Genomic DNA, 228356 nt, shown 5'->3' with positions numbered 1-228356 from the left:
GGCAGCCGACCGGAGGGGCGCCCGGAGCCTGCGGACTTCCGGCTCGTCGAGCGGGAGTTACCGGCGCCGGACGAGGGCGAGGTGCTCGTCCGCAACAGCTTCCTCTCCGTCGACCCCTACATGCGGGTACTGATGGGGAGCGCACAACCCGGCGTGCCCGTCTACCCGTTGAACCGACCGATGACGGGCGGAGCGGTCGGCATGGTCGTCGCCTCACGGGCGCCCGGGCTGAGCCCCGGCGACCTGGTGCTCAGCGACCTCGGCTGGCGCACCGCCGCGGTCGCCCCGGCCCGACGCTTCACCCGCCTGGAACGCCTGCCCGGCGTGCCCGACTCCGCGTTCCTCGGCGCCTTGGGGATGACCGGGCTCAGCGCCTACGTCGGACTCACCAGGATTGCCCAACTGGAGCCCGGCGACCGGGTGTTCATCTCCGGTGCGGCCGGCGCGGTGGGCAGCCTGGCCGGTCAGATGGCCCGGCTGCTCGGGGCGAAGGAGGTCATCGGCAGCGCCGGATCCGAGGAGAAGGTGGCGTACCTGACCACCGAACTGGGCTTCAGCGTCGCCTTCAACTACAAGGCCGGCGACGTGCGCGCCCAACTCGCACAGGCCGCCCCGGAGGGCATCGAGGTGTACCTCGACAACGTGGGAGGCGACCACCTGGAGGCCGCCATCGACGCCCTCACCTTGGACGGTCGGGCCGCCCTGTGCGGCGCCATCTCCGGATACCACCTCAGCGAGCCACCGCCCGGGCCGCGCAACATGATCGAGCTGGTGAAGAAACGACTCACCCTCCGCGGCTTCGAGGTCGGCGACCACATGGACCTCCACCCGCGCTTCGCCCGGCAGATGGGCTCCTGGCTGGCGGAAGGGCAGATCACCTTCCGCGAGACCGTCGAACACGGCATCACGGGCGCGGTCGACGCCTTCCTCGGCCTGCTGGACGGCCGCAACACCGGAAAGGCCGTGGTACAGCTCTGAGCGCGGGCCGCGCTGCGGCCACGCCGTCACCCAAGAGACGTGGCCGCTGCCGTCGGCGCACCCTCCGCTCAGCGGTTCAGCAGGCGGTCACCGTCACGCGTACCGCAGCACCCGGCGGGGCCGTCGGCAGCAGTAGGCCGGCCCGGCCGGGGCCGCCGGCGCCCACCACCACTGCCGGGCCGCCGCCCGTGACGGACACCCGGGCACCGTGGGGAAAGGCCGTCGCGGGAAGCGACAGCACCGTCCAGGCACGCCGAGTGGCGCGGTCCGCGGTCATGGTGAGCGTGTAGGTCCGAGGGGTGGGGGCGTAGCTCTCGGAGTCCGGGATGCCGGCCACCGCAGGGGCGTACGGGGCGAAAGCCGGCTCCTTGCCGGGGGCGGGGCCGCCGCTGCGGTCGTAGGCGCAGTAGCCGCCGCCGTTGTCGGCGCGACAGTCGTACCACAGGGCCCAGCCCGCGGCGAAGCGGTCCATGGAGGCCACTTGACGCTGCATCAGCTGTGCGTTGCCGGGTGTGGTGGCCTGCGGCGGACCCCATTCGCCGACCAGCACCGGCAGCCGGTTGGTGGTGGGGTAGTCGGCTACGGCGGCTTCGTAGCGCTCGATGAAGCGCGAGGACGGGTCCCAGTCGGCGCCCGATTCGACGGCGGTGTCGTAGTAGTGCGGGGCATAGCCGAGCCGGTCCGCCCCGGGCCGTGGGTCGTCGAAGGCGGGCAGGCTGGTGGGGACGCCCTGGCCGATCAGGACGGTGGGTTCGAGGAAGAGCCAGGCGTCGTGGTCGCTGGAGCGGACGGCGCGGATCAGTCGCCGGTACATGTCCGCCAAGCGGCCTTGCTCCAAGGCGGCGGAGGCGTCGATCTGGTCCTGGGGGTCGGTCGGGTCGCCGGGCACCGGCCCGAACGGTTCGTTGAACAGGTCATAGCCCAGTAGGGAACGGTGCCCGCGCAGCACCTCGGCGACCTTGGCGTAGGCGGCCCCCTGCGCGGCGCGCAGGTCGGCGTCGTCGTACAGGTGGGTGAAGGCGGCCTGAACGGCCGGCTGGAAGTAGTCCGCGAACCAGTCGTCGGGGTTGGGCTCGAAGGGCAGGCCGTCCGTGCGGGTGGCCCAGGCGGGGATGCCGTTGTGGCCGAACGCCGGGCCGTAGACGTCCTGATGCCAGTCGATCAGGACCAGCACCCGGTAGCGGTCGGCCCAGTCCAGGATGTGGTCGAGGTAGCGCAGATAGCCGGTGTCGTAGCGCCCTCGGTGCGGTTCGACCTTCTCCCACTGGATGTTGAGCCGCGCCAGGCCGAAACCGTCGCGTGCCAGATCGGCGATGCGCTCCTCGGTCACCGTGTCGGTCTTGCCGAGGTTGAGCCCGCGCAGTCGCAGGACCCGGCCCTGCCGGTCGGTGAAGAGCGTACGGCCGTCGGGCGCGGTGACGGTGCCGGTGGGCACGGGCCAGGCGGCTGCCGCACCGGGCCGGGAGGCCGGCGGTTGCCCAGCCCGGAGGACGGCAGCCGAACCGTGCCCGGCGGTCGCCCCTGCCGCTGGACCCGCTACCCCCGCCGCTCCCGCCACTTCCCGCCCCACGGCGGGACTGGAAGCAGGGGCGACGCACACCAGGGCCACGCCGAGCACGACGGTCGTGGCGACGCGGCGTAGACGCATGGCGGCCTCCAATGGCTGCGACTGTGCCCTGTGGCTGTGGCTGTGGCTGTGGCTGTGGCCGTGGCTGTGGGCGTGGCCGGGACTGTCTGCGGCTTGGTGATCGGGCGGTCGGTGGCGGTGGGTCGGCAGGTCGCTGGGATTCTGCGCCAGGGAAGGCACAGAAGGAAGACCTACGACGGAGGTGTGCTGCGCGGCCCGGTGGAAGGACGGCGCCCGCCCCGGTACGGCCGGATGCCTGCGCACCCCCGCCGACGCCTGGTGCACCAGCGGGGCGCGTGAGTGTCCGCCGTTCCCGCTGCTCGGGAACGCCGATTCGCCGGCTGCCCGGGTGAAAGAGGGCGTTCACGGCTCGCGGCGGCCACCGCGGGACCGAGCAGTGATCAAGATGGCGACGTGTTCCACGGCCGGCAGCCCTGGGACGAAGAGCGGCCGCAACCGGTCCGAGCACGGCTCCGCCCGCGAGATCGCAACGGAAGGTTCGCCATGAAGATCGCAGTTCTCGGCACCGGCGGCGGTGGCCGCGCGCACGCCGCCAAACTCGCCGAACTCGGCCACGACGTGTTCGTCGGCACCCGCGACCCGGAGGCCACCCTGGCCCGCACCGAGCCGGACATGATGGGCAACCCGCCCTACAAACAGTTCCTCGCCGACCACCCCGGTCTCACCCTGCTGCCCTTCGGCGCGGCCGCGGCCGCCGCCGAACTGGTCATCAACGGCATCGACGGACACAACGCCGTCGCCACGCTCACCGCCAGCGCCGACCAACTGACCCGCAAGACCCTGATCGACTACGCCGTGCCGTTCGTCTACCAGCACCGGAGCGAGCATCCCTGGCCCACCCCATGGGGCGTCATGCCGAAGCTCGACCCGTGCGACACCGACAGCCTCGGCGAGCAGATCCAACGCGCCCTGCCGCAGACCAAGGTCGTCAAGTCCTTCGTCACCCAGGAGCAGTCCACCGTGGTCGACCCGCAGGCGATCGGCGGGGGCGACCACACCATGTTCGTCGCCGGCGAGCACGCCGATGCCAAGCAGCAGACCGTCGACCTGCTGAAGTCCTACGGGTGGAACGACATCCTCGACCTCGGCCCCCTGGTCTGCGCCCGCGGCATGGAGATGTACGCCCACATGCACTCCGCCATCGGTTTCGGCCTCGGCCAGAAGTTCGGCGGCCACTTCGGCATCAAGGTCGTCCGCTGAGGCGGCGCGAACGTTCCCGGGGCTCGGACCGCTCCCGGGCCGGCCGTAGGCGCGGCCGGCGCACGCGGGGGGAGCGGGAGTTCGGGCCAAGGCTGCGCGTGCGGGGGAATTTAACTGATTTCCCGGTCAGCGTACCGGTGTGGGCTGCAGGATGTGGCTGGCGCCGAGGGGCGGCCAGAAAGGTCGAGGATCATGGCGGAACACGACACTGCTCCAGAGGACCATGCCGCCGGCAGTGCGGCGGGGAGTGAAGAGGTGAGCACCACGCCGTTCCACGCGGCTCGGGCCGCTCGACTCACGACCGCGGTGGCGGCCGCTCACCTCGCCCCGCCCGCCAAGCGGTCTCCCAACAGAGCCGCCAGCGCGAACCCTTGGATCCGGTAAGCAGCGTTCCGTCCCTCCCCACGTACGCGCGAGAGCAGGTCGGCACGTCAGCAGGCCGAGCAGCCAAGGGCCTTGAGGGCCCCGGCGTCGGCCGGGGCCCGGCTGACAGGGTCAGCGGCAGAGGCCGGACAACAGGGCATCCAGGGCGAGGTCGAAGCGCGCCTGGTGGTCTGCGGGGGTGCCCAGTCCGGCTTCGACGGCGGCGGCGAGGGTGGGGAAGGCCACGAGATCGAGTACGTCGTCCGTGACCTGCTCGGGGTGCCCCGGAGTGGTGGCGGCCTCGGCGAGGCAGTGGCCGATCACGAAGGTGGCCACGGAGTTGACGATCCTCAGCGCCTGGAGCGGTGCGATTCCGGCGCGTCCGAGTGCGGCGGCGGTGTCCTCGACCGCCTTGAGGGCGGCGGGGGACCGGGCGGGGCGGGTGGCGATCAACACGATCACGCCGGGGTGCCGCAGCAGCTCGTCCCGGAAGGCGACCGCGAAGGCCCGCAGATGCTGCGGCCACTCGCCCGCCGGCCCGTCGAATGACGGTCGAACGGCCGCGACCACTCGCTCCACGAGGCCGTCCAGCAGGGCCGCCTTGTTGGGCAGGTAGTGGTAGAGCGTCATTGCCTCGACGCCGAGTTCGGCCGCAGCTTCGAGAACGAAGCGATCTTCGTCTTCACCGTCGCCGACGGCCGCATCAGCGAGATCCGCGGCGTGTCCGACCGGCTGGGGCTGTTCCTCCAACTCGGTTGGGACTGGCCGACCGTCGACTGAACGCCCGCCAGGGTGGTGCCTGCCTGCGCACGCCGCCTGCCTGCGCACGAGGGGGAGTCGGTTCCTTCCTTTGTTCCTGGTCCGGCACCTCGCCGAGGAAAGTGCTTGCAGGCGCACAGTCACCCGATCTACGGTGTGACGCATGGGTTCCCTGTGATAGTCCCCCCGCCGCCGCGTTGAGCCCGGCTCCGCTGGCGCGCGTTCTCATCCGTGCTTGCGCTTCTCCCGCGATGCCGTTCGTCCGGCGTGCCGCGGGGCGTCCTGGCGTACACGGATGCGTTCCTCACCCGTTGCGTTCGGCTCGGCCGAGAACAGGGGACTTTCCCATGCCCACTGCACAGCTATCCCTTCAGAACATCACCCGTCGCTACGACGACCATGTCGTGCTGGACGAGGTGTCCTTCACCCTCAAGCCCGGCGAACGTGCCGGCATCATCGGCGACAACGGCGCCGGAAAATCCACCCTCCTGCGATTGATGGCACATCAGGATCAGCCTGACAATGGCGAGTTGACGGTGTGCGCGCCCGGCGGGATCGGCTATCTCGCCCAGTCGATCGCGCTGCCCGGCGGGGCGACCGTCCAGGATGCCGTGGACGTGGCACTTACCGATCTGCGCGATCTCGAAGCACGGATGCGCCGAGCCGAGGCCGAGCTCCAGTGCCTGGCCGGAGCCCGGCTGACCGCCGCACTGGACGCCTACGCCCGCCTCGTCGCCCAGTACGAGGCGCGCGCCGGCTACGAGGCGGACGCCCGGGTGGACATTGCCCTGCACGGGCTCGGCCTGCCGGGCCTGGCACGGGACAGGAGGCTGAACACACTGTCGGGCGGTGAGCGATCGCGCCTCGCGCTGGCCGCCACGCTGGCGTCCCGGCCGGAACTCCTGCTGCTGGACGAGCCCACCAACGATCTGGACGACCGAGCAGTCGACTGGCTGGAGACCCACCTGCGGGCACATCGCGGCACCGTGCTCGCGGTCACCCACGACCGGGTGTTCCTGGAACGGGTCACCACCACGATCCTGGAGGTCGCCGAGGGCAAGGTGACGCGCTACGGCGACGGCTACGACGGCTACCTCGCCGCCAAGGTCGCCGAACGACGGCGCAGGCTGCGGGAGTACGAGGACTGGCGCACGGAACTGGCCCGCAACCAGAAGCTGACCGCCACCAACGTGGCGCGACTGGCGGCGATCCCGCGCAAGCTCCCGTTCGCCGTGTTCGGCCACGGCGCCTTCCGCTCCCGTAGCCGTGGCCACGGGGCGATGGTGCGTATCCGGAACGCGAAGGAGCGCGCCGAGCGACTGACGGCCAACCCCGTCGCGCCGCCGCCCGACCCGCTGGTGTTCGCCGCCCGCATGACCACCTCCGACGACCAGCCGTCGCAGGCCGCAGTTGACCGGCCGTCGCGGCCGGCGGCGGAACTCTCCTCCATCCGCGTCGGAGAGCGCCTGTACGTGCCCTCGCTGCGGATCGGTGGCGAGGAGCGACTGCTGGTCACCGGACCCAACGGTGCGGGCAAGACGACACTGATGCGGGTACTGGCGGGTGAGGTGCGGCCCGACGAGGGGACCGTGCGCACACGGGGCAGGATCGGGCACCTCCGGCAGGAGGAAACCCCCTGGCCGCCCGGCCTGACGGTCCCGCAGGCATTCGCCCACGGCCGCGGGGGCGACCTCGACGAGCACACCGCGCAGCTGCTCTCGCTCGGCCTGTTCGGCCCCGCCGACCTGCGCTTGAAAGTGCACGAGTTGTCCTACGGCCAACGACGCCGCATCGAGCTGGCCCGCATGGTCTGCGAACCCGTCGACCTGCTGTTGCTGGACGAGCCCACCAACCATCTCGCCCCGGCCCTGGTCGAGGAACTGGAGGGAGCGCTGGCCGCATACCGAGGCGCGGTGGTCATCGTCACCCACGACCGCCGCCTGCGCACCCGTTTCTCCGGCACCCGTCTGGAACTGGACTCGGGTCGACTCACACAGCATCGGGAGTCCGCAGTGCGCTGAACTCCACAGCCACTTCCTGCGTCCAGTAGGGGGAATGCGCCGTGGAGGAATCCCGAGTGTCGGAATCCGCCGCGACCGGGCCGTCGAGTGCGGCACCGGCCACCGGCCGCGGCACAGTCGAGGCACGGTCACGGCACCAACCACCAACAAGGAGCGATCTTGACTCACCGTACGTCACATCGGCCCGCCGCCCGGCGTCAGGGCGAATACGGCGTGGACGCCCCCTACGTACCGACGCTGTACGGGGCCATGGGTATCGGGCTGTTGGCCTGGGGCGTCGTCACCTTTGCCGTGGACGGTCTGACCCCCGCGCCCTGGGCGCTCTTCGCCGGCTGCGTGACGCTCGTCTGCGCGGGGCTGTACCTGTACACGACCCGCCGCGGCAAGTTCGTGGTCTGGGAGAAGCTCCTCGACCGACTGGCGTTACGCGGGGACGAGCGCGTCCTCGACCTGGGCTGCGGGCGGGGCGCGGTGCTCCTGGCGGCCGCCCGCCGCCTCCCCGACGGCCGCGCGTACGGCGTCGACCTGTGGCGCAGCCAGGACCAGAGTGGCAACGACCCGGCCACCACCGAACGCAACGCGCGGGCCGAAGGCGTGGCCGACCGGATCGAGCTGCACACCGCCGACATGACGCAACTCCCCTTCGAGTCCGATCAGTTCGACGTCGTGGTCAGCAGCCTGGCGCTGCACAACATCTCCGATCCGGCCGGCCGTACCTCGGCAATCGAGGAGGCGGTCCGCGTGCTCCGGCCCGGTGGCCGCCTCGTCGTCGCCGATATCCGCAACACCCGCCAGTACGGCGCTGATCTGCAGCGGCTGGGTATGCGCAGCCTCACCCGTCGTGCTGTGGGAGCCCGGATGTGGTGGAGCGGCCCCTGGATGCCGACGACGGTGGTGTGCGGCACCAAGCCGAGCTGACCGCCTCCGGACGGGGCCGGCGGGGCGTACCTGCCGCCGGCCCCGTCGCGGGTCGTCAGCTCTTGACCGGGTTGATGGACATCAGTCCGCTGAAGTAGGTGACCGGCACGGTGTCGGTCTTGTTGGTGGTGGTCCCTGTGCTGGTGGACGACGTCTCCGACGAGCTGAGCCCGGCGCCGAACGAGATCACCTTGTCGAAGCTGGCGTTGATCTGCCCCGACACCACCTGCTCCAGTCCCTGCTGGCGGATCTGTTGCTCGCTCAGCGTCACCGAGGTGAACTTGACGTCCCGTTGGATCGAGAAGACGTAGCTGCGCTGCCCGGGATCGAGACTGGCGAGGGTCAGCTTGCCGACGAGATGCGTGGTGATCAGGATGCCGGGCGCCGTACCGACGGTGGCAGGGTTGCCCGCCATGGCGGACGAGTAGATCGAGGGGTAGGCCACCCAGTGGGTGGAGGAGCCGTCGACCACGATGTCCAGCGGTTTGTCCAGGGCGACCTTGCCGTTGAGGATGATGCTGGGCGCCGCCGGCACCACATTGTCCTGGCCGAGGACCGGCTTGCCGTCCTGGAAGATCGCGACGGCGAACCTGCCGCGCTCCCAGTCCGCCTCGCTGGGGCCGAAGCTGACCGGGGCGAAGCTGAACACGAACGACCGGTTGTCGGAGCCGATCGGCACGGGTGGCCGTGGCGTGGGGTGCGGCGCGGGAGCGGGCGGCTTCGGAGTGCCGGGGCCGCCGTCGCCGGTGCCGGGTTGCGTACCGGGACCGGGGGTACCCGGGGTGCCGCCCGTGCCGGGGGGCGTTCCGCCGGTGCCCGGGGACGTGGTGCCTCCGGTTCCGGTGCCACCGCCGGGCGTACCGCCGCCCGGGGTGCCCGCGCCGCCGGACGGAGCGCCGGGGCCGGTACCCGTTCCGGTGCCGGGAGTGCCCGTACCCGTCCCGCCGCCGGGCGTCGAGCCGGTGCCGGGTGTGCCGGAAGTACCGGGCGTGCCGGGGTTCTTGCCCGCGAGGCCGGCCGCGTTGCTGGCGAGCGAGGTCAGCAGCGCGGCGATCTCCTTCTGCATCGACTCGTCGCGGAAGATGTCGCCCTTGCCGAGGAGTTGCAGGGCCGCCGCCATCCCCACCGGGTCCGGAGCCTGCGGCGGCTGGACGATGGTCACGGCCGAGGCGGGCAGCCCCGAGGGCGTCGTGGAGACGACCACCTCGCGGCTCGCCGTGGACACCGGGGCGATCTGTGGGGCGCTGTCCGGATCCGGCGACTTCTGCCAGTCCCAGAACCGGGTGTTGTCGATGACCTCCGCGGAGTTGCAGTGGCCGAGCTTGGCCTCGGCGAAGATCCCACGGGTGGGCAGGCTGATCAGTTGCTCACTGCGGGCGGGATCCACCTTCGGAAGGCGTACCCGTCCCTCGCCCGAGCCGTCGAACAGGGCGGGATCGAGCGGGAAGGCCGTGGCGTCCCCGAGCACCTCCACGGCGCGGTTCTCGACGGCCTGGAACAGCGGGCGCGTGGTGCCGCCGACGGTGAGACTGCTGCCCGCCAGCTCCGTCCACCGGGCGTTGGGGTCCTCGCCGAGCCGGATCAGCCGGTAGTAGTGCTCGCGGTTTTGCACCAGGTGCCTGCGCAGCCGGATCCGGAGCAGGTTCTCCTCGTCGCCGAGCCGTTGGAACGGGCTCGGCGCCGGCGCCGGCTCCGGTGCCTGACGGACCGCCAGGGCCCAGGTCGTGGACGGCTTCTGGAACAGTTTGCCGCTGGGCTCGTCCACCAGGAGGTGGGTGTTGCCCGCGGTGTCCACGGCCGTGACGACCAGGTGCTCCACGGCGACGTCGTCGTTGCGGCCCTCGGTGTAGGGCGGCGTGAGGGTCACCGAAAGCGTCCGCAGATCACGCCAGTTGACGCGTTCGTCGGAGCGGGGAACACCGGCCAGATCGACCATGGCGTGGGTGTGCTGGAAGTCTCCGGGGTTCTGCAGGTGGGTCGGATCCGGGTCCCAGTCACTGTGCTGCGGACGCACCAGGTACGTGACCTTCTGACCGCCGTCCGGCGCCCGCTGGGTCAGGGCGACCGTCGTGGGCACCCGGTCCTGGAAATTGGACAGATCACCGATGGTGAAGCGGAACTGGAACAGGATGAACTCGACGCTGCCCGGGTCGGGCGGGACCGGCACCTCGGGCTGCAGTTCCTGCCAGGCGGCGTACTTCTCCACCGCGTCGAATCCGCCGGCCAGCTGCGGGTCGAGCAGCCCGGCCTGGAGGAGACGGCGGTAGCGGACGATGACCAGTTCGTCGTCGAGGTTCGGGGACGCGGCGGGCAGCAGGACGGCCGGCCGCACCGTGCCGCGCTCGACGAGCACCCGGAAGTGCCGCAGCACCTCGTAGTAGAGCAGCGTCATCGCATGCGCGTGGTTGTGGTTGCGCACGGTCCTGGTCTGGGCGGTGGAGTGCTCCGCCTGGCGGGACTGCACCACGACCGTGCTGCGCATGTCGCGCACGGAGGTGGAGTGCTGGCGGATCTGGTCGTGCAGGTTCTGCACGGTGTCCGCCGACACGCTGCGGTCGCCGGTCGTGGTGGCGTAGCCGCCGCCGATCGCGGCGGAGCCGCCGAACATGCCCATCGACGCCGCCCCGGCCGCCCCGGCCATCACCGACCCACCGCGCTGCCACTCGTTGACGGCGCCCTTGACCACCTCGTCGACCGTCCGGTCGCGGGTGAGCGCGTGCTCCAAGTCATCGGTGAGCGCGATGTCCTCCAGCCGACTGTCCGTTGACGTGCGCGACCAGTCCACCACCGCGAGCTGCACCTGCTCGCCCGGCGCCAGCGGAAGGCTGTAGGTCACCTGGCCGAGCCCGTGCCCCACCGGAATCCAGGTGACGTCGTAGCTGATCACCAGGGCGATCGGCACCGGAACACCGGTCGAGTCGGTGCCACCGCCGTCCCCGGCCGCGGAGGCGTACTGTGCGCCGTAGTCCAGGTTGGCCAGGAGATGCGGGACGGTCACGATCTGGTGCACCTGGTACTGCTGGGTGGCCACATTGGAGGGCAGCAGGGTCTCGCAGCCACCCTGCCCGATGAGTTCGGCCGGTACGTAGGCGAAGGAGCCCGGCGAGAGATACCAGTCCAGGAGGGAGGGCGACTGCATGGCGGGGAAGCCGGTGGCGGAGCCGGTGAAGACTCCGCCCCGGTCCACGCCGAGCCGCAGGACCAGTGCCTGCGCCCGTTCGTCGGCCTCGGCCAGGACGTCCACCGCGCTCTGCAGCGGACCGCCCAGGTACAGCCACACATGGGCGAGCCGGACCTCGGCGGTGGAGCCGTCGGGCCGCTCGGCCAGTTGCAGGGCCTGCCGCCACAGTGGCGCCAGGTCCCACGAGAGGTACCCGGCGTGGTCACTGCCGAGCAGCCCCAACGGGATCCGTACCGGATTCCCGGTACCGGCAGCGATTCCCACGTCGCTGCCCGAACCCCCGTCGGTGACGGTCAATTGGGCTTCGAGGAAGGCCAACGCCCCGGAGACGGGGCCGCCGGTCCTGTTGTCGGAGAGAAACACACAGCAGCGCGCAGGGCTGCCGGTGTCGTCGGTCGGAAGTGCGATGTCCATGGTTCCCCCCATCGACGTCGCGCCTGAGCAAGAGGGCCGTAGCGGCGTCGGTCAGGCGACGAGAGGAAGGTAACGCAAAGGGGCTCGATCAACTCTCGAACTTCTTGTGGAGTATTTGGAGAGAGCGTGCAGTCCGTGACCGGGTTGCGTAGAGGCCCGGTCCGGCCCCGCCTGTGGCACGGTGCGCCGTGCGACGCGTTCCTGATGCCGCCCGTGCCACCCGTGCCGCCCATGCTGCCTGTGGCCGCGAACTCGTCACCTGCATCCCGCGATGCCGCCGGGACGGTGCCTGACGCAACAGGCACCGCCGGCCCCGGCCTCGATCAACGAGGCCACTTCTCGGGGGTGCTGCTGGTCGTGACGTCGCAGACGGCGGGCCGGCCGGGGGCGGGGGACTTGCCCTCGGCGACGACGCGGACATCGTCGAGGAGGATCCGGCACGTCGCGACCGTGTGCCCTTCCGGCTCCACCTCCACCCTGGCCACCTCCCCGGTGTTGACCAGCGCGTGCACACTCCACGGGAGGTGCGTGCGGCCGAGCTGCTCGATGCGGTGGGCCGGCTTGAAGCTGTCCGGATTGAACCGGTAGCGGATGGTGAGGGCGCTGCCCTGGCCGCCGACGGCGTCACCCTGGTAGGTAAGGGACCAGGCATTCCCGCCCCGCAGGCGCTTGAACCACGTGGTGTGGTCCTGCGCCCACAGTGCGGCGCCGAACCCAAGGCAGGCGAGGACGAGCCCGCACAGCGCGAGGTAGACGGTGCCACGGGAACGGCGACGAGCCTGCGAGGACATGTACGGCCGGGCCTTCTGTCGTACGGACTACGGACTACGGACTGCGGAGTACGGACTGCGGAGTACGAACTACGGAGTATGGAGTACGGACTGCGGATCACCGCTGCCAGTAAGACGCATCTGGTGGCCGTCAGGTTGAGGCGACACGCCACACGCGCTGCCGGGCCGACCGAAGCCAACACTCTGTCGCGCACCATCGACTCTCCGCGCACGCACCGCAGCCGTCACCGACGCGTCTGCGGGTGCGTGGCCGGCGCCGCCGGCTGCGACCCTCGGCGCCAGCGCCAGCACCGGCACCGGCACCGGCACCGGCACCGGCACCGGCACCGGCACCGGCACCGGTAGGATCGACGCCCTTATGCGGGATGCGATGCGAACATCAGGCCATGGCGGCCAGGGACAGAAGTACGCTTTGAGGGCGGACGAGGTCGACGAGGTCGACGCCGACTTCTGGGGCTTCGCTCACGAGGCCGAGGGGCTCTTCACACCGCTTGAGGAAGAGGGCGCACGTCGGGTGCGCTTCGCGGGGTGCGATCCGCGCGGCGGTCTGTTGAAGAGCCTGGACCACGTCGGCGGCCGTCGCGCCGTAGCCGGGAACGCCTGGCTCGACGTACTCGACACCGACGGTGTCACCATGGGGTCCTACTTCGTCAACGACGTCACCGCCGTTGCCGTGCAGCCCTCCGCCCGGGGAGCCGGCCTCGTCGACCTCACGGTGACGCTGTGGTGTGACCACGCGCTGCCGGGAGCGGAGGGGGTCTGGGACCTGATCCGCACCGGTCGCCTGAATCGCAAGGGAATGTGGCACACGCTCGAACCCGAACACAGGCACGCCTGGCTGTCCGTCGCGTTGTGGTCGTGGGCGTATCAGCGCCGAGGCAAGCCGGACGAGCCCGCCGGCCGGACGTTCACCCTGGACGGCCGCCAGATCGTCGACGAGGACAGCTTCTACTGCGCGCTGGGCGAGGCCGTCAACGGGCCTGGTGGGTACTTCGGTTGGAACCTGTCTGCCCTCGACGACTGCCTCCGGGGCGGCTGGGGCGCCGCACCCCCGTTCACCGTGGACTGGCAGCACGCGGCCGAGGCCAGGGCACGACTGGCGGAGCCCGTCCCCACCGGCGAGGGCGAGACAACAACCCTGTTCGACCTGCTCCTGGAAATCCTCGAAGAGCGCGGAGTCCAAGTCATCCTGCGATGACCTGCGATGGCCTGCGATGACCTGCCACGCCCGCTTGTCGCAATGCGATGGAAACCCCGTGAAACATTTTCCCCTCCCACCGCATCGAAGGAGTGAGGACAGCAGGACACACGCACGTATACCGGGATACCGGGGCAAGGGGAGCAGATGAGGCAGGGCCGCGCGGAGGCGTGCGCGGAGTTCGCGGTGGCGCGGGCCGGACACCTGTACCGGGCCGCATGTCTGCTCACGGCGGGCGACACGCATCTCGCGGAGGACCTGGTGCAGGAGACGCTGGGCCGGGTGTACGTCCACTGGGGGCGGGTCAGTCGGGCCGAGAATCCCGCCGCGTACGCACAGACCGTGCTGACCCGGACGTTTCTCGCCCACCAGCGGCGGCGCAGCAGCACCGAGCGAACCATGGATGTGTTGCCCGACCGGGCCGACGCCGCGGGCGGTGACGCAGTCCTGCGGCTCACGCTGCTGGACGCGCTCGGCCAGTTGCCCGCCAAGGACCGGGCCGTGGTCGTCCTGCGCTACTGGGAGGACCGGTCCATTGCGGAGACCGCCGATGTGCTCAACGCCAGTCAGGCCGCCGTGCGCACGCGGTGCGTACGCGCCCTCGGACGACTTCGGGACCTGCTGGGCGAGGACATCGGGGCGTATGCCCACCCCTGACGGCACCCCTGGCGCCCGTCCCACGCGCGCAGTCACAGTCACCTCCACCTCCACCTCCACAGTCACCTTCACCCTCATTCCCACTCCCACTCCCACTTTCGCTTTCCTTGCCCTTCCCTCTCATCCCTTGCTCTTCAACTCTCTCGACCTCGCGGAAACGGTGGTGCGTCATGCCCGTTGAACAGCACAGCGATCCCTTCGAGGAGCATCCCTTCGAGGAGCGGCTCGCCACCGCCCTGCACCAGGTCGGCGGGACCTTCCACGGCGACCGCGCCGCGCTCAGCGCCGCCGGGGCGGCCCATGGACGGCGACTGCGGATGCGGCGCCGGGCCGCCTTCGTCTCGGGCGCGGCCGGCGTCGCGCTCGCCGGTGTGGGCGGTGTGCTGGTGGTGCCCTGGGACGGTTCGTCGGCCGCGCGGCCCTCGTCCGTGGCCGCCGCTCCGCACGCGGCCACGTCGTCCCCGTCGACCGCCGCGGTCGGCGAGAAGGAGGTGATCCGCACGCTGGAGCAGCTGCTTCCCAAGGGCACGTTCAGCAACGAGGACGGTCGGGGCGCGGGGCAGGACCCGGATGAGCGGCCGTACGCGTCGGTCGTCTACGACGACGGCAAGGGCCCCGCGGCCCTCTCCGTCTCCGTGGACCGGGTCGAACCCGGCGGCCGGCAGGCCCGGGAGCTGACCCAGTGCCCGGACAGGACGTTCGTCCCGTACGACGCCTGCGCCACCGACCGACTGCCCGACGGGTCGGTGTTCATGGTTCTCCAGGGCTACGAGTACCCCGACCGGCGGGTGGACACCAAGCTGTGGACCGCGAACCTGGTCACGCCGGGCGGGCGGAGCGTCTCCGTACGGGAGTGGAACGCCGCCGCCGAGAAGGACGCCCCGGTCAGTCGTGCCGAACCTCCGCTGTCCCCGGCGCAGTTGAAGCACCTGACGACGGCGCAGGAGTGGCGCAGGATCGCCGATGCCATCCCCGACAGCCCCCGGAAGCGCGCGGAGCAGCCGTCCGCTCCCACGGGCGGCACGGCTGCCGACACCCTGTCCGGTCTGCTCCCCAAGGGCGTCGAGGTCGTCGAGAAGAGCGGCGGCGACGACCCCGAATACGCCTATGTCGTCGTCGACGACGGTCGGGGGCGCAGCCTGGTCCAGGTCAACGTCCAGCCGGACATGCGGGACGTCGCCGATGACCTCTTCCACCCCGGGGACGAGACCCTCGCCGACGGCACCCGCATCGCCGTCCAGCAGGGCCCCGATGAGAAGGGCGTCGACGGCGTGGTGATGTGGACCGTGGACGCCATGCGGGCCGACGGCAAGCGCGTGGTCATCAGCGCCTTCAACTCCGCTACCCAGCACAGCGCGGCGACCCGCTCGACGCCCGCTCTGACGATGCAGCAGATGCGGGAGATGGCCCTCAGCCCGAAGTGGTGGCAGGGCGCCTGACGGCCGGCGTCCGGCATGACATGCGGTGGCGCGCGGTGCGGTCCGGCGGTCGAATCCCATATCGTTCCCGGCATCCGCAGGGCATGTGTGTTGGCAGTGGATGGACCAGGCAGGAGAGCTTGAACGGTGTCCCTCTCCCGACGAGCGCGATGGTCATATGCCCGGCGACGCGGATTTCACGGTACGGCACCTCGCGGGGAACTTGGGCCGTCGATCGCCTGCCGCAGACTGCGGGGGTTGAACCGCCCACAGGTCGAAACACACGGGCCCAGGATCTCGGTGAGGAACTTCGCGAAGCAGGCCAGGGGGCGTCTTGAGCCGGAGACGCCCGAGTAGCACCGGCGCTCCGCGGGAGTGAGATGACCGCCATCTGGAGGAGGTTCGGGTGGCGGGGGAAGGGGCGGCGAATGATCCTGCCGAAAAGTCGCCTTGATCAGCGGAGGTCCCTCATGAAGCACCTGACCGTTCTCGCGACAGCAGTAGCGGCCTCAGCTCTGATCATCCTTGGAGCTGGCACCGCCACCGCCGACGACGACTACGAGCGCAATATCGGAGTCGCTCCTCAGGTCGGAACCAACCAGCTCACCGGCGGCCTTGAAAGAGTCGGCTCCTGGCTTCTGGGCGGCCGAGTCCTCCCAGCGACCGGTCGGTGAGTCAGGGCCGGTCGCCTCCAGATCGAAGCCGCCCAGCTGGCCCAGATACCAAGCAGGCATCACATCGTCTCGGGACGCTCCGGCTGATGGCAGGTGCAGGGGGTTCCGGCTCGGGCACAGGAGCGGCGCCGGGTACGAGGCCCGGCCGGAGCGGGTGCCTGTGCGGTCGCGTGCGGGCCTGAAAGATCACCGGCGGAGAAGATCCCTCCCGCCGAGATGGCCCTCGCAGGGGCCCTGACAGGCGACTGCGAGGCGGGATGGCGCGAGAGCGGCGGCTTCCCCTTCACCCGTGCCAATCAGCCGGCGACGGGGCACCGTTCGAGAGGTTCGACCAAAAGGCCGGGATCCCACAACAGGTATCGGGATCCCACAACAGGTGTAGCGTCTCGCGATCCGTTTCCTGCGTCAGTCCGATGGCTTGGGGAATGTCGGCTGTCTCACGGCTTGGCCGAGGTGTTCGAGGTGTTCTGGCTCACCGGCGTGTCATATCCCCGCCCGGGGGCCTTCCCGGCTGCCTACACCTGTCGGGGTGGCTTCTCGGGAACGCCGAGGCTGTGCGCGTGCGGCGCCCTGCTGTCGCTCGCCTGCCGGAGCAGCGCGAGGGCCTCCTCGGATGAGGAGCCGGCGGGGGTTGTGCACACGATGAGCGCCTGCTCCGGTGAACGGGCGATCGACAGTGTCTGCTGTGTCACCGTCACCGTGCCGACGAGGGGATGGTGCAGCTCGTAGGCCGCGGCATCGCACGGCGCCACACGGTGGTCGCCCCACAGCGCGACGAACTGCGGGCTCTTCATCGTCAGTTCGCCGATCAGCTCCGCGAGCAGCGGGTCCTCCGGGTGCCTGCCGACGGCGATGCGCAGGTTGCCCACCACCGCGCGCCTTGCGCTGCCAGTCCGCGTACAGCTCCTGGCAGTGCCGGTCCAGGAACAGCATCCGGCTCATGTTCGGGCGTCGCGCCGGGGCATCCGGGTCCAGGAAGTCCAGGTGCCCGGCCAGCAGGGCATGCCCGAGGGAAATCCAGGCCAGCACGTTCGTACGGCGGCCGAGCACTATCGCCGGGACGCCGTCGACGGCGCGGAGGAGGTCGCGCGTTTCGTCGGCGAGCTTCTCGGGCCGCGGGCGGCGCAGCCGGGGCGCGCGGCGGGCGCCACCGGCGAGTCGGTCGAGGTGCTCGCGCTCGTGGTCGTCGAGCAGGAGAGCGCGGGCGATCGCGTCGAGGACCTCTGCCGAGGCCCCGCGGGACTGGCCCTGTTCCAGCCGTGCGTAGTACGAGACGCTGACGCCCGCCGACTGGGCCAGTTCCTCGCACCGGAGCCCGGCCACCCGCCTGCGGGGTCCGAGGTCGCGCAGGCCGACGTCCTCGGGGCGCAGCCGCGCCCGTCGGGCTTGGAGGAAGGCGCCGAGCAGGCCGGGTCCGTTCATCACCCCAGTATTCGGTGCGGGGCCCGATCCCAGCCACACCCTGTGAGGGGTGGGATAACCCGGGAGTGGTGCGTGCCCGTCCGCATCTCCAGGCTCGGTGTCATTCGGCAACGCACTCCAGACCCGAGGACGGATCACATGGATCAGAGCCCGGAGCGGATCACTCTCGGCGACGTCACCGTCAGCCGTATCAAAGAGTTCTACGGTTCGTCGGAGATGTCTCCGGGCCAGTTCTTCCCCGACGGCCCCCGCGGCTCGTGGGACGAGCACCGTGACTGGCTGGCACCCGACTTCTGGAACCCGCAGACGGACGAGTGCCACACGGCGATCCAGACCTGGCTGTTGCGCAGCGAGGGGCGCACGATCCTCGTGGACACCGGCGTCGGCAACCACAAGGACCGGCCCTACGCGCCGGTGTGGAGCCGCCTGGACACAAACTACCTCGACCACCTGGCCGCCGCCGGGCTGCGTCCCGAGGACGTCGACATCGTGGTCAACACCCACCTGCACATCGATCACGTCGGCTGGAACACCCGCCTCGACGGCCGCTCCTGGGCACACTCCCGGCTCGTCCGTGCTCACCCTTGAATCCGGCGGCGATCGGGCCCTGTTCGTCGGGGACTTGGTGCACACCGCGCTGCAGATCGCAGAGCCGGACACCAATTCCTGTTTCTGCGAGGACCCGGTGGAGTCCCGCGCCACCCGGCACAAGCTGCTCGGCCGCGCTGCCGAGAACAACGCGCTCGTCTTCCCGGCGCACTTCGCCGGCCCAGGCGCCGTGGAGGTCGCCCGCAGCGGCTCGAAGTTCGCGATCAAGGAGTGGGCGGGCTTCTCCCGCATCTCCTGATGTCCCCCTCCGGAAAGGAAGTGTGTCCCGTGCCCCGACAGGCAGATCCGGTCGTCGAAACCCCGGCGGGCACCGTGCGCGGCCTCCGTGACGGATCAGGCGAGCGCTACCGCGCCCTGCCCTACGCTGCGGCCCCGACCGGCGCCGGCCGTTTCGCCCCACCCGCACCGCACCCGGGCTGGCCCGGTGTCCGCGACGGCACGCGGCCCTCGCCCACGGCTCCCCAGCCGACCCGCGACTTCGGCCGACTCGACATGGTCCCCTACTTCGGGCCCGGCTGGGTGCCCGGCAGGGAGTAACTGACCGTCGTCGTCCACACACCTGCCGCCGACGGCGCCAGGCGGCCCGTCATGGTCTTCGTGCACGGCGGCGGATTCGTCACCGGCTCGAACCGCGCCGCGCTCTACGACGGCAGGGCGTTCGCCCGCGACGGCATCGTCCTCGTGACGGTGAACTACCGTCTCGGCATCCCCGGGTTCCTCGACCTGGCGGGTGCTCCGGCCAACCGCGGACTGCTGGACGTGCTCGCCGCGCTCAGATGGGTCCACGACACCGTCGAAGCATTCGGCGGCGACCCCGGCAACGTCACGGTCTTCGGTCAGTCCGCGGGCGCCACGCTCACCGGCGCGCTGCTCGCGACACCGGAGGCAGAGAGGGGCTGTTCCGGCGGATGATCATCCAGAGCGGCAACGGCACCGGCGCGTTCACCCCAGAACAAGCACAACGAGTCACCGCCACGGCGGCCGCCGCACTGGGCGTCGAGCCGACCGCCGAGGCGTTCGCCCCGATCCCGGACGAGCGCTTCTTGACGATCCTGCCCGCACTGGCCGCCCTCGACCTCCGCACCAGCACCGCCACGGACCCGCTGGCCGGGCTCAGCCCGTTCAGCCTGGTCCTGCCGGTCCAGCCCGCCGACGCTCTCGCCGACGGTCCGGCCGGCGACGTCGACCTGCTCATCGGCACCAACACCGAAGAGGGGCGCCTCTACCTCGTACCGCAGGGCCACCTGGAGTCCACCACGGAAGCCGACGTACTCGCCGTCGCCACCCGGGTGCACGCAGACCCGCAGACCGCCCTCGCCGCGCATCGTGCGGCACGGCCGGACGAAACACCGGGCGAGCTGCGCTCCGCGGTGCTGGGGCAGGCCCTGTTCGAGTCCGGTACGAGGCGCCTGGCGCAGGCCCACGCGCGGATCTCGGGCGGCAGCACGCACGTCTACTCCTTCGGGTACCGCTCGACGGCCCTGGACGGGCGCCTCGGCGCCGCCCACACCGTCGAACTGCCCTTCGTGTTCGACATCGCCGACAAACCCTGGCTGCACGGGGACACCGGCCTCCTCGGCCCCGCCCCCCGGCGGCTGCACGAAGACCAGCCCCGCGCGCTGGAGCGCTGGAAGTACGCCCTACCCCCGGCCCCGCTCACCGTGCTCGGCACAGCCGCCGCCGCAGTCCTGCGCGCCCTTCCCTCACCCCATTTACGGAGCCGACACTGATGGAGTCGACATTCATGGAGCCGACGTGCGCGATTTCCTCCGCAACAACCCGGTGATGGTTCGCTCCATCATCGTCGCCGTGCTGTCCCTCCTGGGGACCGCCGTACCCGCCCTGGCCGACATGGCCGTCAACGAAACCGTGATCGGCGCCGGAGTCGCCGTCGCAGCCGTATGGCTCGGCGTTGGCGCTCACCAGCGCGTGACGCCGACACACAAGATCCCCGACCCCGACGACGACACTCAGGTCTGATCGCTTCAGGCCATCGGTGCATGAGCCCTCTACTGGCATCCCGCCGGCAGGGGGCTTACGGCTTCGTCCTGGGACTGCCGTCGGAATGGGTTGCCGCGTGGGAGGATACGGACCGGTCGGCTGTCCTCACCATGATCGGTCGAGGTGACGCATACGACCTGTACGAAGTGGACGGTCTCTAGGGCCCGTCGTCGCGACGACCGTCGAACAGGTCACGCCGTTCACGGACGTACTGTTCGACGGTGCGTGGTGTTCGGCCGGTGATCCGTTCCACGTCGGTGGTGGAGCGGTTGTAGCGGTCCTCCCGGTGCAGCCTGGCCATGGTCGCGATGTGCTGCTGCACGTGCGGGGTCAGCGGGGAGCCGGCCAGTTGGTCGGCCCACTGGTCGTAGGGCAGGCGCTCCGCGGTGATCGGCCGGTCCAGGGCGCGCGCGTACTGGTCGGCGAGTCCGTCGAGGTCCAGGGTCGCGGGGCCGGTCAGTTCGTACACGGAACCGACGTGGTCGTGCGGTGCGAGCAGTACGGCCATGACCACCTCGGCGACATCGCTCGCCGCGATGGGCGAGGTACGGCCCGAACCGAACGGCAGCGCCAGCACCCCGCGGTCGCGGATCGGTCCGGCGGCGAGCAGGGTGAACAGCGGGTTGTCCAGGAACACGGTGGGCCTGATGTGCACGCGCGGCACCGCGGACCAGTCGATGACGTGCTCGGCCAGCCAGTGCAGGCGCTGCTGCCGCGACTCCTCCGTGCTGGTCGCGGTCATCTGCGACACGGTCATCTGCGACATGTTGACCAGCACTTCCAGACCCGGCCGCTCCCGGGCCGCCGCGCACACCACGGCGGTGGCCTCCAGGTAGTCCGGCGAGACGCTCATGCTGAAGAACATGCGGTTGACGCCGTCCAGTGCGGCGCTGACGTGCACGGGGTCGGTGAGGTCGCCGACGAGCACCTCGGCGCCGAGCGCGCGCAACGCCTCGGCGCGCTCGTCGTCACGGTGCACGGTGGCCCGCACGCGCTGTCCGCGTGCCAGCAGCCCCTCGGCGACGAGTCTGCTGACCCCGCCCACCCCGCCGCCGGCCCCGGTGGTCAGAAACATCGGCGTGTCACTCATCGGGCACCTTTCAGTTGTCGTGGTACGTCGCCGCCGAGCAATGCGATCAACTCGGCCACCAGGGAGTCGAGTTCGAGTCCGACGTCGGCGATCTGCGGGTTGTGGTAGCTGGCGAACAGCAGACTGGGCTGGTCGACGGCGAATCTGGTGTCGCCGTCGGGGTCGGTGTAGAGGAGGGTCCTCAGCGGTGCGTGCAACATGACCGCCGGATCGTGGCGGAACATGCGCTCGGCGATGGTGTGATTGCCCATCAGATACTGCGTGGCCTGCCAGAAGGACGGCGATCCGGCCATGACGGCGGTGAGGTCGCTGCGGTAGTAACGCATGAAGCCGTGCGGGGCGTTGATCTCGGCCAGCTCCAGGGTGGCCGTCCAGGACGCCATCTGGTAGAAGCGGGCGAGGTCGACCTCCGGGACGAGGGTTTCGTAGTGCTCGCGGGCCGCCTCGTACGGTGCGGGGAGCGACACGACGAGCCGTCGGGCGGGGTGGTCGAGGGCGCAGCTGGGTGTGGTCATGCCTGGTCCCGTGCAGGTGTCTGGTCGCCGTCGGCGTGGATCAGTGCGACGTCGTGGATGTCGAGGCTGATCGACGGCAGATTGAGGTTGACGGTGTTGTCGGGGTTGCGGCGGAAGACGCGACGGCGCGTGGCCACCAGCAGACCGCCGAAACGTCGATGGCGGCTGGTGTAGTGGCCGACCAGGGTGCTGCCGTTGACCTCGGTGACGTAGTCCATCCGGCGTTGCCTGCCGAGGGCGTCGAAGTAGAAGACCTGGTCGGGACTGTGGGTGGCGATCCCGGGCGGGAACCGCACCTTCAGGCGCCGCCAGGTCTGGCCGGCCTCGTGCCACGGTTCGAGCTCGTGCGCGCGGACACCGGGGTGGGCGAACAGGAACGGGGTGGTGAAGTAGTTCCAGCACGCGTAGCCCAGGAAATAGCCGAGGTGCAGCGCGTCCCAGGGGCTGTTGCGCAGCATGCCCCGGAAGCCGGCGCGTGCGGGGGCGAGGGTTTCCACCGGCTCACCGTCGAGGGTCTCCATGGCGACGCTGTCGGTGGCGGCGTCGAAGACCATTCGCCGGTCGGGACGGGTGAACGGGCTGAACACGATGTGCTCGCGTGCCGTGTCCAGGCTGAGGATCTGGTCGAAAGTCTGCTCCGGCGGCCAGCCCTTCAACGCCCAGATGGGGCCGCCGATGGAGAGGTCCACCTTCAGGCCGCGCAGGGAATTCCACAGCCGGTGGCCGCCGGCCTCGGCGATCGCCAGGTCGAGGAGTCCGTCACCCATGGGCCTGCCCTCCAGCGACGTCGGGACGGATGCGCTGAGCCCCGTGCCAAGTATGGCGCCCGGGCCGGTGGAGGGGGCCCGTGTCCGTTCCCCGTCCACCCTGGCGTGTCGGCCCCCAAGCGGGCGCGGGAGCCCGTCCGCCGGGCGTCACTGGCCGTGCCGGGCGGTTGCCTGGTTCTCGGCGCCGGTGGGCAGGGTGGCGGGCAGTGCGGGGTTGGGGGTGAGGACGCGAGTGAGGACGGCCTCGACCTCGTCCCGGCCGGGGTGCTGGGAGGAGGCCAGGCCGCGCAGGGTCAGGCCGTTCATGGCGGCGGTGGCGGCGCGGGCGGTGGCCGGGTCGACGTAGCGCAGCAGCAGGCCGGTGGTGGTCTCGGTGTACCGGTCGGCGATGGCGCGCAGTGCGGGGCGGCGCACCGCGGCGACGTAGAGCTCCAGCTCCACGACCTCGTAGTCGCGGTTCGGGCCGAAGCAGCCCATGAGGGCGTCGGTCAGGAGTACGGAGAGTTGGTTGGTGGTGAGCGTGGGGCGTTGGGCGGCCCACTCCTCCAAGGCGGCGGCGTAGCGCTCGTGGGCGCGACGCAGGGCGGCCTCGATGAGGTCGTCCTTGGTGGCGAAGTGGTACGTGGTCGCGCCCAGCGGTACGCCGGCCTCTTCGGCGACGGCGCGATGGGTGAGGCCTTCGATGCCGCGGGCGGCGATCACCCGCTCCGTCGCCTCGACGATCTCGGTGATCCGTCGTTGCGGGTCCCGGCGGCGCCGGGCGGGCTGGTTGGCCGCCATGCTGTCTGACTCCCAGGTGTGCCGAGCTGCTGATGTGGTACGGACGTACCGTACCCGGGTGACCTCCCGTCGTCCGAATCGCCCCGCAGCGTCTCTGCAGCGCCTACGTATTCCGTCCGCGTTCCGTCCGCGATCCCTCCGTGTCGCCGACGCTACCCGGCGAGGCGGCGTTCCAGCGGGGTGCGGTAGCACGGCGTGACGCGGGTGGGACCGAGGAACGTGGTCAGGCGGGCGATCTCGGCCTCGACGGCGGCGCGCGCGGTGCGGTCGGGGCGAGCGGCGAGCGGCTCCCAGGTCAGGCGGCCGTCGCGGCGCTGGGCCCACGCGCCGATGATGCGACCGTGCCACCACACCGTGGGGCCGATGTTGCCGTTGCGATCGAAAAGGGCTTCCTTGTGCTCGGGGTCCAGGTACCAGTCGCGGTGGCGCCAGCCCATGGCAGTGGGGTCCAGGCCGGGCAGCAGCGCCGCGGCCGGCTCGACGTCGGCTGCGGGGCCCCGGTCGTCGACGTCCTCGGGCAGGAGGTAGCCGGTCCCCTCGTCGAGGGCGACCTGCTCGGCGCCGGTGGCGGCCAGTGCCCTGCGGGTGTCGGTCAGGTTCCAGCCGGTCCACCACTTGAGGTCCTCGACGGTGACGGGGCCGAAGGCGGCCACGTAGCGGCGGGCCAGCTCGGTCTTGGCGTCCCCGGCGGGCAGGTGCGGCAGCGGGTCGGCCGGGGCCCAGTGGAACTGGGCGGAGGTCCATGAGCCCAGCGGCCGGGCCCGGCGGATCCGCCCCTCGGCGGCGAGTACGCCCAGCACCGGCGCGGAGAGCCGCTGACGGGACTCGTAGGGCTTTCCGGGGAAGGTGACGATCTGCTCGCGCAACTCCGGTACGTCGGCGGCGAGTTCGGCGGCGCCGGCCGCGCCGCGCTGCGCCAGGGCCGCGAGGGTGGCGGCCTCCACGGCGGCGTAGCGGCGCTCGTCCCAGCCGCACGCCGCATGCAGCTGGTGGGCGGTCTGGGTGCGTTGCTTGGCGGCCAGGGCGCGGGCGGTGGCGGCGTACGCGACGGGAGCCAGGTCGTGGGGGAGGACGAAGACCGTGCGGCGCATGCACCGGATCCGAGCCAGGGTCCGCTCCTGGTACAACGCCCGCTCCAGCGCGGCGACTTCGGGCTCGGCGCAGCGGGCGGCGAAGGAGAGGTAGACCGTGGCCGGGTCGGTGGCGTGCAGGGCGACGAGGGCGTCGGCGATCTCCTCGGGCGTCTTGGCGCGGAAGGAGGGGGCGAGCAGATGACGCCGGACCAGTCGGGCGCGGCGCTCGGCGGGGGTGATGCGGCGGCGGGCGGTGCTCAAGCTTGTCCTCCGGGAAGGGGGCGGGGTGGGGACGGGACGGGGACGGGACGGGGACGGGACGGGGACGAGGTGAGGGCGCGGATGCGGGTCAGACCCGTGCGCTGGTCGCGGCGGCGTGCTGGTCGGCGGGCGGCCCTGGTGGACCCCGGCGGCGCGGGGGAGGGGAGGTCTCCCGCGGTCCCGCGGCCGGCACGCCCATCTCCTCGAATCCAGTGATGAACCAGCGGTACGTTTGTACTGTACAGCCCCTGGAGGCGTGGTGGGGTGTGATGGTTGCCGCACGCCAGGTGCCCTATGTCCGCATTGCGCACCTGTGGCGAGTGAGTTACGGTACTGATGTACTACTCGAAAGGTGGAAGGTGCCGTCCGCAGCGACGCGGATCCGGGCGCACTGTCCCGCACCCCGCCTGAGCCGGTGCCCCGTCGTGGGCGGCCCGGCCCCGCCCCCCCCGCGCTTCCCCGAGGAATACCCATGACTGCAGCCACCCCCGCGGCCTCGGTGACGTCGTACGCCTTCTGGGCCCCGGACGGACGAGCCCTCGCCGACTTCTACGCCGCCGCCCTCGGCTGGAAGGTCACCGAGGAGTACCCGGACGAGCACGGAGTGCCCACCGCGTTCCTGGTCACCGACGGCACCACCACCTTCGTCTGCTACACCGCCAAGCGCTTCAAGGCGCCCGAGTGGCCCAGGGACGAGCTGCCCTTCCACCTCGACCTGGCCTTCGACGACGTCGAGACGGCCGAGCGGCGCCTCATCGCCCTGGGCGCCACCAAGCCGGACCACCAGCCCGGCGGCGCGTACTGGACCGTGCTGCTCGACCCCTCCGGCCAGCCGTTCTGCATCAGCGCCCGCAGCTGAACGCCCAACGCCGAACACCCAACGAAGAACACCCGACGCATTCAGCGAACACACCTCAGCGCAACAGGAGTTACCCCATGAAGATCGCAGTCCTCGGCACCGGCGGCGGCGCCCGCTGCCACATCGCCAAGCTCGCCGAACTCGGTCACGACGTCATCGTCGGCACCCGCGACCCCGAGGCCACCCTCGCCCGCACCGGGCCCGACATGATGCAGAACCCGCCCTACGGCCAGTGGCTCGCCGACCACCCGGGCATCCCGTTGGCCACCTTCGGCGACGCCGCGGCCGGGGCCGAGCTGGTGATCAACGGCATCGACGGGCACAACGCCGTCCGGGCCCTGACCGCCATCGCGGGCGACCTGGCGGGCAAGACCCTCATCGACTACGCCGTGCCCTACCTCTACAACCCCGACATCGAGCGGCCCTGGCCCACCCCGTGGGGCGTCAACCCCATCCTCGGCGTGTGCGACAGCGACAGCCTCGGTGAGCAGATCCAGCGGGCCCTGCCCGACACCAAGGTCGTCAAGGCGTTCGTGACCCAGGAGCAGGCCACGGTCGTCGACCCCAGGTCCATCGGCGGCGGCGACCACACCATGTTCGTCGCCGGCCAGGACGCCGACGCCAAGCAGACCGTCACCGACCTGCTGACGTCCTACGGCTGGACGGACATCCTCGACCTGGGCGACATCGTCGCCGCCCGTGGCATGGAGATGTACGCCCACATGCACGGCGCCATCGGCTTCGCGCTGGGCTTCGGCACGCACTTCGGCGTCAAGGTCGTCCGCTGACCGAACCGTCCGGCCCGGCTCGCCGCACGACGGCGGTGCGCCGGGCCCGGCCCGTGCGAGGGCCGCGGGCCGTGGTCATCTCGCCGCGCGGTGGCGGCGGTTGCCCGGAGCGGCCAGTTCGACGAAGGAACGGACCAAGGGGTTGGGGTCGCCGGCGCGCCAGGCGACGATCAGGCGGCTCGGTGGCATGTCTGCCAGCGGGACCACGGTGAGGCCGTCGGGGGACTCCTGGCCGTGCGGCGCCCACACATGGCCGAGCGGCACCAGTCCGATCGATCCGTTCCACTGCACGGCACGGAGGCATTCATGGACGGTACGCACCACAGGACCCTCGCGCAGCGGTGCGCCGGGCTCGGTGCCGTTCCAATAGGCGCGCCAGACGGTGTCGGTGCCGTCCGGAAAGCGGAACCACGTCCGGTCGTCGAGGTCGGCCAGGCGCAGCAACTCGCGCGCGGCGAGCGGATCGTCGGCGCGGAGCACCACCCCGACGGGGTCGGAGCGGATCACCCGGGAGCTGAACCCGGTGTCGTCGAACGGCGCCCGGGTCACGGCGACATCGACCAGGCCGGAGCGCAGTCCCGTGGTCGGATCGGCGAAATCGGCCTCATGGAGACGGACGTTGACGCCGGGATGGCGCTGACGGAAGGCGGCCGCGAGCGGTGTGCCGGCGCCGGCGCGTTCCACGCTGTCGCCGAGGGTGCCGATGGTGAGGCTCACGACGCCGGCCGCGGCGGCGACGCGGGCCCGGGCACGATCGGCCTGTGCCAGCAGGGTGCGGGCTTCGTCGTACAGGGCGTTCCCGGCGGCGGTCAACGTCACGCCGGCGGCCGAGCGGTGCAGCAGGGCGGTACCCAGATCCGCTTCCAACCGCTTGATGGCACGGGTCAGCGGGGGCTGGGTCATGTGCAACCGGGCGGCGGCCCGGCCGAAGTGGCGCTCCTCGGAGACGGCCATGAAGTAGCGCAGGAGGCGAAGGTCCATCACCAGGCACGATACCGGAGCGGTATCGGGTGCGCTCGACAAGTATTGGACGCGGGAGCGGGCCCGGAGGTGCAGTGGGGGGCAAGTGAGAGCAGGCCCGGACCGGTTTGGCATTCCCACCGGTCCGGCAAGGCAAGGAGTGTGCGTCATGACCGACCATCAGCTGCCCGACCCCGTGGTGCGGATCTCCGGTGCGCAGGAGATCGCGCGTGACGTGGTGGTCGTGCCCAACCAGCACGCGGAGCTGGTCCCGAACATCGGCGTGATCGGCGGGAAGCACGCGGTCCTGGTGGTCGACACCGGCCTGGGGCCGGAGAACGCCGAGAGCGTGCTGGCCTTCGCCCGCGACCACGCCAAGGGGCGCAAACTGTACCTGACCACCACTCACTTCCATCCCGAGCACGCCTTCGGTGCGCAGGTCTTCGCAGGGGAGGCGACGTTCCTGGTGAACCAGGCGCAGGCCGAGGACCTGGCAGACAAGGGGGCCGGATACCTCGACATGTTCCGGGGGCTCGGCCCGACCGTCGCCCGGCGCCTGGAAGGTGTACGGGTGCCCACGCCGGACGTCGTCTACGAGGAGTCCCACGACCTCGACCTGGGCGGGCGGGTGGTGCGTCTGCGGGCCGTCGGCCGCGCGCACAGCAGGGGCGACCAGGTGATCACGGTGCCCGACGCCGAGGTGCTGTTCACCGGTGACCTGGTCGAGACCGGCCGGTTCGCGATCTTCCCGTGGTTCCCGCCGCACGACACCGACGTGAGCGGACTGCGCTGGATCGAGGTCCTGGCCCGACTGGTGGCGGCCGCACCACGCATCGTGGTTCCGGGCCACGGCGACGTCGGCGGAACGCAGAGGGTCGAGGCCGTGCTCGACTACCTGCGGGAACTGCGCGACGAGACCTGGCTCCGCCGGGACTCGGCGATGGGCCGGGAGACGATGGTCGAGGAGGTCCGCGCGGTGTTGATCGAGCGGCACCCCGAGTGGACGGGCCAGGAGTGGATCGACGCCGGCGTCGCGTGCCTGTGCGCCGAGCACGGTGGGTGAGGGCGAGCGATGGCAGCGGGAGGATCTGCCGGGCGGATCCTCCCGGAGCGGGTCACCGACGTCGGCGCGGTGGGTCTGACGACCCGCTCAGGCGTCGCCGATCACCACCCGGACGCCGAAGCCGACCAGTTCGGCCAGGGCCGGGTCGTCGTCCAGCACCTGGAGCACCGCGCACAGGCCGGCGGCGCGCAGCTGCTCCAGCGTCGTGGCCAGCTGGTCGGCGCCGTCGGTCGCGGCCAATCGGGGCTGCACCGACGGTACGGCGTCCGGGGTCGTGACCCCGGTGGGGTCCGGGCCGCCGGACTCCCGCCGGTGGCGGGCCAGTTGCCAGGCGAGCAGGGTGTCGAGCAGACCGGCGGACAGCGCGGTCGCGGCGTCGGGATGGACCTGGACGGCGACCGTCGCACCGTCGAGCAGGAACGCGAACGCCGGCAGTGCCACGGCGGGCGAGGCGACCCGGTGGACCGACCAGCGCGCATCGGCGGTGGTCAGCAGCTCCACGCACTGGCGGTCCGCGGCGGTCAGTTCGGCCGGCGGCACGGGGGCTGCGTCCCCGGCGGCCTGCACGGGCACGAGCCGGGCCAGCGCGGCCAACGTGCCGGCCAGCGCCGAACGGTCCAGGTCGGCCTCGGCGGCCGTCCCGTGCGCGTACCGGCCGTTCCCGGGTGCCGGCACCGGGCGCGCCCGCTCGGCGACAAGGTCCCAGCCCGGCTCCGGCGCGGGTCGCGGGGCCGCCTGCCGGGCCAGCTCCAGGGCGGTGGCGGCGGCGCGCCGCAGCGCGTCCGCACGGGCGGCGTGGGCGGTGTGCGCCGCGCCCAGGACGGCCCGCGGCTCGGTGCGCAGGCCCGGGTCGGCGACCTTCGCCTCGGTGACGAACAACGGCGACTGGGGGTGGTCGCGCTCCCGCACGTCCGGGATCGGGCCCACATGGCGGTCGCAGGCCACCGTGAGTCGCTCCAGGAACAGCGGGTCCGGTACGGGATCGGCGGCACGGAGGAGGCGGACCCGGCGGGCGGGATCCCGCTCGGCTCCGGGCTTCTGCGGCCCGGCGCCGGACGAGTCGGGTGCCGGACCGAGGACGGGGTGGTGGTCGACCTCCAACGTCGTGGTGTCCAGCCGGGCCATCGCGGCCAGCTCCGGCGTGGTCACCCCGGTCAGGTGGCAGTACGCCCGGAACGTGAGCTGGATCGCGGCCAACTCCGCCACCGGGCCGTGGTGGAGCCCGTCGGAGCAGGGGCCGGCGCGCAGTGTCCGGCGCTCGGCCTCCGTGCGGGTGGCCAGCAGCCGCCGCCACGGCGCGTCCCCGTCCCCGTCGCCGTCGGGGGTGGCGGGCGTGCGGACCGGCCAGATCCACACCGCGTCCGCCATCGCCAGGCCCTGTACCAGCGGCCTGCCGAGTCGGGCGCAGAGCCGGGCCACGGCCTCACGGCTGGCGGCCCCGGGTCGGTCGGCGAGGTGCAGCACGGCGTCGGCCGTGCGCAGCAGCGTCTCCCAGTCCGTCGCGTCCGCCCCGTCCGTGGTGCTGGGCGCCGGCACGAACGCCAGCTCGGCCGGCACCTCCGGCAGCGTGGCGGCGAACTGATGGACCGTCAGCATGCTGTCGGGGTCGGGGAGGACGAGGGTCAGGCGGGTGGCGCCGCAGTCGGTCAGTGCGCTCAGGAAGCCGCGGGCCGCATCGGGGCCGCAGACGCAGACCAGGCGGGCGGCGCGGAAATCCTGGAAGCGGCGCGCGGCCGAGTCGGTGCAGGAGTCGATGAACTGGACCGGCCCGGCGTACCGTTCCGCCGCGTCGTCATCGAGGGAGTGCGGCAGGTCGGAGCCGGTGTCGCGGACGAATCCGCGCTCCAGCAGCGTGCCGACCAACTTCCGCACCGAGGGGCGCTGGGACGTGGGCACGGCGGCCAGCAGCTCCGTCAGCGTCGCGGCGCCGGTCAGGGCCGGAGCGAGCGCGGTGAGCAGCCGGTGGACCGAGGCGCCCTTGAGGAACACGCTGCCCCGGGTGCTGCGGACGAAGGCGCCGTCGGGCATCGCGGTGAAGTACACGTCGCCGCGCAGCCGCGGGCGCACCGCATCGGTGGTCTGGACAGTCATGGTTCGTCGTGTTTGACGTTTTTCTTCCATGGCCTCGACGTCGTTTCGGGAAAATGGGTCGATTCGTCCGTGCCCGTCGGTGGTGACCGTGGCCCGCCGCTCGGCGCGGGCGCGGGCCGCCACCTCGGTCGCCTGTCACATGCAGCAACCGGGGCATCGGCATCAGCGGTAGTCGCCGGGCCCGTAGTCGTCCCTGCGCACCCGGAGTCGGCCGTCGATGCCGCCGGGCAGTGGTCCGATGGCGGGCATCAAGGCCGAGGAGTACTCGTTGGCCTCGACGACCTCGAAGTCCGCGGCCTCGACCCCTTCGAGATCCAGGCTGAGGACAGCAGTGCGGGACATCGGTCTTCGCCTCCTTGAAAGAGCTTTCTGGTGGGCTCTGACTCCTCCGGTCCGATCACGGACCGGGAGCCTGGGGGATGCGGCACCGTTCAGTCAGTCGGAGACGGCGGCCTGGCGGCGGACCCCGGCGCGCAGGGCCGCCACCTTCTCCCACCGCAGGGGCACCACCGCGTCGCGGAACAGATCGATCGAGCGGCGCGCCTGCGCCAGCGGCATCGCGCCGATGCCGACCTGCCACGGGATCTGGTCCACCCCGCCGAAGTCGCGCACCAGCCGGAGAATGGGCGCGGGGACGGTGGCGGGGGAGCCGACGATCGCCCCTTTGCTGTCCCGGATGTGCTCGGGTCCGATTCCCGCCAGTTTTCGGCCGTTGTCGGGGTGCTCGCCGGACTCGTGCCCCGCGGCGGTCGCGGTGTCGCGGTAGCGGTCCGCCAACGGCCGTATGCCCGCCGCCGGTTCGAGCGAGGGGGTGTCAGCAGCCCGAAGCCGTTGCCGCCCAGCCACGGGAAACCGTCCGGCGTCCGGCCGGCGCCGCCCCACACCGGCGGGTGCGGACGCTGCACGGGGGACGGGCGTCCGGTGGCCTGTCGGTAGGAGAAAAATGGCGTCTTCTCGTCGATCCGCTGCTCGGTCCACAGACACAGCACCGCCCGGATGGTGTCCTGATGGCGCGCGGTGGACTCGTCCAGGGACGATCCGAACGCCTCGAACTCCTGGGGCAGGTAGGCTCGGGCGAAACCCACCTCCAGCCGGCCGCGGCTGATCGCCTCCACCATGGCGGTCTCGGCGGCGAGCTGCACGGGGTGGTGGAAGGCGGACAGGAGAGCGTCGGTGATCAGCCGCATCCGCGTGGTGCGGGCAGCGACCGCGCTGAGGAAGGACAGTGGGCTCGGGCAGTAGCCGCCGTAGTCGGTCAGAGAGCGCTCGGTCGTCTTGACCGAGACGAATCCGGCCGACTCCGCGAGTGTGCAGAGCGCCAACGCGTCGGAGAAGTACTCCGTCGCCGACTTCCCCTCTTCGCGGCAGTCAGGGAGGAAGGACACTCCGAACTGCATGACTGCTCCTCGCTATGGAGGCACTCGGTGACGCCCCCTTCTGATGCGCTGGTTCCATGTCGTCATTCTGTTCGGTTCGTCGTTCCGGCGGCATCTGTCGAACGACCTGCCCGTCGACTGGGCCGCGCCCCACCCCGACCCCGCAAACCTGCCGTGACCAGCGGCTAGTCACCGTCAGGCAGACGCAACCGGCCGCTATACACACCCGTCATACGACGGGGGACCTCAGGGAGAAAGGACACTGTTGGATGCTGGTCGGGAGAGAGCTGGAGCGGGACGAGCTGGGCAGGCTCCTCGACGACGCGCGCAAGGGGAACAGCGGCACGCTGGTGCTGCGCGGACCCGCGGGGATCGGCAAGAGCGCGCTCCTGGCGGACGTGGTGCAACGGGCCGAGCCGGACGTACGGGTGCTCCGCGCGGTGGGTGTGGAAGGTGAGGTGGAGCTGCCGTTCGCCGCGCTGCACCAACTGCTGTTACCCCTGATGTCGTACGTGCCACGGCTGCCCGAGCCCCAGGCCGCCGCGCTGCGCGGCGCGCTCGGCCTGGCCACCGCCTTCGCCGACCCGTTCCTGGTGGCCCTGGCCGTGTTGACCCTGCTCTCCGACGCCTCCGAGGACGTGCCGCTGCTGCTCGTCGTGGACGACGCCCACTGGCTGGACGCGGCGACCGCGGACGCGTTGACCTTCGTCGCCCGGCGGATGGAGCGGGAGAGCGCGGCCCTGGTCTTCGCGGTCCGGGACGGCTCCCGCCCCTTCCCCGCACCCGGCCTCCGCGCCCTGCGGGTGGCACCGCTGACCCAGAGGGAGGCGTCGGACCTGCTGGCCCGGCACCTGCCGCAGGCCGCCCCCACCGTCCGCGAACGGCTGCTGCGCGAGGCCGACGGCAACCCGCTGGCCCTCATGGAACTGCCCACCACGCTGCGCCCCGAGCATGTCGACGGCAGCGCCCCGCTGCCCGAACACCTGCCGCTCAGCGAACGGTTGCACCAGATCTTCCGGCACCGCGCGCTGAGCCTGCCGGCCGACCACCACCGGGTGCTGCTGCTCGCCGCGGCCGAGAGCGCGGGCGACCTCGGCACCGTCCTCGGCGCCGCCGGCGACACCGAGGCGGCCATGGAGGTGCTGAGCGCCGCCGCCTCCCAGGGGCTGGTCCACCTCGACCAGCAGCAGGTGCGGTTCCGGCACCCCCTGGTCCGCTCCGCGCTCTACCAGGGCGCCCCGCTCAACGACCGGCGCGCCGCCCACCTGGCGCTGGCCGACGCCGTCGGGCGCCAGGACGACCGGTACGTCTGGCACGCGGCGGCGGCCGCTGTCGGCACCGACGACACCGTCGCCGAGCTGCTGGCCGCACTCGCCGAACGCACCCGGCGCACCGGCGGGGTGGCCACCGCGACCCAGATGCTGTGCCGCGCCGCCGCGCTGGCCTCCGACCGCCGCCGTCGGGCCCGGTGGTTGGTGGACGCGGCCGAGTGCGCGTGGACGGCGGCCCGGACATCCGAGGCCGAGGCGCTGCTGGACCGCGCCGAGACGCTGACGGACGACCCGGCGCTGCGGGCGCGCGCCGCCCGCATGCGCGGCGCCATCACCCACGCCAGCAGCGATCCGGCCGTGGCCTGCCGGATGTTGTTGGACGGCGCCCGACTGGTGGGGGAGACGGACCCGGAGTTGGCGGGGGAGCTGCTGGTGATGGCGGCCCGCTCGGCCTGGGTGGCGGGCGCCCCGGCGCGGCTGACGGAGATCGGCGACCTGATCGGTCGCCTGCACCCCGCGGCGGCCCACCCCGGTGACGGTGCCACGGCCGGCGACGCGGACGGGCCGGCCCCCGCGAACGACGACCGGGCCGCCACCGCCCACCGGTTCTCCCGCCACTTCCACTACCTGGGCAGCCTCGCCCCCGGCAGCCGCGCAACGGCCCACCCATGTCCCCCGGACGTTCCGGTCGCCCGGATGTCCTGGCTGTCCCCCGCACACCCCAGGCCCTGGATCTGGCCGCCGGTGTTCCTCCCCTACCTGACCGGGACCACCGAGGAGATGCTGCACGCCCACCAGCGCACGGTCGACGAGCTGCGCAAGGTCGGCGCCGTCGGTGCGCTGCCGATGTCGCTCGCCCCGCTGGTGGCGCTGCAACTGGTCACCGGCCAGTGGCCCGCGGCGGTGTCCCACGCCGGCGAGGCGCTCACCCTCGCCGACGACACCGGCCAACTCGGCGCCGCCAGCCACCTGCGGGCGATGCTGGCCTGGGCCGCCGCGGCCCGCGGGGACGGTGACCGCTGCCGCGCCCTGGCCGAGGAGTCCCTGACGTTGTCGGTCCCGCGCCGCATCACCTCCGCCATCGCACTGGCCCGATGGGCGCTGGGACTCCAGGCCCTCGCCGAGGGCCAACCGGACCGGGCCGCCCGGCTGTTGGGCGAGGTGGCCGCCCCGGGCGCACCCGCCGAGCACTTCATGGTGGACTGGCTGGTGCTGCCGGACCTGGTCGAGGCCGCGGTACGGGCCGGGGAGCCGGCGCAGGCCCGGGCGGCGCTGGACCGCTTCGAGGAACGGGCCGCGCCCGCCCACCTCCCGCACCTGCGCGCCATGTGGCTCCGGTGCCGGGCGCTGCTCGCATCGAGCGAGGACGCCGACGACCTGTTCACCGAAGCCCTGGAGGCCCCCCACCCCTCGACCTTCGACACCGGCCGGACGCACCTCCTCTACGGCGAGTGGCTGCGCCGCAACCGCCGCATCAAGTCGGCCCGGGACCACCTGCACCAGGCCGAGACGTATCTGCGCGTGCTCGGCGCCCGTCCCTGGGTGGAGTTGGCCCGTCAGGAACTGCGTGCCGCCGGTGACCGCGCCCCGGACCAGCCGGCCCCAGAGCCGTCCGCCGAAGCCGGTCGGCTCACTTCACGGGAGCTGGAGATTGCCCGGCTGGCCGCCCAGGGCATGAGCAACCGGGACATCGCCGCCCGGCTCTTCCTCAGCCCCCGCACCGTCGGTTACCACCTGTACAAACTCTTCCCCAAGCTCGGCATCACCTCCCGCATCCAGCTCCACGGCAAGAGTTTCGGCTGACGGCGGCACCGGTCCCCGGAACGACGTCCCAGCGGTGCGGAAGGCAGAAGGTGACCACCTGTCAGGCAAACCTGCCAGAATGGGTCACATCTGCGAGGGTGATCGCCGCTTCAGGCTGGCACATGCCGAAGCGGCGCAGTGAACGAGGGTGAGGTGCGTCGTCGTGGGGACCGAACCGCTCCCCCCAGGGCAGCGAAGGGTCAGGGGCTGGCCCGTCTCGCACTACGGTCCGGTCCCCAGGTTTCGTCAGGACACCTGGAGACTCCAGGTCTTCGGGGCCACCGCGAGCGGCACCACATACGCCTGGACGCTGGACGAGATCGCGGCCCTCCCCACGACCACGATCACGACCGATCTGCACTGTGCATCGGGGACCACGAGCGGCGACCACGAGTTCCTCGACGGTACTCCTACCACGAGGACGAGTAGCCCGCGCCGAGGCATGTGCATTTCCCCGTCACGGGAATCCGCGCCGCTTGGCACCTGCCGTGCATATCGAGGATCCGGTCTCGCATCTGCCGCTCGTGAAGGGCTGTCAGGATCCCTTTTGCCATGCACCGAGCGCCGGCCAACATCGGGCCGTCCGACTCCCCGGCATATCGATAAGGCCAGGTCAGAGCCGCTCCCCTCACTCGAAATCGCTTCGTTCGGGGCCGTGCCGAATGAGCCATGAGGTTGCGGGCATTCGGCTGGCACCTGTGACACGATCGCCGCTGGACGGGAATTCCCCTCAGATACCGTCGACCATCTGTCGACCACCTTCCGGTCACACAGGTGCCCGCCGTTTCGATTCCGCTTTTGAGGGGTGCAACCCATGAGCATGTCCATTCGCAACCAGATCCCCGGCACCGTCACCGCCGTCACCACCGGCGAGGCCATGGCGTCGGTGAAGGTGCGCCTGACCGGTGGTCAGGACATCACCGCCGCGATCACGGCCGACGCCGTCAAGGACCTGGGGCTGGCCGAGGGCTCCGCCGTCCGGGCGCTGGTCAAGTCCACCGAGGTCTCCCTCGCGACCGGCCCGGTCGAAGGCATCTCCATCCGCAACCAGATCCCGGGCACCGTCGCCGCCGTGACGACCGGGGGCGCCATGGGCTCGGTCAAGGTCACCGTCCAGGGCGGTGAGTTGACCGCCGCCATCACCAAGGACGCCGTCGAGGCCCTCGGCCTGGCCTCCGGTGTCCCCGTCGTCGCGCTCATCAAGTCGACCGAGGTCTCCCTCGCCGCAGCCTGATTCCCCCCCGCGTCACCCACCAGGGCCACGCGCCTCGACGCGTTCTCGGCGCGTTCTCGGCGGGTTCCGCGCCCTCGATGGTGTGCACGGCGTCGGCGGGGTAGGTCGGGAGGACAACACCTCATACCTGGAGCCGGTGGTGAAGGTCTTCGTCTCGTCCGACATGGAAGGCACCGCGGGGGTCGTGGACTGGTCGCAGTGCCGGCCCGCGGAGCCCGAGTACGCCTACTACCGGGGCCTGCTGCAAGAGGAGGTCAACGCCGCCATCGAGGGGGCGATGGCGGGCGGCGCGACCGAGTTCCTGGTCAACGACTCGCACTCGAAGATGGCGAACCTGCGCCCCGACACCCTTGCGGGCCGGGCGCGTTACCTGTCCGGACGGCACAAGCCCCTGTACATGATGCAGGGCCTGGACGCCTCGTTCGACGGCGTCTTCTTCGTCTCGTACCACGGTTCCATGGCGGGCGCGCCGGCGACCCTCTCGCACACCTACAACCCCCAGGCCATCAGCGAGGTGCTGCTCAATGGCGTCACCGCGGGGGAGAGCGGGATCAATGCGCTGGTGGCGCTGGGGCACGGCGTGCCGGTCGTGTTGATCACCGGGGACGACACGACGGCCGCCGAGATCGAGCCGTTCTGCCCGGGCATCCACAGCGCCGTGGTCAAGTCGTCGGTGAGCCGCTTCGCCGCGGACAGCCTGCACCCCGCCACCGCTCGCGAACTGATCCGCCAGGCCGCGGAAGAAGCGGTGCGTGCCCTGCCGCGGGCCACACCGCCGCGCATCGCCCTGCCGGCCACGCTCACCGTGCGCTTCCGCAACCCCGATCTCGCCGAGATGGCGACGTGGATCAACGGCATCGAACGCGCCGACGCCGTGACCGTCCGGACGACGGACGAGGACCCGATCCGGCTCTACCGCAGGTTCGTCACCGCCGTCCTGCTCACCCGCGGCATCGCGGAGTGACGCCGTGGAGTGACACCGCGGCGAAGCGAACCGGCCAGTCGCTGGCGGGGAATTGCCGTAGTTCCTCCCCGATGTGATCCAGATCATCACCATGTGGCCCGCTATTCGGCGCTGCGTGCCGGTGGCGCATGGCACGATCATGCCGATCGTTACCCATGGGTAATCGTCCGGCCGGAGACGTGCTTCCGCCCTTCGGCCGCCCCCACATCACGCCCCCTGAGGAACCAACTGTGCGTCATCCCTTGAGGTATGCCGTTCTGCCGGCGCTGACCGCCGCATCCCTGCTCGTCGTCACCGGGTGCGCGGCGGGGCCCTCGTCCGGCACCTCCGCCGCCGGGAAGAGCGGCGCTGACGAATCGATGTCCAACGTCAAGGACACGGACGCGGACGCGCCACTCGCCGTCGCCCCGGCGCCCACCGGGGCGGGCACCCCCAGCGCCGTCGCGACGCCGTCAGCGGGCCACCGCCCCGCGGCGAAGTCGGCGCTGCGGATCGTCGAGTTCGACGGGCGCAGCGGCCGGGCCGTCCTCGCCGGGCCGACCGCCGGCACCCCGTCGAAGGACAAGACCGGCAAGGACGACCACGCGCACAAGGAGGGCGGGACCGACAAGGGCGGCCACGGCGACAGCGGCAACAAGGGCGACAAGGGCCGCAGCGGAGGTCAGGGGCACGACGGGGGCAAGGACTCAACGGGCAAGCGCCCGGCCGCCGTTGCCGTCGGGGACGTCTTCGCCAGCGCACCCGCTCCGGGCGCGCCGCACGGCACCTTGGCCAAGGTCACCGAAGTCGTCGGTACGACCCCGCGGGGCACCGAGGTCAAGACCGCGCCGGCCACGCTGGGCGCCCTGCTGGGCGGTTCCACGGCCCAAGGGCGGGTGCCCGTCGACCCCGCCACGGTGAAGGTCGAGCCGCTCGCCCCCAAGGTGGCGGTCTCCTGGGCGAAGACCGGCAGCCTGCACTTCGGGCCCGAGGGGGCGCAACTGCCGCTGGGCAGCCTGCGGGTGGACGTCAACGCCGCGCTGCCCACCCTCAAGACGCGGGCCGGTTCCGTCGACGCCTCCGCCTCGGGCTTCGTCCAGCTCGCGCCCCAGGTCGAGTTCTCCTACGACGGCAAGGGCAACACCACCGGCACACCGGGGACCGCGTCGGTGAGCCTGGCGGGCGACTGGTCCTCGCAGTGGGAGCTCAAGGGCCAGGCGGCGGCGTCCACTTCGGACGGCGCGCCGCTGCGGGTGCCGTTCGCCAAGTTGCACGCCGACCCCGTCATCCAGGTCGGTGTGGTGCCGGTCGTGGTCAACCTCGATCTCACCTGCTACCTCCAGGTCGATGCGGACGGAAAGGTCAGCGTCGACGTCAAGCAGGACGTGAAGGGCGACTTCCGGGTCGGTGGCTCGTACAGCCGGGCCAAGGGCTGGACACCCATAGCCCGCGCCGACCTGAGCGGCACCCCGGTGACCGCCACCGCGACGGCCGCCGGACGCGTGAAGGCCACGCTCGGCGCGGAGGCCAGCGTCGGCCTCTACGGCAGCGTCGGCATCACCGGCACCCTGGCCCCGTACCTGCGCGCCGAGGTCGACGGCACGGCCACCGGCGCCTCGAACGGCACGGGCGCACTCGTCGGCAAGTGGGCCGCATACGGCGGAGTGGACCTGTCCGGCGCGCTCCGGGCGCACCTCGACATCTTCGGCACGCCCGTCTTCGAGCGGAGCATTCCGCTCGGTCCGCTCAACCGCGAGTGGCGGCTCGCCGGCGGCGAGGGCGCGGTGCGCACGCCCGCGAAGCGTCCCTGAGTGACCGCCGTCCCGGGCCTGGACCGACCGCGGGACGGCACGAGAACCACGAAGTTCCTCGCGTCGCGGGACGACTTGTCCAGCAGGGCCGTGCCTGTGCCGCCCTGCTGGACAAGCGCACCGCATCCGGTTCCCGTGCTCCGCGTCAGCCCGTGTGGACCGTCAACGCCGCCCGGACGGCGGACTCCAACGCGCCCTCGATCCAGGCGGGTTTGATGGACGTGTGGTCCCCCGCGAAGTGCAGCGGCCCCTCGGACGTGGGGACGTCGGGGAAGAGCTCGGTGTGCTGGCCGGGCAGGAGCACCGAAGCCTCACCGTAGGCGTAGTGGTCGCGCATCCACGACTGGGTCTTGCACTTGTTGGTGAAGAACACCTCGCACCGGCGGCCGAAGACGGCCTGCACCCCGGCCAGCGCACGCAGATACCGCTCGTCGTCGGCGAAGGAATCCCACTTGAGGGCGTCGTCGGACCAGCTGTAGGAAGCGAGCACGATCCCGCCGTCGCAGCCCTCCATGGGGTGCGCGTGCTCGAAGTACATGAAGCGGTTGGCGTTGTCGCTGACGTTGCCGCCGCCGCGGACATGCGCGGCGTCCGGATCGCCGCCCGCCACGGGCCGGAAGGCGGCGAAGGACTTCTTGAGCTCGTCGGGGAGTGTCACCCCCAGCTTCTGCACGGACTTGTGCGCGCCGAGGTACGCGCCGTCGTCGACCGCGCCCGCCCGGTACTTGTCGTACAGCTTGTCCTCGATGGAGTTCAGTGCCTCCTTCCACTGCGCCTCGGTGAACTCCCACCAGCGCTGGGAGAACTCCAACAGCACCTTGGTCGCGGCGTCGTAGTGCAGTTCCGTGATCGCCCGGCGCTTTCCGTAGGTGAGCGGAGGCTCGAAGGTCACGTGGCGCAGCCCGGAGAACGGGACGGTGATGATCGCCTCGTCGCCCTCGAACACCTCCGTGACGCCGCCCTTGCCGGTCTGGGAGTCCTCGGAAACGGTGTGCACCGCGACCTTGCCGGCGCGGCGTTCGATGCGTACGGCACGCCGGTCGAGCCGCACCTTCCCCTTCACCGGCTTGTACAGCGCGTCGGCGAGCAGCGCCGTGCCGCCCTTGATCTCCCAGAACGTGGTCTTGGGGTCGATCAGCGCGCTGGACAGGAAACTGTGCGTGAAGGACAGATGCAGCCGTGAGGTCAGGTTCTGGATCGTGCCGATGAGGTCGATGGTCCTGGTGTCGAGCCCGGCGACCTCCGTCAGATACCGGTACATGGACCAGTGGCCGTACTTCTTGAGGACCTTGGCCCACCCCTTGACCAGGGCCTTCCCCTCCTTGCCCCGGATGAGACGGTGCGCGGGTTCGAGGGCCTGCGCGAGGATGGCGGCCGCGGTCCTGGTGCGGTGGGGGCCGGTGACACCGAACGTGTCGTTGATCTTCGCGGGGTTCTTCTCGTAGTCGGCGCGCCGCATGTGGACGCCATTGACGTGGATCCAGGCGCGGTTGGCCTGCTTCTTCGGCTCGTCGACCGCCACGTCCACCAGGTAGAACTCCTGGAGCTCAAGGTCGAGCTTCTTGATCAGCGCCATCAGCAGCGGGTGGCTCCCGGGCAGCCGCATGGCCCCGGCCTCGGCGTACTGCCCGGGGTCGGCGAACGGCTGCTCCCCCTTCTCGTGGCCGCCCTTGCGGAACGTCTTGATACGGCCACCGACGCGGTTGCCGTTGGCCTCGATCACGACGACGTCATGGCCCGCCCGGTTGAGCAGGTCGGCGGCGAGCAGCCCGGCCGGCCCGGCCCCGACGACCAACACCCGCTTCGTCGCCCTGCCCCTGCGGGCTGGCAGGCCGTTCTCGACGGCCTTCAGATAGGTCGGCACGAGCGGTCTGTCGTGCTCGTCGTAGACGGCGATGGCACGGGCGACCGTGGTGTACGCCGTGGGATCGGTGCCGGGCGGCGCCGCGGCGGGCGCCGTCAAGGGCGCGACGGCAGGGCTCAGCGCGGTCGCGGGCGCGACGGAGGCGGCGGTGAGGCCGGCGGCGAGCGCGGAGGCGCCGGTCGCCGTGACCACGGTGCGTCGCGACAGTTGCGCGCCGGGCGGCCGAGGCGAGGGGGGCGAGGCGGGCGAAGCGTCCGATGCGAGGTGTTCCCCGCTCGATACGCCGGTGTTCTTCGTGCTCGGAGTGGTCACGCTCGGAGTGCTCCCATCGTGTGAATTGATCGCTCATCACACTTGGCTCAGGAGCGACGTGGAGCCACTGCGTTCACACGAACGGGGACGTCAAACCACCCACACGGCTACATCGTGCGCCCGCCCGGTCAACAACCTTACGGACAACGGCCGTTCGCGCCGTGGACCGTCGGGACCCCGCCTCGGCGCCCCTCCCCGACTGGACCGACAGGGTGGTGGACGCGCTGCCCGAAGCCGTGTACCGCGGGAACCGTGGTGCCTGCTGCTAACTTCGCGAACTGTTCGAGGGCCGGAGGGAACTGCGGCCGAGGCGGCCGAGGCCGGGCCATGGTGGTGAGCGGAGGCAGGATGACTGACGCACTGGAAGGCCCGGACGCGCCGACCGGCAGCCGCTTCGGACGCCGGACCTTCCTGGCGACGGCCGCCGCTGCGGCCGCCACGCCCGTCTCCGTCGCGGGGACCGCACAGGCAACCGAACCGCCGGCGGACGGAAGGACACCCACGCCCGGCCGCGGCTCCGTGGGACGCCTGCTCGCCGTCCCGGAGCCGGACCGCGGGGTGCCCTGGATCAGGTCGGCCCTCCAGGTCGCCGTGGCACTCGAACTCGCCACCATTCCCGCCTACTTGTGCGGCTGGTGGTCCGTCAAGGACCGGGACAGCGAGGCCGCCCGGCTGATCCGGCGCATCGTCGGCGACGAGATGTACCACCTGGGAGTGGTGTCCAACCTGCTCGTCGCGGTGGGTGGACGACCGAGAATCAGCGACGCGGCACCCGTCTACCCAGGCCCGCTGCCCGGCGGGGTGCGCACCGGCGTGACCGTCTACCTGTCAGGGCTCACCAAGTCGTTCGTGCACGACGTGATGATGGCGATCGAGGCCCCCGAAGCCCCGCTCGCCCAGGGCCTGGACAACTACCTCAGCATCGGTCTCTTCTACGGCGAACTACAGCGGGCTTTCCGGACCGCGGCACCCGAACTGTCCACGCGGGGGCAACTGTTCCAGCACATCGGCTCGGACGTCTTGAGGCCGGTCGAGAACCTCGACGACGTCGAGCGCGTGATGGAGATCATCAAGGAGCAGGGCGAGGGCACCGCCAGTTCCCCATCCGATACGTTCGAGGACGACCATCCGGCCCACTACTACGCCTTCAGCGAGATCTACCACGGCCGACGGCTGCGCAGGACGGGGGACCGATGGGAGTACACCGGCGAGCCCGTGCCCTTCCCGGAGGCGCGCCCCATGGCCCGGGTACCGGCCGGTGGCTGGCCGAACCCACCGGCGCACGTGCTGGGACTTCTGCAACGCTTCGACGACATCTACTCCACCACGCTCGACTTCCTCGACCGTGCCTGGGACGCAGGCGACGACCGCGCGTTGGGAGCGGCCATCCACGCCATGCGGGGCCTGGAGGCTCCCGCCGTGGAACTGATGGAGACCGAGATCCCCGGCGGCGGAGGGACCTACGGCCCCGCCTTCCGCCCCCTCCCCGCCCGCCGAGCGACCTGACGCCCGTACCCGCCGCGATCCGCGGGCGGCGCTGTCAATCCGATGCACGCGAAGACTGGCGAAAACCCTGTACTTTTCGACCGTCCCTCCCGGCGTCGTCGCGACTTCTTCCACGCGAAGCGCAATAGTTGCGCGATCCACAACAGGATGTTCGGCCTATGTGGGTGCGGGAAAATGCCGTCTTCCTCCGGGGATTCCCCGGCGCGACTGTCGTGCGAAATCCCTGACGCTCGTGTGCCGGTGATCCTCCTGTGCAGCGGCGGTGCACTTTTCCGGGCACTTTTCCGGCCGGGAATTGCCGATCTCGGAAAATGGCCGAGTTCTTTCCCGTGGGAGTCGACGAGTCGGGCGCTTGACCCCAGGGGCGGGGGAGGGGGGAGGAGTTCCGGGACGCGCCCGGCCTCGCCATTCGTCAACCTGGCGCGTCACGCATACCACCACGGCCCGCCGCTTCGCATCCCCGACGGCCTCTTGACGCCTTCCAGTCGGCAGCAGTTGGCGATCCCGCCGGCCGCGCTCGACCGCCGCCACGCGCTCCGACTTCGATGCCGGAGCTGACCTTGACGCGCACGTCCTCGCGTCGTCGCAGGTCAACTCCCTTCCCTTCGCCAGCGCGACAGCGGCTTGCGCAATCTCCGATTCCGTCGAATCCCCGAGTCAAACGCACATTCTAAATTTCGTACACGAGTGCAGTTGTGTGTTATACGCACTCGGGCCGCAGAAACACCTCGACCCCGCTATGCTCGCTGTCGCGCAGCGAGTTGTGGCGATTACCGCACGTCGTCGCTTGCTGTTGTGGTGCCGCCGAATCGCACAAGGGCTCGGGCGTCCTGGGACCCGGCCTCAGACGTGCGGAACGCCGCCTTGGAATGCGCTGCCACCAAGCAATTGGTGAGCGTGCTCCGACGGTCGTCGATCTTGTGCAGGCGGCCTTCTCATGGCGCCCATGAACGCCATGTACATCGCCCTGTCCATTCCCTTGAGTGCTCTGAGGATGCCGATGGTTCGTGCTGGTTCGCCCCCCGGAAGTTCGGGGCCCGCTTCCGCCCCGATATGGCTGTTGCCGTCCGTACTGCTGGCCGTGTGCACGGCCGTGGCCGTGGCGCTGACGCCGTCAATGGCTCGCGCCCCGGTCGTCACGATCGGCGTCCTCGCGACGGTGGTTGTGGCTGTCGCAGGCGGGGAGGCGGCACGCCGAGGACGTGTGCTCGACGAACTGCGCAAGCAGTACGCCAAGCGAGAGTCCGTCCTGCTCGGCCACCTTTCCCAGCAGGAAGCCGAAACCGTGCGGATGGCAAAGGAGACCCTGCCCACGGCCATGGCCCAGCTCCAGCAGGGCTCCCGTGCCGAGGACGTGCTCCGCAACGTCGTCCATGTCTCCCGCGTCAGCCCCGAGTTCGAGGCCGCCTACCGGGCAGTGCTGCGCTACGTCCTGGAGGCCGTCGAGGCCGAGGAAGACCTGCGCGACTCCGCCCAGCGGGCCTTCGTCAACATCGCTCGGCGCGTCCAGGCCATCGTCCACCAACAGTCCCAGGAACTGCGGGAGATGGAGGACAAGCACGGCCAGGACCCCGAAGTCTTCGGTGACTTGCTGCGCCTCGACCACCGCACCGCGCTGGTCGGCCGGCTCGCGGACAGCATCGCCGTACTCGGTGGGGCCCGGCCCGGCCGTCAGTGGCAGCAGACCATCCCGCTGTTCAACGTGCTCCGCGGCGCGATGTCCCGGATCATCGACTACCAGCGCGTCGACCTGCACTCCGTGGCCGAGGTCGGCATTCTCGGACGCGGTGTCGAACCGCTGATCCACGCCCTGTCCGAACTGCTGGACAACGCCACCCGCTATTCACCGCCCCAGACCCGGGTCCATCTGACCGCGACCGAGATCCAGACCGGTGTGGCCATCGAGATGGAGGACGCCGGGATCGGCCTGACCGATGAGGCCCGTCTGCGTGCCGAGCGCGCCCTGGCGCAGGACTCGCCCACCGGACTCGACCTGGACGACCTGGGCGAGTCACCGCGACTCGGCCTGGCCGTGGTCGGCCGGCTGGCCCGCACGAACAACTTCAGGGTCTCCTTCCGGAGTTCCGCGTACGGCGGTGTGCGCGTGGTCCTGATCGTTCCGCCGGAGATGATCACCGCGACTCCGGTGCCCGGCGGGGCCATGGCCAAGGCCGCTGTGCTGCCGCCGCCCCGGCGCCCCGGTGGTCCGATGCGCCGCGTGGAGGGGCTCGCCGAGGAGCCCGTGCCTGCCGTCTCTCCACGTAACGCCAACGGGCTGCCGCAACGCAGGCGCCGTACCCGTGCCGTGATTCCGCCCCTGCGGCAGAAGCCCGTGGCCTCGACCCCCACGGAATCCGCCACCTCGGTCTCAGCCGCTCCACCCCCGCAGGCCGGGTTGTGGCTGGCCGCCTTCCAGGAGGGCATCTCCGGCGAGCCCCGAGCTGAGTCCCCCGCACCTCGTCCCGACGGCCTGAGCGATAAAGAGTCCGAGCGTAACTGAGTCATTAGGTAAGGATGAGTAAGTAAGTGGTGACACAGCAGCGACTCAATATGAACTGGATGCTCGAGGGCCTGGCGTCCAGCGTTCCGCACACCCGTGACGTCGTGGTGCTGTCCTCGGACGGTTTGTGCATGGCTCAGTACGGTACGGACGAGGACACCGCGGATCGCCTCGCCGCTGCCTGTGCCGGCCTGCAGAGCCTGTCGGCGGCCATCGCCGCCGAATTCCCGCACGGCGACGGGCAGATGAAGCTGGTCGTCATCGAGGTCAACGGCGGCTTCTTCTACCTGATGGCGGCCGGTGCCGGGGCGTACCTGGCGGTACTGGCCGATGACGACGTGGACGCCGGCCTCATGGGACAGGGAATGCGGGACCTGGTCGCCCGGATCGGTCAACATCTCACAAGCCCGCCGCGGGCCGACCGGCAGGTCCCGTGAGCGACTCGAAACCGGAAAAGCACCGGAATTGGGAAGAAGGCGGTCCCGAGCGGCTCTACGTCCTGACGTCCGGCCGGAGCGCGCCATCCGAAGCGCCTCTGGACATGGTCACGCTGATCGTGACCCGGCATCGGCCCGCTGCGAGCATGCAGCCGGAGCAGGCCGCCATCCTCCGGATATGCGACTACCCGCTATCGATCGCCGAGATCTCCGCATACGTCCATCTGCCAGTCAGCGTGGTCACGGTATTACTCGCGGATCTGCTGGAGAGCGGCCACGCCGAAGCCCGGGCGCCGATCCCGACGGCCTCGTTGCCCGATGTCGAACTATTGGAGGCGGTGATGCATGGACTGCAAAATCTCTGAGCCCGTCGTCGGCCCCCGGAGCGAGGACACCCTACCGGCCTCGGTCTCCACGGCGGTCAAGGTAGTGATCGTCGGTGGCTTCGGAGTGGGGAAGACCACCCTGGTCGGATCGGTGAGCGAAATCCGCCCGCTGACCACCGAGGAGACCATGACGCAGGCCGGTGTCGGAGTGGACGACATCGTCGGGGTCGAGCGCAAGACCGAGACCACGGTGGCGATGGACTTCGGCCGGATCAGCCTCAGTAGCGAACTGGTGCTGTATCTCTTCGGCACTCCGGGCCAGCAGCGCTTCTGGTTCCTGTGGAACGGCCTCTTCGAAGGGGCGCTGGGGGCCGTGGTCCTGATCGACACCCGACGCCTGGACGACAGCTTCGACGTGATCGGCCGGCTGGAGGAACGTGGGCTGCCTTTCGTCGTCGCCATCAATGCTTTCCCGGACGCCCCTGCCTACCCGATGTCGGAGCTCCGCGCGGCCATGGATCTCCCCGATGACGTTCCCATGGTCGATTGCGACGCTCGTGACCGTGCCTCCAGCCGCGATGCCCTGCTGACCCTCATGCGCTATCTGTACGCCCTCACCACCACAGCCTCGGAGTCCCGTTGACCGCCTCTGACACGAACCAGCCCAGCACGACATCTGTATCCGGACCGCCCCCGGAATGCCCCGCTCACGCCCGAGTCTGGGACACCGAGGGACTGGCGCGGCTCTTCGGGCCCGAGGCGGTGAACGACGCGACGGGCTTCTACGAACGACTGCGCGCCAAGCACGGGGCCGTGGCGCCCGTCCTGGTGGACGGTGACCTGCCGGCCTGGCTGGTCCTCGGATATCGGGAGAACCTCGAAGTGCTGCGCACGCCCACCCGCTTCAGCCACGACTCCCGTATCTGGCACTGCTTCAAGGAAAACAAGGTCGCGGCGGACTCACCGTTGATGCCGGCTCTCGCCTGGCAGCCCGTCTGCCTCTTCATGGACGGCACCGAGCACGAGAGGCTTCGGGTCGCGCTCACCGAAAGCATGACGCGATTCGACCGCCGTGGAATCCGCCGCTGCGTCACCCGATCCGCCCATCAACTGATCGACGAATTCATCGGCAATGGGCAAGCCGACCTCGTGAGCCAGTTCGCGGAGCAACTGCCGCTGCGCGTGGTGTCGCAACTCCTCGGCATGCCCGACGAGACCGGTCCGCGGCTGGTCGAGGCCACCCGGGACCTTCTCAGGGGCTCGGAGACGGCCTTCAAGAGCAACGAATACCTCGTGGCGACGCTGGACGAGCTGGTCGCCCGCAAACGCGCAGCTCCTGGTCCCGATATCACCTCGTGGCTGATCGGCCACTCGGCCAACCTCACGGACGAGGAAGTCGCACAGCATCTGCGACTCGTCGCCATCGCCGCGAACGAGAACACCACCAATTTGATGGCGAACACCCTGCGCATGGTGCTCACCGATCCCCGCTTCCGGGCCTCGCTCACGGGCGGCAGCATGACCCTGCCCGACGCCTTGGAGCAAATGCTGTGGGACGAGCCGCCGACCGCGGTCGCGCCGGCCCGGTGGGCCACCGGGGACACGGAACTCGCCGGTCAGTCCATCAAGGCCGGGGACATGCTGCTGCTCGGTCTGGCCGCCGGTAACGCCGATCCCGTCATTCGCCCCGATCTCTCGGTGCCCATGCACGGCAACCGTTCCCACCTCGCCTTCACCGGCGGTCCGCACGAGTGCCCCGGCCAGGACATCGGTCGGGCCGTCGTCGACACGGGAATCGACATCCTGCTGATGCGGTTGCCCGATATCGAGCTGGCCGTTCCCGAGAGCGAGCTGAGGTGGGTGTCCCATTGGATCGCCCGCCATCTGACCTCGCTCCCGGTGAAGTTCACCCCGAGCCGGCGAGAGGGTCCTGCCACAGCGACCGATGGATCGGCGGGCGAGGTGGACGGCGCCCCCGCCTCCCAGGGGGCCGTCGACGGTGGCCGGGAAGCCGCACGGGATGCGCTCGCGGCGATCTCCTCGGCCGACCTGCCCAGGGCGCATACGCCCTGGTGGAGCCGGTTGAAGGGGTGGCTGTCAGGGAAGTAGCGCGGTTACGGGAGCGCACGTCGTGCGCCTCTCGAAACCCCAAGAGGCGCACGCCAGGGCACCGATATATGTATTCAGTGCTCCGGTGTGCGCCTCTTGGCGCGTGTGCGATGCGGCTGCCCATCAGTGGTGGGAACGGGTGCGGGACTCGGTCAGAGCCGGCTCGGCATGCGCTACGAGCATGCGCGGTAGCGGGACGATTCAAGTGACCAGTCGTAGTTGGCGCGTATCCAGTCCTGTAGATGCGCCGCCTGGTGAACTGCCGCCGAGCGTTCACGTTCTGACAGGTTCTGGGTGCCCAGCCACTCTTCGAAGCACTCCTTTCGGTGGGTGAACCGCCGAACGCAGTCATCCAGCAGGCCGGCGACCGTGAATTGTGCCGTACGGCGATCGCAGTGTGCCTCGTTCTGGATGACCGAGATGGCGTTGAACGGCTCCCCGACCGACTCTTCCTTGCTCGCCGACCACAGGTCGTTGACGAAGATGATCGCGTCTGCGGTGTCGTCCTCCATGCCTTGGAAGTAGGGATTCTGCGCCACTCTCTCGGGAATCTCGAAGACGCACGCGCACTCGTTGAGGTCGGCCGAAGGCGCGGCGGCGATCGTGTAGCGACGCAGACCGATCAGCTTCTTCAGCGAGATGGGGGCCCCGGCGGTCCGGATCACGATTTCCTTGAGGTTGCCCTGGAAGTATCCGCGCCAGTGATCGGCTGAACGCGCGATCCACTCCACCGACATGCCTCGCGCACTTCGTCTACGGATATCCCGGAACGCGCTGATGACTGGCGCTTCGTCGGTCTCCGGCGCGGAGTCGGGATCCTCCGCGATGCCGGTGACGACCGCGATCAAGGTCGATGCCTGGGTGATGTCGCAGGCGAGCGGTCCGCCGTCGAAAAGGTCGTCGAACCGGAAGAACCAGCCCATCGCGTCGGCCGCGATGCGAAGGCCCCGAGCGGTTGCGTCCGGATAGGCCCGGGCGGCCAGCTCGACCATTTTCCATTCCTTGAAGCTCTCGGCGTCGGCGTTATCCGAGATGAGGTGATGCCTCCGAAGCCATTCCTCATGGCCGGCGCGGATCTCTTCCAGGTGCGGATTGGTGCGCGAAGGAAAGGGGATGGTGCTGCCGAAATCTTCGAGTTGCATGTGTGTCGCTGCCTTCCTTTCGCGTAGGCGCGGCCGCCACGGTCTCGCTGGATCGCCGACGTCCGGAGGAGTGCGCCTGGGCTGATCAGTGCAGTCGGTGTCAGCGTGAAATCGGGGACACCGGAGGGGAATCGGGGCCCGCGATGCCCTCGCACGCATTCCGCAGTGCGGGCGGGAGAGACAACCGCGCAGCCAACCTGAGGACCACTGGCGGCGGGTGGAGGGAGCGCCAGCGTGGCCATCGCCACGAGTCGCCTACGGACGAGGGTGGGTGGGGCCGATCACGAGGCAGTACGTCCAGCGCTTGCGGTAAATGCGCGGTTTGTGGCACGGCAATGCTCCTCAGGGGCCTGGTAGAGCATCGGGCGAACTTGACTGCGTGTGTCAGCTGTGAGTTCCGGCCACTTCGTCGGTCGGACAAGAATTGCGCAACGTTGCACGGGTGTACAGGGGGCCTCCTGAATCACTGCCCGTCAGCAGTACGCGCCCTTATCGGGCGCCTGTGCCTGACGTCGCCGAGTGGGGCGGGCGTGGCCCCTGGCGGCTCAGCGGGTCTCGCCCGACTCCTGGCGCCCGCCTCATGTCTCCTCCCGGGCCCCGACTCCGGTCACGATGGGTCATGTGGCTGGAAACCTCCACCAGAAGAGTCAAAAGGGGGCGTCCTGTCTGTCGACGGCGCGGGGGGCGCTCCTCAAGAGTCGTCGTGCGTCGTCTCCGAAGGGGCCGGGAAGGCAGCCGCCAGGCGGTCGCGGAACCAACGATGGCCCGGATCAGCGGAGTTGCGCGGGTGCCAGGCCATTCCGAGGTCGAGGGGCGCCACGTCGAGGGGCAGGGGGAAGGTGCGCAGTCCCAGTGCGGCGATGGCGTCCGGGAGCCAGTCGGCCAGGGTGAGGGCGACGAGGTCGGTGTCCCGGGCGAGGATCATCGCGCTGGTGTGACTGGGGACGACGACCGCGATCCGGCGCTGCAGCCCGAGTTCCGCGAGTGCCTGGTCGATCGGCCCGCGGCGTTTGCCGAGCCGGGAGATCCCGATGTGGCCGGCTTCGGCGAACCGGCGGGCGTCGATCGGCCGGTCGAAGAGGGGATGATCGCTGCGGGCCACCCCGAGCAGCGCGATCTTGGTGAGCGGTCGGGTCCGGATCTCCGGGTCGAGGTGCCCGAGGACGCCCAGTTCGACATCCACCCAGCCCTGCCGCAGGGCGGGGCCGCCCTCCACCGCCTCCGGCAGGAAGACCACGTCCACGTGGGGGGCTTCGGTGTGGATCCGGTCGGTCAGGGTGCCGGCCAGCCCCGCCAGGAGGAGGTCGGTGGCCTGCACGGTGAAGGTCCGTTGGAGCTGTGCGGGATCGAAGCCGGCCCCGGGGCGCAGGAGGTTGTCGCAGTTGCGCAGCAACGCACCGACCTCCTCCCGGAGTTCCAGGGCGCGCGGGGTGGGGGCCATCTGCTGGCCCGCACGGACCAACAGGGGGTCGCCGACGGCACGGCGGAGACGCGCCAGCGTCCGACTGGCCGCCGCGGGGGAGGTGCCCAGTCGCTCCGCGGCACGGGTGACGCTGTTCTCCTGGAGCAGGGCGTCCAGGGCGCGTAGCAGATTGAGGTCCATCGATGCTCCTGAGCTGCATTTTTACGCCTGAGGCAATGATGTGATGCCAATCTTTGCATTGCCGCGGAATCTTGGGGCGCGGAGAGTGGAGGTGTCCGCGAATCCGTGTGACATGACATCACCTTCGCCACGTTCTAGGAGTACGTTGTGCAACAGTCCCCCCGCGCCGGTCGGGAAGGCGATGTGCTGGCCGTGGTCAGCCAGAGCGGGCCGACGGTGTCGTTCTTCGACGCCGCCTCGGACCGGCACCTCGACACACTGGAAGTCCTCGCCGAGCCGCACGAGCTGTGTTTCGACCCGACCCAGCGGCTGCTGTGGTGCACCACGACGTACCACTCGGGCTACTACCACGACAACAGCGGCCGACGTACCGAGGTGGTCGCCATCGATCCCGACACGCGGAGCGTCGTCGAGGTCGTCGACCTTGCCCCCGAACACGGCCCGCACGGGCTGGCGTTGGACGCCGAGTGCCACCGCCTCTACGTCAGCGTGGAGGGCTCCGCGGACCGCCGTGGAGGCGTCGTGGTGATCGACACGCGGACGCGTCGTCCCACGGGCAGGATCGACACCGAAGCGCCCGGCCCGCACTGGTTCGCCATCGACCCGACGGGAAGGACGGGCTACGCCACCAACAAGGAGGCGCCGTTCGTCTCGGTCGTCAACCTCGAACGGGGAGTCCTCGCCGCAAAGGTCGAGGTGCCGGGGAGCGAGGGACTGGCCGTGTCCGTCGACGGTGCACACGTCTTCGTGGCCTCGCCCTACGCCGGTCCCTTCTTCGGCGCCGCCAAGGAGCGGACGGCCACGGGAATCCGGGTCATCGACGCCCGCACGGCCTCCGTCGTCGACACGCTGCCCACGGGGAGCGTCGTCCTGCCGCTGCACATGACGTCGACGGGCAAGCTGCTCGCCGGCGAGGCACACATGGCACCCGACCCGAACTCCGGACTCGGGCGCCAGGCACCGGGCCGCCTCAAGGTGTTCTCCGCCGACACCCGCAAGGAACTGGGCGAGGTCGAGGTGGGGCTCCTGCCGCTGACGATCACGTCGTCGCCCGATGGCCGGCTCGCCTATGTGGCGGGCGTCGTCTCCTCCACCGTCGACATCGTCGACCTGGAGACGCTGGAGTGCCTGGCCCGGCTGGACATCGCCAAGCTCGGTGCCCCCGGCGCGCACGGCCTGGCGTACATCCCGCGTCCGGCCTGATCCTGGGGGGCGCCGCCCCTGCCGGCCGCCGGCTCGGCGACGACTATTCTCCGGCCGTCCTGAGGGCCCGCAACTCCTCGATGCGGGCGTCGACCTGCCCCCGGTCGTAGCCCCTCCGCACCAGGTCGAACGCCGGCGGCGCGGCCGGCGGCTCGGCCTGGGACAGCCGCTCGATGTACGCATCGACCTGTCCGCGGTCGTAGCCCCGCCGCACCAGAGCGAATCCGAAACCGCCGCCCGACTCCCTCGCCTTGCGTGAGAACACCGTGCGCACCCCCCGTGCTTCTCTCATGTCTGCAACCGACAGAAGGAAAGGTACTCCTGCGCACTGACACTCGGGCACGGCGGTCGGCGCTCACCGCTCCGCGCCACAGTCCGGCGCCTGGGAAGGCCGCCGGACTGTGGCTGTCGGTGGGGTGGCAGTCGGCTACGTGAGGGCCTGCCGCGTCACTGCTTGCTCACGAAGTTCTGCGCCGACTCGCGCCACCTCACTTGGTGAAGGCCGCGGTGCCGTTCGGTGTGCCGAGGCCGGTCGGGCCGTCGTAGCCGTCGCCGGCGGTGCAGAGGTACGACGGGGAGCAGGAGCCGTTGGCGCCGTTGGTGACGTCGTTCAGCGCGGAGGCGTGGGTGTACGGGTAGGAGGCGGGGGTGTCGCTCGCGCCCGGGGTGCCCGCGAGGGCGTAGACGCCGGCGATGAACGGGGCCGAGGCGCTGGTGCCGCCGTAGACGTTCCAGCCGCTGGCCTGGTAGGTGTCGTAGACCGCGAGGCCGGTGGCCGGGTCGGCGACCGAGGCGACGTCCGCGACGGTGCGGTTGGCGCACCCGGAGTCCTGCTGCCAGGCAGGTTTGTTGTCGTACTGGGAGCAGCCGGAGCCGGCGCCCTCGCCGCCCGCACTGGAGCCCCAGACGGTCTCGCTCCAGCCACGGGCGCTGCTGTCCTGCCGGAGTGAGGTGCCGCCGACGGCGGTGACGTACTGCGAGGCCGCCGGGTACTCGACGCCGTAGCCGCTGTCACCGGAGCTGACGGTGATGGCGACGCCCGGGTGGTTGAAGTACTGCTCGTCGGAGGTGGGGTCGGTGGAGTCCTCGGGACCGCCGTAGCTGTTGGAGACGAACTTGGCGCCCATGGCGACGGCGCGGTTCACCGCCGTCCCCAGGTCGTCCATGCTGGCGCTGTTCGCCTCGACCAGCAGGATGTGGCACTGCGGGCAGGCGGCGCTGACCATGTCGACGTCGAGGGATATCTCACCGGCCCAACCCGAGTCCGGCGCAGGGTAGTTGCTGCCGCCGTTCTGGTCGACCTTCTGGAAGCAGCCGTTGGCGGTGGTGCATTCGGGCAGGCCGTACTGGGAGCGGTACGTCGCCAGGTCCTGCTCGGCGTTGGGGTCGTCGTTGGCGTCGATGATTGCCACCGTCTGGCCTGAGCCGCCCGACTGGGGCAGGTTGTACGCGCTCTGCAGGTCGCTGGGGCCGTAGCCGGAGGGGGCGGCGTGCGGCCGGAGGGACAGCTGCTGTTTGACGTCCGTGCGGGCCACCGCGTTGCAGGCCATGTAGCCGGGCTCCGACGGGTGCGCACACAGCCGGTGGGTGTGGACGTGCGCGCGGGCCGCGGACGCGGTGAGGGACGCGTGGGTTGTGGGCGCCGCCGGTGCGGCGCTGGACGGGCTGGCGGCGATCATGCCACCGATGACGAGGGTTGCCGCCGACAGCAGGACCGGGACGCCGCGGCGCGCCAGCCCTCTCGTGCGATCGGATCTGCCCTTTCGTAGGGAACGCAAGGGATCGACCTCCGTGGGGGAAGGAGCCGGCGGACGGCGCTCCCGGGGCGGCATGCACGCCATGTGCTGCGCACACGTGTGTCCTGTCAAGAGCATGACATTTCACTGGCTGTGCGCGGACGTGATGCCCCGTCAGGGGCCGTTGTGCCGGAGATGAGTTGCGCACGTGCACTCAGTCGTGCCACCCCGTTGAGTGGTGGCTCCATTGAAAAGTAGTGAACTCTGCGTCAAGGAGACACCGAGCTACGGCAAAGGCTTTCCCTGGGTCCGCCGTACGGCCTCGCCGAGGCTGCCGTCGCCGGCCGCACTTCCCCTCGGCCCGTCGCACCCGCTGCACGGCGCGGGGCGGCGCTCCCCTCCCCGGAGGCGCCGCCTCAAGTCCGTCCCCCCGGTCGCCCGATTGTCCCGTCGGAGCTCAGCTCAGGGCGGAGGCACAGGTGGTGGGGATGGCGTGTGCCGGGTCGAGCGCGTTGGCGGTCTCGTGGAAGGCGATCCGGTCGATCAGACCGATGCTCGCGTGCATGGAGACGTCGATCGGGCACAGGTGCTGGATCAGAATGTTGTGGACACGGGGGCCGTGCAGGAACTCCGAGCCGAGGGGCGTGACGACCTCGTCGTACTTGGTGGCGATGACGGTGTAGTGGATACCGGGCAGAGTGTCGCCACCGGCGTTCAGACGACGCAGCAGCGGGGAGCCGGCCTTCTGCTGGATCAGCCCCGGGGTGAGCGTGTGGAGGGTCTGCTTGATCGGGGCGATGTCCACCAGTGCGGCCAGGCCGTGCAGGTCGGTGCCGTGGTTGTCGGGGGCCAGTCCGACCAGTGTGTGCACCTTGTGGCGACCGCCGTGGAACTTCATGTACACCCGCGGCATCATGCCGCCCTGCGACTGGCCGACGATGTCGACCTTCCGCGAGTCCGTTGCGGCCCGCACCCGGTCGACGAACCCGGCGAGCTGCTCGGCCGAGGCGTCGATCGGACCGAGCCCGCCGACGAGGGGGAGGCCGGGCAACTGGCCGTATGTCAGGGAGAACACGCAGTACCCACGGGCCACCAAGTAGGGCGCGAGACCAAGCCAGTTGTCGACGGAGTTGGCGAGGGTGCCGTGGACGAGGACGACCGGGCGAGGGTGCCGGGCGGAGGGCCGGCAGGAGAAGTCGTTCCAGCCACTGCTGACGGTGGCCCACGGTGCCTGACGCGGCGTGCCCGCGGCGGACGACTTGAGGAGTGGCAGCCCCAACGGCCCGCGGGGGGCGGAGGGGAAGGACGTCGGGAGGGGCGACCCGAGTGGTTTGCCGGGAAGCGCGGTGGCCGGCGGGTGGGCGGCGGCGACGGGTGAGGTGGTGAGGCCGGCGGCCAGGGCGACCGCAGGCAGGGTGGTGAGCAGTCGCGACCAACGCAGCTTCATACGGTGCTCCTTGCGGGGTGAGCGGACTCCGAAGTGATCCGTGAGCCGTTCGCCTGGGATTCGGATCGCAAGGGCCAACGTGGTGACTGAGAGATAGGTTACGGCCGGTAATCATTCTGTACCAATGCGGTTACGGTGAACGGAGCCGCTCCCAGGCAGGGGCCTGGCGGACGGGGCAGGGGCCCGCGGCGTCGGATCAGGCTTTCAGGCCGTAGAAGTGGATCGGCGAGTTCGATGTGAACCCGATGCGCGGGTACACGGGAGCCCCGGCGGCGGTCGCGTGCAAGGTGGCGCGGGTCAGTCCGGTGGCCCGGGCGCCCTCGTACAGCGCCTTGCGCGTGACCGCCTCGCCGTAGCCCCGGCGCTGCCACTCCGGGTCCGTCGCGACCAGTGCGACGAACAGGCGGCCTGCTGCTTCGACCGCCCCCGCGCAGGTCACCGGAACATCGCCGCGCATGCCCAGGTAGGCGTACACCTCGTTCTTCCACAGCGCGGATCCGGCGAGTCCGTCGCGGCCCGTCGCCAAGGGAAACCCGTAGCCGCGCGAGTTGAGGTCCGCGTAGACCTGCAACTGCTCGTCGGTGGTCACCCGCACGAACGTCAGCTCGGGGTGGACCGGCTCGGGGAGGGGGAGCAGGTCCCCGGCCATGCCCCAACCGGGGAAGGCATGCCGAAGACCCGCCTGCTCCGTCGCGGTCTCCAGCGCGCGGCGAGCCCCGTCGTCGAGGAGGTCCTCGAAGAGCCACAGGAAGCCGGGGCGCTTCTTCGTGCGCATGATGTCCGCTGCCTGGCCCAGGCGTTGCCCGAGGAGCCCTGCGTCCGCGCCCACTTCCGTGAGGGTGAGGCAGTTCCAGAAGGGGAATCGACAGTCCGCCCAGCGCACGGCGATGCCTGGAAGGTCCCGCACGTCCGCAGCTGCGTCGCGGTCGAGCACCATGGCGCGCCAGGCCACGGTGAGCTGTTCCATCGATTCGACGGACTCCGCAAGATCGGTCAACGTAACCCCACAGGTCATTGAGCTTGGAGAAACCCTTCCCCCACTCCTACACGAATCCGGCGCCACGGGGCGGTGCGTCCTGTCACCGCGGGCCTCTCGTCGTTGACGTCCGGCCGCATCGAGGGCGGTCACGAACTCGCGGTACGCGTACCGTCCGTTGGGTCGCCCGGGGCGGGCCGGTCCCTGCGCCCTATCGTTCGCCGTGCACGCGCCGTTGCGGCCCGTGGTCCGACGAGGGTGGTGTGCGGGTGACGGCGAGCAGCGCCATGTCGTCGGTGATGCGGCCTGCGGAGTGGCGGTTCACCTCGCTGAGGAGGGCGTCGAGTAGCGCGTCCGGCCCGGGGAACTCGACCCCGGTCAGCCCGGCCGTGGGGTCGTAGAAGTCTCCGGCGCGGTTGCGCGCCTCGTTCAGGCCGTCGGTGTACAGCAGGAGCGTGGCCCCTGAGGGGAAGGGCACGGTGTCGGTCCGGTCCTGGCCGGTGCCCAGTTCCGCCAGTCCCAGGGGAGGGGCCGGTACGGACGGTTCCGCGGTGTGCACCCGGCCGGCGTGCAGCACCAGCGGGGGAGGGTGGCCGCGGTTGAGCAGCCGCAGTTGATCGTGGCGGGGCGGGATCTCGACGAGGACGCCGGTGACGAAACCCTCGATGCGCTCGGGTCCGGTCCGCTGGCACCTTTCCCGGAGCAGGGCCCGCTCCAGCCTGGCCGCGACCCCGACGAGCGTGGGTTCCTCCTCGGCGGCCTCCCGGAACGCACCCATGGCCACGGCCACCACCTTGACCGCGTCCAGGCCCTTGCCCCGCACATCGCCCACCAGACACCGCACGCCGAACGGAGTGTCCTGGGCGCTGTAGAGGTCGCCGCCGATCTGGGCGTCCTTCACGGCCGCCTGATAGCGCACCGCGATCCGCAGCGGTCCGATCGAGGCCGGTGGCTGCGGCAGCACCGCGCGCTGCGCGGCGAGGGCGATCCTGCGTGCGGACTGCATGCGCGCGTAGCTGTAGTACATGAGGCGGTTGACGACGATGGCGAGGGCCGAGACGGTCACGACCGCCGCCAGCTCGCTCCACCCACCGGAATCACCGATCAGGCCGAAGTGGGTGAGCAGCGCGGCATCGGCGGCACAGGCACCGATGCCCGCCAGGATGGTCGCGCGGAGCGACAGCAGCGCGGCGGCCGTCATCGGCGCTGCCGTATAGAAGGCTTCCGCGCTCACGTGCGGGGAGGTGGCGTAGTCGAAGAGCGCACCTCCGACGAGCAGGAGGACGGGGAGGAAGTGAAGGTGGCGCAGACACCAGCGCCCGAGCGTGGCGCGCCCCGCGCTCGACGTCCTCACGTCCCCGCTCCCGCTCTGTCGTGCTGCACCACACCTCAAGCATCCTCGGGCCGGATGACGGCTGCCAGTCGTGGAACGACCGTATGGGTCTGCGGTGTGGCGACAGGACCTAGGGGAAGGTGCAGGTCGTCCTGCCTGGAGTTGCGGCTGTGCGCATACCTCTGCATGCCTGTGCGCGTGCATGCAATCACCCGGAGTGGTGTGACGGCGCGTCCGGGCAGCGTGGGAAGTTCTCGTCTCGGCGCCTTCCCGCGCGCCCGCTTCATCGCCATGTCATCGGCATTTCAACGCCTTCCGCGAGGGTGGGGAGGTCGTCTGGCGAACGACCGGCGAACGACCGGTCGTGCAGTGGCGCGGAGTCTCCACCGGCGAAGTCGCGTGTCGCCGGTGGTTCGGGCTCGCTGTCGGTCTCAAGGAAAGGTGTGTTCATGGCCAGGCTGATGGTCCTGTTCATCGGCATCGCGGTGGTCTTCTCGGTGATCGCCTTCAAGGGCGGCAATGCGCCGGTGGGCCTCCTGTTCGTCGTGGTGGCGGCCGCTCCGGTCCTCTTCCTCGGATATGCCGTGGTGAACAGGCGCCGGGCCGGCGGGGCCACCGCCGCGGGGCAGCGGCCGCAACAGCGTGGCCGGCGGACGCTGATCCCGCGGTTGATCGCGCTCGTCATGGTCGTGGCGGTGGGCTACGGCGTGTACTGGGTGATGTGCGAGCCGAAGGCCAACGACAAGGCGCTGACCCGGGTCTCCGACTTCGAGACCGGCTGCGGCGCCGGCCTGGCCCGCAAGTACTTCCCGCAGGCGGCCGACCGCACCGGCGCCGGCCCGCACCCGATCGCGATGTTCACCATCAGCGAGTCCGGCTCTCCCAACCCCGCCTACCCGGCCTCCGGCACGGCGGACTACTGGAGCGGAAACGGCCTCGACCCGCACCGGGTCCAGCTGATCGCATGCCTGGACTCGCCCGACGAGGGCGAGTTCCTGACCGACTGCAAGTTCACGACGGACAGCATCAAGCTGTACCGCGGCGTGTACGACGTGACCGTGTACGAGGCCAAGACGGGCAAGAAGGTCGGCAGTGAGCAACTGAGCGGCTCCCGCAAGCCCGACTGCCCGGGGATGGTCTACCTCAAGCGGGGCACCGACAAGCTCCACACCGAGCCGGAGTTCGCCGACTACCAGGCCGTGCTGCGCAAGTACGTCGACAACTGACGAGGCCGGCCACCTCGCAGGACCCGTCCCTGTCAGGTGGTTCGCCCGGGGCCGGCGCAGGTGGTGCCGGGGCGCGTCGGGCAGTCAGCCCAGGTCGGTCGCCCAGGCGCCCAGCACGGCGAAATCCTCCGCGGTCAGTCCGACGCGGGGGTCTATCCGGCGCAGGAGAGCGGGACCGTGGTGGTGTTCCGCGACCCAGGCCCGGTCTGCGTCGTTGATCTCGTCGTCGACCCAGGCGAAGGCGCGCCCCCTGGCCCACGCGACGATCTCCGGTGTCTTCCAGAACACGTCTCCCGCAGGCTCGGGCCGCGGCGAGCGCCAGGGGACGAAGGGCAGCGTGGGCAGCCCCAGAGCCGGGGCGATGAAGTCGTTGGCCTCCTGCTCCCAGGTGGTCGCCCAGACCAGGTCGAAGGGGAGCGCCAGCAGCGCCGGCCCGTGGTGCGGGTTGAGCCAGACACGAAGCGGCTTGATGCGCCCGTCGGTCAGCCCCCAGTCGGTCAGCCGGCGTCGTTGGGCGGCCTCCCAGCGGGGCGTCAGCAGCCGATGCGTCTGATAGTCGTCGGGGCGTCGCTGCGGCTTCGCGGCATAGGGGTTCAGCGGTCCGTCCACGTCCACCAGCAGCACTGGGCGCATCAGTTCGCTCCGATCCCCGCGTCCTGCTGCGCAACGTACCGTTCGGGCACGTGGTCGCCCAGCGAATTGCTGATGTGCCGGCCGCCGAGAGCGAGCACCTCGGGCGCGTTGTGCGGGCGGCAGCGGCCCGCTCATGCCGGCCCCCATGCCGGCGCCCCTGGGGCGGCGCCGATGTCGGGGTCGCGCGCCCTCGTGTGGCGCCTCAAGCGGGGGCAAATTTCCGGTCAAGGTGCGGGTGGGGCTGTGGTGACGCCCGTGTCGTCGACTGGGCCGTGCAGCAGCATCAGAGGCCATCTGAACAGGGGAAAAGCCGATTTGATCGGGGCTGCCCCGTACCCGGTGTTGTCGGACCCGCGCCCTAGACTCGCTGTGCGAGGGCTTGTTCCGGGGAACGGAGTGGGTGTTCATGAGCGGGGAGTGGACGGCAGGGGGGCTGCCGCCGGTGGCGGCGGCGCGTACGGCCGAGGCGCGGCGGCGGGGCACATGGTCCTCGGCGCTGTCGACGGGGGAGTTCACCGCGATCCGGTCCGTCGGCTTCGAGCCGGTCGGGCAGGTGCTGGGCACGGCCGTCTACCACGTGGCAGGTGGCGGCAGCTCCTGGCGCTACTACGACTGCGGCTATGGGAACGCCAGTTGGTCCGGGCGCGGCTCGACGCCCGCACCGGTCGCCGTCTCCGGTCAGGGGGCCGCCTCCAAGTCGTTGGTCGATGTGCTGCTGGCCGCACGGCATGCGGCGCTCGCGCGGATGACGGCGGAATGCACGGCACTGGGCGGCGACGGCGTGGTGGCCGCCGACCTCACCATGGCGCCGTTCCCCTCCGCTCCCCACTGCTTCGAATTCCAGGTGATAGGCACCGCCGTGCGGGCACAGGGTGCGGTGCGGCCCCATCGCCCCTTCACCACGCATCTGGACGGCCAGGGCTTCGCCAAGCTGATCGCCGCGGGCTGGGTGCCGGTCGAACTCCTGGTGGGGCTGGCCATCGGTACCCGCCACGATGACTGGACGACCCGGCGGCAGAACTGGTTCGGAGCCGGCAATCAGGAGGTCACCGGCTGGAGCCAACTGGTCTCGGCGACCCGCCATGACGCGCGGGCGCGGATCGGTGAGCAGGCGTGGCACACCGGAGCGGACGGCGTGGTGCTGGGCGACAGCCGCCTGCGGATCTGGCGCGAGGAGTGCGTCCGGGCGCGCCGCCGCAACAGCGACTCCGACCAGAAGGACCACGTCGCCGAGGCCACCTTGGTCGGCACCGCGGTGGCCGGATTCACCGTGCGCCAGGAGCCGCCGCGCACGCTGACCATGATGTCGCTGGATCCGAACCGCCGCCGCGCGCGTGTCACGTGACGTACCGCCGAACACCACTCGTCGGCTCCGACCCGTCGGCGTCCGTCGGTCCTCGCCCGTCCATCACCACCAGGCACTTTCACGAGGGGAACCGCTCATGACCGCCACCGACCCGACCGCTCAGGGCGTCCCGGCCGATGCGATGCGGCGGCTGGCCGAGCTCCAGCCGGGCAAGCCGGGGTCGATCTTCACCAGTGACCTGTCGGTCAACGAGTTCCTGCTCGTGCGCGAGGCCGGGTTCCGGCCGCTCGGCCTGGTGCTGGGCAGCTCCATCTACCACGTGGGCATCCAGCTGGGCCGCTGGGGGAAGAACCAGGAGCTCACCACCCTGAGCCAGGCCATGTACCACGCCCGGGAGTTGGCCATGACACGGATGGAGGCCGAGGCGGCACAGCTGGGCGCCGACGGCATCGTGGGCGTGCGGCTCTCGGTCGAGGCGCGGGATTTTGGGAGTGATATCGCCGAGTTCATCGCCATCGGCACCGCGGTGAAGGCCGACGCTCCCGCGCCCGGAGGCAACGGCAGTTGGCGCAACGCCAAGGGCCAGCCCTTCACTTCGGACCTCAGCGGGCAGGACTTCTGGACGCTGGTCCGCGCCGGGTACGCCCCGCTGGGCATGGTCATGGGCACCTGCGTCTACCACATCGCCCACCAGAAGATCGGCTCGATGTTCTCCAACATCGGCAGGAACGTGGAGATCGAACCGTTCACGCAGGCCCTCTACGACGCGCGGGAGTTGGCGATGGAGCGGATGCAGCGCGAGGCCGAGGAACTCCACGCGGAAGGCATCGTCGGCGTACAGCTCAACTCGCACAACCACCGCTGGGGCGGTCACACCACGGAGTTCTTCGCCATCGGCACCGCCGTGCGGCCGCTGCGCGAGGACCATGTCATCGAGCGTCCGACGATGGTGCTGAGCCTCGACGGCTGAGCACGCGCCCCGTCGCCCCGACCACAGACCGAAACGAAAGGCCGCCGCGCTGATGTCCTCCCACGACCCCGTCCCGTCCGAGTCCGGTGGCGGCGCCGCCACTGTCGACATGCTCGCCGCCGCGCTGCGCCGGGACGCCGCCGACCTGGAGGTGTACGCCCAGGTGCTGACCGGGGCGCTGGCGGACGCGCTGCCGCCCGGTGCGGTGACGGTCGAGCGCAAGCGCGGCATGGCCGACCGGCTGGCCGGCAGGGAGGGGAAGGTGGCCCGGCTGGAGGTCGCGCTCGGCGAGCAGCGCCTGGTGCTCGACCTCTCCGGCAGCCGCCCCGGCGGCGAGGTCTGCAAGGAGGTGCGGGGCGTGGTGCTCTCCCGCCGCCCGGTCGAGCTGGACGAGTGGGTGCGGGAACTGGCCGAGGCCGTCGCCGCCCGCGCCGCTTCCGACGCCCGGGCCCGGGCGGCGCTGGAGAGGCTGCTGCTGGGCGGTTGACCCCGGAGCCGATCGGCCCGCGACGCGGGGATCGGCACCGCAAAGGCTCCGACAGCCCAGACAGCCCAGACACCCGACCGCCCCTACCGCCCCGCCGGATTTCACCGCCCCGGCCGTCCGGTCACCCCAGCGGCTTGTCCAGCACCGCCTTGGTGTGGCTGAAGGTCTCCATCGAGTACTCGCCGTGGTAGCGCCCCATGCCGCTCTCGCCCACCCCGCCGAACGGCAGGCCGGGCGCGGTGAGATGGGCGACCGGCAGGCCGAAGGCCAGGCCGCCGGAGGAGGTTTCGGTCAGCAGCCGGTGCTTGGTCTCTTCGGAGTCGGTGAACGCGTACAGCGCGAGCGGCTTGTCGCGTTCGTTGATGAACGCGATGGCCGCGTCCAGATCGGGCACCGCCACGATCGGCAGGATCGGGCCGAAGATCTCCTCCTGCATCACCGGGGCGTCGGGGGAGATGTCGGCGAGGACGGTGGGCGCCAGATAACGGTCGGCGCGGTGGTGGGTGCCGCCGATGACCGTACGGCCGCCGTCGAGGAGCGCGGTGAGCCGGTCGAAGTGGCGCTCGTTGACGATCCGTCCGTACTCGGGGGCGGTTGCCGGATCCGCTCCGTAGACCTCGTGTACGGCCTCGGCGAGGTGCCGTTCGAGGTCCTTGGCGGTGTCGCCGACGGCCAGTACGTAGTCGGGGGCGACGCAGGTCTGGCCGGCGTTGAGGAACTTGCCGGCCACCAGGCGCCGGGCGGTCGTGGCCAGGTCCACGCCCGGGTCGAGGACGGCGGGGCTCTTGCCGCCCAGTTCCAGCGTGACCGGCGTCAGGTGGCGGGCGGCGGCGGCCATCACGATCCGGCCGACGGCGCCGTTGCCGGTGTAGAAGATGTGGTCGAAGCGCTGGGCCAGCAGTGCGGTGGTCTCCGGGACGGCGCCCTCGACGACGGCCACCGCCTCGGCGTCCAGGTAGCGGGGGAGCAGCCGGGCGAGTGCGGCCGAGGTGGCCGGGGCGAGCTCGCTGGGCTTGACGACGGCGCAGTTGCCGGCGGCCAGCGCGCCGACGAGCGGGCTGAGCGCGAGCTGGAGCGGATAGTTCCAGGGCGCGATCACCAGGACGACGCCGAGGGGTTCGCGAACGGTGTGCGCGGTCGCCGGGAGCAGTCGTTCGGGCAGCTCCGCGGGCCGGGGTGCCAGCCACGCGTCGAGGTGGTCGAGGGTGTGGTCGATCTCGTTGAGGGTGAAGCCGATCTCGGTGCGGTAGCCCTCCTCGGGGCCCTTGCCGAGGTCGGCGGCGAGTGCGGCGAGGAGCTCGTCGCGATGGTCGGTGAGCAGGGTGCGCAGGGCCGTGAGCTGGCCGCGGCGCCAGTCGGTGGCGGCGGTGCGGCGGGTGGCGAAGGTGGTGCGGAGCCGGTCGACGACGGTGGCCGCGTCCAGGTCGGGGGTGGGGGCGAGGGTGGTCATGTCGCCGAGGCTACACGAAACGAAAAATTTTCGTTTCGTAATGCAGGTCGATAGACTCCCGGTGTGGGCGAACGTACCGAGAGCAATCAGACCGCCACGGCCGGCCGGCGGACCGCCCGTGGCCGCCCGCGGGACGCCGAACGCGACCGGGCCCTCCTGGAGGCCACCGTCCAGGTCCTCCAGGAGAACGGCTACGGCGGGCTGACCACGGCCGCGGTCGCCAAACGGGCCGGAGTCTCCACCGCGACCCTCTACCGCCGCTGGCGCTCCAAGGAGGACCTCGTCGTCGGCACCGCCGTGCGCTGGGCGAGCGACCTCGGTCCGCAGCCGGACACCGGCAGCCTCGAGGGCGATCTGGCCGCGCTGCTGCGCGACAAGGCCGACACGCTGGAGGGTCCCGGCGGACGGCTGTTGCACGTCCTGATCGGTGAGTCCGCGCACAACGAAGCGCTGGCCCGCGTGCTGGACACCGCGATCATCGAGCCGGTCCGCGACCGGTCCGCCACCGTGGTGCGCCGCGCCGTCGACCGCGGCGACATCCCGCCGCTGGAGAATCCGCAGGTGCTGGCCGACCTCGTCGTGGGCTCGATGGTCAGCCGTCTGTTCCTGACCCCCGACGCGGCGCACCGGAGCGCCACGGACGGCCCGTCGTCCGGCGAGGCGGCGATCCGGGAACTGCTCCCGTTCCTGTTGCGTGCCCTGGGGGCGCAGCGGGGCTGAACGATCCCCGGCCGGCGCCCCAGGCCCTATTCGCCGGGCGTCAGCCGCAGCCCGTGCAGGGCCACGGCGAGGTCGGCCACCGCGCGGGGATCGCGCAGCGAGCGCCCCGTCAGCTCCTCCAGCCGGCGCAGCCGGTAGCGGACGGTGTTGCGGTGGCAGTACAGCAGCTCCGCCGCGTCGACCGTCGAACCGGCCGCCGCGAACCAGCACTCCAGGGTCTCCAGCAGGCGGTCCCGCTCGTCGGCCGGTAGCCGCAGTACGCCGTCCAGGGCGGCCCGGGCGATCCGTCCGGCCTCGTCCGGGGCCGCCGCGACCAGCAGGGCGGCCGGGCTGTTGTCGAAGCGCGCGATGCCGGTGGCGGGTCGACCGCGTGCGTCGGTGAGCGCCAGACGGGCGAGCCGGAGGGCCTTGGGGGTCTCCCGAAGGTCGCGGTAGGCGGGGCTGATGCCCACGTGGGCGGCGAGCGACCGTTCCAGGACGCGCAGCACCGCGTCATCGGCCTCCGGATGCGGAACGGCCACCACGCCGACCTGTAGGTCCGGCAACAGGCGCCAGGCCGACCGCAGTTGTTCGGCGCGCAGGCGGGCCTCGACCCCGGGCAGCGCCTCCCGGCCGGGGCCGGGCACCTCGGCGGCGACCACGACATACGGTCCACCGGTCGGCAGGCCGAGCACATCGGCGGCGTCCCACAGGGGCGTACGGTCGGCGAGCAGGCCGGTGAACAGCGCCTCGACCATCGCCGAGCGCTCCCGCTCGCGTTGCAGCACCAGCTCGGAGACCTCCTCGCGATACGCGTCGCTGGCCGACGCGGCGAGGCCGCCGTTCACCCACCACGCGGCCAGGGCCATGATGGTTTCGGTGGTGAGGCCCTGGGCGGAGCGGGCCTCGGTGGCGATCGCGGACCACAGGATCTCGGACCCGACGCGATAGGCGTGCAGCAGCTCGGCCAACGGGGTTCCCTGGCGCGCCCGTTCGCGGCCGGTCTCGCGCGCCGGCGCCATGTCCCCGTCGCGGCCGTCGACCAGCTGCTGGAGCACCAGCTCGCAGTTGCGTCGACACGATGCGGTCAACTCCGCGAAGGGGATGTGTTCGTCGCCCCGGTAGTAGGGCACCTGGGCGCGGATGTAACGGGCCATCCGTGCGCCCAGTTCCTCGGTGCGGGTCAGCAACGAAGCCGCTATCGGGGCGATTTCGGCGAGTGCGTCGGGGTTGCGGCTCATACCCGCAGGTTACAAAGGTCGCACGCACAAACGGGTGTGGTTGTGCTCTGGGACAACAGAGGCGGGTGTGGTGCTGTGCGTCCGCACATGGCCCCTGTGGCGTCGGGCCGTCACGATACGAGGACGTTACCGGCCGGTATCGGACCGATTTCCGTCGTGCTGCCTTCTCAGGGGGAACCGTGCCCAGAGCCGCATTACCGCGCACCACACACACCCTCGCCACCGCTGACGCCCCGCGCAGCGCCGGCGTCCGGAAGTGCGCGTCCGTACTGACCGGCGCCGCGCTCCTCGCCTCCGCCCTCACCGTGACCACCACCCCGGCCTCCGCGCACGCCGCGGCCCCGGCCGGGACGGGGAAATACGTGGCCCTCGGCGACTCCTACGCCGCCGGGGCCGGCGTCCCCGCCCAGTCCGCGGGCCTGTGCCTGCGCTCCGACCACAACTACGGCCATCTCGTCGCCGCGGCCCTCTCCCCGTCCTCCTACGTGGACAAGACCTGCGCCGGCGCCAAAGTCGGCGCGCTGACCACCGCCCAGACCGACCTCGGGATCGTCGTCAACGGCCCCCAGCTCGATGCCGTCACCCCCGACACGTCCCTGGTCACCCTCACCCTCGGCGGCAACAACCTCGGCACCTCCGACGTCGGCTTCGTCGACGTCGTGGTCGCCTGCTCCGCCCTGTCCCTGACCAACCCGTTCGGAGCGCCCTGCCGGAACTTCTACGGCGACACGCTCAGCAAGCGGCTCGACTCGGCGGCGGCGCAGCTGGCCGACGGTCTCCGCAAGCTGTCCGCCAAGGCCCCCAAGGCCAAGGTGGTGGTCGTCGGTTACCCGGCGGTGCTCCCCGACGACCCGACGGCATGCTTCGGCAAGATGCCCGTCACGACCGGCGACCTCCGCTTCCTGCGCTCCGTCATGGGCGAGCTCAACGAGAAGGTCGAGAGGACCGCCACCGCCGCGGGTGCCACGTACGTCGACACCCTCGCTCCGACCAAGGGCCACGACAGCTGCTCCGCGTCCCGCTGGATCGAGGGGCTGCTGCCGACCTCGCCCGCCGCACCGCTGCACCCCAACGCCAGGGGCGAACGGGCCATGGCCGACGCGGTGTTGAGGGCATTGGGGCGCTGAACCGCACGACAGGCCCTAGGGCCCTCCGCCGCTGCCCGCGGCGGCACCGGCCCTCGTGAGCGCGCTCCGCCCCGCCGGATCCCCTCCAGCGGGGCGGAGCGCCGGCCCCGCGCCGTTGTCGCCGCCACGGGGCGGGCGGGAGTCGACGGACCTCCCGTGGCGACGGTCCGCGTCTCTGCCTTTCGGTAGAGCCGCGGATCCCCCGCGAGGTTCACACCGGGCCCGGGTTCGGGCGTCGATACTGGTCAGCGTGGAACGCACCAGCCCCTTCCGCCGTCTCGCCGGTCGTCGCCCGTCGGCCGGAATGTTCGCGTCCCGGTCCGCGCGCACGGTGGCGGAGACCGCCGGCGTGGCCCTCGCGGGCCTGGGCGTCTACGTGACGGTCGGACGCCTTGAGCCGTTGCCGCACCCGGGGCTCCAGTTGCTGGCGCTCGCCACCGGTGCCGGGCTCTTCCCGCTGCGCCGCCGGTGTCCCACGGCCGTGCTGCTGGCGCTCGCCGTGTTGGCCGGCCTGTCGCCCGGCGTCGGGCCGATCACCGCGGCGACCGCGTACACGGTGGCGCGCCGGACCGTCCGCGCACGGTGGCGCACCAGACTGCTCGCCACGGCGGGCGGCCTCGTCGTGGTGTCCGCGGCGGCGACCGCGCCGTGGCTGGGCCCCGGATCCGTGGCGTACGGGGTGGCGCTCGGCCTGGCCCTGGCGCCGACCGCCGTGGTCGTCCCCGGCCTGGCAGGCACGGCCAACGGGCAGCAGGGGCGCCTGTTGCGGGCGCTGCGCGAGCGCGGCGACGCGGCGGAGCGCGCCCACCGGCTCGCCGACAGCGAGGCGCGCATCCACGAGCGGTCCCGCATCGCCGCCGAGATGCACGACCTGGTGGGGCACCGGCTCAGCCTGATCTCGCTGCACGCCGGCGGGCTGGAGCTGGCCCTGGACCGGGCGGCACCCGAGCTGCGTGAGGAGGCCGTCCTGGTGCGGCGGACCACCGGGGACGCGATGCGCGAGCTGCGGCAGGTGCTCGGGGTGCTCGGGCCGCTGGGCCGGGACACCGGGCCGGACGCGCTCACCGATGCGACCGGCACCCGCGCCGACGTCGAGGCGCTGCTGGCGGAGTCCCGCGACGGGGGGATCGCGGTACGGCTGGACTGGACGGGGCCGGATCTCGACGCCCGCCCGGCGCGGGTACGCCGGGCGGTGCACCGGGTGGTACGCGAGGCCCTGACCAACGTGCACCGGTACGCGACCGCGGCACACGTCACCGTGACGGTCGTGCACGACGACGAGACGGTGCGGGTCACCGTCCGCAACGGCGCACCGCCGGGTCCGCCGGCCGCTGCCGGTGACCTGGGCACCGGGCGCGGCCTGACCGGCCTCCGGGAACGGGTGGAACTGCTCGGGGGCACGTTCGACGCCGCCGCGCTGCCGTCCGGCGGGTTCCAGGTGGACGCGACCGTGCCCGCCGACCCCGATGACTCCCTGGCCCCCGAGCGTCCCGCAGGCGGGCCGGACGTCCCCGGCCCCGGTGGCCCGGTGGACGACCCGTCCGGCGCCGCCCACCGGGCCACCGGCGGGGAGCCCGTTCCGCCCGCCCGCCGGATCACCGAGGCGCTGACCCTCGCCTTCGGGCTGGCGGGGCTGTGTGTGCTGATGGTCATCGCGGTCCTCTTCGTGTACGCCACCCGACCCCGGCACCAGGGGCCGCCCCCGCTGCCCCGCGTCGGCATGACCTACCAGGAGGTGGCGGGGACGGGCGTACTGGACAACGCGGCGGTCCGGGCCGCGGCCACCGGCCACGAGCCGCCGCGCCCCGCCGGTACGGCCGGCTGCATCTACCCCTTCAACGGCGCCACCGAGAGCCGCCCCGGCAGCCTGGTCGTCGCCCGCTACTGCTTCGACGCCTCGCAGCGTCTCATCGCCATCGACCGCTTCGCCGTCCCGTCGGTCCGGGACGCCGTGCCCTGGGAGACCCCGTGACCGAGCCCAACCGGCCCATCCGCGTCCTGCTCGCCGACGACGAGACGATGATCCGGCACGGCGTCCGGCTGATCCTGCGGCACGCCGACGGCATCGACGTCGTCGCCGAGGCCCAGGACGGGCGGCAGGCCGTCGAGCTGGCCGCCGTCCACCGCCCCGACGTGGCGCTGGTGGACGTCCGGATGCCGGTGTGCGACGGCCTGGCCGCGATCGCGCCGCTGCTCGCCCTCGATCCCGCGCCGCGCGTGGTGATGCTGACGACCTTCGGCGACGAGGCCAACGTCATCCGGGCCCTGCGGGAGGGGGCCACCGGCTTCCTCCTGAAGGACGAGGGTCCGCAGGAGTTGATCAGCGCGATCCGGGCGGCCGCCGCCGGCGACGCCGTGCTCTCCCCGGGCGTCACCGGGGCGGTGATCGCCCGGATGCTGCGCGGCGGCGATCCGGAAGCCGCGGAAGCGGCGCGCGCGGACGACCGGATCGCCCGACTCACCGCCCGGGAGCGGGAGGTCCTCGCGATGCTGGGCGAGGGACTGTCGAACCAGGAGATCGCCGGGCGCCTGGGCATCGGGGTCGGCACGGTCAAGACGCACGTCGGCGCGATCCTGGAGAAGACCGGTTCGGCGAGCCGGGTGCAGGCGGCCCTCCTGGCCCATCGGACGGGCCTGACCTCCTGACGGCCGTCGAGCTCGGGCGTCCCGCCGAGGGGCCTCCGGCTCCGGGCCGCCCGCACCTCTCCCCAAAGGAAGAGCCCCACCGACCCTGCCTGGGCCCAAAGGCAGGGAAGGCCCGCCCGACCCCTGCTTTCGACAGAGCTCAACTCCGGCCTCCAGAAGGACGTTTGCGCAGCTCAGGCCGGTGAGGATGGAGGGGTTCCCCCGGTCCGCGGCGCCCTGGCCGCGGACCGTCGCACCCCAGGCGGAGTACACATGTCGCAGCAGTTTCCTTCCCCCGGCGCTCCGGTCGACGAACCGGCCGCCCGCGCCACCGGCCTCACCAAGGTGTACGGGAAGGGGGAAACCCAGGTCACCGCGCTGAAGGAGGTGTCCGTCGAGTTCGCCCGGGGCCGGTTCACCGCCGTCATGGGCCCCTCCGGATCCGGCAAGTCCACCCTGATGCACTGCCTGGCCGGGTTGGACAAGGTGACCTCCGGTTCGGCCCGCATCGGCGACACCGAGCTGGCAAGGCTGACGGATCGTCAACTCACCGCGCTGCGACGGGACAAGGTCGGCTTCGTCTTCCAGGGATTCAACCTGTTGCCCACCCTCACCGCACTGGAGAACATCACGCTGCCGTTGCGGATCGCCGGACGGCAGCCCGACCCGGCCTGGCTGGAGACCGTCATCGCCACCGTCGGCCTGGCCGACCGGTTGGGCCACCGGCCCGCCGAACTCTCCGGCGGCCAGCAGCAGCGGGTCGCGGTGGCACGCGCGCTGGTCTCCCGGCCCGACATCGTCTTCGCCGACGAACCGACCGGGAACCTCGATTCCCGGTCCGGCGCCGAGCTGCTCGGCTTCCTCCGCGACTCGGTACGGGAGTTGGGGCAGACCGTGGTGATGGTCACCCACGACCCGGTGGCCGCCGCGCACGCGGACCGGGTGGTGTTCCTCGCCGACGGCCGGGTCGTCGACGAACTGCCCGCGCCCACCCCCGGCGCGGTACTGGACCGGATGCTCCGGTTCGAGGCCCAGGACAGCCCCCGCTGACACCGGCCGTCCCGGGCACCGCCCGGCACACCCCGCCCTCCGCCCGGGGCCCTGCGCGCCCACGCCGCACCCCTCCGGCGCCTCCTCGCTCCCGAAAGCTCCCCATGCTGCGAACCACCCTGCGCAACGTCCTCGCGCACAAGGCCCGTCTGGCCATGACCGCCCTGGCGGTCTGTCTCGGTGTCGCGTTCGTCTCCGGCACCCTTGTCTTCGCGGACTCCTCCGCGGCCGCCTACCGCGCCGCCGCGTCGAAGAACTACGCGGACATCGCGGTCACCGTCACCCCCAACGACCCCCCGCCCGGATCCGCCGCGTCCCGGCACGCCGACGTCCTCGACGACGCCCTCGCCAGGAAGCTCGCCGCCGTGCCCGGGATCGCCGCCGTGCGACCGTCGGTCGACGGCTCGGCCACCCTGAACGCCGCCGACGGCACGCCGCTCAGGGCCGGCAAGTCCTGGGCGAATCTGGCCGGCGCCTACGTACCGGGCAAGGACGGCAGGGACAGCCGGTACCCGCTGGTCGAGGGCCACGCCCCCCGCGACGCCGACGAACTCGCCGTGGACAGCGGCACCGCCGAGGCCGGGCACCTCACCCTCGGTGACCCGATCACCCTGGCCACCGACGGCCCGGTGATGACGAAGCGTCTGGTGGGCATCGTCACCACCCAGGACACCCGGGTGACCGCGGGCGGCACCCTCGCCCTGTTCGACAAGGCCACCGCCCAGCGGCTGTTCGCCTCCCCGGGCCACTACACCGGCATCGACCTGTCCGCCGCGCCCGGCACCGACCAGTTCCAGCTCGCCGACCGCGTCGGCACCGTCCTCCCACCCGACCGGGCCGAGGCCACCAGCGGCGCCGCCCAGGCCACCCAACAGGCCACCTACGTCGACACCGTGACCCGCGGCTACGCCAAACTGCCGCTGATCTTCGCCGGGGTCGCGCTGTTCATCGGCTCGTTCCTCATCGTCAACACCTTCACGATGCTCGTCACCCGGCGCACCCGTGAGATCGCGCTGCTGCGGGCCATCGGCGCCTCGCGCCGCCAGGTCGTCCGCTCCGTCCTCGCCGAGGCGGCCCTGCTCGGCCTCGCCGCCTCGGCCGCCGGATTCCTGCTCGGCCTCGGCATCGCCGCCGTACTGCCCGACGTCCTGAGCACCGCACAGGACACGCTGCCCGACGGGCCCCTGGTGATCGGCCCGCGCCCGGTCCTGGCCGCGCTCGGCGTCGGCGTGGGCGTCACGATGCTCGCCGCGTGGCTGCCCTCCCGCAGGGCGGCGGCCATCGCGCCCATCGAGGCGATGCGCACCACCGAGCAGCCGCCGTCCCGCACCCGGTCCCGGATCCGCGGCGCGGTGGGCCTGGCCCTCCTCGTCCTCGGTGTCGGGCTGCTGATCTCGCTCACCGGGGCGAAGGACGCCTCGGTCGAAAACCTCCAGAGCGCGCTGCTCGGCTGCGGCATCCTGGCCGTCGCCATGATCGTGCTGGCGCCGCTGCTCGCCGGCCCGGTGATCCGGCTCACCGGCCGACTGACCGGCCGTCTCGGCGTCACCGGCCGGCTCGCGCGGGAGAACGCGCTGCGCGACCCCCGGCGCACCGCGGCCACCGCCTCCGCCCTGATGATCAGCACCGCCCTGGTCGCCGGGCTCGCGGTCATCGGCAACTCCACCGGTCAGGCCCTCGACCGGCAGGCCGCCGACGGCCTCGCCGCCGACTACGTGATCGGTACCCGCACCCCCACCACCAGCATCGATCCGAACGCCGCGCACCGAGTGGCCGGCACGACCGGCGTGCGCACCGCCGCAGCCGTGGCGGACTCCACGCTCTTCATCGGCGGCAACGTCCGGCAGATCTCCGGCATCGACCCCACCACCGCGGACACCGTCCTCAGGCTCCACTTCCTCAGCGGCTCCGCCAAGGACCTCGGCCCCGGCCGGATCGCCCTCTCCGAGGCCGTCGCCCGTGAGCACGGCCTGCACACCGGCGACCGCGTCCAGGGGCACATCGGACGCAACCAGCACCCCACGCGGTACACCGTGGTCGGTGTCTACCAGGACAACCCGGTCGCCCACGACGCGCTGGGGGCCCGTACCGAGGTGCAGAAGAACAGCTTCACGCCCGGCTCCGTACAGCGGCTCCTCATCCGGACCGACGACGGCACCGCCACCCGCGCCCTGGAGGACCGACTGCGCACCGCGGTGGGCAACAACCCGCTGCTGACGGTCCAGGACCGGGCGGCACTCGTCCACGAGGCCGCCGGCACCGTCGGCAACCTGCTGACCCTGACCTACGGGCTGCTCGCCCTCGGCCTGGTGATCACCGCACTGGGCATCGTGAACACGCTGGCCATGTCGGTGGCGGAGCGCACCCGGGAGATCGGCGTGCTGCGGGCCATCGGCATGGACCGCGCAGGCATCCGGCGCATGATCCGACTGGAGTCGCTGACCATCGCCGCGTTCGGCACGCTCCTGGGCCTGCTGGGCGGGGTGTTCGGCGCCTGGGCGGTCGGCGCACTGGCCAACGGCGCGGTGGCGCAGTACACGCTCGCGCTCCCCTGGGGAACGCTGCTGCTGGTGTGCGTGCTGTCGCTCGCGATCGGCGTGGCGGCGGCGGTCGTCCCCGCCCGCCGCGCGGCCGCCCTGAGCCCCCTGGAGGCCGTGGCGACCACATAGCCGCACGCCGCCCTCAGCGGCACGCCCACCCCGGGGAGGAACTGGGGTGGGCGTCGACGCGCCGGTGCCCGGCGGGGAACGAGTGGGGGAGGGGTGGGGGCGGACCGGATCAGACGCACCGGGGGCACAGGCCCCGATAGGTCATCTCGACACCCGAGACCGTGAAGCCGAACCGCTCGGAGGCAGGGAGGTCGGCCAGTGGGTCGCCCTCGGGGTGGACGTCGCGAATCGCGCCGCAGCGCGAGCACACCAAGTGGTGGTGCGGGCGGTGCGCGTTGGGGTCGTAGCGCTTGGCGCGGCCGTCGGTGGTCACCTCGGTCACCTCGCCGAGCGAGACGAGCTCGCCGAGGGTGTTGTAGACGGTCGCGCGGGAGATCTCCGGCAGCCGGTCGGTGGCGCGCGCGAGCACCTCGTCCGCGGTGAGGTGGATGTGCTCGCCGTCGAGAACCTCGGCGACGACCCGGCGTTGGGCGGTCATCCGCCAGCCGCGTCCCCGAAGTCGTTCCAGCAGGTCACTCATGGTCACCAGCCTAACCGTGCAGCGTCCGGCGAATGAATTCGTACGGATCTGGTCGCCATATTGACTTGGATCTAGTCCATCGTAGGATCGGTTCTGGCGATAGCCAAGGGACGAGACACCGCAGGGAAAGCACGTGACGGTTCACCACATGGGTCCGCTCACCCCCGAATCCTGTCGCGCCGGTCGCGGACAGCCGCAGCACAGGCGAGCGTCGGCCGCCCGCAGGCTGCGCCCATGCGTGTGGCGCCGGCGTACGGACGGTGACGACCTCGGCGCCGAGGCGATCGCCGCCGGTGCATGCCGTCAGGCAGCCCATGTCCCCCCTCGCGTCGCGTACGGGCCGGCCGCGCACCCAGTGCGATCGGCCCCGTGTGCCGTAGCGAACCGGCCGACGGCGTCGATGGCTCCGTCGGTCAGGCCCCCCTGTCCGACCGCGACCGACGACAACGGCTTCCCGGTCAAAGAGGCCGAGATCGCCCACCCGGGGCCTGTGCCCCGATATGTTCCATTGCCGGCGGTTGTCGATCCACTGCTGGCGGTTGCTGAGTCTGTGATCCGCCTTATCCGGAAGGATTCCCATGTCTGAGAACCATGACGCACAGGCCGTAGAGGGCGAGGGCGGCTGCCCGGTGGTGCACGGGCGGGCTGCGCACCCGACCCAGGGGGGCGGTAACCGGCAGTGGTGGCCGGAGCGACTCAACCTGAAGATCCTCGCCAAGAACCCGGCCGTGGCGAACCCCCTCGGTGAGGAGTTCGACTACGCCGCGGCGTTCAACAGCCTGGACCTCCCGGCCGTGAAGCGGGACATCGCCGAGGTGCTGACCACCTCGCAGGACTGGTGGCCCGCCGACTTCGGCACCTACGGCCCGCTCATGATCCGGATGGCCTGGCACAGCGCCGGCACCTACCGGATCAGCGACGGCCGCGGCGGCGCCGGCGCCGGTCAGCAGCGCTTCGCGCCGCTCAACAGCTGGCCGGACAACGCCAGCCTCGACAAGGCCCGCCGCCTGCTGTGGCCGGTCAAGAAGAAGTACGGCCGGAACATCTCCTGGGCCGACCTCATGATCCTCACCGGCAACGTCGCGCTGGAGTCGATGGGCTTCAAGACCTTCGGCTACGCCGGCGGCCGCGAGGACGTGTGGGAGCCGGAGGAGGACGTCTACTGGGGCCCCGAGACCGAGTGGCTCGGCGACGCCCGCTACACCGGCGACCGCGAGCTGGAGAACCCGCTCGGCGCGGTCCAGATGGGCCTGATCTACGTCAACCCCGAGGGCCCCAACGGCAACCCGGACCCGATCGCCGCGGCCCGCGACATCCGCGAGACGTTCCGCCGCATGGCGATGAACGACGAGGAGACCGTCGCGCTGATCGCCGGTGGCCACACCTTCGGCAAGACCCACGGCGCCGGCCCGGCGGACAAGGTCGGCCCGGACCCCGAGGCCGCCCCGATGGAGCAGATGGGCCTCGGCTGGAAGAGCGCGCACGGCACCGGCGCGGGCCCCGACGCGATCACCAGCGGCCTGGAGGTCACCTGGACCACCACGCCCACCCAGTGGAGCAACGGGTTCTTCAAGAACCTCTTCGAGTACGAGTACGAGCTGACCAAGAGCCCGGCCGGCGCCAACCAGTGGGTGGCGAAGGACGCCGAGGCGATCGTCCCCGACGCGCACGACCCGTCGAAGAAGCGCCTCCCGACGATGCTCACCACCGACCTCTCGCTGCGCTTCGACCCGATCTACGAGCCGATCTCGCGGCGTTTCTACGAGAACCCGGAGGAGCTCGCGGACGCCTTCGCCCGCGCCTGGTACAAGCTGACGCACCGTGACATGGGCCCGATCGCACGCTACTTGGGCCCGGAGGTCCCCTCCGAGGTGCTGCTGTGGCAGGACCCGCTGCCGGAGCGCACCGGTCAGCTGATCGACGCCGCGGACACCGCCGCCCTCAAGCAGCAGGTCCTCGGCTCCGGGCTCACCGTCGCCCAGCTGGTCTCGACCGCCTGGGCCTCGGCCTCCTCGTTCCGCGGCAGCGACAAGCGCGGCGGGGCCAACGGCGCCCGCATCCGCCTGGAGCCGCAGCGCAACTGGGAGGTCAACAACCCGGACGAGCTGGCGCAGGTGCTGCGCACCCTGGAGGGCATCCAGGAGTCCTTCAACTCCCAGGGCGGCAAGCAGGTCTCGCTGGCCGACCTGATCGTCCTCGCGGGCGGCGCGGCCGTCGAGAAGGCGGCCAAGGACGGCGGCTACGACATCGAGGTGCCCTTCACGCCGGGTCGCGTGGACGCCGCCCAGGACCAGACGGACGTCGAGTCGTTCGACGCGCTCGAACCGGCCGCCGACGGCTTCCGCAACTACGTCGGCAAGGGCAACCGCCTGCCGGCCGAGTACCTGCTGCTCGACAAGGCCAACCTGCTGACGCTGAGCGCGCCCGAGGCGACCGTCCTCGTCGGCGGCCTGCGGGTCCTGGGTGCCAACCACGGGCAGTCCAAGCACGGCGTCCTCACCGACAAGCCGGGCACGCTGACCAACGACTACTTCGTCAACCTGCTCGACCTGGGCACGACGTGGAAGTCGACGTCCTCGGCGCAGGACGAGTTCGAGGGCCGCGACGCGAGCGGCGCGGTCAAGTGGACCGGCACCCGTGCCGACCTGGTCTTCGGCTCGAACTCCGAGCTGCGTGCCGTCGCCGAGGTGTACGCGGGCGACGACGCCAAGGAGAAGTTCGTGCACGACTTCGTCGCTGCATGGGACAAGGTCATGAACCTGGACCGGTTCGACCTCGCCTGAGAGATCTGCGACGTCCGGGTCGGCCGGTGCGGGCCGCCCCGGACGTCACCCGTTCCGCCCCCGCTGATCAGGGGGCTTCCGGCGCCCGGCCGAAGAGCCGGCCGGCGAGGTCGACGCCCACGACGGCGCCGGCCTCGTCGCGCGTGAAGAACCCGCGCTGCCCCTTCAGGCCGCCCTCGGTGACGAGGTACTCGTCGCCGTCGCCGGGCAGGAAGGCCATGCCGGCCGCCGGGTAGTCCGGGGGCATGTCCGCCTCCGAGGCGGCGCGGATCTCCGGCTTGATCCCGACCGCGAGGGTGAGCCGGGAACCGTCGGTGGCGATGTCGAGGTCCATCGCGTCGATCTCGTAGCGGCCGACGGCCTCGCCCGCCCGCGCCGCGTCGTAGGGGAGCGGCTCGGGGTCGCGTTCCACCACCCCGAGGTAGTGCTCAAGCGCCCAGCGCACGACGGATTGGTTGAACTGGTAGCCGTCCGGCCCCGCGTTGGCCAGGGACACCACCGCGAAGTTCCGCTCGGGCACGATGAGCAGTTCGGCGAACTGGCCGTTGCCCGAGCCGCCGTGGCCGATCGTGTGCACGCCGTCCACCTCGCGCAGGAACCAGCAGATGCCGAACGCGTCGCCGAGCGTGCTGGCGCGCAGCGGGACCGTCGGCTCCTGCATGCGGCGCAGCTCCTCGGCGGGCAGCACGCCGTCGCCGGTGCCGAGGTGGAAGCGGGCCCAGCGCAGCAGGTCGCTCACCGACGAGACGGCACCTCCGCCGGGGTTGTTGCCGCGGGTGCCGGCCCGGAACGCCTTCCAGGGCTGCGCGGCCCGCAGCGTCCCGTCCGCCCCGCGGTTGTACCCCACCGCGAACCGCCGGACCATCACGTCGTCCGGGTCGAAGAAGGTGTTCGCCAACCCCACCGGTTCCAGGACGAGCGAGGCCAGCGCCTTCTCGAAGGACAGGCCGGTGACGTTCTCGATGACCCGGCCGGCCAGGTTGTACCCGGCCTGGCTGTACGACGCCCGGGTGCCGGGCGGCGCGATCACCCGCAGCTCGGTCAGCTTGGCCACGAAAGCGGCCAGGGAGCCGTCGCCCTCGTCGCCGTCGATCAGATGCCAGTCGAGCCCCGCGGTGTGGTTGAGCAGGTTCAGCACCGTCATCCGTGCCGCGGCCTCTTCGTCGGCGAGCCGGAGCTCGGGGACGTAGCGACGCACCGGTGCGGTCAGCTCCAGCTTTCCCTCGGCGGCCAGCCGCATCAGGGCCGTCGCCGTGAAGGTCTTGGTCACCGAGGCGATCGGGAAGAGCGTCCGCTCGTGGACCGGCAGCGGATCGTCGATGCTCGTCACGCCGTGCGACGCGAAGAACTCCTGACCGTCCCTCAACACCCCCACCGAGACACCGGGAACGTCGAATTCCTCGGCAGCCGTCCCGACGAACGCGGACAGCGACTGGTCCTGTGACATGGTTTCCCCCTCCGGGCACTTGAACTAAGTACGAGTAGACCTTAGAGCCGTTCTTGAACTTTGTGCAAGGGAGTGCGTGAACTAAGTTCAAGTAAGCTTGCGGACATGCCACGAGACACCCTGACCGCAGACCAGATCGTCCGTGCCACCATCGCGTTGCTCGACGAGGAGGGCCTGGACGGCCTCAACATGCGCAGCCTGGGAGCCCGCCTCGGCTCGGCCGCCACGGCGATCTACTGGCACATCAAGACCAAGGACGAACTGGTCCGACTGGCCGGCGACGCGATCTGGGCGGAAGTGGAACTGCCCGCTCTCGACACCACCGACTGGCGGACGGCCGCCACCGCCATGGCCATCGGGACGCACGACATGCTCACCCGACACCCCTGGCTCGGGCAGGCATTCGGCAGTCACCTCCTCTACGGACCCGGCAAGGCCCGCTTCGACGAGCACAGCCTCGCCCTCTACGAGAAGGCCGGATTCGCCCCCGCCGACGCGGACCGGGCCGCCGCCACCGTGCTCCTCTTCGTGCTCGGCAGCGCCCTCGGCCCCGCCGCGCAGGTGTCCCTCACCAGGCGGCTGAGCAAGAACGGCAAGGACGCCGAGCAGGAGTTGGCCGACACCATGGCCCGCGCCGCCGAGATCGCCAGGCCGTACCCCCGGCTCCGCGCGCGCCTCGACACCCCGGCCGCCGCCGACTACTCCGCGGCACCCGACAACACCTTCGCGTTCGGCCTCCAGGCCATCCTCGACGGCATCCGGGCCCGCCTCGCCGACAGCCCCCACGGCGACCGCACCTGACCCGCACCCGCCGCCTCCCGGGGATGCCCGGGAGGCGCCCGTCCGGCGGCCCTCCTCGCAGGCCCGGCCTCAGGGGGACGCCGCGGCCCCGGTGCCCGAGACCTGCTCGATCTCGGCGGCCGGGAACGGCGTCCGCTTGCTCACGGTGAGCCAGCGGTGCTGGAATTCGCCGATGATCACGGCGGCTGGGGAGTGCCGGTCGAGGAGGGCGGCGATCTCGCGCGGGACGCCGGCGGGCCGGTTGCCTGCGATCCACTCGCGCAGGAACGCCTGGTGCTCACCGCCGCCGCGCAGCCCGTCGGGCAGATGGTGGCGGAGCAGATGGCTCACCGCGTGGCAGCGGTCGTAGGAGAGATGGTCGGAGAGGAACTCCGCCTCGGCCGACGACAGTTCGAAGCCGGAGCTCAGGGCGAGTCCGAAGTCCGCGAAGTACAACAGTCGGCCGTCGGTCAGGACATTGTCGAAGTGGGCGTCGAAGTGGACGAGCCCGTGCGCGCTCATGAAGGCCGCACCCCGCACCAGGGCATCCGCCACCCACGGGTACGGCGCGCCCGCTTCGCCCTCCGGCGCGCTGGTCCGGTGGTCGTGCAGCCAGTCGCCGAGCGTCCGCGGAAGGTGCTCCAAGAAGAGCACCAAGCTGGACGACGACCGGCCGATGGCCTCCAGCCTCTCGCGCACGGCAGCGGAGCCCTCCCAGTGCGCGACCGCCGCGTCGATGCCCCCCAACGCGTCGGCGAACCCTTCGGGAGGGGGGTCGGGCAGAACGCGCCAGTGGTACATCAGCGGAAAGCCCTCGTACGCGTTCCCCAGGACCCAGTTGGTCGTCATGACGTGCACGGCCAGTTCTCGCCAGGCCCCGAACCCGGCGGAGCCCGCCCCGTACTGGTAGAACGTCGGCAGCCCGAAGAGATTCGCCGTCGACCGCACGTGCTCCGGCCGCAACTCGGTGTCGGTCAAGGGGACCCGCTTGACGAACACCCGCGTCCCGTCGAGGTCCAGCTCGGCCGACCTGCCGCCGACGCCGGAGCCGAGCGGCGCCGCGTCGGCCACCACCGCGCCGATCCGACGGTCGCTCAGCAGGGACAGGCGCGTGGCCACGGCTCCGTAGGCGGCCAGCCGCGCCGCGTACCGCGGATCCGGCTGCTGCATCGACGACTCCTCGGCGCCCTGCACCAGGGCCTCGGCGATCTCGCGGAAGGGGCCGAGCCTATCCACCGGCCGGGCCTCGTGGCGGCGCCGCCCACGGCCCGCGCGGGCTTACGCCGTCTGCGCCGAGGGGAACGCGCCTGCCGCGTACTGCCGGGCTCCGATCAGGTGATTCGGTGTCCCGTCCCGACAACCGCAGGTGCAGGCGGACAGGCATCCACTGTCATGGCCGACGACGAAAGGACTGATCCATGTTCAACCCGTCCCGTATCGCGGCAGCTGCGCTGCTGGCCGCACTTCCCGTTGTGGGGGTCGCCGCAACCGCTGCCCCGGCCCAGGCCGCCTCGCCCGTCCCCCAGCAGCACCAGCCCAAGGACGGCCCGGATGACGGCCCGCTCGGGGACTCGGGGGGCGGTCTCTTCGGAGGTGGCGACGAGGGCGGTGGTCTGGCCGGCCTCGGCTGACCTGCGCGCCGGCGGCTGAGCCAGCATGCCGGACATTTCACACAAGGGCCGTTCCTCGCACGAGGAACGGCCCGCTTCGTCGGCCCGGGCACCCGAGCAGGCCGCGCTGGCCTGCGCCCCGGGCCGGCTTCACGCCCCAACTTCCGGGTCGGGCAGACGACTTGCCCGGAATGGTGTGAGTTCCGAACGCTGCGGCTGGCCAGCAGCCCAGACAAAATGGATCATGCGGGGATGACCGAAGATCTGATTCCCGCCTCGCCGACCGCGACGCGCCTCGCCCGGTACACGCCGACCGACCAGAACGAAATCCTCGGCGACGGCGCCGACCCCTTCGGCGTCGCGGACGCCGGTTTGACGTGGCTGCCCAAGGAAGACCATTTCGGCATCAGGCTGGAAGGCCGCCTGGTGGCCCACGCCGGCCTGCTGAGGCTGCCCCTGTCGATCGGGGGACTGGACAGGGAGGTGGTGGGCGTCGGCGGGGTGGCCGTCGCGTCCGACCTGCGGGGGCGCGGACTCGCACGGCTCGTGGTGGCGGCAGCCGTGGACCACGCACGGACCATGGGTCCCCAGCACGGGCTTCTCTTCTGCCGACCGGCCCTCGTCCCCCTCTACCAGCGGCTCGGCTGGCAGCCGGTGCCGCAGGACGTCCAGGTCGAGCAACCCGAGGGACCCGTGGTGATGCCGCTGCGGACCATGTGGACGCCCCTCCGGTCCGGAGTGAACTGGCCGGCCGGAGAGGTGCGTCTGCGGTCGTTCCCGATGTGAGGCTCGGCTGGGTTCGCCAACCCCTTATGAGCGGGTCGTCTCGTAGGTGGGGAGGGTGGCCGGGGTGCTCCGGTTCGTCTGCCGCAGGGTGTGGACCAGGACGGCCGAGCCCGCGAAGACGACAGCGGCGATGACGCCGGTGAGGTGCAGGCTCGCGGTGAACGCCGCCCGCGCCTGGTGCAGCAGTTCCGCACCCCGGTCGGCGGGCAGGCGCTGACCGGCGGCGATCGCGCCGGCCAGGGAGTCGGACAGGCCGTCCATCCGACTGCGGTAGACCACCGCGGCCACCAGACCGAGCAGCGCGAAGCCGAGAGATCCGCCGAAGTAGTTGCCGGTCTCCGACATCGACGCCGCCGAGCCGGCACGCTCCGGCGGAACGGACCCGACGACCAGCCCGGTGCCCAGTGCGAACAGCGGACCGGTGCCCAGTGCCAGTACGGCGATGCCGATCACCACCAGCGGCAGGGCGCCCGGTCCGTCGACGCCGACCAGCAACAGGCTGCCCAGGGCCGAGGCCACCAGCCCTCCCGCGATCGCGGTCGTCTGCGGCATCCAGCGGGTCAGTGCCGGCGCGGCCATGGTGCCGACCGCCACGCCCAGGCCCATGGGGGCGAACAGCACCGCCGACATGACCGGTGAGAAGCCCAGCACGCTCTGCAGGTACTGCGTCACCAGCAGGCCCGTACCGGCCATGGCGACACCGGCGAGGACCAGCGCGACAATCACCGCCGTGAACGGGCGGTTGCGCAACAACCGCAGGTCCAGCAGCGGCGTGCGCAGCCGCAACTGCCGGCGTACGAACAGCGATCCGAGGGCCGCGCCGACGACGAGGGCCACCGCCGGCACCACGGGCACGCTCTCGACGGTCAGTTGCTTGATGCCGTAGACCAGCAGGAGCACCGCAGCGAGCGACAGCCCGACGTCGGCCAGGTCCAGCCGGCCGGCCCGGTCGCTGCGGAACTCCGGGAGCAGGACCGGCCCGGCGAGCAGCAGCAGCGCCATCGCCGGCACGGCGACCAGGAACACCGATCCCCACCAGAAGCGCTGGAGCAGGAATCCGGCGAGCACCGGTCCGAGCGCGCCGCCGGTGAACTGGCAGGTCGCCCAGATCGCGATGGCCCGCCCGCGCTGTCGTTCGTCGCGGAACATATTGGTGATCAAGGCGAGGGTGGACGGCGCCAGGGTCGCGCCGGCGACGCCCAGCAGCGCACGCGTGACGATCAGCATCAGCGGGTCGACCGCGAAGGCGGCCACGACGGACAGCACCGCGAAGGCCGCCCCGCCGATCATCAACAGTCGCCGGCGACCGATCCGGTCGCCGAGCGTGCCCATCGTGATGACCAGGCCGGCCACCATGAGTCCGTAGCTGTCACTGATCCACAGCTGCTGGAGGTTGGTGGCCCCCAGGTCGGCGCTCAGCTGTGGCAGCGCGAGGAGCAATGCCGTCATGTCCATCGCGACGAGCAATGTCGGCAACATGAGGACGACCAGTCCCCACCACACCCGGTTGGCTCGCATGTCTGAAGCTTCCTGTTCTCTCGACGTGTCGCCGGAGAGTCGGAGCGGTCGAGCGCTTCTTGACATCGGTGTGCGCGAAAATCCGGGGCGTCTGCCACGGTCCGGACGGGCCGCCCAACGGCCCGTCACGCCCGGGTGGCGGCCGGGCCCGGCACCGGGAGCGGGTCGGCCGCGCAGGTCGTGTCGGTGCGAGGGAGGGTCCCGTCGGCGAGGTAGCCCTCGACCAGGTTGTCGACGCAGGCGTTGTGGTTCTGGAACTGCCCGTGGTCGCCGCCGCCGGCGACCGTCACCAGGCGCGAGGTCGGCAGGGCCCGGTGGTCGCGCAGCGCGCCCTCGTAGTAAGTGGCCGGGTCGTGTACGGAGTTCAGCATGAGGATGGGAGGCAGGCCGCGTCCGGTGACGTGGATGCGCGGTGCGGTGGAGCGCGGCCAGGCGGCGCAGACCGCGGAGTAGGTCAACGAGCGGGCGCCCGCCAGCGGATAGTCGCGCGTGGCGCGGTCGCTCTGTGCGATCAAGTAGGCCGAACTGCGGTTCCAGGGCGTGTCGTTGCAGACGACGGAGAAGAAGTCCGCCGCGAAGCCCGCGTCCATGGGATGCGCCAGCGCCTTGGCGAGGGACTGCTCGGCGGCAGGTGGTGCGGTATCGGGGTGCTCCAGGACGGTCAGGGCGGTGGCGAGGTTCTCGAACCCCGGGTCGGCCCGGTAGATGGCGCTGCTGGTCAGGGCGTCCAGGTGGTCGGGGGTGATGGTCGTCCCGTCGAGGACGAGGGGGTGCGCGTGGAGCCTGGCGCGCAGACGTTCGAAGGACGCCTTGGCCTGTGCGGGAGTGTGCCCTTGGTGGTACACGCCGTCGTTCTTCGCCAGCCACGGCAGGAAGTCCTCCTCGAACCGGCGTTGGAAGCTGAGCGGCTGGCCCTCCATGAACGACTGCCAGGTGCCGGTGTAGTCGACGTTGCTGTCGAGGACCATGCGCGCCACACGGTGGGGGAACTCGGTCGCGTAGGAGGCACCGAGGACGGTGGCGTAGGACGGACCGTAGTAGGAGATCGTGTCGGCTCCGAGGAGGGAGCGGTAGAGGTCCATGTCGTGGACGGCCTGCTCGGTGGTGATGTACGGCAGCAGGTCGTTCGAGTGGCGTTGGCAGTCGCGGACGAAGGCGCGCGCTCGGGCGAACGTCTCGCGGATGGCGTCGGCGGAGCGGTCGCGCTTGTCCCCGGAGAAGTAGCCGTCGACGGCCGACTGGTCGGCGCAGGTGACCTTGCTGCTGCTGCCGACGCCGCGCTGGTCGAAGCCGACGATGTCGTACGTGGCGGCGAGAGCGGGTGCGTAGTTCGCCAGACCCGCGGGCCGGGTGAGGCCGGAGGCTCCAGGGCCGCCGGCGGCCATCATCAGCACACCGCGCCGCCCGGCGGTGTCGGTCGCCCGGTGCCGGGAGACCGCCACGGTCAGGCCCGGGCCCTGTTCCGGATGGTGCCAGTCTCGCGGCACGGTCATGGCCGCGCACTCCAGCGCACCGGAGGCACAGGGCTGCCAGTCGAGATGCTGGTTCAGGTAGCGCGCCGGGGTGCGCACGGTGCCTGGCCCGGCGGCGTCCGCGGCCAGGGCGCTGTGCGCCCCCGCGATCGGAAGGGCTCCTGCGGTGAGGAGCACGGACGCGGCGACGGCCGCCCAGCGCGTGGACTTCCCGGTTATGGGCATCGGTTCCCCCTTGAGGATCAGCGGTGCCTCGATACTGGGTCGCGCGGAGCCGGCGAACAATGAAGCCACCTTCCGTACCTGGGGTGGTACCAGTGCCACCCCGCGCCTGAGCCCGTCCGAGTCATCGGGTTCGGGGCGGTGTCGTGCTCACCGGTCGGTCTTCGCGGGGCCCGGCACGACTACCCCCCTTCTGCCTGGCCACACCTCCCGCCCGCGGTGACATCGATCATGGCCAACTCCCGCCCGGCCCCGTACGATTGCCCGCCGCTCCGGACGGGGCGCTGGGCAGTCCTCAGAGGAACGGAAACCATGGCAGTACGAGCAAGGCGCAAGCTGGCGATCTTCGGTACCGCGGGGGCGTTGGCCGCCGCCGTGTTCGCGGGCAGTGCCCTGTGGCCGGGCGGCAGCGAGGCCGAGGCCGTCGGGTCGTCGTCGCGGGTGGCATCGATGGAGCTGAAGCACTGGCCCGCACCGGTGGCCAAGAAGCTCGGCGAGGTCATCACGGAACACGAACACAAGGGCGCGTACGCGGTCTTCGACGCGGACAACACCACGTACCGCAACGATCTGGAAGAGGCCCTGCTCCCCTTCTTGGAGATGAAGGGCGTCCTGACCCGCAAGACCATGGCGCCTTCCTTGAAGGTCATCCCCTTCAAGGACACGGCGACTCACAAGGAGAGCCTCTACAGCTACTACAACCGTCTGTGCGAGGTCGACGACCAGGTCTGCTACCCCTGGGCGGCGCAGATCTTCTCGGGCTTCACCCTGAAGCAGCTCAAGGGGTACGTGGACGAGCTCTTGGCGTACCGCCGGCCGATCCCCGCCGAGTACTACGTGGACGGGAAGCTCACCAGGACCGAGGTGCAGGCCCCCCGCTTCTACCGTGGTATGCAGGAGCTCTACCAGGCACTGCGCAGGCACGGGGTGGAGGTGTACGTGGTCAGTGCGGCCTCCGAGGACCTGGTGCGCATGGTCCTGAGCGATCCCAAGTACGGGTACGACGTGAAGCCCGAGAACGTCATCGGCGTCTCGATGCTCCTCAAGGACCGCACGACGGGCGACGTCACCAGTGCCCGCAAGGAGATCGCGTCCGGCCGCTTCGACCCGAAGAAGCTCGCGGACCGGGAGCTGACGCCGACCCTGTGGGCCCCGTTGACCTGGTACGAGGGCAAGCCGGCGGCGATCAACACCTACATCGACGAGTGGCAGCAGCCCATCCTCGCGGCGGGCGACACCCCCAAGAGCGACGGCCCGATGCTCTTCCATTCCACGGACGTGCAGCACGGTGGCGTCCGGGTGTGGGTGAACCGCAAGGAGAGTTCCATGAAGGAGCTCGACGCGATGAAGCGCGCCAACGCCAAACGCCAGAAGGAGCTGGGACAGCAGGTCACCGCGGACAAGCAGTGGTTGACGGTGACGCCCCAGCAGATCGACTGAGGTGCTGACTGAGAATCAACTACCTTGTGAGTGATGATGCCTGTTGGGCACGTATTGAGCGTGTGCTGAGCGTGTGAGTGCCTGAGTGCATGCGCAGCCCGCAGGGCCCACCGGCCGGCGCGCGGCCGCCCCCTATGCTGGAGACCGCCCGGCCGAAAGTGACCGGGGCGACGACGCGGGAGGGGTTTGTGGCAGCGCTGGATCCGGACGACCCGCAGTCCGTCGGCGGATACCAGCTGTTGGGACGGCTGGGCGCCGGCGGCATGGGGCGGGTCTTCCTTGGGCGCTCGCCCGGAGGCCGACAGGTTGCGGCGCGTGTTCGCCCTGGCCGCCGGGCTCGCCGAGGCGCTGGTGTCGATCCACGGCGCACAGCTCGTCCACCGCGACCTCAAGCCCTCCAACGTGCTGCTCGCCACGGACGGGCCGCGGGTCATCGACTTCGGGATCGCCCGCGTCGCCGAGGGCAGTTCCCTCACCGTGACCGGGATCGCGCTCGGCTCGCCGGGATTCATGTCGCCGGAGCAGGTGAACGGTGAGGAGATCGGTCCGGCGAGCGACGTCTTCTCCCTCGGCACGGTCCTGGCCTTCGCGGCCACCGGCGGCAACCCGTTCGGCAACGGCCATCTGGCGTCCCTCCTCTACCGGGTCGTCCACGACGCCCCCGACCTCGCCGCGGTCACCGACCCCGCGCTGCGCGCGCTGATCACCGACTGCCTGGCCAAGGATCCCGCCCAGCGCCCCACGCCGCGCTCCATCCTCACCAGGTGGGGCACGAACCCGCCCCGTCCACCACCCCGTCCACCGGTCCGAAGCCGGTCGGGGTCTGGCGACTGGACGAGCGCGCGGGCACGTCGGCGGCGGACGCGGTCGGCACCCATGACGACACCGCGGCCGATGTCCGCTGGGGTGTGGGCAACAGCGGCGCCGCGCTCTTCAACGGCGTCAGCAGCCAGATCACCATGCGCGGCCCGGCGCTCGACACCGGCCCGGGACACAGCTCTTCGACCAGGCCCTGTCCGCGGAGCGGGTCGCGGCGCTGGCGCAAGGGGGCGTGCAGTGAACCGCTGCGACCGGCGACGCGGTGCGCTCCGGTCCCGGCTCGGGTCTGGCTCGGCCTGACGTCACCTGACCTGACCTGACCTGACCTGACCGGTATCGGTGTGCGGCCGGCAGGCGGGCGACGAGCGGAGTTCCGTCCGCCTCCGCGCTATACGGGGCGTTGTCGGCCGTGTACTGCATGTCGAGAACGGCCGGTGGGGCGGTGGGGTAGATGGGGCCGATGGGGCCGCTGGGTAACGTCCGGCCCGGTCCACGTTGGCGTCTGCGGATTCCGTCATTAGTGAGGCGTTATCGGCGCGCTAGTGATCCACGGCAGAGTCGTGTGTGTCCAAGGGCGTTGATTGCGGGCTGCCGGGGCCGTACGGCTCCGTCCGCCCGTCGAACGGGGAGCACGTATGCACGAGGTTGAGAATTCCACGGGAAGGGCGGGGCCCGTCGCAGCAGCGGCCCTCCGCCATGCCGCGCCCGCTCACGGCGTGGGCGGCCGACCGACCCTCTCGTAGCGGTACACGACGGCTGCCTTCTCGGGATGTGCGGCGCCCTCGACGGAGGGGCTGGGGGAGTCGACTGGTCCGCGCCGGGGAGGCGCGGAGGAGTCGGCGACGCAGAGGTCCTACGGGGCCGCCGCGTGCGGATCCGAGGCCCACTCGTCCGCAGTCCCTCGCTTGGCCTTCCGCTGCTCCACCAGCGCCGCACCGTTGACCTTCCGCTGCGCAATTCCCGTTCCCGGGGCCGGAGCGGCGAGCTCGGCATCCACCTCCCCGCCTGTCCGGGCGCCCCAGTCCCACTTCGCTGGGTGCCCCACAAACCAGAACTCCGAACGATTGCAATGGGGATTGTCATGCGTGCACTGAGCCGCCGGGGCGTGTTGGGACTCGGGATGGGAGCGGCGGCCGCGCTCACCGTGGGCGGCTGCTCGTCCTTCGGATCATCGGCCTCCGACACGGTCGCGGCCGATCAGGGAGGCACGGGGCCGGCCAAGCCGATCGGCGACGGCTCGACCGCGTACACCGGAAAGCAGCCCAACCAGCCGCCCGCCCCGCAGAAGTTGGAGCCGGGCCAGAAGCCGCCGCAGTTCGTCGTCTTCTCCTGGGACGGGGCGGGCGAGGTGGGCAACGGCCTCTTCCCGCGGTTCCGCAAGCTGGCCAAGGACCACAACGCCTCGATGACCTTCTTCCTCTCCGGGCTGTATCTGTTGCCCGAGCAGAAGAAGCGCATGTACCGCCCGCCGAACAACCGCGTCGGCGCGTCCGACATCGGCTACCTCACCGACGACCACATCAAGGCGACGTTGAAGAACGTGCGCGCGGCGTGGTTGGAGGGCCACGAGATCGGTACCCACTTCAACGGGCACTTCTGTGGCACCGGCTCGGGCTCCGTGGCGCACTGGACCCCCGCCCAGTGGAACGACGAGATCGAGCAGGCGATGTCCTTCGTCACCAACTGGCGGACCAACACCGGCTTCACCGACCTCGACCCGCTGCCCTTCGACTACACCAAGGAACTGGTCGGCGGCCGTACGCCGTGTCTGCTCGGCCAGGACAACCTGCTGCCCACGGCCCGCAAGCGTGGCTGGCGGTACGACGCCAGCTCCCCGGGCGGGCGCCAGGTCTGGCCGGTCAAGAAGCAGGGCGTGTGGGACTTCCCGCTCCAGCAGATACCCTTCCCCGGGCACTCCTTCGAGGTGCTCTCGATGGACTACAACATCCTGGCCAACCAGTCCCAGAACTCCACCAAGGCACCGCCGGCCAACTACCCGGGCTGGCGCAAGCAGGCCACCCAGGCGTACATCGCCGGTTTCCAGCGGGCCTACGAGACCAACCGGGCACCGTTCTTCATCGGCAACCACTTCGAGAAGTGGAACGGCGGCATCTACATGGACGCCGTCGAAGAGGCGCTCAAGCACATCGCCGACGACGCGCGCAAGGACGTCCGCCTGGTCTCCTTCCGGCAGCTCTGCGACTGGCTGGACGCCCAGGATCCGCAGGTCCTCGCCGACCTGCGCCGCCTCGGGGTGGGGCAGCAGTTCACCGGGCGTGGGTGACGGCCCCGGGAAGGAGCTCCCCGGGATGGGCACGCGCAGGCGTGCCCGGGGCCGCCCGTCAGTGGGGCAGGATGCGACCTCCAGGCGCTGCGGCACGCCCGTGCCTCCGTCGGCTGGAAAAGTGGACGAAATTTTCGGCGGCGGATGTCAAGACGACGGCGGCGGCTCCGACCATGGAGACGAAGGGCCCAGCCGGGGCCCGCGCACCACACGGAGGACGACATGAAGTTCCTGATCAGCATGCACATCAACCCGGCCGTGCTGGACGCGCTGACCGACGAGGAGAAGGCGGCGATCGGCGAGGGGCACGGCGCGTTCATCGAGGCGCTGAAGAAGTCCGGCGAGCTGATCACCACGCAGGCGCTGGTCGACCCGTCGCAGGCGGCCGTGGTGTCCGTACGCAACGGCCAGCCGGTGGTGACCGACGGACCCTTCCTGGAGTCCAAGGAGTACCTGGGGGGCTTCTACCTGATCGACTGCGAGAACAAGCAGCGGGCGATCGAGCTGGCGGCGCAGATCCCGGACACCGCGATCGCCGGCCTCGGGGTCGAGGTGCGGCAGGTGATGTTCGCCGAGGGACAATTGGAGGCATGACCGCACCCGTCATCGAGGACCTGCTGCGCGCGCTCACGCCGCAGGTCCTCGGCGCGTTGGTACGTCGGTACGGCCAGTTCGAAGGGTGTGAGGACGCCGTACAGGAGGCCGTCCTCGCGGCCACCGTGCAGTGGCCGGCCGAGGGCGTGCCCGACAACCCCCGCGGCTGGCTGGTGACCGTGGCCTCCCGGCGGTTCATCGACCAGCTGCGCAGCGAGCACGCGCGCCGCGAGCGGGAGTCGGCGGCGGCCGCCGAAGTGGTGCCCGAGGACGTACCGGACACCGACGACACGCTGGTGCTGCTGTTCCTGTGCTGCCACCCGACGCTGACCGCGGCATCCCAGACCGCGCTGACGCTCCGGGCGGTCGGCGGCCTGACCACCGCCGAGATCGCCCGCGCGTTCCTGGTGCCGGAAGCCACGATGGCGGCCAGGATCAGCCGGGCCAAGCAGCGGATCAAGGCCGCCGGCAGCTCGTTCCGCCTGCCGGCCGGCGCCGAGCGCGAGGAGCGGCTGCGAGTCGTGTTGCACGTGCTCTACCTGATCTTCAACGAGGGCTACACCGCCTCCTCGGGCAGCGAGCTGCACCGCCCCGACCTCGCCCACGAGGCGATCCGACTGGCCAGGATGGTCCGCGCGCAGCTGCCCGAGGACGGCGAGGCGGCCGGGCTGCTCGCACTGATGCTGCTGACCCACGCCCGCCGGGAGGCCCGGACGACGGCGGGCGGTGACCTGGTGCCGCTGGACGAGCAGGACCGTACGCGGTGGGATCGCGCGCTGATCGGCGAGGGCACCGAGCTGGTCAAGGCAGCGCTGGCCGGCCCGGCGCTGGGGCCCTACCAACTGCAGGCCGCCATCGCCGCCACCCACGCCGACGCAGCCACCGCCGAGGAGACCAACTGGCCGCAGGTGCACGCCCTTTACCTGATCCTCGAACGCATCGCGCCCAACCCGATGGTCACCCTCAACCGTGCGATCGCACTCGCCGAGATCAAGGGCCCGCAGGCCGGGCTGGCCCTGCTCGGCACACTGGACGACGACGCGCGGATGTCCGGCCATCACCGACTGCTGTCCGTACGGGCGCACCTGCTGGAGAAGGCCGGCGACCCGGCCGCCGCGTACGAGCTGTACCGGCGCGCCGCGAAGGCCACCGCCAGCATCGCCGAGCAGCGCTATCTGGAATCCCGGGCCGGCCGGGTCGGAACCGTGCCACGAAGTCATCGAAGTCCGCGCACAGGCACCGAGGGTCTGGCGGCTTCCACCGGATCTGCCGACCGTCGCGATGGGCACACCAGTGCGGCGTGCGGCGTGCGGTGAGCGGTGGTGCGGCGGATCCGCACAACGGAGGGTTGTGCCCCGCGATGGATCGGTTGTTTGCTCCGGGCGGCGCTTCTCGCTTTGATGCCGATGGCCGGTGTGCGGGCGTTCGGATCGACGAGAGTTGCGTGAGGCATGACAGGTAGGCGAGCCCTGGGCAGGCGGTTCGGGTGGCTGTGGGCGGCGTTCGCGGTCAGCTCCTACGGCACGGGGCTCGGGTTCGGTGCGTTCCCCCTGCTCGCGGTCCTGGTGCTGCACTCCGGTCCGACCGAGGTGGCGGCGCTGTCCGCCGCGGGGCGGGCGGTGGGAGCCGTGGTGGCCGTGCCGCTCGGTCCGTGGGTGGAGTTCCGACGTAAGCGTCCGGTCATGGTCACGATGGATCTGGCCCGGTTCGCGGCATTGCTGACGGTCCCCGTCGCGTTCGCGTTCGGTTGGCTCGGCTTCGCCCAACTCCTCGTCGTCTCCGTCGTCGTCGCCGCGGCCGACATCGCCTTCAAGGCGGCCAGCGGTGCGTATCTGAAAGCGCTCGTGCCGCCGGAGGACCTGCTGGTCGCCAACAGCCGGTTCGAGTCCACGATGTGGACCGCGACCTCGGTCGGACCACCGCTGGGCGGGGCCGCGGTCGGGATGTTCGGGCCGGTGACGACCGTGGTGGCCGACGCGGTCAGCTATCTGCTCTCGGCGCTCGGCCTCCGTGCCATCGGCGGGACCGAGCCGCAGCCGGCGCGCACCGGTGGCGCGCGGCTGCGCGCGGCCGATCTGCTCGAAGGGTGGCGTCACATCCTCAGCCACCCCGTGCTGCGCCCGCTGTTCTTCAACGCGATCGTGGTCAACGGCCTGATCATGGCCTCCGAGCCGCTGATGGCCGTACTCCTGCTGGGCCGCCTCGGGTTCGCACCGTGGCAGTACGGCCTGGTCTTCGCGAGTCCGTGCATCGGTGGTCTCATCGGCTCACGGCTCTCGCGCCGCCTCGTGCCGCGGTTCGGGCAGCGCAGGGTGCTGCTCACCGCCGGCGCGCTGCGTGCCTGCTGGCCCATCGGATTGGCGTTCGTCGGGCCCGGTGTCCCCGGGATGGTGCTCATCGTCGTCGTCCAACTCGGCCTGGTGACCTGCATCGGCGTGTTCAACCCGGTGCTGGCCACCTACCGGCTCGAACACACCGCCCCCGACCGGATCGCCCGCACCCTGTCCGCCTGGTCGATCAGCAGCAGCACCAGCATCGCCGCCGTGACCATGGTGTGGGGTCTGTTCGCCGCCGTCACCAGCCCCCGCATCGCGATCGCCGGTGCCGGAGTCGCCCTCCTTGCCACGCCACTGCTGCTCCCGCGCCGTGCGAAGGCGCCCCAGGGCGCCGCGGAACAGGCCACCGGTCTGACCTGACGGACCCGATGGGGTACGGTGCGGCACGGTTCGCCGATGCTCGGGCCGGGCGCTGTCGAGGCGCGCCGGGCGACCTGGCCGCGGCGGGCCCCTACGGGTGGTACAGCGCGCGGGCGCGCGTCAGGTCGGCAGCCCCGCCCTGGTCGAGGTGGAAGAAGTAGTTCACCTGCCATGCCTGCGTGCTGCGGGCCTGCCGGTTGGTCGTGGTCACCCAGGGCGGATACACGCGGAAGCCGCGCTTCCCACCGGAACCGTCGCGGGAGACGATGCCGCGCTCGCACAGCACCTCGACCGGGAACACGAACTGCCCGAAGCCGTCGGCGTCGTGGCTGCTGATGACGAAGAGGTCCACGCCGTCGTCGGCGTCGAAGGGCCGGATCGGCCCCTCCACGGACCGCTGCCACACGGTGACGAACTGGCCCACCTTCGTCGGGGTGGTCTTACCCACGCGGAACCGGACCGAGCGGCCGTCGAGCGTGAAACCGCACGCCGCGTACTCGGCGCTCTCCGGTTCGGGCGCCGGCGGCGAGCAGGCGAAACCGCTCGCGTCGTACACCAACGCCTTCGCCGCCAGCAGATCAGCATGAAGCCCCGCCCACGGCGGCTGATTCGTCACCATGCCCTCATCCTGCCATCGCGACCGCGCGACGCCCGAGCGGCTCCCGCCCCGCGCCCCAGGCGCCATCCCGAGCCTGGGAACGCCACCTCCCCCGGTCGCCCGCATCCCATCCACCGGTCCCCGTCACACGAGGTCGACAATCCACCGACGCGGGGCCCGGAGCGGGGATACGATCGCCCCCATGGACGCCCTGTACCCCCGCCTGCTGGTCGAGGACTTCGACACCGCAGCGGGTTTCTGGACCGAAGCGCTCCGCGATCTGTTGGGCATCGAGCCCGTCAAGGTGCTGCCCGCTGCCGGCTACGCCAACTGGGACCTGGGCGGCGAGGCCGTCCTCGTGCTGTACGCGCGCACGGCCATCGCCCAGGCGATCGGCACCGGCGACCTGCCGTCGGCGGCGCCCGCGCAGGACTCCGCGATGCTCGTCCTGCGCGTCGACGACGTCGACGCAGCCACGCGCTGCCTGAGCGAGCACGGCGCCGCGGTCCTCGCCGAGCCCCAGGACCGCCCCGACTGGGGCCCCAACCTCCGCACCGCGCACATCAGGACGCCGGACGGCACGCTGGTGGAGCTGCAGTCCTACTAGGGCGTTTCTGACGGATCTCCGCGGCGTCGCGGCGTCTGGCACGCCCTCCCCCACGCCTTGAGGGCGCGGGGGAGGGCGTGCCAGGCACCGCTCCTTCTTCCACGGAGGTCCGTCAGAAGCGCCCTAGTAGTGCTTGGTCAGGTTGGTGTGGGTGTGGGTATGTCGCGGTGGCAGGTGGGGCAGGCGCCGGCCCAGGTTGCGAGGAGTGTCTGCATTTCGCGGATGACTGTGTAGAGGCTCAGGCCGGCGCCGTGTCTTTTGGGGATGTGGCCAGTCGTTGCAGGGTGCAGAAGGCGTGGGCTGCGGAGACGAGGGTGACGTGGTGGTGCCAGCCGTTCCAAGTGCGGCCCTCGAAGTGGGCCAGGCCCAGGGCCTGCTTCATCTCGCGGTAGTCGTGCTCGATCCTCCAGCGGAGCTTGGCCAGCCTCACCAGGGTGGTCAGCGGGAAGTCGGCGGGTAGGTCGGACAACCAGAACTGCACCGGCTCCGGCTCGGTGGTGGGCCATTCGGCCAGCAGCCAGCACTCCGGCAGCTCCGGCCCTTCGGTGGCCTGGCGAATCTCGCGTCCGGCGGGCCGGATCCGCAGGGCCACGAACCGTGAGTACATCCGTTTGAGGCCCAAGCGGCCCCGTCCGGGCCGGGAGCCCTCCCGCCACGACACCGGCCGCGCCGCCTTCCGGCCCACTGCGATCACCAGTTCTTTGACCGACCTGGGCTTGTCCGGGTACTTCGCCACCGGGGGACGTCCGTTCCCCTGGTAGGCCGGTGTCACCGGCACGGCATCGCCCAGGTGAGCCGACAGCGTGGTGGAGATCCCCACGACATAGTTCAGTCCGCGATCGTTAAGGCCGAGCCGGAACGCCGCGCAGTCGCCGTATCCGGCATCCGCGATGGCCAGCGGCACCTCGATTCCCCACGAGCGGGTCTCATCGAGCATGTCCAAGGCCAACTGCCACTTCTCCACATGCCCGACGTCGGCGGGGATGCCGCAGGCGCTACGCCGCGCAGTCTTGTCCGAGTCGGCCTTCGGCGAGGCGGGATCCCAGGTCTCGGGCAGGAACAGCCGCCAGTCCACGGCAGCGGAGGCGTGGTCGGACGCCAGGTGCAGCGAGACCCCGACCTGGCAGTTGGTGACCTTGCCTGCCGTGCCGGTGTACTGCGAAGACACGCATGCCGAGGCAGTCCCGTCTTTGAGGAATCCGGTGTCGTCGAAGATCGCAGCGGTCGGCCGGATGGCGGTTTCCATCTTCCAGGCGAGCTTGGCTCGGACATGGGACGGATCCCACGGGCTTGTGGTGATGAAGTGGGCCAGCGCCTGCCGATTGCCGTCGGCCCCAAGCCGGGCGGCCATGGGCTCCACCGACTTGCGTTTGCCGTCGGTCAGCAATCCCCGCAGGTAGACCTGCCCCCACCAACGCTGCCCATCCCTCGCGAAAGGCTCGAACACCTCAGCCGCGAATTCTTCCAACTCGCCACGAACAGCAGCGATTTCATCTGGCGTCACACTCCATCAACGCACGCAGCGCCAGAAGGACACGCACCACCAAGATCAACCTGACCAAGCACTACTAGTGCCGATGATCTTCGCCGAGTAGGGTGATCCGCCGGATACCGTCCCAGCTCAGGAAGCGAAGAGTGAGCAGACAGATGCAACCGACGTTCGTACTCGTGCATGGAGCCTTCGCGAACTCCTTCTCCTTCGCGCCGCTCCAGGCCGAACTCGGCCTTCTCGGGCACCGGTCGGTCGCCGTCGACCTGCCCGGCCACGGTTTCGGGGCGACCTACTCGCACGCCTATCAGGCACCCCAGGATCTCGAAGGTCTCGGTGCGGCGCCCGGTTCGCTCCAGGGCGTCACGCTCGCCGACAACGCCAGGCACCTGATCGGGATCCTGGAACGGGCCAAGGAGAACGGGCCGGTGATCCTGGTCTCGCACAGTCGCGGCGGTATCACCGCGACCGCTGCGGCCAACGCACGGCCGGACCTGATCGACCGCATCGTCTACGTCTCCGCCTGGTGCCCGGTCGACCTGGATGCCAACGACTACTACGCCGAGCCCGAGATGGCCACCGTCGACGCGGCTTCGCTGGCCCTGGCCCTGGCCGGCAACCCGGCTGAACTCGGCCTGCTCCGCGTCAACTTCCGCACCGCGGATCGCGACGCCCTCGCGGGGTTCAAGGCGGCCTTCCTCGCCGACGGCACCGACGAGGAGCTCCTGACCTTCCTGAACACCTTCCAGCCCGACGAGAACCTGGACGTCGGCACCTCCGCCGACCGGGCGCAGGCCGCGACCTGGGGCCGCATACCCAAGACCTTCGTGCGCCTGGCCGACGACGCGAGCCTGCCGCTCGCCCTTCAGGACCGGCTGATCCGCGAGGGCAACGCCCTGACGCCGGACAACCCCTACGACGTCCGCACCCTCGAAGGCAGCCACCTGAAGTGGCTGATCGACCCGGCGCCGGCGGCCCGCGTCCTCGGGGAACTCGCCGCGCTCACGGTCGAGTCGGTCCCCTCCTGAGCGGCGCCGGATGAGGTGCGCCGGCGGCTTCGGCGGCGCGACGGTGCGGTCACGGTGAGGGTGGCGGTGGCGGTGGCGAGGCGCGCGCATCCGCGCCCGTCGTGACGGGTCGCCACCGCGCCGTGGCCGGTTCAGAGTTCGCCGGCTCTCCAGAGGGCTTCCTCGGCGGCCAGTTCGGCCGGGTCCGGCGTCCGCTGGCGGATCGCCTCCAGCCAGGCGGGGACGAGCTCACCGAGGGCCGTGAGGTGTGCGGCGTCGAGGTGACGGACCTGCCCCAGCAGCGCGAGGAGACCGGCCGCGGCCGGATCGTCCGCGTCACAGGTGGGACAGAGGGCGGTCTCCTTGAAGCCGGTGACGGCGGCTCCGGCCCGGTTCTCCCAGGAGTGTCGATAGCGGGCGCTCAGGAGCACTGCCGCTCCGCAGCGTTGGCAGGGCGGGAGTGCGGCGGTCCGCACGTCGATGAGGTGCACATGGCCGGTGGTGGAGGTCATGCCAGGCCCGCCCAGGCTTCGGCGCCGAAGGTGCCCTTGATGTCGGAGGCGATGGTGGCGGCGTTCACGGTGGCCCGCAGGGCGTAGACGGTGGTCCTTCGAGTGGTGCGGACGCTGAGGTGGACCGGTGTGTCACCGGGGTGTGCGATGAGGATCCGGGTGAGTTCGGCGACGGACCGGGTGGTGATCCGGTGGGCGGGGAGGGCGAGGCGGACCGGCGGCCTGCCGCCGTGTTCGGCCGCGGAGACATCGAGCACACCGAGCTCCTTGCCGTGGAGGTTCAGGGTGCCGTCGCGGTCCTCGATCCGGCCCCGGACGGTGATGACGTTGTCCTCGGCCAGTGCGTGCTGGACGAGTCGGTAGACGGCGGGGAAGAAGAGGACGTCGAGGCTGGCGTCGCGGTCGGCGAGAGTGATGATCGCCCAGGGGTTGCCCTTCTTGGTCACCTTGTGCTGGAGGTCGGCGATCAGGCCGCTCAGCCGCACCTCGCCGGTGGTGCGGCCGGAGACGAGGAGGTCGGCGACGGAGCAGTCGCGGGCGGCGGCGAGGAGGTGTTCGGCGCCGTCCAGGGGGTGTGCGGAGACGTAGAGGCCCAGCATCTCCCGTTCGGTGGACAGCAGTTGCCGGCGTGACCACTCGGTGTCGTCGAGGGGGAGGTCGAGGCCGAAGGCGGGCGGGGCGTCGTCCGCGGTGGCGAGATCGGCGAAGAGGTCGTGCTGGCCGAAGCCGGCGGCCTTCTTCACCGGGACGACCACGTCGATGGCGGCCTCGTGCGCGGCGGTGAGGCCCTTGCGGGTGTGGCCCAGGGAGTCGAAGGCGCCCGCCTTGATCAGGGATTCGACGGCCCGTTTGTTGAGGGCGGGCAGCTCGACCTTGTGCAGGAAGTCGGCGAACGAGGTGAAGCGCCCCTTGCGGCGCCGGGCGTCGACGACGGCCTCGATGACGCTGTCGCCGACATTGCGCACGGAACGCAGCCCGAACCGGACGTCGTCGCCGACGGCGGTGAACTCGGCGGTCGAGGCGTTGACGTCGGGCGGCAGGACGCGGACGCGGTTGCGGCGGGCATCGGCGAGGTAGAGAGCGGCCTTGTCCTTGTCGTCGCCGACCGAGGTGAGCAGGGCGGCCATGAACTCGGCCGGGTAGTTGGCCTTGAGGTAGGCGGTCCAGTACGAGACCAGGCCGTAGCCGGCGGTGTGGGACTTGTTGAAGGCGTAGCCGGAGAACGGCAGCATCACGTCCCACAGGGCCTTGATCGCCTCGTCGGAGTAACCGCCTGCCTGCATACCGGTCTGGAACCTCTCCCACTCGGCGGCCAGGACCTCCGGTTTCTTCTTTCCCATCGCGCGGCGGAGCATGTCGGCGCCGCCCAGGGTGTAGCCGGCCAACTGGCGGGCGATGGCCATGATCTGCTCCTGATAGACGAGCAGATGGTGGGTGGAGCCGAGGATCGGGTCCAGCGCCTGCCGGAGTTCCGGGTGGATCGGAGTGGGGTCCTGCTTGCCGTTCTGGCGCAGGGCGTAGTTGGTGTGGGCGTTGGCGGCCATCGGGCCGGGCCGGTACAGGGCGTTGGCCGCGGCGATGTCCTCGAACCGGGTGGGCTCCATCAGCTTGAGCAGGGCGCGCATGCCGCCGCTGTCCAGTTGGAAGACACCCAGGGTGTTGGCCTCGGCCAGCAGGTGGTAGGTCCTGGCGTCGTCGAGCGGGATGACGACGTCGGACGTGTCCGGCGTGTCGGGGGCCACGGTGGCCAGGCGGATGCCGCGGTTGGCGCGGATGTTCTCGATGGCGTGGTCGATCACGCCCAGGTTGCGCAGCCCGAGGAAGTCCATCTTGATCAGGCCCATCGCCTCGCACGACGGGTAGTCGAATCCGGTGATCCGCGCGCCGTCGGCGGCCCGCATGTGCAGGGGGATGCGGTCGGTGAGCCTGGTCTTGGACAGGATCACCGCGGCGGCGTGCACCCCGGTGCCGCGGGTGAGGCCCTCCACCCCGCGCGCGGTGTCGATCACCCGCTGCACGTCCGGCTCGCGCTCGTACATCTGCCGGATCTCACCGGCCTCCGCATACCGGGGGTGGGACGGGTCGAAGATCGCGCCGAGCGGGGCGGACTTGCCGTTCTGGTCGGGCGGCAGCGCCTTGGTGATCCGCTCGCCGTGCGCGTACGGGTAGCCCAGGATGCGCGAGGAGTCCTTGATCGCGTTCTTGGCCTTGATCTTGCCGAAGGTGTTCACCAGGGCCGTGTACTCGTCGCCGTACTTCTCGATGACGTAGCGGACCATGCGGTCGCGTTGACGGTCGTCGAAGTCGAGGTCGACGTCCGGGGGGTTGACGCGTTCGGGGTTGAGGAACCGTTCGAACAGCAGGCCGTGCTCCAACGGGCACAGCTCGGTGATGCGCGTGGCGTAGGCGACGATGGATCCGGTGGCCGAGCCGCGCCCCGGACCGAGGGGGATCCTGCTGTCGCGGGCGAAGCGGCAGATGTCCGCCACCACCAGGAAGTAGGAGCTGAAGCCCATCGGGCCGATGACCGCCATCTCGGTCTCGAAGCGGTCCAGTACGTGCTGCGGGACCGGGTCGCCGTAGCGGGCCGCCAAGCCCCTGAGCACCTCCTTGCGCAACCACGACTCCTGGGTCTCCCCGTCGGGCACGTCCGGGTACTGCGGCATCTCGTCGACGTGGTCGAAGACGTCGCCGTACGGCTCGATCCGCTCGGCGATCAACAGCGTGTTGTCGCACGCCTGCGGCAGCTCGGCGAAGAGGGCGCGCATCTGCGCGGGCGACTTGAGGTAGTAGCCGGAGCCGTTGAAGCGGAAGCGGCCCGGGGCGTCCTTGTTCTTGCCGACGCCGATGCACAGCAGGTTGTCGTGGGCGTCGGCCTGGTCCTCGGTGACGTAGTGCGCGTCGTTGGTGGCCAGCAGCGGGATGTCCAACTCCCGGGCCAGGCGCAGCAGTCCGTCGCGGACGTCCCGCTCGATGGCCAGGCCGTGGTCCATCAGCTCCAGGAAGTAGTTCTCCCGGCCGAAGATGTCCTGGTAGGCCGCGGCGGTGGCCCTCGCCTCGGCGTACTGCTCCAGCCGCAGCCGGGTCTGGATCTCCCCGGAGGGGCAGCCGGTCGTGGCGATGATGCCCTCCGGCCGCTCGGCGATCAGTTCACGGTCCATCCGCGGCTTGCCCGCCGGGAACTGCCCCTGGTAACTGGCCTGTGTGCCGAGCCAGAACAGGTTCCGCAGGCCCCGCGCGGTCCGCGCCCACATGGTCATGTGCGTGAAACGTCCGCCGCCGGAGACGTCCTTGGAGCCCTCGCCGTCGTCGCCCGCGGCGCGGCGCCCGCCCGGGCCCCAGAACTCCCGCTTGCGGGCGAACCGGGACGAGGGCGCCACATACGCCTCGATCCCGATGATCGGCCTGATGCCGTCGAAGTCCTTCGCGACCTGCGCGAACTCATAGGCCCCGAACATGTTCCCGTGGTCGCTCATGGCGATCGCGGGCATCCCCTGTCGCGCCACTTCACCGAACATCGGCCGCAGCTTCTGGGCGCCGTCCAGCATCGAGTACGCGGTGTGGTTGTGCAGGTGCACAAAGGAATCGGGCACGGGTGTGCCACCTCCAATGACGGAACTGACAGGGCGGAGGCCCCACCGGGACGGCGGTGCCGCGACGGTGGCCTCGCCGAGGGCCGCGGCCGACCCGGTGCGGACGCTGCGGGCCGGCACGGGCCTGCGTCCAGGGGAGCGAGCTGGGGTGCGGCCGGGCGCCGGCAAGCAGCTGCCGCACCCGCTCGCGCTCGGCAAGGACAACCATCCGTTGACCCAGGTCATCTAAGTCAGCTCGAATCAGCGGATCAAACAACCGGAAAGCCGGCGAGCCCCAACCATTCCTTGTACCAGTAGGCTGCTTCGCGTGGACCTCAACGCTGTGCGTACCTTCGTCGCGGTCGCGGACACCGGCCAGTTCCAGAAGACCGCCGCCGACCTCTCACTCACCCAGCAGGCCGTCTCCAAGCGCATCGCCACGCTGGAGCAGGAACTCGGCGTGCGACTCTTCGACCGCACCGCGCGCGGTGTCGGCCTCACCATCGACGGCCAGGCATTCCTTCCGCACGCCCGCGCCCTGCTGCGGGCCGAAGAGCGCGCGGCCGCATCCGTGCGCCCGGGAAGCCGGGCCTTGCGCGTCGACGTCATCGGCCGCCGGGTCGGCCCGGCCGGGCTGCTGCGGGAGTTCCACCGCGCGAACCCCGAGCGGGAACTCGACGTGGTGACCCTCTTCGACGTCGATCGGGCCATCGCGGCCCTCCAGGCAGGCACCATCGACGTCACCTTCCGCGCCGTGACCATGCCGGGCAGCCAGCTCCCCGAGGGCATCGAGAGCGTCCCGGTCTTCGACGAGGCCCTGCAGCTGTGCGTCGGCCCGGCACACCCCCTCGCCAACGCCAGTGCCGTCAGCCCCGGCCAACTCGCCGGACAGCGCATCTGGATGCCGGGCAACGCCCCGGGCACCGAATGGGCCGCCTACTACGACGCGTTCGCCGACACCTTCGGCGTCACCATCGACACCATCGGCCCCAACTTCGGCGTCGAGGCACTCCTTGAGGCCATTGCCGCCTCCGACTCGTTGGGCACCTTCTTCGGCGAACGGACTCCGCTCGTCTGGCCCGTCGGCCAGGACCTACGGCGCGTTCCCCTGCGCGAGCCCACCCCGGTCTATCCGCACTCCCTGCTCTGGCGCACCGACGATCCGCACCCCACGCTCGCCGCCCTCCGCGACTACCTCGCCGCCGTACGCCCCCACAGCCCCGACGCACCGACCTGGGTACCGGCATGGGCGCAGCACGCCCGCCGCGCCGCTACGCCCGGACACGAGCGCCCGGACACGACCTAGCCGTGTCGCCGTCACCATCGGGCCCGGCCAAGAGGCGAAGGCCGGGACGCCTCGGATGCCTTCCGCGCATCCGGGGCGTCCCGGCCGTAGGGGGTGTTGGGGACTGCCCTAGCCCTTCGGCGTGCCCGGGAGGTCCTTGATGAACACGATCCCGTCGATTCCGGTCAGGTGGGACGGGTCAAGTGGGGCGTAGCCGAAGTAGGGGGACACGCGGGGGGCGGGCCGCGGGTCGCCGAGGGCGGCGGCCAGGTGGGGGGCGTCGACGACGTAGCGGTCCTCCGGGAGCGCGTACAGGCGCCCTTCGACGGTGTCCGGCGCCGGGGTGTCCACGCCCTGGTGCCGGATGGTGCCGAGGGCCGTGGCGATGAAGGCGTACCCGTCGCCGAGCCGGGCGTTCACCAACGCACCGGCGCTCCACCACTCCACCGGTCCCTGCCACATCTGCATCGAGCTCTTCTCCCGCTGGAGATGGGAGTTGTGGGCGTGGAGGAGTACCGGGCCCCGTGCGGCGAGGGCCAGGAGGTTGTGGGCCATCATCAGATCCCGCAGCGCGCAGAGCCGGGTCATGCGCATCGGTGAGGTGTCGGCCATCCGGAAGTGGTAGCGCAGCAGACCGGTCGCGGTGCGCCCGTACAGGCACGCGCGGTCCCAGTCATCCCGCGGGGTCGCCGCGGTCAGATGCGGGGCCTGCTCGTCGAGCAGTGTCACCAGATCGTCGGCGAGCAGCCGCAACTCCCTGGCCTCGGCCGACTGTCCCATCGACTGGGCCGGGTCCATCATCGCGGCGGAATCGGTCCACCGGTCGTCGGTGCCGAGCAGGCGGTCGAGCGTCTCCGCGGTGCAGGGAAGCAGGTCCGGGTCCACCCGGGCCGCGAGGTAGTCGTGCAGTGCGGTGAGGGCCTGCCGGGGGCTCGCGGCGCCGGTGATCTCCAGCGGGCCGTCGAAACCGGCGAAGCGGAGCTGTTCGGACGCGGGCCGGCCGTCGTTGTACGCCCGCATCCACCGCACGAGCTCGCGGTTGGCCGCGGAGGTGCCCAACCCCAGGTCGGGGTGGCTGAATCCGTGCTTCATGACTTCGTCGAGGGTGCCCGTGCCCGAGGTGACGTAGTCGTCCACAACCAGGCCCATCAGACAGTCGCTCTCGATCGCGATCGTCCGGTAGCCCTCCTGCTCGACGAGCTGTCGGAAGAGTTCGTTGCGGATGTCGAGCAACGTGTCCTCGCCGTGGGTGGGCTCACCGAGGGCGAGCAGCCGCGGTCGGGTCGGGAGCAGCCGCATGACGGCGGCGGCATCGACGGCATGGGTGGTGTCTGTGATGTCGGAAGCCATGCCTTCGACGGTATCGTTGAAACTTCGGTTGAGACTTTTCCCTGAGAGCTGCGGTCAGATGGGGAAAAACCTTCAAAGGGGCTCGTGCACTCGCGCCGTCGTCGGCGGCTCGCTCTCGCCGACGAGTCGGCCCTTCAGCCGCTGACGAGTCGGCCCTTCATCGCGAGCGTCACCTGTCCCGAACGTGTCTCGGCCGTGATCACTTCAGCGGTGATCCGTTGGCTCGCTTCGACGACCTCCGAGGGATGGTCGATCCGCGACCACGTCAGGTCCGGCACCCGGATGAAGCCGGTGCACAGGCCGTCGGGCTCGCCATCGAGGTGGACGAAGACCCCGAAGCCGTGAACCCCCGCGACCGTCCCGGCGACGACCTGGCCTGGTTCCTTCGCGAGGAGGAAGGACCGCAGGGCCGGTATCTCGCATGCCTTGGCGGAGAGGTGGAGCTCGCCCCCCGCCCCACCGCCCGATCTCCTCGGCGTCGATCTCCTGGCCGACCTCGAAGAGCTCGGACGGGTTCGCCACGTGGCGCATCGACACTTCGTGGCGAGAGATCCGACCGCACTCGGCACGCTCCTGCGCGACGTCCACGAGCTTCACCAGCACGCCCGCCGCGTCGAACCCGATGACCCGCACCCTTCGCACGGGGCCCGGTCGGAGCTGGTCGAGCAGGGCCTGCAGGCGCGGGTCACGATCCGGTTCGGGCATGGCGGGAGCCTCCTCAGGCGTGTCCGGCGGGTCGGCGTTCGGGCAGATCAGGGTTTCCAGGGGAGGCGGAGGGCTTCGAGTCCGGGGGCGTCGAGGAGGGCTTCGATCAACGGGGTGGGGCCTGCGACCTTGGTGCCGTGGAGGTCGTAGTGGGTGTAGGTGACCCAAGTCCGGTCCACAGGCCAGATGTTGGAAGGGCTGTAGGCCCTCAGGTCGGGATGGTGGTAGAGGTCGTGGGCGTCACCCAGGCGGCCGGTGAGCACCGTGGGGACGTGGTAATAGAACATGTTCCGGCAGAAGTGGACCAGACAGCGGGTATCCGGGCCGTCCGGGCTGTACTCGACCAGCGCGTCGATCAGCTGGTGCCAGGTTTCCCAGTCGAGGCTGCCCTCGTTCGACCACAGGATGTTGTCCGGCTTCCTCCCCGTCCCAGTGCGGCATGAGTACAGCTGGTAGCGGTCGGGGTAGGAGCCTTCCTCGACGATCGGGTCGCCGACCCGTTCGGCCAGCTCGGACCAGCGCAGGCGCTGCCAGTGGGGCTTTGGAGGGACGGCCCAGTCCGTTTCGTCTTCGTCGTCCTCGTCACCGGTGCCTGCCGTGCCGGCCGCGGATTCTGTGTTGGACGGTGTGGCCGGGTGCCGCAGGTCCTCGTACATGGCGTGCAGGATCCAGGCACTGTCGGGGAGAGCCGGCGGTTCGAAGCCGAGGAGGCCGTCGTCGCCGGACAGCTCGGCCAGCCAGCGCGTCTCGGCCTCGGCGGAAACGCGCGTCCAGTTGGCGAACGCCGTGGCCTCCTCGGGAGTCAGGACCTGCACCGCCCTCTCGGCCTTGTCTTTCGCGAGGATGTCCCGCAGCACCGGGGGTACATCGTGTATGTCGGGAAAGCCGTAGATGTCTTGCATGCGATCATTCTCGCAAACCCTGAATCCACTCGGAGACGCTGTCGGTGAGCCGGGCTGTAGGGCTGGCCCATCGGGCGGGTCCGCCACGGAAACGCCGAATGCGTCGGCACACCACAACGAGGCCCAGACGGGCGGCAGTTCGGGGAGCGACGGCGAGTCGGCCCGCCAGGAAGGGGCGGCCGGGCCGGGCGAATCGTCCGAGGCCGGGGAGCCGACCGCCGGGACCACCGGGACCGACGAGGCCGCCAAAGGACGGCTCCTGCGGCGACTCCCACCACGAGCAGCACGACTTCACGATCCTGCCGGCGCACGGCAAGCCCGAGCGGCCGGGAAGGCCGGGCAGGCCCAGTGAGAGCGCCCGGCCCGGCGGTGGCCCGGGAGCGGCACTCTGAGACCGGTGGGCCGGGTCCCGACGCCGCTACTAGGCCCGGGCCCCGGCCACCCCAACGCCTGCGCGCCGGCCGGCGCGGCGCTTCAGTCCTGCGGCACCAGCTTGCCCCGTTTGAGATGCAGGACCTCGTCGCAGGCGTTCGCGACCTCCTTGGAGTGGGTCACCACGATCACGCATTTGCCGTCGTCGTGGGCCAGTTTCCGGAAGACCTCGACGATTCCGGCGGCCGTCTCGTGATCCAGGCTGCCGGTCGGCTCGTCCGCGAAGAGGATGTCGACCTCGCAGGCCAGCGCGCGGGCGATGGCGACCCGCTGCTGCTGGCCGCCGGAGAGCTGCAGGGTGCGCCGGGTGCGGTCGGCCGGTTCGATGCCGAGCAGATCGAGCAGTTCGTGGGCGCGTTCCCTCCTGCGCACCCCCCGCACGCCGGTGATCTCCATGGCGGAGGTGACGTTCTGGACGGCGTTCATGTAGGTGAGCAGGTTCAGGGACTGGAACACGGTGGCCGCGTGCCGGTTGCGATAGGTGCCCAGCCCCAGCTCCGCGATGTCGCGGCCGTGGAAGCGGACACTGCCGGTGGTGGGCGAGTCCAGGCCGCTGGCCAGGGACAGCAGGGTCGTCTTGCCGGATCCCGAGGGGCCCACGATCGCGTACATGCGGCCGGGCTCGAAGGCGTACGAAACGGACTTGAGGACGGTGCGGCGACGGTTGCCGCCGCTGTAGGTGCGGGTCAGATCGATGAGTTCGAGGAGCGGAGTGGTCACGTCAGTCGCCCTTCGTGAGGATGTCGCGCGGGTTCAGACGCAGTACGCGGGCGCCCGGGACGCAGGTGGCCAGGGCCGCGATGCCCAGTCCGGTGATGCCGACCTTGGCGATGTCTGCGGAGCCGAGCCGGACGTCCATCGCGTCGATGGGCTTGGCTTCGGGCTGGTCCTTCTTGGCCATGCCGGTGGGGTCGCTGGGGTCGCGCCGACCGGCCTCGTTCGCGGCTGCCTGGTTGGCGGTTGAGACCTCGCTCGCGAGGAGCCGGTCGCCGACGGCCTGGGAGAGGAACTGGCTGCACACGCCGGCGAGGCCGATCGCGAGTACCGCGCAGGCGACCACCTCGATCAGGTGTTGGCCGAGCAGCTTGGGTTTCTTCTCGCCGAGCGAGAGCAGGATGCCCAACTCGCCGCGGCGCTCGCGCAGGTTGGAGGCGACGATCAGGGCGAGGATGACGGTGCCGGCGACCGCGACCAGCCATACCGTGACGGTGGCGAAGTCGGCGGTCTTGGTGATGGGACCGACGAGGGTCTGATACTGCTTGTCGTTGATCGACAGCGGGAAGATCTCCAGATCGGCGCCTGCGGCCTCGGCGTCCTTCTTGAGGCGGTCCAGGTCCTTGGGGTCGTCGAGGGTGAAGGTGGCCTGCTTGAGCACGCCGTCCGCCCCCGTGCCCTTGCCGAGGAGCGTGCTCGCGCCGTCCGGCGTGGCGTAGATCTGGTTGGCGGGGTCCATCATCGCGGGAACGTAGGTGCCGGTGTCCGCGGTGCCGCTCCGGTAGATGCCGACGACCTTGAACGCGTATTCCCGGTCATCGGCCTGCTGGCCGGGTGCCGGCAACTCGCCCACCCTGAGTTTGGCCGTGTCGCCGACCTTGAGGCCGTTCCGCTTGGCCAGACGTTCCTCGATGACGATCTCGTCGCGTTTGCTGTGCGGGCCGATTCCGTGTCCGGCCACCAATGTGGCATCGCCGTTGCGGAAGGCCGCGACGGCGTTCAGATCGCGTATGCCGTCCACCTTGAACAGATCCGTGCCGCGCGAGTCCTGGCCGCGCGGTGCCGGGACCGGTTGGTAGAGCTCGGTGGACCCGGTGGGGAATGCACCGCTGTCCGTCGTGTAGTTGCACTGGCGCACCACGGACGACGCGCAGATCCTGTTGACCAGCGAGCGACGCAGATCACCGCGCGAACCGATGGTCCCGCCCCGTTGCCCCTCGGGATCGGTGCCGTTGTTCTTGCCCGAATTGATCAGGGCGTTCACATCGAGCTGCATGGTGGCCACGGCCCCCACACTCTTTTTGGCGCCGTCGGCCGCGCGGGCCGCCGCCGACTGGATCAGAAATCCGGACAGCACCAGAGTGCAGATCACGAAGAACAAGCCGACCAGCATCAATGTCGTGCCCGGACGGCCGGTCAGCCGCCACCACGCCCGTTTGAAGAGATTCATGCCCAGAAGGCTAGGGAGCGCCGGTTGTGAGCCGTGTTTGCGGAAATCCGCAGCGCACGAGCCCTCATATACGATTCAAATGCGGCGTCTGATAGACGTGACAGAGACACCGGGAAAGGCAAGGAATCTCGCTCGATACCTACCGCCATTCTCATGGAATTCTCAGAAACCGTGGAAAGGGCCGGCGCATATGCGGGTTTTGGTGGTCGAGGACGAGCAGTACCTGGCGCGCGTCCTGGAGCTCGGGCTGCGCCGCGAGTCCATCGCCGTCGACGTCGTGCACGACGGCGGCACCGCCCTGCAACGGGTCGCCGTCTACGACTACGACGCGGTGGTGCTCGACCGCGATCTGCCCGGGGTCCACGGCGACGAGGTGTGTCGCCGCATCGTCGCCACGGGCCTGGACTGCCGCATCCTGATGCTCACGGCCGCGGGCAGACTGGGCGACAAGGTGGAGGGCCTCGGCCTGGGCGCGGACGACTATCTGGCCAAGCCCTTCGACTTTCCCGAACTGGTCGCCCGTCTGCGGGCGTTGTACCGGCGCAGCCCCATGGCACACCCACCCGTCCTGACCTTCGCCGACCTCAGCTTCGACACCCATCGCCGTCGTGTGACGCGCGCCGGCGTCGAGATCCGCCTCACGCCCAAGGAACTGGCCGTCCTGGAGTTGCTGATGCGCGCCGACGGTGGGGTGCTCAGCACCGACCACCTGTTGGACAAGGCGTGGGACGCTCACACCGACCCGCTCACCAACGCGGTACGCCTCGTGGTGCACACCCTGCGTAAGAAGCTCGGCGAACCCCGGCTCGTACACACCGCGATCAGCGCGGGCTACTACCTGGGGACCGCATGAGATTCCGCCGCGGCCGCGGCCGGACGCGCACGCTCAGCATCCATGCCAGGCTCTTCCTCGGCTTCGGCGGGGCGCTGGCGGTCTGCTCGGCACTGATGGTCGCCATCATCTACGTCGGCATCCGGTATCTGCCCACCTACGACCTCACCACGCCCGTCGAGGTGCCGTCCCCGTCTTCCACGGCACCCGGCGCGATCCGGCCGACCCCCGACGCCCAACCATCCAAGTCCCTGCGGGAGGGCCGGCGGATCGACGCGTCCGGGCTGATCCGCAACAAGGAGGACGTCTGGTCGACGGTCCTCCTGGTCTCCGTCAGCGGGGTGCTCGTTGTCCTGGTCGTCGGCCTCGGCGCGGGATGGGTCCTGTCACGGCGGCTGCTCGCGCCCCTGCACACCATCAATCGGGCCGCGGCCAAGGCCGGCGAGGGGGATCTGTCGTACCGGATCAACGCCCAAGGCCCGGCAGACGAGTTGAAGCAGCTGGCCGACACCTTCGACACCACCCTGGCCCGCCTGGAGGAGTCCTTCGCCGCCCATCAACGGTTCGCCGCGAACGCCTCGCACGAGTTGCTCACCCCGCTCGCCACGACACGGGCGATCCTGCAGATGGCGGCGGCCGACCCGTCGAAGGAGGAGATCGCCGAGCTGGTGCCGATGCTGCGGGAGACCAATGAGCGCAACATCCGCGTGGTGCAGGAGCTGCTCCGGCTCGCGGTGGCGGGCCAGGCGATCCACGACACCGAACCGGTCGACCTGGCCGAGCTCGCCGCACAGACCGTCGACGCCGCGCGCGCCGACCGACCGGCGCAGGCCGCCGGCGTCTCGCTCGCCCTCGCCACCGACACCGCCGCGGCCTGCACCGTCCGTGGCAGCGCGACGCTGCTGCGCCAACTCGTGGTGAATCTCGTCGACAACGCCCGCACCCACAACGTGCCCGGTGGCACCGTGCGGGTGCGGGTCGCCGCGCACGACGACGAGGTCGTCCTGGAGGTCGCCAACACCGGGCCGCCGGTCGCCCCGGACGTGGTGGACCGCCTGTTCGAGCCCTTCTACCGGGCGCGTCCCCGCGTGGCCAGCGACCGCAGCGGGCACGGCCTGGGCCTGGCGCTCGTCCGCTCCCTCGCGCACGGCCATCACGGCACCGTGACGGCCCGGGCACAGCCGACCGGTGGGCTCCTCGTCCGCGTCACGCTGCCCGCGTGGCCGGGCGGGCGGGACTGACGGTTGCGCGAGCGCCGGCCTGCGAACGGGGCACACCACCGGATCCAACAGGCAGGCAGGCGAAGGCGATGGTGGTGGCGGCGATGGCCGGAGCGGCGGAGGCTGTTCGATCGGCGTACCGGCCCGGAGCGTGCCTGCTACTTTCGGGTGGTGACGGACGAAGAAGCTGCCCGGCAACGGGACAAGGGATATCTGCTCGACAACCGACAGGCCGAGGCCGGGGAGCGATTCGCGGCGCTGTCCCGGTTGTTCGACCCGGTGACGTTCCGACGGCTGGGCGCGCTGGGGGTTGCCGAGGGCTGGAGTTGCTGGGAGGTCGGGGCGGGCGGCCCGAGTGTGCCCGGGTGGCTGGCCGAGCGAGTCGGGGAGAAGGGCCGGGTACTGGCCACCGATCTCGATACGTCGTGGATGCCGCAGGCCGGCGCGCCGTACGAGGTGGTGCGGCACGACGTGGGCGCCGACGAGCCGCCGGAGGGCCCGTTCGACCTGGTGCACGCGCGGCTCGTCCTGGTGCATGTGCCGCGGCGCGAGGCCGCGTTGCGGGCCATGGTGCGGGCGCTGCGGCCCGGCGGGTGGCTGCTGCTTGAGGATGCCGATCCGGCGCTGCAACCGCTGGCCTGCCCCGATGAGTACGGGCGCGAGCAGGAGCTGGCGAACCGGATCCGGCGCGGGTTTCGCGCGCTGCTCGCGGAGCGGGGCGCGCAGCTCGACTTCGGCCGTACGCTGCCCAGGCTGCTGCGTACGGCGGGGTTGGTCGATGTCGAGGCCGATGCGTACTTCCCGATCACGTCTCCGACCGGCAGTGCGCTGGAGGCCGCGACCGTGCGGCAGATCCGGGATCGGCTGATCGAGGGCGGGTTGGCCACGGCCGAGGAGATCGAGGAGCATCTGGCGAACATCGCGTCCGGGAGCCTGGACACCACGACGGCACCGTTGATCTCCGCCTGGGGACGGAAACCGCTGTCCCGGCCCCTTCCCCAGGCCCAGACGCAGTAGGGCACGCCGCCGCCCGTACAACCTCTCCGCGGGCGGCGGCCCCGGGGTCTGTCCGATGGGTCATGGCCGGGTCCGACCCCGACCCATCGGACAGACCCTAGAGCTCGACGCTCTCGCCGGGGCGGAGCCGCCGGACATCGGCGCCTGTCCGCCCGGCTTCCCTGGCCAGGACGTCGTCCAGGACCTTCAGACCCCACTCGTTGAGCAGGCCGTCGTGGATGGCGTACGCGCGACGCGGTGCCATCCGGCGCAGGTACTCGATCATGGCGGGCACCGTCAGCCACGGTGCCTGGCCGGGCAACAGGAGCGTGGGCGCGTCGACCACCGTCAGGGCGTCGCCCGGGTGGAAGACCTCCCCGTCGACCAGGAATCCGACGTTGTCGACCGGCGGCGCGTCCGGGTGGCTGTGGTGATGCTTGTCGCCGGCGACCGACACCTCGAAGCCGGCGACGGAGAAGTGGTCGCCGCCGCGGACCACGTGCACGCGTTCGCCGAACTCGCCCAGCTGCTCGGCGACTCCGGCGCAGGTGTAGACGGGTGCCCGGGATCCTCGCAGGCGTTCGGGGTCGAAGTGGTCGAAGTGCTGGTGCGTGATGAAGACGGCCTCGGCCCCTGCCGAGGCATCGGGCTCAGGGGTCATCACGCCCGGGTCGATGACGACCGCACGGCCGTTCTTCTCCAGCCGTACGCAGGCGTGACCGAACTTGGTGATCTTCATGGCCGACACTCTGCCAACTGCCCGGCGGCGCGACACCGGTGTTCGCGATCGGCCGAACGCGCGGGACGTGCGTCAGGCCGCGTGCGGCGTGGCGAGCAGCAACTCGGTGTTGAGGTCCGCCGGGGAGCCGACTTTCTGCTCGGGGGTGGGCGAGGAGCAGGCGTCGTTGTAGGCGAGCTCCCGGTTGGTTGCCGGTGGTCAGCCCGTCGTAGGCGGCCGCCATGCAGCGTTATGTGCGGTGAACTCGGCGTTGCGACCCGGGTGTCGGTGACGGCCGGCGTGCGTGACGACGCCATCCGGCCGGGCGGTCGCCGACCGGGCGCGGGCCCAGGCATCCCGACCAGCCGGGTCATCGTCGTGTCATCGCCATTTCATCGGCCGTGGCTAGCGTCGACGCCGTTCGGTGCAGGCAGATTTCCGCGCGTCGTCGTCTCCTCACCAGGGACCGGCGCACGGGGGGACGTAAAGAAGGTGGCACATGGGAAGGGTCAGGCGGAGGTGTCCGCGCGATGTCTGTGCGGACGTTCACCGGGGCCTGTCTGTCGAACGTGCGCACCGCGGTGAACCCCGCCCCGCGCAACGCGTCCTGAGCGGCGGCGGACGTCGCCGCGCGCCCGTCGGCACCTCCTTGTACACATGAGTCGGCTCGGAAAGGCATCGACACAATGACACGTCCATCGGACGAGCAGGACGCGACGGCCGGCGGGCACTCCCGCCGCAAGCTCCTCAAGATCGGTCTCGGCGCGGCCGTGGGGGCGGGGGTCATCGGTTCGGGTACCGGGATCGCGCGGGCCGGCGGGCCGAACGACCCGTCCAGCCCGACGATCGCGTACAAGGTGAAGAACCTGAGCGGGCCGGCCGAGACCGGTCCGTTCGCCTCGCCGTGGACCGACCTCGGCATCCCCGTGCTGTGCCCGAACGGCACCATGCTGTTCGTCGGCGGCGACACCTTCAACGGCGACCACGTACCGCAGCCGGGCGAGCCCGCCGACGACTGGCGCGCCCCGGTCGGCCTGCGCTCAGGCAGCGCGGACCTGAACAACCTGCGCATCGACGGCAGCGTCGGCGGTGGGCACGCCAACAGCCTGGTCGACGAGCCGCACAACCCGGTCGGCGACAAGGCCACGACGGCGATCCCCTCCGATGTGTTCGTCGTCGATGGCGTCATGTACATGCACCTCATGCGCGGTGTCATCTACGACACCCACCACACGGACTTCTGGCGCTCCACCGACAACGGCGAGACCTGGGAGTACCTGTGCCAGTGGCCGGGCGACCTGCACGGCGGCCAGTTCCAGCAGAAGACCTACGCCGTGGCCGGTGACGGCTACTGCTACGTCCTGTCCACTGTCTTCAACCGCGAGGTGGACTCGGGCATGCTGCTGCACCGGGTGCGCAAGGAAGACCTCGGCAACCCGGACGCCTACGAGCCGTGGGGCTACGCCGACGGTGACTGGCGGTGGGGCGCACCTCCGACGACGGTCTTCGGCGTCCGCAAGTGGGGCGAGATCTGCTTCCGCGCCATGGACGGCAAGTACGTCCTCACCTGGCTGAACATGAACCCGCTGTCGATCCGGGCGATGGTCTTCCCGCTCCCGACGTCGGACCTGACCAAGACGTTGGAGCAGACGATGATCCTGCCCGGCGCTCCGGGCCAGGAGGTGGGCAACCTCGTCGCCAGTCCGTACGGGGGATTCGTCGTGCCCGGTTCGACGTTCGGCAACTTCCACATCGTCGTCAGCCAGTGGTACGACTCGCGGAACTACCGGTTCATGCAGTACAAGGTCCACATGCTGTCCTGAGCCGGCGCAGTCTGTCGGGCGCCGTCCACGGCCGGCGCCCGCACACCGTCCCGTCCCTGACCTTGCCCCAGGTCAGGGACGGGATCCGCGCTTCTTCACGCGAGCGCCGCCGACCGCAGGGCCTTGGCGCGGGGCTCACCGCAGGGCGATCATGTGGCCATGAGCCTGTCGACCGAGCCCTGCATACCGGCGGGGAGCCTGTCCTCCGGTGCGCGCCAACCCACGCTGCTGACCTCCGACGGCGGGCTGCTGTTGCGGCCTTGGGCAGGGGACGATGCCGTGGCGCTGCACCGCGCCTTCGAGGACACGACGATCCAGTACTGGTCCCTGCGTCGCATGACCTCGCGCGCCGAGGCCGAGGAATGGATCGCAGCCGCCCACCGCCAATGGCGGGAGGAGCGCGGTGCCCAGTGGGCGGTCGTTCCCGCGGACGGCGGGGAGATCCTGGGACGGCTGGCCTTGCGCTCGATGGATCGCTGACGGTACCGCGCATCCGGCCATCCCTCTGGACATCGTCATCCTGATGGTCCTCAAGGGCCGCGAACGGACCACCGCCGAATTCGAGGGCCTGCGCACCCGCTCCGGGTTCCCTCTCGACCGCATCGTGCCGGCGCCGTCCCCGTCCTCGATCGTCGAGGCCCGGGCGGTCTGATCCCGCGAAGGTCGACCACCCCGCCCGCGGCTCTCGGGGCGCACCCGGAAGGTGCGGGCACCGGTGCCGGAATCCGGTCCGCCGGCGGGGCATCCGATCCGGTGACATCCGGACGGCGCGGGGCGGTCGGGGGCGCTCGCACGCCAGATCCAAGTAGGTTAGGTTAGGCAAACCTAAGTTCCCTCTTGCTTGGTCTGGAGAAGTCGGATGCGCTCATCCCGTGCCCGTGCCATCACACCGACCGCTGCCGAGCGCGTCCGCTCGATCCTGACCGTCGCCCACTCCATGACCGTGGTGAGCGACGGGTTGCGCAGTGAAGTCCACCGTCTCGACGGGGTCGGGGCGACGGGTCTCTTCCACCTGCATGCCCCGTGCGAACGCGTCGACGCCCCTTCGGCGGGGCGCGTCCCGGTCCGTCTGGAGCTCACCGACATCGCCCCCACCCCCGTCCGTGACCGGCTGCGCGCCCGGGTCGCGGTGGCCGGACTCCTGGCCGCCCCGTACAACTCCGCTTCCGAGAGCAGTACTTGCCTGGAGTTCGGCCAGGCGGTCCTGGAGGACGCGGCAGGGCGTGCCTACGTCACGCTCCAGGAGCTGGAGGCGGCCGAGCTCGACCCGTTGGCGAAGGACGAGGCCGAGATGCTGACCCACCTCGTCGACGCACACGGCGAATTCGTTCCGCTCCTGCTCCGCCTCGTCTGTCCCGTCCCCGAAACCGGCGTGCTGCGTGCCCTTCCGGTGGCCATGGACCGTTACGGCATCACCCTCCGCCTCGAATACCCCCGTTCCCACCGCGACGTCCGCCTGTCGTTCACCACTCCCGTGACCCGCATCGAGCAGGCCGGCCCCCAGGTCCAGTCCCTCCTGGCCACGGCCCGTCGCCTCTCCCACACCAGTCACCTCCTCGCGTGAACGCGGGGCGCCGCCGGTCGCCGACGACGGCGGTGTCACGGCCTCCGGAGGGGCTGTAGCCCTCGGCGCGCGCCTGATCGATCCTGCGTCCCGACCGGCGAATCAGACGGCGCCAACAATGTGCACAATGCGCCGAGTTGTGGCGCCCTGACCTCATCCCTCGTGCTCGGGTGGCCGATTGCGGGATTACTCGACTGGACATTAGATTGAACTGTCGAGTTCAGTCTCGCTCGTCCTTCCCTCAGTGCGACCGGAGAGGCACATGACGCAAGCGCATGGAGATCGTCTGGAGCCGGGGCTGTTACGACTGATCGGCGTGCTGCTGCTGGGCGGGCTCATGGGCCTCCTCGACAGCACGATCGTGAACGTCGGCATCGGCACGATGGCCCATCACTTCGGCGCCACCCTCAACACCGTCGGATGGGTCGCCACGGGCTATCTCCTGGCCGTCGGTGTCGCCATCCCGTTCACCGCATGGGCGGTGGAACGGTTCGGCAGCAAGAAGATGTGGTTGATCGGGCTCTCGCTCTTCGTCCTGGGGTCGCTGGCCTCCGGCGTCTCCTGGGACATCGAGAGCCTGATCGCCTTTCGTGTCATCCAGGGCTTCGGCGGAGGGGTGCTCGACCCGATCATGCTCACCGTGCTCGCCAAGGTCGCCGGACCGAGCCGAGTCGCCCGGGTCATGGGCCTGATGGGCGTCGTCATCCCACTCGGGCCCGTCCTGGGGCCGATCCTGGGCGGCGTCCTCGTCCAGGGCCTGGGCTGGCGCTGGATGTTCCTGATCAACCTGCCGATCGGACTGGCGGCAATCCTGCTGTCCCTGCGGGTGGTACCGGCCGACCCGTCCTCACGGGAACGCTCCGCCGCTCCCCGACTCGACATCATCGGGCTGGCGCTGCTGGGCCCGGCCTTCGCCATCCTCGCCTTCGCGTTGTCGCAGGCCGCCGGCGACGCCGGATTCGGCGCCGCGCCCGTGATCGGCGCCCTCGTTCTGGGGGCGGTGCTGCTGGCTGCCTACGTTGCCCACGCGGTCCGGGTCGGGGTGAAGGCCATCATCCGGCTGAGTCTGTTCCGCAGTCGCAGCTTCAGCGCCAGCGTCACCGTCATGGGTCTCACCGGAATCATGCTCTTCTCGATGCTTTTCCTGGTGCCGCTTTACCAACAGCGAGTCCGTGGGCACGAAGTCCTCGCGGCAGGTCTCCTTGTCGCCCCGCTCGGCATCGGCTCCTTCCTGGCCATGCCCATCGCCGGCCGCCTCGGCGACACGGTCGGCGCCCGACGACTGGCCCCCCTCGGCGGCCTCATCGTCGCCCTCGGCGCGCTCGTCCACACCCAGGCAGACGACCGCACCAGCGAAATCCTCCTGGGCCTGTGCGCCTTCGCTGCCGGTGTCGGACTGGGCTTTATCGGTGCACCCACCATGGGCTCGCTCTACCGGACGCTGCCCCAGGACGCCATCGCCCAAGGCACTTCGGCGCTCTACATCATCAACCAGCTTGGTGCGTCCCTCGGTACCGCCGTCGTCGCGCTCCTGCTCCAGAGTCAGGCGGACGCCAGCAGTACGCAGGTGCAGTCCTTCCGGGGCGCCTCGTGGTGGGTGTTCGCGGCGGCCGTCGCTGTCCTGGTCTCGGGCTGGTTCCTGCCGGGCAGGGCGGCCACCGCGCCAGTCGCCGAGGAGCCGGCGGCCGTGGAGGCGTCCGCCCGGTCGTGAGTCGGTGGGGGAGCGCCGGTACGGAACGTTCCGGCCGGGTGAGGGCAGGGGGTGGCGAGGGGCGAGTAGACACTGTCTACTCGCCCTGGTAGACAGTGTCTATGCATAGTGAGAGCTCACTTCGGGAGCGGTTGGTCGATGTGGGGGTGGACCTCGTTCTGAGCGAGGGATCCGCGTCGTTGGGACTTCGTGAGATCGCCCGCCGGGCAGGGGTGTCCCACGGGGCGCCGCGGCGGTACTTCCCCACGCACCACGCCCTGCTCTCCGCGATCGCCCGACGCGGCTTCGCGGACCTCGGCGCCCGGTTCGCGACCGCCCTCGCCGACGCCACGACGGCGCGGGATCAACTACAGGCGGTTGCACGGGCGTACGTCGGATACGCGCTGGAGTGCCGAGGCATGTTCGAGCTGATGTTCCGTCACGAGCTGCTCGACAGCGAACAGCACGGGTCGGACCAGCCGCGGCTGCGGGAGTCGACCCTGCCGCTTTTCGAGCACATGGTCGCCCTCGTCGCCCGATGCCGGGCGGAGCAGGGGACCGCGCACCAACCCGGCGGTCCCGACGGGACGATGACAGAGGCGGCGGTCACGGCCGCCGCCCTGTGGTCGAACCTGCACGGCATCGCCCAACTGTGGGCGTGGGGCAGTCTGCCGCTCGTGCTCGATGCCCAACTCCCCGACGATGCACCGCGCGTCGACCGACTCGATCAGTTCGTCGCGGCGGTGCTGGACACTCACCTGGGCCCGGTGAGCTCTTGACCGCGCCCCCGCGGCGACACGTCGCGCTCCTGGCCAGCATGGCCGGCGCGATGCTCGTCGCGCTGGACGGCACGGTGCTGCTGGTGGCGCAACCCGGCCTGCAGCATGATCTCGGCGCGAGCATGGCGCAGGTCCAGTGGACGAGCACCGGCTATCTGCTCGCGGTGGCCTCGCTTCTCGTCATCGCCGGGCGCCTGGGAGACCGGTACGGTCATGCGCGGCTGCTGTTCGCCGGCGTACTCGGATTCGGGGCCGTCTCGGCCGGTATCGCGCTCGCTCCGTCGATCGGCTGGGTGATCGGACTGCGCGCCGCACAGGGCGTGTTCGGCGCGCTGCTCCAGCCGGCGACGCTCGCGCTGTTGCGGCTGACCTATCCGGCGGACCGGCTCGGCACACCGGTCGCCCTCCGCACGAGCGCCATCGCGGTGGCCTCGGGAGCCGGTCCGGTCCTCGGGGGCGTCCTCGTCGCGCATCTGGGCTGGCGTGCCGTGTTCTGGATCAACGCCCCCATCGCGGTCCTGATCGCCGCACTCACCCTCGTCGTCCGACCGCCGGCACCCCGGCCGGCACCTTCTCAGCGGCTCGACGTCGCCGGCGCGGCCCTGCTGGCGACCGTGCTGGTCGCCCTGGTCCACACCCTGGCCGGTGTGCCGGCGCACGGATGGACCGGGGCGCCGACGCTGCTCGGACTCCTTGTCGTCGCGGGTCTCGCGGCGCTGCTCGCCTGGCACGAACGCCGCATCGCGCACCCCGTCGTGCCGCATGCCGTGGCGCGGTCCGTGCCGGTGACGGCGTCGATGGCGCTCTTGCTGGTCACCTCTGCCGGCCTGTTCGGCGCGCTGTTCACCGCCACGTTCCACCTCCAGGACGTACTGCGCCTCGATCCGCTCGCCAGCGGCCTGCGCGTCCTTCCGCTGACCGTACTGATGGTCCTCGGCGCACCCGTCGCCAGCAGGGCACTGCGTCGGTACGGCCCGCGCCGCGTCGCGATCGTCGGAACGGCTCTCCTTACCCTCGGCATCGCCGGGCTGTCCCGGTTCGACGACCCGACCAGCACGTGGGTGGCCATGGGCGCGACGTTCGCCGTGGTCGGTGCGGGGTTCGCCACCGTGATGGTCACCGCCACCGGGACCGTCGTCGGTGACGCGCCGGCCGGATACGCCGGGGTCGTCGGCGGCCTCAAACAGACCGCCATGAACATCGGCCCGACCCTCGGCATCGCCGTCGCCGCCAGCGTGACCGGCCTGTCCGCCGGGGGGCCCGCTGTCCCCGGCGCAACTCCCGCCCCGGGGATGGGCCTCGCCCTGCTGGTCCTGGCCGGCTGCGCGGCGCTCGGCCTCCTGCCGGCCGCACTGCTGCCCCGTGCCCACGCCACCGGACAAGCTCGGACAAACCAAGACGAGCCAGGACGCGACCGCCGCGACCCACCCCCCACTCATCGGGAGAGACGAACGAACCCCACACGGTGCGAGAGGCAGCGGAATTGAACCCCGACCCCACAGCCGACGACAGCGATGAGGACCTCGTCGCAACCACCGCATACGACACCTCGGAGATGATGCGGCAGGTGTTCCTGCGTGCGCTGTCCGTCCCACCTCCCGCCTGCCGACGCGACGTTGACCCATCCGCGGACCCGAGCGGTACGTGACGGAGATCGCCAACGTGGGCGGTCCCGGCGGACGAGGACGAAGACGAGGAGGAGGGCGAGGAGGAGGGCGACGGCGTCGGCGTCGGGCGATCTGGTGTTCGGGGTGCGTCACCCGGATGGCCGTCACCTTTGCCGATGTCGGCCGTTGGAGTCTCTGTTGATCTCAGCAACTCCACGAAAGGACAGGTCACGTCCCATGACCGTCGCCGCAGTCGTGGACCGGGTCGCCTCCGGCACGTGGTCCGACTTCGGGTGCGAGGTGAATGCGTTACCACCGGCCGAACTCTTCGACCGGTACGAGCGCTCCCGCTTTCTCTACCCGGCCAAACGGGCCAGGCTCGCCCCCTACTGGCCGCTCATCCTGGAGAACTGGCAGCGCGCCCGCCGGGCCGGTGAGCTGCTCCACTGGGTCGCGAGCCACGAGGAGCCCGGCGGCGGCTGGGCCTCGCTCACCTCCTGGCGTTCCACGCATGCGGGCTGGCAGACCCAGCACCTGGTCAGTTCGGGCACCCTCGCCGGCGGGCGGGCGGTGATGCTGGCGGCGCAGGCGGTCCGGATGGCCGAGCGGCGGGACGTCGCCGCGCAGAACTGGTTCAGCCCCTCCAACCGCTTCGCCGCCCTCGCGTTCGGCACCATCGGGCGAAGCCTCGGTCCCGAGCACTCCCTGGTCGCTCCCGGCGACTACGTGATGGTCCCGCTAGCGCTGGCCCGTGCGCTCCGCCCCGACGGTTCGGCCGGCTCCGTCGCCGAACTGGACGGCGGTGCCTGCCCCGAGCTGGCGGAGCTGGCCCGCCGCTGCCGGGGCGCGGTCTACGCACGGGCCGAGGGGCTGGACCGCGACGACCTGCGCCTCGCCGACGTGGACCGGCTCTACCGCCTCGTCGGGCTGCGCCGCCACCGACGGATCTGGGTCCTGTACGACGCCTCCGGAGCGGTACGGGCGGCGGCGCTCGCCTATCGGGGGCCGCTCGGCTTCAACTTCTCCTTCCTGGAGAATCGTTGCGACGTGCTCATCGCGCCCGGCCTCGACGCGACCGAGACCCGGCGGGCGACGGACGCCCTGCTGGCGGCGGCCCGCCATGCCTACGCGGACTTCGAGCCCGCCGCCGTCCCGCTCACCACCGCCACCCCGGCCGACCACCTGATCCTGGCCGGGGCCGAACCCGTACGCCCGTACACGCGGGCCCTGTGGCTCGCGGAGGCGTACCCCGATCTCTACCGGCACATCGACGAGCTGTACGCCCAGCGGCTGCGCGGCCGGGGCGTCTACCCGAGGAGCAACGCATGACCGTCCCGTATCTGATGGAGGACCGGCGCGAGGCCGGCCGGCTGGTGGCCAAGGTCGACGCCGACGCGTGGGTGCGCACCTATCTGGATCCGGTGCTGCCAAGTACCCCCGGGGCGCGTGTGCTCGACGTGGGCGCCGGCCCCGGTCACATCGCCGAGGCCGTGCTCCGGGCCCGACCGGCAGCGGAGGTGGTCGCCTTCGACGGCAATCCCGAACGGCTCGCGGCGGGCGGGCCGGCCGGCACCCGCCTGGAGAGGCGCTCCGGCGACGCCCGTGCGCTGCCCCTGGCGGACGGTTCCTTCGACGTCGTGTACTCGCGGCTGATGCTCCAGTACGTCGCCGAACGGGAGGTGGCCGTCGGCGAGATGGCCCGCGTCTCCCGGCCGGGCGGCACGGTCGTGCTCTTCGACCTCGACGGCCAGCTCGTCTGGCACGACCCCGTAGGTCCCGAGCTGCGCGCCCTGCTCGACCCGGTCACGAACGCGCTCGCGGCGGCCGGCTTCGACCCGCACACCGGCCGCCGTCTGTACGGGCTCGCCCGCCGGGCCGGGCTGACCGACCTGGACGTGCGGGTCGATCCGTACCACCTGATCGCCGGGCGGATCGACCCGGTCCAGCGCGGCCAGTGGGAGCTCAAGCTCGATATCGCCCGGCCGCTCATCGCACGCGCCCTCGGCTCGCCCGCGGCGGGGGAGGAGGCGGTCGCCGCGTTCCTGGCGCACCTGGACAGCGAGGAGACGTTGACCTACTCGGTGGCCTTCACGGTCACCGGCCGCCGCCGCTAGGCCCCAGGGGCCCGGGCCGCGCCGTGGGGGAACGGTGCGGTCGTGGGAGGTGTCGGCGGGGCTCAGGTCGACCGGGTGTGGTGCTCTTCGTCGTCCCCGGTTGTTCGTTCGCGGTCCGCGACGGCCGCGGTGAAGGCCGACCAGTCCGCCCCGGCGAGCGGGGCGAGGACGGCGCGCCAGCCCTCGGCGGCGGTCGAGCCGGCCTGCTGCAGCGCGGTGTGGAAGAGGGCGCGCTGCCGGGCGTGCAGGGTGCGTTCGAGGGCGGCGCCGCGGTCGGTGAGGTGGAGTTCCTTGCGGCGGCGGTCCTTGGCGCCGGGGGCGACGCGGACCAGGTCCTCGTCGATCAGTCGGCGCAGCGGGGCGTTGATGGCCTGCTTGGTGAGGTCGAGGGTGTCGCAGAGCTCGCCGACGCTCATGCCGGGGGAGTAGGCGAGGAACGTGAGGATGCGGTGGTGGGCGCGGCCCATGCCGTGTTCGGCGAGGGCGTCGTCGGCGGCGCCGGTGAAGGCGCGGTAGGCGAAGTAGAAGAGCGTGAAGTCGCGGTCGAAGGCGTCCGGGCGAGAAGGGTCAAGCATGTTGACATATTACCCCGGGTCCACGTACGCTCGGTATTAAGGTCAAGTACCTTGACCTATTTTGGTGCGCTGTCGTCGGTGCCGATCGGCACTCGGGCGCAGTGCTGAACGTGCAACGCAAGAAAGGCCGGTGACCGCGATGTCGGAGATCACTGTCGGCGCATACCTCCTTCGCCGTCTGCGCGAGATGGACATCGAGCACGTCTTCGGCGTGCCGGGCGACTACAACCTCGGCTTCCTCGACCAGGTGGTCGCCTGCCCCGGACTGGAGTGGGTGGGCACCTGCAACGAACTCGACGCCGGATACGCGGCCGACGGCTACGGCCGGCTGCGCGGCGCCGCCGCGGTGGTGACCACCTTCGGCGTCGGCGAACTCTCCGCCGTCAACGCGATAGCGGGCTCCTATGCCGAGTCCGTCCCCGTCCTCGCGATCACGGGGATGCCCGCGACGGCGGTGGCGACGGCCGGCACGCCCGTGCACCACACCCTCATGGACGGCGAGTACGACCACTTCGGCCGGATGTTCGCGGAAGTCACCGTGGCCCGGACCACCCTGACCGCCCAGAACGCACCGGCCGAGATCGACCGGGTGCTCAACGCCCTGCGCCGACACCGCAAGCCGGTCCACCTCAACCTCCCCACCGACGTCGTACTGGCCCGCGTCCCCGAACCCGCCGCGCCACTGGCCGCCGCCGACGCCCCGACCGATCCCGCACTGCTGGGCGCCTTCCGCGACGCCGCCGCCCGCATGCTGGCCGGGGCCCGGACCGTGACGGTGCTCGCGGGCCACGAGGCGGACCGGCACGGGCTGCGCGCCCAACTCGCCGAACTGCTCGCCGCCGCCCCGGTGCGCGCCGCCGTGTACTCCACCGGGAAGGGCCTGGTGGACGAGGGCGTACCGGGCTTCGCGGGCGTCTACACCGGGGAGTTCAGCGCCAAGTCGGCGCGGATGGCGGTGGAGGACGCCGACTGCCTCATCCTGACCGGTGCGCCCGTCACCGACACCGTGACCGGCGGGTTCACCCACCACTTCCCCGCCGGCCGCACCATCGAACTGCGCCCGGGGCGGGCCACCGTCCGTGGCGCGGAGTTCGCGGGCGTGACGATGACCGATGCCCTCGCGACGCTGACCGCACTGGTCCGGGAAGTGCGGCTGCCCGAGCCCGCGGGCCACGGCACGTTGCCGGCGCCCACCGCGGCACCGGTGGCCGGGCCGGACCGCGGTGCGGTGGACGGCCCGCTCACCCAGGACGCGCTCTGGGCGGCCGTGGGCGCCTTCCTCCCGCCGGCCGGCGTGCTCGTCGCCGAGCAGGGCACCGCGTTCTTCGGTGCCCAGGAACTTCCGCTGCCGCGCGACGCGCGCTTCGTCGGGCAGCCGATGTGGGGCTCGATCGGCTACACCCTCCCGGCCACCCTCGGCACCCAACTCGCCGCCCCCGACCGGCGGTCGGTGCTCGTCATCGGCGACGGCTCCCTGCAACTGACCGCCCAGGAACTGGGCACACTGGCCCGCTACGGCCTGTCGCCCGTGATCGTCGTCATCAACAACGACGGCTACACCGTCGAGCGCGCCATCCACGGTGCCACCGCGCCGTACAACGACATCGCAGCCTGGGACTACACCGCGCTACCGGCCGCGTTCGGCGCCGGCGACCGCTGCGTCACCCGGCGCGTGACGACCCCCGCGGAACTGACGGACGCGTTCCGCCTGGCCACCGACACCCCGGACCGGCTGGTACTGATCGAGGCCGTGCTGCCGCGCGACGACGCGCCCGAGCTGCTCACGGCCCTGGCGGGGAGGTTCGCCGAGCAGAACGACTACGGCAACTGAGCGGAGCGACGCGGCCCCGGGGACGTGCGGGTCACCGGGGCCGCTCGTTCCGTTCGTACGTAGCCACCCGGCGCCCGCCGGCGTCGTCGGACGACGTGAGCGTGAAGTGATGGGCGAGGGTGGAGAGTTTGGCCAGGTCCTGGGGCGTTTCGGCCTGGGGGGAGGAGCCGCTGTCGCTGACGACGACGAGGCGTTTGCGGCTCAGCATGGCAGCCTGGATCTCCGTGGGATCGACCTCGACACCGTAGAGGGTCCCCGAGGCGGTGGGGGACTTGGCCAGCGCGAGGTCGGCGAGGCCGCCGAACGGCGGGGGATCGACGAGCGCCATGTCGCGCCGCTGGGCGGGAAGGAAGACGATGCCGTCGCCCGGGCGGGCCAGCGCGGCGACCTCGCGCGTCGCCGCCCGCACATCGTCGGTCCGGCTCAGGGGGGTGCGCAGGCTCAACTCCAGGGGGAGCAGCGCGAGGAAGGCGACTGCCACCACTGCGCCGAGCAGGGCCTCGGCGCGGGGCCGTCCGCGGTGGTGGCGGGTCCGGATGCGCGCGGCGACCGTCCGCGCGGACCAGGCAAGGGCGGGGCCGACGAGGAGCGACAACCCGAGGGAGGCGTAGAGCACATAGCGGTCGACGTAGAGCGGCTTGACGAGCCAGGAGGCCAGGAGCAGGCCGAGGTGCGGGACGGCGAGCAGCGGCAGTCCCACCGAGGCCGGTGACAGACGGGTGCGTTGCCGGTCCGGTGTCGTCGGCACCCGGGTGCACGCCAGAGCGACGATCAACATGGCCGTCACCCCCAGCAGACTGGCGGCCGAGGGAGGCTGGATCCAGGCCACCAACCGTGTCTGGCGGCTGCTGGCGACGATGAGCGGCAGTGTCCCGGCCACCACGATCACCGCAGTCACCAACCACCGTGTCAACAAGCGGCGTTGGCCCTCGTGTCTGGTGAGCAGGACGGTGATGCCGTGGGCTGCCAGGGCGAAGAGCGAGAGCCAGTTGAGCAGCGCGGTGGCGAGCATGACCGTCGCGTAGGCGCACCAGCGCCAGAGCCCCGCGGTCCGGTTCCGGTGCTCGTCGCGCCGGGCGGAGGTACCGGTCGGCCCGGCCGGACCCAGCACACCCGTCAGCAGCCATGTCCCGACCGCCACCCCCGCGGCCACCAGCGCGAAGGAGCGCCCTTCCTGCGTGTACCGCTGCATCACCGGCAGCAGGGCCAGTGCCAGACCGGCCGCGACGCCCCCCAGGGGGCCGGCGAGCCTGCGTCCCGTCGCCGCGATGACCGCCGCGGCGACCACGCCACCCAACACCGACGGCAGTCGCAAGGCCGTCAGGTTCGCTCCGAAGCCCTCGAAGAGGGCGTGCACCAGCAGGTAGTAGAGGGTATGGACGACGTCCATGTTCCCGATCAGGTGCCAGATCTCGGATGCGGACCGTTGGGCAACCTCCCATGTCGCGGCCTCGTCCCGCCATACCGCCCCCTGCCGGTGCAGCCCCCACAGGCCCAGCGCGAGGGCCAGCGAGGCCGGCAGGCCCGGAACCAGCCAGGCCGGCCACCTGTGCGCACCGACGGGTGCCGGGTCGGCTATTCGTCCGGTGGTGGCGGGGGCCAGGGAGGCGGAAGGGACAGACATAACGTGAACTGTACCCGTAATCCCCACAGCGACTGAGAGAAGTCGCAAGGCTGCGCATTACAGCCGGGATTCCTTACCCGGAACCGCAATTCTCCCGGAGAGTAAGGGGACTGGGCCTGCGCCTATGCCCATGTCCATGTCGACGTCCATGCCGACGTTCATGCTCATGCTCATGCCCATGTCTGGGCCCGGGTCCGGGAAGTCGCCAGGGGCGTGCGGTAGTCAGGTGCGGCAATTTCGCGCATTCCTTCGCTCTCGTATATCTCCCAGCGCCGCCGAGCGGACGGAATGATCATTAGCGGTGTTTGTGGCGTCTACCGGAAAGGGAGCACCGGGTGAACTCCGCGCGGTCGTGGCCGAGGGCGCATACGAGGAGTTCGAGGGAGAGCAGCCGGCCTCAGCGTTCGGCGCCCACCGGCAGGGTTTCGCGCGCCCAGTTGGCCAGCAGCCGCAGTGCCGTCTCCGACGGGGTTCCCTCGTCGACGGTGTGGGCGATGAGTGCCTGGTCCGGATCGTCGGGCAGCCGCAGCGTCTCGAAACCCAGGTCCAGCTCGCCCACGACCGGATGACGGTAGACGTACCGGCCGTGCGTCTTGTCCTTGAGCCGGTGCTCCGCCCATGCCGTACGGAACTCCGGGCTGCCCGCGGCGAGTTCGTCCAGCAGCTCGGCGGTGTGCGGGTCGTCCGGGTGGCGTCCTGCGTCCAGGCGGAGGTAGGCCGCCACATCGCCGGCCTTGCCGTGCCAGTCGGCGTAGAGGTTGCGCATGCCCTCGTCCAGGAACACCAGCCGGGCCAGATTGCGCTGCCCGGGCGGCAGCGCTCCGAAGTCGGTGATCAGCGCCGCGGCGAGCCGGTTCCAGGCCAGGACGTCGGTGTTCCGGCCGACGATGTACGCCGGGACGTCGGGCGTGGAGTCCAACAGCCGACGCAACCCCGGCCGCACCTGCTGACGTTGGTCCTGCTCGCCTTCGCTGTCGAAGGCTCCCGTCTCCGGCCAAGGGCGGGCCAGGCGGTAGAGGTGCGCGCGCTCCACGGCGTCCAGGCGCAGGGCCCGGGCGACGGCGTCCAGTACCGCTTCCGAGAAGTGCAGGGTACGACCCTGCTCCAGCCGCACGTAGTGGTCGACGCTGACTCCGGCCAACTGCGCCAGCTCTTCCCGTCGCAGGCCCGGAACCCTGCGGCGTCCCCCGTATGCCGGCAACCCCAGCTCCTCCGGCCGCAGGCGGGCCCGGCGGGAGCGGAGGAACTCACCCAGTTCTGCACGTCGTTCCAATGCCATGCCGAAAGTATCGCCTCTTCGGTGCCCGGTGTCGCGTGCTCAGCCTGGTCATGCCGTGCCCAGGCACCGGCTGCCACTGGGGAAGCCGCCGCCGGGCGGTCACAGTTGGTGTGCGCCGCCGGAGGTCCTCGGTCCGTCACGGGACGGCCGGACCGGTACCGGCTCGGTCCGGCCGATGCCGGCCGACCGGGCGGAGACCGCCGCGGCCTTCACCGGGACGGGCGCCGGCACGGGCCCGGCCCTGACAGCCAACGTTCCCGCACACAGGAGGATCCACGACACCATGTCCCTGACCGTCATCGCCGAATGCCTGGCCGCCCCCGGGTACGAGGACCGGCTCCGCACCGCACTGGAAGCCATGATCGAACCGTCCGTGGAGGAGCCCGGCTGCCTGGCCTATCACCCCTACGCCGACCCCAACGAACCCGCCCGCATGGTGGTCGTCGAGGAGTGGGCCGATGCACAGGCCCTCGACGCGCACTTCACCACCGCCCACTTCCACCACGTCCGCCAGGTCCTGGAACGGGTCCTCGCCGAGCCGATGACGATACGGAAACTGGTGGCCGCACCCGGCGACTGAGGCAGGCGGCGGGGCTCCTCCGGCCGTCCATGTCACAGGGCGTCGAGCCATCTCGTCTCCAGGGTGTAGCCATTGACGACCACGAGGAGCAACCATGAACGCACGACTGAACTACTTCGCCGACCCGACCGCCGGAAAGGCATTCAAGCACTTCATGGCGGCGGGCAAGACGCTGAAGGACTCGCCGCTGCCGGCCTCGACGCAGGAGCTGGTGGCGCTGCGCGTCAGCCAGATCAACGGCTGCGCCGCCTGCATCGACATGCACACCAAGGAGGCCGCCGCTGCCGGTGAGTCCGCGGTGCGGCTGAACCTGGTGGTGGCGTGGCGGGAGGCCACGGTCTTCACCGACGCCGAGCGGGCCGCGCTGGCACTGGCGGAGGAAGGGACCCGGGTCGCGGATGCCGGCAAGGGGGTGAGCGACGAGGTGTGGGAGCTGGCCGCCAAGCACTACGACGAGGAGCAGCTCGCCGCCCTGGTGATCCTGGTGTCCTTCATGAACGCGGTGAACCGGCTGAACATCATCAACCAGCAGCCGGCCGGCGACTACGAGGTCGGACAGTTCCACTGACCGACAGCGGATCGGTGTCGGTGTCGGTATCGACATCGGCGTCGGCAAGGGGCTCGGGGTTCGGCTGCGGGCCCCGAGACCCCGCCAACTCGGCCGCGGCGGCGACGGCACCGCCACGGCCGGGCCGCGGTCCGGCCGTTGGTGTCAGCAGGTGATGCTGCCCCTGCGCAGTGCGTGGCCGCCGTCGTTGCTGTCGTCGGCCCAGTACACCGGCTTGGAGCCGCTGACGCAGGCGTCGGCGCCGGACACGGAGAACCCCTCGTTGTTGAGGTTGGGCATGCCGCTCGGCCGGTTGTAGACGGCCGTGGTGGCGAAGGCGCCGGAGGCGTTGACCTTCAGGGTCCGGTGCTGGCCGTCGCAGGTGTCGTCGCAGACCACCCACAGACGCGAAGCCTGCGGCTCCCACTGCAGTTCCATCACGCCGGCCATGCCGCTGTCGATGGACGCGACGCGGGTGTAGGCGCCGGAGTCCTGCAGGACGTACCCGTAGACCTTGCCGGTGCCCTCGACGCCGACGAAGAAGACCCCACCGGTGTGGCCGCCGTACCGGTTCGGGTCGTAGGCCGAGCCGGTCGACCCGTCCTTGAAGCCCGATGCGGTCAGGTAGGTGTCGGGGATCCAGGTGATGCCCTCGAAGCCGAGGTTGGAACCCACCGACGGCAGGTCGGAGGTCAGGTTCCACTCCCTGGTGGCCGCCAGGGAGGTGCCGGTACCGCTGACGTCGTACCTGAGGACGGACAGGCGACTGGTCCCGGACGCGTCGCCGTTGCGCTCGCTGGCGACGAACACGCCGCCCGGGGAGCCGGCGCCGGTGAGGGTGACGCCCTCACTGTCCGGGGTGCCGGAACCGCCGGGGAAGCGGAGCGACTTGCCGGCCGTCCACCCGTTCGCGGTGTCCGGCTTCCAACCGCCGGAACCGTCCGGGACCAGCCGCCAGAGCTTGCCGGAGTTCTGCGCGCCCCACATCACGCCCTTCTCCTGGTACAGGCCGCTGAGGTCCAGCCGGAGACGTTGACGGCGGCGGTGCCCTTGTTGTACAGCTCGATCGAGTCGTTGACGCTGCCGGTGGTCACCACCTCGTTGATGCGGATGTCGTCCGCCGGGGCGGCGTGCGCCGGAGGCGCCAGCACCGTGCCGACGACCAGCGTGGGGCCGGCGACGGCGGCGGAGAGGAAGGCGAGGCGACGGCGCCGGCGGGGAGCGCGTACTTCGGGCACGATGTCCGTCCTCCAGAGCGTGGTGACAGGGCGACAAGAGATTCCCGGTGCCTGTCGAACGACTGCCTGCGGGCGGGGGTTGGTCCTGTGAACGCCGGCCGAATTGCGGTGTGCGGACGACCGCGTGCGCCGCTGTGCCCCGGAGTGCGGCGCGGGGAACACTTCCGGCCGCTCCGTGTCTGCGCGCCGGGCGCCGGCGGTGGCCGTGGCGGTGTGAGCGGTGAGCGGCCGGGCCCGTCCTCGCGGCTATCGTCTCGCTCCTCCTGCCGGGCAAAATACGCACTTCGCACGCCGGGCGGGCGCCGGTGGGCATCCGTCGCCCCGGATGCGGCCCCGATGCCCAGGCGGGTCCGCGCCGTATATAGGCTCATGGCCGAAACAAGCCTGATGGGGGAGAAGTCGAGTGGACAGGCTGCGGCAGGACGATCCTGCGCGGATCGGGGATTTCGTGACGTTGGCCCGTCTCGACGCCGACGGCAGTCGGGGCGTTCCCGAACGTCGCTATCTGGCCCGCAGCGCCGACGGCGGACACACCGTGGTGGCGTGCCTGCCGCCGCCCGGCGGCGACCCGGCGCGGTGGGCGGCCGAGGCCCAACAGGCCGCCCGGTTGACCCAGCCCGGGTTCTGGCCGGTCGCCCAGCTCGGCGGGACGGCGGGATTCCCCTGGCACGCCGCGCCCTACCGGCCCGCCCTGCCGCTGCCGGCCGTCCTCGCCGCGCACGGCGGCCCGCTGCCGGAACCGCTCGTCCGCACGCTCGGCGGCGCCCTGGCCGAAGCCCTGGCCTCGGCCCACGTCCTGGGCATCGTGCACGGCGGCGTGTGCCCGGCGGGCGTGCTGCTCACCGCCTGCGGTCCGCTCCTGGCGTGCTTCGGCGCGACCCGCGCGCACCCGATGACCGAGACCTCGTCCGCCCACCCGACCGGGCCGGACACCGGCTGCCTGGCTCCCGAACTGGCTGCGGGCGGCCCGGTGGACCGGGCCGCGGACGTCTACGCCCTGGGTGCGGTACTCGCGTACGCGGCGACCGGGCACACCGTGCCCGAGCGGCAGGAGATCCCCGCCGGCCTGCGGGACATCGTCACCGCGTGCCGCTCGCGCGACCCACAGGGCCGACCCGAACCGGCAAGGGTGCTGGCGGAGTTGCTGCCGGGCGCGGCGTACGGCGGACTGGCCGGCGCCACCGAGCCGCTGTCGCTGCCCGGCCGGGTCGTCGAGGCGCTGTCCCGTCAGTCGGCGGAGGTCCTCGCCGCCGCACTTCCCACCCACGAGCGGTGAGGCCATGATCTCCCCACTTCTGCACGACGACCCGCACACCGTCGGGCCGTTCCGGATCCTCGCCCGCCTCGGCGGAGGCGGCATGGGCACCGTCTACCTGGCCCGTTCGGCGGGCGGCCGCACGGTCGCGGTGAAGACGCTGCACACCCGCCTGGCCGCGGACACCACACTGCGCACCCGTTTCCGGCTGGAGACGGACGCGGCACGCGTCGTCGGCTCCGAACACGGTGCCCTGGTCGTCGACGCCGACCCCCAGGCACCGACCCCGTGGATGGCGACCGAGTACGTCCTCGGCCCGCCGCTGGACACCGCCGTGGAGGCCGGCGGACCGCTGCCCGAGCCGGCCGTGCGCGCCCTCGGCGCATCCCTCGCCGCCGGGTTGGAGCAACTGCACCGGTCCGAGGTGGTGCACCGCGACCTGAAGCCGTCCAATGTCCTGGTGACGGCGCAGGGCCCGCGGATCATCGACTTCGGCATCGCCCGGGCCTTCGGCGACGAGCACCTGACGAACGTCGGCAACGCCGTGGGCACGCCCGCTTTCATGTCGCCCGAGCAGGCGGCGGGACTGGAACACGCGGCGGCGGGCGACGTGTTCGCCCTGGCCGGGGTGCTGGTCTTCGCCGCCACCGGCCGTGGCCCGTTCGGCGGCGGGGCCCCCACCGACCTGCTGTACCGCGTCCGGTTCGGCGAGCCGGACCTCGGCGGAGTCCCCGCGTCGCTGCTGCCCCTGCTCGCCCGCTGCCTGGCCAAGGACCCCGCGCAGCGCCCGTCCACCACCGAGCTGCGCACCGCGCTGGGCGGGGCTGGGTACGCCCCGGGCGACCGCGGCGGCTTCGCGGACCTGCTGCCCGACGGGGTGCTGCGGGAGATCTCCCGGCGCAGCGACGAGGTGTGGCACGAGCCGCCGCACCGCCTGCCGCCGCCGGCGCCCGCCGAGGCGCCGCGGGCCGAGACCGCCCCCGCGGCGGGCGTCTCGCGGCGGCGGCTGCTGGCCGTGGCCGGCGGCGCCCTCCTGGGCGGCGGCCTCCTCGGCGGCGGTGGCTGGGCCCTGTTCGGCGGTTCCGACGACACCGGCGGCGGCACCGCCAAGAAGGACGCCGTCGACCGGCCCAAGGCTCCGACGCCGCTGTGGAGCGCCCCGCTGTGGTGCCCGGAGTCCGGCGGCGAGGTGATGCGGGTGGGCCGCAACCTGGCCATGCGCGCGGGCATCGTGCTGTGCGGCATCAACGCCGAGTCCGGCCAGTCGACTTGGCAGGCCAACATCGAGGACATCTGGCGCTCGGCCACCGACGGAACCCGGATGTACGCCCTGCGGGGGTACCAGGAGGCGGCGTCGTTGGCGGTGTGCGAGGTCGCGCAGACCAACGGAGAACTCGGCAAGCCGCTGGTGGAACTCTCCGCGTTCGCCGGCAAGGAGCAGTACAACCAACTGCTGTGCGTGGTCGACGGCACCGCCTACCTGGTGGCCCGGGCCGCCACCGGCAAGGGCTGGTACCTGGTCGCGGCCGACCTGCGCACCGGCAAGGAACACTGGCGCAGCCCGGTGGACGACCCGCCGGCCGAGAACGTCCCACCGGCGCTGTTCGGCGGCGTGGTGGGATCCCGGGTGGTGCTGTGCGGCAGCCCGGAGAAGGACTCCAGGTTCATCCACCTCTCCGTGCACGACAAGGCCGACGGCCACCAACTGTGGCAGCTCGCCGAGACGTTCGCGGGTACCCCGCCGACCCGGCTGGTCGCCGACGACCGCAACCTCTACCTGGGCAAGGAGACCCTCACCGCCCGCCGCCTGTCCGACGGCGAGCTGGAGTGGATGTTCGGCAACGGGCGCGACGTCGGCGACAGCGCGGGCGAGGAACGGCGATACGGCACGCCCACCCTCCAGGACGGAGTGGTCTACTGCACCGAGGCCGACCGGGGACTGATCTCCGTGGACGCCCTCTCCGGCACGCTCAACTGGCAGGAACAGGGGCTGTCCGGCCGCAAGAGCAAGCGCGAGGTGGCCCCGGTCGTCGGCAGGAAGTACGCCTACTGCGCCGACGACACGGGCGTCCGCGCCGTCGACCTGCGCACCCGCAAGGCCGTCTGGACCTACCAGTCCGAACCCGTGGTCCTGACCGGCGACCCCGACGGCGGCCGGCTGTACCTCCGCCTGGAGAAGCGGACCATCGCCCTCCCGCTCGCCTGACCCCCGCCCCCTTCCCGATCCAGGAGACGACCACCTGTGAAACCCCTCGGCCAGGGAGACCCACTGCGCCTGGGCCCCTACCGCCTGCACGGCGTCCTCGGTGAGGGCGGCATGGGCAAGGTGTACTTCGGCGCGGACGCCGCCGGACGCCCCGCCGCGGTGAAGGTCCTGCTGCCGGAGCTCGCCCACGACGGGCACCTGGCCGATCGCTTCCTCCGGGAGGCGCGGACCGCGCAGGCGGTGACCAGCGAGGGCGTGGCGCGCGTCCTGGCCGCCGAGTTGGAGGGCGGCAGGCGGTGGATCGCCACGGAGTTCCTGGCCGGTCCGACGCTGGACGACGCCGTCGAGCGCTTCGGGCCGCTCGATGACGCCGCCGTGCGGGAACTGGCCCGGTCACTGGCCCGCACGCTCCAGGACGTGCACGCCACGGGGCTGGTCCACCGGGACGTCAAACCCCCCAACGTCGTCCTCACCTCGCGCGGCCCGCGGCTGATCGACTTCGGCATCGCCCGCCCCGAACACGGCCTGACCCTCACCCGCACCGGGCAGATCCCGGTCACCCCCGGCTACGGCGCGCCGGAACAGGTCCTGGGACAGCGCGTCGGACCGGCGGCCGACGTCTTCTCCCTCGGCGCGGTCCTCGCCTTCGCCGCGGGCGGCCGGCCGGTGTACATCGGCGCCGAGATCACGGCCGTCCTGTACGAGGTCGTGCACGGCGAACCCGACCTGGAGGCCGTCCCCGAGGGCCTGCGGTACCTCGTCATGCCCTGCTTCGCCAAGGACCCGTCGGCGCGTCCGCTGCCCAGCCAGGTCGCCGACGCCGCCGCGGCGCCGCGGCAGCCCGAACGGCTCTGGAAGGCCAGCCGGTTGGGCGAGGAGATCCGGCAACGGGAGGCCGCAGCACGCCGCCTGACGGCCCGTCCGACCGGCCCCTCGGCCGCCCCCGGGGACGGCACCGTCGGCGGCAACCCCCGCCTCACCCGGCGGCGGCTGCTGCTCGCCGCCGGCGGCGGGGCGCTGCTGGCCGCGGGGGGCGGCGGCACCGCCTGGTGGCTCAGCCGCGGTGACGCCCCGTCCGACCCCTTCGACATCCCCCCGCCGGCGAAGGTGCAGGCGGCGCAACTCGGCTCCGCCGAAGGCTCCCCGACCCCGCTGTGGGGCCCCGTCGAGAACGTGGCCGACGCCGGGTCACCGGCGCCGCTGCCGATACGCGACGTGGTGGTGTTCGCGGCCTCCGGCGGCGGCATCGCGGCGCGCCGGGTCGTCGACGGCCGGGAGCGGTGGCGGGTCGGCGACGCGAAGGCGGAGGCCGGCTACCTCTCGATCGGGGACCGGCTGGTGGCCACCGCCGACGGCGAGGGGACCCTGCGCACCTGGGTGGCCGCCACCGGATCCCCCCGGTGGACGGTGGACGCCCAGGTGGGCGCCCTGCTGGCCGCGGACGCCCACGCCGTCTACCTGCTGACCTCCGACGGCCGGCTGCGCTGCGTGGGGACCGACGGAAAGGTGCGGTGGACCCAGCAGCCGCCGTTGGCGCTGTCCGGCGGCCACCCCGTCGCGGCCCTCGGCGCCGGTCACCTGGTGCTGTGCACGGAGACCGGCGACATGGCCGCGGTCCGCGCGCAGGACGGTTCCCGTGCCTGGGTCCGCAAGGGACAGGCCGAAGGACCGCTGCGGTCCGCCGTCGACGGCGGAATCGCCTACCTCGGCGGCCGCACCCTGACGGCGCTGCGGATCACCGACGGCCACGAGTTGTGGTCCCAGGACCCGACACGACCGCCCAGGCGGGGCACCTACGGTTGGGGCCCGCCCACGGTGGCCGGCGGAGTGGTCTATGCCTTGGACTGCGACGCGCTGCGGTCGCTGCACTCCGACGGCAGCCAGGCCGCCGACCCGGTGATGATCGCCGGCGTCACCCCGCCGTGGCGACCACCGGTCGTCCAGGGCAACGGCGTCTGGATCGTGGAGAGCGAGGACACCGGGGTGACCGGCATGCCTCGCTCCGGAGGCAACCAGCGCCAGACCTACGCCCTCACCGGCGGCCAGTCCCGCTCCATCGCCGCCAGCGGCAACCGCCTCTTCGTCCTCAACCGCACGTCACTGCTGGCGCTGCCGGTGTACTGAGCCGTGTCCGGTGCATCCCTCCAGGATCGGCTCAGCGCCGCAGCGCGGTGCCATTCGGCGCTCACCGGTGGCGGTGCACCATGGCGTGCGGTGTGCTGCCAACGGAAGGATCCGTCCCCGTACCTCTGGAGAGACCGTGACCATCGCCCTCGACAAGCTGACCGAGCCGGCCGTGCGCGCCTTCGTGGGCGCGCTCAACGCCGGCGACCGCGAAGCCTTCGCCGCCGCCCTCACGCCCGGGGCCACCATGTCCGACGACGGCTCGGACCGCGACGTCGCCGACTGGACCGAGCGCGAGATCTTCTCCTCGGGCGGCCACATGGACGTCGAGACGCAGACACACGACGGACTCGGCCTGGTCGCCAACTACCGCAACGACACCTGGGGCGAGATGCGCACCGCATGGCGCTTCACGGTCGACGCCGGAAAGGTCAGCCGGTTCGAAACCGGGCAAGCCTAGCCCGAGGCATGCCGGCGAGCCACGGACAACGCCCCGATCGGCAGCCCGGATGCGCAACTCTTGGACACAGCCACCCGCTGGGTGGTGGGGGAAGGGATCGACGAGCCGTGTCGGCCCGAGCGGCCGTCGGCGTACGAGAAGCAGAAGGCGGGGCGGGATGAGCGAGCAGGGCCGGCGGCGGCGTCACCGTACGGTGGACCGGGTCGTATGGATCCTGGAGGCCGCCGCGCGGTCGCCGGGCGGGGTGACCGTGGCCGAGTTGGCGCGGACGGTCGAGGCGCCGGCGAGTTCGGTGCAGGATCTGGTCAACGGCCTTGTTGCGACCGGATTCCTGCTGGAGCAGCGGCGGCGCTTCCGGCTCGGGCCCGCCCCGCACGTCCTCAACCTCATCGCCGGCCGGGTCGTCCCGCGGATCAGTCAGGCCGAACTCGACGAACTGAGCCGCGTCGCGGGTACCCCGGTGCTGTTGACGGTGCGGGTCGGGCTCGACGCCGTGTACCTCGCGCGCGGCGGCGAGGACGAGATACCCCGCCTCGTGCCGCTCGCCGACCGGCACATGGCCCGGCCGCTGCTGCGTACCGCCGCGGGCCGTCTGCTGCTGGCCTTCACCGACGAGATGGAGCGTCGTGGGCTGCTCGACGAGCTCGCCCGCAACGACCCCGAGGCGGTCGCCGAGTTCCGCCACGCTCTTCCCGCGATCCGCGCGTCGCGGATCAGCCGCAGCGAGGGTCTGGCCGACCCCGAGGTCAGCGCACTCGCGATCCCCGTCACCGACGGCCCCGTCGTCACGGGAGCCCTCGCTCTGATGCACCGGCGCCGCGGCCGCTCGGAGCGGCTGCGCCTGGACCGGGCGGCGGCCCGGCTCCTCACGCACATCCAGGAGAGCCGGGCGTGACGTTCGCATCGATTCACGGATATCCGTGAATCCGGACGTGTGTGCGGTGCTGGGAACGAGCATCCCGGCATGACTTCGAACACGCTGACCACGACCGAGCCGACGCCGACGCTACCGCCCACCGGCGAGATCGTCTCCCGGCTGCTGCACACCCTCGGCGACCCCGATCCGGCCCGGGGAGCCGAGGACATCACCGTCGTCGGGGCCGACCCCCTGGTGCCCTCGGTGCACCGCCTCGCCGATGCCATGTCCGCCGCGATCGGTGTCTTCGGGCGGCAGACGGCGGCGCTCGGCGAACTGCGCGGTCACCGGCACCAGAAGGTGAAGGTACCGGCCGGAGCCGCGATCGACCAGCTCATGGCGACGTATCACACGACGCTCTCGGGACGCCCGATCGGTGTCCTGCTCGACGATCCGACGCTGCTCGGCAACAACGACTTCTACCGGGCGCGCGACGGCCGTTGGATCTTCATCATCACCACCTATCCGCATCTGCGGGACGCGGTCCACTCCGTGCTGAGGTGCGGGCTCGACAAGGTGGACATCGCGCGGGCCGCGGCCGACTGGGACGCCTTCACGCTGGAGGAAGCCATCTGCGCCCGGGGCGGCGTCGCCTGCGCGGTGCGCAGCCGGGACGAGTGGCTCGCGCACCCTGCGGGGCGGTATGTCGCGCGGCGCCCGGTCGTCGAGATCGAACGCGTCGGTGACGGACCGGTCCGGCCTCTGGAGCCGATCGGTGAGGACGATGAGGCGCTCACGGGCGTGCGGGTGCTCGATCTCACCCATGTCATCGCGGGTCCCGTATCGACGCGGCTCCTCGCCCAGTTCGGCGCCGACGTGCTGCACCTGACACGCCCCGACCGCCCCGACCCGATCCCGATGATCGCGATGACCGGCGGCGGCAAGCGCAACGCCTACTGCGACCTGCGCGACGAGCACGACCGTGCGGCCTTTCACGACGCGCTCCAGGACGCGGACGTCTTCGTGAACGCCTACCGGGGACTTGCCCGGCACGGGGCGTCGACCGAGGATCTCATCCGGCGCCGGCCCGGACTCATCACCCTCGAATACCATGCCTGGGGCGCCGACGGCCCCTGGGGCGAACGCGGCGGCTTCGACCAACTCGCCTGCTCGGCAACCGGATTCGCCCTCGAAGAGTGGACGGACCGGCCGTCGCTGCCGCCGACGTATCTGCTCAACGACTACCTCGCCGCCTACCTCGGGGCCGCCGCCGTGGCAACGGTCCTGCGCCGACGTGCGGCGGAGGGCGGCTCCTGGCGGATCCGCGTGACCTTGGCCGGGGTGTGTCACTGGGTGCAGGAACTCGGACTGCTGGCGCGGGAGGACGTACTCGATCTGCCCCGGCCGGGGCACACGCCGCTCGCCGCGCTCTCGACCACCGCGACCGACTTCGGCCCGATCACCGAACCGGCGACACCGTTCACGTACAGCGGGCGCACGGTCCCCCAACCCGGCCGGCGTTCCCCGCTCGGGTCCGCTGCGCCCCAGTGGCGCTAGGCCACTCCTACGGCACCTTCCAGGCCGTCGGCGGTGAGGCCCCGAAGCGACGGCAGGGCCCCGGGCCGGAGTTCACCCGCTACCAACGGAAAGTGCCTGCCGGATGCCCCGGCCATGACTCGTCGGACCGACCCCAGGTTGGACACCACGCGGAGATCATCAGTAGTTTCGGACCCCGTTTGCGACTGTTGCGCGCGGCCATATCGGGATCACGGGGAAGCTGTGAGTGGATCGACAGGACAGACACCGGCAGGGGTGAATGCGGTGGGTGAGTCGTTTCTGATGCCTGTCGAGGACGTCTTCCGCCGGCACCAGGGCAGGACGGTCCTGGTGACGGGCCGGATCGAGCGCGGTCGGGTGCGCATCGGCAACGAGGTCGAGGTGGTCGGACCGAGCCGCGGTCCGATCGCCGTGGTCGACGGGATCGAGGACGGCCGAGTGCGGATCGACGAGGCGAGCGCGGACATGAACGTGGGGGTGCTGCTGCGCGGCCTTGCAGCGGACGTGGTCGAACGGGGGCAGGTACTCGCGACGCCGGGCTCGATCGACACGTATGCCGCCGTCACCGCGGATATCACGCTGTTGTCCGAGGAGCAGGGCAGTACGGACGTGGTCGTCGGCGATCGGCTGTGCTTCTACACCCGCACCGCTGTGCTGTGGGGCACCGTCACCGTGCTCCACGGCACGGACGTGGTGCGGCCGCTCCACGGCGCCGGGGTGACGGTTGCACTCGAAGCGCCCGTCGCTCTGGAAGAAGGCCAGGCGTTCGCCTTCCGCCACCGCGGTCGCGCCGCCGGCTCCGGCATCGTGACGCAACTCCCGCGTTGAGCCTGACGGGCGGAGCGACAGCCGGATCGCCGTAGCCGGCAACCGTGCCGTGAAACGCGTAAGCCCGCTCCGTCGGATGTGGCCAGGGTGCCGGCGTCAGCTGTCGCGTCCGGCGGTTCGGCGCCGCTCGGCGCGGTGGGCGAGCGCATCGAGGATGCGTTGCCATGCCGGGGATGCCTCGGAGATCCGGGAAGAGACCAGCTCCCGGGACCCTGCCCGGTGGCTGTCTCGTTCGTGTGTGATCTGCCAGGCGTCCAGGTCGTCGATGAGCCGGTCCAGGCGCGGATCGCGCGGATCCCAGTCGACTGCCTCATCACAGGCGAGGTACAGGCGCGTCGTCTCGGGGTCGTCGAAGCCGGCGTTCTTCTCCCGTATCCGCTGCGGCATGGCGTGCGGGTCCAGTGCCTGCATGAGGATCCACGAGTCGCGCTCCAGTCGTACCCTCAGTTCGCTGACCCCGTGACTGCGCATCCGGTCCAGGATGGCGACCACCTCGGAGGGCAGGAAAAGCCTTTCGCCGGCGGCCAGTTCGGCGATCCTGCGGCGGTACTCGGTGAGCTGGTCGATCTTGCGCTGCAATGCGGCGTCGATGTCGGTGACGGCCGCGTCGAATTCGGCCGGCTGGGCATGCAACAGCGCGTCGATACGGGCCAGTGGCACCCCCGCATCGGCGAGGGTCCTGATCCGGATGAGATCGACCGCCGCCTGCGCGCTGTAGCGGCGGTAGCCGGAGGCATCGCGCTCGGGCTCGGGCAACAGGCCGACGTGGTGGTAGTGGCGAACGGTGCGCACGCTCACGCCGGCGGTTGCCGCGAGCTGGCCGATCGTGAGCACCGTCCTCCTCGGGTCCTCGTGAAATGTGGTCCCGCCGAGTCTAATCAGAGGCGGGCCCGGGCGACGACGTCGCGGATCGCCTGGACCACGGCATCGGGGCGGTCGAAGCAGAGCCGGTGGTGGCTGGTGTCGGAGACGATGCGTTGTTCCCCGTGCGAGACCGCGCTGACCAGGGCCGCGTCCATTCTCATGTGACCCTCGTGCATCTCCCGCAGCGTCCGCTCCGACGTCAGCACCTGCTGTGCGGGGTCGGCGCCGACCACGGTGAGCGCAACCACCGGGACGTCGGGGATGTTCGGCCCGGCCCGCAGTTCGGTGGCGAGTTCGGCCAGCTTGGTGCGCTCGGCGATGCCGATGTGGGTCCATGCGTCACTCACCTTGGCGTCGACCAGCGCTTGCCGCAGGCGCTCCGGGTAGTCCGCGAGCAACTCCGCGAACATCTCGCGCAGGGCCGGACGCAGCTGTTCCAACTGCTCCCGACCAGGCGCCATCCGCTCGACCGCGGTCAGCTGCGCCGCGGGCGGCATGAAGTCGTCCCAGTCGCGGTGGAAGGCGTCCAACCAGACCAGCCCGGCCACGTCCTGCGGGTACAGCTGCGCGAACCGGTGCGCGTAGAAGCCGCCGAGGGAGTGCGGCACCAGCACGTAGGGGGCGGCGATGTGCTGGGCGTGCAGCAGGTCGTGCAGTTCCGTGGCGACCGCGGCGGCGGTGCGCGGCAGCGGGAGGGGATCGCTGTAGCCCGTGCCGCCGCGGTCGTACACCACGGCGGTGGTGAACTGCGAAACCTGTTGCTGGACACCGAAGTAGTCCAGGCCGACCGCGCTGGCGCCGGGCAGGAACACCACGGCCGGTCCGCCGCTGCCCGACCGCTGCACGAAGACGCGGCGGCCGTCGATCTCCTGGAACCCTCCGATCGGCGGGGCGGGCCGAACCGAGGAAGTGCTGTTGTTCGTCATGCGACCAGGTTCCAACCCTGACGCACGGTCAAGGTCAACTCCTTCCGCTGGGTTGTCGTCCATTGACTGACATCCTTTGGCTGCCGTCCCCTGACTGTTGTCCCTTGACTGTTGTCCGCTGACGGCTGTCCGCTGACTGGCGTCCCTTGGCTGGTGTGCGTCGTGGGTGGGCGCAGGGGCGCTCAGTAGACGTCGCGGACGTAGCGTTTGTCGGCGGCGAGGCGCCTGACGTAGGCGGTGGCCTCGTCGGCGTCCATGCCGCCGTGCGTGGTGGCGATCTCCTTGAGTGCGTGGTCCACGTCCTTGGCCATGCGGCCGGCGTCGCCACAGACAGAGAAGTGGGCGCCGTCCTGGAGCCACTGCCACAGGCGGGCACCGTTCTCGCGCATCCGGTCCTGGACGTAGATCTTGTTGCGCTGGTCGCGGGAGAAGGCGAGGTCGAGGCGGTTGAGGTGGCCAGATGCCTGGAACTCCGCCAGCTCCTCACGGTAGTAGAAGTCGGTGGCCTGGCGCTGTTCGCCGAAGAAGAGCCAGTTGGGGCCGGTGTGACCGCGGGCCCGGCGGTCTTCGAGGAAGCCGACGAAGGGGGCCACGCCGGTTCCCGGGCCGACCATGACCATGGGGGTGGCGGGGTCGGCGGGCGGACGGAAGTGCGGTGAGCGCTGCACGAAGACCCGCACCGGGCCGTCGTCCGCACAGTCCGCCAGATAGGTCGAGCAGGTGCCCTTGCGGTCCCGGCCGAGGCCGTTGGCGTAGCGGACGACGGAGACGGTGAGCCGCACCTCGCTGGGGTGGGCCAGGGGACTGGAGGAGATGGAGTACAGGCGGGGTTGCAGACGCTTGAGCACGGCGGACCATTCCGGGGCGGACGCGCGGACGGGGAGCGCGCCGATGACATCGGCTGCCTGGCGACCCCAACTCCACCTTGCCAGGGCGTCCTTGTTGTCGGGCCGCAGCAGCCGCTTCAGGTCCTGGCTGCCGGTGCGCTCCACCACGAACTTGAGCAGGTCGGTGGTGATGCGGGCGATGTCCAGGCGGGTGCGCAGCGCCTCCTCGAAGGAGAGGCGCGCACCGTCGCCGAACTCGACGGGCTCGTCGGGGTCCGCTCCGGTCAGGGCGAGCCATTCGGCAACGAGGCCGGCACCGTTGACCGGCCACACGCCGAGGGCGTCACCGGCGTCGTAGGCGAGTTCGTGGTCACGGGTGTCGAAGGCGAACTGCCGCACCTCCTTCTGGGAACCGGGCAGGCTCAACAGCCGGTTGCCGATGAGCAGGGTGCTGAACGGCGATGCCTTGGTGTAGCCGACGGGTTCCGGAGCGGGCGGTGCGGTGGCGGCGGTGGGTGTGGTCGTGGGCGCCGCGGTGACGGCAGGGCCGGGAACGGGCGCCCCGAGCCCACCCGCGGCCGTGGAGTGACTGCCGTCGGGGGTGGCCAGGGCGGTGACCACCTGTCCCAGCCACTGCTCGGCGGTCTCCTCGAAGTCGGGCTCGCAGTCGGTGCGGCCGACGAGGCGGGTGGCGCCGAGCGCGTCGAACCGTTCGTCGAGCCGGCGGCCGTGGCCGCAGAAGTCGTCGTACGTGGAGTCGCCCAGGGCGAGCACCGCGTACCGGATGCCCTCCAGCGGGCCGATGGTGGGGGCGGACAGCGCCTGCCAGAAGTCGGCGCCGTTGTCGGGGGCGTCGCCGTCGCCGAAGGTGCTGGTGATGAGCAACAGGTCGGTGTCGGATGCGAGTTGAGCGGGCACCACGTCCGTCATGGGCAGCAGCTCCGGGGTGCGGCCCGCCGCCGTGAGGTGGGCCGCGGCGGTGCTGGCGAACTCCTCGGCGTTGCCGGTCTGCGAGGCCCACAGGATGACCAGGCGCCGGGTCGGTATGGCGGCGTCGGCTGCCGGTGACGTGGTCCGCGCGGGCCCGGGTTCGGACTCGCGGGTGGCGGGTGCCTGGGCGACGGGCACGGCGGAGCGGGAGAACATGCCGGCGAGGACGCCGCCGACCCAGAGCGCGGAACCGGGGGAGAGGGGCGCGTCGGGCGGCAGCACGGGGACGTCCCCGTCGGGCGGGTTCAGGGCGAGGCCGGCGAGATAGCCGGAGAGGTAGCGGCGCTCCGGCTCGACCAGTGGTGCAGGGGTCAGGTCGGTGATGCCGAACATCCCGGCGAGCGCGTGGACGGCGGCGTCCGACCGGGCTGCCGCGCCACCCTGGTCGGGGGCGGAGTGCGCGGGCTCGTCCTCGTGCGGGGCGGCGGCCGGCGTGACCTCGGGGCGGATGCCCGGGCGGGCCTCCGGGACGGGCGCTGCCGTCTTGGTGAGAGTGACGGCGCAGACCTTGAACTCGGGTTGGAAGGAGATCGGGTCGATGGCGTCGTTGGTGACGGCGTTGATGCTGAGGTACTCGCCGAACAGGTCGTTCCAGTGGAAGGGGGCGAAGCACGTGCCGGGCCGCACCCGGTCGGTGACCACGGCGGGAAGCACGGCACGCCCACGGCGGGAGGCGATCTCCACATGGTCGCCCGCCGCGATCCCGAGCGCTCCGGCGTCCTCGGGGTGGACCTCCACGAACGGGCCGGAGTCGAGCCTGGTGAGCTTGGCGACCTTGCCGGTCTTCGTCATGGTGTGCCACTGGTGCTGGAGGCGGCCCGTGGTGAGCATGAACGGGTAGTCGTCATCGGGGAGTTCGGCCGCAGGCAGATGCGGCCGCGCGTAGAACCGGGCGCGTCCGCTCGCGGTGGGGAAGGCCAGCCGGGGGAGCGTGCCGTCCTCGCGTTCCACCAGTGTCTGGCTGACGCCGTCGTTGAGGTAGCGGATCGGGTTGCGGTCCGGACCGTCCGCGGTCGGCGCCGGCCACTGGACCGGTGTGGTGCGCAGCCGCTCGTAGGTCACCCCGCGCAGGTCCCAGCCGGTCGTGGGATTCCACGCCTGCTTGAGTTCCTCGAACACCTCCTCGGCGGAGGTGTGGCCGAAGCCCTCGGCGAAGCCCATCTTGCGGGCCACCCTGGCGATCAGCTGCCAGTCGGGCAGTGCCTGTCCGGGCGGGTCGACGACGCCCGGCACCAGGGTGAGGTTCCGCTCGGAGTTGACCATGACGCCGTCGGACTCCGCCCACAGCGTCGCGGGCAGGACGACGTCGGCGTACGCGTTGGTCTCGGTCTCGGCGAAGACGTCCTGCGTGATGACGAGTTCGGCGGCCTCCAGACCGGCGATGACGGTCTTGCGGTTGGCGACCGAGGCGACCGGGTTGGTGCAGATGATCCAACATGCCTTGATGGCGCCGGCGGCCAGTTCCTGGAACATCTCGACGGTGCCGCGCCCGACGTCGGTACGCAGCGAGCCCTCGGGTATCTGCCACAGGCGCTCGACGAAGGCCCGCTCGGAGTCGACGAGCACGGACCGCTGACCAGGCAGACCGGGCCCCATGTACCCCATCTCCCGGCCGCCCATGGCGTTGGGTTGGCCGGTCAGCGAGAACGGTCCCGATCCCGGGCGGCAGATGGCGCCGGTCGCCAGGTGCAGGTTGACCAGGGCGTTGGTGTTCCAGGTGCCGTGGGTGGACTGGTTCAGGCCCATGGTCCAGCAGCTCATCCAGTCGCCTGCCTTGCCGATCCACTGCGCGGCCCGGCGGATGTCGTTCTCGGCGAGGCCGGTGATCTCCGCGACCCGCTCGGGCGGGAAGTCCGCGAGGAAGGCGGGTATCTCCTCCCAGCCCTCGGTGAACTCGGCGATGAACTTCTCGTCGGTGTGGCCGTTCGCCACCAGCAGGTGCAACAGGCCGTTCAGCAGGGCGAGATCGGTGCCGGGCCTGATCTGCAGGAAGAGGTCGGCCTTCTCGGCGGTGGCGTTGCGGCGCGGGTCGACGACGATCAATTTGGCGCCGGCCTTGACCCGGTCCATCATGCGCAGGAAGAGGATCGGGTGGCAGTCGGCCATGTTCGCGCCGATGACGAAGAACACGTCCGCGCGGTCGAAGTCCTGATAGGAGCCAGGCGGGCCGTCCGCACCCAGCGACAGCTTGTATCCGGACCCTGCCGAGGCCATGCACAGCCGCGAGTTCGACTCGATCTGGTTGGTGCGCACGAAGCCCTTGGCCAGCTTGTTCGCCAGATACTGCGCCTCCAGGGACATCTGCCCGGACACGTAGAAGGACAACGCGTCCGGCCCGTGCTCGCCCAGGATCGCCCGCAGCCGTCCGGCCGCCGACGCGATGGCCTCGTCCACCTCCGTCTCGACGGGCTGGGCGCCGCGCTCGGCACGCACCAGCGCCTTCGCCATGCGCCCCGGCGCGGCCATCATGTCCGCGCTGGTCGCCCCCTTCGTGCACAGGCGGCCGGCGTTGGTGGGATGCGCCTTGTCCCCGGACGCCTTGGCCACCCGGCGCCGGCCGTCGGCGGGGTCCCGCACCACGTCCAGGACGATCCCGCAGCCGACCCCGCAGTACGAGCAGACCGTGCGGACACTGCCGTCCTTCGAGCCAGATGCCACCGAAACCCCACTCCGCGGTGCGTGTGCCTTCCCGAGCCAGGACCGCCCCACCGGCGGCGGGCACGACCTACGACCAGCACCGTAGGGAGGGCGAATTTCCGGCCCGTCACATGACTGGAGCACCCGAGGTTACGCCTCCCGCACACGCCGCAACCGCACGATGTGAGGCATGTGGTCCCGTTCACGCCGGTGCCCCGCACCGGCACATGCCTGTGCGGCGCCAGACGCGACAGCACCTACCACGCCTCCACGCCTCCACGCCTCCACGCTTCGGGCCACCGGGCCACCGGGCGACGGCGCTCGATCACGACGAGCCGAGCCGCCCCACCGCCAGGAGCATGACGCGCCGGCGCTCGTGGCGGAGCGGAGGGCAGGTCCCCGTACCAGGCACCAGTCACACGCGGCCCGCACCAGGCACGGTGCCGGGCCCCACAACGGTACGCGTCCTAGCCGGTTTCGGACTCTTGGAACTCCACCACGGCCCCGCCGTGCTCGTGGGCCCACTGAGTCAGCACGGCGATCGGCTGCACCAGCGTCCGGCCCAAGTCCGTCAGCACGTACTCGACCTTCCCGGCCTCGGCATGGCGGCCGACGAGGCCGTACCCCTGCAACCGCCGCAGCGTCTGAGTCAGCACCTTCCGGGAGATCCCGCCGATCAGGTCGACCAACTCGCCGTGCCGGCACGGTTCCCGACTCAATGCGAACAACACGACCACCGCCCACTTGTCGGCGATGATCTCGATCGCCAACCGAGCCGGGCAGTCAGCGAGGAAGACACTGCCGGAGTACTCACGCACGCCCCGATGCTAGCCCGCTGCCAGGTACCTGAAGGTACCTACCGCCTCATTAGCGTCTCCAGCGGAAGCTACCGAATCAGGGGAAACGCATGAGTACAGAGATCGACTGGCCGGGCGGGAAGAAGGTCGCCGCGCTGGTCACAGTCGCGTTGGAGCTGTGGTCACCAGGGCACGGTCCCGCCTACGCGCCGATGGCCGCGGCGTGGCCGCTGTCCGGCGTCGACGACACGCACAGCGCCTCCTGGGTGGACTACGGCGTCACCACCGGCATCTGGCGGCTGCTCGACATCCTCGGTGACCTGCCCGCCACCGTCGGCATCAACGGCCTCGTCGCCGAGCGGTACCCCGACACGGTGGCGGCCGTGCACCAGGCGGGGCACGAGATCGCCGGGCACTCCTGGACTTAAGGACGTCGTACCCGCGCTGCTCGACGTGGGCACCGAGCGGGACAACATCCGCCGCTGCACCGACGTGATCGAGCGAGTCACCGGCGTTCGCCCCACCGGGTGGATGAGCCCGCGCGCCACCGGCTCGAAGCACACCTGCGATCTCCTCACCGAGGCCGGCTACCGCTGGACCGGCGACCACAACGACCACGACCTCCCGCAGGTCCTGCCCACCGCCCACGGCCCCCTGGTCTCCCTCATGCACAGTGACCACTCCGACGTCCGCAGCGCCGCGGCAGGCCCGTACACCTACCGCGACCTGCACCGTGCGCTACTGGACCAACTGCGCGCCGCCCCCGGCCCAGGCGTCTTCCACTTGGCCGTCCACGCCCACGTCGGAGGCCGACCGCTCCTCGCGGGCATGGTCGCCCAGATCCTCGACCACCTCCGTGCGTCCGGCGACGTCTGGGTCGCCACCCACGCTCAGGTGGCCGAACACGTCCTTACCCACCAGGGAGTTACGCGATGACGCACGTCCTCGTCGTGGGCGGCACCGGAGCCATGGGCAGCCATGTGATCCAGCGTCTGCTCGCCACCACCGACGCGACCATCACCGTCCCCACCCGACACCCGAAGTCCGCTCACGCCACCGAACTCGCCGCCACCGCGCCCCACCGCCTGCAACTGGTCCGCTCCGACCCAGCGGCCCTCGACGCCCTGATGGGGCAGGCCGACCGCGTGTTCGCCAACACCGACTTCTTCGCGGCGGGCAGCGCCGTGGGCGAGTACCGGCAGGGCCTGGACCTGCTGACCGCGGCGGAGCGGGCCGGCGTGGAGCGTTTCATCTGGTCCTCGTTGGACAGCGCGGTGTCGCTGACCGGCCGCCCCGTCCCGCACTTCGACAGCAAAGCCGCCGTCGCCGCCCACATCGACCTGATGCGGTCAGAGGAGATGCTCCGCAAGGAGACCGACGGCTGGTACACCAACCACGTCTCGGTACTGACCACGGCGCCGTACTTCGAGAATCTGCGCGACCGGCTCACCCCTCGACCGGACGGTCGGGGCGGCCTGGTCTTCAGGCTCCCCCTCGGCGCCGCCCACTACCCGCTCGTGGCCCTCGACGACATCGCCTGGTTCGCCTGCCACATGTTCGGCAACTGGCAGTCCTGGGGCGCCCGCGACCTCGCGGTGATCGGCGACAGCCTCGCCGGCGACGAGATCGCCGCTACCTTCACTCAGGTCACGGGCACCCTCAGCAGCTACCTCCCGATGTCGCACGACGAACTACACGCCGCCGTCCCCGACTTCGGCCACGACTACGCAGCGATGTTCCGGTTCTTCGCCGACCGCGATCTCTACCGCCGAGACCGGGACGTCACCCTTCTCCGCCGCCTCCACCCCGACTTGATGACCTTCGAAGACTGGCTGCACCACACCGGTTGGACGGGATGACCACCCACGGCCGCGCTCGTCGCTCCAACCGGCGGCGCCCCTCTCCTGCGTGCAGCCGGTCCTTGCTCGCCGGCTTCGTGCCGTATACGTCGCCGGCGTTCCACGGACCGCTCGGTGACCCGCAGTTCTTTCGCGATGTGCGAGTTCTTCTCGCCACGGGCGAAGCGGCCCGCAGCCTCCAGCCGGGTCTGTTCGCGGGCCTGCCGCCGATCGGCGTTCAGGCCACCCCCTTGTGCGTACCGGATGAACATGGCCTACCGCCGGGATCACCAGTCGTCACCAACGACCTCACGCCGGAAACTTCAGCAATGCCGGGTGGCCGCCCGCACCGCGGCCTCCGCCAGCCGGTGGTTCTCGGGGTCCGTCTCGGACCCCGAAGGGATGCCGAAGCGGCGGCGCGTGTACCCGTACGCCACGCCGCTGTCCGGGTCCGCGAAACCGAGCGAGCCCGTTGCTCCGCTGTGCCCGAAGGCGTTCGGGCCGAGGAAGGGATAGCGGCCGTCCAACGCCTCGAAGCCCAGGCCGAACACGTTCTCGTTGCCGGTGATCAGGTCGGTTCCGCGGTAGCGGACCCGGGCGAACTCGGAGATCGTCTTCGGCTTCAGCAGCGGCGCCCGACCGTCCACCGCACTGAACGCCGCGGCGTACATCCCCGCCACGCCCCGCGCGGTGCCGACCCCACCGGACGACGTGGGGCCGAGCGCCAGGACGGCACGGGTGTTGCCGAAGGCCACCAGGTCGGTCGGCGGGGTCGCGTTCTGGTTGAAGGCGACGCCCCGCACGCTGTCCGGGGCCGCCGCGTCGGCCGCGAGTCGCGCGGCCTCCTCCGGGGTGGGCAGCATCGGCAGCACGTCGGCACGGCGCGCTTCGAGCTCCTCGGGCAGGCCCAGGTGGAAGTCGAGCCCGAACGGCGCGCGGATCCGCTCCTCGTAGATCTCCTGGATCGAACGTCCGGTCACCCGCCGCACGACCTCACCGGTCAGGGCGCCGATCACGAAGGCGTGATAGCCGTACGCCGTACCCGGCTCCCAGAACGGCCGCTGCCCGGCGAGCCGTTCGGCCATCAGCCGGTCGTCGGCCAGCTCCGCGGTGCTGAACCCGCCGTCCACGCCCACCACTCCGGAACGGTGCGCGAGCAGCTCGCGCAGGGTGAGCCGGTCCTTGCCCTCCGCCCCGAACTCTGGCCAATACGAGGCCACTTCGCGATCCAGATCGAGGACGCCGTCCTGGACGAGAAGGGCGACCACGAGGTGGGCGGCGCCCTTGGTGATGGAGTGGAGACTCGTCAGTCTGTCCGGTGCGGTACCGGGACCACCCCACAGATCGACCACCCGCCGACCGCCCACCTGCACCACGAGCTGTGCCTCGGGGGAGACCCTGGCCTCGCCGAGCACCTTCGCGAACGCCTCGCGGACGCCCTCGAAGCCCTCCGCCACCGTCCCGTGTGCCCGGTCGTCGTCGCGCGCCAAGACCCACCCCTTCGTCGTTGGTCACTCGCTGGTCGAGAGAACACAACAGCGGCCCGGGAGCGGTCATTCCCGGGATGGAGGGGCGCCGGACGACGGGGCGCGGCCGCCTGCCTGCCTGCGTGTGGGGACGGGCAGGCAGGCAGCAGGCCGGCAGGCTTCAGGCGCGAGGTGGGCGGACCTCGATGACGGTGGCCGTGCCGACCGCAGGCCGACCCTCGTGCATGGTGATCACGTCACCGGGCTTCAGATGCCGCCACTGCTCGGGGCTCAGGGGAGCGAGCCGGACGTCGGCGGTCTCGCCGGGGCCGAGATCTTGGACGCACTCCACCCAAAGACGTGCGATGCGCACCTCTCGCTGTCCGTCTGCGGCGCGGCCACCGATGTCCCACAGGGGGCTGAGCTGACCATCCCCCGAGAAGGCACTCCGGCGTCCGCCCTCGTCGGCCCCCAACAGGGTCAGCCTCGCGCGGACGGTGCCGTGCCGGACTTCCCAGCCGTGCCACTCGCACCGACGACGGCTGCGGTCGAGCATCATCTGTCGAGCGGCCTCGGCGAGCGTGTCCCAGAGGGCCAGGGGTACCGGATGGACCTCCGCGATCTCGATGAGAAGGTCGAGCACCATCTCCCATTCCTGGAGCTCGATGGCTTCGCGCGCATCCTCGACCGTCATGCCGCACTCTGCCGCGGCGTCCCCGGGCAGGAGGTCGGCGACCTGCCGGAGGAGAGTGAACGCGTCATCCATGTGCGCGATTGTCGCCCGACCTCGCATGCCGTGTCATGGACAGCCCTTCGGGACCGGGTCGGTAGAGGGCCCGGCGTCGGGATCGGGACCGGGGCGGTCCCGGGAACGAGATCGGGATCGGACCGTCCCTCGACGACAGGCGCTAGCTGCGCCTGCCCACGGCGATCGTGACTGTCACATACCCCTCTCCGGGACCCCCGGGACCCGGCAGCCCGATCCACGGCTGCGTCGGCAGCAGCGGCAACCTCCCACTGGTGAGGGCGAATTGCGGCCGAACGACGCGGTGACTCATCGGCGGAGCGGCTGCGCGAGGCGCTGTGCCGACATCGCCTCGGGTCGGCGGTCCGGCCGGCGGACGAGGCCATGAACGCCGACAGCCAGCGCCCACACCAGGAGGGGGAAGGCCGCGACGCGCTCCATGCCTCCCATGCCGAGGCCGAGGTGGTGTTCGGTCAGGAACAGCCCGAAGGCCGCGATCGCCGCGCCGCCCAGCAGGCCGGTACCCCAGCGCAGTGGGCCCGCAAGACGATCCGTCAGGCTGAATGCGGCCAGCAGGAGCCCGATGTTGCCCGTCCCCATGATGAGCAGGGCGCCCAAGACATGCTGGTTCTCGTTGACGTCAGCGGGGGCCAGCCCGACCAGCACGAATCCCACGCCGGCGCCGGCCAGCAACAGCCGGGACCCGGCTGCGAGCGGTGCTCTGCGCCACACAACGCCACCGGCCAGGGCGACGCCGACGACGAGCAGCACTCCCAGGGAGACGAACGAGGCACCAGCTCCGACGCCAGCTCCGGGGTCATCCCCGGCACCGGCACCGGCATCAGTTCCGGTCACTGGTGGCGGTCGGCGGCGGAGTCCGCCAGCCAGGCGAGTCGCCCGGTGGCCGACAGGCCGTCGAGGGCCGCGCGTGCCCGGGCGGCGCAGGCCCGCGCCTGGCGTGCCGCCTCGGTGATGGCGCCGGTCCGGGCCAGCACGTCGAGCAGGTCACGGTGGGCCGTGGTGAGATCGACATTGCCGTGGAAGATCTCGGTGAGGTGTCGGCGGTCGTGGTCGTCCGCGGACTCGTAGGCGAGCAGGACGGGCAGCGTCGGCTGGCGGTTGGCGACGTCGCTGACGGCGGACTTGCCGGTCAGTGCGTCGTCGGCGGTGTACGGCAACAGGTCGTCGCGGATCTGGAAGGCCATGCCGAGCTGTTCCCCGTAGTGGTGCAGGGCGTCGATCTGCTCCGGTGTCGCGCCGGCCAGGATCGCGCCCGCCCGGCAGGCGGCGCCGGTCAGCGCGGCGGTCTTGCCGCGGATCACCTCCAGTACGGCCGACCGCCCGCAGGCCAGGTCCTCGCGGATCTCGATCTCGCGCATGCTGGCGCGGCACATGGCGTGGACCGCCTCGACGATCGCCCGGGACGCGGCCAGGACGCGATCGGCCGGGCCGCCGCGGAGCATGGCCGCCCATCCCGTGGTGAACAGCCCGTCTCCGACCAGCAGGGCCTCGGCGATGCCGAACCGTTCGGCGGTCGACGCCCGCCCGCGGCGCACCGGGTCCTGGTCGACGATGTCGTCGTGGACGAGGCTGGCCACGTGCAGGCATTCGATGGCCGCGGCGAAGGACAGCACCGACTCGGCCCGGCCTCCCACCGCCCGCGCCGATTCCATGCACAGCGTGGGGCGCAGCAGTTTGCCGCCGGGGAACAGGGCGTCCAGGCATGCCGTTTCCAACAGGTCTTCGCCACTGCCGACCGAGCGGATCAGCTCGGCTTCGATGAGCGGGATCAGGGGGTCGGTGGGCCGGGAGGCGGTGGCGGTCATGCGGGGCCTTTCGGGTTTCAGCAGGGGATGACGGTGCGCCACTGGCGCTGCCACACGTCGAACAGCGCGGAGACGGGCGGGCGTACGGGCCGGTGCAGCAGGTCGGCGCCGGCGGCGCGCACGAGGCCCAGCAGCAGCGTGCAGTGCCGGCCCATGGCGTCGGCCCAGGCACTGGCGGGACTCTCGTCCAAGGCGGTGACCAGGGCGGGGAGTCGGCGTCGGACGCGATCGGCCTCGAAGGCGATGAGTTCCGCCGTGGCCGGTGTCCAGTGTCCGGCCAGGAGGTCCTGGGCGCGGACGCCGAACCGGTCGAGGTCGTCCGCCGGCAGGTACAGCCGCCGGTCGGCCAGATCGTCGGCCAGGTCGCAGAGCACGTCGGTCAGTTGGAACAGCTCGCCGAGCTCACGCACCAACGGTTCCCAGGGGCCGATGCGGTCGGACCGCAGGACAAGCATGAGCACGACGCTCGGAGTGCCGGCGATCCCCGTCGCCCAGTGCCGCCATTCCGCATACGTCGCGGGTTGGCGCATCTCGATCTCGTGGTGCATCGCGGCGAGCATGTCCTCGGCCAGCGATCTGGGCAGGTCGAAGGCGCGGAAGGTGTGTGCCATGGCATGCAGCACCGGGTCGGCGGCACTGCCCGACTCGATCGCGGTGAGAGCCGCCGTGCCGTACGCGTCCAGGCGACGCGCCCGCTCCTCGACGGGCCCGGTGTCGGCGCACGCGTCGGCCTTGTACCCGTGGACGACCAGCGCCGCGACGTGCGGCCGGAGGACCGCCGGCACCGCCCGCAGCGCCCACCAACCCGCCCTCCCCTCATCACACTTGTGGATGTCACGGATGCACACCGTGTAGCACTGCCGCAGGACCGGGTCATGGATCCCCGCCGCGTCGAGCCATCGTCGCAACAGCACCGCAGGGCCCTCCCCTCAACTCGTCTCCGCCCGGCGCAGGCCGGGAAGTGTGCTCATCGCGTACCGTGTGCCGGCCGGCGGCGGGTCGGTGTCCGAGGGCGCCGGGTCCTCGGGAAGGCGCTGCGGGTGCGGCGGTGGAACGCCAGCAGGGCCAGCAGCGCGGCACCGGCGAACCACAGCGCCTGGGCGGCCAGGCAACTCGTCATCGCGCCGTTCGTGAACCCCGCACCGGCGGCGGCCTGCATGCTCCCGTAGGACGGCAGCAGCCGGACCAGCGGGCTGTTGGCGCCGGTGTTGGCGATGGGGTTCTGCAGCGCGACGTCGATGACGCTGGTCATCACCATCGCGAACATGCCCTCGACCTCCCGTCGCAGTACGCACCCGAAGAGCACGCCGAGCGCGCCGTAGGTCATGGCGTCGCAGAACAGCGCGGTGGCCAGCAGCGCCGGCTGGCGCGGGATCCAGGCCGCGCAGGTGACGGCGGTGGCGTAGACCGACACGGCAGCGCAGGCGAGCGCCAGCGAGGTGGTCTTGGCCAGGGCGAGGTGGATGCGCGGATGGCCTGCCATGGCCAGTCGTCGGTCGAACCGTCCACCGTTGAAGGTGGCGGCGAACATCATGAACCCGGCGATCAGGGTGACGGCGTTGAGGGCGCCGGTGATCTGGGAGAGCTGGTCGCCGGGCGGGGAGAGGAACTCGCCGGTGGAGTTGAGTCGGATGGGCGCGGGTTTGTCGGGCAGTGCCGCGTGGGCGAGGGTCACCCATGCCGGGACGTAGAGGACGACCAGGAACATGGCGAACCGGTTGCGGGCGTGGACGATCAGGTCGTACCGGGCAGCCGTCACGAAGAAGGTCAGGTGCCGCCTCATGCCGCCGCCTCCGCCCGCGGGCGCAGCACTCCGCCCTCCAGGTACCACAGCTCGTCGAGGCGACCGGTGTCGTAGGCGAGGTGGGACACGACCAACACGGACCGGCCGGCCTCGCGCAGCCCGGCCGCGAGGTCCCAGAACCGCCGGTAGGTGTCCCAGTCGAAGCCCTGGTAGGGCTCGTCCAGCAGGAGCACCTGGGGATCGTGCATCAGGGCGAGGGTGAGGTTCAGCTTCTGGCGGGTGCCGCCGCTGAGCACTCCGGCGCGTTCGTCGGCGTACTCGGAGAACCGCAGCACCTCCATGAGGCCCTCGGCGCGGCACAGATCCGGGAGGTCGAAGGCGGTCATGAAGAACTTCAGGTGCTGACGGACGGTGAGGGCGTCGTTGAGGACCGCGTCCTGCGGGCAGTACCCGAAGCGGCCGCGGTGGACGACGACGCCGCGCTGCGGACGCAGCTCACCGGCGAGGATCTTCAACAGAGTCGACTTGCCCGCGCCGTTCTCGCCCACGATGCCGGCCACCACGCCCCGCCGAAGGCTGATATCGATCCCGCGCAGCACCACGCGACGCCCATAAGCATGGTGCACACCTTTGACGTCCAACGCACTTACCGCCCCCACCCCACAGCGACAGCCCTGCATCAACAGCGTCACATGTCCAACGAGTGGCGGCCGCTCGCAGCCCCTCATGCGGGGGCTCGGCAGCCCGATGTCCGCATCAATACCCGGCAATGAGCAGACATAATCGGAATTCCGGGAGCGGCGGACGCGGAGGCGTAGGTGGTTTTGATATGGCGTCATATTCTGTTGTGGCTACTGGGAATTGAGGGAAACCCTCGCCCGTCATGCGTCTTGGACGAGGGTGCCCTGATGGTAGACGGTGCGCCACCCGTCGCTCGCCTGCTGCCAGATCGTTGACCTGCGAGTTCTCCGCCCGTTGAGCACCAGGGTGTACGTCAGGAGATAGAGATCGGCGGCCAACTCCCGGCAATGGAACTCGGAGGTCTCCCACTCCTCGACGGGTGGCTCCTGAGCGCGCTCCTCAAGGACATCGAGAACATACGCGCGGCTGTAGCGTTGCCCTGAGGCACCCGTTTCCCAGAAGTCGGGCGCCGTCATGGCCTCGAAATCGGCCCGCGTCGTCCCGAACTCCGGCCTGTGGAACAGTGGTTCCCTGCGCATGAGTTCGGCGAGCACACCGTGTAGCCGTTCATCGGTGACGCGATCGGGTTCCATCCTCAATTGCTAACAGATCGCAGTCGGCCCGGCATGTGAATTCGGGAAGCGTCCTGCGCCTGTACCGCTCCCAGGTATGTGTCGTGGATCCCTCGTCCTAGGCCCACGTCGAGACAATGTCACAGCTCCGGTCAGGGGCGTCCTGCCCGGGCCAGGGCCCTACCCGCCTCGGCGGCCAGGGCGGGGACGAGATCGGCCGCCGGCGGCAGGTCGGTGACGAGGTCGATGGCCTCGCTCGCCCAGACGGGCAAGGGGGTCACGGCGCCGCGCGTGACATCGTCCTGGTAGGCGAGGCGGGCCGCCGCCGGGTCCGCCGCGAGTTCCGCTTCCCGGCCCCGCCATTGGTCGAGGTGCGGGTGACCCAGTGTGCGAGCCGTGTACTTCGAGGGCCAGCGGGAGCTGCGGGCGATGTCGAGGATGCGGTTGCGTTCCGTGTCCTGCCCGCGTCCCCGGACCAGTGCCTCGGCGATCGAGGGGTCGACCAGCGCCTCGGCCGTTGCCTGGAAGCGGGTGCCGATGAGCGCCCCGGCGGCGCCGAGGACCAGTGCGGCGGCCACGCCGCGGCCGTCCGCGATCCCGCCGGCCGCCAGTACCGGCACGCCGTTCGCCAGATCCACCACGACCGGCACGAAGGGCAGCGTGGACCGCCCGTGCCGAGCGCCGTGCCCACCGCTCTCGGTGCCCTGCGCCACGATGACGTCGGCGCCCAGGTCCACCGCCTGCCTGGCCTCCTCCAGGTCGGTGACCTGCAACAGCACCGCCGCACCGGCCGCTCGGACACGCTCGACGTAGGGGGTCGGATCCCCGAAGGAGAACATCACCGCTCGGGGGCCGTACTCCAGTGCCTGCTCGATCGCCGCGACGCTGGTCGCCCAGGTCTGGAAGCCGACACCCCAGGGCTTCCCGGCCCCGGCCGCGATCGGCAGCTCGCGCGCCAACCACTCCGACTCCCCGCCCCCGGCGCCCAACAACCCGAGCCCGCCGCCGCGCGAGACGGCCGCCGTCAGCTCACCGCCGGCCGATCCGCCCATCGGAGCCAGTGCGATCGGGTGCGGCACACCGAACAACGTGGTGAACGCCGTGGACAACGTCATGACTGCCATGAACACCTTTCCCGTCAGGAGGAGGAGACCGGCGCGGTGGCGCCGGGTGTGTCAGGTGCGCCGGACGCGGGGACCGCCGCTCTGTCCGTGCCGTGCTGCGGTTCCACGCCGGACGGCGGGAGTTGGGCGAAGGTCGAGCTGGCGCGTCGGACGGCAGGGGCGAGGTAGCGCTCCGGGCGGCGCCAGTAGGCGATCTGGAACCCGTCGGTGAAGTCGTGCGGGATGGCGAAGGTCAGCACCGTGTGCGCGTCGAGCGCCTCGACCACCTCGGACAGCGGGGTGAAGCGGACGTGTTCGAACTGCCGGATCTCCGGCAGGTACTCCTCCAGCAGCCACAACTCCCGGAGATGCGTCGGGTCCCAGGTGAAGACGACCTGACGGCCGGCGACCCGCCGCAGTTCGCTCAGCCCACGGCGCAGATCGGGCCAGTGGTGCACCGTCATCACCGTCGTCACCGCCATCGCGGCGTCGAACGCACCGTCCTCGAAGGGGAGTTCCTCGGCGCCCGCCAGAACTTTCCGCGAGCCAGGATGCTGGTCGAGCATGACCTGCGAGGGGTCCACCGCGGTCACCTCCGCGTCCATCGGCTCGTAGGAACCGGCAACCGCACCGGCGTTGACGACCGTACGCGCCCCGGCCAGGGCACCGCGGATCAACGCGGCCAGACGCGGGTCCGGTTGCCGCCCCCGACGGTAGCCGATGCCGATGCGGTCGTCCGTCGCCGTGGCCGGACTTGCCCCGGCAGCAGAAGCAGTCATGCCCTCGATCCCACCAGGGCGATCGCCCGTCGGACGAGGGATTTAATCTTGGCCGAATGTTGGTACTCCGGCTCGATCTGGACGGCCTGGCCTCCGTCCGCTTCGCGTGCTCCCCCTCCAAGAGACGGTCCAGAGCCTGCGTGCCTGGCGGAGCCCGGTCCGCTTCGCCGCCCATCAGCCCCTCCTCCGGCAGTCCGCCCCGCTCCTCAGGCACCTCGACTGGCCCCTGCTGCAGGCACCGGTCGGGCCCAGCCGGCTGATCGCCGACTTCCTCACGCCTCATCCGCCGGCGCCCAGCACCGACATCGACGACGAATTCGCCGTCCTCCGCTCGACGCCGCCCGACCGCGTGACGAGCGAGCTGCTCCAAGCCGCCGACGGCCGCCCCCTGCACCCGCTGCTCCAGGAGGCCCGCACGGACCCCGACGGCCTGCTGACGCGTATCGCCGACGCCCTGCACACCTACTGGCTCCTCGTGATCGCACCGTACTGGCCACGCATGCACGCGGTGCTGCGCGCCGACAATCCTCCACCGGGCCCGGCGCCTCGCCGACGGCGGCGCGGCCGCCCTGTTCGCGGACATCGACCCGCATCTGACCTGGCAGTAGGGCATCGGCACCCTGGCCGTCGACGCCTTCCCCGCCGAACACCACGACCTCGCCGTGGACGGGCGCGGCGTCACGCTCACCCCCCTGTTCTGCGACCACGCCGTCACCCTCGTCGATCTCGACCTGCCACCCCGCATCTGGTAGCCCGCTCGCGGCCTCGCCACGGTCTGGCACACCCAGACATCCGCCCCACGCACCGACCTGGCAGACCTGCTCGGCCGCACCAGCGCCCGCATCCTCACCCAGCTCGCGGAACCCGCGAGCACCACCGACCTGGCCCACCGACTGGCCCTCAGCGGTGGTCGGCCCGCTCTTCGTAGTTCGCGGGGCCGACGACGAGAGCGGCTGGCGGTGCCGCCTCGGTTCGCCGTGTGCGGTGCGTCGCGTCACCGTGCGAACCCACCGGGCCCGCGGGCCGAGCCCACGCTCGCGAAGTGAGCCGCGTCACATGCTGTCACAGTCGTCGACCCCACGGTGTCTTGAGGCCGGAACTCTGGAAACGAAGGAGACACCATGACCGGGAACACCGAGGTGGTCGTGATCGGCGGCGGTTACGCCGGAGTCATGGCGGCCAACCGCCTGACGCAGCGCAACGACGTGACGGTGACGCTGATCAACCCGCGCCCGACCTTCGTCGAGCGGATCCGCCTGCACCAGGTGGTGGCCGGCAACCACGACGCGGTCGTCGGCTACCGGGAGATCCTGCCCGACGGCGTACGCCTGGTGCTCGACACCGTGACCCGGATCGACGCGGCCGGGCACAACCTGGCGCTGGCGACCGGCGACACGCTCGGCTACGACTACCTGATCTACGCGGTGGGCAGTGGCAGCGCCGATCCGCGCGTGCCCGGGGCCGCCGAGTTCGCCCACCCGATCGCCAGTCTGGAGGAGGCGCGGCGGCTGCGGCCGGTCCTCGCCGCCGCGCCCGCGAAGGCCCCGGTGACGGTCGTCGGCGCCGGTCCGACCGGCATCGAGACCGCCGCCGAACTGGCCGAGTCCGGCCGCTCCGTGACCCTGGTCTGCGGCCGGGTCCTCGGCCCCTACCTGCACCCCAGCGGTCGGCGCTCGGTCGCCGGGCGACTGGCCCGACTCGGGGTGAAGGTCGTCGACGGCCCCGACGCGAAGGTGACGGCGGTGACCCGCGGCGCCGTGCGGCTCGGTGACGGCCGCACGCTGCCGAGCGAGGTGACCATCTGGACCGCCGGATTCGGCGTGCCCGACCTGGCGGACCGCAGCGGGCTGAGCACCGATGCCCTGGGGCGACTGCTCACGGACGAGACGTTGACCAGCGTGGACGACGCGCGGATCGTCGCGGCCGGGGATTCGGCGGCGCCGTCGGACCTGCCGTTCCGGATGAGCTGTCAGGCCGCGGGGCCGCTGGGCGCCCAGGCCGCCGACACGGTGCTCAGCCGGATCGCGGGGGAGCGGCCCGCGACCCTCACCGTGGGGTTCGCCGGCCAGTGCATCAGCCTGGGGCGTCGGGTGGGCATCTTCCAGTTCGCCAGCAAGGAGGACGTCGCGAAGAGGTACTACCTGGGCGGCCGAGCGGGCGCGAAGCTCAAGGAGTTCATCTGCGCGGGCACCGTCAAGCAACTGGTGGACGAGGGGCGCAAGCCCGGTTCCTACCGCCTGCACAGGATGTTCAAGGAGGGCAAGCGCCAGGAACTGCTGCGGGCCGGGCGCGGCGGGACGCCCGTCACCGCCGAACGCGGCGTCTAGCCAGGCATGGTGGCCGGCCCGTTCGACGGCCGACGGTGCGGGGCGGGCCGTGCGCGTCCGGGCTCCTCGTGATCGGACCCGGGGTGCGCAGGGACGGAGTTCGGGCCGGTCCCCCCGGGGAGCCGGCCCGAACGCACGACGCCTGTGGCGCCGGGCCGTTGCTACGGGCGGACCAGGAGGATCGAGTTGATCGGCGTCAGGTCCTTGTCCACGTAGTAGCCGACGCCGAGGTAGCCCTGGCAGTCGCCGGTTCCGTTGACGCCGGTGCAGGTGCGGGCCGTCGCGCCGTCCGTCTGGTTGTTCAGGACGTAGTGCTGCCCGAACTGGTTGTGGAGGTTGTGGGCCCCGTAGCTGTAGAAGGCGAGCGACGGACGGTCGCCGTTCCACCCGGCGTTCTGCGGGTAGACGCACACCGCGCCGGACGGGCAGCCGTGCAGACTGCCCGCGGCCGGGGCGGCTTCGGCGCCGGTCGCTCCGACCACGGCGAGCGCCGCCACGGCACCCGCCAGCGCGCCGGCCTTGATGATCTTTCGCATGTTCTTCCCCCTTGCGGTCCGGTGGCGCGACCGCCCGACTCCCCGCCCGCGGGCGGCGTGAGGGGGCCCATCGCGGCCGCAACATCGCTGTTGCACAACGGATTCTGCACGAAATGCGGCGCAACGCGCTATTCACTCTTTAGGGTGAATGTGGGGATGGGTGGCGATGTGGGGACGGCGGGTCGGGCGGTCGGCGGCGGGGGCTGGACGGGTCAACGGCTCTGCCTTGGCGGTGAGTTGGCGTGCGAGACCGGGTGATGCGGGCGCGGTCAGGCCCGGGTGGGCGTGCCGGCGGCCAGGCTCGCCCGGATCGACGCCGCGGTGTGGCACAGCAGGTAGCGAGTGCGGATGGACGCCGCGAGGACGGGGTTCAGCAGGTCGTCGGGGCCGGTCAAGCTCAGTGCGACGGCGCGCTCCGGCGCTTCCGGGCACGGCACGACGGTCGCCAACTCGGCGGTGTGCGCGTCCGGCTTCGGAGCGAACACACAGCGACCGTCGTGCGGCAGGGCCAGTGCCTGCGCCGCCGCGCAGGCGGGCGGCAGCACGTCACCGGTCGCAAGCCGCTGCGGGCTGTTGTCGGGCCGGAACACATGATGGATGATCTGGGCGCCGCGCGGATGGGCCACGGCGAGCCGGACGCTCATTCCGCTGCGCGCGGCCAGTTCGTCGGTCCAGATCATGGCCGCGGCCCGCAGGCAGTTGTAGTCCTGTGGCGGGGCGGCGGCCCGGTCGTCGAGGTGCTGCGCCGCCAGCCGCAGGGTCGAGACGGCACGGCGCAGCACGGTGGTTGTGCGGTCCATGGTGAACAGCTCCTCACCTGGGTTCGACGCGGATCCGGTCGTCGACCGGTCCCTCGGTCCCTTCCGCCACCGTAGGGGCCGGGCCCGGGTCGTGGTGTCGGCCGTCCGGAGGGACGGGAGGCGGACGCGAGGGGGGCCGGTCGGTGGACGTGCCGGGCCACTGATCGGTGGACGGGGGTGTCCACCGATGACGTGTCGCCGAGGACCCGAACAGCTCGGCCGCGACGCCGGCTTCGGGCCGTCGTCAACCCACTCGGACGTTGGCGGGCCACAGCCAGCGGTGCGCCAGCACGGTGATCAGCCCGCCGAGGAGGTTGAGCGCCACCCGGACCACGGCCGCGTACCAGGGCACCGACTCGTCGAAGTCGCTCAGCAGCAGGAGCAGCACGGGCGAGGCCAGGGCCCAGTAGGCATAGTTGGCGGGGCGGAAGGCGTAGGCCGCGGCGCCGGAGACGCCCACCACGGCCGCCACCGCGTACGCGCCCGGGTGGGCCAGCAGCAGCCCGGCAGCGACCACCCCGCCCACGCTGTTGCCCAGCACCCGCTTCGCGGACTTGGTACGCGTGCCCTCGGGAGTGGGTTGGAGCGTCAACAGCAGGGACGTGACCAGCCAGTGGCCCTCGCCCCACAGCGAGCCCTGCCAGCCGGTGGCCACCGTGGCGGCCCCGCTGAGCAGCGCCAGTCGGCCGGCATGGCGCACGGTGGCGGTCGAGGAGCCGGTCGTACGCGCCGGGCCCGGCGTGCCGCCCGGAGTCGTGGCCGGGCGGAGCGGCAGCAGCAGGGCGGCCGTCCACAGGCAGCCCACCAGTTGGGCAAGGCCGGGCAGCACCAGGGGATGCGCACCGTCGCCGGTGATGCCCACCAGCAGCACGGCGAGGGCGGCGGTGGTCCCCATCCGGGGCAGCAGCGCGCCGACGAACGCCGCCACCGCCACCCCCGGCGCCAGGGCCGCCACCCCGCTGCCCGCCAGGGCGACGAAGACTCCGGCCGCGGTCACCCCCACCGTGCGGACCGCCAGGCAGCGAGCCCGTTCGGCTCGGCCCGCACCGCTCGGGAAGGGCATCGCCACCAGCACCGCGGGCATCGCGACCGACGCTCCGGTGGCCGGATGCCCGGCCCAGGCGCCCACCACCAGTGGCGCGGCCAACGCCGCTCCGGCCGCGACGCCGTCGGCGTACCGGGGTCGTCCCTCGGGCCGCAGCAGGGCGGTGACCGTATCCGACACCACGCGAACCTTCGAACGGATCACCACGGCACCACGGTACGGGCTCAGTTGCGGCATCACGTGAGGGCGCGCCTCCTTCGGCAGGAGGGTCGGGGCGTCTGCGGTTCGGGCACGGTGAGGGGGTGTCCTGGGTGGCCGGATGAGTCGGCGGGGGCGGCATCGGATGGGCCGTGGTTCACCGCCCTTCGGACACCGGATGGTGTTGCGAGCAGGGCGGCGGCCACCACCACGGTGGACAGTCGGCCCCGGTCGTGACGACCAGGACCAGTGCGGCGACTGCGGGCAGGACGAACACAGAGCGCCGACTCGCCGCGCTCACGATGACGCCGCCCAGGGCGATACCGGCGCGACGCCCATCCCGCCGGCCGCGTAGAACGGCGACAGCGCGCGCTTGACCGCGTCCGCCGGCACGATGTCGCCCACATACGTGACCGAGGTGGGATTGACGCCGCCATAACAGGCACCGGTCAGTGCGCGCGCCACCAGGAACACCGGCAGGGACGGGGCGGCCACCGACACGGCCCCGCCGAGCACGGCGCCGGCCAGGGCCGGTCGCAGTCACCGGACCCGGCCGAACCGGTCCGAGAGCATGCCCCAGGCAGGCTGCGGACAGCCGTACGCCAGGAAACAGGCGCTGGCCACCGCGACCGCCGCGGACAGCCTGGTGTGAAAGCCGGCGGCGACGGCCACCAGCACGGTCGTCATGGCGAACCGGTCCAAGGCCGACCAGAATCTCGCCGTCACCAGCACGAACGGCATCCGGTCCGGCCGACCGGGCTGCCGTGTCGGCGGTGCTGCCTGCTTGGCCGGGGCCATGATTTCACCGTAGCGGTGCCGGTCCGTGTGCTCATCTCCAGGCCGGACCGGTGCCGGTGACGGACCGCTTCGAGCGGGCCGTCACTCCAGCAGGCGCCGCCTCATCGCCTCGGCGACGGCGGCGGCCCGGTCCGAGACCCCCAGCTTCTCGTACAGCCGCTGGGTGTGGGTCTTGACCGTGCTCGCGCCCAGATACAGCTCCGCCGCCACCTGCGGGATGCTCTTGCCCTCGGCGAAGCCGCGCAGCACCTGCCGCTCGCGCTCGGAGAGGACGGGCGTGTCGCGATCGGCCCGCATCCTGATCTCCTCGGCCAGCCCACCGGACGCGTCCTCCGAGATCACATGGCCACCCCGGGCGACCTTCAGCACCGCTTCCACGATCCGGGTACGCGGAGAGTCCTTGCCGAGATAGCCGTAGGCACCCTCCTCCACGGCCTGGTACACGACCGCGCTGTCCGTGGTGGCGGTCAGCAGGAGCGCTCGGGTCGGCAGTCCGTCGCGGGTCATGGCGTGGATGACGGCGATGCCGTCCATCGACGGCAGCCGGTAGTCGAGTACGGCGACCTGCGGGCCGAATTCGCGAACCGCCTGGAGCGCCGACTCGCCGTCCTCACATTCCGCCACCACGTCGATCTGCCCGCTGAGCTGGAATCCCCGGCTGAGTCCCTGGCGGTAGACGGGATGGTCATCGGCGATCACCACGGTCACCGGCCTGCCGGAATCGGTCTCCATGCCGTCACTCCCGTCAGGTGCGGAAACGGGAAACAAGCACCTGAAGCACAACGTAACCGTCGGTCATGGAGATCACAAAAGCTGGACCGGGGAGGGGGGGCGAAAGCCGGGCGGGGGGGGAGGGGGCGCCACCCGTCCGATGGCCCGTTCGGCCGATCCGCCCTGGGGCGAACCGTCACTATCGTGAAATTCGAGGAAAAAGGGATGAGGAAGGATCACCCATGATGAACACGACGAATGCGGTGCGCCGCGTGGTGGTCGGCGTCAACGGCTCGGTCGGCAGCTCCCGCGCCCTGCGACGGGCCGCCGACGAGGCACGTCGCCACCACGCACAACTCTGCCCGGTGATGATCTACTCCTCCCCCCAGGGCGACTACATCGACATGCTCTGGCCGCCGGACGCGGAGACGGAACACGAGCTCGCCAGCGACGCCCGGCACCGCCTGGCCGGCATCTGCCACCGCGTCCTCGACGAGCAGGGGGACGATCCGTGCTGCGCCCCCGTGGTGGCCCGCGGCCCGGTCGGTCCGCTGCTGGTGCAGGCCGCCGACCACGACGGCGACCTGCTGGTCATCGGCGGCGGCTCACGGGGCATGCTCAGCCGCTTGATCAGTGGCTCGGTGGGGCGGTACTGCGTGCGGCACGCGGAGGGCCCGGTGCTGGTCGTACCCGACGAGGAGTCCGCGGACGAGGCATCCGACGCCGCCTGAGGAGGCTGGGCAGGTCGCTCAGGACGGAAGTCGCACCTCGACCGTGGTCGGACCGCCCGGCGCACTGTCCACCTGCCACTGTCCGCCCGCACTCTCCACCCGTGCGCAGTGGCTCGCCAGGCCGATATGGCCCTCGTGCAGCCGCTGTTGGGCAACGGCCGGGGTGAATCCCCGGCCGTTGTCGTGCACGGCGAGCACCGTTTCGCCGCACTGCGTGCGCAGGTGCACGGAGACCTCGGTGGCCCGTGCGTGTTTGACGACGTTGGTCAGCAGCTCACGTGCCACGGAGTAGAGCAGTTCCTGGTGGGCGAGCGGCGTGGGTGCCTGGATGTCGTACTCCACGCTGAACCCGCCGCGCTGGGCGCATCGTTGGCCCATGGCTTTGAGGGCCGGCCCCAGGCCCTTCGTGGACAGCGCCTGCGGGTGGAGATCGACGATGATGCCGCGGATCTCCCCGATGGTCGTGCGCAGCTCCGCACGGATCCGGGTGAGCAGGTCGCCACCGGCCCGTTCGGGCACCTCGTCCAGGTCCTGCACCGCGACCGTCAGGGTCTGCACCGGCCCGTCGTGCAGCGCGTCCGCGAGGTCGCCGCGCTCGCGGCTCTCCGCCCGGAGGGCGTCCTCCAGCAGCAGTTCACGGGATCTGAGCAGGTCATCGATCCGTTGTGTGCGGCGGTTCAACAGCTTGGCGATGACGACGGAGGCCAGCACGGTCCACAGCAGGTACGTCTGGTCCGACATCACCGACCAGGTCCAGTCGGCGCGATGCGTCGGCAGGCCCGGAACGGACATCACGGTGTAACCAGCCACGCAGATGAGGCCGAAGACCGCGGTCACCACAGGCAGCTGCCAGAGGACGGTGGCCATCGGCCACATGAAGTAGGCATAGCGCACGGCTGAGTTCCGCCCACCCGACACGGCAGCCAGGGCAGTGATCAGCGTGAGGTCGACGACCAGTGCGGCCGCCGCGCCGCGCGCATCGGTGACCGGCCACCGGTACACCCACAGCAGGCGGCCTACCGCCCACAGCGCATAGCCGGCCGCCAGCAGGCCGAAGGGGAGCGCCGCGACGGAACGGCCGGCCTGCAGCCCGGCCGGGACCAGCGGCACCAGCATCATCAGGCGGACCCACGCCACGTGCCGGGAGGTCTCCGCCGCCGTGTCACCTGCTGTTCCCCGGGACCACGGCGGCAGCGGAACGAGGCGCCCGCGGGGGCGGTCGCTTCTGCGACGGTGCATGGTGCGACATTACCGAACGGCTGGCCAGCGGGCCGGCGATGACGGGCCGTCGGTTTCAGTTCGCACGGCGACCGGTCGCCGACCGCACGCCGTACGGCCCCACCACGAGCCCGTGCCGCCGCGCGGCTTTCACGGCTCGTAGCGCAGCAACAGCGCCGCGGCATCGTCGTGGAGCGAACCGCCGGTGTGCGCGCGGACATCCGCGTGGAGCCGGGACAGTACGTGCTCGGGGTCTGTGGCCTGCAGCGTGGCCAGGCGCTCCGGCAGCGGATAGAACCGTCCGGCGCCGTCACGGGCTTCGGTGATGCCGTCGGTGTAGAGGAGCACCGCGTCGCCCTGCCGTACCGGGTGGTGCAGCACCGGCGGGCGGACGTCCTCCGGCGGCAGCACGCCCAGCGGCGGCACCGGATCCGGGGGATCCAGCGGCACCGGCGCCCGGCCCGGTTGGAGCAGCAGGGGAGCGGGGTGCCCGCAGTTGACCACCTGGAGCGCGGCGGACGTGCCGCACTGCGGTGTCGGCAGACACAGCACGGCCAGGGTCACGAACTCCTCCGTGCCGGGCGGCAGGCCGCGTCCCAGGGAGACGGCGATGCGGCGGACGACCTCCACCGGGCAGTGTTCGTCATGGGCCGCCTCGCGGAAGGCGCCCAGCACCACGGAGGCGGCGGCCACCGCCGGCAGGCCCTTGCCGCGCACATCGCCGATCAGCGCCCGCACACCCCACCGGGTCAGCACCACGTCGTACAGGTCCCCGCCGATCCGGGCACAGGCCGCCGCGGCGGAGTAGTCCACCGCGATCCGCGCGGGTCCCAGGCGTGCGGGCAGCGGGCGCAGCAGGACCTGCTGGGCCACCTCGGCGGTGACGCGGACCTGGGCCAGCTCGCGGTCCTGGCGGGCCCGCGCCCACACGGTGGCGCAGCCGATGACCGTGGTCAGGGCGACGGCGTCCAGCGTGGCGAGATGACTGGCGAGGAGGACCTCGTCGGTACGGAAGGCGTCGATGAAGCTGGCGGCCGCGGTGACCACACCGAGCTGCACCGGGTACCAGACCCGGCGTCCCACCGCCGCGGCCAGCGCCGGCACCGCCGCCAGTGCCGGCGCGATGACCACCCAGACCGGCAGCGCCGCGTCGACGGCCACCAGCACCACCAGCAGCGCCCAGGGCAGAAAGGGCGCCCAGGCCCGGCGCGACAGCACCACGCCGCCCGCGGGGGCCTGGCGCGCAGGCGCGTCGCCGGTGCACAGCACGTCGCTCGGGTCGCCGGTGGACAGGTCATCGCTGAGGTACCGGGGCTGCCGGTTCATCGTGTACATCGCACCCTCGGGGCGGGAGTCGCTCGCTTGTCTCCCCCTCACGCTAGGAGCGCGCTGATCTGCGGGGGATCGGCCGTCCGGACCACCGGTGGGCCCGGCGGCGCCGGCCGATCGGTGGACCCGCGGGCCCGGTTGTCGGTCGTATCGGTGACCGGGGCCTGGTGTGCGGCGAACGCTCAGGGGGCGTCGTCGGCGGAGTGCACCAGGAGCACCGGGCAGTGGGCGTGCCGCAGGCAGTAGCGGCTGACCGAACCGTGCAGCAGCCGGTGCAGCGGGCCGTGCCCGCCGTCGCCCACCACCAGCACGTCGGTGTCCCGGGCGGCACAGGCAACCAGGGCCATCCCGGCCGGTGCGCGGACCGTCCGGGGCAGCATCCGCGCACCGTTGCCTGCGGTGCCGAACGCCTCCTGGCAGGCCCGTGCCAGCGTGGCATCCGCGTCGCGCTCCCAGTGTGCGCGCACGTCCGCCGGTGCCGGGTAGACGGCGTCCGCCGCCTCGCCGCCCGGGGGTGCCCAGGCGTGCACGGGGCACAGCAGCGCGTGATGGCGGGCGGCCTCCTGGGCGCCGCGTCGGAGCGCCGCGACACTGCCGGGCGAGCCGTCCACTCCCACCACCACCCGCTTGACCATCGTCGACATCTCGCCACGCCTCCTTCTTCGTCTTCCGGGGAGTTCCGAAGCTGGGAGGCGGTGCGGGGCGGCCCGACCCCTCCAGCGACACCAACTCCGCCCGTCGATCCGGTCCCGGTCCCGCCGGTCAGGCGATGTCGGCTTGGTGCCGGTGGGCGTGCCGGCGGAAGTCCTCGCCGAGCCGGGCCAGTTCGCCCGCGGAACAGACCCGGCACACCTCGGGGAACAGCCAGCTCTCGCAGTACCAGACATGCCGTTTGAACGCCGACGCCAGGGCCTGGACCCGCTCGTCGAAGCCGGCATCGCGGACCGAGGCCGACACCGCCGGGTACAACGCCCGCATCACTTCCGCATACTCGTCCTCCACCCGAGCGGCCAGGACGTCGCCGCCGCGCACCTCGCACCGCACCACCGGCAGCAGGAAGCGACGCTCGGCCACGGCGTGCCGCTCGAACTCCGCGGCGGCGTGGGAGACGAGCCGCTCGCGGTCCGTTTCGGCGGCGCAGTCGATCCGGTCGAACACGGTCTGGATCGCACGGTGGTCGTGCTTCAGCTCCCCGGTCAGGTCGGACCGGTGCATGGTGTGCGTCATGGGAATTCCTCTCGGGCCGTGAAGGGGGCGACGGGATGGATAATGCGATGCATTTGTCCTCGTTTTGCGCCTTGTGTCTTGCGCCTTGTGTCTTGCGCTTTATACCTTGCGTCCCCCGCTTTACGACTTCCGCATTCCGCTTTCACCCTCCGTTATCGCGAGGAAAGCGTGCGGGGAATGCGCGCGGGGTTTTCCATTGCGCGGTACAAATGCCTGATCTCGACGTTACCGGGGGCACATGGCCGAGAGGATCGGCCGAACGGAGGGTGGGGCGGGGGAACGGTGCTCCACCGGTCCGGATCGGACCGGACCGGAACCGGACCCGTAGCGGGCGCCGGGCAGAGGGCGATGCGCGGCATTCTGGTCCGCTTTTGAGACGGGATTTCTCCATGGCCGGTTGAACGGCGCCCGGATCCCGCCACCGCATTCCTCGTCCTGCCTGGACTCGGCCTCATGAACGAGTAGGCGAGCAGGCGAGCAGGCGAGCAGGCCGAACGGGCCCGGACGAGGGCGGCCGATCGTCGCCGACTTGTCCCCCGCCGCCTCCTCCGGTCGCCCGAACCGCTCAGCGCCCCTCCGCTCCTACAGTCGAAACGGACGGGACCCGGCAGACATCGGCGCGTCGCGCTGCCGCCGGCCTACCGGGTCTCCGACGCAGCCCGCCGCTCGCCGCACTCACGGCGCCGCGTCCCTCACCACGGCGCGACAGCGGCGGCTGCCGGCTCTTCCACGCCCCACCGCGAGGTCTGCGCGGGGCTCCCGAAGTGAGAGAGAACGATGATGCTGCTGTCCGGCCACGCGTCTGCCCGCACCGGTCTCGACCGCCGCGCCGTGCGGCCCCGCAACGGGACCGGATCGACAGACCTGCGCACCCTCCGCGGGCGCCTGTTGGCGCTGGTGTGCTGTCTGGCGGTCCTCATGGTCGGCCTCGACAGCACCGCCCTGAACGTCGCCCTGCCCGACATGCAGCACCCACTGCACACCTCCGTCTCGGGGATGCAATGGGTGATCGACGTGTACAACCTGGTCGTCGCCGCGCTGATCATCCTGGCCGGTTCGGCTGGGGACCGGATCGGTCGACGTCGGATCTTCTGCCTCGGACTGCTGCTGTTCGGCCTCGGCTCCGCGCTGTGCGCGCTCGCCGCGACCCTGCAGATCCTCATCGCCTGTCGGGTCGTCCAGGCACTCGGCGGGGTCATGATCGCCCCGGTCTCCCTCTCGGTGATCACCCACTCGTTCACGGACACCGCCCAGCGGAGTCGGGCGATCGGCATGTGGAGCGCGGCCTTCGGCACCGGGCTCGCGGTCGGCCCTCTCGTCGGTGGCGCCCTGGTCGCCGCCGACAGCTGGCGCTCGATCTTCTGGATCAACGTGCCCATCGCGTTGTCCACCCTGGTGCTGACCCGTCGGTTCGTACCGGAGTCGCGTTCGTCGGAGGTCCGGCGCACCGATGTCCTGGGCCAACTGCTGGTGGTGGTCCTGCTCGGCGCACTGACGTACGCGATCATCGAGGCCCCGCGCCGTGGTTGGAGCGCGCCGCCGATCCTGACCTGCCTGGCCGCCGCGGCGGTCGCCCTCGTCGCCTTCGCGGTATGGGAGCGCACCTGCCCGCAACCCCTCGTCGACCTGCACTTCTTCCGCAGCGTGCCGTTCACCGGATCGGCGGTCATCTCCGTGGCCTCGTTCGCCGCGCTCGGCGGGTACCTGTTCGTCAGCACCCTGTACCTCCAGGACGTGCGGGGCATGAGCGCGTTCGCCGCCGGGTTGTGGATGCTGCCGATGCCTCTGATGACCGTGGCCTGCGCTCCGGTGGCCGGTCGTCTGTCGGGCAGCCAGGGCCCGCGTCTGCCCCTGGTGCTCGCGGGTGTCGCGATGGCGTCCAGCGGCCTGCTGATGGTCGTCTGCCACGGGCAGGACCGGGCCGTGTCGCTGTGCCTCGCCTACGCCCTGTTCGGCGCCGGGATCGGCCTGGTGGACGTCCCGGCGACGGCGCTGGCGGTGGCCGGCATGCCCCGGACCCGTGCGGGCACGGCCTCCGCCATCACCATGGCCGCCTGCCGCATCGGCGTGGTCCTGGGAGTGGCGATCTTCGGGGCGGTGCTGTCGTTGGGACTGACCCACGGTCTGCACCCCGGCCCGGGTGGCAGGTTGGCCTTCACCGCGGCCTTCGGGCAGGCCGAAGGGCCGATCTGGTGGATCGTCACCGGCTGCGGAGCCGCGGTGGCCTTGCTGGGACTGTGCGTCACCGGCACGTGGGCCCGGGCCACCGCCCACCGCTCAGCCGTCGCGCTGGACACCGCCCCCGCGGCGGGGCACACCAGGACATGACTGGCCCGCCTCTCTCGTCACCCGTCCCATACGGTGGGCACTGCCAGGACTTCGCTGTCCGGAGGATCAGGACCATGGCGGATACGCAACGCGTCGACGGCAACTCGCCCCCCGGAGCCACGGGAGACCGGTGGCGGACTCGTGGCCCGTTGCTCGCGGTGTGCGCCGGGTACTTCATGGTGATCCTGGACGTCACGATCATCAATGTGGCCGTGCCGGTGGTGGGCCGGGAACTGGGCACCTCCCTCACCGGGATCCAGTGGATCACCGACGGCTACACCCTGGTCTTCGCCGGGCTGCTGCTGACCGGTGGCGCCCTGGGGGACCGGTTGGGCAGCCGGCGGGTCTTCTGCTGGGGCGTGGCGGTCTTCACCCTGGCCTCGCTCGCCTGCGCACTGGCCCAGAGCCCGGCCTCCCTGGTCGTGGCCCGGCTGGTGGAGGGGGCCGGCGCGGCGCTGATCGTGCCCGGTTCCCTCGCCCTGCTCCAACAGGCGTACCCCGCGCCCGACGCCCGCTCGCGGGCCTTCGGACTGTGGGGATCCATGGCCGGCATCGCCGCGTCCGCCGGCCCGTTGCTCGGTGGGCTCCTGGTCACCACGCTGGGCTGGCGCTGGGTGTTCCTCATCAACCTGCCGGTCGGCGTCGCCTGCCTGGCGCTGACCCTGCGGTGCGTCGCGCCCTCGCGCCGGCACGCCGCCCGGTCCCTGGACTGGCCGGCCCAGTGCGCCGTTGCGGTGATGGTCGCCCTGTTGACCGCCGCCCTCAACGAGGCCGGCCGGCGCGGCTGGTTCGACCCGGCGGTCCTGGCCATGGCGGGACTCTCGGCGGTGTGCGCAGCCGCCTTCGTGCTGCGCGAGAAGCTGGCCCGCACGCCTGTACTTCCGGTGCGCCTGCTGCGCTCGCGGGCGATGGGCGGGGGAGCCGCCATCGGCCTGCTGTTCAACTTCGCCTTCTACGGCATGGTGTTCACCGCCAGTCTCGACTTCCAAAGACAGCGCGGTTACAGCGCTCTGGAGACCGGAGTGGCCCTGTTGCCGGCCGTGGTGATGACCACGTTCGCCTCCGCCCTGTCCGGCCGACTGGCCCGCCGCACCGGCCACCGGCCCCTGGTGGTCGCGGGCATGCTGGTGGCAGCCGCGGGCCTGGCGGGTTGGGCGGCAGCCGGTCCCGACCCCTCGTATCCCCTGCTGGTGGCCCCGATGATGGCCGCCGGATTCGGAACGTCCTTCGCCCTGACCGGTTCCACCTCGTCGGTCATGACCGCCGCCCCCACCGGTTACGCAGGCACCGCCTCCGCCCTGTTCAACACCACGCGCCAGATCGGCAGTGCTGCCGGAGTCGCCCTCGGCGGGACGTTCCTCGCCACGGCCGCCGACTACGGGACGGGGCTGCGCCTCAGCATGGGCATCGGCGCCCTCGCCTACTTCACCGCCGTCGTCCTCGCCTGGCTCTGCGTCCCGGCGCAGGACGCGGCGAAACCGTCGGAAGCCTGACGGCGCACGGGCCCGGGCCGGCGAGGGCCGCACCGTCCCACCACTCCACCGGACTCCCGCCGGAAGCATGGAGGGCGACCCGGCACACGATGGGCGACCCGGCGCATGAAGGGCGACCGGCCCCAACGAGGGGAGCCGCCCCACCAGCGAGGACCCTTCGGTGCGGTACTGGGTGTAGGCGGCTTGGACGAGCCGGAGGGTGCGGTCGGCGTCGCGCAGCACCTCGCCGTCCGCGCCGGCAACGCCCTGGCCCGCGGGCGTCCGGCACAGCCGTTCGGTGAGGTCCTGGCATGCCTGGGCAGACGCAACCATGAAGCGGACTACGGAGCCGCGGAGTTCGTTCTGCGCCCCCCGGGGCCAGGCGAGCAGGGCGGCGGCGGCACCGATGAGCCCGCCGATCAGCACGTCCAGGAAACGCCACGTGGGAATGCCCAGACTGGGCGGTTCGACCTGCGCGAAGACGGTCACCAACGTGAGCGCCGCCTGGACCCAGACCGGCCCCAACAGCGGCCCCCCCCCGAAGCCGAGGAACACCACCAGGGGAGCCGCGCCCATGTAGACGGCCGGAGTGATACCGGCGACGACGACCAACAAGGCCGCCACCACGGCACCCAACCCGGTGCCGAGGAACGCCGGTCCCAAGGCTCCTCGGGTGTCCGATGCGGAGGTGCGCAGTAGGCTCAGCGTGGCCAGCAGGACCCAGAAGCCGTGCGGCAGGTTGAGGCTGCCGACGAAGAGCCTGGCCCCGGCGAGGGCCGCCCGCAGCGCGTTCTGGAACAGCACCGAGCGCGGCGTCAGACGCAGGCGCAGCCGGTACCAGTAGCGGACGGGGGCGCTGACCGTGGCGTACCGGAAGGGGGTGCCCAGGCGGCGCCACAGGTGCTGCGGCGGTGCGTCGAAGGCGATGCGGGCGGCCTCGGTGAGCAGCACTCTGGCCTCGGCCGTGTCGTGGACGACCGCGGCCAGGCGCAGTTGCCCGGGGCTCGCGGTGCCGACCGTGGCTCGGCGGGCGCATCCGAAGGAACGCACCGAAGGCGAGGAAGTGCTCTGCCTTGCGTTCGTAGCGGGGGTGGATTCGGCGACAGCCGGCCACCCTGAGGCCGCGAGGGCGCCTCCGGCACCACCCGCTGGAACAACTGCCACAACCCATCCGGCACCAGCCGCTCCACGTTCCCCACGTCGGCAGGTTACCGATCTTGAGGGAAGGCCCGCCGTCAGCGGCCCAGTCGGTGCTGCTTGTCAAACCGAAGCAGCACCCGGACCAGCCGCCACATTCCGGCCGCCGCTCCGAGCAATGCGCCTCCCACCAGCACACTCTTCTTCGCTGATCCAGAGATGCCAAAGGCTAGTGCGAGAGTCAGAGCGACGGTGAAGATCGCCGCAGCCAGCGCGACGGCAGTCACCAGGGCGAAAACGATCTCCACCGTCATTGCGTCCTTTTCCCACCGTGACTCACGCCCCATGTCCATGCTGCAAGTCTCGCATCACGGTCAAGCCATGATGTGCCGGACAGCTTGCCTCTCACATGCGGAGGCGAACTTACCCAATTGTGATGACTTCTTAGGTGGAGGCGATGCTGTTGCAGACACCGGCCAGGATCTCGACGTAGTGGTCCCACTCGGCGACCTTCTCGGTGGAGAGGGAGAAGTCCGCCATCGCCAGCCGGCCCGGGATCGGCATGAAGACATGCAACTGGCCTGCCCGAGCTGTTCGAGAAGCTGGTTGGTGTTCTCCTCCGCGGAGGGGAAGGAGATCCAGGCACTGGAACTCCTGAGGGTCGGAGAACGTCATCGGCAGCTCGACCCCGGATGCCGTCGAGGGGACTCGCTCCGGAGTCCACAGCCGGTAGGCATGAGTGTCCGACGGGTCGTTCCAGACCTTCGCCTCGGCTCCCGGCTGATCGCTGTGATAGGCGATGTTGAGCCAGTGGCCGCCGACCACGCACTTCAGCTTCCAGGCATCACCGTCCGACGTGGTCTCCTTGACCAGCTCCCACATGTAGCTGTCGGCGTGGTCCTCCTCGTAGATGAACTCCTCCAGCCGGGTGCTGGCATCATCGCTGCGGCGGGCGCTGGTCCGTAGCCGTCGCGCGCCCCGGTGCGACGGATCGGGCCAGGCCGGCAGGGACAACTCCCTGTCGGCCCGGCCCGTCAGTCGGTACCGGCGGTGGTCGGACGCCGTGCGGGTGTGTTCATCGCTTCCGCAGGCCGACGGTGCCGTTGCGGTGCTTGAGGGACTGCTGCGGGTCGTAGCCGGGGAAGGGACGATCGAAGAGCCAGTTGTAGAGCATCTCCCGACAGATCTGCGGCTGGAACGCCGGCACCTGGTGCCCGGAGCCAGGCACGCTGACCTGCGTCAGGTTCCTGTGGTGGCGCACGAACCCCTTCGGGGTCCCCTGCGCCTGCGTCCAGACCATGCGGGGAGCGTTGCGCCATTCCGCGTGCGCGTGTTCGCCTTTCTGCCGCATGAGGTCGTCGAGGACCTCCTCGGTGCTCCGGTATCCGCAGGCGGTGTCGAAGTTCCCGGTGTAGAGCAGGGTCCTGTAGCCCTTGTCGAGGATCTCGGCGTACTGCCCGGAGCAGTCCGCCATGTTGTCGTTCACCAGCCATTCGGCGACCGGGCCCTCGTTGTCGGCGCACTGCCAGGTGACGTCCGCGGGGACGTGCAGGGACTCCTTCACGTTCTTGCTGTCGAGGTAGGCGCGCAGCGCCCCCATGGGCAAGTCGTCCCACCGCCGCACGTCGTAGAGGTCGAAGTTCCCCCCGTACGCCAGGGTCGTGGTCACCAGGTCGTTGCCGAGCTTGGTGGCCTTCGCCATTTCTCCGGCATCGAGGGCGGCCTGGTAGTCGGCGTGGGCGGCGTACAGGGCGTCCCGCTGGCTGATGCCGAGGAACCCGGTCGTGTAGAGGTAGTCGATCATGGCGCGCAGCGACAGCTCGGGTTTGATCCAGCCGTTGCCGACCGCGACGCCCTTCAGATTGATGTGCCGTCCGCCGGCCTTCCGGCGGTTCTGCTGGTCGATCTCCAGGGCGATCGTCGGCACGTACTTGCCGGCGTAGCTCTCCCCGCAGACGTACACCGGGCATTGCGCGTACTCCGGGTGTGCGGCGAAGAACTCCTGGAGGCCCTCCCAGAACATCCGGCCCAGGGTGCGCTCGTCCTGGACGTACTCGCCGACGTCGGAGTAGCTGTATCCGGTGCCGATGGGCTGGTCCCAGTAGACGACGTGTGCTTCCTGGTTCCAGGTGTTGGGGTTCACCGATACGGTTCCGGCGGCATCGTCGCCGATCGACAGCGGCCCGTTCTCCAGGAACAGACCCAGCAGCGAGGAGGCGCCGGGCCCGCCGTTGAGCCAGATCAGCAGCGGCGTCCGGCTGATCAGCTCCTGCTGGTCGTGGACCGGGACGTGGGGGTTGCAGGTCTGGCTCTCGAAGAACCAGTAGAACAGGTGGTTCTTGGTTCCGGGGAAGTCCTTGCTGTCGATGTGCACGTGCCCCGAGTAGGAGCGGACCTTCCTGGTGTCGTCGGTGTAGAAGTCGATGCGCAGGGTGTCGGGAACGTTCGCCGGAATCGACACGACGAGGTCGTCTGAGGACACGGTTCACCTTCCGTTCGGCAGCGGGATCACGGAGCCAGGGGGCGGCGTCGTCGGGACTGCGTGTGATAGGCGCCGGTGAACAGCCCGGCCGAGCGCTTGAGTTGCTCCAGGACCCCGATGCGCTGGCCCTGGAGCAACTGCAGGGCGGGGAACCGTCCGGGTTCGAACAGCAGAATGTTCAGCGACCCGCCGTACATGAAGTTCCCGATCTGCTCTCCCTTTTCCACCGGGACCGGCTTCTTGATCGGGCTCTTGAACTTCTCCAGGAAATTCACGGAGGCGATCGAGTTGAGGCCGACGGGCACCACGCCGACGTACCCTTCGCCGTCTGGTTTCCCCTCCACGTTCAGGTACCGCGTCTTGATGATGACGTATCCCCGGCGGAAGTTGTCGAACATCGCGTAGTCGTAGCCGTAGCCGACGTTCCCCTTGTTGAGGAGTTCGGGGAAGTCCCGCATTCCGTAGTAGACGCCGCCGATGTCATCGCGGGCCTCCACCACCTCACCCCTGACCGGGGAGTGATACCAGTGGTAGCTGTCGGGCATCAGGATGCAGGACACCGCGGTTCCGCCGAGGAAGCGTTGGGCGTGCTCGGAGTTCTCCAGCAGCTGCTTGACGTTCATGGTCACCGTTTTGACCGGGATCGGTGTGGTCTCGGTCAGGTCGTCGACGATCATGTTGATGACACAGTCGGCCGGGGCGACCACCACGCTGTCGTCGTCCTGGGCGTCGATCGGCCGCTTACCGTCCTTGAGTTGCCGGATGAAGAAATCGTTGAAGCTGTTCCAGGGGCCGGGCCGGTAGTCGGCCATACGCTTCGTCCCGAGTTCCTTGACCCATTTCTCGATGAGTTCCTGGGACTCCGGCGTGTCCGCGTCCATCTGCAGGCCCTGCAGGTGCGTGAAGTCGGCGGTCATCTTGTACCCCGGGCCGGAAGTCGCGAAGACCATGCCGTAGTCGTTCTCGTAGGTGAGCCAGCTGAACTTCTCGATGTAGTCCAGCCCGTTGTTGACACCGGGATGCCAGTCGTACCACTCCCTGAAGAACTCACAGAGGAAGTCGAAGTCCCGGTCCTTCCAGTCGCATTGGACCTCGATGGGTGTGTCTTCCGGGTACGGGACCACGTGCTTGACCGCGGCGTCGTACATGGTCTTTAAACCCTCGTGGTCGTTCTCGTACCAGAGGGTGATCTCCTTGATGAACTCGTCAAGGCTGTCTGAGTACTGTTCCTCGCCCTGCATCACTTTCTCCTGTCTCCTACCGCCTGAGGGGACGTTGACGATCCCGGTGTCCGTGAACGGTCGCTCTCGATGCCTGGGAAGCGGTGGGGGGCGTGGTGACCCCCCCCCACCGCTGCGTGAGGTGTGGGGTCAGCCGCAGATGGGGTTGACGGCGAGGTCGTCGACGTTCACGGCGTACCCGTCACAGCCACCGCGGATGTTGGAGAAGTGGTACTGCAGGTGGGGCCGGGCCACGAGGGGCTTGACCAGCGAGACGTACTGGTAGGCGTCCCCGTGTCCGGCGTCCTGGAGGATGCTGTACGCCTCGTCGGGCGTCAGGCCGGCCTGGTCGCTGATCGGCATGACGCCTGCCCACGACGACGTGTGGTAGGTCGGCTGGTCGATCTCGCCCTCAAGCGTGGCGTGGAGTTCAACCGACTTGATGCGCGAAGCGCCGTCGCCGGTGTTGTAGACGAGCCGCCAGTCGGTCACCTGCGACATGTCCTGGGTCTTGCCGCTGGGCGAGCTGCCGTCGGCCACCATGAGCGTGGCGTTCGGGAACGTCATGTGGACCTCGTCCGCGGCCGCATCGAGGAGTTGCTGCAGGGACAGTTGGTCCGCCGCCCTCACCCCCTGGCCGACCGACGCGGAGGCCGGCGTGGCCGCCTGTGCCGCACCGGTTCCCGCTATGCCGGTCACTGCCAGTCCGCACGCGACGATGATGGCCGCGACACTGTTCCTGAGCTTCATTGCCTCTCCGTTCTCTTCTGGGAAGGGGACATGCTCGTCCGGCCCCTCGTCGGCACAGGGACGGCGATTCGCCTGGACCGACAGCAAGCCCTGAGCGCGACCAACCATTCCGTCACGATGAGTGCTCACTCAAGAGCGAGATGTAGCCACGGAGTTGGGGGTGAGTGTGCGGCGAAGAAGACCGAAACCACCGCCGCTGCCTGCCGCAAGGCAGCGGCGGCAGATGCCGCGGGAAGGGGAGAGGCCGCCGCGCGGCAGTCGTCGGTGAGCGGCGCTTCAGGCGAGCAGCACCAGCGCCCACATCGTCTTGCCACCCGTCGGGCCAGGCATGACACCCCACGAGCCGCGACCACATCCATTCGCAGCAGGCCCGCCCCAACTCGACCTCCCCGGGCTGCGTACCCAAGGCGGGCGCCCGCTCCTCGCGCGCATTGACGACCTCCATACGCAGCATGCCGGCCTCGGAGCCGGGGGCCGGAAGTCGCGACCCGGCACCTGCCCTTGAGGCATTGCGCCTCCCGCTGGGGTGCCACCATCCGCGGATAGCAGGCCGGATGGTGTGCGAGCACGTGATCGCCGCCTTCGTGAGGACTCCGGATACGAGCCGGTCGTCTCGCCCGGACGTTCTGACCGCACAGTCCGACGCCGTGTGGCAGGGAGGTCGCAGGCAGCTCTCCGGTGGACCGGGGCAAGCAGGGCCTGAAACGCTCGGTGGCGTGGGTCCCTCGCGGAAGACGCTGTGGGTGACACGAGGTCCTTCAGTGCGACGACCCGGTTGAGGCGGGACAGCTGTGCCGCCGTGTAGAAGGCGCACCGTCTTCCCCGGCTCGCACGCGGTACGGCGACTGCGGGTTCAAGCGGACGGACACCACGGTGCGGCGCAGCTCGTACGGGCCACCGGTGAGCACGATCTCCTCCGGCGGGCGCTTGAGCGCAGCCGCCCCCAGTTCGGGCAGCGTACGGTGGTCGAAGGAGAAGATGAAGTACGACTTCGGTTTGACGTCGCCGTCTTCGTTGCCGCTGAGTGCGGACTCGTCGAAGGCCAGTCCGCCGCGCAACAGGTCTTCTTTGAGGACGGCCTCCCTGGGGATCTGTGCGAAGCGCTCCATCAGCTCCTCGACAACGGCGGTACGACTGGGCATCGGTGCTTCATTCCTCCGGCACTCGGCCCCTGCCTGACTGCGGTCCCCCTGCTCGCCCGGGGCACCCGAGGCGGCGGGCCGCTGGATAGCGCGCTCACGTTGGCGGCGTGGCACACGGGTCAACTGCCCTGGGACGTGTTCACGTGGCGGGGCGACGGTGTCGCTGCAGGCGGTCCGGATGGTTCGGACCCTGCCTGGTGGTCCCAACGCGGCGAGAGATGACGTCGGTCGCCCACCGTGCTCCGCTGCTCCTTCTACGACAGCGGATCGCGGCATCGCGGCGTCCAGGGGCGCGGAAGAGGCGGAGCTCGGACGCGGCGGGTTTGCGTCGTTCAGTTCATCCGTACGTGTAGTACCCGTCGGCTCCGCCGGTGAAGGGCATCGACGACGCAGCCGACGGGGGTTGGGGGCCGCGGATCCGGTCAGCGGCGCGGGTAGGTGCGTGTGTGATCTGCTCGTAGGTCGCCAGGACGTCGAGGAACGTCTCCCGGTCCCACAGCGCCAGTCCGAGGGCCGCGATGAAGACGGCGGTGATGTGCGTCGCGCCGACCGGGTCGGCGGCGTTGAGCCGCCATACCTCTGCCAGGTCACCGAGGGCCCAACTGCGAACCGCCGCAGTGAGGGTGAACTCGTAGTGGGGCGGCGCGGCCGAGGCGAGACCGTCCGCGAGCCGTGCCAGGCGGCAGATCTCCAGTCTCCGGCCAGTGGCCTCGACGACATTGATCGTGGACTGGAACAGCGCGCCCAGCACCCGGTAGGCATCCGCCTGGCCGGTTGCGTTCAATGCGGTGAGGGCTTGCCCCACCGCGACGGTGTCGCGTGCCACGTAGCCCCGCACCAGGGCCACAGCGGAGTCCCGGGACGCCCCGGTCGGTCGCTGTCCGTCATCAGTCATGACAATCACCGTAAATGCCACGCAGTGTGGGCCGAATCGGTCTCGGGTTGCGATGCGCATCGGGAGAAAGCACTAGGACCACAGACATGCCGAAGGCGGTCGACGGGGCTCGGCCTCTCAAGCCGTCCGCGACGATGATGCCGCGCCTGCCGCAAGAGTGCCGGCCCGCTTCCGCCGGCGGTGAGGGCCGCCGCAGCCGCACGGTTGCGGCCGAACCGGGCAACAGTGGTGGGGCCTCCCGCCTTGATCTCATGACCCAGTGGTTGCATACTCAACCATCGCCCGTGGTGAGGGGAATACGCGTCCGCGGATCGTGGGCTCGGGGCTGAGGTCCTACGGCCTAAAGCTCTGTGTCGCCGGCCTTAAGCACAGCGGAGGGTCGCGTTCGGGACCGTGGACCGAGGTGGGAGGCGGCGACGCCTTCCTAGGGTCGGGAACCAGGCGTCGCACGGTGATCAACCGCGTAAGGACAGCGCAGCCCAGGCTGTTGTGTGCGGCGCCTGCTGCGCGCGTTCTTGTTGTGGAGTTCCCCTCATGCCGGTGATGACGGCAGCCTTGGTGTTGCTCGCTTTCGTGACGCCTCTGGCCACGGACATGTATCTGCCCGCCTTCCCCGACATGACGGGAGCCTTGGGCACGGACGCCTCCGGTGTTCAGCTCACGCTCACCTCGTTCCTGATCGGTATGGGGGTGGGCCAGCTGATCCTCGGGCCGCTCTCGGACCGGTTCGGGCGACGCAAGCCGATCCTGATCGGCACCGCCGCCTGCGTCGTGGCCACCGCACTGTGCGCCCTCACCCCCTCGCTGGGCTGGCTGGTCGCCCTGCGCTTCGTCCAGGGCTTCACCGGCGCCGCGGGCGTCGTCATCGGCCGGGCCGTGATCTCCGACGTCGCCACGGGCGAGAAGGCGGCCAAGCTACTGGGCGTGCTGATGTCGCTGCTGGGCGTTGCGCCGGCCATCGCGCCGGTCCTGGGCGGCATCGTGATCGACGCCGCCGGTTGGCGGGCGGTGTTCTGGGTCCTGGCCGCCACCACTCTGGTCGCCCTCGTCGGCGCGCTCGTCGCGGTGCCGGAAAGCCTGCCGGCCGAACGACGCCAGACAGGAGGCGCCCAGGCAACGATCCGGGCGGTGCGCGAGGTCCTGGCCAACCGCTCCTACCTGGGACACACCCTCTGCTTCGGGATGGCCCTGGCCGTGCTCTTCTGCTACCTGGGCGGAGCGTCCTTCCTCTTCCAGAACCTGCTCGGCCTGAGCGTGGGCCAGACCTCCGCCGCGTTCGCCTCCGTCGGCGCCGTCAGCGTCATATCCGGCCTGGTCATCACCCGCCTCGTCGGCCGCTTCACCCCCCAGGCACTGATGCGGACCGGTCTTGCGGTGATGCCCGCCGGCTCCGCCGCCCTGTGCGTGCTCGCCCTGGCCGACGGACTGAGCCTGCCGGCAGTGCTGGGCCTGCTCTACCTCACCCTGGTCGGCATCAGCCTGGTTGCCATGAATGCGGCCGCACTCGCGCTGGAACGCGTTCCGCACGCCGCCGGAACCGGCTCCGCTCTCCTGGGCACCATCCAGAGCATCCTCAGCGCCATCGCCGCCCCGCTGGTGGGCGTCGGCGGCGAACACACCGCCCTGCCCATGTTCGCGGGCATGACCCTGTCGGCCGTCCTCGCCGTCCTTGCCTTGGGCATGACGAGGACCACGTCCCGTAGTGCTGCGTCGGCCACCTCCAACTGACCTTCCACCAGCGCAGGTTGGTCGCCCGGTGGACAGCCGGGCGACCAGCGTTCCCGAAGGTGTCCCGATCCAGGCAAGGAGGAGCGGGAGCGCACATGCGGGAACGGCTGGACGCAGTCGTGCAGAGCTCACAGCGGGAGCCTGCGCCGGGCGTCGCAACTGGGAGGACGCGCGGATGGTCTGGTCCGGCTGGGCCTTGATCCATCCGGAGGGGACTTTCGAGTACCGCGGGCGGAAGGCCACGGGGGCGGTGCAGATGGCCTCTCTGCCGCGAAGAGCCGGCGCAGCGCGCCACGCGCAGCCCCTGGCTCCCTCAGCCCCGGCTCACCATGCTCCCGGTCCGCTGCCCCTCTGCCGCCCGCCCCGCCTGCCTGACGCCGGCGCTTCCCCTCTCCGAACACACTTCCGCACCTCTCAACTCACCCATTACACAAGAAACATGACGACACGTCCGCTCGGCATCTTCACCGTCACTGGTGTCCGGGACACCCGATGTCCAAGCCGTCGAGTTGGACGCAAAGCATCATTGTTGGGAACTGACTGATGTCCACCACGACCAACTCCTCCAGCTCCCCGGGCGACGGATCTTCCGGCTCCGGAGACGCAGGGACCGATCCTGGTGCGACCGGGCACCGCTCCTCCGCCGCACGCAAGGAGGACGTCTCCCTCCCCACGCTCGGTCCCGTCGGCTGGGCGCGTTGGTTCTGGCGCCAGCTGACCTCCATGCGGGTGGCGCTGATGCTGCTGTTCCTGCTCTCACTCGGTGCTGTTCCCGGCTCTCTGATCCCGCAGGCCAGCACCGACCCGGTCAAGGTCGACGAGTTCAAGACCGCCCACGCGACCCTCGGCGAGATCTACGACAAGCTGGGGATGTTCCACGTCTACAGCTCGGTGTGGTTCTCGGCGGTCTACCTGCTGCTGTTCGTCTCCCTCATCGGCTGCATCGTGCCGCGCGCCTGGCAGTCCGTCGAACACTTCCGCCAGCGCACTCCGGCCGCGCCGCGTCGGATGACCCGGCTCCCCGCCTACACCACCTGGCGCACCGAGGCCCACCCCGACGACGTTCTCGCCGCCGCCGAACGCATGCTGAAGCGGCGCTGCTTCCGTGCCCGCCGGGCCGGTAGTGCGGTCGCCGCCGAGAAGGGCTACCTTCGCGAGGCGGGCAACCTGGTCTTCCACCTTGCTCTGGTCGTGATACTGGTGGCGATCGCTGTCGGCAGCCTGGGGAAGTCCGAAGGCGGCAAGCTGATCCTCGAAGGCGACGGCTTCGGGAACAGCCGTGCGCAGTACGACGACTTCGACTCCGGCGCGTTCTTCGACACCGGCAGCATGAAGCCCTTCGGTTTCACCCTGCACAAGTTCGTCGCGGCCTACGAGCGTTCCGGCCCCCAGAAGGGCACCCCGCGGGTCTTCCGCGCCGACATCTCGTACTTCCTCGGAGCGGGCGGCGCGGAGCGCAAGGCATCGATCGAGGTGAACGAACCCCTCGACATAGCCGATTCCAAGGTCTACCTGATCTCGCACGGCTACGCGCCGACGGTCACCGTCAAGGACGGCCGCGGCAAGGTTGTCTACCGGGGCTCGGTGCCCTTCCTGCCGCAGGACGCGAAGAACTTCACCTCGACCGGCGTGGTCAAGGTGCCAGGCGCCAAGGCCAAGGACGGCAGGCCCAACCAGCTCGGATTCCAGGGCTTCTTCATCCCCACCTACGGCGGCACGGGCTCCGGCACGATGTTCTCCCAGTTCCCGACGCTGGACAATCCCCGCATGGTGCTCACCGCCTTCCACGGCAACCTCGGCCTCGGCTCCGGACTGCCGCAGAACGTCTACCAGCTGAAAATGAAGGGCCTGACCCAGTACAAGGCTCATGGCCGCGCGGTTGCCCAGATGTTGCGCCCCGGAGAAACGATGACGCTGCCCGCAGGCGACGGCAGCATCACCTTCGACGGCGTCAAGCCCTGGGCCGGCTTCCAGATCAGCCACAAACCCGGCAACGGTCTCGCCCTGACCGGTGGGCTCGCCGCCCTGTTCGGCGTGGCAGGCTCACTGCTCATCCAGCGTCGTCGGGTATGGGTCCGTGCGGAGCGGGGCAACGAAGGCGTCACCGTCGTCGAGATAGGCGGCCTTGGCCGCAGCGACGCCGCCCGCATCCCCCAGGAACTCGCCGACCTCGCCAGGAAGTTGGAACCTGACGCACCGATCGCGCCGGCCACCGGGTCGCGCACAGCTCCCGCCCACGACACGGATACCCGCTCGGGCCCGCACCCCGGCAGACGCACGGAAGCCCGCAGCCGGCCGACTCCCGGCCCCGGTCCCACCTCCTCACAAGACCGCGCCCAACCCACCGACCGCATGTGATCGTGTGGCGTGTCGCGGGGCATGTCGCCGCGTGCGGTCGCCCGGCGTTCCTCTTCCGGGTCTGGTGCCCGTCTGGGGTATAGGCCCGGCGATGTCTGGTGCCCGTCTGAGGTACGGGACCGGCGATCTCCGGCTGCGCTCCTGCGAGTTGACGGAATTTCACTTCCTCCCTTGTTGTTGCCGCGAGCCCGCGTCCCTCAGCGTCCAGTGTCATCCGCAGGTCTGACACGGCTTCGCGCGGTCCGACCGAAGTCGCCCATCGGAACGGTAACTGCGGCTGACTTCACGGCCTGCTTGCGCCGGGACGATGGAACAGTCCCCACAAGGCAGTTCCCCTACGGACAAGCGAGTGTCGTGAGCGTCGCCGGATCCCATACGGCGGTGTCCGGCCTCGGTGCCGTGGGACGACCGACAGCGAGAGGAAGTACCGAAGATGGTCAAGCTGCAGAGCCTGGACCCGAATACGCCGATGTTCGCGCAGTTCAAGGAGAAGACCGGACCCATCGTCCTGGCCAACACCTTCTTCGTTCCGAAGGAGAGGACTGAAGCATTCCTGACTCTCTTTCGAAGGCAGGCGGAGTTCATGAAGGCTCAGCCGGGATTCGTCTCCCTGCAGATGCACAAGGGAACGGCGGACAGTCAACTCCTGATGAACGTCGCGGTCTGGGAGTCGACCGAGGCGCTCGCCACGGCGTTCGGCAGCCCGGAGTTCCAGCGCATGGCGGCCGAGTTTCCCGACGACATCGTGTCGTACCCGCACATCTTCGAGCAGATCGATGTATGACACGGCAGCTGTAGCCGGGTGAGGGCAGCCGGCGAAGTCCCGCCCTCACCCGTGCAGTCACCCATCCATGCACCATGTCGGGCCACCAAGACCGCCATGGCCGCCGAGGGCCCCACCACGCGTAGTCCCGTCCCCGAAGAGGAGTCACTATGACCGTGGAGCTGAATCACACCCTCGTCCCCGCCCGTGGCCGAGGAAAACGTCACCTTCAGCGGTGGAGATCAGTATCCCGGGCCGCATGGTCCGGCCTTGCCGGGTCACGAACACTGTTGGTGAATCCGGGGGTGGCATTGTCGATCAGTTGTGGGAGGGGCCGGGTCCGACGGTCGTGCTGAGAGTGTCTGCCGCCAGTGCTCGGCGGCCAGGGTCATGTCGTGGGTGAGGTGTTGGAAGAACTGGCTCGTTGTGTGCAGTCGGGCCCCGACGGGCGTGGTGTTGCCGAACAGTTCGGCTCCCCGTTGGGTGAGTTCCGCCCACCTGACCATCGATCGGGTGCTGGCCTGCCATGCCTGGTACCCGGGGGAGTCGTCGATGAGGTATCGCTGCCGTCGGCCGTCGCGTTCGCGCCTGACCGGTCCCCGCTGGTCCAGCCATCCGATGGCCTTGGAGACGGACGCCGGGCTGACCTGTAGCCGGGCGACGAGCTCGGCGGAGCCGATGCTGCCGGTGTCGCTGGTGAACAGGCACGTCAGGACCCTGGCCATCATCGCCGGGACCCCGGTCTGGACCATCATCTCGACGAGTCCGTCCTCGAACTCGCGCTGTGCCTGTGGGGCGCACCCATCGGTGCCCGTCGTGGGCGGCGTGCCGGGGTGCGGCTCGCGGCCGCGGGCCCGCCACCTGTTGGCCTGCTGCGCCTGGTTCGCCCGATAGCCGCGGGCCCCACCGTTACGCGCGACCTCGCGGCTGATGGTCGACCCGGGCCGCCCCAGCCGGCGAGCGATCTCGGCGCAGCTGAGCCCCGCTGCCAGCCCGGCCGCGACATGCTGTCGCTCCTCGTAGGTCAGACGACCTCCGGAGCTGACTGGTGTCCACGCGAAGTGCGGCCCTAGCCTTTCGCCGGGGCGAGCGGCATGTCGGTGGGCCGATCGCGCGCCGAGGCCCCAGGATGGACCGGGTGAGAACGGGCAGTCCCCGCACCCCGGCGGGCAGAGCCGTGGAACGAGGAAACCAGACGAGGTCCGCCATGTCCGTACACCGCGTCGGACTGGTCGTCCACCAGGGCCGGGACGCCGCCCGGGAAGCAGCCAGCGCCGTGCACGCCTGGTGCGAGGCGCACGAGGTCCCCTGCACCGAGATCGACGTCTGGTCGACGGATCAACACCGCCGTTCCGCGCGCGAGGAGGCCCGCGCGGCCGGCGACCCCGACCTGGTCGTCACCCTGGGAGGGGACGGGACGTTCCTGCGCGGCGCCCGGATCGCCGTGAAGACCGGTGCCACCGTGCTCGGTGTCGACCTGGGCAAGGTCGGCTTCCTCACCGAAGTGCCGGCCTGCGACATCACCACCGCCCTCGACGCCGTCCATGCCGGCCACGCCCCGGTCGAGGAGCGCATGACGCTGACCGTGCGCGCCTCCCGCGTCCCGGAGGTGCCCGCCGAACTGGAGTCCTTGCTCTGCTACGGACGCGGCCCAGCCCTGCCGCCACCGCAGGCGCGACCGGAGAGCACCGCGGGCGACGGCTGGGGTCTGCCGTTGGACGTCAACGCCCTGAACGATGTGGTGGTGGAGAAGCTCGCCCGGGACCACCAGGTCAGCGTCGGCGTCTACATTTCCGGCAGGCTGCTGGCCGCCTACTCCGCCGACGGCCTCGTGGTCGCCACGCCCACCGGCTCGACCGCCTACAGCTTCGCTGCCGGCGGCCCCGTGCTCTCCCCGCACATGGACGCCGTCGTCTTCACCCCGATCGCTGCCCACATGACCTTCAACCGCACCGTCGTCGCAGCCCCCGACGAACCGGTCGCGCTGCGCATCCTGCCGCACTCCGGCCGCGCCGCGGTCAGCATCGACGGCCAACTCCGGGGCGTCCTCGATCCGGGCGACTGGATCGGCGTCTACCGCGCGCCGCAACGCGTGCGGCTCGTCCGCCTCCAGCCCACCGACTTCTACGGACGTCTGCGGGACCGCTTCCGGCTCACCGACGCGCCTGCCACCGCGACCGACGGAGAATCCGCCCCGTTCTTCCGCCCCGACTCCTGCGTCCCCCCGGACTTGGCGGGCCTGCGCCTGCCCCCTCCCACCGCAGCCCGCTGAACCCTTCCTCGCCGGGCAACGCCCGATTCGTGATGGTGCACTCGGCTATGGGAACTCTCGGAACGCCTGCCTCATCCCCTGTGTCGTCTGTGTCACCTGTGCCGTCGAAGGTTAACGCGTTGCTGCTGAAGGCTGACGATCAGTAGGTTTGCGCCATCATGAGGACGCGAATTCTGCGGTTCGGCTTGTATGCAGACGAGCAGGGGCTGGCATGGGTCAGGGAAATCGTCGACCGGACTGTAGGTTCCCGGAGTGCCCGGATCATCACGGCGGATGTTGCACGCGCCTATCCCGACAGCGACCTGACGGCCGCTGAGATGTACGACTTTCTGGCGGAGCAGTGGGCCTTTGAACATCCTGGTCAGAACAGTGGCGAGCGGGAAGCGGTTGAGCTGCGCATCCACCTTGCGTGTTCCCTGCGGACATGGCGAGTGATCCGCAAGGCAGCAATCAAGACCTTGTGTCCGGAAGGAACAGCGCCCCACGCTTGCCGTGTTCCATGGTGCGCCTGAGCTGGTGCACGGTTCTCGGCGAAGGCCGGAAGGACGGCAATGCCCCTCCGCTTTCGATGGCACATCCCATGAGTTGTTCCTCCGGCTGGTCTCGCCTGCGTAGGCGCCCCAGTCACCGGCAGCGGACGGCTGCCACTTTACGGCGACGGCGATGTGGATGCCGAGCTTGCGGAGCCGTTCCCCCATGGCCCGGGCACTGATCGGACGGCCGGGCTGGCCACCGGGGAAGAGCCATGGCGAGGCCGTACTGGCGAGAACGGCACCCGCACCCACAGGGCGGGGCTGGGTCTCCCTGGCAGTACGGGGATCGGCGCGGCGTTCCAACTCCCGGCCGCGTCGTCGATCGTCGAAAGCGTCTCGCAGACGAACCCAGTGAAAGGGACGTTCCATGGAACTCCGGCCGATGCGCTCATGGATCCACCACAGCAAGGGCAAGGTCCTGCGGCAGGCGGGCACCACCCGCGACAAGCTGGGCCTGCACGAGGACATGATGACCCGTCAGGGCTTCGAGGGGCGCGACGCTCACCTGTACCGCCGCAACGAGCCGATCCGCTGGAAGCGGGCCGATGAGGGTGGGGAACTGCTCGACTTCGACGGCACTGCCGTGCAGCCCGACGACCTGGCCGACGCCGGCGGCTTCCCGCGGCCGATCGCGTACAACGAGGACGTGACCGTCTCGGTGAGCCGGCGCGGTGCCAACATGACCTACTCGGTGCGCAACGCCGACGGCGACGAGTTGTACTTCGTCCACCAGGGGACCGGTACCTTCTACACCGAGTTCGGCCCGATTCCGTACGAGCCCGGCGACTACGTCCTGCTGCCGAAGGGGACGACGTACCGGGTGCGGCCCGCGGGTCCGGTGAACTACTTCCTGATCTTCGAGTCGGCCGACGAGCTCAGCCTCGCCGACATCGGGCCGCTCGGCCGCCGCGCCCCCTTCGACCCGGCCCTCCTCTACGTTCCCACTCCCGCCCTGGACGAGCTGGGCGACGGCCGCAACGAGGAGGGGGAGTGGCCGGTGCGGATCAAGTCCCTCGGCGGCTACACCTCGGTCTACTACGACTTCGACCCGATCGACGTCGAGGGGTGGAAGGGCGACCTGTTTCCGTTCAAGATGAACATCCGGGACTACCGCCCGATCATGAGCGACCGCCTCCACGTCATGCCGTCCGCGTACACGGTCTTCATGACCAAGGGCTTCTTGCTGGGCAACCTCCTGCCGCGGCCCTTCGAGGCCGCCGAGGACGCGGAGCTGATCCCCCCGTACCACCGGAACATGGAGTACGACGAGTTCACCTTCCACCACGCCGGCACGGCCATGCAGGTGGAGGTCGCCCCGGCCAGCGTCTCCCTGGTCCGTCGGGGTCGGCACCACGGTTTCCTGGCCGAACTGCAGAAGAAGCTGCGGGCGAACGTCAAGCCCGGCGACCGGATCGACATGCAGATCATTTTCCTGGACGTGGCCAACCCACTGACCGTCGCACCGGAACTGCAGGCGGCACAGCGCCGGGGCGAGCACTACTCCGAGGGCACCGTCGCCAAGGAAGGCGCACCGACGCAGAGTTCGAGCTGATCGACCTGCTGGTACAAGCTCCCGTTGCTCGACGAGGCGTATCCGCCCTCGGCGGGGCGCTACAGCCAGCCGCACACCCGCTCCTGGGCGAGCACGATCGCCCGCTTCGACGGCTTCGTGATCGTCACCCCGGAGTACAACCGCTCGGTGCCAGGAGCGCTGAAGAACGCCATCGACTTCCTCTACGCCGAGTGGAACAACAAGGCGGTCGGGTTCGTCAGCTACGGCGGGTTCGTCAGCTATGGCGGGAACGGCGGCATCCGCGCGGTGGAGCACCTGCGCCTGATCGCCCCTGCCGGACCGTCCCCCGACCCGGCCGCCAAGGCAATCGTCGCGACGGTCTTCGCCTGCATCGACACGGCGACCGAACTCTGGGCCGAGAGCGAAGGGCGACTCGACCTGGCAGACCTCTACGACCAGTGCCTCGCGGCGGTCCGCGACGGCGGCTGAGACGCGTCGTTCCTGGTGTCCGGCCTCATTCGGTCTTGAACGTTGCCGGCGGGGCGCCGCCCGTGCGACCGACGGCAAGGGGAGACAGCGATGCGCAAAGTCGTTCTCGTCCACGGCTTCTGGCACGGAAGCTGGTGCTGGAGCCGCGTGGTGGAGCAGCTCGCCGCACGCGGCGTCACGTCCGTGGCCGTCGACCTCGAAGGGCACGGCTGAACGGCAGGCAACCCAGCGCGCGGTGGGACCGCCCGTTCGATCCCGCCGCCTATGCCGTGGAACCGTCCGCAGCCGCCGGCGTCACGGCGTCCTCGGCCGCAGCGATGCTCGTCGAGCAGACCAGGACGATCGACGGCGGCGAGCCCTGCGTCGTGGTGGCGCACAGCCAGGGCGGCACCGTCGCCACCGCCGCCGCCGAGCCGGCCCCGCACCTGTGCGCTCATCGTGTGTACGTGGCCGCGTTCGCCCCCGTCGCCGGTCTGCCTCCGTGGCCTACAACTCGGTCCCTGAGAATCAGGGTGAGCTGGTGCTCCGCCTCCTGCGGGCAGACCCGGCCGGTATGGGGGCGGTGCGCATCGACCCCGGCGACCGCGACGGCCACGCCGCGATCCGCGAGACCTTCTACGGCGACGTGGACGAGACGGCGGCGACGGCGACGGCGGCGATCAGCCTGCTCAGCGCCGACCGCCCGCTCGGCATTCCCACCGAGACCTTCACCGTGACGGCCGGCCGGTACGGCACCGTGCCCCACAACTCCGTGGTCTGCGCGAAGGACAACACGATCCCGGTAGCCCTGCAGCGTCGCCTGACAGAGGTACGGGGGAGCAGATCGCCGCAACCGGCCGCTCTTCGACGCCTCGCCAGGGGCCGGGCCCACTACCGGATCCAACAGGCCCGGCCCAAGAGCCGACCGTCGTGGTGCCGGGACCGCACCGGACGAAGGGCGGTGCCCCGCAGTTCGACGCCGAACAATCTGTGCTGCGGGTGAGCCGAGGTGGTGAACGGCTCCGCCGTGGTGACCGAGATGCGGTGACATTCTTTGACGGTCCTGTTCGCGGGTCCGTACCGTCGCGGACAATCCGCGCTCAGCTGGAAGGACAGCCGCCATGCACATCGCCATCCTTACGTTCGAGGGGTACAACGAGCTCGACTCCCTGATCGCGCTCGGCGTGCTCAACCGCATCAAGGCCGACGACTGGCGCGTCACCGTCGCCACCCCCGGCCCCAAGGTGACGTCCATGAACGGGGTGGTCATCGAGCAGATGTCCACGCTGGAGGAGGCGTGCGCCGCTGACGCCGTCATCATCGGTAGCGGCATCGCCACCCGTGAGGTCGTCGAAGATCCGGCGATCATGAGTGTCCTGCGGGGCCTGGATCCCTCGCGCCAACTCATCGCGGCACAGTGCTCCGGCGCGCTCGTGCTGGCCAAGCTCGGGCTGCTCAACGACATCCCCGCCTGCACCGACCTGACCACCAAGCCCTGGGTCATCGCGGCCGGCGTCGAGGTGCTCAACCAGCCCTTCTACGCCAAGGACAACGTCGCCACCGCCGGCGGCTGCCTGGCTTCGCACTACCTCGCCGCCTGGATCATCACCCGACTGGAAGGCAGGGACGCCGCCGAGGGCGCATTGCACTATGTCGCCCCGGTCGGCGAGAAGGATGAGTACGTCGAGCGTGCCTGGCGCAACATCACCCCTACCTGCCCACCCCCACACCGACGCTCGTCTGACGCTTCGACCACCCTGCCCAGGTCGACCCTGTTGCGGGCCAGCGGCTCCAGCGGTCCGTACCCGCCGGTGGCGACCCGGGCAGCCTGCTACGTCGGCCGCGGCCAGCACGATCCGGACCCGAAGCACCTGCCGGGCCTGTGCTTTCGCCGAGGAGGTGACCTGTTGCAGCAGCTCGTGTGACTCCCCGTCCAGCGCCATGGCCACCGCCGCCCCTATCCCGCCCTCCCAACCAGTGATCATGGCGGGATGCGGCCCGGTTCGGCAGGATGGGACCGTGCCGAAGAACCCGCCCGAGTCCATGCAGCACCACCTCCGCCAGCGCCTGAACGCCCACGCCGCCGAGCGCTGGCCGCAGTTGGCCCGGGTCCACGTCCGCTTCCGGACGGGCTTCGCCTACCTGGCCGGCGAGTTGAAGGACGGCGAGCGAGTGCCTCTGTGCCGCCTGCGCTTCACCGGAGTACTGCACACCTGGGGCTTCGCCCTCTACCAGGCCGGCAACGACAGCTACCGGGACGGCATCCTGCCCAGCGGCCTGCCGGCCGGCTCGGCGGAGGAGGCCCTGGACTGCGCGGGCGACCTCTACCTCAAGCCTCACGCGCCGGGCGGCTCCGGGCCGGCCCGCGTGCCGGCGGGACTCGTGCTCCTCGTCGGCCCTCCGGCTTCCGGCAAGACCAGCTTCGTGCGGGCACTGATCGCGGGTGGGCAGATCGATGCGGACGCCGTGGTCTCCAGCGACGAGATCCGCGCGGAGCTCTTCGGCACCTCACCTACCGAAGCGGACTCCGACGCGGACCCTGACGCGGCGGACGCTCGGATCTTCGAGGAACGCGACCGCAGGATCGTCGCCCGGCTCGCCGCCGGACACACGGCAGTCGCCGAGTCCACGAACGTCACCTCACAGGCGCGCGCCCGACTCATCGCCATCGCCAGGCGCTTCAATGCCCCGGTGACCGTGCTGCGATTTCCGCCTGACCTCGGGGCTCTTCTCCAGCAGCACGCGGAGCGGGACCGTACTGACATCACCGCCGCAGACGTCCGCGCCTACGCCGCAGTCATGGCCCGACACGCCGGGACTGACCAACTGCACGCCGAGGGCGCACACGCCGTCCACGACGTCCCCGGACGCCATCAAGGGGCCACGCCGGCCGAGGCCGCGGCCCACTTCTCGTTCACCTGACACCCCGACGCATCCAGACTCGGCTTCCCGAAGCCCCACGAAGTTCTGCGGAGCAGCACTGGCAACTGGCGGGAGCTGCGGGGGTGGCGCGGCCTCGGGCGAAGCCGCGCCTCGGGTGCCGTTGTTGACCAGCGGCAGTGAGCCGTCGAGGGTGACGTTGTCGTACAGGGTGCCGCTGCCCCAGCGCTGGTGGCCGCCGGCGTCGTAGGTGTCCTTGACCAGCGTTGCCTTGCAGTCGACGAAGGCGTTCGGGCCGGCCTGGCGGCCGTAGGTGATGAAGGCGTGGACCTTGGTGGCGGTCACCGCGCAGCCCTGGACGGGGCCGTCCCCGTCTCCAGTCCGCCGTGAGCCACTCGATCGCCGCCGCAGAATCTCCGACGCTTCGGCCCTCCCCGCTTTCCCCCCAACCCGAGCAGCAGGGCTGCTCGTTCGACTGCATAGCAGCGTCCGGTCTCAACGCGATGAAGCCCGCCGGCGCCATGTGGGTCGGCCGACGGTGCACGGCATTCGACGTCGAGGTTGCACTTGGTGAGGGCACCCGTTGGCGGGCTTCGCCGTCAGTGTCAACCCGGCTCTGATGCGTGGAGGGACGTTGGGCTGGTGCCAGCAGGGGTGCGTGGACGCGAGCCGACGAGTGATCTCAGCATGCCGACCCCCGCCACGACCGCAGCCAGGTGCAGCACCGCAGCGACGGCCAGGTCTTCCGGCAAGGGGACGTCGTCAGGGTGAGCCAGTGCCACGAAGAGCGTGATGGGCAGTTTCCAGCCGCTCCACGCGAAGAGTGAGCCTGACCCGAGCCAGCCGAGCATCAGCAGGAGCCGGTGGGGCCCTCGCGTGGGGTTTTGCCGGGCGAGCATCCAGACGGCGGCGGATCCGGCAAGGGCCCAGAGCGCACCCACGCCCGTCAGCAGGTACCCATTGGTGTCCCTCTGCGCCGGATGTGCGACTCCGAGGGTGCCGCCAACTGCCCAATATGCCCAGACAAGGCCGACGACGGCTGCGACGGCAGCGGCCCATGGCACAGCCCTACCGCTATCGTCCCCGACTCGCGCGGTGAAGGCTTCCGGCCAGCGTCGCCGCAGGTAGGCGGGGAGCGCAAGGGCCAGCCCCAGGCCCGTCCCGACAAAGCTGAACTGGATCAGTGCGCCCTCCCAGCCAGGCATGGCAGAGTCGTCGCCCCCGCTGTTCGTCGCGCCGCCGCGACCCGCATCCAGCACCGTACTGAGCACGGCATAGGGCAAGATCGACACGAGGAACCCTGCTCCCGTCCAGGTGCAAAAGGCCATCAGCCGCCCCGGTATCCGCATGCCCCAGGGCCGCACCAGGGCGAGCGACAGGGCGATACCGATCCCCGCCATGCCGAGGGTCACGGTGTTGAGGAGGATCCACTCGGTCAGGGTGAAACCCTCCCCGATCGGCGTCAGTCCCAGCAGTGAGCCGACGACCCATGACACCTTGATCAACAAGTAGGGCGACATCGCCAACGCCGCCCCGTATCCCGCGCACCGTCCAACCCGATCCCAGCGCTCCACCCGGATACCCCTTCCTCGGCAGGACCTCCAGCCTCGGGCATCACCGTGCTCGTACACGTCCGCCACGGGGAGCGTTCACCTCCGCCGGACGGCGGAGCCCGACCTCGTCCTCCGGGCGGACCGGGCGCGCGAGCTGTCCTCGCGGGCGCCCGGGGGGCCGAGCTAACCAACGGCGTCTGCATGAGGTGTGGCTCTTCCCGACAGCGCAAGCAGTGCCGCTTGGGACGGCGATTCGGGCTCTGCCGCGTACAGCAGCATCGTCAGTTCCTGGTCCGGTGGGGGCAGTCGCATTGCCTGGAAGTGCAGTTCCAGCGGCCCGTGCTCCGGGTGCTGGATGCGCTTGACGCCGTGTCCCTTCCTCTCGACCTCCTGTGACTCCCACAGTCGGGCGAACTCCGGGCTTTGTTCTCGCAGTTCGCCGACCACCTCGCACAGCCGATCGCTGTCCGGGGTACGGCCGGCCTGGGCGCGCAGTTCGGCGACGACTTCGCGGCGGATCTGCGCCGTCTCCGGGTGCCTGGCCGCCACGTCCGGGTGGAGGAACATCAGCCTGGCGATGTTGCGCTCCTCCGGCGACTGCCGCGCGAAACCGCACAGCAGTCGCCCGCCCAACCGGTTGTACGCCAGCACGTCCATGGCGCGTCCGTAGATCAGGGCCGCGACGCCGTCCATCGCGTCGAGCACCGCGTGCAGGCCGGGCCGCACGACCTGCGGTGCTTCCCGGACCGGGCGGCACGCGGTCCCGCCGCGCGCCGCCCGGTGCACCACGTTCCGCAGGTATTCGTGCTCGGCCGCGGTCAACCGCAGCCCACGGGCGAGGGCGTCCAGCACCTCCGGTGAGACGTTCCCGCCGCGGCCCTGCTCGATGCGTGTGTAGTACTCCACGCTGATGCCCGCCAGCCGGGCGGCCTCCTCGCGGCGCAGCCCGCGCACCCTGCGCCGTGTCCCGCCGGGCGGCAGGCCGACGTCGGCCGGGTCGAGGGTCGCCCGGCGGGCCTTCAGGAACGCGTTGATCTCCGGCTCGGCATGCATCGGACCATCTTCCGGCATGCCGGGGCCAGTCTGGCCCTGCGGGTACCAGGATCCGCCGGGTCTGGTTGGTGCGGGGGCCGGCGGCCAGGGTGGATTCCGACACCAGGTACACGAAGGGCATGGGAGCAGGCATGAACCGCAGGATCCTCGGCGGCACCGGCATATCCGTCAGCGAGTACACCCTCGGCGCGATGATGCTCGGCGCGTGGGGCACCAAGGACCACGACGAGGCCGTGCGCATCGTGCACACTGCACTCGACGCCGGCATCAACACCATCGACACCGCCGACATGTACTCCGACGGCGAGTCCGAGGTGATCGTCGGGAAGGCCCTGAAGGGCCGCCGGGACGACGTCGTCCTCGCTACCAAGTTCCACAACCCGATGGGACCCGACGCCAACCAGCGTGGCAACTCCCGGCGTTGGATCGTCCGTGCGGTCGAGGACAGCCTGCGCCGCCTCGGAACCGACTGGATCGACCTCTACCAGGTGCACCGCCCCGATCCGAACACCGACATCGACGAGACCCTGTCGGCGCTGTCCGACCTGGTGCGCTCCGGCAAGGTCCGGGCGATCGGCTCGTCCACCTTCCCCGCCGGGGAGATCGTCGAGGCCCAGTGGGTCGCCGAGAAGCGCGGTCATCTCCGCTTCCGCAGCGAGCAGCCGCCGTACTCGATCCTGGCCCGCGCCATCGAGCGGGACGTGCTGCCCGCCGTGCAGAAGTACGGAATGGGCGCGCTCACCTGGAGCCCTCTCGCGGGCGGTTGGCTGTCGGGCAGGTACGGCGGCCCCGACGGCGCGGCCCCGAGCGAGGCCACCCGGTCAAGTTTTCTGCCGCAGCTGTTCGACACGAGCCTGCCGGGCAACGCCGCCAAGCTCACCGCGGTCACCGAGCTGAAGAAGGTGGCCGCCAACGCGGGACTGACCCTGCCCGCACTCGCCACCGGATTCGTCCTCTCGCACCCCGCGATCACCTCCGTGATCATCGGCCCCCGCACCCACGACCAGCTCACCTCGCTGCTGGACACCGCAGGAACGGTGCTCAGCGGCGACGTCCTCGACCGCATCGACGAGATCGTGCCACCCGGCACCGACCTCAACCACGACATCACCCACTACGATCCGCCCGCGCTCAGGGACAAGGCGCTGCGCCGCCGCTGACCGGGACCGCAGGGCGTCCCCTCCTGGCCGGTGCCGGGTCGAAGCCCCAAGCCCGGGGGTGTCTGACTTGTTGAATCGGCCGCAGGAGCTCGGTCTGCAGCCGTAGCGTCCAGGGTGCCGGTCGGCATGGGCTCGTGTCGTGTCTTGCCGCCCTGCGGGCTGGCTCGTGATCGACGTGCCGTCGCCGCCCGGCACCCGCGAGGCGTGGCTCGACGGAGGCATGAATGTGCGTGACTGCCACGTCAAGTCGGAGTGCCCGCCGCACAGTTCTGTCCGTCAGCGGTCAGCTGGCCGAACCGGCCCCTCGACCCGGGGAAGGCCGGCGATCATCAGGTCGAGGGCGAATTCGAAGCGCTGGTCGAAGCTGTCGGGGCCGACGTGCGGCCGGACCGCGGCCAGGGCCGGGTAGGTGTCGGCCGGCACCTGGTCCGGGAGGAGGGCCGGTGCGGTCTGCTGGGCGGCCTGCTGTTCCTGGGTGAGACCTAGGGTCAGGTAGAAGATCGACCAGTGGGTCCACGCGGCCGTGCGTGGCGAGTGGCCGGCCGCCAGCAGGGCAGCGATCACGGTGTCGGCGTAGCGCAGCGTGCGGGGCTCGGCGGCGAACACGCCCGCGACCATTCTGGCGGCGTCGCGGTGGGAGAGCAGCGCCGCGCGGCAGCGGCGGCTCAGTTCCTTGAGCCGGTCGGGGAACGTCTCGGGCAGCGGCTCGTCGAGACAGTGCGCGAGGAGTTCGTCGGAGGCCAGTTCGAGCAGGCGGCCCTTGCTGGAGGCGTGCCAGCGGACGGTGTTGTGCTGCACCCCGAGCCGGGCCGCGACGGCGCGCATGGTCACCCCGTCCAGCCCGTGTTCGTCGAGGACCGCCAGCGTGGCGGCGACGATCTCGCCCTGTGTCGTACCCATCCGATGCGCCTTCCCGGTCGGCTTCCGTGCCTGGTGTCCAACCCCTGTTGTCCAATGGACAATTCTAGGGCATGCTCACTCTTGTCCAATGGATAAGAATGAGAGGGAGTGGTCGTCATGCTCGACGTGCTCATCGCCGGGGCCGGCCCGGTGGGACTCTGGCTCGCCGCGGAATTGCGCCTGCGCGGGGCGGAGGTGACGGTCGTGGAACGCCGGGCGGTATCGGACGGACGATCGCGCGCGGTCGGCATGCAGGCCGGCACGCTGGACACCTTCGCCACCCGTGGACTCGCCGAGCGGTTCATCGAACGGGGCACCCCGGTGCCGACCGGCCACTTCGGCGCGGCGACCACCCGGCTGGACTTCTCCACGGTCGGGGCGGTGCACCCGTTCATGCTGGCGCTCGGTCAGTCCGTCACCGAACAGCTCCTGGAGGAGCATGCGGTTGCCGTGGGCGCCCGGGTGCTGCGCGGAGAGGAGGTCGTCTCGCTCACCCAGGGGCCGGACGCCGTCGAGATGGTGATCCGGGCCGGCGGCACCCACCGGACCGTGCGGGCCCGCTGGGTGGTGGGCTGCGACGGCACCCGCAGCGTGGTGCGCCAGGCGGCCGGCATCGACTTCCCCGGTCAGGACACCACGCTGACCGGGTGGCTCGCCGACGTCGAACTCGATGACCCGCCCACCGGCCCGCTCGCCGCCACCGGGCCGGCCGGTTCGTTCCTGGCGGCCCCGATCGGCGACGGCGTCCACCGGCTGGCGGGCCTCTCCACGGCCACGATGCACCACGGCACCGGCGAACCGCTGACCCTGGAGGAGGTGCGCGAGCAGACCCGCACGCTACTGGGGCGGGACCTGGGCATCCGCAACCCCCGGTGGCTGTCGCGCTACGGCAACGCCACCCGCCAGGCCGCGCGGTACCGGGCCGGACGGGTACTGCTGGCCGGGGACGCGGCGCACATGTTCTTCCCGGCCGGTGGGCAGGGCATGAACCTCGGCATCCAGGACGCCACCAACCTGGGCTGGAAGTTGGCCGCCACCCTCCAGGGCCGGGCACCCGACGGACTGCTCGACAGCTACGACACGGAGCGCCGGCCGGCCGCCCGCGCCGTCATCGACAACACCCGCGCGCAGCTCGCCCTGTTCGCCGCGGCGAGCCCGGAGCAGATCGCGCTGCGCGAGGTCTGGTCCGCCGCGCTGGCCGAACCGCAGACCAATCGCCAGTGGGCCCGCCGGATCGCCGGCTTCGACGACCCGCTCCCCGCCGACACCGCACCCGGCGCGCACCCGCTGAACGGCACGCGACTGGCCGGCCTCGCCCTGGACGCGGCCGACGCACCCACCGCCCACCCGCTGATGCACCACGGCCGGCCGCTGCTGCTGGACCTCGGCGGGACGCGGACGCCGTGTTCCGCAGACGGCCTGGAACAGCGGACAGTCACCGTCAACACCGAAGCGGCCGATCCGATCTGGCGGGACGTCACCGCCGTTCTGATCCGACCGGACGCCCGGATCACCTGGGCCAGCACCGACACCGACCCGCAGCGCCGGGCCGCGGACTGCCTCACCGCCCTGCGCACCCTGTGCCGCTGAGCGCGCTCGGTGAGCCCACCCGCCGTACCCGCCCGGCGCCACTCCCTTACGGACCAGGCCGGATCAGCGCGCGACTCCCCAGCCCCAGCCGGGGGCACCCCCCTCCATGCGTGCATCGCACGGCGGGGCCACAAGCCCAAGCGCACGCACTCGTGGATGAACGACTACGGCAAGCTGCGGCGCTGCACCGAGAGAAGCGGCGAGGTCGTGGACTTCTGCCCCTACCTCGCCGCCGCCCTGGTCATGCTCCGCATGCTCATCCGACGTTCAACGCCGCGCTATCGCTGGGCCGGCCGACCCGCCACACGCCGCCTCAAGCGATCCGTTTGCTCACGGAGACAAGACTGACTGGGCATCAAATAGTCCATGCTCATGTGCAGTTTGCACCTGATGAGACGGGCCGCCAGGCAAGGGTCGGCCGCGCGGGACTGGCAGCCGATGCGGAACTGGGTCAGCCCGAGAACTCCCGCAGGGCGGCGTTGACGGCGGCGGGCCCCACGTGCTCGCGGTACGCGGCCGGCGCGCGCTCCCAGGTTCCGCAGATCACCAGAATCGGCAGGGCGGCGCCCCGGATCACCTCCAGCGGGATCTCCGCCTCCCAGATGGGCCGCTCCCTCATGGAGGTGGCAACGGCACGGAGCCGGCGCGGCGTGGGCTCGGGCATGGCCATCCCCAACCTCTCGGTGGACGCACGCGGCAATGGCCCTGGCGGTATGTCTGAACACGACTGTTCGAGACCGTCCGCGCTCGACCCCAGGTGCCCTGACTGCCCTGGCCATCGAAGCCTGAAAAGATCACTTCAGGAAGACCGGTGGATCGAGACCTGTGGATCAGGTGAGGGTCTGACTGTGACAGGCATGGGATATTCCACCAGTTGGCTCGGTCGCGCTCTACTGGCGGAGTACCTCATTCGCCGGAGACAGTCAGGCAGGCATCGCTGAGCCAGTGGAGGTGCTCGCCGTGGGGTCGTGTGAATGCGATCGGACGCTCGCCGAAGGCCAGCACGAAAGTGGCGCGGTCAGTGGGGGCCGGTACGGGCAGGAAGTCGAGCAGTTCGGGGAAGACACTCGCGGCCTCGTTCGAGATCCAGTGGTATGGGAGATTCCGCATCGTCCGTGCGAACTGGGCGCGGGCTTCGGGGGAGAGGTAGGTCAGGACCGCGCTGTGGAAGACCACGGGCATAGCCCCCGTGGGAGCCCGAGCCACCAGTCTGCTCACCGCCTCGTTCAGGTCGCAGAGCCCGGCCGATGCACCGACCTCGATCAGCGCCAGGGGCTGCGGCAGTGTGGCCAGAACCGGCAGCAAGGTGGCGCACCGAGCGCTTTCGTTCGTTTGCGTCAGTCGGACGAGCATGAGGGAGCTCACCTCGTCCCAGTGTGTCACCACCCACGTCAATAACTCGCCGGTCGAGCCGAGGGGTGCGCCCAGGCGGCGTGCGGCAGTCAACAGCAGGTTGGGCTGAGGTTCCTGCCCGGCCTCCCTGCCGCATGATCCGTGAGACCCGTGCCATGCGCGGGGGCATGACCGTCGGCGAGGCCCTCGACGTCGTCACCCACGGCAGCGGCCGCTAGCACCTGGCCTCCGTGGCGGGAGGGGCGATCTGGGCGTTGTACGGGGCCCGGGTGTCGAGAAGCCCTACGCGGACCGTGCTGTCGCGCTCGCTGTCATCGCACAGGGGCCAGACCGGTCCGGGAGCCGAGGTTGCTGGTCGATCCGAACCTGGCAATGGTCTGCCTGGCGGGCACGGACGGGAGCGTGGAGTTCCATTTCCACCACCTCCACAGCGCTGACCCGCAACAGACATGGCAACGTCTACGCGAAGACCGAGAAGGTCGGGCGGCCCGAGCATTCGTGCACTACCCCAGTGCGGACAGTCCGCACCCGCAGAGCGGACCCGTGCATGCAACGTGACAACCCGGCCGCATCCCCCGCCACCAACTCCACTACGACACCGGAAAGATGAGGGAACGACACCTCCAAACTCCGCGAAGTACACGCGAGACATGATGACAGCCAACCGCTGGTTCCTCGTGTACACCTCCCCTCTCACGCTTACCGGACCAGGAGCTGGAGCACAGCCCGGGCCCTGCTCGCCGCGCAGGGCTCAACGCGGGGGCCGGCAGCGCGAGTTCGGCCACTTCGTACGGCACCGTGGCCGCTCAACGGTGGCATACCGGCTCGGCGGGAAGATCGCTGGGTATAGTGCAGGCGTTTCGGGGAACCGGCGCCCCGGAGCCGGTCGACCGCACGCGGCACCTCGCGTTCATCGGCATCCGGGACCCTGTCGGAGCCCCGATGGTCACATCGTTGAGGAGGCCGTCCCATGGAACCCGTCACACTGATCACCGGTGGTTCGACCGGAATCGGCGCCGCCACCGCCCGCGCCCTGCTCAAGCAGGGCCACCGCGTGGCTGTCACCGGACGTGGTGCGGACAAGCTGGCCGCCTTCGCCGCTTCGGCCGGAGCGGGCGAGCGGCTGCTGACGATCACCGGCGACACCAGCAACGCGCAGGACGTCGCCTCCGCCGTGCGCCGCGTGATGGAGGCGTGGGGCCGACTGGACAACGTCATCGCCAACGCCGGATTCTCACTGCCCGGCAACCTGGAGAGCCACGACCCCGAGGATATGCGTGCCATGGTCCTCACCAACGTCCTGGGCCCGGCCCTGCTTGTGCGGGAGACCCTGCCGCATCTCAGGCAGTCCAAGGGACGAATCGTGATCATCGGTTCGGTCGCGGGGGTGCGCAACACGCCTGGCAACCTGTACTCGGTCACCAAGTGGGCCGCGCACGCGCTGGCCGAGAACACCCGGCTGCTGGTCGGCAAGGACGGAGTCGGCGTGACCGTCGTCGCCCCCGGGGTGGTGGACACCCCGTTCTGGGACGAGCGCGGCGGCACTCCCGAGGCGGCGCCGGTGATGACCGCCGAGCAGATCGCGGACACGATCGTCTTCGCCGTCAACCAGCCCGCGGGCGTGGACATCAACCACATCACCATGCGGCCGTCCGGGCAGATCGGCTGAGGCCACGCTCCCCACGCCACGACGACGAGACCCTCTCGGCCCGCTGCACGGGAGAAGACGACCTCTGCCAGAAGGTCCGGCCTCCCCGTGGCCGCCAGCCGATCGCGGACCGGCTCAGCGGGCGGAGTCGAACGCGCGCACCACCTGTGGCAGGGCCTTGAGGACCGTCGTGGAGTGGTCGAACTGCCCGACGTCGCTGAGCTGTTGGTCGGCCCCGTGGGAAGCCAGCTGACGTTGGCAGTACAGGGAGTTCGCATAGGAGACGTCCTTGTCGCCCCTGGCGTGGAAGAGGCGCACCGGGACTGCGGGCCGCCAGTCACAGGTGGTATCCATCACCCGCAGTTTCCGTTGCAGATTCCCCGTGGGGTTGCGCATCCTCCGGAGGAACTCTTCGGTGAACAGTTCCTTCGAGGTCGCCGGCAGCGCGGCCGCGATCTGCGACGCCTGGTGCTTTCCGTCGAACAGGGTGTCCACCGTCTTGTCGTAGGGGGCACGGAATGCCTGGTCCGCCGTGTCGTACAGGCCGTACATCCGGTTCCAGGCGGTGGCGAAGTAAGCGAGGTAGAGCGATGACCGGGCGACCTTGTCGGCTGCTGCTGCGGCCTCGAAAGCACTCAGATCGAACGGGCCGGAGATCGGGGCCAGCGCACCCGGACGAAAATACGGGTCGACGCCCTGTTGCAGGGCCCGTCCGACGAGCATCGTGGCTGGTCCGCCCTGGGAGAACCCGCTGACCAGTACACGCCGGTCGAGCGTGCGACCGTCCTGGCGCGCGAAGGCGCGAGCCGCCCGCAAGGCATCCACCGAAGCGCTGACGGTCGCCTCCGGGTTCCCGTACGGATGGGTCCCAGGGCCCTTTCCCAGGCCGAGGTAGTCCGGTGCGGACGCCGCTCGGCCGGTCGAGGCGAACAGCAACGCCGTGGACCGGTCGGTGGACCGGTCATTCACCGAGGCCACCTCCCCTCGGTACACCTGCGTGCCGTGCAGCCAGGACACCACCCGAAGATCGCGGTCATCGTTCTTCGGCATCGCGACCAGCTCACTCGCCGTGGTGGGCCTGCCCTTGATGTCGACGGTGCGATACACGATCCGGTGGGCCCGCACGCCGTATCGGGCCTGTGCCGCATCGATGCCGGTCTTCGCCAGACGGGCCACGACCTCCTTGGCGTCCAAGTCCGCCACAGCGGTCGCAGAGATCACCGATCCGCGTGCTGCGGGCTGCTGGTACGAGGGAGAGGCGGCAGGCGAGGCGGCAGGCGAGGAGGACCGCTGTTGGTCGTCGCCGCACCCTGTCACCGCCAGCACGGTCACGGCGCACACCACAGCGAGCACACCGCGCTTGGCTGATCTTCCATAGAGCCGAGAAAAGTCCATGACTGAACTCTGCCGCTCCCGGAACGCTCGGCACACTGGGACGAACACCCCACCCGTCAGGGGGATTTCCCCACCATGATCCTCAGAGATCGTCTCAACTGGCATGATCACAAGGCTGGTGGGCGTGATGGCGATGGTGGAGCGTCTGGTACCGGACGGGTTGCGGGAGTTGTTTCAGCCAGTGGTGCCGTCCGCTCCGGTGCGACCCAGGGTGGGGGCCGACCCAGGTGTGGGGACCGGCAGGTGCTGTCGACCATCGTGTTCGTGGCCAGGACGGGGTGTACGTGGCGTCAACTGCCGGCGGGCTTCGGTCTCCCACTCGCTCATCGGAACAGCATCCGACCGGCCGGCGGGCTGGTGACCGCCTCGTCCGGCCGCGCCGACCGCAACCCCCGTCGTCCGCCACCTCGGCAGGACAGCAGCAGAAGGTCTGGAACTTCGTCCCGCCCGGTGCTCTCTGCCTGGTGCTCTTTCGTCAAGTCCAACGGCTTTGCGACGCCGGTTGGTTCCGGATGGGGACGTGATGTTTCGCCCAGCCCGTTGGAGTTCTTGACCGACGAGCAGGCGGCTTCGTACGGGAAGTTCCGCGGTAGTCGGTGGCGGGCTTGACGATGTCGGTGAGGAAGCCGCGGCCGAGCGGCGCGTACGGCACGAAGCCGATGCGCAGTTCCCGGGCCACCGCCAACGCGGTTCGGAGCGGGCCTCGGGAAAAGTACTGCGGTCTCGTTCAAGCCCTTGGAGCTCGCAGGTGTTGGCGTCGGGCCAGTTCCTCGTCGTCGACCAGGGTGAGCATGGGCTGACCGGGCGCACACAACATGGTGACGAGGAACCGGCTCCAGGAGTCCGTCCGGTTGTTGCCGTCCTGGTAGTGGATGACATCGCCGCCCGGCTCCCAGAACGTCTCCCCGGCCCTGATCACCCGCTCGGGCTCGCCTTCCAACTCGAAGAGCATCTCCCCCTCCAGCACGTAGCCGAAGGCGGGTCCCGAGTGCCGGTGGGGAGGGGTGCCGGGATCACCGGGAGGGAATTCGACGAGAACCGTCATCACCTCTGCCCCCTCCGGAACGAACGGCGGTGTCGCCGACTGCAGCACGGTGAGCGCCGTCTTCCACGCTTCCGAGCGTGGCCGGCTCCCCGCGCCGCCCGCCGTCGGTTCGTCGTTCCCCATGGATGTGGCCTCCTGCGGTAGGCGGGCTGGGTCAGGAGAGCCAGTCCGTGTAGTGCGTGGGGGCGATACGGGCGTCGCCCTTGGTGGTGAGAACGTCGCCGCTGACGGCGGCGAACATGCCGGCGGTGCCGTCGGTGACGACGCTGCGACCGTCGGGACGGGCGTTCAGGGTGATCCGTCCGAGGTCGTCGAGGGGGAAGACGTCGGGCCCGCCGACGTTGAGAGTGCCGTTCAGGGGAGTACCCGCCGCGACTTCGGCGACGGCGTCGGAGACGTCCTGGGCGGCGATCGGCTGGATCGGGGTGGTGGGCAGACGGACGACGTCGCCCTCGGTGGTCCACGACAGGACCGCGGCGACGAACTCCATGAACTGGGTGGCGCGCACGATCGAGTACGGGACCGGCCCGGCCTTGAGGATGTCCTCCTGGAGGGTCTTGGCCCGGTAGTAGGCGAGGTCGGGTACCTGGTCCGTGCCGACGATCGAGAGGATGACGGCGTGCCCGACCCGGCACTTCTGGCCGGCGGCCAACAGGTTCTCCATCGAGGTCTGGAAGAACGCGAGGGAGGCGTCGTCGAACGTCGGGGAATTCGTCAGATTGACGATGACGTCGGCGCCGGCCACCGCCTCCTCCACACCCTGCCCAGTGATCACGTCGACGCCCGTGGACATGGAATGCGGTACGGCCTCGTGCCCTGCCGCGTTCAGCTTCTTCACGACCTGCGATCCGATCAGGCCCGTACCGCCGATCACTGCGAACTTCATCGGTCACCTTTCGTCGCGTACCGCTGGGTCATGCCCCCACCCTGCGACGGCTCGGTGCGCGGCGCACGCGGGCCGTGCCCGGCCGGCCGGTGCCCCCGTGACGTACCCGTGCTGCTGACCTCTGAGGCGGCACACCAGGTGGTGCGCAGGCTCGGCAGCGATCTGCCACCGTCAGGTCACCCGGGCCGCACGGGCCGTAGCAGCCGAAGCGGTCCGGCTCGATCGAACATACGATGGTCGGGAGCGGGCTCGGGCAGCTCGTCGTGCCGGCCGTCGGGAGCACGCAGGGCGGAGGAGCATGGCACAGGCCACCGACGCAACGCGGACCGTCATCCTGACGGTGGACGACGACCCGGGAGTCTCCCGTGCCATCGCCCGCGACCTGCGGCTCCGCTACGGCGGCGGCTACCGGATCGTACGCGCCGAGTCCGGCGCATCCGCGCTGGAGGCGCTGCGCGAGCTGAAGCTGCGCGGCGACCTGGTGGCCGTGCTCCTCGCCGACTACCGGATGCCGCAGATGAACGGCATCGAGTTCCTCGAACAGGCCCTCGGCGTGTACCCGGGGGCGCGGCGCGTGCTGCTGACCGCCTACGCCGACACCGACGCCGCCATCGACGCGATCAACGTCGTCGACCTCGACCACTATCTCCTCAAGCCTTGGGACCCGCCCGAGGAGAAGCTCTACCCCGTCCTGGACGATCTCCTCACGGCCTGGCGGTCCAGCGACTACCGGCCGGTACCCGCCACCAAGGTGGTCGGGCACCGCTGGTCCGCCCCCTCCTCGCGGGCGCGCGAATTCCTGGCGCGCAACCAGGTGCCGTACCGCTGGTACTCCTCCGACGAACCGGAGGGACAGCGGCTTCTGGCGGCGGCCGGGGCCGACGGCCGACGGCTCCCCCTGGTGATCACGCCGGACGGTACCGCGCTGATCGAGCCGGAGTCGACCGAACTGGCCGCCCACGTGGGGCTCGCGACCACGCCGACCGCCGCGTTCTACGACCTCGTCATCATCGGTGGCGGCCCGGCCGGACTCGGCTCGGCGGTGTACGGGGCCTCCGAGGGGCTGCGGACCGTACTGGTCGAGCGGTCGGCGACCGGCGGACAGGCCGGACAGAGTTCCCGCATCGAGAACTACCTCGGCTTCCCGGACGGCGTGTCCGGTGCGCAACTGACCGATCGCGCCCGCCGCCAGGCGAGCCGCTTCGGTGCCGAGATCCTCACCGCGCGCGAGGTCACGGGGCTGGAGGTGAACGGTCCGGCGCGCGTCGTGCGGTTCTCCGACGGCTCAGCGGTCGCCGCGCACAGCGTCATCCTGGCGACCGGTGTGTCGTACCGGCAGCTGGGGGCGCCGGGATGCGACGAGCTGACCGGCTGCGGGGTGTACTACGGCTCGTCCCTCACCGAGGCGTCGTCCTGTGAGGGCCAGGACGTGTACGTCGTCGGCGGCGCGAATTCCGCCGGGCAGGCGGCGGTGTTCCTGGCGCGGGGCGCGAAGTCGGTGACCATGCTGGTGCGCGGGGAGTCCCTGACGGCGTCGATGTCGTACTACCTGATCCAACAGATCGACGAGGCCCCGAACATCACCGTGCGGCCCCGGACCGTCGTCGAGGAGGCGCACGGCGAGGAGCACCTGGAACGGCTGACCCTGCGGGATACCGTGACCGGCGCCACCGAAGTCGTCGACGCCCAGTGGATGTTCGTCTTCATCGGTGCCGCCCCGCTGACCGACTGGCTCGGCGGGACCGTGCTGCGCGACGAGAACGGCTTCATCCTCGCCGGACCGGATTTGACGCCGGACGGGCGCCCCCCTCCCGAATGGGCACTGGACCGGCCGCCCTACCACCTGGAGACCAGCATCCCGGGTGTGTTCGTGGCGGGCGACGCGCGCGCCCGGTCCGCGAAGCGCGTCGCGTCCGCCGTGGGAGAGGGAGCCATGGCCGTGATGCTCGTCCACCGCTTCCTGGAGCAGTCATGAGCGCACAGGTCATGGTCTGCGACCCGCACGAGATCGGCTCGCTGTTCCTCTTCGAGAAACTCTCCCCGGAGCAGCTCGGACGGCTGTGCTCCGAGGGACGGATGGAACGGTTCGAAGCCGGCCCGGTGTACACCGAGGGCGACCCGGCGACCTGCTTCTACGTGATGGTCGAGGGAACCGTCGTACTGTCCCGCCGGGTCGGCGGCGACGATGTGGAGGTCAGCCGGACCTCGCAGCGCGGCGTGTACGCGGGGGCCATGCAGGCGTATCTGGGCGACCAGGTCCCGCAGACGTACATCAACTCGATGCGGGTGACCGAACCGACCCGGTTCTTCGTACTGCCCGCACAGTCCTTCGCGGACGTCATGCGGGAGTGGTTCCCGATGCCGACGCACCTGCTGGAGGGGCTCTTCTTCGGCTCCAAGAACACCCAGCGGGCCATCGGCCAGCGCGAACGCCTGCTGGCGCTCGGATCGTTGTCCGCCGGACTCACCCACGAGCTCAACAATCCGGCCGCGGCCGCCGTCCGCGCCACCGCGGCGCTGCGTGAGCGGGTCGGCAGGATGCGGAACAAACTGGCGGTCATCGCCCAGGGCCGCTACTCCCGAGAGGCCCTCGCCGAGCTCATCGAGATCCAGGAACGCACCGCCGAACGCGTCGCCAAGGCACCGGTGCTGACCCCCCTGGAGGCGTCCGACCGGGAGGACGAGCTCGCCGACTGGCTGGAGGATCACGGCATCACGGAGAGTTGGCGGATCGCGCCGGCCTTCGTCCAGGCCGGGCTGGACACGGACTGGCTGGACCAGGTCGCGGCGACCGTGGGCGAAGACATCCTGCCGGGGGCGATCGGTTGGCTCAACTACACGGTCGAGACCGAGCTGTTGATGGACGAGATCGACGACTCCACCACCCGCATCTCCCACTTGGTGGACGCGGCCAAGCAGTACGCGCAGCTCGACCGCGCCCCTCACCGGGACGTCGACATCCACGAACTCCTCGACAGCACGCTGCTGATGCTGTCCGGCAAGATCGGCCCTCGGGTGCGGGTGGTCAAGGACTACGACCGCTCCCTCCCCGAAGTACCCGCTTACCCGGCAGAACTCAACCAAGTGTGGACCAACCTCGTCGACAACGCGGTGGCCGCCATCGGCAGCACGGGCCACGACGGCACCCTGACGGTCCGCACGGCCAGGGAGGGCGACCGAGTCCTCGTGGAGTTCCGCGACACCGGCCCCGGCGTCCCCGAGGACATCCGCAGCCGCATCTTCGACCCCTTCTTCACCACCAAGCCCGTCGGGGAGGGCACCGGCCTCGGCCTCGACATCTGCTGGCGGATCGTCGTCAACAAGCACCACGGCAGCCTCCAGGTCGAGTCCGTACCGGGCGACACGCGATTCCAGGTGCTGCTGCCGCTGACCGCCCCCGAGACCGAGGCCGAAACCACGACCACCGAGGAGTCCGTATGACCGACATCGACGGCATCGCGGCGAGCGTCCCGCCGCGCAGTACCGGCTGCGCGGACTGCGACGCAGTGGGGGGCTGGTGGTTCCACCTCCGGCGCTGCGCGCAGTGCGGCCACATCGGCTGCTGCGACTCGTCACCGGCCCAGCACGCCACCGCCCACTGGAAGTCCTCCGGGCATCCCGTGGTGCAGAGCTTCGAGCCGAGTGAGGAGTGGTACTGGAACTACGCCACCGAGGTGCTGTACGAGTCCGGACCCGAACTGGCCCCGCCGACCAGCCACCCGGCCGCCCAGTCGACCCCGGGACCGGCCGACCGTGTCCCGCAGAACTGGCCGGACCTGCTCCATCCCTGAGAACCGGCGGCGAAATGACCAAAATAGACAGGGAGCGTTCCCATGGCTGCTCAGACCGCATCAATCGTCCTTGAGCCCGAGGCACAGGACATCGCCGACGCGACCTCGCAACACCCGTTCCTGTACGAGCTGGAACCCGCCGCGGCACGCAAGGTCCTCGACGACCTCCAGGCCGCACCGGTCGACAAGCTGCCCGTCGACGAGGAGTGGGTCACCGTTCCCGCCGCCGTGGGAGACGTACGGGTCCGCATCGTCAAGCCGCGGGGTGCCGCTGGAACGCTGCCCGTCGTGCTGTACATGCACGGCGGTGGCTGGGTGCTCGGCAATGCCGGCACGCACGACCGCCTGGTGCGCGAGTTGGCGGTCGGCGCCCGTGCGGCGGTGGCATTCGTGGAGTACACACCGTCGCCCGAGGCGCACTACCCCGTGGCCATCGAGCAGGGCTACGCCACCGCGCAGTGGATCGTCCGCGAGGGTGCGACCAAGGGGCTGGACGCACAGCGCATGGCAGTGGCCGGGGAATCGGTCGGCGGAAACATGACGGCCGCACTCGCCCTCATGGCCAAGGAACGCGGTGACGTCACGTTCGTACAGCAGTCGATGTACTACCCCGTCACGGACGCGGCCATGAACACCGACTCCTACGACCAGTTCGCCACCGGCTACTACCTGAGCCGCAAGCTGATGGAGTGGTTCTGGGACGCGTACACGGCCGACCCGGACCAGCGCGCGGAGATCACCGCATCTCCCAACCGCGCCGCCATCGGCCAGCTCACCGGCCTGCCGCCCGCCCTGCTGATCGTCGACGAGGCCGACGTGCTCCGCGACGAGGGCGAGGCATACGCCGCCAAGCTCCGCGCAGCCGGCGTGCCGGTGACCACCGTGCGCTACGACGGCACGGTCCACGACTTCATGCTGCTCAACTCGCTGAGCCAGTCCAAAGCCGCTCGCGGAGCCATCGACCAGGCCACGGCGTTCCTGCGCAACGCCCTCGGAACAGCCCAGGTCTAGGTGGTGCTGCGTCAGGCCCTCGTTCTGCACACCCGGGAGTTGCCTGCCCGACGACGAAGGAGGCTGCCGGCCCTTCTTGGCCTTCTTGGGGCCCCGCCACGACCGCGTAAGCCCGAGGAGCCGGTGTGCCCGCGCACCTTCGTGAACCATCGGGCCGGGTGCCGCGTCATCCTGGTACGCGGCCCGTGCCGGGTGGCGCTGCGCGAGGGAGAGCAGGGGGGCGGATGACGACAGGTGAAGTGATCGGTTTCGTGCTGGCCGTGTCGGCGAGCCTGCTGTGCCTGTGGGGCGGTGCGCGGGAGGCGCGGCTGCAAGCGCGGCTGCGTCGGCACGGCGTACACACCGAGGGGGTGGTGGTGGACCAGTATCTGGCGCCGTCGGACGATTTCGATGTGACGCCCGTCATCGAGTTCACCGACCGGCAGGGCCGACCCGTCAGGTTCACCCCCGTGGCCACGGGGAAGCGGTTCGGGATGGACCTTGGAACCCACGTGCCGGTCGTCTATCCGCCCGAACACCCCCAGAATGCAAGGGTGTTCACCCGGAAGCACCTCCGACCTACGTACATCGGCCTGCTCACCGGAAGCGTGCTCTTCCTCGGTGCCGCGGTGTGGATCGTGCTCACCAGCTGAGCTCGTTCTCCCTCCTCGTGCTCACCAACGGATCCACAGCCGGCTGCCGGGCCGATGGCCGCGCTTCGCCGGAGCCAGTGGCCGGGTGAACGCGGCGGCAGGGTGGAGGCGGGTGTCTTCACTCGCCGGGCTTTCCCGACCTCTGGCTCGGGGTGCGGAGGCGGGGAGAGCGCACCGGTTGAGAGGTCCGCGACGACATCCACGAGGCGTTCCCGTCATGGCCGCGTGGGGGAGGGCGGGTCAGCGGGTGCGTTCATAGTGGCGACGTGCTTTTTCGCGGTTGCCGCAGACAGCCATCGAGCACCAGCGGGCGCGGTTGGCGCGGCTGCGGTCGAGCAGGAACAGCTGGCACTCGTCGTTGGCGCAGGGACGTAGTCGACCGGGCAGCTGCTTCTCGGTGGCGGCCCAGGCGAGGACCATCTCGACGGCCAGCCGGGCGTGCGGGGGAGCCTTGACCGTCCACTGAAGACCATCCGAAGTGATCTCCGGGATCTGGTGGACCCCTTCGAGAAGCGGGCTCAACGCGGTGGGCGGGCGTTCCCCCCTCACTACGTCCTGCAGGGCGTCCCGCGCCTCGCGCAGGAGCGCCAGTTCCGCGAGGTCGCCTTCGCCGCCGTGCTCCCGCGCCCAGCGTCTGCCGTCGGCCGGGTCACCGAGCGTGTCCCGTTCCTCGCCGTTGACCAGTGGCCTGCTGTTGAGCAGATCCAGCAGCGCGTCCATCGGGTGCCACTCCCCATCTAACCGGATCGAATCCTTTGACAGGTTAGACCATCCCGTGCTTGCATGGCGATGAACTAACCGGACTAGGCGTTCAAAGGGGTTAGAAATGCATTCGGTGCACCATCGGACCGCCACTGTCGACGGCCATGAGATCTTCTACCGCGAAGCCGGCCCCGCCGACGCCCCCGCGATCATCCTGCTGCACGGTTTCCCAACCAGCTCGTTCATGTTCCGCGAACTCATCCCACTGCTGGCCGCCGACTACCACGTCATCGCGCCGGACCACCTCGGCTTCGGCCACTCCGCCGCCCCCCTCGCAGGGGAGTTCGCCTACACCTTCGACGCCCTCGCCGAACTCACCTCCGGACTCCTGGACCACCTGGGTCTGGACCGCTACGCCCTCTACGTCCAGGACTACGGCGCCCCCATCGGATGGCGCCTCGCGCTCCAGCACCCCGAACGGATCACCGCCCTCGTCACCCAGAACGGCAACGGCTACGAGGACGGTTTCGTCGAGTCGTTCTGGACCGACGTCTGGGCCTACGGGGCGAACCCCGGCCCCGACACCGAACCCGCCGTCCGCGCCGCGCTGAGCATCGACGCCATCCGCTGGCAGTACGTGCACGGCGTGCCCGACCCGAGCCTGGTCAGTCCGGACACCTGGCAGCACGACTTCGCCCTCGTCTCCCGCGAGGGCAACGACGAGGTCCAGCTGGCGCTCTTCCGCGACTACCAGAACAACCGCCCGCTCTACCCGCTGCTGCACGAGTTCCTGCGCACCAGCGAGGTCCCGGTCCTCGCCGTGTGGGGCCGCAACGACGAGATCTTCGGCCCGGCGGGCGCGCGGGCCTTCGCTCGCGACGCCAAGGATGCGGAGGTGCACCTGATCAACGGCGGCCACTTCCTGCTGGAGAGCCACCTGGACGTCGTCGCGGGTTACCTGCGCGGCTTCCTCGGGCGGGTGCTGGGATAAGTAGGGTCGGGGGCTGGAAACGGAGGTGCGGCGTTGGTCGCGTCGACGCGCTGCATCCGGTCTGCCGCGGATACGCGCGTGAGGTCCGCACCGGCGCTGCTGCATCGGTGCAGGCCCTCCACGCCCGCATGATCGGCCAGCTGCTCGCCGAACTTCGTGGTGCGAACGCCCTGGACTTCTCCCAGCGTTGGGTCGTGGAGCGCGCCCTCGCCCACCTGCACGGTTCCGCCGCCTGCGCATCCGGTGGAAGATACGCGACGACATCCACGAAGTGTCTTCCTCACCCTCGGATGCGCACTCATCTGCCGGCGACGTCTGAAGTCGTTGCGGCAGTAGCCTTCACCGGACGTGGGAGCAGTCGGCATCAGGGTCCTGCGTGATGGCGATCACGTCGTCGAGCCGATCGCGCACAGCGAGCAGATCGGTGATCCGCTGGTCGATGCGGACACGCTCGGCCACCAGTTGGTCCAGAAGTGCCGGGGGCGCTTCACCCGTGTCCACGCACGGCAGCACCTGGCGGACCACTCTGCTCGGCAGGCCCGCGGCGTACAGCTGTGGGATGAGCCGGACTCGGGGGACGGCAGTGTCGGGGTAGTGCCGCTGGCCGCCGGGGCTGCGGTACGCCTGGAGCAGATCCTGTTCCTCGTAGTAGCGCAGCGCTCGGACGCTCACTCCCGCCTTGTCGGCGACCTCACCGATGCGCACCGGTCCTCCTCTGCTCGGGTGGCCCGCTCGACTTGCACCTGACGTCAACGCCAGGTTCTGGCGTATTGGGCGTCGGAGCTCGCCGAACATTCACCCCACTGATCCCATGAAACGGCCGGTCCCGGCCGCGTGGAAAGGCAGAACGTCATGCGCGCAGTTCGCTATCACGAGTACGGCGGTGTGGAGACCCTTGTGGTCGAGCGGGTGCCGGACCCACATCCCGGGCCGGGCGAGATCCGCATCCGCGTCGCGGCGGCCGGTGTCAATCCCCTTGACTGGAAGGTGCGTTCCGGGGCGGTGCAGGAGGTGCTGCCCGTGGATCTGCCCGCGATTCCCGGGCGTGATGCCGTCGGTGTGGTCGACGAGATCGGTGAGGGGGTGCAGGGGGCGAGCATCGGTGACCGTGTCTTCGGGCTGGGCGGCGTCACCGGCGCGACGGCGGAGTTGGCCGTGCTCTCGGCCTGGGCCCACGCGCCCACCACGTGGACCGACGAGGAGGCCCCCGGTGCCGGTCTGGCGTCCGTGACCGCGATGGGCGGACTCAGGGCGCTCGGTGCCAGCGGGTGGTGCCTGCCGGAGCGGTGAGCGGGATCTCGTCGTCCGCGGACCCGGGCGCCGCGCCGCCGCGGCGCCGTTCCGCGGCGTCGGCGGCTGTCCCGGCCAGGGCCGTGACCAGGGCGCCGAGAGCGAAGGCCAGTCCGACCCAGCTGGGCGACAGATAGCCGTGGCCGCCGCTGATCGCCAGTCCGGCCACCCACGGGCCCGCCGCGTTGCCGATGTTGAAGGCGGAGATGTTGCCGGCGCTCGCCAGCGTCGCGGCGCCCTTGGCCTCGTTGAGGACCCGGGTCTGCAAGCCGGGGTTGATGAGGAAGCCGGCGATGCCGAAGACGATGACCGTGACCGTCATGAGCACCTTGTGGTGCGCCGTCGCGGAGAACAGGGCGAGGCTCGCGGCCAGCAGCACCATGCCGATCCACAGGGTCCGCATCAGGTTCCGGTCGGCGAACCGGCCGCCCAGCACGCTGCCGCAGAAGGTGCCCACGCCGAAGAGGACCAGCAGCACGGGAACGACGGCCGAGGAGAAGCCGGTGACGTCGGTCAGCAGCGGCGTGATGTAGGAGTAGCAGCCGAAGAGCGCGGCCTGGCTGAGCGCGGTGGTGACAAGCCCCAGCCACACCCGGCCGCTCCGGAAGGCGGACAGCTCCTTGCGGACACTCGCCTCCTGCTCGGCCTTGTGGGAGGGCACCAGGGTGGCGACACCGATGAGGCCGATCAGGGCCAGCCCGTTGACCACCCAGAACGGCGAGCGCCAGCCCCAGTGCTGCCCGAGGAAGGCGCCGAGCGGGACGCCCGCGATGGTCGAGATGGTGAGCCCGCCGAACATGATCGCGATGGCGCTGGCCCGCTTGGACGGTGGCACCAGGTCCGCCGCGACCACGGCGCCGATGCCGAAGAAGGCGCTCTGGACCACGGCGGTGACCACCCGGGCGATCAGTAGGACGTGGTAGCTCTGCGCGGTGGCCGCCATGGTCTGGCCGGCCAGGAACACGATGAGGATCACCACGAGCGTGGCCTTCTTGGGCAGCCGCGCGGAGGCCAACGCCACCGCCGGCGCCCCGATGGCCGCGCCCACGGCGAAGGCGGAGATCAGGATGCCCGCGGTGGGGATGGACACGTCGAAGGCGTCGGCCATCTCCGGGAGTAACCCGGCGATCATGAATTCGGTGGTGCCTAGGCCAAAGATCGTAAGACCCAGGACGAACAGGGCAATGGGCACGATGAACCTCCAAGAGGGGGAGAGGGGCTGGAAGGGAACCCGTTGCTGACACGGGACTCCCGCCCGGGCCGGGGCAGGCGCCAGGGGAGTGCCCGGCGGCAGCACGGTTTCGGCGGGCGAACGCACCGGGAGTGGCCGTGCCCCGGCAACGGGCCAAGGGGGGCTGGGCCAGACGGGGCATCCGATTAGCAGGGCATCACGCTAGCCATGCTGGATCGATCAGTCCAGTAAGTTGCGAGAGCCTCACCGTCTAACTGCCCATGAATCAGGCATTATTCAGCATTTCGCGCCAAGCACTGGCGTGAAATGGCTCTTCGCGTGGGCTGCTTACTTGACCGTTCGTTCAAGATTCCTTACGGTCGAGGCCATGACGAGACAACGCGGCTTCGCGACGGACGAGGCCCTGCTCAAGATCATGCAGGTCTTCTGGGTGAAGGGGTACGAAGCGACCTCGATCGCGGACCTGTGCGAGGCGACCGGCCTCGGGCGCGGCTCGCTCTACGCGGCCTTCGGCAGCAAGCAGGAGGTGTACGAGCGCTCCCTGCGCCACTACGTCGAGAGCACCAACCGGCACCTGCGCGACCAACTCGCCCGGCAGGTACCGGTGCGGCAGGCCGTGCGCGATCTGCTGCTGGACAGGGTCGACGGATCGCTGGCCGACGCGGAACGCCCCGGCTGCCTGCTCGTGGGCGCCATCGTCGAACGCGTTGCCCAGGACGAGAGCGCGGCCCGCATCGCGCGGGACGCCATCACGGCGACGCTGGCCGCCTTCGCCTCCGCCCTGCACTCCGCGCGCGCCGCCGGTGAGATCCCCTACGAGACCGATGTGGACGCGATCTCCGGGTTCCTCACCACGATGGTGCAGGGACTGCGCATCATGAGCATCTCCGTGCCCGACCGGGATCTGCTCGTCTCGATCATCGACGCGGCACTCACCGCACTGCCCGAGTGACCGCTTCGGCGCACCAGGGCCACGCCGCGGGCGCCTGAGCCGTACGCATATCGAGCCTGCACTGCTCAAGGAGGGAATCCAGCATGCCTGCAAGTGATTCCGAGGGCTGCGTCATCCGCCGCTCGGAGTTCGCCTTCTCCGCCTTCGACCGGGGTGGGCTGCCGAGCCGGTGGAGCCTGCCATGGGGGCGGAGACCGTCAAGCTCAACGTCGTGAAGATCGAGCCGGTGTGGCGGCTCGGCCGGGTCTTCGAGAACGGGGGCCGTTGCCGTCTTCGAGGATCCGATCACGGTGACGTGACCGTCGAGCGGCTCGCGCTGGAGCGGACCTCCTCCCTCTGCTCGCCCACCGACCGGAACCTCGAACTCACCGCCGGCGAGGCGGGGATGACGGCCTGGGGCAGCTCTACATGTACGACCAGGGGCCTACGTACCCCCGGCGACGTGCTCTTCGCCCCGCACGGCGCCCCGCCCGGTGTGCCGCACGGCGCGCGGAAGCCGGCGACCGAGGAAGCGGCGAGCAGGAGGCGGTCTTCCTCTCCTGCGGTGGTCCGACGCCCTTCGGCCCGGCCCTCTACCGCGCCGCCGGTGTCCCCACCGACGTCAAGTGACCGCAAGGACAGGAGAATGCGCATGAACCTCCCGCAGAGGGCGGGGCCCGCTCCCCGTAGCCGGGGACCTGTCCCGCACGGGCAGCTCGACCAGGTCGCGCCCACCCGACTGCGGGGGAGAGCTCTGGCGGCGCACGCGGTCGCACAGCGGCGTCTACCTCGCAGCGACGCACCTCCTCTGCCCCGAGACGCGCGCCAGCCACCTGGCGCCGGAGTTGGGCACCGGGCCCGACGGCGCGTTCGTCCGCACCAGTCGCGAGTTCGCGCACCAGCGTCCGCCGCAGGACGGCCGTCCGCACCCCACCCTCCCCGCCGGCAAGAAGAATCTGGTCACCGAGGCCGGCTGGGGCGTTTCGCCCCCGGTCCAGAACACCGGGCTCGTCTTCGGCCCGTGCGACCGCGGCGAGCAGGAAGCGCTCGGGCGGATCCTGCACTCCTCCTACGACCCCGACGGGGCGCTGACCCCCGCGGTCCGCCTGCCGCAGACGTCCAAACACGCACGCACAGCACAGCGAATGTCCCCAGCGCTACCCGAGGAGCAGTGAAATGACCGTGAAGACAGCCGTGAAGACAGCCGTGGTGACAGGTGCAAGCAAGGGCATCGGCCTCGCCGTGACCCGCTTCCTGGAGGAGGACGGCTTCCGGGTCGTCGGCGCCGCCCGTACCGTCACCCCGGAGCTGAAGGAGGCGTCCTCCCTCGCCGTCTCCGTGGACCTGGCCACCCCGCAGGGGCCGGCCGAGCTGATCCGGCAGGCACACGGGGCCTTCGGCTCAGTGGACGTGCTCGTCAACAACGTCGGCGCCTTCTCGCCGCGCACCAGCGGGTTCGCGGCGATCGACGACATCGAGTGGCAGCACACCTTCGAGCTCAACTTCTTCGGTGTCGTCCGCACCGTGCGGGCCGCACTGCCGCACCTGGTGGCGAGCCAGGGCTCGATCGTCAACGTCTCGTCCGCACGAGCTCGCGGGCCGCAGCCGCCCACGGTGGACTACGGTGCCGCCAAGGCCGCGCTGACCAACCTGAGCAAGGCGCTGTCCATGGAGCTCGGGCCCAAGGGCGTCCGGGTGAACACGGTCTCCCCGGGCCCCACCCGGACCCCCGCCTGGACGGACGCCGACGGCTTCGGCGCGGGGCTGGCGGCCGCCGCGGGCAAGTCGCTCGAAGAGTTCCTGGAGGGTTTCCCCGGCATGGCCGGGCTGACCACCGGCCGGCTCACCGAGCCGGAGGAGGTGGCCGAGGTGGTCCGGATGCTGGCCTCCGGCCGCACCAGGGCCGTCAACGGAGCCGACTTCGTCATCGACGGCGGGCAGCTCAAGACCGTGTGAACCACCCGTGCCCGGCCCCCTGTTCACCGTGGTGGCATCAATGCACGGCGAACAGGGGGCAGTTCGTCCCTTCTTCCGGCCCGAAGACACACGGGCCGCCGGGAAAACGCCGCAGCGTCCTCTCCAACCACTACGGCCGCTTTCCCCCGACCGTTGCCGAGGCCCGGGTTGCCGAGGGCAGGACCGCCGACGAGATCGTCACCGAGACCGGCACAGCGCTGAGCTTCGACGGCTCGGGGCACGTGACGATACCGGCGCGTGGCGAAGTGGTCAGCGACGCTGTCCACTTGCCCGTCCAGGCTGGCACCGACCTCGTCCTCAGCCTCTGTCTGCCGGAGGAGATCGGCCCGTTCGCCGGCGCGATCTACCCCGGCCACAACACCCCCGAAGGACTTGCCGCACGACGCCAGGTGAACGACTGGATCCGCACCAGCGACACCTTCGACTCGGTCTTCGATGTCGCCGACGCCGTGGCGGACCCGGCCAGGCCGGACCACATCCCCCCCGAGTTCGACAGCGGCGACGGCATACACCTCAACGACGCCGGAGCCCATGCCATGGCCGCCCCCCTCGACCTGAACGCACTCCGACTCTCAACTTGCCGGGTGCCTTGCCAGGTCTCTTGCCGGCACGGCACGAGCATCAGGCCCAGGGGCCGCAGACAGCCCGGAAAGAGCGCACGACAGCGAGCCGCCATCTGCTCGGATGCCGTAACGGCGGCCGGCGATCGGCACGTACGGCTGGAGTAGCAGGAGGTGGTGGTTCCGTGTCAAAGTCGCCCGGCGCGGACCATGATTTGCGCCCAAGCAACTCGACAAGGCCAGTTGAGGGACCATCCCGTTTGGCGGATCGGGCGGGCGGCCACCGCCTTCCGGGTGCAGAATCGATAAGGCGGCTGGTCGGAGCCGGTCGCGGGACAGGAATTGTCGGCGTGCGCGAGCGTATTACTCCCCGCGCAGAATTCAAGCAGGAAAGCGACGTGCCACCTGAACCTCAACGGCGCCGTGCAAACGCAAGGGCCGCGGTGGCAGACTCCACTGAACGTCCGGAGTCCATGGTAAGTCCGTGGTCTGTGTTGCACGAGAAGACATCGGTACGAGAAGGGTGTTCGCTAATGTACGAGACACTCTCCCGCCTGCTGGTTCAGGAGTTCGGGATTTCGTCAGACCTGGTCCATCCCCAATCAACGGCCCGAGCGCTCGAAATGGACTCGCTGTCGTTGGCGGAGCTGACAGTGATGATCACGGAAAGGACGGGGCTGCGGTTCGACGAGGGTGGTGTGACGCTCGACAGTACGCTCGAAGATATTGCCACGCACTTCGTCCCGTCCGGCGAAGGTACCTCTCCGCACGGGGATTCCATGCCTTCCGTCCTGGAGTAGGCACGGCTGAGTGCCTACTGCGGCATCCCGAATACCCGGTCATTTGGGAAACACTTGGGGGAGCGCCGCGGCCAGCTGACCGGGCAGAACACTCTCAGCCCTCCGGGCGCCGAATCGAACGTGAGCGGCTGGCCCGACGGTCGCGGGACAGGTATTGTCGGTGTGTGAGTGAGCCGCTTGCTGCTCGGCATTGAGCAAGAAAAGGAACGGCGACGTGTCATCCGAGCCGTGTTCTACACGGCGCAGCGGCTGTAGTGACAGACTCCATGGAAATTTCGGAGTTCGCAGTCTGTGTCCCAGTAGGACGTTTCTTCACCACATTCGTGGCCTGTGGGTGACCACCCGGTCCGTGAAGAGGTGTCGAACCATATCGACAGGATGACCATGACTGGCTGGATCGCTGATGCTCCCCTGCTCGACGAGTTCACCTCCCGTCGCGACATCTACCCCTATTACCACGTCATCGAGGACCGGCCGACGCCAGGCGAGGTCGTCGTCGACGGCATACGCGCGGTCAACGCAGCCTCGACGGATTACCTCGGGCTTACCGCCGACCCCGGCGTGCGCGCGGCGGCCTCGCATGCCGCCGCCGAGTACGGTACCTGTTGGACCGGATCTCCGATGCTCGGCACCGTCCGACTCCATCATGAGCTGGAAGAGGAGTTGGCCGACTTTCTCCGCCGCCCCGCGGTCATGCTGACCGTAACGGGATTCCAGGCCAACCTGACTCTGTCCTCCCTTTTCGACACCGGCCACATGGTGATCGCGGACCAGCACATCCACGCCTCCCTGCTGGAATCCCTCCGCCTCGGACGAGCCGAGTGCCGCCGGTTCGGGCACAATGACGTCGCCCATGCCGAAAGGCTCATGCGGATCTCTGCCGACAAGGGAAAGGTCCCCGTCATTGTCACGGAGGGCGCGTTCTCCCTCGGCGGAGACCTCTGCCCGGTTCCGGAACTTGCCGCACTCGTCAAGCGCTACGGCGGCGGCCTGATCGTCGACGGTGCGCACGACATCGGGGTGCTCGGAACCAACGGGCGAGGCGTCGGCGAGCACTTCGACGTAGAGGAGGGGATCGACCTCATCACCGGTACCCTCTGCAAGGCGTTCGGCTCCGTCGGCGGGTTCGTCGCGGGCTCCGTGAAGGCCATCCGCAGCCTGCGCCACTTGGGAAATGCGGCGATGTACTCGGCATCGATGGCACCTGCGTCCGCGGCCGCCGCGTTGGCGGCCGTACGGACGGCTCGCGCCCGGCCCGAGCTCCGCGCCGCATTGTGGGAGTCGGCTCGACGTCTGCACCGCGGCCTGGCGCAGCAAGGGCACCGTGTGCCGTCCTGGCCGGGCCCCGCGGTCGCGCTGCCGGCGGGGCAGCCCGATCAGGGTCTGAAGACCTTGGAAGACGGCCTGAAGACATGGCGGGCGTTCCTCGAAGCGGGTGTCTATACAGGGGCATTTCTGCCCCCCAGCGTGGCGGGGGACCGGCTCGCCCTCCGCCTTTCGGTCACGGCCGCGCACACCCCGCAGCAGGTTGACCGGATCCTTGAGGTTGTCGGACAGCTCCTGCCGCCCTGATCCGATGGGCCCGATACCGCCGAGCTTCGCCCGGGCCGCACCACCGGCGCTGCCGTCCATCGGACCGTCAGGCCAGCAGAAGCGGCGAAGTGCGCGAAGTGCCTGACCTGCCGTTCCGAACCACGCGGCCCACCTGCTCGCCCTGCGGCGAGCTGCCGGCACCGGTACGTGCCGTCGCGGTCGCCCTGAGAGCATGGGAGACCCGCCGCTCTGCCACCACGTCGCCATGCCCTACCGAAGGGAGCGGACATGCGATGCAAGGCTGCTGTCACCGGCATAGGGATGATCACCCCCGGCGGACTCACCACCGACGCCACCTGGGCCACGGTGTGCCGGGGGCAAAGCGTGGCTCGCACCGATCCCGACCTGGCCGGGCTCCCTGTGGACATCACCTGCCGGGTCGACGGGTTCGACGCCGACGCCGTTCACGGCAGGCGGTTGGCCCGACGCCTGGACCGCTTCACCCACCTCGCTCTCGCCGCAGCCCAGCAGGCAGTCAGGGACGCCAAACTCGAACCGGGCGCCTGGAACGCTCCCCGCGTGGCCGTCGTCCTCGGCGTCGGTGGCAACAGCATGAACACCTACTTCCGCGAGTTCGAAGTCCTGAGCCAAGGCCACCCGGAACTGGTTTCCCCCCTCGCGCTGCCGCGCAGCGTTCCGAACATGGCTGCCGCCGAGGTCGCCATCGGCCTGGGGGCCCGCGGCCCGAACTTCACTGTTGCCAGTGCGTGTGCCTCCGGTGCCACGGCCCTGGCGGTCGCCGCCAGCATGGTTACCTCGGGCGCCTGCGACATCGCTCTCGCGGGCGGCGCCGAATCCGGACTCTCGCGGATGACCGTCACTGGCTTCCAGCAGATGCACGCCCTCTCACAGCGCACCGACGCTCCTCGACTCGCTTCACGTCCGTTCGACGTCGACCGCGACGGCTTCGTCCTCGCAGAGGGCGCTGCGGTCCTCGTCCTGGAGCGCCCCCAACACGCCCTACGTCGCGGTGCCGACCAGCGTGCACTGCTCTGTGGACATGCCTGCACCTGCGATGCCTACCATCCGGTGGTCCCGCATCCTGAGGGCCTCGGCGTCGAACACGCGCTGCGTACCGCGTTGAAGGAGTCGGGCCTCGATTCCCGCGACATCGGGCACGTCAATGCCCACGGCACCTCCACCCCGGTCGGCGACACAGTCGAGGCACGTGCCCTGCATCGCATCTTCGGCCCGGTGCCGCCCCCCGTCACCGCACCGAAGAGCATTCTGGGCCACTCTCTTGGAGCGGCCGGTGCCATCGAGGCGGCCCTGACCGTCCTCACCCAGCAACACCAGCTCATTCCCCCCACTGCCAACCTCCACCGCCAAGACCCCGACTGGGAACTGGACATCGTCACCCAGGCTCCCCGAGCGGCGGCCATCAACGCCGCCGTCAGCAACTCCTTCGGCTTCGGCGGGCACAACACCGTCTTGGTGTTTGCAGGGGAATGAGCGCATCGGACGGCGCTGTCACGTTGCTGGGCGTGAAGTCTGCTGAACCCTTTCCCGGCCTGCCCGCCAAGCGCGCCCTGCACCAGGATTCCAGAACGTTCCCGTGAGCGCTCCAGCGCGCCACGGGCGTGCCGCGCCGTTGACTCCGGTGCGGAGACGAGCGCCCCACCTGGACGTGCCTATATGGGTCGCACGATCCCTTCCCAGACATTCACTCGACCGGGCCAGTCTCGGTGACAAGCAGGCGGTCACGGGACGCACCCCACCCGGGAAGCCAACAACGACAGGGCGACAGGGCCCCTCCCGCCCCTGCCTCGCGCGCGACAGTCATGGCTCGATGGCGATGCTCTCGGCTGTGTGGTGAAGTGGGGGCGTGACGGACCGTCGCATCCGGCGGCGGGTGCAGGATCGAGGCCGTCCACTCCGTCCCACCCAGACGCTCGGCCTACGCCGTTGCCACTGGTCACCCCGGAGCAGTAGGCGCTCGGTAGCGGCTCTGAGGTGCCTTGCGCGCCAGGCACGGGCGGCTCAGTGGCTGGGCGGTCACAACGACGGCCAACCGCAATCCGTGTGCTGCACCCATGAGGTGCTCCGGCCCCACCCGGCTGGGGTAACGCGACGCTCAGTGCGACTGCAGAGGTGAGAGTGATGGGACATGGGTGGATGCGGTTCGGCAGTAGTGACCGGAGCAGCGGTGGCCCTACCAGCGATCTCCTACCGCCAGGAAGAGTTCACGCACATGGCGGACGACGGGGCCAAGCGACGGCTCGTCGACCGGATCGCCGCGAGCTCCGGCGCGCTCGGCAGCGGTCGACCCTGCTCGTCAGCGCTGCATCCGGGCGGACCCCGCATCCTCGACGTCGCCGAGAGCAGCCTCGGCCATCCCCCCGCCCCGACACACTCGCTGCCTCCCGACACGAACTACGGGTACACGGCAACTGCGCCTCCGCGGCCCTGCCTTTGGCGGTGGAGGAGTTGCAGCGCCGGTCTCTGCTTCCGCCCGAGCGATACGGCCCGGCCGTAGCCTTCACAGTTCTGTGTCTGGGCGTCCGACCGCGCGAAGGCAACCGAACTTCCAGTGGACCGAGGGGACTTCACCGTGTCCAACGCCACCAGAACCACCACCGCCGGAAGCCCGCCCCCCGGACCCGGGCTCGGGAAGCGGGCCGACCGTTCCCGGCTCGCCGCCCTCGGACGTCTCCTGGTCCGGCGCCGCGTACTCGTACTGGTTGCCGTGCTGCTGGCCGTGGCAGCCGCCGTCCCGATCGGTGGAGGTGTCTCCGACCGGCTGTCCGGCGGTGGCTTCACCGACCCGGCGGCGGAGTCGTCGAAGGCCGCGAAGCTCCTCGCCGACCGCTTCGGGTCGGGTGCGCCCAATCTGGTGTTACTGGCCCGCACCTCAGGTTCGGTCGATGACCCGCGGGCCGCGACCGCCGGTCGAGACCTCAGCCGCCGGCTCGCCCAGGAGCCGGGCGTGCTGTCGGTCACGTCGTATTGGACGACCCCGCACGAGTTGGCGTCGCCGCTGAGGGCCCGTGACGGGCGCTCGGCGCTGGTGCTCCTGAGACTGGGAGGCGACGAGGACCGGGTACGGGACATCGCGAAGGAACTGGTCCCCCGTTTCACCGGCCGTCAGGGGGTGCTGAGTCTCTCTGCGACCGGGACCGCGCAGGTGTATGTGGAAGTCGAGAAGCAGAGCGACCAGGATCTCGTCCGGGCCGAAGCGTACGCGGCCCCGGTCATGCTGCTGATCCTGCTCTTCGTGTTCGGCAGTGCGGTGGCGGCCGTCCTTCCCCTGCTCATCGGCGTGTGTTCCATCCTGGGCACCTTCGTCGTACTGAGGGTCCTGTCCGAGCTGACCTCGGTGTCCGTATACGCCATCAACATCACCACCGCGCTGGGCCTGGGCCTGGCCATCGACTACAGCCTGTTCATCGTCACCCGTTACCGGGAGGAGAGGGCGCGCGGCCTGGACACCGCCGAGGCGGTCGCGCAGAGCGTCCGCACGGCCGGACGCACGGTGCTGTTCTCCGCGCTGACGGTGGCGCTCTCGCTGTCGGCTCTGCTGGTCTTCCCGCTGTACTTCCTGCGCTCCTTCGCCTACGCGGGCGTGGCAGTGGTAGCGCTCTCGGCCATCGCGGCCCTGGTGGTACTGCCCGCGGTGCTCGGCCTGCTCGGCCCACGGATCGACGCGCTGGACGTGCGGCGGCTGTTCCGCCGCGGACCGCAACCAGGCGCCGACCATGACACGTTGGCCGGGCCGGCCGACGGGACCGCGACAGGCGGATTCTGGCACCGGCTCGCCACTGCCGTCATGCGGCGACCGGTGCTGTGTGCGGCCGGAGTGATCACCTTGCTGGTGCTGCTCGGCCTGCCGTTCACCCGGATCTCCTTCGGCCTCGTTGACGACCGGGTCCTGCCCATCAGCGCGCCCGCGCACCGTACGGCACAGTCCGTGCAGGAGGAGTTCTCCAGTCGCGAGACTTCCGCCCTGTCCGTAGTACTGCCCACCGTCAGTGGCTCCGCCGACCGCGACCGGATCGCCGCCTACGCCGCCCGCCTGTCGACTCTGCCGGACGTGGCCCGGGTGGACACCGTCACAGGCTCCTACGCCGCAGGACGGCAGGTGGTGGCCGCGTCCGCAGCCTCCTTCGCCGCGGGTGATGCCAGCTGGCTGTCCGTGGTGCCCTCGGTCGAGCCGGACTCCTCCGCCGGCGTCAAACTGGCGGAGCGGGTGCGGGCGGACAGCGCACCGGGCCCGGTGCTCGTCGGAGGCGACGGTGCGGAACTCGCGGACACACGTGACGCGCTCGCCGCCCGGCTGCCCGAGGCAGCGCTGATCATCGGTGCCACGACGGTGGTGCTGCTGTTTCTGTTCACCGGCAGCGTGCTGGTCCCGTTCAAGGCCGTACTGCTCAACCTGCTCAGCCTGACCGCAACCTTCGGCGCGATGGTGTACGTCTTCCAGGAGGGCCATCTACGGTCCCTGGTTGGCGACTTCACGGTCACCGGCTCGGTGGACATCTCCATTCCGGTACTGATGTTCTGCGTCGCCTTCGGACTTTCCATGGACTACGAAGTGTTCCTGCTCTCACGGATCAAGGAGGTGTACATCGAGACCGGGGACAACCCCCGGGCGGTCGCCGCCGGGTTGGAGCGCACGGGACGCCTGGTCAGCGCTGCGGCCGTACTCGTCGCCGTCGTCATGCTCGCGCTGGCCACGTCGGGGATCACCTTCCTGAAGCTGCTGGGCGTGGGCCTGGCCCTGGCCGTGCTGCTGGACGCCACGTTGGTGCGCGGCGTGCTCGTACCGGCCGTGATGAGACTTGCCGGGCGGGCGAACTGGTGGGCGCCACCTCCTCTGCGCCGCCTCCACCGCAAGCTGGGGCTCTTGAGTGCGTAGCCGGCCACAGGCCCGTCCCCTTGCCGAGCTCGTCGACCACTGGGGCACCGATGCCGGTGACGGTGCCGACAGCCCATCGAGGGTGGCGAATCGGCGCTGACCTGGGCGGATGAGGTTATCGCCAAGGACAGCGTCTCCAGCGCGAATCCGGTCCGGATGCCGCCTTGCCGGATCTCCTCCGTGGTGAAGCCGACAGTCTTACGGGTGTGCAGCAGCATGGCCAATCTGCGGACAACCGTTGTCTTGCCCACGGCTGGTCGTCCCTCAAGCAGGATTCGTGTCGGCATCTCGCACTCCCTATCAGGTCCGTTCTACGAGGTTTCCACCGCACCAGGAGGCGTACAATTCAGCTCCATCCGCGCAGCGCATCCCTCCGTTCGGGCTCCGCCGGGCCTGCGCCGTGCGGCAGCCGCAGCGCGGTCACTGGGCGGGGAGGCGTACGGAGTAGATGGACGGGGTGTCGAGTCTGCGGGAGACGAGCATGGCTCCGCAGACGGCGAAGAGCAGGGGGACCATCAGTGCGTCGATGGTGCGGGTGAGTTCCAGCATCAGGACCACCGCGGCGGCGGGTGCCTGCATGGCGGCGGCGAGGACTGCGGCGGCGCCGATGACCGCGAAGCCGGCCGCCGGCCCCGGCCAGGCATGTGTCCAGCCCTGGCCGGCGAGGGAGCCGAGCAGGGCGCCGGTGGCGACGGTGGGGGTGAAGAGCCCGCCGCTGGCCCCGCTGCCCAGGCTGCCGGCGGTGGCGAGCGGTTTGAGGAAGAGCAGCGCCACCAGCGCGGGGGCGGCGAGCTGCGCGCCGAGGGTGAGCTGGACGATGTCCTTGCCGTTGCCGAGCAGTTGCGGATACGGGACGGCCAGCACGCCGACCACGGTGAACACCAACAGCGGCATCACCAGCAGCCGCGACCCTGTTGGCCGGTGTCGGTGCGCGATCCGGATCATCCGTACCCAGCCGACCGCGGCCAGCCCCGCCACGGGGCCGATCAGTACGGCGAACACGGTGAGGGAAGCGGACACCCCCACGTTCGGCAGCCGGTAGGTGGGCCCGGTGGGCAGCACCGTCCACGAGACCGCCGTGGCGATACAGGAGGTCACCAGGGCGGGCAGGGCCAGTCGCAGCGACAGGACGCCGAGCATCGCCTCCAGGGTCAGCAACGCCCCACCCAACGGGACGTTGTACACGCAGGCCATGCCGGCCCCGGCGCCGCAGGCGGCCAGCAGCCTGCGATGCGCGGTGCCGATGTGCGCCCAGTCGGACAGCCGGGAGGCCAGCGCGGCACCGGTCAGGCGCGGCGCCGCCTCCCGCCCCAGCGAGGCGCCCATGCCCACGATCACCACGGACAGCACCGCGGTGCCCAGGCTCCGCCGCAGCGGCAGGCGTCCCTCGTCCCGCCACAACGCGGTGCTCACTTCCGAGCCACCGGGCCCGGTCCACCACCGCAGCAGCCACCAGCCGATCCCCGCCACCGCCCCGGCGGCAGCCAGGGCCACCACCCGGCGGGCCGCGCCGGCCTGCTCGACGGCGGTCAGGAAGTCGCCGGACCGGTAGGAGTACGTCAGGTGGGCCGCCGCGTGCAGGAGCACCATCAGGGCGGCACCGGCGAGCCCCGCCAGCACACCCGTGGCCACCGCCAGCAGCCAGAACCGCACGGACAGCGCGGGCACGTCCGCCGGTGCGAGAAGGTTGGGCTGCCCCACGGTGCCGGCCTTGCCGGCCCTGTCCCCGCCACGGTCACCGTTTCGTCCGTAACCCACTCGCCCACCCTTCCCGGGAAGCCGGCCACCACCGAGCCGTTGCCAGGCATCGTCTCCCGCCCCGACGTCAGAAAGCCGCGCACGGCTCGCGTGTCGCGCCACCGTGCACCCCCGGCGCCGGAGGAACCGGCCTGTCCCGGCCTGTCCCTCCAACCCAACAGACACCACCACAATCACCACCACAACCATCGCCGTTCACCACCGCTACCGACACCACGAATGCCCCATGCCCGTGGAGCTGCGGGACACGGCTGCTGACTGGGACGCCCCTGAGCCAGACCGACGAGAATCGCCCATCAGGCATCGGGATATCGTGGAGTGTCGGAGTGTTGGAGCGTCTGGCGAGAGAGGTGGCTCATGGTGGCGACGGCGGAATCGGGGGCGGGTGACCTGATCGAGGTGTTCAAAGCTCTTGGGAACCCGGCCCGTTTGCAGATCATGCAGTGGTTGAAGGACCCCGACGCGCACTTCAGTGAGTACGAGCCGATCGCGGACCGCAAGTCGGTCGGCGTGTGCGTCACGCACATCCAGGCGAAGTCGGGACTCGCCCAGTCAACGGTCTCCAGCTATATGAGCACGCTCGAACGGGCGGGGCTGGTGCGTCCCACCCGGGTCGGCAAGTGGACCCACTACCGCCGCGACGAGGAGCGGCTGGCGCAGGTGGCGCGAGCGATCGGCACCACGCTCTGACTTCCGACTTTCGATTGACACATCGTAATACGTCGATATGATTTTCTCATGTCGACCTTCGATGCTGCTCCCACCGCCCTGATAGTCCACGCCCACCCCGAGCCCCAGTCGTTCAGCACCGCCCAGATGGCCACCGCGGCCCAGGCCCTGCGCGATGCCGGCTACCGCGTCGACGTCCTCGACCTCTACTCCGAGGCATGGGCCCCGACCCTCGCCCGCGAGGAGTTCGGGCCGGTGGAAGGCCACTTCAAGCCGCAGGCCGAGCAACAGCGCGCGGTCAAGGACGGAACGCTCGACGCGACTGTCAGGGACCATCTCGATCGGCTGCTCGCCGCCGATCTGCTCGTGCTGTCGTTCCCGCTGTGGTGGTTCTCGCTGCCCGCCATCCTCAAGGGGTGGGTGGACCGGGTCTTCGTGATGGGCGCGGTCTTCGGTGGGGACCACGGACTCTTCGGCGACGCGGCGCTCGCCGGGAAGCGGGCCATGCTGCTGTTCACGACCGGCGGGTCCAGTGAGTCGTTCCAACAGGGTGGCACCTTGGGCTCGATGGACGACTTCCTGTTCCACATCCATCGCGGCATGCTGGAGTTCGTCGGCTACCAGGTCCTCGATCCCGTGGTCACCTACGGACCGGCCCACCTGACCGACCAGGAAAGGGCGACGGCGCTGGACGCGGTCCGGGAGGCCGTTGCGCTCGCCGCGGCGGACGCACGCCCCGCCGTTCGCTGACGCCTCCGCACGGTGCGCCGTCGGCTGTGTGGGGTCGCTGTCGGCTACCCCGTGTGGGCCGAGGGGGTGGGGGCGAGAAAGCGGGATGAGGGCCTGCCTGTGGCCCTCGTGGCTACAGCCAGCCTTCCAAGGCATCACGGAGATGGTTGTCCTCTCCGCGCAGGAACAGGGCTGGTATTTCCACATCGGGGCTTGTCGCAGCCCGCTCGTCGTCCTATGCGGTGCCCCCGTCGCCGGGGTCGATGACGAACGGCTCGTCGTCCGGATCACCACCCGGCCGCTGCTGCCACACGAGTCCGTGGCGCCTGCAGGACAGGCGGCGGGGAACACGTAAGCGGGCCATGACATCCGTCAAGGCAGGTGCGTCACCGGCCTGTCCGGCGGTGAGAACGGAGGCCGGCGGTCGGCAGCAGTCATCTGCCGCGAGGCGGATCTGCGTGCCCAGTACGCCGGGGGACCGGCCGACGGCGTGATCGGCTGGTTCTCCGGCCGGGGCCGCTTTCTTGCGGGCCCGGCCGCATCCGCAGGCGGTTGTGGAGAGCCAAACGCATCTGCCTTACCCCTGGTCTCCTGACACCAGCATCGCCAGCGCCACCAGGGCGAGGAGGCCGACGTAGGCCCGGGCGTAGATCCGGTCCGGGATCCGTGGCGGTCGGCGCCGGAGCACCGCGATGACCGGCAAGCCCCCCACGAGCAGCGCCGCGGCCGCGCCGACGTCGACGAGACCCACCAGGTGCACGTGGGTGCCGCCGGAGGTCGGAAGCGCGGCGCCCAGCAGGGAGACCACGGTGGCCGGCAGTGCGATGGCCAGGGTCAGGGGGTTGGCCAGCGCGGTCGCCACATGCATGGTGTGGCCGGCCCGCCGCGCCGCGGGCACCGTCATGACGCTGCCGCCCACGCCGAGGAAGGCGGCGATCGCACCGATGGGCGCGCCCAGCAGCGCAGGCAGCTGCCGTGGCGCGGCGGCCCTCGCCTCCTCGCGTGTGCGCGGGCGAAGGAAGCCGGGGCGCAGGAGGAGGTCGACGATGGTGAGCGCCACGTACCCGACGAACGCCCAACGGACCAGCGTGGCCGGGGCGAGACGGCCGGCCGACGCGCCCATTGCGGCGCCGGCCGCCAGCAGCGCCAGCAGCCCGCCGCTGCCGCGCAGGGCGACCAGCACCCGCCGTGGCGTGACGGCCGTCGCGAACCCGGCGTTCACCACCATCACCAGGGCCGAGGTAGCGGTGGCCACCCGCATCGCGTCCGCGCCGAGCGCGGCGTCCGCCCACACCACCACAGGAACGGCGACGAACCCGCCGCCGAACCCGAACAACACGGTCGTCACCCCGGTGAGGAGGCCGATCCCGATCAATGCCACAACGTCCATGGGACCACTCCAGCAGTTCCACCGGACGTCCCGCATGCGAAGATCGGCAAGGATTCTTCGCGTCTCGGCCACTACAGTTGCCGGGTGAAGAACGTCCCCTTGGACACCGTCGACCACGTCGACCGCGCGGTTCTGCCGATCGGCACCGACTACCCGCCAGGCCATGTGCTCGACTGGCACCAGCACCGACGCGCGCAGTTCCTCTACGGCGCCACCGGTGTCATGGTCGTCGACACCGCCCAGGGCACCTGGACCGTGCCGCCCGAGCGTGCCGTGCTGATTCCGGCAGCCACCCAGCACCGGGTCCGCATGGTGGGGGTGAGCACCCGGAGTCTGTACATCGAGCCGGACGCGGTCCCCTGGTGGCCCGCCGGCTGCACGGTCGTGGACGTGCCCCCGCTGCTGCGCGAACTGCTCGCGAGCGCAGTGGAGTTCGAGGCCGACTACGCCCTGTCCGGACGGGACGGGTGCATCGCGACGCTGCTCCTGCACGAGATCGCCGCGCGCACGCCCCTGCCGTTCCACGTCGCGATCCCTTCCTCCGGCGACCTCGCACAGCTCTGCCGCGCCTACCTGGCCGCGCCGGACGTCGCCGTCACCAATGCCGAATGGGCCGACCGGTCGGCCATGAGCGAACGGGCCTTCACCCGCCGGTTCCGCTCGGAGACCGGTGAGAGCCCTGCTGTCTGGCGGGCCCGGGCCCGTCTCCTCGCGGCCGTTCCACTGCTGCGCACCGCGTCCGTCAGCGCGGTCGCCGGCCGCCTGGGCTATGCCTCTCCCGCCGCGTTCACCGCAGCCTTCACCCGCGCCTTCGGGCTGCCGCCGTCCCGCTTCGCCGCGACCCACCACGGCGGCGAACGCGGCCCCACCCGCCGTCCCCTGCACGCCACCTGAACGCGACGCGGGCCACGTCAAGGGGAAGCGGGTCGGGGAATCGTGCAGGCCCGTGGATCGTGTGTTCTAGGATCACGGGATGGGCAACGAGCCTTTTTCTCTCACGGTCCTGGGGTGTGCGACGCCCTATCCGAGTGCGGACAACCCGTGCTCGGGCTATCTGGTGTCGAGCGGGGACACCCGTGTCTGGATGGATGCGGGCAGCGGGACCCTCGGCCCGCTCCAGCGTCATGTGCGCCTGGACGAGCTCGATGCGATCTGGATCTCGCACCTGCACGCCGATCACTGCGCGGACCTGCTCACCGCCTACTACGGCGCCCTGTACGCGGACATCCGCCTGGCGGCGCCGATCCCGCTCTACGGCCCGGTGGGGATCGCGGACCGGTTGGCCGGCTTCCTCACCAACACCCCGACCCGCAGTCCGATCGAATCGGCCTTCGCCGTCACCGAGTTGCACGACCGCCACCAGGCGACGATCGGCTCGCTCCGACTGACCAGCCGGGCGGTGGCGCACGACGTTCCGGCCTTCGCCGTGCGCATC

General features: G+C 70.8%; 196 protein-coding genes and 15 pseudogenes (2 of these 211 cut by a window edge). 116 read left to right on the top strand and 95 right to left on the bottom strand.

Annotated features, from left to right (window positions below; translation table 11 throughout):
- Positions 1-978, top strand: the 3' portion of a protein-coding gene (locus tag MOV08_RS03040; RefSeq protein WP_275306077.1) for an NADP-dependent oxidoreductase. It extends 30 nt beyond the left edge of the window; 978 of the gene's 1008 nt are visible here — the last part of the coding sequence; its start codon lies off the left edge, out of view; the stop codon is at positions 976-978.
- A gap of 76 nt (positions 979-1054) precedes the next feature.
- Here the strand turns inward: MOV08_RS03040 and MOV08_RS03035 are convergent, their stop codons facing one another.
- Positions 1055-2413, bottom strand: a complete 1359-nt coding sequence (locus MOV08_RS03035; RefSeq protein ID WP_275306075.1) for a cellulase family glycosylhydrolase — start codon at positions 2411-2413, stop codon at positions 1055-1057.
- Positions 2414-3109: 696 nt separating this feature from the next.
- Here MOV08_RS03035 and MOV08_RS03030 point away from each other — a divergent pair.
- Positions 3110-3826: an NADPH-dependent F420 reductase gene (locus tag MOV08_RS03030; protein ID WP_039629285.1), complete on the top strand. Its 717-nt coding sequence runs from the start codon at positions 3110-3112 to the stop codon at positions 3824-3826.
- A 495-nt stretch (positions 3827-4321) separates the two neighbouring features.
- Here MOV08_RS03030 and MOV08_RS03025 read toward each other — a convergent pair whose 3' ends face one another.
- A complete protein-coding gene (locus tag MOV08_RS03025) occupies positions 4322-4819 on the bottom strand; it encodes a TetR/AcrR family transcriptional regulator C-terminal domain-containing protein (protein ID WP_078875356.1) in 498 nt (165 codons plus the stop codon).
- Here MOV08_RS03025 and MOV08_RS03020 point away from each other — a divergent pair.
- From MOV08_RS03020 to MOV08_RS03010, 3 genes are all read left to right on the top strand, one after another.
- Positions 4805-4969: a nuclear transport factor 2 family protein gene (locus tag MOV08_RS03020; protein ID WP_275306073.1), complete on the top strand. Its 165-nt coding sequence runs from the start codon at positions 4805-4807 to the stop codon at positions 4967-4969. The two genes, MOV08_RS03025 and MOV08_RS03020, sit on opposite strands and share 15 nt — an antisense overlap.
- Before the next feature lie 326 nt (positions 4970-5295).
- The gene (locus MOV08_RS03015) at positions 5296-6969 is read left to right on the top strand and encodes a TlrC/CarA/OleB/SrmB family ABC-F type ribosomal protection protein (protein ID WP_275306072.1); all 1674 of its coding nucleotides are present in this window, start codon (positions 5296-5298) and stop codon (positions 6967-6969) included.
- A 159-nt stretch (positions 6970-7128) separates the two neighbouring features.
- Complete coding sequence (locus tag MOV08_RS03010; RefSeq protein ID WP_052286448.1) at positions 7129-7887, top strand: class I SAM-dependent methyltransferase; 759 nt, start codon at positions 7129-7131, stop codon at positions 7885-7887.
- Between the two features lie 55 nt (positions 7888-7942).
- Here the strand turns inward: MOV08_RS03010 and MOV08_RS03005 are convergent, their stop codons facing one another.
- Both MOV08_RS03005 and MOV08_RS03000 read right to left on the bottom strand, forming a co-directional pair.
- Positions 7943-11482: a hypothetical protein gene (locus MOV08_RS03005; protein WP_275306070.1), complete on the bottom strand. Its 3540-nt coding sequence runs from the start codon at positions 11480-11482 to the stop codon at positions 7943-7945.
- 323 nt (positions 11483-11805) lie between these two features.
- Positions 11806-12273, bottom strand: coding sequence for a hypothetical protein (locus MOV08_RS03000; RefSeq protein WP_275306068.1), 468 nt, complete (start codon positions 12271-12273; stop codon positions 11806-11808).
- A gap of 412 nt (positions 12274-12685) precedes the next feature.
- On the opposite strand from MOV08_RS03000, the gene MOV08_RS02995 reads away from it, so the two are divergent.
- From MOV08_RS02995 to MOV08_RS02980, 4 genes are all read left to right on the top strand, one after another.
- On the top strand, positions 12686-13471 hold the full coding sequence (locus MOV08_RS02995; protein ID WP_275306066.1) for a barstar family protein: 786 nt from the start codon (positions 12686-12688) through the stop codon (positions 13469-13471).
- Positions 13472-13618: 147 nt separating this feature from the next.
- Positions 13619-14128, top strand: a complete 510-nt coding sequence (locus MOV08_RS02990) for a SigE family RNA polymerase sigma factor (protein WP_039629275.1) — start codon at positions 13619-13621, stop codon at positions 14126-14128.
- Positions 14129-14298: 170 nt separating this feature from the next.
- Positions 14299-15567: a hypothetical protein gene (locus MOV08_RS02985; RefSeq protein WP_275306064.1), complete on the top strand. Its 1269-nt coding sequence runs from the start codon at positions 14299-14301 to the stop codon at positions 15565-15567.
- A gap of 449 nt (positions 15568-16016) precedes the next feature.
- Positions 16017-16220: a hypothetical protein gene (locus MOV08_RS02980; protein WP_159030751.1), complete on the top strand. Its 204-nt coding sequence runs from the start codon at positions 16017-16019 to the stop codon at positions 16218-16220.
- A 515-nt stretch (positions 16221-16735) separates the two neighbouring features.
- Here MOV08_RS02980 and MOV08_RS02975 read toward each other — a convergent pair.
- Positions 16736-17642 (bottom strand): annotated as a pseudogene (locus MOV08_RS02975) (helix-turn-helix domain-containing protein).
- A 138-nt stretch (positions 17643-17780) separates the two neighbouring features.
- Here MOV08_RS02975 and MOV08_RS02970 point away from each other — a divergent pair.
- The 3 genes and pseudogenes from MOV08_RS02970 (at position 17781) to MOV08_RS02960 (ending at position 20231) form a co-directional block, all read left to right on the top strand.
- Positions 17781-18489, top strand: a pseudogene (locus MOV08_RS02970) (MBL fold metallo-hydrolase).
- Positions 18490-18518: 29 nt separating this feature from the next.
- Positions 18519-19981: pseudogene (locus MOV08_RS02965) on the top strand (carboxylesterase/lipase family protein).
- Positions 19982-20006: 25 nt separating this feature from the next.
- A complete protein-coding gene (locus tag MOV08_RS02960) occupies positions 20007-20231 on the top strand; it encodes a hypothetical protein (RefSeq protein ID WP_275306063.1) in 225 nt (74 codons plus the stop codon).
- Positions 20232-20409: 178 nt separating this feature from the next.
- Here the strand turns inward: MOV08_RS02960 and MOV08_RS02955 are convergent, their stop codons facing one another.
- The 5 genes from MOV08_RS02955 to MOV08_RS02935 form a co-directional block, all read right to left on the bottom strand.
- Positions 20410-21342, bottom strand: a complete 933-nt coding sequence (locus tag MOV08_RS02955; protein WP_275306062.1) for an NAD(P)H-binding protein — start codon at positions 21340-21342, stop codon at positions 20410-20412.
- Entirely contained in the window at positions 21339-21857 is a 519-nt protein-coding gene (locus MOV08_RS02950) for a DUF302 domain-containing protein (protein ID WP_039629263.1), read from the bottom strand. The genes MOV08_RS02955 and MOV08_RS02950 overlap by 4 nt, the downstream gene beginning before the upstream one ends.
- The gene (locus tag MOV08_RS02945; RefSeq protein WP_052286447.1) at positions 21854-22624 is read right to left on the bottom strand and encodes a hypothetical protein; all 771 of its coding nucleotides are present in this window, start codon (positions 22622-22624) and stop codon (positions 21854-21856) included. The genes MOV08_RS02950 and MOV08_RS02945 overlap by 4 nt, the downstream gene beginning before the upstream one ends.
- 147 nt (positions 22625-22771) lie before the next feature.
- Complete coding sequence (locus MOV08_RS02940; protein WP_275306061.1) at positions 22772-23404, bottom strand: TetR/AcrR family transcriptional regulator; 633 nt, start codon at positions 23402-23404, stop codon at positions 22772-22774.
- A gap of 152 nt (positions 23405-23556) precedes the next feature.
- Positions 23557-24738 carry a winged helix DNA-binding domain-containing protein gene (locus MOV08_RS02935; RefSeq protein ID WP_275306060.1) on the bottom strand — a complete coding sequence of 394 codons (1182 nt, stop codon included), beginning with the start codon at positions 24736-24738 and terminating at the stop codon, positions 23557-23559.
- A 472-nt stretch (positions 24739-25210) separates the two neighbouring features.
- On the opposite strand from MOV08_RS02935, the gene MOV08_RS02930 reads away from it, so the two are divergent.
- A complete protein-coding gene (locus MOV08_RS02930; RefSeq protein ID WP_275306059.1) occupies positions 25211-25597 on the top strand; it encodes a VOC family protein in 387 nt (128 codons plus the stop codon).
- Positions 25598-25674: 77 nt separating this feature from the next.
- Complete coding sequence (locus tag MOV08_RS02925) at positions 25675-26385, top strand: NADPH-dependent F420 reductase (protein ID WP_039629254.1); 711 nt, start codon at positions 25675-25677, stop codon at positions 26383-26385.
- 75 nt (positions 26386-26460) lie between these two features.
- Here MOV08_RS02925 and MOV08_RS02920 read toward each other — a convergent pair whose 3' ends face one another.
- Positions 26461-27366, bottom strand: coding sequence for a LysR family transcriptional regulator (locus MOV08_RS02920; RefSeq protein WP_275306057.1), 906 nt, complete (start codon positions 27364-27366; stop codon positions 26461-26463).
- A 148-nt stretch (positions 27367-27514) separates the two neighbouring features.
- Between MOV08_RS02920 and MOV08_RS02915 the strand changes: the two genes are divergently transcribed.
- A complete protein-coding gene (locus tag MOV08_RS02915) occupies positions 27515-28408 on the top strand; it encodes an MBL fold metallo-hydrolase (protein WP_275306055.1) in 894 nt (297 codons plus the stop codon).
- 87 nt (positions 28409-28495) lie between these two features.
- Here MOV08_RS02915 and MOV08_RS02910 read toward each other — a convergent pair whose 3' ends face one another.
- The 4 genes and pseudogenes from MOV08_RS02910 to MOV08_RS44030 form a co-directional block, all read right to left on the bottom strand.
- Positions 28496-30499 (bottom strand): hypothetical protein, encoded by a 2004-nt coding sequence (locus MOV08_RS02910; RefSeq protein WP_275306054.1) that lies wholly within the window; start codon positions 30497-30499, stop codon positions 28496-28498.
- 162 nt (positions 30500-30661) lie between these two features.
- Positions 30662-30841, bottom strand: coding sequence for a hypothetical protein (locus MOV08_RS02905; protein ID WP_039629247.1), 180 nt, complete (start codon positions 30839-30841; stop codon positions 30662-30664).
- Between the two features lie 93 nt (positions 30842-30934).
- Positions 30935-31345 (bottom strand): hypothetical protein, encoded by a 411-nt coding sequence (locus MOV08_RS02900; RefSeq protein ID WP_275306053.1) that lies wholly within the window; start codon positions 31343-31345, stop codon positions 30935-30937.
- Positions 31346-31365: 20 nt separating this feature from the next.
- Positions 31366-31896: pseudogene (locus MOV08_RS44030) on the bottom strand (LLM class flavin-dependent oxidoreductase); the annotation flags it as partial.
- Positions 31897-32144: 248 nt separating this feature from the next.
- Here MOV08_RS44030 and MOV08_RS02895 point away from each other — a divergent pair.
- The 5 genes from MOV08_RS02895 (at position 32145) to MOV08_RS02875 (ending at position 38937) form a co-directional block, all read left to right on the top strand.
- Positions 32145-34949 carry a helix-turn-helix transcriptional regulator gene (locus tag MOV08_RS02895; protein WP_275306052.1) on the top strand — a complete coding sequence of 935 codons (2805 nt, stop codon included), beginning with the start codon at positions 32145-32147 and terminating at the stop codon, positions 34947-34949.
- Between the two features lie 148 nt (positions 34950-35097).
- Complete coding sequence (locus MOV08_RS44025; RefSeq protein WP_420834120.1) at positions 35098-35622, top strand: molybdopterin-dependent oxidoreductase; 525 nt, start codon at positions 35098-35100, stop codon at positions 35620-35622.
- A 141-nt stretch (positions 35623-35763) separates the two neighbouring features.
- Complete coding sequence (locus MOV08_RS02885; RefSeq protein ID WP_039629239.1) at positions 35764-36183, top strand: TOBE domain-containing protein; 420 nt, start codon at positions 35764-35766, stop codon at positions 36181-36183.
- Between the two features lie 82 nt (positions 36184-36265).
- Positions 36266-37147 (top strand): M55 family metallopeptidase, encoded by an 882-nt coding sequence (locus MOV08_RS02880; protein WP_275306050.1) that lies wholly within the window; start codon positions 36266-36268, stop codon positions 37145-37147.
- 359 nt (positions 37148-37506) lie between these two features.
- On the top strand, positions 37507-38937 hold the full coding sequence (locus MOV08_RS02875) for a hypothetical protein (RefSeq protein ID WP_420834276.1): 1431 nt from the start codon (positions 37507-37509) through the stop codon (positions 38935-38937).
- 145 nt (positions 38938-39082) lie between these two features.
- Here the strand turns inward: MOV08_RS02875 and MOV08_RS02870 are convergent, their stop codons facing one another.
- Positions 39083-40993, bottom strand: coding sequence for a flavin monoamine oxidase family protein (locus MOV08_RS02870; RefSeq protein ID WP_275306048.1), 1911 nt, complete (start codon positions 40991-40993; stop codon positions 39083-39085).
- Between the two features lie 468 nt (positions 40994-41461).
- On the opposite strand from MOV08_RS02870, the gene MOV08_RS02865 reads away from it, so the two are divergent.
- The 6 genes from MOV08_RS02865 (at position 41462) to MOV08_RS02840 (ending at position 47991) form a co-directional block, all read left to right on the top strand.
- Positions 41462-42619 carry a ferritin-like domain-containing protein gene (locus MOV08_RS02865; protein ID WP_275306046.1) on the top strand — a complete coding sequence of 386 codons (1158 nt, stop codon included), beginning with the start codon at positions 41462-41464 and terminating at the stop codon, positions 42617-42619.
- Between the two features lie 1117 nt (positions 42620-43736).
- Positions 43737-45119 (top strand): sensor histidine kinase, encoded by a 1383-nt coding sequence (locus MOV08_RS02860; protein WP_063777514.1) that lies wholly within the window; start codon positions 43737-43739, stop codon positions 45117-45119.
- A 50-nt stretch (positions 45120-45169) separates the two neighbouring features.
- Positions 45170-45556 (top strand): roadblock/LC7 domain-containing protein, encoded by a 387-nt coding sequence (locus MOV08_RS02855; protein ID WP_039629233.1) that lies wholly within the window; start codon positions 45170-45172, stop codon positions 45554-45556.
- Positions 45553-45921 (top strand): DUF742 domain-containing protein, encoded by a 369-nt coding sequence (locus tag MOV08_RS02850; RefSeq protein WP_275306044.1) that lies wholly within the window; start codon positions 45553-45555, stop codon positions 45919-45921. Before MOV08_RS02855 ends, MOV08_RS02850 begins: the two co-directional genes overlap by 4 nt.
- Entirely contained in the window at positions 45902-46525 is a 624-nt protein-coding gene (locus MOV08_RS02845; protein WP_039629229.1) for a GTP-binding protein, read from the top strand. Before MOV08_RS02850 ends, MOV08_RS02845 begins: the two co-directional genes overlap by 20 nt.
- Entirely contained in the window at positions 46522-47991 is a 1470-nt protein-coding gene (locus MOV08_RS02840; protein WP_420834119.1) for a cytochrome P450, read from the top strand. Before MOV08_RS02845 ends, MOV08_RS02840 begins: the two co-directional genes overlap by 4 nt.
- A gap of 173 nt (positions 47992-48164) precedes the next feature.
- Here the strand turns inward: MOV08_RS02840 and MOV08_RS02835 are convergent, their stop codons facing one another.
- Positions 48165-49133: a terpene synthase family protein gene (locus tag MOV08_RS02835; RefSeq protein WP_275306043.1), complete on the bottom strand. Its 969-nt coding sequence runs from the start codon at positions 49131-49133 to the stop codon at positions 48165-48167.
- Between the two features lie 691 nt (positions 49134-49824).
- On the bottom strand, positions 49825-50736 hold the full coding sequence (locus MOV08_RS02830) for a LysR family transcriptional regulator (protein ID WP_039629222.1): 912 nt from the start codon (positions 50734-50736) through the stop codon (positions 49825-49827).
- Positions 50737-50883: 147 nt separating this feature from the next.
- Here MOV08_RS02830 and MOV08_RS02825 point away from each other — a divergent pair, with 147 nt between their 5' ends.
- Positions 50884-51939 (top strand): YncE family protein, encoded by a 1056-nt coding sequence (locus MOV08_RS02825; protein ID WP_275306041.1) that lies wholly within the window; start codon positions 50884-50886, stop codon positions 51937-51939.
- A 43-nt stretch (positions 51940-51982) separates the two neighbouring features.
- Here MOV08_RS02825 and MOV08_RS02820 read toward each other — a convergent pair whose 3' ends face one another.
- The 5 genes from MOV08_RS02820 to MOV08_RS02800 form a co-directional block, all read right to left on the bottom strand.
- Entirely contained in the window at positions 51983-52231 is a 249-nt protein-coding gene (locus MOV08_RS02820) for a DivIVA domain-containing protein (protein ID WP_275306040.1), read from the bottom strand.
- A gap of 196 nt (positions 52232-52427) precedes the next feature.
- On the bottom strand, positions 52428-53618 hold the full coding sequence (locus MOV08_RS02815) for a S53 family peptidase (RefSeq protein ID WP_275306038.1): 1191 nt from the start codon (positions 53616-53618) through the stop codon (positions 52428-52430).
- A 514-nt stretch (positions 53619-54132) separates the two neighbouring features.
- On the bottom strand, positions 54133-55122 hold the full coding sequence (locus MOV08_RS02810; protein ID WP_275306036.1) for an esterase/lipase family protein: 990 nt from the start codon (positions 55120-55122) through the stop codon (positions 54133-54135).
- A 196-nt stretch (positions 55123-55318) separates the two neighbouring features.
- The gene (locus MOV08_RS02805; protein ID WP_039629214.1) at positions 55319-56119 is read right to left on the bottom strand and encodes a GNAT family N-acetyltransferase; all 801 of its coding nucleotides are present in this window, start codon (positions 56117-56119) and stop codon (positions 55319-55321) included.
- A gap of 190 nt (positions 56120-56309) precedes the next feature.
- Positions 56310-57452 (bottom strand): PP2C family protein-serine/threonine phosphatase, encoded by a 1143-nt coding sequence (locus tag MOV08_RS02800; protein ID WP_039629212.1) that lies wholly within the window; start codon positions 57450-57452, stop codon positions 56310-56312.
- Between the two features lie 428 nt (positions 57453-57880).
- Between MOV08_RS02800 and MOV08_RS02795 the strand changes: the two genes are divergently transcribed.
- The gene (locus tag MOV08_RS02795) at positions 57881-58657 is read left to right on the top strand and encodes a hypothetical protein (protein ID WP_275306035.1); all 777 of its coding nucleotides are present in this window, start codon (positions 57881-57883) and stop codon (positions 58655-58657) included.
- Positions 58658-58741: 84 nt separating this feature from the next.
- Here MOV08_RS02795 and MOV08_RS02790 read toward each other — a convergent pair whose 3' ends face one another.
- On the bottom strand, positions 58742-59290 hold the full coding sequence (locus tag MOV08_RS02790) for an HAD domain-containing protein (protein WP_275306034.1): 549 nt from the start codon (positions 59288-59290) through the stop codon (positions 58742-58744).
- A 406-nt stretch (positions 59291-59696) separates the two neighbouring features.
- Between MOV08_RS02790 and MOV08_RS02785 the strand changes: the two genes are divergently transcribed.
- The 3 genes from MOV08_RS02785 (at position 59697) to MOV08_RS02775 (ending at position 62053) form a co-directional block, all read left to right on the top strand.
- A complete protein-coding gene (locus MOV08_RS02785; protein WP_275306033.1) occupies positions 59697-60635 on the top strand; it encodes a heavy metal-binding domain-containing protein in 939 nt (312 codons plus the stop codon).
- Positions 60636-60732: 97 nt separating this feature from the next.
- The gene (locus tag MOV08_RS02780) at positions 60733-61566 is read left to right on the top strand and encodes a heavy metal-binding domain-containing protein (RefSeq protein WP_099055644.1); all 834 of its coding nucleotides are present in this window, start codon (positions 60733-60735) and stop codon (positions 61564-61566) included.
- 52 nt (positions 61567-61618) lie between these two features.
- Positions 61619-62053 carry a hypothetical protein gene (locus tag MOV08_RS02775; RefSeq protein ID WP_052286442.1) on the top strand — a complete coding sequence of 145 codons (435 nt, stop codon included), beginning with the start codon at positions 61619-61621 and terminating at the stop codon, positions 62051-62053.
- Positions 62054-62174: 121 nt separating this feature from the next.
- On the opposite strand, the gene MOV08_RS02770 is transcribed toward MOV08_RS02775, so the two are convergent.
- The gene (locus tag MOV08_RS02770) at positions 62175-63503 is read right to left on the bottom strand and encodes an aldehyde dehydrogenase family protein (RefSeq protein ID WP_275306032.1); all 1329 of its coding nucleotides are present in this window, start codon (positions 63501-63503) and stop codon (positions 62175-62177) included.
- A gap of 63 nt (positions 63504-63566) precedes the next feature.
- Here MOV08_RS02770 and MOV08_RS02765 point away from each other — a divergent pair, with 63 nt between their 5' ends.
- On the top strand, positions 63567-64223 hold the full coding sequence (locus tag MOV08_RS02765) for a TetR/AcrR family transcriptional regulator (RefSeq protein ID WP_275306031.1): 657 nt from the start codon (positions 63567-63569) through the stop codon (positions 64221-64223).
- 26 nt (positions 64224-64249) lie between these two features.
- Here the strand turns inward: MOV08_RS02765 and MOV08_RS02760 are convergent, their stop codons facing one another.
- Complete coding sequence (locus tag MOV08_RS02760) at positions 64250-65443, bottom strand: PucR family transcriptional regulator (protein WP_275306029.1); 1194 nt, start codon at positions 65441-65443, stop codon at positions 64250-64252.
- Between the two features lie 179 nt (positions 65444-65622).
- On the opposite strand from MOV08_RS02760, the gene MOV08_RS02755 reads away from it, so the two are divergent.
- From MOV08_RS02755 to MOV08_RS02735, 5 genes are all read left to right on the top strand, one after another.
- Positions 65623-66570 carry an SGNH/GDSL hydrolase family protein gene (locus tag MOV08_RS02755; RefSeq protein ID WP_275306027.1) on the top strand — a complete coding sequence of 316 codons (948 nt, stop codon included), beginning with the start codon at positions 65623-65625 and terminating at the stop codon, positions 66568-66570.
- A gap of 304 nt (positions 66571-66874) precedes the next feature.
- The gene (locus MOV08_RS02750) at positions 66875-68542 is read left to right on the top strand and encodes a sensor histidine kinase (RefSeq protein WP_420834275.1); all 1668 of its coding nucleotides are present in this window, start codon (positions 66875-66877) and stop codon (positions 68540-68542) included.
- Positions 68539-69216: a response regulator gene (locus MOV08_RS02745; RefSeq protein ID WP_039629199.1), complete on the top strand. Its 678-nt coding sequence runs from the start codon at positions 68539-68541 to the stop codon at positions 69214-69216. Before MOV08_RS02750 ends, MOV08_RS02745 begins: the two co-directional genes overlap by 4 nt.
- A gap of 252 nt (positions 69217-69468) precedes the next feature.
- The gene (locus MOV08_RS02740; protein ID WP_275306024.1) at positions 69469-70245 is read left to right on the top strand and encodes an ABC transporter ATP-binding protein; all 777 of its coding nucleotides are present in this window, start codon (positions 69469-69471) and stop codon (positions 70243-70245) included.
- Between the two features lie 104 nt (positions 70246-70349).
- Positions 70350-72914, top strand: a complete 2565-nt coding sequence (locus MOV08_RS02735; protein WP_275306022.1) for an ABC transporter permease — start codon at positions 70350-70352, stop codon at positions 72912-72914.
- Positions 72915-73023: 109 nt separating this feature from the next.
- Here MOV08_RS02735 and MOV08_RS02730 read toward each other — a convergent pair whose 3' ends face one another.
- Positions 73024-73434: a Fur family transcriptional regulator gene (locus tag MOV08_RS02730; protein WP_078876167.1), complete on the bottom strand. Its 411-nt coding sequence runs from the start codon at positions 73432-73434 to the stop codon at positions 73024-73026.
- A gap of 578 nt (positions 73435-74012) precedes the next feature.
- On the opposite strand from MOV08_RS02730, the gene katG reads away from it, so the two are divergent.
- Positions 74013-76217 (top strand): catalase/peroxidase HPI, encoded by a 2205-nt coding sequence (gene katG, locus MOV08_RS02725; protein WP_039629191.1) that lies wholly within the window; start codon positions 74013-74015, stop codon positions 76215-76217.
- Between the two features lie 67 nt (positions 76218-76284).
- Here katG and MOV08_RS02720 read toward each other — a convergent pair whose 3' ends face one another.
- Positions 76285-77664, bottom strand: coding sequence for a serine hydrolase domain-containing protein (locus MOV08_RS02720; protein ID WP_275306021.1), 1380 nt, complete (start codon positions 77662-77664; stop codon positions 76285-76287).
- 105 nt (positions 77665-77769) lie between these two features.
- Between MOV08_RS02720 and MOV08_RS02715 the strand changes: the two genes are divergently transcribed.
- On the top strand, positions 77770-78465 hold the full coding sequence (locus MOV08_RS02715; RefSeq protein ID WP_275306019.1) for a TetR/AcrR family transcriptional regulator: 696 nt from the start codon (positions 77770-77772) through the stop codon (positions 78463-78465).
- A gap of 69 nt (positions 78466-78534) precedes the next feature.
- On the opposite strand, the gene MOV08_RS02710 is transcribed toward MOV08_RS02715, so the two are convergent.
- Positions 78535-79614 (bottom strand): protein kinase family protein, encoded by a 1080-nt coding sequence (locus tag MOV08_RS02710; protein ID WP_275311683.1) that lies wholly within the window; start codon positions 79612-79614, stop codon positions 78535-78537.
- A gap of 248 nt (positions 79615-79862) precedes the next feature.
- On the opposite strand from MOV08_RS02710, the gene MOV08_RS02705 reads away from it, so the two are divergent.
- Together MOV08_RS02705 and MOV08_RS02700 are read left to right on the top strand one after the other, a co-directional pair.
- Complete coding sequence (locus MOV08_RS02705; RefSeq protein ID WP_039629185.1) at positions 79863-80075, top strand: hypothetical protein; 213 nt, start codon at positions 79863-79865, stop codon at positions 80073-80075.
- A gap of 231 nt (positions 80076-80306) precedes the next feature.
- Positions 80307-80840: a GNAT family N-acetyltransferase gene (locus MOV08_RS02700; RefSeq protein ID WP_039629183.1), complete on the top strand. Its 534-nt coding sequence runs from the start codon at positions 80307-80309 to the stop codon at positions 80838-80840.
- Between the two features lie 24 nt (positions 80841-80864).
- Here MOV08_RS02700 and MOV08_RS02695 read toward each other — a convergent pair whose 3' ends face one another.
- Both MOV08_RS02695 and MOV08_RS02690 read right to left on the bottom strand, forming a co-directional pair.
- Positions 80865-82358 (bottom strand): MFS transporter, encoded by a 1494-nt coding sequence (locus MOV08_RS02695; RefSeq protein WP_275306017.1) that lies wholly within the window; start codon positions 82356-82358, stop codon positions 80865-80867.
- A gap of 125 nt (positions 82359-82483) precedes the next feature.
- Positions 82484-84055, bottom strand: coding sequence for an alpha/beta hydrolase (locus MOV08_RS02690; protein ID WP_275306016.1), 1572 nt, complete (start codon positions 84053-84055; stop codon positions 82484-82486).
- Between the two features lie 309 nt (positions 84056-84364).
- Between MOV08_RS02690 and MOV08_RS02685 the strand changes: the two genes are divergently transcribed.
- From MOV08_RS02685 to MOV08_RS02660, 6 genes are all read left to right on the top strand, one after another.
- On the top strand, positions 84365-85492 hold the full coding sequence (locus MOV08_RS02685) for an HAD family hydrolase (RefSeq protein ID WP_107080265.1): 1128 nt from the start codon (positions 84365-84367) through the stop codon (positions 85490-85492).
- Between the two features lie 315 nt (positions 85493-85807).
- On the top strand, positions 85808-86611 hold the full coding sequence (locus MOV08_RS44020) for a serine/threonine-protein kinase (protein WP_420834118.1): 804 nt from the start codon (positions 85808-85810) through the stop codon (positions 86609-86611).
- Positions 86612-87392: 781 nt separating this feature from the next.
- Positions 87393-88595, top strand: coding sequence for a polysaccharide deacetylase family protein (locus MOV08_RS02675; protein WP_275306015.1), 1203 nt, complete (start codon positions 87393-87395; stop codon positions 88593-88595).
- Positions 88596-88817: 222 nt separating this feature from the next.
- Entirely contained in the window at positions 88818-89189 is a 372-nt protein-coding gene (locus MOV08_RS02670; protein WP_039629176.1) for a YciI family protein, read from the top strand.
- Complete coding sequence (locus MOV08_RS02665) at positions 89186-90505, top strand: RNA polymerase sigma factor (RefSeq protein WP_275306013.1); 1320 nt, start codon at positions 89186-89188, stop codon at positions 90503-90505. Before MOV08_RS02670 ends, MOV08_RS02665 begins: the two co-directional genes overlap by 4 nt.
- A 135-nt stretch (positions 90506-90640) precedes the next feature.
- On the top strand, positions 90641-91885 hold the full coding sequence (locus MOV08_RS02660; RefSeq protein WP_275306011.1) for an MFS transporter: 1245 nt from the start codon (positions 90641-90643) through the stop codon (positions 91883-91885).
- Positions 91886-91976: 91 nt separating this feature from the next.
- Here MOV08_RS02660 and MOV08_RS02655 read toward each other — a convergent pair whose 3' ends face one another.
- On the bottom strand, positions 91977-92504 hold the full coding sequence (locus tag MOV08_RS02655) for a MepB family protein (RefSeq protein ID WP_275306010.1): 528 nt from the start codon (positions 92502-92504) through the stop codon (positions 91977-91979).
- Positions 92505-92685: 181 nt separating this feature from the next.
- Here MOV08_RS02655 and MOV08_RS02650 point away from each other — a divergent pair, with 181 nt between their 5' ends.
- Positions 92686-93090 (top strand): VOC family protein, encoded by a 405-nt coding sequence (locus MOV08_RS02650; protein WP_039629170.1) that lies wholly within the window; start codon positions 92686-92688, stop codon positions 93088-93090.
- Positions 93091-93328: 238 nt separating this feature from the next.
- Here the strand turns inward: MOV08_RS02650 and MOV08_RS02645 are convergent, their stop codons facing one another.
- Entirely contained in the window at positions 93329-94594 is a 1266-nt protein-coding gene (locus tag MOV08_RS02645; protein WP_275305717.1) for an IS701 family transposase, read from the bottom strand.
- 143 nt (positions 94595-94737) lie between these two features.
- Between MOV08_RS02645 and MOV08_RS02640 the strand changes: the two genes are divergently transcribed.
- Complete coding sequence (locus tag MOV08_RS02640) at positions 94738-95607, top strand: alpha/beta hydrolase (protein WP_275311682.1); 870 nt, start codon at positions 94738-94740, stop codon at positions 95605-95607.
- A gap of 131 nt (positions 95608-95738) precedes the next feature.
- On the opposite strand, the gene MOV08_RS02635 is transcribed toward MOV08_RS02640, so the two are convergent.
- Together MOV08_RS02635 and dnaE are read right to left on the bottom strand one after the other, a co-directional pair.
- A complete protein-coding gene (locus MOV08_RS02635) occupies positions 95739-96098 on the bottom strand; it encodes a DUF6300 family protein (RefSeq protein ID WP_275306008.1) in 360 nt (119 codons plus the stop codon).
- A complete protein-coding gene (dnaE, locus tag MOV08_RS02630; RefSeq protein WP_275306006.1) occupies positions 96095-99691 on the bottom strand; it encodes a DNA polymerase III subunit alpha in 3597 nt (1198 codons plus the stop codon). The genes MOV08_RS02635 and dnaE overlap by 4 nt, the downstream gene beginning before the upstream one ends.
- A 16-nt stretch (positions 99692-99707) precedes the next feature.
- On the opposite strand from dnaE, the gene MOV08_RS02625 reads away from it, so the two are divergent.
- The gene (locus tag MOV08_RS02625; protein ID WP_039629161.1) at positions 99708-99920 is read left to right on the top strand and encodes a hypothetical protein; all 213 of its coding nucleotides are present in this window, start codon (positions 99708-99710) and stop codon (positions 99918-99920) included.
- A gap of 78 nt (positions 99921-99998) precedes the next feature.
- Positions 99999-100976 carry a LysR family transcriptional regulator gene (locus MOV08_RS02620; RefSeq protein WP_275306005.1) on the top strand — a complete coding sequence of 326 codons (978 nt, stop codon included), beginning with the start codon at positions 99999-100001 and terminating at the stop codon, positions 100974-100976.
- Between the two features lie 108 nt (positions 100977-101084).
- On the opposite strand, the gene MOV08_RS02615 is transcribed toward MOV08_RS02620, so the two are convergent.
- From MOV08_RS02615 to MOV08_RS02595, 5 genes are all read right to left on the bottom strand, one after another.
- Positions 101085-102305, bottom strand: a complete 1221-nt coding sequence (locus tag MOV08_RS02615) for an erythromycin esterase family protein (protein WP_275306004.1) — start codon at positions 102303-102305, stop codon at positions 101085-101087.
- A 134-nt stretch (positions 102306-102439) separates the two neighbouring features.
- Positions 102440-102874, bottom strand: a complete 435-nt coding sequence (locus MOV08_RS02610; protein ID WP_275306002.1) for a S1 RNA-binding domain-containing protein — start codon at positions 102872-102874, stop codon at positions 102440-102442.
- Between the two features lie 183 nt (positions 102875-103057).
- Positions 103058-103912, bottom strand: coding sequence for a hypothetical protein (locus MOV08_RS02605; RefSeq protein WP_275306001.1), 855 nt, complete (start codon positions 103910-103912; stop codon positions 103058-103060).
- Between the two features lie 474 nt (positions 103913-104386).
- Positions 104387-105064 carry an ABC transporter ATP-binding protein gene (locus MOV08_RS02600; RefSeq protein WP_275306000.1) on the bottom strand — a complete coding sequence of 226 codons (678 nt, stop codon included), beginning with the start codon at positions 105062-105064 and terminating at the stop codon, positions 104387-104389.
- Position 105065: 1 nt separating this feature from the next.
- Positions 105066-106508 (bottom strand): ABC transporter permease, encoded by a 1443-nt coding sequence (locus MOV08_RS02595; protein WP_275305999.1) that lies wholly within the window; start codon positions 106506-106508, stop codon positions 105066-105068.
- Positions 106509-106698: 190 nt separating this feature from the next.
- Between MOV08_RS02595 and MOV08_RS02590 the strand changes: the two genes are divergently transcribed.
- From MOV08_RS02590 to MOV08_RS02580, 3 genes are all read left to right on the top strand, one after another.
- Complete coding sequence (locus MOV08_RS02590) at positions 106699-107361, top strand: response regulator transcription factor (protein ID WP_275305998.1); 663 nt, start codon at positions 106699-106701, stop codon at positions 107359-107361.
- On the top strand, positions 107358-108581 hold the full coding sequence (locus MOV08_RS02585) for a sensor histidine kinase (RefSeq protein ID WP_275305996.1): 1224 nt from the start codon (positions 107358-107360) through the stop codon (positions 108579-108581). Before MOV08_RS02590 ends, MOV08_RS02585 begins: the two co-directional genes overlap by 4 nt.
- A gap of 150 nt (positions 108582-108731) precedes the next feature.
- Positions 108732-109577: a methyltransferase domain-containing protein gene (locus tag MOV08_RS02580; RefSeq protein WP_275305995.1), complete on the top strand. Its 846-nt coding sequence runs from the start codon at positions 108732-108734 to the stop codon at positions 109575-109577.
- Between the two features lie 97 nt (positions 109578-109674).
- Here the strand turns inward: MOV08_RS02580 and MOV08_RS02575 are convergent, their stop codons facing one another.
- On the bottom strand, positions 109675-110295 hold the full coding sequence (locus tag MOV08_RS02575) for an MBL fold metallo-hydrolase (RefSeq protein ID WP_275305994.1): 621 nt from the start codon (positions 110293-110295) through the stop codon (positions 109675-109677).
- Between the two features lie 665 nt (positions 110296-110960).
- Between MOV08_RS02575 and MOV08_RS02570 the strand changes: the two genes are divergently transcribed.
- The 9 genes from MOV08_RS02570 (at position 110961) to MOV08_RS02530 (ending at position 119851) form a co-directional block, all read left to right on the top strand.
- Positions 110961-112097, top strand: a complete 1137-nt coding sequence (locus MOV08_RS02570; RefSeq protein ID WP_039629145.1) for a DUF4185 domain-containing protein — start codon at positions 110961-110963, stop codon at positions 112095-112097.
- 159 nt (positions 112098-112256) lie between these two features.
- Entirely contained in the window at positions 112257-112577 is a 321-nt protein-coding gene (locus MOV08_RS02565) for a GNAT family N-acetyltransferase (RefSeq protein ID WP_275305993.1), read from the top strand.
- 43 nt (positions 112578-112620) lie between these two features.
- The gene (locus MOV08_RS02560) at positions 112621-112749 is read left to right on the top strand and encodes a hypothetical protein (protein WP_275305992.1); all 129 of its coding nucleotides are present in this window, start codon (positions 112621-112623) and stop codon (positions 112747-112749) included.
- Between the two features lie 207 nt (positions 112750-112956).
- Entirely contained in the window at positions 112957-113661 is a 705-nt protein-coding gene (locus tag MOV08_RS02555) for a DUF2470 domain-containing protein (RefSeq protein WP_275305990.1), read from the top strand.
- A gap of 262 nt (positions 113662-113923) precedes the next feature.
- Positions 113924-115372 carry a DHA2 family efflux MFS transporter permease subunit gene (locus MOV08_RS02550; RefSeq protein ID WP_275305989.1) on the top strand — a complete coding sequence of 483 codons (1449 nt, stop codon included), beginning with the start codon at positions 113924-113926 and terminating at the stop codon, positions 115370-115372.
- A gap of 101 nt (positions 115373-115473) precedes the next feature.
- Complete coding sequence (locus tag MOV08_RS02545; RefSeq protein ID WP_039629138.1) at positions 115474-116130, top strand: TetR/AcrR family transcriptional regulator; 657 nt, start codon at positions 115474-115476, stop codon at positions 116128-116130.
- Positions 116127-117617, top strand: coding sequence for an MFS transporter (locus MOV08_RS02540; protein WP_275305987.1), 1491 nt, complete (start codon positions 116127-116129; stop codon positions 117615-117617). The genes MOV08_RS02545 and MOV08_RS02540 overlap by 4 nt, the downstream gene beginning before the upstream one ends.
- A gap of 357 nt (positions 117618-117974) precedes the next feature.
- The gene (locus MOV08_RS02535; protein WP_275305985.1) at positions 117975-119066 is read left to right on the top strand and encodes a hypothetical protein; all 1092 of its coding nucleotides are present in this window, start codon (positions 117975-117977) and stop codon (positions 119064-119066) included.
- The gene (locus MOV08_RS02530; RefSeq protein ID WP_275305983.1) at positions 119063-119851 is read left to right on the top strand and encodes a methyltransferase domain-containing protein; all 789 of its coding nucleotides are present in this window, start codon (positions 119063-119065) and stop codon (positions 119849-119851) included. Before MOV08_RS02535 ends, MOV08_RS02530 begins: the two co-directional genes overlap by 4 nt.
- Before the next feature lie 62 nt (positions 119852-119913).
- Here MOV08_RS02530 and MOV08_RS02525 read toward each other — a convergent pair whose 3' ends face one another.
- Entirely contained in the window at positions 119914-120426 is a 513-nt protein-coding gene (locus MOV08_RS02525; RefSeq protein WP_063777413.1) for a MarR family winged helix-turn-helix transcriptional regulator, read from the bottom strand.
- A gap of 139 nt (positions 120427-120565) precedes the next feature.
- Here MOV08_RS02525 and MOV08_RS02520 point away from each other — a divergent pair, with 139 nt between their 5' ends.
- Positions 120566-122257: an alpha-keto acid decarboxylase family protein gene (locus MOV08_RS02520; protein WP_275305982.1), complete on the top strand. Its 1692-nt coding sequence runs from the start codon at positions 120566-120568 to the stop codon at positions 122255-122257.
- Positions 122258-122288: 31 nt separating this feature from the next.
- On the opposite strand, the gene MOV08_RS02515 is transcribed toward MOV08_RS02520, so the two are convergent.
- Together MOV08_RS02515 and MOV08_RS02510 are read right to left on the bottom strand one after the other, a co-directional pair.
- Positions 122289-123881, bottom strand: coding sequence for a glycosyltransferase family 39 protein (locus MOV08_RS02515; RefSeq protein ID WP_275305981.1), 1593 nt, complete (start codon positions 123879-123881; stop codon positions 122289-122291).
- Positions 123882-124278: 397 nt separating this feature from the next.
- The gene (locus tag MOV08_RS02510) at positions 124279-125160 is read right to left on the bottom strand and encodes a helix-turn-helix transcriptional regulator (protein WP_275305980.1); all 882 of its coding nucleotides are present in this window, start codon (positions 125158-125160) and stop codon (positions 124279-124281) included.
- A 283-nt stretch (positions 125161-125443) separates the two neighbouring features.
- Between MOV08_RS02510 and MOV08_RS02505 the strand changes: the two genes are divergently transcribed.
- A complete protein-coding gene (locus tag MOV08_RS02505; protein WP_039639986.1) occupies positions 125444-125740 on the top strand; it encodes a putative quinol monooxygenase in 297 nt (98 codons plus the stop codon).
- Positions 125741-125834: 94 nt separating this feature from the next.
- Positions 125835-126308, top strand: coding sequence for a carboxymuconolactone decarboxylase family protein (locus MOV08_RS02500; RefSeq protein ID WP_275305979.1), 474 nt, complete (start codon positions 125835-125837; stop codon positions 126306-126308).
- A gap of 144 nt (positions 126309-126452) precedes the next feature.
- Here MOV08_RS02500 and MOV08_RS02495 read toward each other — a convergent pair.
- Positions 126453-127525: pseudogene (locus tag MOV08_RS02495) on the bottom strand (SdiA-regulated/phytase-like domain-containing protein).
- 403 nt (positions 127526-127928) lie between these two features.
- Here MOV08_RS02495 and MOV08_RS02490 point away from each other — a divergent pair.
- The 7 genes from MOV08_RS02490 (at position 127929) to MOV08_RS02460 (ending at position 136811) form a co-directional block, all read left to right on the top strand.
- Positions 127929-128801: a protein kinase family protein gene (locus MOV08_RS02490; RefSeq protein WP_275305977.1), complete on the top strand. Its 873-nt coding sequence runs from the start codon at positions 127929-127931 to the stop codon at positions 128799-128801.
- Between the two features lie 4 nt (positions 128802-128805).
- Positions 128806-130986 carry a protein kinase domain-containing protein gene (locus MOV08_RS02485; RefSeq protein WP_275305976.1) on the top strand — a complete coding sequence of 727 codons (2181 nt, stop codon included), beginning with the start codon at positions 128806-128808 and terminating at the stop codon, positions 130984-130986.
- 36 nt (positions 130987-131022) lie between these two features.
- A complete protein-coding gene (locus MOV08_RS02480; protein WP_275305974.1) occupies positions 131023-133110 on the top strand; it encodes a protein kinase domain-containing protein in 2088 nt (695 codons plus the stop codon).
- A 136-nt stretch (positions 133111-133246) separates the two neighbouring features.
- Complete coding sequence (locus MOV08_RS02475; RefSeq protein WP_039629124.1) at positions 133247-133570, top strand: nuclear transport factor 2 family protein; 324 nt, start codon at positions 133247-133249, stop codon at positions 133568-133570.
- A gap of 157 nt (positions 133571-133727) precedes the next feature.
- Positions 133728-134465 (top strand): helix-turn-helix domain-containing protein, encoded by a 738-nt coding sequence (locus MOV08_RS02470; protein ID WP_052286434.1) that lies wholly within the window; start codon positions 133728-133730, stop codon positions 134463-134465.
- A gap of 69 nt (positions 134466-134534) precedes the next feature.
- On the top strand, positions 134535-135983 hold the full coding sequence (locus tag MOV08_RS02465) for a CoA transferase (RefSeq protein ID WP_275305972.1): 1449 nt from the start codon (positions 134535-134537) through the stop codon (positions 135981-135983).
- 282 nt (positions 135984-136265) lie between these two features.
- Positions 136266-136811, top strand: a complete 546-nt coding sequence (locus MOV08_RS02460) for an EF-Tu/IF-2/RF-3 family GTPase (protein ID WP_275305971.1) — start codon at positions 136266-136268, stop codon at positions 136809-136811.
- A 96-nt stretch (positions 136812-136907) separates the two neighbouring features.
- Here the strand turns inward: MOV08_RS02460 and MOV08_RS02455 are convergent, their stop codons facing one another.
- From MOV08_RS02455 to MOV08_RS02440, 4 genes are all read right to left on the bottom strand, one after another.
- Positions 136908-137645, bottom strand: coding sequence for a MerR family transcriptional regulator (locus MOV08_RS02455; RefSeq protein ID WP_275305970.1), 738 nt, complete (start codon positions 137643-137645; stop codon positions 136908-136910).
- A gap of 44 nt (positions 137646-137689) precedes the next feature.
- Positions 137690-138601 (bottom strand): alpha/beta fold hydrolase, encoded by a 912-nt coding sequence (locus tag MOV08_RS02450; protein WP_275305969.1) that lies wholly within the window; start codon positions 138599-138601, stop codon positions 137690-137692.
- A gap of 182 nt (positions 138602-138783) precedes the next feature.
- Complete coding sequence (locus MOV08_RS02445) at positions 138784-143076, bottom strand: bifunctional nitrate reductase/sulfite reductase flavoprotein subunit alpha (RefSeq protein ID WP_275305968.1); 4293 nt, start codon at positions 143074-143076, stop codon at positions 138784-138786.
- 446 nt (positions 143077-143522) lie between these two features.
- Complete coding sequence (locus MOV08_RS02440) at positions 143523-143873, bottom strand: winged helix-turn-helix transcriptional regulator (protein ID WP_039629109.1); 351 nt, start codon at positions 143871-143873, stop codon at positions 143523-143525.
- Between the two features lie 89 nt (positions 143874-143962).
- On the opposite strand from MOV08_RS02440, the gene MOV08_RS02435 reads away from it, so the two are divergent.
- From MOV08_RS02435 to MOV08_RS02425, 3 genes are read left to right on the top strand one after another with little or no spacing between them, the layout of a single operon-like run.
- A complete protein-coding gene (locus MOV08_RS02435) occupies positions 143963-144280 on the top strand; it encodes a polysaccharide deacetylase family protein (protein WP_239009900.1) in 318 nt (105 codons plus the stop codon).
- 25 nt (positions 144281-144305) lie between these two features.
- Complete coding sequence (locus MOV08_RS02430; protein ID WP_275305967.1) at positions 144306-144788, top strand: polysaccharide deacetylase family protein; 483 nt, start codon at positions 144306-144308, stop codon at positions 144786-144788.
- Complete coding sequence (locus tag MOV08_RS02425; RefSeq protein ID WP_275305966.1) at positions 144785-145711, top strand: NmrA family NAD(P)-binding protein; 927 nt, start codon at positions 144785-144787, stop codon at positions 145709-145711. Before MOV08_RS02430 ends, MOV08_RS02425 begins: the two co-directional genes overlap by 4 nt.
- Before the next feature lie 47 nt (positions 145712-145758).
- Here MOV08_RS02425 and MOV08_RS44015 read toward each other — a convergent pair.
- From MOV08_RS44015 to MOV08_RS02375, 11 genes and pseudogenes are all read right to left on the bottom strand, one after another.
- A pseudogene (locus MOV08_RS44015) lies at positions 145759-145956 on the bottom strand (helix-turn-helix domain-containing protein); the annotation flags it as partial.
- Between the two features lie 57 nt (positions 145957-146013).
- Positions 146014-147180 (bottom strand): serine hydrolase domain-containing protein, encoded by a 1167-nt coding sequence (locus MOV08_RS02420; RefSeq protein ID WP_275305965.1) that lies wholly within the window; start codon positions 147178-147180, stop codon positions 146014-146016.
- A gap of 157 nt (positions 147181-147337) precedes the next feature.
- Positions 147338-147922, bottom strand: a complete 585-nt coding sequence (locus tag MOV08_RS02415) for a hypothetical protein (protein ID WP_275305964.1) — start codon at positions 147920-147922, stop codon at positions 147338-147340.
- Positions 147923-148210: 288 nt separating this feature from the next.
- Complete coding sequence (locus tag MOV08_RS02410; RefSeq protein WP_275305963.1) at positions 148211-148672, bottom strand: hypothetical protein; 462 nt, start codon at positions 148670-148672, stop codon at positions 148211-148213.
- Positions 148673-148752: 80 nt separating this feature from the next.
- Complete coding sequence (locus tag MOV08_RS02405) at positions 148753-149727, bottom strand: polyprenyl synthetase family protein (RefSeq protein WP_275305962.1); 975 nt, start codon at positions 149725-149727, stop codon at positions 148753-148755.
- Positions 149728-149744: 17 nt separating this feature from the next.
- Positions 149745-150641, bottom strand: a complete 897-nt coding sequence (locus MOV08_RS02400) for a phytoene/squalene synthase family protein (protein WP_275305961.1) — start codon at positions 150639-150641, stop codon at positions 149745-149747.
- A 53-nt stretch (positions 150642-150694) separates the two neighbouring features.
- Positions 150695-151510 (bottom strand): ABC transporter permease, encoded by an 816-nt coding sequence (locus MOV08_RS02395; protein ID WP_275305960.1) that lies wholly within the window; start codon positions 151508-151510, stop codon positions 150695-150697.
- The gene (locus tag MOV08_RS02390; RefSeq protein WP_275305959.1) at positions 151507-152112 is read right to left on the bottom strand and encodes an ATP-binding cassette domain-containing protein; all 606 of its coding nucleotides are present in this window, start codon (positions 152110-152112) and stop codon (positions 151507-151509) included. Before MOV08_RS02390 ends, MOV08_RS02395 begins: the two co-directional genes overlap by 4 nt.
- Positions 152113-152352: 240 nt before the next feature.
- A complete protein-coding gene (locus MOV08_RS02385; RefSeq protein WP_275305958.1) occupies positions 152353-152745 on the bottom strand; it encodes a nuclear transport factor 2 family protein in 393 nt (130 codons plus the stop codon).
- Positions 152746-152876: 131 nt separating this feature from the next.
- Entirely contained in the window at positions 152877-153839 is a 963-nt protein-coding gene (locus MOV08_RS02380) for a nitronate monooxygenase (RefSeq protein WP_275305957.1), read from the bottom strand.
- A 23-nt stretch (positions 153840-153862) separates the two neighbouring features.
- Positions 153863-154606, bottom strand: coding sequence for a class I SAM-dependent methyltransferase (locus MOV08_RS02375; protein ID WP_275305956.1), 744 nt, complete (start codon positions 154604-154606; stop codon positions 153863-153865).
- Positions 154607-155727: 1121 nt separating this feature from the next.
- On the opposite strand from MOV08_RS02375, the gene MOV08_RS02370 reads away from it, so the two are divergent.
- A complete protein-coding gene (locus MOV08_RS02370; protein ID WP_275305955.1) occupies positions 155728-156933 on the top strand; it encodes an NAD(P)/FAD-dependent oxidoreductase in 1206 nt (401 codons plus the stop codon).
- A gap of 161 nt (positions 156934-157094) precedes the next feature.
- On the opposite strand, the gene MOV08_RS02365 is transcribed toward MOV08_RS02370, so the two are convergent.
- The 6 genes from MOV08_RS02365 to MOV08_RS02340 form a co-directional block, all read right to left on the bottom strand.
- Complete coding sequence (locus MOV08_RS02365; protein WP_039629086.1) at positions 157095-157469, bottom strand: hypothetical protein; 375 nt, start codon at positions 157467-157469, stop codon at positions 157095-157097.
- 269 nt (positions 157470-157738) lie between these two features.
- The gene (locus tag MOV08_RS02360) at positions 157739-158269 is read right to left on the bottom strand and encodes a hypothetical protein (RefSeq protein ID WP_039629084.1); all 531 of its coding nucleotides are present in this window, start codon (positions 158267-158269) and stop codon (positions 157739-157741) included.
- A gap of 244 nt (positions 158270-158513) precedes the next feature.
- Complete coding sequence (locus tag MOV08_RS02355; RefSeq protein ID WP_275305954.1) at positions 158514-159494, bottom strand: FUSC family protein; 981 nt, start codon at positions 159492-159494, stop codon at positions 158514-158516.
- A 315-nt stretch (positions 159495-159809) separates the two neighbouring features.
- Positions 159810-160028 (bottom strand): hypothetical protein, encoded by a 219-nt coding sequence (locus MOV08_RS02350; RefSeq protein WP_338057128.1) that lies wholly within the window; start codon positions 160026-160028, stop codon positions 159810-159812.
- A 24-nt stretch (positions 160029-160052) separates the two neighbouring features.
- A complete protein-coding gene (locus MOV08_RS02345) occupies positions 160053-160310 on the bottom strand; it encodes a hypothetical protein (protein WP_275305952.1) in 258 nt (85 codons plus the stop codon).
- A gap of 81 nt (positions 160311-160391) precedes the next feature.
- Positions 160392-161042: a response regulator transcription factor gene (locus MOV08_RS02340; RefSeq protein ID WP_039629079.1), complete on the bottom strand. Its 651-nt coding sequence runs from the start codon at positions 161040-161042 to the stop codon at positions 160392-160394.
- Between the two features lie 221 nt (positions 161043-161263).
- Between MOV08_RS02340 and MOV08_RS02335 the strand changes: the two genes are divergently transcribed.
- Positions 161264-161752: a universal stress protein gene (locus tag MOV08_RS02335; RefSeq protein ID WP_275305951.1), complete on the top strand. Its 489-nt coding sequence runs from the start codon at positions 161264-161266 to the stop codon at positions 161750-161752.
- Between the two features lie 18 nt (positions 161753-161770).
- Here the strand turns inward: MOV08_RS02335 and MOV08_RS02330 are convergent, their stop codons facing one another.
- From MOV08_RS02330 to MOV08_RS02315, 4 genes are all read right to left on the bottom strand, one after another.
- On the bottom strand, positions 161771-162991 hold the full coding sequence (locus MOV08_RS02330) for a sensor histidine kinase (protein WP_275305950.1): 1221 nt from the start codon (positions 162989-162991) through the stop codon (positions 161771-161773).
- Between the two features lie 129 nt (positions 162992-163120).
- Entirely contained in the window at positions 163121-164296 is a 1176-nt protein-coding gene (locus MOV08_RS02325) for a PP2C family protein-serine/threonine phosphatase (protein WP_275305949.1), read from the bottom strand.
- 185 nt (positions 164297-164481) lie between these two features.
- Positions 164482-164943 (bottom strand): universal stress protein, encoded by a 462-nt coding sequence (locus tag MOV08_RS02320; protein WP_039629077.1) that lies wholly within the window; start codon positions 164941-164943, stop codon positions 164482-164484.
- A gap of 118 nt (positions 164944-165061) precedes the next feature.
- Positions 165062-165526 (bottom strand): hemerythrin domain-containing protein, encoded by a 465-nt coding sequence (locus MOV08_RS02315; protein WP_052286427.1) that lies wholly within the window; start codon positions 165524-165526, stop codon positions 165062-165064.
- 777 nt (positions 165527-166303) lie between these two features.
- Between MOV08_RS02315 and MOV08_RS02310 the strand changes: the two genes are divergently transcribed.
- On the top strand, positions 166304-167854 hold the full coding sequence (locus tag MOV08_RS02310; protein ID WP_275305948.1) for an MFS transporter: 1551 nt from the start codon (positions 166304-166306) through the stop codon (positions 167852-167854).
- Positions 167855-167928: 74 nt separating this feature from the next.
- Positions 167929-169347: an MFS transporter gene (locus MOV08_RS02305; protein WP_275305947.1), complete on the top strand. Its 1419-nt coding sequence runs from the start codon at positions 167929-167931 to the stop codon at positions 169345-169347.
- Positions 169348-169734: 387 nt separating this feature from the next.
- On the opposite strand, the pseudogene MOV08_RS44010 reads toward MOV08_RS02305, so the two are convergent.
- From MOV08_RS44010 to MOV08_RS02275, 6 genes and pseudogenes are all read right to left on the bottom strand, one after another.
- Positions 169735-170130: pseudogene (locus MOV08_RS44010) on the bottom strand (FUSC family protein); the annotation flags it as partial.
- A gap of 431 nt (positions 170131-170561) precedes the next feature.
- Positions 170562-170816, bottom strand: coding sequence for a DUF6332 family protein (locus tag MOV08_RS02295; RefSeq protein ID WP_203232506.1), 255 nt, complete (start codon positions 170814-170816; stop codon positions 170562-170564).
- Between the two features lie 91 nt (positions 170817-170907).
- Complete coding sequence (locus tag MOV08_RS02290) at positions 170908-171477, bottom strand: hypothetical protein (protein WP_275305946.1); 570 nt, start codon at positions 171475-171477, stop codon at positions 170908-170910.
- Between the two features lie 61 nt (positions 171478-171538).
- Positions 171539-172945, bottom strand: coding sequence for a S10 family serine carboxypeptidase-like protein (locus MOV08_RS02285; RefSeq protein ID WP_275305945.1), 1407 nt, complete (start codon positions 172943-172945; stop codon positions 171539-171541).
- A 26-nt stretch (positions 172946-172971) separates the two neighbouring features.
- Positions 172972-174186, bottom strand: a complete 1215-nt coding sequence (locus tag MOV08_RS02280; protein ID WP_275305944.1) for a phosphatidylserine decarboxylase — start codon at positions 174184-174186, stop codon at positions 172972-172974.
- Between the two features lie 129 nt (positions 174187-174315).
- Positions 174316-174915 carry a hypothetical protein gene (locus tag MOV08_RS02275; RefSeq protein ID WP_275305943.1) on the bottom strand — a complete coding sequence of 200 codons (600 nt, stop codon included), beginning with the start codon at positions 174913-174915 and terminating at the stop codon, positions 174316-174318.
- Between the two features lie 518 nt (positions 174916-175433).
- On the opposite strand from MOV08_RS02275, the pseudogene MOV08_RS02270 reads away from it, so the two are divergent.
- Positions 175434-175632: pseudogene (locus MOV08_RS02270) on the top strand (IS5/IS1182 family transposase); the annotation flags it as partial.
- A gap of 95 nt (positions 175633-175727) precedes the next feature.
- Here MOV08_RS02270 and MOV08_RS02265 read toward each other — a convergent pair.
- Both MOV08_RS02265 and MOV08_RS02260 read right to left on the bottom strand, forming a co-directional pair.
- Positions 175728-176057 (bottom strand): annotated as a pseudogene (locus MOV08_RS02265) (radical SAM protein); the annotation flags it as partial.
- Between the two features lie 337 nt (positions 176058-176394).
- Positions 176395-176952, bottom strand: coding sequence for a hypothetical protein (locus tag MOV08_RS02260; protein WP_275305942.1), 558 nt, complete (start codon positions 176950-176952; stop codon positions 176395-176397).
- 543 nt (positions 176953-177495) lie between these two features.
- Between MOV08_RS02260 and MOV08_RS02255 the strand changes: the two genes are divergently transcribed.
- The 3 genes from MOV08_RS02255 to MOV08_RS02245 all read left to right on the top strand — a co-directional run bounded on the left by MOV08_RS02255 (position 177496) and on the right by MOV08_RS02245 (position 181822).
- Positions 177496-178680 (top strand): multidrug effflux MFS transporter, encoded by a 1185-nt coding sequence (locus MOV08_RS02255; protein WP_275305941.1) that lies wholly within the window; start codon positions 177496-177498, stop codon positions 178678-178680.
- 543 nt (positions 178681-179223) lie between these two features.
- Positions 179224-181038: a cytochrome c biogenesis protein ResB gene (gene resB, locus MOV08_RS02250; protein ID WP_275305940.1), complete on the top strand. Its 1815-nt coding sequence runs from the start codon at positions 179224-179226 to the stop codon at positions 181036-181038.
- 433 nt (positions 181039-181471) lie between these two features.
- Positions 181472-181822 (top strand): antibiotic biosynthesis monooxygenase family protein, encoded by a 351-nt coding sequence (locus MOV08_RS02245; RefSeq protein WP_039629063.1) that lies wholly within the window; start codon positions 181472-181474, stop codon positions 181820-181822.
- Positions 181823-182079: 257 nt separating this feature from the next.
- Here the strand turns inward: MOV08_RS02245 and MOV08_RS02240 are convergent, their stop codons facing one another.
- Positions 182080-182556, bottom strand: a complete 477-nt coding sequence (locus tag MOV08_RS02240; protein WP_275305939.1) for a hypothetical protein — start codon at positions 182554-182556, stop codon at positions 182080-182082.
- A 156-nt stretch (positions 182557-182712) separates the two neighbouring features.
- Positions 182713-182829, bottom strand: a pseudogene (locus MOV08_RS02235) (helix-turn-helix domain-containing protein); the annotation flags it as partial.
- 179 nt (positions 182830-183008) lie between these two features.
- Here MOV08_RS02235 and MOV08_RS02230 point away from each other — a divergent pair.
- The 8 genes from MOV08_RS02230 to MOV08_RS02195 all read left to right on the top strand — a co-directional run bounded on the left by MOV08_RS02230 (position 183009) and on the right by MOV08_RS02195 (position 189509).
- Entirely contained in the window at positions 183009-184073 is a 1065-nt protein-coding gene (locus MOV08_RS02230; RefSeq protein WP_275305938.1) for an NAD(+)/NADH kinase, read from the top strand.
- A 158-nt stretch (positions 184074-184231) separates the two neighbouring features.
- Entirely contained in the window at positions 184232-184585 is a 354-nt protein-coding gene (locus tag MOV08_RS02225) for a hypothetical protein (protein ID WP_275305937.1), read from the top strand.
- Between the two features lie 388 nt (positions 184586-184973).
- Positions 184974-186158 (top strand): homogentisate 1,2-dioxygenase, encoded by a 1185-nt coding sequence (locus MOV08_RS02220; protein ID WP_275305936.1) that lies wholly within the window; start codon positions 184974-184976, stop codon positions 186156-186158.
- A 24-nt stretch (positions 186159-186182) separates the two neighbouring features.
- The gene (locus MOV08_RS44005) at positions 186183-186608 is read left to right on the top strand and encodes an NADPH-dependent FMN reductase (protein ID WP_052286424.1); all 426 of its coding nucleotides are present in this window, start codon (positions 186183-186185) and stop codon (positions 186606-186608) included.
- Positions 186609-186698: 90 nt separating this feature from the next.
- Positions 186699-186821 (top strand): alpha/beta fold hydrolase, encoded by a 123-nt coding sequence (locus tag MOV08_RS02210; RefSeq protein WP_275305935.1) that lies wholly within the window; start codon positions 186699-186701, stop codon positions 186819-186821.
- 307 nt (positions 186822-187128) lie between these two features.
- Entirely contained in the window at positions 187129-187590 is a 462-nt protein-coding gene (locus MOV08_RS02205) for a hypothetical protein (RefSeq protein WP_275305934.1), read from the top strand.
- A gap of 118 nt (positions 187591-187708) precedes the next feature.
- Positions 187709-188512, top strand: a complete 804-nt coding sequence (locus tag MOV08_RS02200; protein ID WP_338057127.1) for a DJ-1/PfpI family protein — start codon at positions 187709-187711, stop codon at positions 188510-188512.
- Positions 188513-188606: 94 nt separating this feature from the next.
- Positions 188607-189509, top strand: coding sequence for an ATP-binding protein (locus tag MOV08_RS02195; protein WP_275305933.1), 903 nt, complete (start codon positions 188607-188609; stop codon positions 189507-189509).
- Positions 189510-190072: 563 nt separating this feature from the next.
- Here the strand turns inward: MOV08_RS02195 and MOV08_RS02190 are convergent.
- Positions 190073-190987 carry a hypothetical protein gene (locus tag MOV08_RS02190; protein ID WP_275305932.1) on the bottom strand — a complete coding sequence of 305 codons (915 nt, stop codon included), beginning with the start codon at positions 190985-190987 and terminating at the stop codon, positions 190073-190075.
- A 216-nt stretch (positions 190988-191203) separates the two neighbouring features.
- Positions 191204-192073 (bottom strand): helix-turn-helix transcriptional regulator, encoded by an 870-nt coding sequence (locus tag MOV08_RS02185; RefSeq protein ID WP_275305931.1) that lies wholly within the window; start codon positions 192071-192073, stop codon positions 191204-191206.
- 131 nt (positions 192074-192204) lie between these two features.
- Here MOV08_RS02185 and MOV08_RS02180 point away from each other — a divergent pair, with 131 nt between their 5' ends.
- Positions 192205-193233, top strand: a complete 1029-nt coding sequence (locus MOV08_RS02180; RefSeq protein ID WP_275305930.1) for an aldo/keto reductase — start codon at positions 192205-192207, stop codon at positions 193231-193233.
- Positions 193234-193509: 276 nt separating this feature from the next.
- Here MOV08_RS02180 and MOV08_RS02175 read toward each other — a convergent pair whose 3' ends face one another.
- Positions 193510-194133 carry a TetR/AcrR family transcriptional regulator C-terminal domain-containing protein gene (locus MOV08_RS02175; protein ID WP_275305929.1) on the bottom strand — a complete coding sequence of 208 codons (624 nt, stop codon included), beginning with the start codon at positions 194131-194133 and terminating at the stop codon, positions 193510-193512.
- Positions 194134-194250: 117 nt separating this feature from the next.
- On the opposite strand from MOV08_RS02175, the gene MOV08_RS02170 reads away from it, so the two are divergent.
- Both MOV08_RS02170 and MOV08_RS02165 read left to right on the top strand, forming a co-directional pair.
- On the top strand, positions 194251-195723 hold the full coding sequence (locus tag MOV08_RS02170) for an FAD-dependent monooxygenase (RefSeq protein WP_275305928.1): 1473 nt from the start codon (positions 194251-194253) through the stop codon (positions 195721-195723).
- Positions 195724-195861: 138 nt separating this feature from the next.
- Positions 195862-196071, top strand: a pseudogene (locus MOV08_RS02165) (hypothetical protein); the annotation flags it as partial.
- Between the two features lie 103 nt (positions 196072-196174).
- Here MOV08_RS02165 and MOV08_RS02160 read toward each other — a convergent pair.
- Together MOV08_RS02160 and MOV08_RS02155 are read right to left on the bottom strand one after the other, a co-directional pair.
- Positions 196175-196387, bottom strand: a complete 213-nt coding sequence (locus tag MOV08_RS02160) for a hypothetical protein (RefSeq protein ID WP_420834117.1) — start codon at positions 196385-196387, stop codon at positions 196175-196177.
- A gap of 242 nt (positions 196388-196629) precedes the next feature.
- Positions 196630-197109: a DUF2332 family protein gene (locus MOV08_RS02155; protein ID WP_338057375.1), complete on the bottom strand. Its 480-nt coding sequence runs from the start codon at positions 197107-197109 to the stop codon at positions 196630-196632.
- Positions 197110-198046: 937 nt separating this feature from the next.
- On the opposite strand from MOV08_RS02155, the gene MOV08_RS02150 reads away from it, so the two are divergent.
- Complete coding sequence (locus tag MOV08_RS02150; RefSeq protein WP_275305927.1) at positions 198047-198745, top strand: SDR family oxidoreductase; 699 nt, start codon at positions 198047-198049, stop codon at positions 198743-198745.
- Positions 198746-198859: 114 nt separating this feature from the next.
- Here MOV08_RS02150 and MOV08_RS02145 read toward each other — a convergent pair whose 3' ends face one another.
- Positions 198860-200119: a hypothetical protein gene (locus MOV08_RS02145; protein ID WP_338057126.1), complete on the bottom strand. Its 1260-nt coding sequence runs from the start codon at positions 200117-200119 to the stop codon at positions 198860-198862.
- Between the two features lie 127 nt (positions 200120-200246).
- Between MOV08_RS02145 and MOV08_RS02140 the strand changes: the two are divergent.
- Positions 200247-200434, top strand: a pseudogene (locus MOV08_RS02140) (transposase); the annotation flags it as partial.
- Between the two features lie 412 nt (positions 200435-200846).
- On the opposite strand, the gene MOV08_RS02135 reads toward MOV08_RS02140, so the two are convergent.
- Both MOV08_RS02135 and MOV08_RS02130 read right to left on the bottom strand, forming a co-directional pair.
- Positions 200847-201287, bottom strand: coding sequence for a cupin domain-containing protein (locus tag MOV08_RS02135; RefSeq protein ID WP_275305926.1), 441 nt, complete (start codon positions 201285-201287; stop codon positions 200847-200849).
- A 31-nt stretch (positions 201288-201318) separates the two neighbouring features.
- Positions 201319-202050 carry an SDR family oxidoreductase gene (locus MOV08_RS02130; protein WP_039629036.1) on the bottom strand — a complete coding sequence of 244 codons (732 nt, stop codon included), beginning with the start codon at positions 202048-202050 and terminating at the stop codon, positions 201319-201321.
- A 298-nt stretch (positions 202051-202348) separates the two neighbouring features.
- Between MOV08_RS02130 and MOV08_RS02125 the strand changes: the two genes are divergently transcribed.
- The 5 genes from MOV08_RS02125 (at position 202349) to MOV08_RS02105 (ending at position 207484) form a co-directional block, all read left to right on the top strand.
- Positions 202349-204025: an NAD(P)/FAD-dependent oxidoreductase gene (locus tag MOV08_RS02125; RefSeq protein ID WP_039629033.1), complete on the top strand. Its 1677-nt coding sequence runs from the start codon at positions 202349-202351 to the stop codon at positions 204023-204025.
- Positions 204022-205491, top strand: coding sequence for an ATP-binding protein (locus tag MOV08_RS02120; RefSeq protein WP_275305925.1), 1470 nt, complete (start codon positions 204022-204024; stop codon positions 205489-205491). Before MOV08_RS02125 ends, MOV08_RS02120 begins: the two co-directional genes overlap by 4 nt.
- The gene (locus MOV08_RS02115) at positions 205488-205841 is read left to right on the top strand and encodes a UBP-type zinc finger domain-containing protein (protein WP_275305924.1); all 354 of its coding nucleotides are present in this window, start codon (positions 205488-205490) and stop codon (positions 205839-205841) included. Before MOV08_RS02120 ends, MOV08_RS02115 begins: the two co-directional genes overlap by 4 nt.
- A 42-nt stretch (positions 205842-205883) precedes the next feature.
- Positions 205884-206852 (top strand): alpha/beta hydrolase, encoded by a 969-nt coding sequence (locus MOV08_RS02110; protein WP_039629027.1) that lies wholly within the window; start codon positions 205884-205886, stop codon positions 206850-206852.
- Between the two features lie 224 nt (positions 206853-207076).
- Positions 207077-207484, top strand: coding sequence for a DUF3592 domain-containing protein (locus tag MOV08_RS02105; RefSeq protein ID WP_078875320.1), 408 nt, complete (start codon positions 207077-207079; stop codon positions 207482-207484).
- A gap of 240 nt (positions 207485-207724) precedes the next feature.
- Here the strand turns inward: MOV08_RS02105 and MOV08_RS02100 are convergent, their stop codons facing one another.
- On the bottom strand, positions 207725-208204 hold the full coding sequence (locus tag MOV08_RS02100; protein ID WP_275305923.1) for a CGNR zinc finger domain-containing protein: 480 nt from the start codon (positions 208202-208204) through the stop codon (positions 207725-207727).
- Between the two features lie 106 nt (positions 208205-208310).
- Between MOV08_RS02100 and MOV08_RS02095 the strand changes: the two genes are divergently transcribed.
- Positions 208311-209177 carry an alpha/beta fold hydrolase gene (locus tag MOV08_RS02095; RefSeq protein WP_039629021.1) on the top strand — a complete coding sequence of 289 codons (867 nt, stop codon included), beginning with the start codon at positions 208311-208313 and terminating at the stop codon, positions 209175-209177.
- A 339-nt stretch (positions 209178-209516) separates the two neighbouring features.
- Here MOV08_RS02095 and MOV08_RS02090 read toward each other — a convergent pair whose 3' ends face one another.
- Positions 209517-209882 (bottom strand): MerR family transcriptional regulator, encoded by a 366-nt coding sequence (locus MOV08_RS02090; protein ID WP_275305922.1) that lies wholly within the window; start codon positions 209880-209882, stop codon positions 209517-209519.
- Between the two features lie 147 nt (positions 209883-210029).
- Here MOV08_RS02090 and MOV08_RS02085 point away from each other — a divergent pair.
- Positions 210030-210437: pseudogene (locus MOV08_RS02085) on the top strand (alcohol dehydrogenase catalytic domain-containing protein); the annotation flags it as partial.
- Here the strand turns inward: MOV08_RS02085 and MOV08_RS02080 are convergent.
- Positions 210424-211659 carry a Cmx/CmrA family chloramphenicol efflux MFS transporter gene (locus MOV08_RS02080; protein ID WP_420834116.1) on the bottom strand — a complete coding sequence of 412 codons (1236 nt, stop codon included), beginning with the start codon at positions 211657-211659 and terminating at the stop codon, positions 210424-210426. The pseudogene MOV08_RS02085 and the gene MOV08_RS02080 sit on opposite strands and share 14 nt — an antisense overlap.
- Positions 211660-212026: 367 nt before the next feature.
- Here MOV08_RS02080 and MOV08_RS02075 point away from each other — a divergent pair, with 367 nt between their 5' ends.
- From MOV08_RS02075 to MOV08_RS02040, 8 genes are all read left to right on the top strand, one after another.
- Complete coding sequence (locus MOV08_RS02075; RefSeq protein ID WP_039629019.1) at positions 212027-212611, top strand: TetR/AcrR family transcriptional regulator; 585 nt, start codon at positions 212027-212029, stop codon at positions 212609-212611.
- Positions 212612-213435: 824 nt separating this feature from the next.
- Positions 213436-213765, top strand: coding sequence for a hypothetical protein (locus MOV08_RS02070; protein WP_275305921.1), 330 nt, complete (start codon positions 213436-213438; stop codon positions 213763-213765).
- Position 213766: 1 nt separating this feature from the next.
- Entirely contained in the window at positions 213767-214546 is a 780-nt protein-coding gene (locus tag MOV08_RS02065; RefSeq protein ID WP_275305920.1) for an SDR family oxidoreductase, read from the top strand.
- A 287-nt stretch (positions 214547-214833) separates the two neighbouring features.
- Positions 214834-215295: an SGNH/GDSL hydrolase family protein gene (locus MOV08_RS02060; protein WP_275305919.1), complete on the top strand. Its 462-nt coding sequence runs from the start codon at positions 214834-214836 to the stop codon at positions 215293-215295.
- A gap of 365 nt (positions 215296-215660) precedes the next feature.
- Positions 215661-215927 (top strand): phosphopantetheine-binding protein, encoded by a 267-nt coding sequence (locus tag MOV08_RS02055; RefSeq protein WP_052286421.1) that lies wholly within the window; start codon positions 215661-215663, stop codon positions 215925-215927.
- Between the two features lie 330 nt (positions 215928-216257).
- Positions 216258-217499: an aminotransferase class I/II-fold pyridoxal phosphate-dependent enzyme gene (locus MOV08_RS02050; protein WP_275305918.1), complete on the top strand. Its 1242-nt coding sequence runs from the start codon at positions 216258-216260 to the stop codon at positions 217497-217499.
- Between the two features lie 249 nt (positions 217500-217748).
- Complete coding sequence (locus MOV08_RS02045) at positions 217749-218972, top strand: beta-ketoacyl-[acyl-carrier-protein] synthase family protein (protein WP_275305917.1); 1224 nt, start codon at positions 217749-217751, stop codon at positions 218970-218972.
- 1099 nt (positions 218973-220071) lie between these two features.
- On the top strand, positions 220072-222375 hold the full coding sequence (locus MOV08_RS02040; RefSeq protein WP_275305916.1) for an MMPL family transporter: 2304 nt from the start codon (positions 220072-220074) through the stop codon (positions 222373-222375).
- 134 nt (positions 222376-222509) lie between these two features.
- Here the strand turns inward: MOV08_RS02040 and MOV08_RS02035 are convergent.
- A pseudogene (locus MOV08_RS02035) lies at positions 222510-222662 on the bottom strand (nucleoside-triphosphatase); the annotation flags it as partial.
- A 133-nt stretch (positions 222663-222795) separates the two neighbouring features.
- A complete protein-coding gene (locus tag MOV08_RS02030) occupies positions 222796-224076 on the bottom strand; it encodes a chloride channel protein (RefSeq protein WP_275305915.1) in 1281 nt (426 codons plus the stop codon).
- A 414-nt stretch (positions 224077-224490) separates the two neighbouring features.
- On the opposite strand from MOV08_RS02030, the gene MOV08_RS02025 reads away from it, so the two are divergent.
- Together MOV08_RS02025 and MOV08_RS02020 are read left to right on the top strand one after the other, a co-directional pair.
- Positions 224491-224823: an ArsR/SmtB family transcription factor gene (locus MOV08_RS02025; RefSeq protein ID WP_039639949.1), complete on the top strand. Its 333-nt coding sequence runs from the start codon at positions 224491-224493 to the stop codon at positions 224821-224823.
- 48 nt (positions 224824-224871) lie between these two features.
- A complete protein-coding gene (locus MOV08_RS02020) occupies positions 224872-225552 on the top strand; it encodes an NAD(P)H-dependent oxidoreductase (protein ID WP_275305914.1) in 681 nt (226 codons plus the stop codon).
- 319 nt (positions 225553-225871) lie between these two features.
- Here the strand turns inward: MOV08_RS02020 and MOV08_RS02015 are convergent.
- Together MOV08_RS02015 and MOV08_RS02010 are read right to left on the bottom strand one after the other, a co-directional pair.
- A pseudogene (locus MOV08_RS02015) lies at positions 225872-226042 on the bottom strand (IS5/IS1182 family transposase); the annotation flags it as partial.
- 66 nt (positions 226043-226108) lie between these two features.
- Positions 226109-226921, bottom strand: a complete 813-nt coding sequence (locus MOV08_RS02010; protein ID WP_039629002.1) for a sulfite exporter TauE/SafE family protein — start codon at positions 226919-226921, stop codon at positions 226109-226111.
- 84 nt (positions 226922-227005) lie between these two features.
- On the opposite strand from MOV08_RS02010, the gene MOV08_RS02005 reads away from it, so the two are divergent.
- A complete protein-coding gene (locus MOV08_RS02005; RefSeq protein ID WP_275305913.1) occupies positions 227006-227815 on the top strand; it encodes an AraC family transcriptional regulator in 810 nt (269 codons plus the stop codon).
- Between the two features lie 79 nt (positions 227816-227894).
- Positions 227895-228356, top strand: the 5' portion of a protein-coding gene (locus MOV08_RS02000; RefSeq protein ID WP_275305912.1) for an MBL fold metallo-hydrolase. It continues 309 nt past the right edge of the window; the window shows 462 of its 771 coding nt (coding positions 1-462); its start codon is at positions 227895-227897; the stop codon falls past the right edge of the window.

Origin of the sequence: Streptomyces yunnanensis (assembly GCF_029011865.1) — a bacterium.
Taxonomy (GTDB): Bacteria; Actinomycetota; Actinomycetes; order Streptomycetales; family Streptomycetaceae; genus Streptomyces; species Streptomyces yunnanensis.
The sequence above is the reverse complement of the archived record's forward strand: the minus strand, read 5'-3'. Positions and strand labels throughout refer to the sequence as shown.

Excerpts from the sequence above, each read along its gene's own strand:
- MOV08_RS03025 (WP_078875356.1), bottom strand. The coding sequence starts at position 4,819 with ATGACGCTCTACCACTACCTGCCCAACAAGGCGGCCCTGCTGGACGGC.
- MOV08_RS02435 (WP_239009900.1), top strand. The coding sequence starts at position 143,963 with ATGAGTACAGAGATCGACTGGCCGGGCGGGAAGAAGGTCGCCGCGCTG.
- MOV08_RS03015 (WP_275306072.1), top strand. The coding sequence starts at position 5,296 with ATGCCCACTGCACAGCTATCCCTTCAGAACATCACCCGTCGCTACGAC.
- MOV08_RS02095 (WP_039629021.1), top strand. The coding sequence starts at position 208,311 with ATGCATTCGGTGCACCATCGGACCGCCACTGTCGACGGCCATGAGATC.
- MOV08_RS02985 (WP_275306064.1), top strand. The coding sequence starts at position 14,299 with ATGCCCGTTGAACAGCACAGCGATCCCTTCGAGGAGCATCCCTTCGAG.
- MOV08_RS02990 (WP_039629275.1), top strand. The coding sequence starts at position 13,619 with ATGAGGCAGGGCCGCGCGGAGGCGTGCGCGGAGTTCGCGGTGGCGCGG.
- MOV08_RS02375 (WP_275305956.1), bottom strand. The coding sequence starts at position 154,606 with ATGACTGCTTCTGCTGCCGGGGCAAGTCCGGCCACGGCGACGGACGAC.
- MOV08_RS03005 (WP_275306070.1), bottom strand. The coding sequence starts at position 11,482 with ATGGACATCGCACTTCCGACCGACGACACCGGCAGCCCTGCGCGCTGC.
- MOV08_RS02065 (WP_275305920.1), top strand. The coding sequence starts at position 213,767 with ATGACCGTGAAGACAGCCGTGAAGACAGCCGTGGTGACAGGTGCAAGC.
- MOV08_RS02505 (WP_039639986.1), top strand. The coding sequence starts at position 125,444 with ATGTCCCTGACCGTCATCGCCGAATGCCTGGCCGCCCCCGGGTACGAG.
- MOV08_RS02260 (WP_275305942.1), bottom strand. The coding sequence starts at position 176,952 with ATGACTGATGACGGACAGCGACCGACCGGGGCGTCCCGGGACTCCGCT.
- MOV08_RS02425 (WP_275305966.1), top strand. The coding sequence starts at position 144,785 with ATGACGCACGTCCTCGTCGTGGGCGGCACCGGAGCCATGGGCAGCCAT.
- MOV08_RS02655 (WP_275306010.1), bottom strand. The coding sequence starts at position 92,504 with ATGGTGACGAATCAGCCGCCGTGGGCGGGGCTTCATGCTGATCTGCTG.
- MOV08_RS02325 (WP_275305949.1), bottom strand. The coding sequence starts at position 164,296 with ATGAACCGGCAGCCCCGGTACCTCAGCGATGACCTGTCCACCGGCGAC.
- MOV08_RS02695 (WP_275306017.1), bottom strand. The coding sequence starts at position 82,358 with ATGCGAGCCAACCGGGTGTGGTGGGGACTGGTCGTCCTCATGTTGCCG.
- MOV08_RS02670 (WP_039629176.1), top strand. The coding sequence starts at position 88,818 with ATGAAGTTCCTGATCAGCATGCACATCAACCCGGCCGTGCTGGACGCG.
- MOV08_RS02845 (WP_039629229.1), top strand. The coding sequence starts at position 45,902 with ATGGACTGCAAAATCTCTGAGCCCGTCGTCGGCCCCCGGAGCGAGGAC.
- MOV08_RS02855 (WP_039629233.1), top strand. The coding sequence starts at position 45,170 with ATGAACTGGATGCTCGAGGGCCTGGCGTCCAGCGTTCCGCACACCCGT.
- MOV08_RS02830 (WP_039629222.1), bottom strand. The coding sequence starts at position 50,736 with ATGGACCTCAATCTGCTACGCGCCCTGGACGCCCTGCTCCAGGAGAAC.
- MOV08_RS02360 (WP_039629084.1), bottom strand. The coding sequence starts at position 158,269 with ATGGACCGCACAACCACCGTGCTGCGCCGTGCCGTCTCGACCCTGCGG.
- MOV08_RS02010 (WP_039629002.1), bottom strand. The coding sequence starts at position 226,921 with ATGGACGTTGTGGCATTGATCGGGATCGGCCTCCTCACCGGGGTGACG.
- MOV08_RS02720 (WP_275306021.1), bottom strand. The coding sequence starts at position 77,664 with ATGTCACAGGACCAGTCGCTGTCCGCGTTCGTCGGGACGGCTGCCGAG.
- MOV08_RS02605 (WP_275306001.1), bottom strand. The coding sequence starts at position 103,912 with ATGCAAGACATCTACGGCTTTCCCGACATACACGATGTACCCCCGGTG.
- MOV08_RS02865 (WP_275306046.1), top strand. The coding sequence starts at position 41,462 with ATGACTGACGCACTGGAAGGCCCGGACGCGCCGACCGGCAGCCGCTTC.
- MOV08_RS02255 (WP_275305941.1), top strand. The coding sequence starts at position 177,496 with ATGACGGCAGCCTTGGTGTTGCTCGCTTTCGTGACGCCTCTGGCCACG.
- MOV08_RS02635 (WP_275306008.1), bottom strand. The coding sequence starts at position 96,098 with ATGACCTCCACCACCGGCCATGTGCACCTCATCGACGTGCGGACCGCC.
- MOV08_RS02915 (WP_275306055.1), top strand. The coding sequence starts at position 27,515 with ATGACCGACCATCAGCTGCCCGACCCCGTGGTGCGGATCTCCGGTGCG.
- MOV08_RS02365 (WP_039629086.1), bottom strand. The coding sequence starts at position 157,469 with ATGCGAAAGATCATCAAGGCCGGCGCGCTGGCGGGTGCCGTGGCGGCG.
- MOV08_RS02025 (WP_039639949.1), top strand. The coding sequence starts at position 224,491 with ATGGTGGCGACGGCGGAATCGGGGGCGGGTGACCTGATCGAGGTGTTC.
- MOV08_RS02055 (WP_052286421.1), top strand. The coding sequence starts at position 215,661 with ATGTACGAGACACTCTCCCGCCTGCTGGTTCAGGAGTTCGGGATTTCG.
- MOV08_RS02230 (WP_275305938.1), top strand. The coding sequence starts at position 183,009 with ATGTCCGTACACCGCGTCGGACTGGTCGTCCACCAGGGCCGGGACGCC.
- MOV08_RS02135 (WP_275305926.1), bottom strand. The coding sequence starts at position 201,287 with ATGGGGAACGACGAACCGACGGCGGGCGGCGCGGGGAGCCGGCCACGC.
- MOV08_RS02555 (WP_275305990.1), top strand. The coding sequence starts at position 112,957 with ATGCGCTCATCCCGTGCCCGTGCCATCACACCGACCGCTGCCGAGCGC.
- MOV08_RS02380 (WP_275305957.1), bottom strand. The coding sequence starts at position 153,839 with ATGACGTTGTCCACGGCGTTCACCACGTTGTTCGGTGTGCCGCACCCG.
- MOV08_RS02120 (WP_275305925.1), top strand. The coding sequence starts at position 204,022 with ATGAGCGCACAGGTCATGGTCTGCGACCCGCACGAGATCGGCTCGCTG.
- MOV08_RS02395 (WP_275305960.1), bottom strand. The coding sequence starts at position 151,510 with ATGAGGCGGCACCTGACCTTCTTCGTGACGGCTGCCCGGTACGACCTG.
- MOV08_RS03030 (WP_039629285.1), top strand. The coding sequence starts at position 3,110 with ATGAAGATCGCAGTTCTCGGCACCGGCGGCGGTGGCCGCGCGCACGCC.
- MOV08_RS02020 (WP_275305914.1), top strand. The coding sequence starts at position 224,872 with ATGTCGACCTTCGATGCTGCTCCCACCGCCCTGATAGTCCACGCCCAC.
- MOV08_RS02575 (WP_275305994.1), bottom strand. The coding sequence starts at position 110,295 with ATGAAGATCACCAAGTTCGGTCACGCCTGCGTACGGCTGGAGAAGAAC.
- MOV08_RS02210 (WP_275305935.1), top strand. The coding sequence starts at position 186,699 with ATGCGCAAAGTCGTTCTCGTCCACGGCTTCTGGCACGGAAGCTGGTGC.
- MOV08_RS02810 (WP_275306036.1), bottom strand. The coding sequence starts at position 55,122 with ATGAAGCTGCGTTGGTCGCGACTGCTCACCACCCTGCCTGCGGTCGCC.
- MOV08_RS02590 (WP_275305998.1), top strand. The coding sequence starts at position 106,699 with ATGCGGGTTTTGGTGGTCGAGGACGAGCAGTACCTGGCGCGCGTCCTG.
- MOV08_RS02275 (WP_275305943.1), bottom strand. The coding sequence starts at position 174,915 with ATGAAGCTCAGGAACAGTGTCGCGGCCATCATCGTCGCGTGCGGACTG.
- MOV08_RS02740 (WP_275306024.1), top strand. The coding sequence starts at position 69,469 with ATGTCGCAGCAGTTTCCTTCCCCCGGCGCTCCGGTCGACGAACCGGCC.
- MOV08_RS02945 (WP_052286447.1), bottom strand. The coding sequence starts at position 22,624 with ATGGGTGACGGACTCCTCGACCTGGCGATCGCCGAGGCCGGCGGCCAC.
- MOV08_RS02520 (WP_275305982.1), top strand. The coding sequence starts at position 120,566 with ATGTCGGAGATCACTGTCGGCGCATACCTCCTTCGCCGTCTGCGCGAG.
- MOV08_RS02735 (WP_275306022.1), top strand. The coding sequence starts at position 70,350 with ATGCTGCGAACCACCCTGCGCAACGTCCTCGCGCACAAGGCCCGTCTG.
- MOV08_RS02295 (WP_203232506.1), bottom strand. The coding sequence starts at position 170,816 with ATGGACATGGGGCGTGAGTCACGGTGGGAAAAGGACGCAATGACGGTG.
- MOV08_RS02760 (WP_275306029.1), bottom strand. The coding sequence starts at position 65,443 with ATGAGCCGCAACCCCGACGCACTCGCCGAAATCGCCCCGATAGCGGCT.
- MOV08_RS02225 (WP_275305937.1), top strand. The coding sequence starts at position 184,232 with ATGAGGACGCGAATTCTGCGGTTCGGCTTGTATGCAGACGAGCAGGGG.
- MOV08_RS03000 (WP_275306068.1), bottom strand. The coding sequence starts at position 12,273 with ATGTCCTCGCAGGCTCGTCGCCGTTCCCGTGGCACCGTCTACCTCGCG.
- MOV08_RS02820 (WP_275306040.1), bottom strand. The coding sequence starts at position 52,231 with ATGAGAGAAGCACGGGGGGTGCGCACGGTGTTCTCACGCAAGGCGAGG.
- MOV08_RS02190 (WP_275305932.1), bottom strand. The coding sequence starts at position 190,987 with ATGTCGCCCTACTTGTTGATCAAGGTGTCATGGGTCGTCGGCTCACTG.
- MOV08_RS02660 (WP_275306011.1), top strand. The coding sequence starts at position 90,641 with ATGACAGGTAGGCGAGCCCTGGGCAGGCGGTTCGGGTGGCTGTGGGCG.
- MOV08_RS02450 (WP_275305969.1), bottom strand. The coding sequence starts at position 138,601 with ATGACGAACAACAGCACTTCCTCGGTTCGGCCCGCCCCGCCGATCGGA.
- MOV08_RS02795 (WP_275306035.1), top strand. The coding sequence starts at position 57,881 with ATGGCCAGGCTGATGGTCCTGTTCATCGGCATCGCGGTGGTCTTCTCG.
- MOV08_RS02245 (WP_039629063.1), top strand. The coding sequence starts at position 181,472 with ATGGTCAAGCTGCAGAGCCTGGACCCGAATACGCCGATGTTCGCGCAG.
- MOV08_RS02685 (WP_107080265.1), top strand. The coding sequence starts at position 84,365 with ATGGCAGTACGAGCAAGGCGCAAGCTGGCGATCTTCGGTACCGCGGGG.
- MOV08_RS02240 (WP_275305939.1), bottom strand. The coding sequence starts at position 182,556 with ATGATGGTCCAGACCGGGGTCCCGGCGATGATGGCCAGGGTCCTGACG.
- MOV08_RS02115 (WP_275305924.1), top strand. The coding sequence starts at position 205,488 with ATGACCGACATCGACGGCATCGCGGCGAGCGTCCCGCCGCGCAGTACC.
- MOV08_RS02860 (WP_063777514.1), top strand. The coding sequence starts at position 43,737 with ATGGCTCGCGCCCCGGTCGTCACGATCGGCGTCCTCGCGACGGTGGTT.
- MOV08_RS02185 (WP_275305931.1), bottom strand. The coding sequence starts at position 192,073 with ATGCATGCCGAGCCGGAGATCAACGCGTTCCTGAAGGCCCGCCGGGCG.
- MOV08_RS02515 (WP_275305981.1), bottom strand. The coding sequence starts at position 123,881 with ATGTCTGTCCCTTCCGCCTCCCTGGCCCCCGCCACCACCGGACGAATA.
- MOV08_RS02585 (WP_275305996.1), top strand. The coding sequence starts at position 107,358 with ATGAGATTCCGCCGCGGCCGCGGCCGGACGCGCACGCTCAGCATCCAT.
- MOV08_RS02460 (WP_275305971.1), top strand. The coding sequence starts at position 136,266 with ATGCCTGTCGAGGACGTCTTCCGCCGGCACCAGGGCAGGACGGTCCTG.
- MOV08_RS02875 (WP_420834276.1), top strand. The coding sequence starts at position 37,507 with ATGTCCAACGTCAAGGACACGGACGCGGACGCGCCACTCGCCGTCGCC.
- MOV08_RS02835 (WP_275306043.1), bottom strand. The coding sequence starts at position 49,133 with ATGCAACTCGAAGATTTCGGCAGCACCATCCCCTTTCCTTCGCGCACC.
- MOV08_RS02535 (WP_275305985.1), top strand. The coding sequence starts at position 117,975 with ATGACCGTCGCCGCAGTCGTGGACCGGGTCGCCTCCGGCACGTGGTCC.
- MOV08_RS02345 (WP_275305952.1), bottom strand. The coding sequence starts at position 160,310 with ATGGCCCCGGCCAAGCAGGCAGCACCGCCGACACGGCAGCCCGGTCGG.
- MOV08_RS02335 (WP_275305951.1), top strand. The coding sequence starts at position 161,264 with ATGATGAACACGACGAATGCGGTGCGCCGCGTGGTGGTCGGCGTCAAC.
- MOV08_RS02730 (WP_078876167.1), bottom strand. The coding sequence starts at position 73,434 with ATGAGTGACCTGCTGGAACGACTTCGGGGACGCGGCTGGCGGATGACC.
- MOV08_RS02415 (WP_275305964.1), bottom strand. The coding sequence starts at position 147,922 with ATGGATGACGCGTTCACTCTCCTCCGGCAGGTCGCCGACCTCCTGCCC.
- MOV08_RS02105 (WP_078875320.1), top strand. The coding sequence starts at position 207,077 with ATGACGACAGGTGAAGTGATCGGTTTCGTGCTGGCCGTGTCGGCGAGC.
- MOV08_RS02690 (WP_275306016.1), bottom strand. The coding sequence starts at position 84,055 with ATGCCCATAACCGGGAAGTCCACGCGCTGGGCGGCCGTCGCCGCGTCC.
- MOV08_RS02785 (WP_275306033.1), top strand. The coding sequence starts at position 59,697 with ATGAGCGGGGAGTGGACGGCAGGGGGGCTGCCGCCGGTGGCGGCGGCG.
- MOV08_RS02510 (WP_275305980.1), bottom strand. The coding sequence starts at position 125,160 with ATGGCATTGGAACGACGTGCAGAACTGGGTGAGTTCCTCCGCTCCCGC.
- MOV08_RS02595 (WP_275305999.1), bottom strand. The coding sequence starts at position 106,508 with ATGAATCTCTTCAAACGGGCGTGGTGGCGGCTGACCGGCCGTCCGGGC.
- MOV08_RS02815 (WP_275306038.1), bottom strand. The coding sequence starts at position 53,618 with ATGATCGCCGCCAGCCCGTCCAGCGCCGCACCGGCGGCGCCCACAACC.
- MOV08_RS02920 (WP_275306057.1), bottom strand. The coding sequence starts at position 27,366 with ATGGACCTTCGCCTCCTGCGCTACTTCATGGCCGTCTCCGAGGAGCGC.
- MOV08_RS02530 (WP_275305983.1), top strand. The coding sequence starts at position 119,063 with ATGACCGTCCCGTATCTGATGGAGGACCGGCGCGAGGCCGGCCGGCTG.
- MOV08_RS02715 (WP_275306019.1), top strand. The coding sequence starts at position 77,770 with ATGCCACGAGACACCCTGACCGCAGACCAGATCGTCCGTGCCACCATC.
- MOV08_RS02545 (WP_039629138.1), top strand. The coding sequence starts at position 115,474 with ATGCATAGTGAGAGCTCACTTCGGGAGCGGTTGGTCGATGTGGGGGTG.
- MOV08_RS02280 (WP_275305944.1), bottom strand. The coding sequence starts at position 174,186 with ATGCAGGGCGAGGAACAGTACTCAGACAGCCTTGACGAGTTCATCAAG.
- MOV08_RS02045 (WP_275305917.1), top strand. The coding sequence starts at position 217,749 with ATGCGATGCAAGGCTGCTGTCACCGGCATAGGGATGATCACCCCCGGC.
- MOV08_RS02770 (WP_275306032.1), bottom strand. The coding sequence starts at position 63,503 with ATGACCACCCTCGCCCCCACCCCCGACCTGGACGCGGCCACCGTCGTC.
- MOV08_RS02150 (WP_275305927.1), top strand. The coding sequence starts at position 198,047 with ATGGAACCCGTCACACTGATCACCGGTGGTTCGACCGGAATCGGCGCC.
- MOV08_RS02160 (WP_420834117.1), bottom strand. The coding sequence starts at position 196,387 with ATGCCCGAGCCCACGCCGCGCCGGCTCCGTGCCGTTGCCACCTCCATG.
- MOV08_RS02950 (WP_039629263.1), bottom strand. The coding sequence starts at position 21,857 with ATGACCACACCCAGCTGCGCCCTCGACCACCCCGCCCGACGGCTCGTC.
- MOV08_RS02370 (WP_275305955.1), top strand. The coding sequence starts at position 155,728 with ATGACCGGGAACACCGAGGTGGTCGTGATCGGCGGCGGTTACGCCGGA.
- MOV08_RS02385 (WP_275305958.1), bottom strand. The coding sequence starts at position 152,745 with ATGGAACCCGATCGCGTCACCGATGAACGGCTACACGGTGTGCTCGCC.
- MOV08_RS02710 (WP_275311683.1), bottom strand. The coding sequence starts at position 79,614 with ATGCAGCAGCCGGATCCGCGGTACGCGGCGCGGCTGGCCGCCTACGGA.
- MOV08_RS02665 (WP_275306013.1), top strand. The coding sequence starts at position 89,186 with ATGACCGCACCCGTCATCGAGGACCTGCTGCGCGCGCTCACGCCGCAG.
- MOV08_RS02650 (WP_039629170.1), top strand. The coding sequence starts at position 92,686 with ATGGACGCCCTGTACCCCCGCCTGCTGGTCGAGGACTTCGACACCGCA.
- MOV08_RS02570 (WP_039629145.1), top strand. The coding sequence starts at position 110,961 with ATGACACGTCCATCGGACGAGCAGGACGCGACGGCCGGCGGGCACTCC.
- MOV08_RS02470 (WP_052286434.1), top strand. The coding sequence starts at position 133,728 with ATGAGCGAGCAGGGCCGGCGGCGGCGTCACCGTACGGTGGACCGGGTC.
- MOV08_RS02700 (WP_039629183.1), top strand. The coding sequence starts at position 80,307 with ATGACCGAAGATCTGATTCCCGCCTCGCCGACCGCGACGCGCCTCGCC.
- MOV08_RS02330 (WP_275305950.1), bottom strand. The coding sequence starts at position 162,991 with ATGCACCGTCGCAGAAGCGACCGCCCCCGCGGGCGCCTCGTTCCGCTG.
- MOV08_RS02145 (WP_338057126.1), bottom strand. The coding sequence starts at position 200,119 with ATGGACTTTTCTCGGCTCTATGGAAGATCAGCCAAGCGCGGTGTGCTC.
- MOV08_RS02220 (WP_275305936.1), top strand. The coding sequence starts at position 184,974 with ATGGAACTCCGGCCGATGCGCTCATGGATCCACCACAGCAAGGGCAAG.
- MOV08_RS02750 (WP_420834275.1), top strand. The coding sequence starts at position 66,875 with ATGTTCGCGTCCCGGTCCGCGCGCACGGTGGCGGAGACCGCCGGCGTG.
- MOV08_RS02500 (WP_275305979.1), top strand. The coding sequence starts at position 125,835 with ATGAACGCACGACTGAACTACTTCGCCGACCCGACCGCCGGAAAGGCA.
- MOV08_RS02615 (WP_275306004.1), bottom strand. The coding sequence starts at position 102,305 with ATGGCTTCCGACATCACAGACACCACCCATGCCGTCGATGCCGCCGCC.
- MOV08_RS02110 (WP_039629027.1), top strand. The coding sequence starts at position 205,884 with ATGGCTGCTCAGACCGCATCAATCGTCCTTGAGCCCGAGGCACAGGAC.
- MOV08_RS02465 (WP_275305972.1), top strand. The coding sequence starts at position 134,535 with ATGACTTCGAACACGCTGACCACGACCGAGCCGACGCCGACGCTACCG.
- MOV08_RS02170 (WP_275305928.1), top strand. The coding sequence starts at position 194,251 with ATGCTCGACGTGCTCATCGCCGGGGCCGGCCCGGTGGGACTCTGGCTC.
- MOV08_RS02405 (WP_275305962.1), bottom strand. The coding sequence starts at position 149,727 with ATGACCGCCACCGCCTCCCGGCCCACCGACCCCCTGATCCCGCTCATC.
- MOV08_RS02200 (WP_338057127.1), top strand. The coding sequence starts at position 187,709 with ATGCACATCGCCATCCTTACGTTCGAGGGGTACAACGAGCTCGACTCC.
- MOV08_RS02625 (WP_039629161.1), top strand. The coding sequence starts at position 99,708 with ATGACGGAACTGACAGGGCGGAGGCCCCACCGGGACGGCGGTGCCGCG.
- MOV08_RS02310 (WP_275305948.1), top strand. The coding sequence starts at position 166,304 with ATGATGCTGCTGTCCGGCCACGCGTCTGCCCGCACCGGTCTCGACCGC.
- MOV08_RS02905 (WP_039629247.1), bottom strand. The coding sequence starts at position 30,841 with ATGTCCCGCACTGCTGTCCTCAGCCTGGATCTCGAAGGGGTCGAGGCC.
- MOV08_RS02180 (WP_275305930.1), top strand. The coding sequence starts at position 192,205 with ATGAACCGCAGGATCCTCGGCGGCACCGGCATATCCGTCAGCGAGTAC.
- MOV08_RS02565 (WP_275305993.1), top strand. The coding sequence starts at position 112,257 with ATGAGCCTGTCGACCGAGCCCTGCATACCGGCGGGGAGCCTGTCCTCC.
- MOV08_RS02930 (WP_275306059.1), top strand. The coding sequence starts at position 25,211 with ATGACTGCAGCCACCCCCGCGGCCTCGGTGACGTCGTACGCCTTCTGG.
- MOV08_RS02100 (WP_275305923.1), bottom strand. The coding sequence starts at position 208,204 with ATGGACGCGCTGCTGGATCTGCTCAACAGCAGGCCACTGGTCAACGGC.
- MOV08_RS02125 (WP_039629033.1), top strand. The coding sequence starts at position 202,349 with ATGGCACAGGCCACCGACGCAACGCGGACCGTCATCCTGACGGTGGAC.
- MOV08_RS02560 (WP_275305992.1), top strand. The coding sequence starts at position 112,621 with ATGGTCCTCAAGGGCCGCGAACGGACCACCGCCGAATTCGAGGGCCTG.
- MOV08_RS02885 (WP_039629239.1), top strand. The coding sequence starts at position 35,764 with ATGAGCATGTCCATTCGCAACCAGATCCCCGGCACCGTCACCGCCGTC.
- MOV08_RS02315 (WP_052286427.1), bottom strand. The coding sequence starts at position 165,526 with ATGACGCACACCATGCACCGGTCCGACCTGACCGGGGAGCTGAAGCAC.
- MOV08_RS02075 (WP_039629019.1), top strand. The coding sequence starts at position 212,027 with ATGACGAGACAACGCGGCTTCGCGACGGACGAGGCCCTGCTCAAGATC.
- MOV08_RS02340 (WP_039629079.1), bottom strand. The coding sequence starts at position 161,042 with ATGGAGACCGATTCCGGCAGGCCGGTGACCGTGGTGATCGCCGATGAC.
- MOV08_RS02550 (WP_275305989.1), top strand. The coding sequence starts at position 113,924 with ATGACGCAAGCGCATGGAGATCGTCTGGAGCCGGGGCTGTTACGACTG.
- MOV08_RS02955 (WP_275306062.1), bottom strand. The coding sequence starts at position 21,342 with ATGAGTGACACGCCGATGTTTCTGACCACCGGGGCCGGCGGCGGGGTG.
- MOV08_RS02780 (WP_099055644.1), top strand. The coding sequence starts at position 60,733 with ATGACCGCCACCGACCCGACCGCTCAGGGCGTCCCGGCCGATGCGATG.
- MOV08_RS02940 (WP_275306061.1), bottom strand. The coding sequence starts at position 23,404 with ATGGCGGCCAACCAGCCCGCCCGGCGCCGCCGGGACCCGCAACGACGG.
- MOV08_RS02640 (WP_275311682.1), top strand. The coding sequence starts at position 94,738 with ATGCAACCGACGTTCGTACTCGTGCATGGAGCCTTCGCGAACTCCTTC.
- MOV08_RS02130 (WP_039629036.1), bottom strand. The coding sequence starts at position 202,050 with ATGAAGTTCGCAGTGATCGGCGGTACGGGCCTGATCGGATCGCAGGTC.
- MOV08_RS02910 (WP_275306054.1), bottom strand. The coding sequence starts at position 30,499 with ATGACTGTCCAGACCACCGATGCGGTGCGCCCGCGGCTGCGCGGCGAC.
- MOV08_RS02525 (WP_063777413.1), bottom strand. The coding sequence starts at position 120,426 with ATGCTTGACCCTTCTCGCCCGGACGCCTTCGACCGCGACTTCACGCTC.
- MOV08_RS02675 (WP_275306015.1), top strand. The coding sequence starts at position 87,393 with ATGCGTGCACTGAGCCGCCGGGGCGTGTTGGGACTCGGGATGGGAGCG.
- MOV08_RS02705 (WP_039629185.1), top strand. The coding sequence starts at position 79,863 with ATGTTCAACCCGTCCCGTATCGCGGCAGCTGCGCTGCTGGCCGCACTT.
- MOV08_RS02485 (WP_275305976.1), top strand. The coding sequence starts at position 128,806 with ATGATCTCCCCACTTCTGCACGACGACCCGCACACCGTCGGGCCGTTC.
- MOV08_RS02775 (WP_052286442.1), top strand. The coding sequence starts at position 61,619 with ATGTCCTCCCACGACCCCGTCCCGTCCGAGTCCGGTGGCGGCGCCGCC.
- MOV08_RS02175 (WP_275305929.1), bottom strand. The coding sequence starts at position 194,133 with ATGGGTACGACACAGGGCGAGATCGTCGCCGCCACGCTGGCGGTCCTC.
- MOV08_RS02305 (WP_275305947.1), top strand. The coding sequence starts at position 167,929 with ATGGCGGATACGCAACGCGTCGACGGCAACTCGCCCCCCGGAGCCACG.
- MOV08_RS02320 (WP_039629077.1), bottom strand. The coding sequence starts at position 164,943 with ATGTCGACGATGGTCAAGCGGGTGGTGGTGGGAGTGGACGGCTCGCCC.
- MOV08_RS02925 (WP_039629254.1), top strand. The coding sequence starts at position 25,675 with ATGAAGATCGCAGTCCTCGGCACCGGCGGCGGCGCCCGCTGCCACATC.
- MOV08_RS02895 (WP_275306052.1), top strand. The coding sequence starts at position 32,145 with ATGCTGGTCGGGAGAGAGCTGGAGCGGGACGAGCTGGGCAGGCTCCTC.
- MOV08_RS02980 (WP_159030751.1), top strand. The coding sequence starts at position 16,017 with ATGAAGCACCTGACCGTTCTCGCGACAGCAGTAGCGGCCTCAGCTCTG.
- MOV08_RS02790 (WP_275306034.1), bottom strand. The coding sequence starts at position 59,290 with ATGCGCCCAGTGCTGCTGGTGGACGTGGACGGACCGCTGAACCCCTAT.
- katG (WP_039629191.1), top strand. The coding sequence starts at position 74,013 with ATGTCTGAGAACCATGACGCACAGGCCGTAGAGGGCGAGGGCGGCTGC.
- resB (WP_275305940.1), top strand. The coding sequence starts at position 179,224 with ATGTCCACCACGACCAACTCCTCCAGCTCCCCGGGCGACGGATCTTCC.